General features: G+C 61.4%; 197 protein-coding genes, 6 tRNA genes and 2 riboswitches (1 of these 205 running past the window's edge). Of the genes, 88 read left to right on the top strand and 115 right to left on the bottom strand.

The window, feature by feature from the left end; all coding sequences use genetic code 11:
• Positions 1-146: 146 nt before the first annotated feature.
• From A3AY_RS0106380 to A3AY_RS0106355, 6 genes are all read right to left on the bottom strand, one after another.
• Positions 147-350 (bottom strand): heavy-metal-associated domain-containing protein, encoded by a 204-nt coding sequence (locus A3AY_RS0106380; protein WP_018324858.1) that lies wholly within the window; start codon positions 348-350, stop codon positions 147-149.
• 202 nt (positions 351-552) lie between these two features.
• A complete protein-coding gene (locus A3AY_RS34550) occupies positions 553-2,172 on the bottom strand; it encodes an SAVED domain-containing protein (protein WP_018324857.1) in 1,620 nt (539 codons plus the stop codon).
• A 192-nt stretch (positions 2,173-2,364) separates the two neighbouring features.
• Entirely contained in the window at positions 2,365-6,165 is a 3,801-nt protein-coding gene (locus A3AY_RS0106370) for a vitamin B12-dependent ribonucleotide reductase (RefSeq protein ID WP_026203171.1), read from the bottom strand.
• 673 nt (positions 6,166-6,838) lie between these two features.
• The gene (locus tag A3AY_RS0106365; protein WP_026203170.1) at positions 6,839-7,423 is read right to left on the bottom strand and encodes a hypothetical protein; all 585 of its coding nucleotides are present in this window, start codon (positions 7,421-7,423) and stop codon (positions 6,839-6,841) included.
• Between the two features lie 213 nt (positions 7,424-7,636).
• Positions 7,637-8,134 (bottom strand): xanthine phosphoribosyltransferase, encoded by a 498-nt coding sequence (gene gpt, locus A3AY_RS0106360; RefSeq protein ID WP_018324854.1) that lies wholly within the window; start codon positions 8,132-8,134, stop codon positions 7,637-7,639.
• A 41-nt stretch (positions 8,135-8,175) separates the two neighbouring features.
• A tRNA-Leu gene (locus A3AY_RS0106355) sits at positions 8,176-8,260 on the bottom strand.
• Positions 8,261-8,533: 273 nt separating this feature from the next.
• Here A3AY_RS0106355 and A3AY_RS0106350 point away from each other — a divergent pair.
• Positions 8,534-8,794, top strand: a complete 261-nt coding sequence (locus A3AY_RS0106350) for a hypothetical protein (RefSeq protein ID WP_112852767.1) — start codon at positions 8,534-8,536, stop codon at positions 8,792-8,794.
• Positions 8,795-9,126: 332 nt separating this feature from the next.
• Here the strand turns inward: A3AY_RS0106350 and A3AY_RS0106345 are convergent, their stop codons facing one another.
• Positions 9,127-9,369 carry a DUF2188 domain-containing protein gene (locus tag A3AY_RS0106345; protein WP_018324852.1) on the bottom strand — a complete coding sequence of 81 codons (243 nt, stop codon included), beginning with the start codon at positions 9,367-9,369 and terminating at the stop codon, positions 9,127-9,129.
• Between the two features lie 419 nt (positions 9,370-9,788).
• Here A3AY_RS0106345 and A3AY_RS0106340 point away from each other — a divergent pair, with 419 nt between their 5' ends.
• Positions 9,789-10,544 carry a competence/damage-inducible protein A gene (locus tag A3AY_RS0106340; protein ID WP_018324851.1) on the top strand — a complete coding sequence of 252 codons (756 nt, stop codon included), beginning with the start codon at positions 9,789-9,791 and terminating at the stop codon, positions 10,542-10,544.
• A 12-nt stretch (positions 10,545-10,556) separates the two neighbouring features.
• Here the strand turns inward: A3AY_RS0106340 and A3AY_RS0106335 are convergent, their stop codons facing one another.
• Positions 10,557-11,114, bottom strand: a complete 558-nt coding sequence (locus A3AY_RS0106335) for a hypothetical protein (protein ID WP_234913045.1) — start codon at positions 11,112-11,114, stop codon at positions 10,557-10,559.
• Between the two features lie 236 nt (positions 11,115-11,350).
• On the opposite strand from A3AY_RS0106335, the gene ilvA reads away from it, so the two are divergent.
• Positions 11,351-12,598 carry a threonine ammonia-lyase gene (gene ilvA / locus A3AY_RS0106330; RefSeq protein WP_018324849.1) on the top strand — a complete coding sequence of 416 codons (1,248 nt, stop codon included), beginning with the start codon at positions 11,351-11,353 and terminating at the stop codon, positions 12,596-12,598.
• Positions 12,599-12,624: 26 nt separating this feature from the next.
• Here ilvA and A3AY_RS0106325 read toward each other — a convergent pair whose 3' ends face one another.
• Positions 12,625-13,515: an alpha/beta hydrolase gene (locus A3AY_RS0106325; RefSeq protein WP_018324848.1), complete on the bottom strand. Its 891-nt coding sequence runs from the start codon at positions 13,513-13,515 to the stop codon at positions 12,625-12,627.
• Between the two features lie 105 nt (positions 13,516-13,620).
• On the opposite strand from A3AY_RS0106325, the gene A3AY_RS0106320 reads away from it, so the two are divergent.
• Complete coding sequence (locus A3AY_RS0106320) at positions 13,621-13,932, top strand: HlyU family transcriptional regulator (RefSeq protein WP_018324847.1); 312 nt, start codon at positions 13,621-13,623, stop codon at positions 13,930-13,932.
• A 147-nt stretch (positions 13,933-14,079) separates the two neighbouring features.
• Positions 14,080-15,333, top strand: a complete 1,254-nt coding sequence (locus tag A3AY_RS0106315) for a GGDEF domain-containing protein (RefSeq protein WP_026203168.1) — start codon at positions 14,080-14,082, stop codon at positions 15,331-15,333.
• A 21-nt stretch (positions 15,334-15,354) separates the two neighbouring features.
• On the opposite strand, the gene A3AY_RS0106310 is transcribed toward A3AY_RS0106315, so the two are convergent.
• A complete protein-coding gene (locus A3AY_RS0106310) occupies positions 15,355-15,813 on the bottom strand; it encodes an Lrp/AsnC family transcriptional regulator (RefSeq protein WP_018324845.1) in 459 nt (152 codons plus the stop codon).
• A gap of 158 nt (positions 15,814-15,971) precedes the next feature.
• Between A3AY_RS0106310 and ald the strand changes: the two genes are divergently transcribed.
• Positions 15,972-17,090, top strand: coding sequence for an alanine dehydrogenase (gene ald / locus A3AY_RS0106305; RefSeq protein WP_018324844.1), 1,119 nt, complete (start codon positions 15,972-15,974; stop codon positions 17,088-17,090).
• Positions 17,091-17,145: 55 nt separating this feature from the next.
• On the opposite strand, the gene A3AY_RS0106300 is transcribed toward ald, so the two are convergent.
• The 5 genes from A3AY_RS0106300 to A3AY_RS0106280 all read right to left on the bottom strand — a co-directional run bounded on the left by A3AY_RS0106300 (position 17,146) and on the right by A3AY_RS0106280 (position 20,929).
• On the bottom strand, positions 17,146-17,616 hold the full coding sequence (locus A3AY_RS0106300) for a DUF1203 domain-containing protein (RefSeq protein WP_018324843.1): 471 nt from the start codon (positions 17,614-17,616) through the stop codon (positions 17,146-17,148).
• 79 nt (positions 17,617-17,695) lie between these two features.
• Positions 17,696-18,262: a GNAT family N-acetyltransferase gene (locus tag A3AY_RS0106295; protein WP_051108312.1), complete on the bottom strand. Its 567-nt coding sequence runs from the start codon at positions 18,260-18,262 to the stop codon at positions 17,696-17,698.
• 5 nt (positions 18,263-18,267) lie between these two features.
• Entirely contained in the window at positions 18,268-19,122 is an 855-nt protein-coding gene (sseA, locus tag A3AY_RS0106290) for a 3-mercaptopyruvate sulfurtransferase (protein WP_018324841.1), read from the bottom strand.
• Between the two features lie 15 nt (positions 19,123-19,137).
• Positions 19,138-19,881: an alanyl-tRNA editing protein gene (locus A3AY_RS0106285; protein WP_018324840.1), complete on the bottom strand. Its 744-nt coding sequence runs from the start codon at positions 19,879-19,881 to the stop codon at positions 19,138-19,140.
• A 7-nt stretch (positions 19,882-19,888) separates the two neighbouring features.
• Positions 19,889-20,929: a cysteine synthase A gene (locus A3AY_RS0106280; RefSeq protein ID WP_018324839.1), complete on the bottom strand. Its 1,041-nt coding sequence runs from the start codon at positions 20,927-20,929 to the stop codon at positions 19,889-19,891.
• 396 nt (positions 20,930-21,325) lie between these two features.
• Here A3AY_RS0106280 and A3AY_RS0106270 point away from each other — a divergent pair, with 396 nt between their 5' ends.
• Positions 21,326-22,168 carry an SDR family NAD(P)-dependent oxidoreductase gene (locus tag A3AY_RS0106270; protein WP_018324837.1) on the top strand — a complete coding sequence of 281 codons (843 nt, stop codon included), beginning with the start codon at positions 21,326-21,328 and terminating at the stop codon, positions 22,166-22,168.
• Here A3AY_RS0106270 and A3AY_RS0106265 read toward each other — a convergent pair.
• From A3AY_RS0106265 to A3AY_RS0106235, 7 genes are all read right to left on the bottom strand, one after another.
• A complete protein-coding gene (locus A3AY_RS0106265; protein WP_018324836.1) occupies positions 22,156-22,482 on the bottom strand; it encodes an SMR family transporter in 327 nt (108 codons plus the stop codon). The two genes, A3AY_RS0106270 and A3AY_RS0106265, sit on opposite strands and share 13 nt — an antisense overlap.
• A complete protein-coding gene (locus tag A3AY_RS0106260) occupies positions 22,469-22,831 on the bottom strand; it encodes an SMR family transporter (protein WP_018324835.1) in 363 nt (120 codons plus the stop codon). The genes A3AY_RS0106265 and A3AY_RS0106260 overlap by 14 nt, the downstream gene beginning before the upstream one ends.
• A 139-nt stretch (positions 22,832-22,970) precedes the next feature.
• Positions 22,971-24,224, bottom strand: a complete 1,254-nt coding sequence (locus A3AY_RS0106255; RefSeq protein ID WP_018324834.1) for an SAM-dependent methyltransferase — start codon at positions 24,222-24,224, stop codon at positions 22,971-22,973.
• A gap of 244 nt (positions 24,225-24,468) precedes the next feature.
• Complete coding sequence (locus A3AY_RS36990) at positions 24,469-24,765, bottom strand: hypothetical protein (RefSeq protein ID WP_154663251.1); 297 nt, start codon at positions 24,763-24,765, stop codon at positions 24,469-24,471.
• Between the two features lie 235 nt (positions 24,766-25,000).
• Entirely contained in the window at positions 25,001-25,633 is a 633-nt protein-coding gene (locus A3AY_RS0106245) for a LysE family translocator (RefSeq protein WP_018324832.1), read from the bottom strand.
• A 108-nt stretch (positions 25,634-25,741) separates the two neighbouring features.
• Positions 25,742-26,572, bottom strand: a complete 831-nt coding sequence (locus A3AY_RS0106240; protein ID WP_018324831.1) for a class I SAM-dependent methyltransferase — start codon at positions 26,570-26,572, stop codon at positions 25,742-25,744.
• Between the two features lie 215 nt (positions 26,573-26,787).
• Positions 26,788-26,862: transfer RNA gene (locus A3AY_RS0106235), tRNA-Asn, on the bottom strand.
• 191 nt (positions 26,863-27,053) lie between these two features.
• On the opposite strand from A3AY_RS0106235, the gene A3AY_RS0106230 reads away from it, so the two are divergent.
• Entirely contained in the window at positions 27,054-27,344 is a 291-nt protein-coding gene (locus tag A3AY_RS0106230; protein WP_018324830.1) for a hypothetical protein, read from the top strand.
• 305 nt (positions 27,345-27,649) lie between these two features.
• Here the strand turns inward: A3AY_RS0106230 and A3AY_RS34540 are convergent, their stop codons facing one another.
• Complete coding sequence (locus A3AY_RS34540) at positions 27,650-27,988, bottom strand: hypothetical protein (protein ID WP_018324829.1); 339 nt, start codon at positions 27,986-27,988, stop codon at positions 27,650-27,652.
• 253 nt (positions 27,989-28,241) lie between these two features.
• On the opposite strand from A3AY_RS34540, the gene lexA reads away from it, so the two are divergent.
• Together lexA and A3AY_RS0106215 are read left to right on the top strand one after the other, a co-directional pair.
• Positions 28,242-28,955: a transcriptional repressor LexA gene (gene lexA / locus A3AY_RS0106220; protein ID WP_018324828.1), complete on the top strand. Its 714-nt coding sequence runs from the start codon at positions 28,242-28,244 to the stop codon at positions 28,953-28,955.
• Between the two features lie 223 nt (positions 28,956-29,178).
• Positions 29,179-29,252 (top strand) — tRNA-Cys (locus A3AY_RS0106215).
• A 285-nt stretch (positions 29,253-29,537) separates the two neighbouring features.
• Here A3AY_RS0106215 and A3AY_RS0106210 read toward each other — a convergent pair.
• On the bottom strand, positions 29,538-29,756 hold the full coding sequence (locus A3AY_RS0106210; RefSeq protein ID WP_018324827.1) for a hypothetical protein: 219 nt from the start codon (positions 29,754-29,756) through the stop codon (positions 29,538-29,540).
• Positions 29,757-30,091: 335 nt separating this feature from the next.
• Between A3AY_RS0106210 and A3AY_RS39615 the strand changes: the two genes are divergently transcribed.
• Positions 30,092-30,241 (top strand): hypothetical protein, encoded by a 150-nt coding sequence (locus tag A3AY_RS39615; protein ID WP_167332402.1) that lies wholly within the window; start codon positions 30,092-30,094, stop codon positions 30,239-30,241.
• Between the two features lie 295 nt (positions 30,242-30,536).
• On the opposite strand, the gene A3AY_RS0106200 is transcribed toward A3AY_RS39615, so the two are convergent.
• The 3 genes from A3AY_RS0106200 to A3AY_RS0106195 form a co-directional block, all read right to left on the bottom strand.
• Entirely contained in the window at positions 30,537-31,031 is a 495-nt protein-coding gene (locus A3AY_RS0106200; protein ID WP_018324825.1) for a hypothetical protein, read from the bottom strand.
• Between the two features lie 213 nt (positions 31,032-31,244).
• Complete coding sequence (locus A3AY_RS37400; protein ID WP_083925899.1) at positions 31,245-31,400, bottom strand: helix-turn-helix domain-containing protein; 156 nt, start codon at positions 31,398-31,400, stop codon at positions 31,245-31,247.
• A gap of 53 nt (positions 31,401-31,453) precedes the next feature.
• Positions 31,454-31,543: transfer RNA gene (locus A3AY_RS0106195), tRNA-Ser, on the bottom strand.
• Positions 31,544-32,100: 557 nt separating this feature from the next.
• On the opposite strand from A3AY_RS0106195, the gene A3AY_RS0106190 reads away from it, so the two are divergent.
• The 7 genes from A3AY_RS0106190 (at position 32,101) to A3AY_RS0106160 (ending at position 39,704) form a co-directional block, all read left to right on the top strand.
• Entirely contained in the window at positions 32,101-33,132 is a 1,032-nt protein-coding gene (locus A3AY_RS0106190) for a septal ring lytic transglycosylase RlpA family protein (RefSeq protein WP_026203165.1), read from the top strand.
• A 179-nt stretch (positions 33,133-33,311) separates the two neighbouring features.
• Positions 33,312-34,466, top strand: coding sequence for a D-alanyl-D-alanine carboxypeptidase family protein (locus A3AY_RS0106185; protein ID WP_018324823.1), 1,155 nt, complete (start codon positions 33,312-33,314; stop codon positions 34,464-34,466).
• Between the two features lie 119 nt (positions 34,467-34,585).
• On the top strand, positions 34,586-35,308 hold the full coding sequence (gene tmk / locus A3AY_RS0106180; RefSeq protein WP_040668157.1) for a dTMP kinase: 723 nt from the start codon (positions 34,586-34,588) through the stop codon (positions 35,306-35,308).
• Positions 35,305-36,348: a DNA polymerase III subunit delta' gene (locus tag A3AY_RS0106175; protein ID WP_018324821.1), complete on the top strand. Its 1,044-nt coding sequence runs from the start codon at positions 35,305-35,307 to the stop codon at positions 36,346-36,348. Before tmk ends, A3AY_RS0106175 begins: the two co-directional genes overlap by 4 nt.
• Positions 36,349-36,525: 177 nt before the next feature.
• A complete protein-coding gene (gene metG, locus A3AY_RS0106170) occupies positions 36,526-38,076 on the top strand; it encodes a methionine--tRNA ligase (RefSeq protein ID WP_018324820.1) in 1,551 nt (516 codons plus the stop codon).
• 10 nt (positions 38,077-38,086) lie between these two features.
• A complete protein-coding gene (locus tag A3AY_RS0106165) occupies positions 38,087-38,866 on the top strand; it encodes a TatD family hydrolase (protein WP_018324819.1) in 780 nt (259 codons plus the stop codon).
• A 1-nt stretch (position 38,867) separates the two neighbouring features.
• A complete protein-coding gene (locus A3AY_RS0106160) occupies positions 38,868-39,704 on the top strand; it encodes an MBL fold metallo-hydrolase (RefSeq protein ID WP_018324818.1) in 837 nt (278 codons plus the stop codon).
• Here A3AY_RS0106160 and A3AY_RS0106155 read toward each other — a convergent pair.
• Positions 39,697-40,641: a phosphoribosylaminoimidazolesuccinocarboxamide synthase gene (locus A3AY_RS0106155; protein ID WP_026203164.1), complete on the bottom strand. Its 945-nt coding sequence runs from the start codon at positions 40,639-40,641 to the stop codon at positions 39,697-39,699. The two genes, A3AY_RS0106160 and A3AY_RS0106155, sit on opposite strands and share 8 nt — an antisense overlap.
• A gap of 181 nt (positions 40,642-40,822) precedes the next feature.
• A tRNA-Glu gene (locus A3AY_RS0106150) sits at positions 40,823-40,897 on the bottom strand.
• 802 nt (positions 40,898-41,699) lie between these two features.
• Here A3AY_RS0106150 and A3AY_RS0106140 point away from each other — a divergent pair.
• Entirely contained in the window at positions 41,700-42,119 is a 420-nt protein-coding gene (locus A3AY_RS0106140; RefSeq protein ID WP_018324815.1) for a DUF4864 domain-containing protein, read from the top strand.
• Positions 42,120-42,131: 12 nt separating this feature from the next.
• On the opposite strand, the gene tgt is transcribed toward A3AY_RS0106140, so the two are convergent.
• From tgt to gyrA, 10 genes are all read right to left on the bottom strand, one after another.
• Positions 42,132-43,271, bottom strand: coding sequence for a tRNA guanosine(34) transglycosylase Tgt (tgt, locus tag A3AY_RS0106135; protein WP_018324814.1), 1,140 nt, complete (start codon positions 43,269-43,271; stop codon positions 42,132-42,134).
• Positions 43,268-44,353 (bottom strand): tRNA preQ1(34) S-adenosylmethionine ribosyltransferase-isomerase QueA, encoded by a 1,086-nt coding sequence (gene queA / locus A3AY_RS0106130; protein WP_018324813.1) that lies wholly within the window; start codon positions 44,351-44,353, stop codon positions 43,268-43,270. The genes tgt and queA overlap by 4 nt, the downstream gene beginning before the upstream one ends.
• Positions 44,354-44,432: 79 nt before the next feature.
• On the bottom strand, positions 44,433-44,942 hold the full coding sequence (locus tag A3AY_RS0106125) for a peptidylprolyl isomerase (protein WP_018324812.1): 510 nt from the start codon (positions 44,940-44,942) through the stop codon (positions 44,433-44,435).
• Positions 44,943-44,968: 26 nt separating this feature from the next.
• Positions 44,969-45,538, bottom strand: a complete 570-nt coding sequence (locus tag A3AY_RS0106120; RefSeq protein ID WP_018324811.1) for a peptidylprolyl isomerase — start codon at positions 45,536-45,538, stop codon at positions 44,969-44,971.
• A 32-nt stretch (positions 45,539-45,570) separates the two neighbouring features.
• Positions 45,571-46,065 (bottom strand): pantetheine-phosphate adenylyltransferase, encoded by a 495-nt coding sequence (gene coaD, locus A3AY_RS0106115; RefSeq protein WP_018324810.1) that lies wholly within the window; start codon positions 46,063-46,065, stop codon positions 45,571-45,573.
• Positions 46,066-46,504: 439 nt separating this feature from the next.
• Positions 46,505-46,945 carry a hypothetical protein gene (locus A3AY_RS40015; protein WP_018324808.1) on the bottom strand — a complete coding sequence of 147 codons (441 nt, stop codon included), beginning with the start codon at positions 46,943-46,945 and terminating at the stop codon, positions 46,505-46,507.
• Between the two features lie 13 nt (positions 46,946-46,958).
• Positions 46,959-48,035, bottom strand: a complete 1,077-nt coding sequence (locus A3AY_RS0106100; RefSeq protein WP_018324807.1) for a hypothetical protein — start codon at positions 48,033-48,035, stop codon at positions 46,959-46,961.
• Positions 48,035-48,445 (bottom strand): DUF4383 domain-containing protein, encoded by a 411-nt coding sequence (locus A3AY_RS0106095; RefSeq protein WP_018324806.1) that lies wholly within the window; start codon positions 48,443-48,445, stop codon positions 48,035-48,037. Before A3AY_RS0106095 ends, A3AY_RS0106100 begins: the two co-directional genes overlap by 1 nt.
• An 11-nt stretch (positions 48,446-48,456) precedes the next feature.
• Entirely contained in the window at positions 48,457-49,950 is a 1,494-nt protein-coding gene (locus A3AY_RS0106090) for an FAD-binding oxidoreductase (RefSeq protein WP_018324805.1), read from the bottom strand.
• 151 nt (positions 49,951-50,101) lie between these two features.
• On the bottom strand, positions 50,102-52,882 hold the full coding sequence (gene gyrA, locus A3AY_RS0106085) for a DNA gyrase subunit A (protein ID WP_026203162.1): 2,781 nt from the start codon (positions 52,880-52,882) through the stop codon (positions 50,102-50,104).
• A gap of 233 nt (positions 52,883-53,115) precedes the next feature.
• Here gyrA and A3AY_RS0106080 point away from each other — a divergent pair, with 233 nt between their 5' ends.
• Positions 53,116-53,745 (top strand): MarC family protein, encoded by a 630-nt coding sequence (locus A3AY_RS0106080; protein WP_018324803.1) that lies wholly within the window; start codon positions 53,116-53,118, stop codon positions 53,743-53,745.
• A gap of 76 nt (positions 53,746-53,821) precedes the next feature.
• Here the strand turns inward: A3AY_RS0106080 and A3AY_RS0106075 are convergent, their stop codons facing one another.
• The gene (locus tag A3AY_RS0106075) at positions 53,822-54,337 is read right to left on the bottom strand and encodes a single-stranded DNA-binding protein (protein WP_018324802.1); all 516 of its coding nucleotides are present in this window, start codon (positions 54,335-54,337) and stop codon (positions 53,822-53,824) included.
• Between the two features lie 268 nt (positions 54,338-54,605).
• Between A3AY_RS0106075 and uvrA the strand changes: the two genes are divergently transcribed.
• Both uvrA and A3AY_RS0106065 read left to right on the top strand, forming a co-directional pair.
• Positions 54,606-57,527: an excinuclease ABC subunit UvrA gene (gene uvrA / locus A3AY_RS0106070; RefSeq protein WP_018324801.1), complete on the top strand. Its 2,922-nt coding sequence runs from the start codon at positions 54,606-54,608 to the stop codon at positions 57,525-57,527.
• 25 nt (positions 57,528-57,552) lie between these two features.
• Entirely contained in the window at positions 57,553-58,356 is an 804-nt protein-coding gene (locus tag A3AY_RS0106065; protein ID WP_018324800.1) for a DUF72 domain-containing protein, read from the top strand.
• Here A3AY_RS0106065 and A3AY_RS0106060 read toward each other — a convergent pair whose 3' ends face one another.
• Positions 58,357-59,835: a bifunctional ADP-dependent NAD(P)H-hydrate dehydratase/NAD(P)H-hydrate epimerase gene (locus tag A3AY_RS0106060; protein WP_026203161.1), complete on the bottom strand. Its 1,479-nt coding sequence runs from the start codon at positions 59,833-59,835 to the stop codon at positions 58,357-58,359.
• Positions 59,836-60,171: 336 nt separating this feature from the next.
• Between A3AY_RS0106060 and A3AY_RS0106055 the strand changes: the two genes are divergently transcribed.
• Positions 60,172-60,510, top strand: a complete 339-nt coding sequence (locus tag A3AY_RS0106055) for a P-II family nitrogen regulator (RefSeq protein ID WP_018324798.1) — start codon at positions 60,172-60,174, stop codon at positions 60,508-60,510.
• A gap of 61 nt (positions 60,511-60,571) precedes the next feature.
• Entirely contained in the window at positions 60,572-61,981 is a 1,410-nt protein-coding gene (glnA, locus tag A3AY_RS0106050) for a type I glutamate--ammonia ligase (protein WP_018324797.1), read from the top strand.
• Between the two features lie 93 nt (positions 61,982-62,074).
• Here glnA and A3AY_RS34530 read toward each other — a convergent pair whose 3' ends face one another.
• Positions 62,075-63,106, bottom strand: a complete 1,032-nt coding sequence (locus tag A3AY_RS34530; protein WP_018324796.1) for a TAXI family TRAP transporter solute-binding subunit — start codon at positions 63,104-63,106, stop codon at positions 62,075-62,077.
• A gap of 47 nt (positions 63,107-63,153) precedes the next feature.
• The gene (locus tag A3AY_RS0106040; RefSeq protein ID WP_026203160.1) at positions 63,154-64,194 is read right to left on the bottom strand and encodes a coiled-coil domain-containing protein; all 1,041 of its coding nucleotides are present in this window, start codon (positions 64,192-64,194) and stop codon (positions 63,154-63,156) included.
• Between the two features lie 187 nt (positions 64,195-64,381).
• Here A3AY_RS0106040 and hspQ point away from each other — a divergent pair, with 187 nt between their 5' ends.
• A complete protein-coding gene (gene hspQ, locus A3AY_RS0106035) occupies positions 64,382-64,711 on the top strand; it encodes a heat shock protein HspQ (RefSeq protein WP_026203159.1) in 330 nt (109 codons plus the stop codon).
• 82 nt (positions 64,712-64,793) lie between these two features.
• Here hspQ and A3AY_RS0106030 read toward each other — a convergent pair whose 3' ends face one another.
• The gene (locus A3AY_RS0106030) at positions 64,794-65,426 is read right to left on the bottom strand and encodes an invasion associated locus B family protein (protein WP_018324794.1); all 633 of its coding nucleotides are present in this window, start codon (positions 65,424-65,426) and stop codon (positions 64,794-64,796) included.
• Positions 65,427-65,651: 225 nt separating this feature from the next.
• Here A3AY_RS0106030 and A3AY_RS0106025 point away from each other — a divergent pair, with 225 nt between their 5' ends.
• Together A3AY_RS0106025 and A3AY_RS0106020 are read left to right on the top strand one after the other, a co-directional pair.
• Complete coding sequence (locus A3AY_RS0106025; protein WP_083925902.1) at positions 65,652-67,526, top strand: extracellular solute-binding protein; 1,875 nt, start codon at positions 65,652-65,654, stop codon at positions 67,524-67,526.
• A 100-nt stretch (positions 67,527-67,626) separates the two neighbouring features.
• Positions 67,627-68,292 (top strand): DsbA family oxidoreductase, encoded by a 666-nt coding sequence (locus A3AY_RS0106020; RefSeq protein WP_018324792.1) that lies wholly within the window; start codon positions 67,627-67,629, stop codon positions 68,290-68,292.
• A gap of 58 nt (positions 68,293-68,350) precedes the next feature.
• Here A3AY_RS0106020 and mfd read toward each other — a convergent pair whose 3' ends face one another.
• Positions 68,351-71,860, bottom strand: a complete 3,510-nt coding sequence (gene mfd / locus A3AY_RS0106015; RefSeq protein WP_018324791.1) for a transcription-repair coupling factor — start codon at positions 71,858-71,860, stop codon at positions 68,351-68,353.
• The gene (locus A3AY_RS0106010) at positions 71,857-72,174 is read right to left on the bottom strand and encodes an FAD assembly factor SdhE (protein ID WP_018324790.1); all 318 of its coding nucleotides are present in this window, start codon (positions 72,172-72,174) and stop codon (positions 71,857-71,859) included. Before A3AY_RS0106010 ends, mfd begins: the two co-directional genes overlap by 4 nt.
• A gap of 118 nt (positions 72,175-72,292) precedes the next feature.
• On the opposite strand from A3AY_RS0106010, the gene recG reads away from it, so the two are divergent.
• The gene (gene recG, locus A3AY_RS0106005) at positions 72,293-74,395 is read left to right on the top strand and encodes an ATP-dependent DNA helicase RecG (RefSeq protein ID WP_018324789.1); all 2,103 of its coding nucleotides are present in this window, start codon (positions 72,293-72,295) and stop codon (positions 74,393-74,395) included.
• Here recG and A3AY_RS0106000 read toward each other — a convergent pair.
• The 4 genes from A3AY_RS0106000 to glmU form a co-directional block, all read right to left on the bottom strand.
• Positions 74,382-75,098 carry a DUF502 domain-containing protein gene (locus A3AY_RS0106000; RefSeq protein ID WP_018324788.1) on the bottom strand — a complete coding sequence of 239 codons (717 nt, stop codon included), beginning with the start codon at positions 75,096-75,098 and terminating at the stop codon, positions 74,382-74,384. The genes recG and A3AY_RS0106000 overlap by 14 nt on opposite strands.
• A gap of 10 nt (positions 75,099-75,108) precedes the next feature.
• Entirely contained in the window at positions 75,109-75,615 is a 507-nt protein-coding gene (locus A3AY_RS0105995) for a GNAT family N-acetyltransferase (RefSeq protein ID WP_026203157.1), read from the bottom strand.
• A complete protein-coding gene (glmS, locus tag A3AY_RS0105990; protein WP_018324786.1) occupies positions 75,612-77,438 on the bottom strand; it encodes a glutamine--fructose-6-phosphate transaminase (isomerizing) in 1,827 nt (608 codons plus the stop codon). Before glmS ends, A3AY_RS0105995 begins: the two co-directional genes overlap by 4 nt.
• A gap of 160 nt (positions 77,439-77,598) precedes the next feature.
• Positions 77,599-78,954 carry a bifunctional UDP-N-acetylglucosamine diphosphorylase/glucosamine-1-phosphate N-acetyltransferase GlmU gene (glmU, locus tag A3AY_RS0105985; RefSeq protein ID WP_026203156.1) on the bottom strand — a complete coding sequence of 452 codons (1,356 nt, stop codon included), beginning with the start codon at positions 78,952-78,954 and terminating at the stop codon, positions 77,599-77,601.
• 192 nt (positions 78,955-79,146) lie between these two features.
• Here glmU and A3AY_RS0105980 point away from each other — a divergent pair, with 192 nt between their 5' ends.
• Complete coding sequence (locus A3AY_RS0105980; RefSeq protein WP_018324784.1) at positions 79,147-80,895, top strand: hypothetical protein; 1,749 nt, start codon at positions 79,147-79,149, stop codon at positions 80,893-80,895.
• A 3-nt stretch (positions 80,896-80,898) separates the two neighbouring features.
• On the opposite strand, the gene A3AY_RS0105975 is transcribed toward A3AY_RS0105980, so the two are convergent.
• Entirely contained in the window at positions 80,899-82,545 is a 1,647-nt protein-coding gene (locus tag A3AY_RS0105975) for a Na/Pi cotransporter family protein (protein ID WP_018324783.1), read from the bottom strand.
• A 383-nt stretch (positions 82,546-82,928) separates the two neighbouring features.
• Here A3AY_RS0105975 and A3AY_RS0105970 point away from each other — a divergent pair, with 383 nt between their 5' ends.
• The 6 genes from A3AY_RS0105970 (at position 82,929) to A3AY_RS39610 (ending at position 88,634) form a co-directional block, all read left to right on the top strand.
• Positions 82,929-84,818, top strand: a complete 1,890-nt coding sequence (locus A3AY_RS0105970; RefSeq protein WP_018324782.1) for a peptidylprolyl isomerase — start codon at positions 82,929-82,931, stop codon at positions 84,816-84,818.
• A gap of 24 nt (positions 84,819-84,842) precedes the next feature.
• Positions 84,843-85,856 carry an anthranilate phosphoribosyltransferase gene (gene trpD / locus A3AY_RS0105965; protein WP_018324781.1) on the top strand — a complete coding sequence of 338 codons (1,014 nt, stop codon included), beginning with the start codon at positions 84,843-84,845 and terminating at the stop codon, positions 85,854-85,856.
• 11 nt (positions 85,857-85,867) lie between these two features.
• Complete coding sequence (gene trpC, locus A3AY_RS0105960; protein ID WP_018324780.1) at positions 85,868-86,683, top strand: indole-3-glycerol phosphate synthase TrpC; 816 nt, start codon at positions 85,868-85,870, stop codon at positions 86,681-86,683.
• A complete protein-coding gene (moaC, locus tag A3AY_RS0105955) occupies positions 86,683-87,171 on the top strand; it encodes a cyclic pyranopterin monophosphate synthase MoaC (protein ID WP_018324779.1) in 489 nt (162 codons plus the stop codon). Before trpC ends, moaC begins: the two co-directional genes overlap by 1 nt.
• Positions 87,171-88,394, top strand: a complete 1,224-nt coding sequence (locus A3AY_RS0105950) for a molybdopterin molybdotransferase MoeA (protein WP_026203155.1) — start codon at positions 87,171-87,173, stop codon at positions 88,392-88,394. Before moaC ends, A3AY_RS0105950 begins: the two co-directional genes overlap by 1 nt.
• 93 nt (positions 88,395-88,487) lie before the next feature.
• Positions 88,488-88,634, top strand: a complete 147-nt coding sequence (locus A3AY_RS39610) for a hypothetical protein (protein ID WP_018324777.1) — start codon at positions 88,488-88,490, stop codon at positions 88,632-88,634.
• Between the two features lie 177 nt (positions 88,635-88,811).
• Here A3AY_RS39610 and A3AY_RS0105940 read toward each other — a convergent pair whose 3' ends face one another.
• The 12 genes from A3AY_RS0105940 to pcsA all read right to left on the bottom strand — a co-directional run bounded on the left by A3AY_RS0105940 (position 88,812) and on the right by pcsA (position 102,314).
• Positions 88,812-90,086: a hemolysin family protein gene (locus tag A3AY_RS0105940; RefSeq protein WP_018324776.1), complete on the bottom strand. Its 1,275-nt coding sequence runs from the start codon at positions 90,084-90,086 to the stop codon at positions 88,812-88,814.
• A 182-nt stretch (positions 90,087-90,268) separates the two neighbouring features.
• A complete protein-coding gene (locus A3AY_RS34525; RefSeq protein WP_018324775.1) occupies positions 90,269-91,033 on the bottom strand; it encodes a FadR/GntR family transcriptional regulator in 765 nt (254 codons plus the stop codon).
• A 12-nt stretch (positions 91,034-91,045) separates the two neighbouring features.
• Positions 91,046-92,014, bottom strand: coding sequence for a galactofuranose ABC transporter, permease protein YjfF (yjfF, locus tag A3AY_RS0105930; protein WP_018324774.1), 969 nt, complete (start codon positions 92,012-92,014; stop codon positions 91,046-91,048).
• A complete protein-coding gene (locus A3AY_RS0105925) occupies positions 92,011-93,009 on the bottom strand; it encodes an ABC transporter permease (protein WP_018324773.1) in 999 nt (332 codons plus the stop codon). Before A3AY_RS0105925 ends, yjfF begins: the two co-directional genes overlap by 4 nt.
• On the bottom strand, positions 93,006-94,529 hold the full coding sequence (gene ytfR, locus A3AY_RS0105920) for a galactofuranose ABC transporter, ATP-binding protein YtfR (protein ID WP_018324772.1): 1,524 nt from the start codon (positions 94,527-94,529) through the stop codon (positions 93,006-93,008). Before ytfR ends, A3AY_RS0105925 begins: the two co-directional genes overlap by 4 nt.
• Positions 94,530-94,727: 198 nt before the next feature.
• Positions 94,728-95,690 carry a galactofuranose ABC transporter, galactofuranose-binding protein YtfQ gene (gene ytfQ, locus A3AY_RS0105910; RefSeq protein ID WP_018324770.1) on the bottom strand — a complete coding sequence of 321 codons (963 nt, stop codon included), beginning with the start codon at positions 95,688-95,690 and terminating at the stop codon, positions 94,728-94,730.
• 167 nt (positions 95,691-95,857) lie between these two features.
• A complete protein-coding gene (locus A3AY_RS0105905; protein ID WP_018324769.1) occupies positions 95,858-96,928 on the bottom strand; it encodes a BMP family ABC transporter substrate-binding protein in 1,071 nt (356 codons plus the stop codon).
• A 41-nt stretch (positions 96,929-96,969) separates the two neighbouring features.
• Positions 96,970-97,890, bottom strand: a complete 921-nt coding sequence (locus A3AY_RS0105900; RefSeq protein ID WP_018324768.1) for an ABC transporter permease — start codon at positions 97,888-97,890, stop codon at positions 96,970-96,972.
• Entirely contained in the window at positions 97,890-98,984 is a 1,095-nt protein-coding gene (locus A3AY_RS0105895; protein ID WP_018324767.1) for an ABC transporter permease, read from the bottom strand. Before A3AY_RS0105895 ends, A3AY_RS0105900 begins: the two co-directional genes overlap by 1 nt.
• Positions 98,974-100,548: an ABC transporter ATP-binding protein gene (locus A3AY_RS0105890; RefSeq protein ID WP_040668202.1), complete on the bottom strand. Its 1,575-nt coding sequence runs from the start codon at positions 100,546-100,548 to the stop codon at positions 98,974-98,976. Before A3AY_RS0105890 ends, A3AY_RS0105895 begins: the two co-directional genes overlap by 11 nt.
• A 53-nt stretch (positions 100,549-100,601) precedes the next feature.
• Positions 100,602-101,579: a quinone oxidoreductase family protein gene (locus tag A3AY_RS0105885; protein ID WP_018324765.1), complete on the bottom strand. Its 978-nt coding sequence runs from the start codon at positions 101,577-101,579 to the stop codon at positions 100,602-100,604.
• Positions 101,580-101,588: 9 nt separating this feature from the next.
• Positions 101,589-102,314, bottom strand: coding sequence for a phosphatidylcholine synthase (gene pcsA, locus A3AY_RS0105880; RefSeq protein ID WP_018324764.1), 726 nt, complete (start codon positions 102,312-102,314; stop codon positions 101,589-101,591).
• Positions 102,315-102,590: 276 nt separating this feature from the next.
• Between pcsA and A3AY_RS0105875 the strand changes: the two genes are divergently transcribed.
• Complete coding sequence (locus tag A3AY_RS0105875; RefSeq protein WP_018324763.1) at positions 102,591-103,796, top strand: UbiH/UbiF family hydroxylase; 1,206 nt, start codon at positions 102,591-102,593, stop codon at positions 103,794-103,796.
• 114 nt (positions 103,797-103,910) lie between these two features.
• On the opposite strand, the gene A3AY_RS0105870 is transcribed toward A3AY_RS0105875, so the two are convergent.
• A complete protein-coding gene (locus A3AY_RS0105870) occupies positions 103,911-104,660 on the bottom strand; it encodes a cytochrome c biogenesis CcdA family protein (protein WP_018324762.1) in 750 nt (249 codons plus the stop codon).
• 197 nt (positions 104,661-104,857) lie between these two features.
• On the opposite strand from A3AY_RS0105870, the gene A3AY_RS0105865 reads away from it, so the two are divergent.
• A tRNA-Lys gene (locus A3AY_RS0105865) sits at positions 104,858-104,933 on the top strand.
• Between the two features lie 671 nt (positions 104,934-105,604).
• Here the strand turns inward: A3AY_RS0105865 and A3AY_RS0105860 are convergent.
• The 3 genes from A3AY_RS0105860 to A3AY_RS0105850 all read right to left on the bottom strand — a co-directional run bounded on the left by A3AY_RS0105860 (position 105,605) and on the right by A3AY_RS0105850 (position 108,084).
• Positions 105,605-106,003 (bottom strand): VOC family protein, encoded by a 399-nt coding sequence (locus A3AY_RS0105860; RefSeq protein ID WP_018324761.1) that lies wholly within the window; start codon positions 106,001-106,003, stop codon positions 105,605-105,607.
• A gap of 170 nt (positions 106,004-106,173) precedes the next feature.
• Complete coding sequence (locus tag A3AY_RS0105855; protein ID WP_018324760.1) at positions 106,174-107,220, bottom strand: hypothetical protein; 1,047 nt, start codon at positions 107,218-107,220, stop codon at positions 106,174-106,176.
• Between the two features lie 150 nt (positions 107,221-107,370).
• The gene (locus A3AY_RS0105850) at positions 107,371-108,084 is read right to left on the bottom strand and encodes a L,D-transpeptidase (protein ID WP_018324759.1); all 714 of its coding nucleotides are present in this window, start codon (positions 108,082-108,084) and stop codon (positions 107,371-107,373) included.
• 340 nt (positions 108,085-108,424) lie between these two features.
• Here A3AY_RS0105850 and A3AY_RS34520 point away from each other — a divergent pair, with 340 nt between their 5' ends.
• Positions 108,425-108,718, top strand: coding sequence for a hypothetical protein (locus A3AY_RS34520; RefSeq protein ID WP_018324758.1), 294 nt, complete (start codon positions 108,425-108,427; stop codon positions 108,716-108,718).
• A gap of 83 nt (positions 108,719-108,801) precedes the next feature.
• On the opposite strand, the gene A3AY_RS0105840 is transcribed toward A3AY_RS34520, so the two are convergent.
• Both A3AY_RS0105840 and A3AY_RS34515 read right to left on the bottom strand, forming a co-directional pair.
• On the bottom strand, positions 108,802-109,779 hold the full coding sequence (locus A3AY_RS0105840) for a DUF1775 domain-containing protein (protein ID WP_018324757.1): 978 nt from the start codon (positions 109,777-109,779) through the stop codon (positions 108,802-108,804).
• Between the two features lie 104 nt (positions 109,780-109,883).
• On the bottom strand, positions 109,884-110,285 hold the full coding sequence (locus A3AY_RS34515; RefSeq protein WP_112864722.1) for a DUF2946 family protein: 402 nt from the start codon (positions 110,283-110,285) through the stop codon (positions 109,884-109,886).
• Between the two features lie 161 nt (positions 110,286-110,446).
• A riboswitch (glycine riboswitch) is annotated at positions 110,447-110,530 on the top strand.
• A 3-nt stretch (positions 110,531-110,533) separates the two neighbouring features.
• Positions 110,534-110,609: riboswitch (glycine riboswitch) on the top strand.
• 66 nt (positions 110,610-110,675) lie between these two features.
• On the opposite strand from A3AY_RS34515, the gene gcvT reads away from it, so the two are divergent.
• The 3 genes from gcvT to gcvP are packed head-to-tail and all read left to right on the top strand — an operon-like array spanning position 110,676 to position 115,058.
• Entirely contained in the window at positions 110,676-111,815 is a 1,140-nt protein-coding gene (gcvT, locus tag A3AY_RS0105830) for a glycine cleavage system aminomethyltransferase GcvT (protein ID WP_026203152.1), read from the top strand.
• 16 nt (positions 111,816-111,831) lie between these two features.
• Positions 111,832-112,194 (top strand): glycine cleavage system protein GcvH, encoded by a 363-nt coding sequence (gcvH, locus tag A3AY_RS0105825; RefSeq protein ID WP_018324754.1) that lies wholly within the window; start codon positions 111,832-111,834, stop codon positions 112,192-112,194.
• The gene (gcvP, locus tag A3AY_RS0105820) at positions 112,194-115,058 is read left to right on the top strand and encodes an aminomethyl-transferring glycine dehydrogenase (RefSeq protein ID WP_018324753.1); all 2,865 of its coding nucleotides are present in this window, start codon (positions 112,194-112,196) and stop codon (positions 115,056-115,058) included. Before gcvH ends, gcvP begins: the two co-directional genes overlap by 1 nt.
• Positions 115,059-115,138: 80 nt before the next feature.
• On the opposite strand, the gene A3AY_RS0105815 is transcribed toward gcvP, so the two are convergent.
• From A3AY_RS0105815 to A3AY_RS0105780, 8 genes are all read right to left on the bottom strand, one after another.
• Complete coding sequence (locus tag A3AY_RS0105815; protein ID WP_018324752.1) at positions 115,139-117,004, bottom strand: PAS domain-containing sensor histidine kinase; 1,866 nt, start codon at positions 117,002-117,004, stop codon at positions 115,139-115,141.
• A gap of 120 nt (positions 117,005-117,124) precedes the next feature.
• Positions 117,125-117,517, bottom strand: coding sequence for a Fe-S cluster assembly scaffold SufA (sufA, locus tag A3AY_RS0105810; RefSeq protein ID WP_018324751.1), 393 nt, complete (start codon positions 117,515-117,517; stop codon positions 117,125-117,127).
• A gap of 101 nt (positions 117,518-117,618) precedes the next feature.
• Positions 117,619-117,999, bottom strand: a complete 381-nt coding sequence (locus A3AY_RS0105805) for an SUF system Fe-S cluster assembly protein (protein WP_018324750.1) — start codon at positions 117,997-117,999, stop codon at positions 117,619-117,621.
• Between the two features lie 11 nt (positions 118,000-118,010).
• Entirely contained in the window at positions 118,011-119,252 is a 1,242-nt protein-coding gene (locus A3AY_RS0105800; RefSeq protein ID WP_026203151.1) for a cysteine desulfurase, read from the bottom strand.
• Between the two features lie 12 nt (positions 119,253-119,264).
• Positions 119,265-120,539: a Fe-S cluster assembly protein SufD gene (gene sufD / locus A3AY_RS0105795; RefSeq protein ID WP_018324748.1), complete on the bottom strand. Its 1,275-nt coding sequence runs from the start codon at positions 120,537-120,539 to the stop codon at positions 119,265-119,267.
• A 12-nt stretch (positions 120,540-120,551) separates the two neighbouring features.
• On the bottom strand, positions 120,552-121,307 hold the full coding sequence (gene sufC, locus A3AY_RS0105790; protein WP_018324747.1) for a Fe-S cluster assembly ATPase SufC: 756 nt from the start codon (positions 121,305-121,307) through the stop codon (positions 120,552-120,554).
• A 75-nt stretch (positions 121,308-121,382) separates the two neighbouring features.
• Entirely contained in the window at positions 121,383-122,852 is a 1,470-nt protein-coding gene (gene sufB / locus A3AY_RS0105785) for a Fe-S cluster assembly protein SufB (protein WP_018324746.1), read from the bottom strand.
• 144 nt (positions 122,853-122,996) lie between these two features.
• Positions 122,997-124,163: a cysteine desulfurase family protein gene (locus A3AY_RS0105780; RefSeq protein WP_018324745.1), complete on the bottom strand. Its 1,167-nt coding sequence runs from the start codon at positions 124,161-124,163 to the stop codon at positions 122,997-122,999.
• Between the two features lie 227 nt (positions 124,164-124,390).
• Here A3AY_RS0105780 and A3AY_RS0105775 point away from each other — a divergent pair, with 227 nt between their 5' ends.
• Positions 124,391-125,068, top strand: coding sequence for an alpha/beta hydrolase (locus tag A3AY_RS0105775; RefSeq protein ID WP_018324744.1), 678 nt, complete (start codon positions 124,391-124,393; stop codon positions 125,066-125,068).
• A gap of 199 nt (positions 125,069-125,267) precedes the next feature.
• Here the strand turns inward: A3AY_RS0105775 and A3AY_RS0105770 are convergent, their stop codons facing one another.
• Together A3AY_RS0105770 and A3AY_RS34510 are read right to left on the bottom strand one after the other, a co-directional pair.
• Complete coding sequence (locus A3AY_RS0105770; RefSeq protein WP_018324743.1) at positions 125,268-125,741, bottom strand: nucleoside deaminase; 474 nt, start codon at positions 125,739-125,741, stop codon at positions 125,268-125,270.
• A 115-nt stretch (positions 125,742-125,856) separates the two neighbouring features.
• The gene (locus tag A3AY_RS34510) at positions 125,857-127,002 is read right to left on the bottom strand and encodes an anhydro-N-acetylmuramic acid kinase (protein ID WP_051108311.1); all 1,146 of its coding nucleotides are present in this window, start codon (positions 127,000-127,002) and stop codon (positions 125,857-125,859) included.
• A gap of 129 nt (positions 127,003-127,131) precedes the next feature.
• Between A3AY_RS34510 and tyrS the strand changes: the two genes are divergently transcribed.
• On the top strand, positions 127,132-128,385 hold the full coding sequence (gene tyrS, locus A3AY_RS0105760; RefSeq protein ID WP_018324741.1) for a tyrosine--tRNA ligase: 1,254 nt from the start codon (positions 127,132-127,134) through the stop codon (positions 128,383-128,385).
• A 54-nt stretch (positions 128,386-128,439) separates the two neighbouring features.
• Here the strand turns inward: tyrS and A3AY_RS0105755 are convergent, their stop codons facing one another.
• A complete protein-coding gene (locus A3AY_RS0105755; RefSeq protein ID WP_018324740.1) occupies positions 128,440-131,832 on the bottom strand; it encodes a YhdP family protein in 3,393 nt (1,130 codons plus the stop codon).
• Positions 131,833-132,196: 364 nt separating this feature from the next.
• On the opposite strand from A3AY_RS0105755, the gene A3AY_RS0105750 reads away from it, so the two are divergent.
• The 5 genes from A3AY_RS0105750 (at position 132,197) to A3AY_RS0105730 (ending at position 137,089) form a co-directional block, all read left to right on the top strand.
• Positions 132,197-132,682, top strand: coding sequence for a peroxiredoxin (locus A3AY_RS0105750; RefSeq protein ID WP_018324739.1), 486 nt, complete (start codon positions 132,197-132,199; stop codon positions 132,680-132,682).
• Complete coding sequence (locus tag A3AY_RS0105745) at positions 132,679-133,506, top strand: ferritin-like domain-containing protein (protein ID WP_018324738.1); 828 nt, start codon at positions 132,679-132,681, stop codon at positions 133,504-133,506. Before A3AY_RS0105750 ends, A3AY_RS0105745 begins: the two co-directional genes overlap by 4 nt.
• 97 nt (positions 133,507-133,603) lie before the next feature.
• Entirely contained in the window at positions 133,604-134,920 is a 1,317-nt protein-coding gene (locus A3AY_RS0105740) for a M23 family metallopeptidase (RefSeq protein WP_018324737.1), read from the top strand.
• Positions 134,921-135,126: 206 nt separating this feature from the next.
• Positions 135,127-136,650, top strand: coding sequence for a DEAD/DEAH box helicase (locus tag A3AY_RS0105735; RefSeq protein ID WP_018324736.1), 1,524 nt, complete (start codon positions 135,127-135,129; stop codon positions 136,648-136,650).
• A gap of 16 nt (positions 136,651-136,666) precedes the next feature.
• Entirely contained in the window at positions 136,667-137,089 is a 423-nt protein-coding gene (locus A3AY_RS0105730; RefSeq protein WP_018324735.1) for an NUDIX domain-containing protein, read from the top strand.
• Here A3AY_RS0105730 and A3AY_RS0105725 read toward each other — a convergent pair.
• Positions 137,079-137,396, bottom strand: coding sequence for a TfoX/Sxy family protein (locus A3AY_RS0105725; protein ID WP_026203150.1), 318 nt, complete (start codon positions 137,394-137,396; stop codon positions 137,079-137,081). The two genes, A3AY_RS0105730 and A3AY_RS0105725, sit on opposite strands and share 11 nt — an antisense overlap.
• Positions 137,397-137,440: 44 nt before the next feature.
• Entirely contained in the window at positions 137,441-137,968 is a 528-nt protein-coding gene (locus A3AY_RS0105720; protein WP_026203149.1) for a flavin reductase, read from the bottom strand.
• Between the two features lie 150 nt (positions 137,969-138,118).
• Here A3AY_RS0105720 and A3AY_RS0105715 point away from each other — a divergent pair, with 150 nt between their 5' ends.
• From A3AY_RS0105715 to A3AY_RS0105685, 7 genes are all read left to right on the top strand, one after another.
• Entirely contained in the window at positions 138,119-139,207 is a 1,089-nt protein-coding gene (locus A3AY_RS0105715) for a branched-chain amino acid ABC transporter substrate-binding protein (protein WP_018324732.1), read from the top strand.
• Positions 139,204-140,220 carry a P1 family peptidase gene (locus A3AY_RS0105710; RefSeq protein ID WP_026203148.1) on the top strand — a complete coding sequence of 339 codons (1,017 nt, stop codon included), beginning with the start codon at positions 139,204-139,206 and terminating at the stop codon, positions 140,218-140,220. Before A3AY_RS0105715 ends, A3AY_RS0105710 begins: the two co-directional genes overlap by 4 nt.
• Positions 140,221-140,300: 80 nt before the next feature.
• Complete coding sequence (rpe, locus tag A3AY_RS0105705; protein ID WP_040668196.1) at positions 140,301-140,978, top strand: ribulose-phosphate 3-epimerase; 678 nt, start codon at positions 140,301-140,303, stop codon at positions 140,976-140,978.
• Positions 140,975-141,712, top strand: coding sequence for a DUF2259 domain-containing protein (locus tag A3AY_RS0105700; RefSeq protein WP_018324729.1), 738 nt, complete (start codon positions 140,975-140,977; stop codon positions 141,710-141,712). Before rpe ends, A3AY_RS0105700 begins: the two co-directional genes overlap by 4 nt.
• Positions 141,713-141,753: 41 nt before the next feature.
• Positions 141,754-142,263, top strand: coding sequence for a hypothetical protein (locus A3AY_RS0105695; RefSeq protein ID WP_018324728.1), 510 nt, complete (start codon positions 141,754-141,756; stop codon positions 142,261-142,263).
• A gap of 62 nt (positions 142,264-142,325) precedes the next feature.
• Positions 142,326-143,627 (top strand): adenylosuccinate lyase, encoded by a 1,302-nt coding sequence (gene purB / locus A3AY_RS0105690; protein ID WP_026203146.1) that lies wholly within the window; start codon positions 142,326-142,328, stop codon positions 143,625-143,627.
• A gap of 197 nt (positions 143,628-143,824) precedes the next feature.
• A complete protein-coding gene (locus A3AY_RS0105685) occupies positions 143,825-144,130 on the top strand; it encodes a PilZ domain-containing protein (protein ID WP_018324726.1) in 306 nt (101 codons plus the stop codon).
• A 52-nt stretch (positions 144,131-144,182) separates the two neighbouring features.
• On the opposite strand, the gene A3AY_RS0105680 is transcribed toward A3AY_RS0105685, so the two are convergent.
• Positions 144,183-145,004, bottom strand: a complete 822-nt coding sequence (locus A3AY_RS0105680; protein ID WP_018324725.1) for a DUF2189 domain-containing protein — start codon at positions 145,002-145,004, stop codon at positions 144,183-144,185.
• 226 nt (positions 145,005-145,230) lie between these two features.
• Between A3AY_RS0105680 and A3AY_RS0105675 the strand changes: the two genes are divergently transcribed.
• Together A3AY_RS0105675 and A3AY_RS0105665 are read left to right on the top strand one after the other, a co-directional pair.
• Positions 145,231-145,785, top strand: a complete 555-nt coding sequence (locus A3AY_RS0105675; protein ID WP_018324724.1) for an RBBP9/YdeN family alpha/beta hydrolase — start codon at positions 145,231-145,233, stop codon at positions 145,783-145,785.
• 360 nt (positions 145,786-146,145) lie between these two features.
• Positions 146,146-146,931, top strand: a complete 786-nt coding sequence (locus A3AY_RS0105665; RefSeq protein WP_018324723.1) for a class I SAM-dependent methyltransferase — start codon at positions 146,146-146,148, stop codon at positions 146,929-146,931.
• Between the two features lie 90 nt (positions 146,932-147,021).
• Here A3AY_RS0105665 and A3AY_RS0105660 read toward each other — a convergent pair whose 3' ends face one another.
• On the bottom strand, positions 147,022-147,336 hold the full coding sequence (locus tag A3AY_RS0105660; protein WP_018324722.1) for a DUF1476 domain-containing protein: 315 nt from the start codon (positions 147,334-147,336) through the stop codon (positions 147,022-147,024).
• 236 nt (positions 147,337-147,572) lie between these two features.
• Between A3AY_RS0105660 and purC the strand changes: the two genes are divergently transcribed.
• From purC to arsC, 5 genes are all read left to right on the top strand, one after another.
• Complete coding sequence (gene purC, locus A3AY_RS0105655) at positions 147,573-148,337, top strand: phosphoribosylaminoimidazolesuccinocarboxamide synthase (protein WP_018324721.1); 765 nt, start codon at positions 147,573-147,575, stop codon at positions 148,335-148,337.
• A 16-nt stretch (positions 148,338-148,353) separates the two neighbouring features.
• Complete coding sequence (gene purS / locus A3AY_RS0105650; RefSeq protein ID WP_018324720.1) at positions 148,354-148,596, top strand: phosphoribosylformylglycinamidine synthase subunit PurS; 243 nt, start codon at positions 148,354-148,356, stop codon at positions 148,594-148,596.
• Positions 148,597-148,617: 21 nt separating this feature from the next.
• Positions 148,618-149,289, top strand: coding sequence for a phosphoribosylformylglycinamidine synthase subunit PurQ (gene purQ, locus A3AY_RS0105645; protein WP_018324719.1), 672 nt, complete (start codon positions 148,618-148,620; stop codon positions 149,287-149,289).
• 52 nt (positions 149,290-149,341) lie between these two features.
• Positions 149,342-149,740, top strand: coding sequence for a hypothetical protein (locus A3AY_RS0105640; protein WP_018324718.1), 399 nt, complete (start codon positions 149,342-149,344; stop codon positions 149,738-149,740).
• Positions 149,741-149,987: 247 nt separating this feature from the next.
• Positions 149,988-150,335 carry an arsenate reductase (glutaredoxin) gene (arsC, locus tag A3AY_RS0105635; RefSeq protein ID WP_018324717.1) on the top strand — a complete coding sequence of 116 codons (348 nt, stop codon included), beginning with the start codon at positions 149,988-149,990 and terminating at the stop codon, positions 150,333-150,335.
• A gap of 12 nt (positions 150,336-150,347) precedes the next feature.
• On the opposite strand, the gene A3AY_RS37385 is transcribed toward arsC, so the two are convergent.
• The gene (locus tag A3AY_RS37385; RefSeq protein WP_234913036.1) at positions 150,348-150,554 is read right to left on the bottom strand and encodes a DUF1127 domain-containing protein; all 207 of its coding nucleotides are present in this window, start codon (positions 150,552-150,554) and stop codon (positions 150,348-150,350) included.
• A 130-nt stretch (positions 150,555-150,684) separates the two neighbouring features.
• On the opposite strand from A3AY_RS37385, the gene A3AY_RS0105625 reads away from it, so the two are divergent.
• From A3AY_RS0105625 to A3AY_RS0105590, 8 genes are all read left to right on the top strand, one after another.
• Entirely contained in the window at positions 150,685-152,103 is a 1,419-nt protein-coding gene (locus A3AY_RS0105625; protein WP_026203145.1) for an aminotransferase-like domain-containing protein, read from the top strand.
• 184 nt (positions 152,104-152,287) lie between these two features.
• The gene (gene purL, locus A3AY_RS0105620; RefSeq protein WP_018324714.1) at positions 152,288-154,519 is read left to right on the top strand and encodes a phosphoribosylformylglycinamidine synthase subunit PurL; all 2,232 of its coding nucleotides are present in this window, start codon (positions 152,288-152,290) and stop codon (positions 154,517-154,519) included.
• A 162-nt stretch (positions 154,520-154,681) separates the two neighbouring features.
• Positions 154,682-155,437, top strand: coding sequence for a hypothetical protein (locus A3AY_RS0105615; RefSeq protein ID WP_018324713.1), 756 nt, complete (start codon positions 154,682-154,684; stop codon positions 155,435-155,437).
• Positions 155,438-155,440: 3 nt separating this feature from the next.
• Positions 155,441-155,674, top strand: coding sequence for a BolA family protein (locus A3AY_RS0105610; RefSeq protein ID WP_018324712.1), 234 nt, complete (start codon positions 155,441-155,443; stop codon positions 155,672-155,674).
• Between the two features lie 6 nt (positions 155,675-155,680).
• Positions 155,681-155,905: a hypothetical protein gene (locus tag A3AY_RS0105605; protein ID WP_018324711.1), complete on the top strand. Its 225-nt coding sequence runs from the start codon at positions 155,681-155,683 to the stop codon at positions 155,903-155,905.
• 139 nt (positions 155,906-156,044) lie between these two features.
• The gene (gene grxD / locus A3AY_RS0105600) at positions 156,045-156,380 is read left to right on the top strand and encodes a Grx4 family monothiol glutaredoxin (protein ID WP_018324710.1); all 336 of its coding nucleotides are present in this window, start codon (positions 156,045-156,047) and stop codon (positions 156,378-156,380) included.
• 369 nt (positions 156,381-156,749) lie between these two features.
• On the top strand, positions 156,750-157,985 hold the full coding sequence (locus tag A3AY_RS0105595; RefSeq protein WP_018324709.1) for a multidrug effflux MFS transporter: 1,236 nt from the start codon (positions 156,750-156,752) through the stop codon (positions 157,983-157,985).
• A 36-nt stretch (positions 157,986-158,021) separates the two neighbouring features.
• Positions 158,022-159,308 carry a multidrug effflux MFS transporter gene (locus A3AY_RS0105590; protein ID WP_018324708.1) on the top strand — a complete coding sequence of 429 codons (1,287 nt, stop codon included), beginning with the start codon at positions 158,022-158,024 and terminating at the stop codon, positions 159,306-159,308.
• Between the two features lie 70 nt (positions 159,309-159,378).
• Here A3AY_RS0105590 and A3AY_RS0105585 read toward each other — a convergent pair whose 3' ends face one another.
• The 8 genes from A3AY_RS0105585 to A3AY_RS0105545 all read right to left on the bottom strand — a co-directional run bounded on the left by A3AY_RS0105585 (position 159,379) and on the right by A3AY_RS0105545 (position 166,967).
• On the bottom strand, positions 159,379-160,203 hold the full coding sequence (locus A3AY_RS0105585; protein ID WP_018324707.1) for an inositol monophosphatase family protein: 825 nt from the start codon (positions 160,201-160,203) through the stop codon (positions 159,379-159,381).
• Entirely contained in the window at positions 160,200-161,090 is an 891-nt protein-coding gene (ttcA, locus tag A3AY_RS0105580; protein WP_018324706.1) for a tRNA 2-thiocytidine(32) synthetase TtcA, read from the bottom strand. Before ttcA ends, A3AY_RS0105585 begins: the two co-directional genes overlap by 4 nt.
• A gap of 132 nt (positions 161,091-161,222) precedes the next feature.
• Positions 161,223-162,167, bottom strand: coding sequence for a glutaminase (locus A3AY_RS0105570; protein ID WP_018324704.1), 945 nt, complete (start codon positions 162,165-162,167; stop codon positions 161,223-161,225).
• A 91-nt stretch (positions 162,168-162,258) separates the two neighbouring features.
• Positions 162,259-162,876 (bottom strand): 30S ribosomal protein S4, encoded by a 618-nt coding sequence (rpsD, locus tag A3AY_RS0105565; protein WP_018324703.1) that lies wholly within the window; start codon positions 162,874-162,876, stop codon positions 162,259-162,261.
• Between the two features lie 233 nt (positions 162,877-163,109).
• Complete coding sequence (locus A3AY_RS0105560; RefSeq protein WP_018324702.1) at positions 163,110-164,624, bottom strand: helicase HerA domain-containing protein; 1,515 nt, start codon at positions 164,622-164,624, stop codon at positions 163,110-163,112.
• 125 nt (positions 164,625-164,749) lie between these two features.
• The gene (murI, locus tag A3AY_RS0105555; protein ID WP_026203143.1) at positions 164,750-165,547 is read right to left on the bottom strand and encodes a glutamate racemase; all 798 of its coding nucleotides are present in this window, start codon (positions 165,545-165,547) and stop codon (positions 164,750-164,752) included.
• A complete protein-coding gene (locus A3AY_RS0105550; protein ID WP_018324700.1) occupies positions 165,534-166,367 on the bottom strand; it encodes an RNA methyltransferase in 834 nt (277 codons plus the stop codon). The genes murI and A3AY_RS0105550 overlap by 14 nt, the downstream gene beginning before the upstream one ends.
• A 75-nt stretch (positions 166,368-166,442) precedes the next feature.
• On the bottom strand, positions 166,443-166,967 hold the full coding sequence (locus tag A3AY_RS0105545; protein ID WP_018324699.1) for a hypothetical protein: 525 nt from the start codon (positions 166,965-166,967) through the stop codon (positions 166,443-166,445).
• Between the two features lie 198 nt (positions 166,968-167,165).
• On the opposite strand from A3AY_RS0105545, the gene A3AY_RS0105540 reads away from it, so the two are divergent.
• The 3 genes from A3AY_RS0105540 (at position 167,166) to A3AY_RS0105530 (ending at position 169,621) form a co-directional block, all read left to right on the top strand.
• Positions 167,166-167,774: a DJ-1/PfpI family protein gene (locus tag A3AY_RS0105540; protein WP_026203142.1), complete on the top strand. Its 609-nt coding sequence runs from the start codon at positions 167,166-167,168 to the stop codon at positions 167,772-167,774.
• A gap of 115 nt (positions 167,775-167,889) precedes the next feature.
• On the top strand, positions 167,890-168,282 hold the full coding sequence (locus A3AY_RS0105535; RefSeq protein ID WP_018324697.1) for a ribbon-helix-helix domain-containing protein: 393 nt from the start codon (positions 167,890-167,892) through the stop codon (positions 168,280-168,282).
• A 124-nt stretch (positions 168,283-168,406) separates the two neighbouring features.
• Positions 168,407-169,621: an NADP-dependent isocitrate dehydrogenase gene (locus A3AY_RS0105530; RefSeq protein ID WP_018324696.1), complete on the top strand. Its 1,215-nt coding sequence runs from the start codon at positions 168,407-168,409 to the stop codon at positions 169,619-169,621.
• Positions 169,622-169,684: 63 nt separating this feature from the next.
• Here the strand turns inward: A3AY_RS0105530 and A3AY_RS0105525 are convergent, their stop codons facing one another.
• Positions 169,685-170,209, bottom strand: coding sequence for an STM3941 family protein (locus A3AY_RS0105525; protein WP_018324695.1), 525 nt, complete (start codon positions 170,207-170,209; stop codon positions 169,685-169,687).
• A gap of 210 nt (positions 170,210-170,419) precedes the next feature.
• Here A3AY_RS0105525 and A3AY_RS0105520 point away from each other — a divergent pair, with 210 nt between their 5' ends.
• Both A3AY_RS0105520 and A3AY_RS0105515 read left to right on the top strand, forming a co-directional pair.
• Positions 170,420-171,763, top strand: a complete 1,344-nt coding sequence (locus A3AY_RS0105520) for a glycosyltransferase family 4 protein (RefSeq protein WP_018324694.1) — start codon at positions 170,420-170,422, stop codon at positions 171,761-171,763.
• The gene (locus A3AY_RS0105515) at positions 171,733-172,515 is read left to right on the top strand and encodes an HAD-IIB family hydrolase (RefSeq protein WP_018324693.1); all 783 of its coding nucleotides are present in this window, start codon (positions 171,733-171,735) and stop codon (positions 172,513-172,515) included. The genes A3AY_RS0105520 and A3AY_RS0105515 overlap by 31 nt, the downstream gene beginning before the upstream one ends.
• 66 nt (positions 172,516-172,581) lie before the next feature.
• Here the strand turns inward: A3AY_RS0105515 and A3AY_RS0105510 are convergent, their stop codons facing one another.
• The 3 genes from A3AY_RS0105510 to recA all read right to left on the bottom strand — a co-directional run bounded on the left by A3AY_RS0105510 (position 172,582) and on the right by recA (position 177,585).
• A complete protein-coding gene (locus tag A3AY_RS0105510; RefSeq protein WP_018324692.1) occupies positions 172,582-173,433 on the bottom strand; it encodes an AraC family transcriptional regulator in 852 nt (283 codons plus the stop codon).
• 165 nt (positions 173,434-173,598) lie between these two features.
• Positions 173,599-176,262: an alanine--tRNA ligase gene (gene alaS / locus A3AY_RS0105505; RefSeq protein WP_018324691.1), complete on the bottom strand. Its 2,664-nt coding sequence runs from the start codon at positions 176,260-176,262 to the stop codon at positions 173,599-173,601.
• 231 nt (positions 176,263-176,493) lie between these two features.
• Entirely contained in the window at positions 176,494-177,585 is a 1,092-nt protein-coding gene (recA, locus tag A3AY_RS0105495; RefSeq protein ID WP_018324689.1) for a recombinase RecA, read from the bottom strand.
• 238 nt (positions 177,586-177,823) lie between these two features.
• On the opposite strand from recA, the gene A3AY_RS0105490 reads away from it, so the two are divergent.
• Complete coding sequence (locus A3AY_RS0105490; protein WP_018324688.1) at positions 177,824-178,771, top strand: carbohydrate kinase family protein; 948 nt, start codon at positions 177,824-177,826, stop codon at positions 178,769-178,771.
• A gap of 31 nt (positions 178,772-178,802) precedes the next feature.
• Complete coding sequence (locus A3AY_RS0105485; protein WP_018324687.1) at positions 178,803-179,726, top strand: pseudouridine-5'-phosphate glycosidase; 924 nt, start codon at positions 178,803-178,805, stop codon at positions 179,724-179,726.
• Positions 179,727-179,874: 148 nt separating this feature from the next.
• Here the strand turns inward: A3AY_RS0105485 and pyrF are convergent, their stop codons facing one another.
• Positions 179,875-180,786, bottom strand: coding sequence for an orotidine-5'-phosphate decarboxylase (gene pyrF, locus A3AY_RS0105480; RefSeq protein WP_040668192.1), 912 nt, complete (start codon positions 180,784-180,786; stop codon positions 179,875-179,877).
• 194 nt (positions 180,787-180,980) lie between these two features.
• The gene (gene cckA / locus A3AY_RS0105475; protein WP_420864890.1) at positions 180,981-183,551 is read right to left on the bottom strand and encodes a cell cycle histidine kinase CckA; all 2,571 of its coding nucleotides are present in this window, start codon (positions 183,549-183,551) and stop codon (positions 180,981-180,983) included.
• 382 nt (positions 183,552-183,933) lie between these two features.
• On the opposite strand from cckA, the gene A3AY_RS0105470 reads away from it, so the two are divergent.
• Positions 183,934-184,893 (top strand): flagellar biosynthetic protein FliO, encoded by a 960-nt coding sequence (locus tag A3AY_RS0105470; RefSeq protein WP_018324684.1) that lies wholly within the window; start codon positions 183,934-183,936, stop codon positions 184,891-184,893.
• A gap of 85 nt (positions 184,894-184,978) precedes the next feature.
• On the opposite strand, the gene dksA is transcribed toward A3AY_RS0105470, so the two are convergent.
• Positions 184,979-185,398, bottom strand: coding sequence for an RNA polymerase-binding protein DksA (gene dksA, locus A3AY_RS0105465; RefSeq protein WP_018324683.1), 420 nt, complete (start codon positions 185,396-185,398; stop codon positions 184,979-184,981).
• A 484-nt stretch (positions 185,399-185,882) separates the two neighbouring features.
• Between dksA and A3AY_RS0105460 the strand changes: the two genes are divergently transcribed.
• The 3 genes from A3AY_RS0105460 to A3AY_RS0105450 all read left to right on the top strand — a co-directional run bounded on the left by A3AY_RS0105460 (position 185,883) and on the right by A3AY_RS0105450 (position 189,061).
• Complete coding sequence (locus tag A3AY_RS0105460; protein ID WP_018324682.1) at positions 185,883-186,404, top strand: SixA phosphatase family protein; 522 nt, start codon at positions 185,883-185,885, stop codon at positions 186,402-186,404.
• 75 nt (positions 186,405-186,479) lie between these two features.
• Positions 186,480-187,982: a YcjX family GTP-binding protein gene (locus tag A3AY_RS0105455; protein ID WP_018324681.1), complete on the top strand. Its 1,503-nt coding sequence runs from the start codon at positions 186,480-186,482 to the stop codon at positions 187,980-187,982.
• The gene (locus A3AY_RS0105450; protein WP_018324680.1) at positions 187,979-189,061 is read left to right on the top strand and encodes a YcjF family protein; all 1,083 of its coding nucleotides are present in this window, start codon (positions 187,979-187,981) and stop codon (positions 189,059-189,061) included. Before A3AY_RS0105455 ends, A3AY_RS0105450 begins: the two co-directional genes overlap by 4 nt.
• A gap of 58 nt (positions 189,062-189,119) precedes the next feature.
• On the opposite strand, the gene A3AY_RS0105445 is transcribed toward A3AY_RS0105450, so the two are convergent.
• A complete protein-coding gene (locus A3AY_RS0105445) occupies positions 189,120-189,911 on the bottom strand; it encodes a molybdopterin-binding protein (protein WP_018324679.1) in 792 nt (263 codons plus the stop codon).
• Positions 189,908-190,771 (bottom strand): cytochrome b/b6 domain-containing protein, encoded by an 864-nt coding sequence (locus tag A3AY_RS0105440; RefSeq protein ID WP_018324678.1) that lies wholly within the window; start codon positions 190,769-190,771, stop codon positions 189,908-189,910. Before A3AY_RS0105440 ends, A3AY_RS0105445 begins: the two co-directional genes overlap by 4 nt.
• Positions 190,772-191,029: 258 nt before the next feature.
• Between A3AY_RS0105440 and A3AY_RS0105435 the strand changes: the two genes are divergently transcribed.
• A complete protein-coding gene (locus A3AY_RS0105435) occupies positions 191,030-191,581 on the top strand; it encodes a hypothetical protein (protein WP_018324677.1) in 552 nt (183 codons plus the stop codon).
• A gap of 53 nt (positions 191,582-191,634) precedes the next feature.
• On the opposite strand, the gene folK is transcribed toward A3AY_RS0105435, so the two are convergent.
• The 3 genes from folK to folP are packed head-to-tail and all read right to left on the bottom strand — an operon-like array spanning position 191,635 to position 193,410.
• Positions 191,635-192,162 carry a 2-amino-4-hydroxy-6-hydroxymethyldihydropteridine diphosphokinase gene (folK, locus tag A3AY_RS0105430; protein WP_018324676.1) on the bottom strand — a complete coding sequence of 176 codons (528 nt, stop codon included), beginning with the start codon at positions 192,160-192,162 and terminating at the stop codon, positions 191,635-191,637.
• A gap of 1 nt (position 192,163) precedes the next feature.
• Positions 192,164-192,532: a dihydroneopterin aldolase gene (folB, locus tag A3AY_RS0105425; RefSeq protein WP_018324675.1), complete on the bottom strand. Its 369-nt coding sequence runs from the start codon at positions 192,530-192,532 to the stop codon at positions 192,164-192,166.
• Positions 192,529-193,410 (bottom strand): dihydropteroate synthase, encoded by an 882-nt coding sequence (gene folP, locus A3AY_RS0105420; RefSeq protein ID WP_018324674.1) that lies wholly within the window; start codon positions 193,408-193,410, stop codon positions 192,529-192,531. Before folP ends, folB begins: the two co-directional genes overlap by 4 nt.
• A gap of 198 nt (positions 193,411-193,608) precedes the next feature.
• On the opposite strand from folP, the gene A3AY_RS0105415 reads away from it, so the two are divergent.
• Positions 193,609-194,238, top strand: a complete 630-nt coding sequence (locus A3AY_RS0105415; RefSeq protein ID WP_018324673.1) for a DUF922 domain-containing Zn-dependent protease — start codon at positions 193,609-193,611, stop codon at positions 194,236-194,238.
• A 688-nt stretch (positions 194,239-194,926) separates the two neighbouring features.
• On the opposite strand, the gene A3AY_RS0105410 is transcribed toward A3AY_RS0105415, so the two are convergent.
• Together A3AY_RS0105410 and A3AY_RS0105405 are read right to left on the bottom strand one after the other, a co-directional pair.
• Complete coding sequence (locus A3AY_RS0105410; RefSeq protein WP_026203137.1) at positions 194,927-195,247, bottom strand: 2Fe-2S iron-sulfur cluster-binding protein; 321 nt, start codon at positions 195,245-195,247, stop codon at positions 194,927-194,929.
• Positions 195,248-195,449: 202 nt separating this feature from the next.
• Positions 195,450-195,818, bottom strand: coding sequence for an Hpt domain-containing protein (locus A3AY_RS0105405; protein ID WP_018324671.1), 369 nt, complete (start codon positions 195,816-195,818; stop codon positions 195,450-195,452).
• 664 nt (positions 195,819-196,482) lie between these two features.
• Between A3AY_RS0105405 and A3AY_RS0105400 the strand changes: the two genes are divergently transcribed.
• Entirely contained in the window at positions 196,483-203,250 is a 6,768-nt protein-coding gene (locus tag A3AY_RS0105400; RefSeq protein WP_018324670.1) for an apolipoprotein A-IV repeat region-like domain-containing protein, read from the top strand.
• Positions 203,251-204,100: 850 nt separating this feature from the next.
• Positions 204,101-204,469 (top strand): hypothetical protein, encoded by a 369-nt coding sequence (locus A3AY_RS0105390; RefSeq protein ID WP_018324668.1) that lies wholly within the window; start codon positions 204,101-204,103, stop codon positions 204,467-204,469.
• Positions 204,470-204,474: 5 nt separating this feature from the next.
• Here A3AY_RS0105390 and A3AY_RS0105385 read toward each other — a convergent pair whose 3' ends face one another.
• The 5 genes from A3AY_RS0105385 to A3AY_RS0105365 all read right to left on the bottom strand — a co-directional run bounded on the left by A3AY_RS0105385 (position 204,475) and on the right by A3AY_RS0105365 (position 211,478).
• Positions 204,475-205,365 (bottom strand): cytochrome c1, encoded by an 891-nt coding sequence (locus A3AY_RS0105385; protein WP_026203136.1) that lies wholly within the window; start codon positions 205,363-205,365, stop codon positions 204,475-204,477.
• Positions 205,366-205,394: 29 nt separating this feature from the next.
• Complete coding sequence (locus tag A3AY_RS0105380) at positions 205,395-206,666, bottom strand: cytochrome b (RefSeq protein WP_018324666.1); 1,272 nt, start codon at positions 206,664-206,666, stop codon at positions 205,395-205,397.
• A gap of 14 nt (positions 206,667-206,680) precedes the next feature.
• Positions 206,681-207,259: a ubiquinol-cytochrome c reductase iron-sulfur subunit gene (gene petA / locus A3AY_RS0105375; protein WP_026203135.1), complete on the bottom strand. Its 579-nt coding sequence runs from the start codon at positions 207,257-207,259 to the stop codon at positions 206,681-206,683.
• Positions 207,260-207,626: 367 nt separating this feature from the next.
• The gene (locus A3AY_RS0105370; protein WP_040668190.1) at positions 207,627-209,492 is read right to left on the bottom strand and encodes an ABC transporter ATP-binding protein; all 1,866 of its coding nucleotides are present in this window, start codon (positions 209,490-209,492) and stop codon (positions 207,627-207,629) included.
• 132 nt (positions 209,493-209,624) lie between these two features.
• The gene (locus tag A3AY_RS0105365; RefSeq protein ID WP_018324663.1) at positions 209,625-211,478 is read right to left on the bottom strand and encodes an ABC transporter ATP-binding protein; all 1,854 of its coding nucleotides are present in this window, start codon (positions 211,476-211,478) and stop codon (positions 209,625-209,627) included.
• A gap of 393 nt (positions 211,479-211,871) precedes the next feature.
• On the opposite strand from A3AY_RS0105365, the gene A3AY_RS0105360 reads away from it, so the two are divergent.
• Entirely contained in the window at positions 211,872-212,336 is a 465-nt protein-coding gene (locus A3AY_RS0105360) for a tRNA (cytidine(34)-2'-O)-methyltransferase (RefSeq protein WP_018324662.1), read from the top strand.
• A 16-nt stretch (positions 212,337-212,352) separates the two neighbouring features.
• Here the strand turns inward: A3AY_RS0105360 and A3AY_RS0105355 are convergent, their stop codons facing one another.
• On the bottom strand, positions 212,353-212,922 hold the full coding sequence (locus A3AY_RS0105355) for an NADPH-dependent FMN reductase (protein ID WP_018324661.1): 570 nt from the start codon (positions 212,920-212,922) through the stop codon (positions 212,353-212,355).
• Positions 212,923-212,999: 77 nt separating this feature from the next.
• On the opposite strand from A3AY_RS0105355, the gene soxR reads away from it, so the two are divergent.
• Entirely contained in the window at positions 213,000-213,509 is a 510-nt protein-coding gene (gene soxR, locus A3AY_RS0105350) for a redox-sensitive transcriptional activator SoxR (protein ID WP_018324660.1), read from the top strand.
• Here the strand turns inward: soxR and A3AY_RS0105345 are convergent.
• Both A3AY_RS0105345 and A3AY_RS0105340 read right to left on the bottom strand, forming a co-directional pair.
• Complete coding sequence (locus A3AY_RS0105345; protein WP_018324659.1) at positions 213,482-214,690, bottom strand: MFS transporter; 1,209 nt, start codon at positions 214,688-214,690, stop codon at positions 213,482-213,484. The genes soxR and A3AY_RS0105345 overlap by 28 nt on opposite strands.
• Positions 214,691-214,778: 88 nt before the next feature.
• Entirely contained in the window at positions 214,779-215,039 is a 261-nt protein-coding gene (locus tag A3AY_RS0105340; RefSeq protein WP_018324658.1) for a hypothetical protein, read from the bottom strand.
• A 212-nt stretch (positions 215,040-215,251) separates the two neighbouring features.
• Between A3AY_RS0105340 and hemF the strand changes: the two genes are divergently transcribed.
• Positions 215,252-215,366: the 5' portion of an oxygen-dependent coproporphyrinogen oxidase gene (gene hemF, locus A3AY_RS0105335; protein WP_018324657.1), read on the top strand. It continues 797 nt past the right edge of the window; only the first 115 of its 912 coding nucleotides appear in the window; it begins with the start codon at positions 215,252-215,254; its stop codon lies off the right edge, out of view.

The raw sequence follows: 215,366 nt of genomic DNA, 5'->3' as shown, positions 1-215,366 counted from the left end.
AGACTGCGTTTCGTCCACCTGTCGGCACACCTGATGCTGCTCGACATTCTGACACAGCCCCAGATCGAGACGTACAACAGGCTGCGCGGCTACAAAGTGCCCGGATAACGGCCGCCTCAGGGAAACAGGGACGGCCGTGTGCCATGTCAACGTCTTGCGTACGACACCGGATATCCGGCGTCCTCGATCGCCTGGCCGATAAGGGCCGGGTCCAGCGTCGTTTCGACGGTCGCCTTCCTGGATGCAAGGTCTACGGTCGCGACGGCAGCCGGATCGGCCGCCTTGATGGCTTTTTCGACCGTGCCCTTGCAGTGGCCGCAGGTCATGTTCTGGATATCGAACTCATACATCTTGATGTCTCCTTTCGATGTGTTGCCTTGATATGGGGCTTCCAACGATAGGAGGGTCAAGGGGAAGTTTTCGGGATGTAATCGATGTCGCGTTTCCCCTGTCCCTAAGGGATAACAACGGCTTGCGGCCATGTCCGCGGGTGAATCTCATCCACGAAGCGCCTGCGTTTGCATATTGTTGCACTGCACGTGTGGCGGCGCGTCAGATTTTGACGAGCATGGCGGTCACGTACATGAAGGCAACACCTGCTGCCAAGCCGCCGAATGACGCAGGTGCCAGCAGTGCCTTGATGCCGTGGCCATTCGAACGGCCCATGAGACCGCAGACTTCGACGATTACCTGGGCGATCGCGCCCGCGCCGACGGCAAGCGCGATCGCGGTCCATTGTGGCGCATAGGCGAGGCTTCCGGTCCAGATTCCGAGCACTGCCGGGCCGCCCGCAAGTAGGGCAAGTCCGACAAAGGAAAGCAGGCTTGGCTTGACCTTGAGAATAGGCGCGGCGATGCCGATGCCCTCGGTGATGTTGTGCAGGGTGAAGCCGAGGACGAGGAACGTGCCCAGGCCGTTTTCCGGAACGACGTTCAGGATACGACCGACAGTGGCGATGTTCTTGGCGACATAATCCTGAACATCCGCAAGGGCGTTGCGAGAAAGTCCGACGACAACGGCGACATCGTCGCCCGGGCCGACTTGGACAATATCCGTATTGGCCAGGGGACCCGTCTTCCCGTCGTCCGACCGCCAGACGCTTGTCGGACCGCGTCCCTTTTGATTGATCTCGACATGGGTGTTCGTCTTGAAGCCCAACAACGCGCCCGCGAGAAATGCCACCGACGAGTGGGTGTCGAGGAACAGGCGGATATTCTTGTCGGTCACCCGGACGCGCTCGAGAAAGCCCTCGATCGCGGGGCGCACGTCTGCGTTCCAGTCTGCACCGGGCTGGAGATGGCGGACGTCGAAGTGATGAAGCAGGGAGAGCGTGTTCTCAGGCGCAGCATCGAGGTGGTCGGTCGGGCCGTCGCTGAACGAACGGATCGAAATGTTCTTCCGGTCCTCGGGCTGTTCGGATTTGATCCAGCCCTGTTCGCGGCAGAACTTTTCGAACCTATCACGGGTAAGAACACTTCGCTGTGCAGTCTTCAGCGCGCGGGCAGCGCCATCTCGCGGGAAGTCCAAGCTGTTCCCGCCTGCGGATAGCCCGACGATCTGGAAATGCAAGTCGACTTGCGTCCGCATATCATCCAGCGATAGATATCCTTCCTTGACGTGAAAGGTTTCGAGTATCGCGAACAGCTGCTCGTCTGTCTCGAGATCGAGGTGCTTCCGCCAGAGCGCGCGGACCTCGCCCATTTCGCTTCGCTCGGTTTTGCCGACCGCGAGCTTACCGACATCGATCCCGTTGTCCGCAGTCGCGATTAGCTTCACCAATGGATCGTTGTCGAGAACACGGTCGGTGGTGATCAGGGTGAAGGTGGAGTTCGGCGGAGCTTTTGCCACCGCGTCCTTGAGCCGCTGTAGAATCGAAAACTTTTCCGCGCCAATGAATTGCGGAGCGATTAGGTCTTTGAACCCGAAACGCCCGGCACGGGTTACGTGGAATTTGATTTGGTGATGCGCGGTCTCCACGGAGAACGGTCGGCGAGACGCCTTTCCCGGACTGTAGCGGACAACCACGTCGTCGAACCCCTTCGGTCCGTCAGTCTCATATGAGACCTCCACGACGTACTTCGTTTCGTTGTTTCGAAGGCCTGAAGCATGCACCCAGAAAAAGCGGGCCTGGTAATCGTGGCCGTCCCAATTTGCGATCACTGCGTCTGCCATTTCGAATGCTTCACACCTTCTGTTTGATTCCTGTTTTGTTCCTTTGGCCATTTCCGCCGACTTTTCGGGTCGGCGGAATGGATTTTCTGTTCAAATGGTTGTCCGGAAAAATTCGCCGGACATAATTTATGTCATCAACATGTCGCCGTGTCAGACTCCTTGTCGCGCCACAGTATGGAGTACGATGAGTAATCAGGAGCACCCACTTGTACTTCCACACGTGTCGCACTTCTCGCAAGTCCCGTTCCGGACCATCGTGAAGTTCTGGCATTCCGAGCACATGTTGCCGGTGTAGCCCTGCGCGATCGAGCGGATGCGGCGTTCGGCCTCCAGCTTCTTGGCGTCGGACTTGGCAGCGGCGGCTTCGGCGGCGGCCTTGTCGGAGAAGAGGGCGGTCACGTCGGGTTCGGCCTCTTCGACAATCTCCTCGGCCAGTTCGGCGGCGCGTTCCTCGTAGTCGCGCTTGAAGGCGACGATTTCGGAGGTCGAGACGGCGGCGACCGGCTCGAGCTTGCGGGCGGCGGAGCCGGCAAAGGCGGTGACGTTGGCGCCGCCGGAGGCTTTGGCCGGAGCAGCGGTTGCAGCCCCCTTCGGCTCTCCGGAAGCGCGGTCGATCTGGCCGCCGGAGACGAGGGTCGGCTTGTGGCCGCGGGTCCAGCCGGTCGAGATCAGGTTGGTCTTGCCCTCCTGGATGCCCTTGCCGAGCGCCGTGTTGGAGAAGTCGGACGTATCGACATGGGCGAGGTCGTGGCGGTTGAGGTAGGAGACGGCGAGTTCGCGGAACACGTAGTCGAGGATCGACGTGGCGTTCTTGATCGCGTCATTGCCCTGCACCATGCCGGCCGGCTCGAACTTGGTGAAGGTGAAGGCCTCCACATATTCTTCCAGCGGCACGCCGTATTGCAGGCCGAGCGAGATGGCGATGGCGAAGTTGTTCATCATCGCCCGGAAGGCGGCGCCTTCCTTGTGCATGTCGATGAAGATCTCGCCAAGGCGGCCGTCGCCGAATTCGCCGGTGCGCAGATAGACCTTGTGACCGCCGACGATCGCCTTCTGGGTATAGCCCTGGCGGCGGTTCGGCAGCTTTTCACGCTCGCGGGTGACCCGCTCGATCACACGCTCGATGATCTTCTCCGTGACCGTGACAGCCTGTGCGGCGGCCGGGGCCTGGATGAAATCCTCCATCGCATCCTCGTCGTCCTCGTCCTCGATCAGCGAGGCGTTAAGCGGCTGGGAGAGTTTCGAGCCATCGCGATAAAGGGCGTTGGCCTTCAGCGCCAGCTTCCAGGAGAGCATGTAGGCGGCCTTGCAATCCTCGACGGTCGCCTCGTTCGGCATGTTGATCGTCTTGGAGATCGCGCCCGAGATGAACGGCTGGGCGGCCGCCATCATGCGGATATGGCTTTCGACCGAGAGATAGCGCTTGCCGATCTTGCCGCAGGGATTGGCGCAATCGAAGACCGGCAGGTGTTCGTTCTTGAGGAACGGCGCGCCTTCCAGCGTCATCGCACCGCAGACATGGATGTTGGCGGCCTCGATGTCCTTCCTCGAGAACCCGATATGCTCGAGCAGGTTGAAGCTCATATCAGTGAGCTGCTCGTCCGAGACCTTCAGCGTGCCCTTGAGGAAGTCGGCGCCGAGCGTCCACTGGTTGAAGACGAACTTGATGTCGAAGGCAGCTTTGGTGGCGGCGTTGATCGCCTCGATCTTGTCGTCGGTAAAGCCCTTGGCCCGCAGCGAGCCGGGGTTGATGCCGGGCGCCTGGTTGATGTTGCCGTGGCCGACGGCATAGGCCTCGATCTCGGCGATCTGGCTTTCCGAATAGCCGAGCGTGCGCAGCGCTTCGGGAACGGCGCGGTTGATGATCTTGAAGTAGCCGCCGCCGGCGAGCTTCTTGAACTTGACGAGGGCGAAATCGGGCTCGATGCCGGTCGTGTCGCAATCCATGACGAGGCCGATCGTGCCGGTCGGCGCGATGACGGAGACCTGGGCGTTGCGGTAGCCGTGCTGCTCGCCGAGTGCCACGGCCTTGTCCCAGGCCGCCTTGGCATGGGCGATCAGGTCGGCATCCGGGCAATCGCCGTGGATGAGGGCAACCGGCTCGACCGAGAGCTTCTCATAGCCCTGGGTTTCGCCGAAGGCGGCGCGGCGATGGTTGCGCATGACGCGCAGCATGTTGTCGCGGTTCGGCTTGAAGCCCGGGAAGGGGCCGAGCTTGGCGGAGATTTCCGCCGAGGTCGCATAGGAAACGCCCGTCATGATGGCGGTCAGCGCACCGGCAATTGCCCGGCCTTCCTTCGAATCGTAGGGAATGCCCGAAGACATCAAGAGGCCGCCGATATTGGCGTAACCCAGACCGAGCGTGCGGTATTCATAGGAGAGCTCGGCGATTTCGCGCGAGGGGAACTGCGCCATCATCACCGAGATTTCGAGCACCAGCGTCCACAGGCGCACGGCATGCTCGTAGTCGGCGATGTTGATGTTCTTGGTGGCGGCGTCCTTGAACTGAAGCAGGTTCAGCGAGGCAAGGTTGCAGGCCGTGTCGTCGAGGAACATGTATTCCGAGCACGGATTGGACGCGCGGATCGGGCCGGCGGCCGGGCAGGTGTGCCAGTCGTTCATCGTGGTGTTGAAGTGCAGGCCCGGATCGGCCGACGCCCAGGCGGCGTAGGAGATCGATTCCCAGAGATCCCGCGCCTTCAGCGTCTTCATCACCTTGCCGTCCTTGCGGGCGGTCAGGTTCCAGTCCCCATCATTTTCCACCGCGCGCAGAAAATCGTCCTTCAGCGAGACGGAGTTGTTGGAGTTCTGGCCGGAGACCGTGAGGTAGGCTTCCGAATCCCAGTCGGTGTCGTAGGTCTTGAACTCGATGTCCTTGTAGCCCTGCTTGGCGAACTGGATGACGCGCTGGACGTAGTTTTCCGGAACCTGGTCCTTCTTGGCCGCCTTGATTTCGCGCTTCAGGGCAGGGTTCTCGGCAGGGTCGAAGCAGGCGTCGTTGTCACCGGAGCAATTGACGCAGGCCTTCATGATCGCCTTCAGGTGCTTGGCGACGATCTTCGAGCCGGTGACGAGGGCGGCGACCTTCTGCTCTTCCTTGACCTTCCAGTTGATATATTCCTCGATATCGGGATGGTCGATGTCGACGACCACCATCTTGGCGGCGCGCCGCGTGGTGCCGCCCGACTTGATGGCGCCGGCAGCGCGGTCGCCGATCTTCAGGAAGGACATCAGGCCGGACGACTTGCCGCCGCCCGACAGCTTTTCGCCTTCGCCGCGCAGATAGGAGAAGTTGGAGCCGGTGCCGGAGCCGTATTTGAACAGGCGGGCCTCGCGCACCCACAGGTCCATGATGCCGCCTTCGTTGACGAGGTCGTCGCCGACCGACTGGATGAAGCAGGCATGCGGCTGCGGATGCTCATAGGCCGACTTCGACTTGACCAGCTTGCCGGTGAAGGGGTCGACATAGAAATGGCCCTGGCCGGGGCCGTCGATGCCATAGGCCCAGTGCAGGCCGGTGTTGAACCACTGCGGCGAGTTGGGAGCGACGCGCTGGGTGGCAAGCATGTAGGCGAGTTCGTCGCGGAAGGCGAGCGCATCGTCTTCAGAGGCGAAATAGCCGCCCTTCCAGCCCCAATAGGTCCAGGTGCCGGCCAGGCGATCGAAAACCTGGCGGGCGTCGGTTTCGGAGCCGTACTGCTCTTCCTTGGGCAGATCCTTCATTGCGGCAAGGTCGGCTTCGGAGCGCCACAGCCAGGAGGGAACGGAATTTTCCTCGACCTTTTTCAGGTGCTTCGGAACGCCCGCCTTGCGGAAATATTTCTGCGCCAGAATGTCGGCCGCGACCTGGCTGAACTGCGCGGGAACATCGATGTCCGCCAGGCGAAACACAATCGAGCCATCCGGATTCTTGATCTCGCTGACGGCCTTGCGGAATTCAATCTCGGCATAGGCCGACTGGCCGGCCTTGGTGAAACGACGTTCGATCTGCATCTGTCCCTTGTCCTTTGTTTGCCGCATGCCCGAACCGCCGAAGCGCTCGGACAAAAATGTCCCCGTCCGGCCGCGAGCGTTATTGCGCAGCCAGCTTCTGTTTCCGCGTTCATGTGGGAAACCCGTCTCGGGTTATCCTGTATCTTGTGCTGATTTTGGCTGCAAATACTAAATATAGTATTAACAACTTCTTTACGCCAGCTTTTTGTGACGTGTTTGGCATCAGGGGCAATCACAAAAAATAACCGTCGCGGCCGGCGATCTTTCACCGGACTGCCTGAACCAAAACGATTTTTTCTGAAATGAACCGGCCTCGTAATGTGTCCGGTCCCGCTGACGCCGCAACGTGAAATCCATTAACGGCATCGCACCCGATTCCGTCAAGGGCTGGTTTGCGGCGTATTTGTGAACACCAGATGTTGTGTGCGCGCCCTGTGGAAAACGGGGACAGAAACCAAACCCAGCAAAATCAGGCGCTTCGTCGACTTGGTTGCCACGGTTCCACTAGAGGCAAGCGGATTTCCGAAAAATTTGCGGGTAAGAATTGACCATAGCGATCATCCGCCATAGCCAAACGAACCTTCTTATGGCGCTGGGGAAAAACTGATTCGGGCAGGCGGCCGGCGTTTGAACGTCCGCTCGCTAACCTTGCGTCTCCAAGGTCCTTGGCCCGTCACAGGGCGTCCAGATTGATGCCGACGGTGAGCGTGCCGATCGGCTTGTGTGTCTGCGGATCGGACACCGTAAAGCTTGCCTGCGACTGCAGCGTCTGGGTCGATTCATCCTTCTCCGCCCGATCGACGAACAGCGTGCCGCTGCCGGCAGGGTAGGTCTTTTGCCATTTCGGCTCGTCGCCCTGCCAATAATCGGAACCGGGCTCGCTCACGCCGATGCTGAGGCCCTTGGCGTCGATCACGAAGATTTCGGTGATGGCACCGCCCGAGGCTGCCTGCTTGGCCTTGAGAAATTTCGACAGCGCCGTATCCGCCACCGAATCGATCAACGGGTGCCTTTCGCTCGACCGTTGGATGCGCCACTCGGCATCCATGCGATCGATATCGGCCTGTGACAGATGCGCATGACGTTCGTTGTGATCCTTCAGCGCTTCGACAATGACGGAATCCTCTACCCACGACCGGACATTGGCCTCGACATAGGCGGTGACCGGTTCAACGTGAACGTCGCCGGCCACGGAGCCCGTGGCCGGTAACGACCAGACGCCTGTACCCACCGCGACCAAAACGAGCGTCATCCGCATGATGGTTCGTCCTCTCTCAACGAATCCGTTGCGCGCCTGCCGGCCTGCGCTTCGGATTCCCACCACCGCAGCGGATCGCGGCGCCGGATGGTTCAATCTATGCGCTCAAATCACTCAAAAAATAGCTAACATGCTATATTACTCATGAATAAACAAATAAGTCCCGCGCCCGCGTGAGCGCGGTGTATCAAGGCCCCAAATGTGCATTTGGTCTCAGCCGCGGGAGCCTTTCGCAATCGGCTCCTGATAGGTGAAACCCATATCCCAGGGAAAATAGATCCAGGTGTCCTGGCTGACTTCGGTGACGAAGGTGTCGACCTGCGGCCGGCCCTTCGGCTTGGCGTAGACGGCGGCGAAATGCGCGTTCGGCAGCATCGCCCGCACCACGGCGGCCGTCTTGCCGGTATCGGTCAGGTCATCGATGATCAGTACGCCTTGCCCGCCATCGGCCTTCAACTCCTCCGAAATGCCCTTGAGCACATACATCTCACCCTGCGCGTCATAGTCGTGATAGGAAGCAACGCACACCGTCTCGATTAGGCGGATGTTCAGTTCGCGGCAGACGATTGCCGCCGGAACGAGCCCGCCGCGGGTGATGCAGACGATCGCCTTCCATTCGCCGCCATTGCCGGCAAGGCGCCAAGCGAGCGCACGCGCATCGCGGTGAAACTGGTCCCAGGAAACGGGAAATGCTTTATCGGGAAGTGACATTGCGAAGCTCCGGTTGATGGCGGCATCTTGTGTTCGGGAAGTGGTGCGGACGACGGGGGTCGAACCCGTACAGATTGCTCCGAGGGATTTTAAGTCCCTTGCGTCTACCAGTTTCGCCACGTCCGCGTGTTTTTCCTTTCAGACACTTGGCTGATTTCGTCAAGCGAATGTTTTGCTGCTTCCCTGACGGACTGCGGGGAATTATCCTGCGGGACATGTCGCCTGCGGGGCAGCGCGCCACCAGGGCCGATCAGATCCGCGTGATGCGTCGCCCAATGAAAGTGTGTTCGACCAATTAGCCATGCCGGAATCGAAAAACCCCTTAAACGACAGGGTTATCCCTGTTCCACGGGCGACCTATATTTCGGATTTGCCAGGAAACATGGAGGCACGGTCGCGGTGTTGCAGGAAATCCCACTGACATGGAAGCCAATCCGAAATCGCTCCTATGCCGGCATGCTCGGGGAGCATCAGCTGGCCTACGTATTGCAGCATGACGGTCAGAGAGCCTGGAAATGGATGGTTTCCGGCTGCAACGGCACGACGCGTTATGACTTCCAGTCCGCCGACACTCTGGATGAGGCCAAAGCGGCCGTGCAGGCAAGCGTCGACCGGTGGTTCCGCCAGGCGGGATTGCTGGACGGGGACATGCCTTTCTGAGCAGTTCCAGCATCTTCCGCGGCACATGGCGCAGCCCGAGCTTGCGATCGCCAAAACGACCGACAATGATCCGGCTTTACCGAGACTTCGGGGCTGATCCGCAGGACACTTCCGCCCGCCGGCAACCGGCGGCGCGGTTAACCCTACGCATGAAGGTTAACAAGTGGTTTCAGTTGCTGCGGCGGGCCTTTGCGGCTTTAATCCCTATGCCGAGGGAGGGAAACTCGGCATTTTTAGCACCTAAAAATACGCCCCTCTTCGGGACCGGAGAGGGGCTCCACCCTTCCGGCATGCCTCGCGATGCTGAGCCTGTTGCCACCCGATGAGTGGGGCTATTTGTCCTCGACGATCGCTTCGGGACGATCGCCGCCATCGGCGTGTTCGAAATGCCAGAGGCCGCTTGGATCCTGAAAGCTGATTTCCTCGTCATCGCCGCCGACCTGCTGTTCGGCGGCGACGGCCCTTGCCGCCGCCAAAGCCATGTCGCGGGTTGGAAAGGTCTCGGAAAAGACGTCGGCAAGCTTGTAGGCCCATCCGCCATCATGCTCAACGATCGCATATACCACTCTGGCCATGTCTTACTCCCTGGAGCGCGCCGCATTCGATTGCCTTGGCGGCCTCGGCATGACCGGACGGAACAGCCCATGCAGGCGCTGTTCCAATAGCCGAAATGCGGGTCGCAGGTTTTTTCCATTTGCGTCCGGGCAGCCCAAGGTAGCACGAAAGTCGCGTCGTTTGGTAGTTTCCGACTGACCGGGCTCGAGAACCGGCAACGGCTTGGTAGTCGTCATGAAAGTCGGAGGGTCCTGCATGGGCAGTCCTGACGTCTCCCCGTAGCTGCCCTGCCGTCGGAAAGCTTGATCACGTCGCGGCTCTTTCGGCAATTCCGCTTGATTGCCGCTGGACATCGGATTTATCAGTTTGCAGGTTGCCGTCAGAGCCCGAAGGGTAAGCGTCGCGACTTTCAATTGAACGATCCGAACAGGACTTGCCGATGACCAGCGAAAAAATCGTCACTGCCGCCATGCTCGCCATTGGCGACGAATTGCTGTCGGGCAGGACAAAGGACAAGAATATCGGCCATCTCGCCGATATGCTGACCATTGCCGGCATCGATCTCAAGGAGGTGCGTATCGTCTCCGACGACGAGCCGGCGATCGTCGCAGCCCTGAACGCCCTGCGGGGGCAATACGACTATGTCTTTACTTCCGGCGGCATCGGCCCCACCCATGACGACATCACCGCAGACGCGGTTTCTCGGGCGTTCGGTGTCGAATGCGTTCATGATCCGGAGGCAATGCGCCTGCTCGGCGCTATGTATGAGCGGCGCGGCATGGAGTTTACCGACGCGCGGCGGCGCATGGCGCGCATGCCGAACGGCGCCCGGCATATCCCCAATGCGGTTTCGACGGCGCCGGGCTTCATCATCGGCAATGTCTATGTCATGGCCGGCGTGCCGCAGGTCTTCCAGGCCATGCTGGACGCGCTTTTACCGCAACTCGAGGCCGGCACGAAGGTCAAGTCGCGCTCGGTGCTGTCACCCTTTGGCGAGGGGGATATCGGTGGCCCGCTGGGCGAGGTACAGAAGGCTCATCCGATGACGAGCATCGGCTCCTATCCGAAATTCGACGGCAAGTCTTTTTCGACAGACCTGGTCATCCGCGCGCGAGACGAGGCGCTGCTCGATGCGGCAGAGGCGGATGTCCGAGCGATGATCGAAAAGATCGCAGCTGCTAAGAAAGGCGCGTAACGCATTGATTGCCTACGGTGTCTGAGGCGCCGCGATGGTGAATTTCTGGTCGACGCTGGCGGTCTTGCCACTGTTCAGATCGTTGAAATGGAATCGAAGGATATAGTCGCCCGCCGCAGCGCCGCTGACGTCGGTGGTCACCAGCGCGTATATCTCCTGGTTGCGGAAAAAACTGGTAAACGTGTAAGTGCCAAGGGCCTTCTGGCTGGACAGAACTTCGCCAGAGGCGCTCACGAGGTCCATGTCCACGGTGAAATGCGTCTGGAGCTTGCCGGCCGCGGCTGCCGGTTTCCAGCTCAGACCGACGGGCTCGACATAGGAAACGAGCGCTTCACCGGGGTTGAACTGCGCATCGGGCTTCGGATCGTACATGGCGTATCCCGCCGGGTCAGCCGCGACGAACACCGCCTTGCCGATGGAAAAGGGAAGCGTCGCAGAAAAATCGCTGATTGCGGTGCGCATCACATCGTGAGCGCCGACCGCATCGCCTGATGCCGCCAGGGCCTCGGCTTTGGTGGCCGCGTCCGCAAGCTGACCGGCCGTAGCCGGTCCGGACAACAGCGCCAGCATCAGGCCCACGCGGACCGCAATCATCGGCGCCTTCTTTCGTTCGTCGGTGCGCATTGTCTCCCCCACGATCTGCGTCCGTCACGGATTTTCGGGATTTGCAGGCGGGTGTCAAGGCGAGGGGCATCCGACTTTCAAATATGACAATTACGGTATACTTAATGCGAATAGCTGTGGTTTCGCGCCATGCGTTGTGGCATAGGCATGGCGACACGAACCCGAGCGAAAGACCGCATTCCATGAAGCAGGACGTTGATCACGCCGTCGAGGCACTGCGCACTCTGTTCCCGGCAACCCCGCTGCAGCTCAACGAGCACCTGAGCGCCCGCTACGGTGCGGCGATCTACCTGAAACGCGAGGATCTTTCGCCGGTTCGCTCCTACAAGATCCGCGGCGCGTTCAACTTCTTCCGCAAGGTGATCGAGGCCGGTGGTACGGGCAAGACCTTCGTCTGCGCCTCGGCCGGCAACCACGCCCAGGGATTCGCCTTTGTCTGCCGGCATTTCGGCGTGCCGGGCGTCGTGTTCATGCCGGTGACGACGCCGCAGCAGAAGATCGACAAGACGATGATCTTCGGCGGCGAGTTCATCAGCATCCGGCTCGTCGGCGATTTCTTCGACCAGTGCTACCAGGCGGCGCGCGATCATGTGGAAAAGATCGACGGCGTCATGGTGCCGCCCTTCGACCATGCCGACATCATTGAAGGGCAGGCGACGGTCGCGGCCGAAATCCTGGAGCAATTGCCCGAAGGCACAATGGCCGATCTGGTGATCATGCCGGTCGGCGGTGGCGGCCTTTCGGCCGGGATGACCGGTTACCTCAAGGGCGTCATCGCCCCCGAATCCTTTGTCTTCTGCGAGCCGGAGGGCGCCCCAAGCCTGCGCCGCAGCCTGGAGACGGGCTCAGTGGCGACGCTCGACCAGGTCGACAATTTCGTCGACGGCGCGGCGGTCGGGCGGATCGGCGATCTCAATTTCGCGGCATTGAAGGGTTTTTCCGTCGACCAGGTGCTGTTGCTGGCGGAAAACGCCATCTGCGTGACGATGACCGATATGCTGAATGTGGAGGGCGTCGTGCTGGAACCGGCCGGCGCGCTGTCGATCACGGCCCTGGAGGCGCTGGGGCGCGACAGACTGCAGGGCAAGACCGTCGTTGCCGTGGTCTCCGGGGGAAACTTCGATTTCGAACGCCTGCCGGATGTCAAGGAACGGGCGATGCGGCATACGGGCCTGAAGAAATACTTCATCATCCGCATGGCGCAGCGTCCCGGCGCGCTCAAGGATTTTCTCGGCCTGCTCGGCGAAGAGGACGACATCGCCCGCTTCGAATATCTGAAGAAATCGGCACGCAACTTCGGCTCGATCCTGATCGGCATCGAAACCAAGCATCCGGAGAATTTTCCCCGGCTGAAGGCTGCTTTCGACGCCGCCGGGCTGCGCTATCAGGATATCACGGACAACGAGATCCTGGCCAATCTGGTGATTTAACCGGACCGTATTTTTCCTGCGATATTTTATGGTTGGGAGATATTGTTAAACCACTTTATGATGTCGGCGGCGATCGCTGCGGTCGTCTTGGGCGACAGGGCGTCACCGGCGATGACGTGACCAAACGGGTCGCCGATGTCGCCGGGATCGAGCAGCGTTGCCGGGCCGCCCCAGCGCCTGGCAATGCCTGCCGTTTCAACGGGATCGACGACCTGATCTTTTGGCGAATGGATGAAGAGAACCGGCGTCGCGATCCTTTCGAACGGTAGGTCGCGGACCTGGCGGACAAGTGCCGCCATCGGCAAGAGGGCGGCGACCGGGTAGTCGTTCGTCCAATAGGCGGCATGGAGCGCATTCGACGGGACGAAGCCGCGCCGCGGTCCAAGGAGAAGGCGCGCACCCGCTGCGGCAAACGGCGCCGTCAGCAGGCCGGCGCCGCGCCCCCTGATCCTGAAATTCGGCGCGAGAAAAACGGCGCCGGCAACAGAGGCGGACAATCCGGGCTGGGAGAGCGCCCAGGTGGCGAGCGAGGCGCCGGTGGAGGTCGCGATGATCAGCGTTCTTTCGCCGATTTGCTTGGCAATATCGAGCGCTTCCGCCATGTCCTTTTTCCACGCCTCGACGGAGCACTCGGGCATTGCGTCGGGGCTACGACCATGTCCGGCAAGACGGGTGTAGAACAGATTGGCACCAAGCGCGGTCGCCACGAGATCGGGCAGGGGGCGGACCTCGCCCTTCGAGGCGGAAAAGCCATGGATATAGGTGACAGCGAGGGCTGTGCGGCTCTTGCCGGCAGGGTCGAGCCAGACGATTTCCTTGGCAAGGCCGGGCCGGATGTCGGGAAACGCCGATTCTGCCGCGGCGAGCCGCGCTTCGATATCGTCGATCGGGGCAACGGCAAAAGGTTTGGTCATCATGCGGGCAAAGCCGTTGCCATCCCACGTACTCCCTCCAGCAACGGGACCGCCGCCTGCGTCGAACTTAGCCTTTGACAGGTTTGTTTGCCATGGTAAGTCTTCCGCATGGCTTCGTTCTTGTCAAAATTGTTCGGTGGCGGCTCCAAAGCGGAGTCCGCTGCATCCTCCGCGAAGACGGAAACCTATTGTGACTGCCTGATTCGGGCGACGCCACAGAAGGAAGGCGCGCAATTCAGGCTCGCCGGCTCCATCGAGAAGGACGTCGATGGCGTCATCCGCGTGCGGACCTTCATCCGGGCCGATCTGTTCAGTTCGGAACAGGATGTGATCGATGCGACCCTGCGCAAGGCGCATCAGATCATCGACCAGCACGGCCCTTCGCTGTTCGCCGACGACGCCGATAGACGGCAGGTCTAAACGGCCGGGCTCTCCACAGGCGAGCTGCCAAATCTCTTCCGGGTTAAACCTGGGTAACTACTGGTTGCGCCACCGGCCCTTGGCGGGCTTGGTAAACGTTTCTTTAAATTTACGATTTATACGGTTTGCGGGATTAAATCCGGGCGCTTGCTGTCGATGACCAATGTACTTCTTTTTCTCTGCGAAGGTCTTGTCTACGTCGCGGTCATGATCACGCTGCTGCACCTGCGCCATCTGCTCGGTATCGGCGTCTTCATTGCGGCCCTCGGCGTTCTGCATTTCATCGAGACCTATCTCGCGGCCGTCTTCTATGTGCAATTGCCCTTCGGCGTCATTTCACCGGGCTCGGCGGTGCTTTTCTCCGGCAAACTGATGATGATCCTGCTGCTTTACCTGAAGGAGGATGCGGCAACGGTGCGCCAGCCGATCTACGGCCTGCTGGCGGGCAACTTCCTGACGGTCGCACTCAGCCTGCTCCTCCAAATGCATGAGACGGTAACGGTCGTGCCGAACCGGACGGCCGACCTTGCCTTCATCGACGAGATGGGCTGGCTGATGCTGTGGGGAACGCTGCTGCTTTACCTCGACTCGCTGCTGATCATTCTTCTATACGAGCGCCTCGGGCGCTGGGTTCGCGGCTTCCTCACGCTGCGCTTCCTGCTCTGCGGGATTGTCGTACTGACCTTCGACCAGGCCGGATTCTACATGGCGCTGCACGCGCTGAACGGTGCGCCGGCCGAGGTGTTCTGGGGTGGCTGGTTCGCGAAGATGGGAGCTGCCGTCTTCTACGCCACGATGCTTGGCGCATACATGCATTTCTCGAGCCATTCCAAGCCGTTCGTGTCCCGGCAGCCGATCGGCGACATCTTCAACACGCTGACCTTCCGCGAGCGCTACGAAGACCTCTTGTCGAAATCCGGCCGCGACATGCTGACCGGCGTGCTAGACCGCAGCCGGTTCGAGTTCGAAGCGCCGAGATTGATCCGAAATGCGGCGGCCTCTGGCGGTGTCGTCAGCCTCATCATGATCGATGCCGATCATTTCAAGAGCGTCAACGACCGGTTCGGCCATCTCGAAGGCGACAAGGTACTGAAGGCGATTGCTGCTGCGATCCAATCCGGTCTGCGCCAAAGCGATTATTTCTTTCGCTACGGCGGCGAGGAATTCGTGGTGCTGTGCGACGGCCTCGATCATGCAGGGGCACTGCTTCGCGCCGAGGATCTGCGCAACCGCGTGGCGGCGGATGTGGTGACTGCGGATCGCGCCGCGGTCACAGTGAGCATCGGCATCGCCTCGACGCCTGTCGACGGTGCCGCGGCACAGGACCTTCTATCGAAGGCCGATGCGCGACTCTACGAGGCGAAGCGCAGAGGGCGAAATTGCGTGGTCGGAAACGTCTGACCATAGCCTCAAGAATCGCGCTCAGACGCCGACATTCGGCCGGTCGATGATCTCGCGCAGCGAGAAGCTGGAATTGATCTTGACGACATGCGGCAGGGCGGAGAGCCAGTCCCTGTGGATGCGCTCGTAGTCTTCCAGATCCTTGGCGGCGACGCGCAGGATATAATCGTATTCACCGGACATCAGATAGCAGACCAGCACGTTCGGGCAGAGTTTCACCGCGGCCTCGAATTCCGTCAGCGTCTTGGCGAACTGGCCCGACAGCGAGATGTGGACGATGACCATGATGCGGTAATCAAGCGCCTTGTGCGACAGGCGCGCGTGATAGCCGCTGATGACACCGGTCTTTTCGAGGATATCGACCCGGCGCGAGCAGGCGGAAGCGGATAGCCCCACCTTCTCGGCAAGTTCCGCATTGGCGATCCGGCCATTCTGCTGCAGAATCCGCAGGATCGCAGCATCGATTGCATCTATCGACATTCGTCGAACTTTCTTCGAATTTTGACGTCTATACGCAAGAATATTCGAAACATTATGCTAAAAATCGGCATCTTTGCAAGGACATGCGACATGCTTTCTGTTTTTCTATGCAGATAGAAACTGCAACGGCCAAAGGCCGAAAACGAGAGGAACGCGAAATGCGTGTCGGTTGCCCGAAGGAAATCAAAAACCATGAATATCGTGTCGGCCTGACACCCGGATCGGTGAGGGAATATGTAGCGCATGGCCACGAGGTGATCATTGAAACCAAGGCTGGCGCAGGGATTGGCGCGGAAGACGATGCCTACCGCGCAGCGGGCGCAAAGATCGCGGCTACGGCCAAGGACGTCTTTGAAAAATCCGACATGATCGTCAAGGTCAAGGAGCCGCAGCCCTCGGAATGGGCGCAGCTTCGCGACGGTCAGATTCTCTATACCTACCTGCATCTTGCTCCGGATCCGGAGCAGACCAGGGGGCTGCTCAATTCCGGCGTGACGGCCGTCGCCTATGAGACGGTGACCGACGAGCGCGGCGGGCTGCCGCTTTTGGCGCCGATGTCGGAGGTCGCCGGGCGCCTGGCGATCCAGGCCGGTGCGACCTCGCTGCAAAAGGCAAATGGCGGTCGCGGCATCCTACTCGGCGGCGTGCCGGGGGTGCTGCCGGCCAAGGTCACGGTGATCGGCGGCGGCGTCGTCGGTCTGCATGCGGCCCGCATGGCGACCGGTCTCGGCGCCGATGTCAGCATTCTCGATCGCTCCATTCCGCGTCTGCGGCAGCTTGACGATCTCTTCGCCGGCCGCGTGCATACGCGCTTTTCGACCATCGATGCTCTGGAAGAGGAAGTCTTCTCAGCCGACCTGGTGATCGGCGCGGTGCTCATTCCGGGTGCGGCTGCACCCAAGCTCGTCACGCGTGAAATGCTGTCCGGCATGAAGAAGGGCGCCGTTATCGTCGATGTCGCCATCGACCAGGGTGGCTGCTTCGAGACCTCGCATGCGACCACACATTCGGATCCGACCTACGAAGTCGATGGCATCGTGCATTACTGCGTCGCCAACATGCCGGGCGCCGTTCCGATTACTTCGGCCCAGGCCTTGAACAATGCCACCCTGTTTTATGGCTTGCAGCTTGCCGACCGCGGCCTGAAGGCGATTGCCGAGGACCGGCACCTGCGCGCGGGCCTCAACGTCCACAAGGGCCGCGTGACGAACAAGGCGGTTGCCGAGGCGCTCGGCTACGAAAACCATGCGCCGGAAGCCGTCCTCAAAATCGCCTGACCTCATTCATAGGCGACACGGACTATGGCGGGGCCGGCGATTTTCGGCCCCGTTTTCATGCGCGCTCGATGCGGCACTGATAGCAATTGTTGCGGGCCGAGCGGACATGCACATAGGCGATTTCCGGACGCTCGAGCAGTTCGGCAGCGCGGGCATCGAGTTCATCGACCGGCGTCACTGCGCCGCTGCCATAGACGATGCGATCGTCGGCATCATAGCCGCGCAGCAGATAATCCTTGCTGGTCATCAGGATCGGCGGAACGGCCTCGCCGCCCGCATAGGCGTCGCATTCTTCCGCATGCAGGAAGATCGGGCCGGTTTCCGCATAGGGTTGCAGTGTCGGGAAGGGCCGGTACGCAAGGATAAGGTAGGGATCGCCGGCGGCGATGTTGGCAAGGCAATGGCGGCAGGGCATGCCATCGCCATCCGAAACATGCAGCTCGGGCACCAGGCCATAGGCATCCGGTTCGCGGCGGCGGTAGCGTGCGGCGAGGTCGCTCGGCATTGGTTTGTAACGCAGTGTCATCGGGGCTCCTCCTGTTCCATGCGGGAGGAATGCCATGCGTTGGCCGCTCACGACACCCGATTCTTGCCGAATCAGCTGCTTACAGACTCCGGGCGAGCGCCAGCAATTCTTCGTCGCTCAGCGGCTGCACCGTCGCATCGTGGGTCGAAACCGGAGAGAAGCCGAAGCGCTGGTAGAGTTGCAGCGCGCGAGGATGGTCGAGCGTGTTGGTCGACACACGGACGACCTTCGGATTGGAACCCCAGGCGGCGTAAAGCGTCTGCAGCAGGAACCACTTTCCCAGCCCAAGGCCGAGCGCGCGCTCGAACATTCCGAAGTGCGAAAGCTCGACATTATCCTCGTCGACCTGCAGCAACTCGAAAAATCCGGCCGGCGCTCCGTTGACGTATAGGACAGTCACGGAATTGCGCTTGTCATGCAGAACGGCAGTCAGTTCCGCATCGCTCAGCCGCAGCCGATCGACCCAGCTCCAGCGCCGGCCGACCTGCAGATAGAGAAAGCGGTAGAACGGCAAGGGGATTTCCGGCACGCGCATGATCGCAGTCTGGATGTTGACCGGTACGGGCAGGCTCTGCTTCGGCGCTGCCGTCATTTCCAATTCGGTGACGCGCACCGCGAGCGGCTCTCTAGCTTGTTCCTCGATCATTGCGATCACTCTTTTCCCGTCACCACCGGCGTATCCGCCCGGCTGCCCCATTCCGACCAGGACCCATCATAGAGCTTATTGTCCGTATGGCCCAATGATTGCAGCGCGAGCATGATGATCGCCGCGGTGATGCCCGAACCGCAAGTGGTAACGACAGGTTTTTCAAGGTCGATGCCGGCCGATTCGATGGTTTCCCGTAGCGCGCTGAGCGACTTGAGCTTGCCGCCGGTGGAAAAGACGCCGGAGGGGAGGCTTTTTGCGCCCGGCATATGGCCGGAGCGCATGCCGGGCCTTGGCTCGGCTTCGTCGCCGGTAAAGCGGGCGGCACCGCGCGCATCGGCTATCTGACGTTTGCCGGTGGCGACGATGTCGACCATCTCGGCGAAAGAGGTGATGGCCGCGGCGTTGAACTGGGGTTGGAATTTCACCACAACCGGCGCCGGGACGTCCGCGGTCATCGGGCGGCCTTCAGCCTTCCAGCCGTCCATGCCGCCATCCAGCACGAAGACCGACTTTGCCCCCATGGTGCGCAGCAGCCACCAGACGCGCGGCGCCGTGAAGATGCCCGGGCCGTCATAGACGACGATCGTGTCGGTTTCGCTGACGCCGAGCTTGCCGACGGCATCGGCGAAGGCAGCGGGCGAGGGGACGGTGTGCGGCAGGCCGCTCGTCAGGTCGGCGATGGCATCCTGATCGTAGAACACTGCCCCCGGAATATGCGCGGCGGCATACTCCGCCTTCGGATCGCGCTTCTGTGCCGGAAGATACCAGGATGCATCGATGATCTTGACGGTCGGATCGTTCAGCCGCTGTTCCAGCCAATCGGCGGAAAGGACGAAGGCGCTTTTCTGTTCGCTCATTGCTCTATTCTCCGGTCAAAGGACGGGCGCGGTTTCCGGCGTGCCGAACCGGATGCGGAAACGGCGGTTTTCCTTACCCTTCTTTTCAATTTTGGCGATGAAGACGGAGCCGACTTCCTGGGTTTCGGATACGTGCGTGCCACCACAGGGCTGGCTGTCCACCGCGGAATTCTCACCGATGCAGACGAGGCTGACGCGGCCGAGGCCGATCGGCGGGCGGACGTTCTTCGATTTGACGATGTCGGGATTAGCGGTAAGGTCGGCGTCGGTGATCCACTGCAGATAGACGGGGTGGTTTTCGTTGACGAGCCTCATCAGTGCCGACGTCACCTCATCCTTGTCGATGGTTTCGCTCATGTCGAAATCGACGCGGCTTTCCTCCTCGCCGACGGCAGCGCCGGTGATCGGAAACGGGCAGACGACAGAAAGAAGATGGCAGGCCGTATGCATGCGCATCAGCCGGTAGCGGCGCGGCCAGTCGATATGCAGAACCAGCTTTTCGCCGACCAGCGGAACCGGCTGACCGGCAGCGGGAACGTGGATGATGATGTCCTTGGTGTCGCCATTGCGCGTCGTGGCGATTTCGATGCGTCCGCCGTCGGCGCGCTCGAAAAAACCGTTGTCGCCGGGCTGGCCGCCCGACGTTGCGTAAAAGCAGGTCTGATCGAGCTCGATGCCGCCGTCTTCCCTTATTCCCGTAACGATCGCCTCTGTCGTCGAAAGGTAGAAATCGTCGCGAAAAAGGGCAGTCGTCATCATGAGATGCTTATCCGGCGGGTTCGTATGGTACCGTTATTCCGGAATTCCTGGTCAGCCAGGCCGGAACGGGAAGGCCCTTGGACTTCAGAAACGTCGGGTTGAACAGTTTCGACTGATAGCGGTTACCATAGTCGCAGAGGATCGTCACGATGGTATGTCCCGGACCCAGGTCTTTTGCCAGGCGCATGGCGCCGGCAATGTTGATGCCGGTGGAGCCGCCAACGCAGATGCCTTCGTTTTCAATCAGATCGAACACGAGCGGAATGGCTTCGCTATCCGGGATTTGATAGGCGAAATCCGGCGTGAACCCTTCGAGGTTGGCGGTGATGCGGCCCTGGCCGATGCCCTCGGTGATCGACCCGCCCGAGGCTTTCAGCTCACCATGGGCGTAGTAGTTATAGAGCGCGGCACCCTCCGGATCGGCAATACCGATCTTGATGTCCGGGTTCTTCGACTTCAGGCCGAGCGCAACGCCCGCGAGCGTGCCGCCGGAACCGACCGCGCAGATGAAGCCATCTACCTTGCCGTCGGTGTCGCGCCAGATTTCCGGCGCAGTCGTTTCGACATGCGCGTCGCGATTGGCGACATTGTCGAATTGGTTGGCCCAGATCGCGCCGTTCGGCTCGGTCTTTGCGAGTTCGGCGGCGAGACGGCCGGACAGCTTCACATAGTTGTTGGGGTTCTTGTAGGGAACGGCCGGGACCTCGATGAGCTCGGCGCCGAGCAGCCTCAGCGCGTCCTTCTTCTCCTCGCTCTGCGTTTCCGGAATGACGATCACGGTGCGATAACCGAGCGCCTGTGCCACCAGCGCAAGACCGATGCCGGTGTTGCCGGCGGTGCCTTCGACGATGACGCCGCCCGGCTTGAGCTGGCCCGATTTTTCCGCCTGGCGGATGATCGACAGCGCCGCCCGGTCTTTCACCGACTGGCCGGGATTGAGAAATTCAGCCTTGCCGAGGATGGTGCAGCCGGTTGCCTCGGACGCGCCCTTGAGGCGGATCAGCGGCGTATTGCCGATGGCGTCGAGAACGGAGGGCAGAACGGACATGAGCGAACCTCTTGGCTGCGGAGCTGTTGTGTCAGGCTGCGGCCTGAGCTTTCGATGATTTTAGCAGGACATGTGCAAACCGCATCAGCCGTTTTCGGCGTTCGCGATCCAACATGCCGGAATCCTAGCGTCTTTTGAGCTGGAGCGCGGGGTGAAGCAAGAAAAAGTGTTTCATCTGGATGCCGTCGCGGGCAAAAATTGCCCGCTGCTTGCAGAACCCTTGACGCTGGTCGGACGCAGAGGCTGCTCATCCGCGGCATGGATCTGACCGCCAGATTGAGCGAATCGGCTGCCTGCCGTCGAATGGCCCGAATGGGGGAACAAACTGCATTTCGAAACGTATTGTTTTGTGATCTCCGCGCCTTCCGAGTGGCGTGGACCGCGAAAGGAACGCCCATGACCGATTTTGTTGCACATCCCGAGCAGGGTTTGGCTTGGGTCACGGGGGCGAGTTCGGGTATTGGCCGCGCATTGGCATTGCGCCTGGCAAGAGACGGCTTCGACGTGGCCGTGACGGCCCGAGACCACGAACAGCTGGTGCAGCTTCAGCGCGAAGCGCCAGGTCCTGGAAAGATCATCGTGCTCGACGGCGATGTCACCGATCCGCGCGACATGGAGCGCGTTCTCGCGTCCATCGAATACGAACATGGCGCCATGGCGCTGACGGTGCTCAATGCCGGCGTTTCTATCCCCGTCCACGGGGAAGACATGCATCGCGAGGATTTCGAGAAGACCTTTGCGGTCAACCTGCACGGCACCGTCAATTGCCTCTTGCCCGCCGTGCGCCACATGCAGGCGAGGGGGCACGGGCAGATTGCCATCGTCTGCGCGGTTGCGGGTTATGGCGGCCTGCCCACCGGTGCCGCCTACGGCGCGACGAAGGCCGCCTTGATCAACATGGCTGAGAGCCTGAAATTCGACCTCGACAAGGCCGGCATCCGCCTCCAGGTCATCAATCCGGGTTTTGTTGCGACCGCGGAGACTGCAAAGAATACATTTTCGATGCCGGCCTTGATCAGCGCCGAAGAAGCGGCTGACCGCATCGTCTCGGGGCTGAAATCAGGGGGTTTCGAAATCACCTTTCCGAAGCGCTTCACCTATATGGTGAAGCTTCTCAGGTTCCTGCCTTATGGAGCTTATTTCTGGCTCCTCAACAGGCTGACCGGATGGAAAGACCGGCCGCTTGTGACGCCGCGTCCCGCCGCAAAAGCGATGACACGCGACCCTCAGGCCGTATGAAGGACGACAACCGCGCCGAAGACGAGGACAAGCCCGACCCAGCCGATCGGCTTCAACTTCTGACCGAACAGGATGCGGCCGCAGATCGCCGTCCCGAAAATCCCGGTTGCGCCGAGAATGGCATAGGCGATCGCCAGTTCCATGCCCTTGACCGCTTCCACCAGCAGCGCAAAGGCTGCAAGCACGAGCAGGATCGACAGAACGCCCCAGCCGCGGCGCGCAAACCCGTTGGACTTGGTGGACGCCAGATTGGCTGCGACATCCAGGACACCCGCCAGCACCGCCAAAAGGAAATAGACGTTAGACGCGGTCATCGGCCACTTCCATGTCCTCTTCGTCGTGGACTTCGCCGGCATTGACGAGAACGATGCCACCGACCGCCATCAGCAGGCCGATCATCTCCTGATTGCTCAGCACGTGATTGAAGACGAAAACGGAAACCAGGGTGATCAGCGCAATTCCGGAACCTTCCCATATCGCGTAGGCGACGCCGACCGAAATCGTCTTCACCGCCTTGGCGAGAAAGACATAGGAGAGGGCGATGGAGGCATACATCACGGCATAGCCCCAGGCGCCGCCGCTGGACGATGCCGCTTTCATCACGGTCAGGCCGATAACTTCGGTGGCAATGGCGAGCGCCAGAAAAACCCATGCAAGACGCACGTCATCCCCTTTGGAACGGTCGATTGAAAAGATGCTGCCTGCATAAGCGTCCGGGCATCGGCGGTAAAGCCATGGCGACGGCTTTGTTGCTGGATAGAAGATAGAAGAATCCCGCGGCGGAGCACCGCCGGCGATACTCTCATTCGTAGACGATCTGTCGGACGTCGATGTTCCTTGCCCGGAAACCGGCCTCGCAATAGAAGAGATAGAATTCCCATAGGCGCTTGAAGCGGGCATCGAAGCCAAGCGGCTCGACCTTGTCCCAGACGCTCCAGAAGCGCTGACGCCATTCGGCGAGCGTGCGCGCGTAGTCGAGGCCGAAGCCGAAGTCGCCGCTCATCTTCAAGCCGACCTTGCGGCCAAGGTCGATCAGATGCTCACGCGTCGGCAGCATGCCGCCGGGGAAAACATATTTCTGGATAAAGTCCGGATTGGCGCGATATTCGCGGTAGGCCTCCGGCTTGATGGTGATGATCTGCAGACCGGCCTTGCCACCCGGTTTCAGGCAGCGTTGCAACTGCGAGAAATAGGCCGGCCAATATTTTTCGCCGACGGCCTCGAACATCTCGATCGAGACGATCCTGTCGTAGAGCCCCTTTTCGTCGCGATAATCCTGGAACTTGATCTCGACCTTATCCGACAGTCCGGCATTCCTCATCCGCTCGTTGGCAAAGGCGAGCTGCTCGCGGCTGATGGTAAGACCGGTTACCTTGCAGCCGATCTCGCCCGCCGCATATTCGGCAAAGCCACCCCAGCCGCAGCCGATCTCAAGCACGTGATGACCGGCCTTGATCCCGGCAGCATCGGCAAGCGCCCGGTATTTGGCGCGCTGCGCCGATTGCAGATCACTCGCCCCGGTCGAATAGAGGGCCGAGGAATAGGTCATGGTCGGGTCCAGCCACTCCTTGTAGAAGGCGTTGCCGAGGTCGTAGTGGGCGGAAATGTTCCGCTTCGAGCCAGTCTTCGTATTGGCATTCATCCAGTGGCGAAATTTTTCGACCAGCCGCAGCACGCCGCGGGCACCATTGGAAAAATTGCGTCCGACATCGGTGTTGACGAGGAAAAGTTCGAGAAAGGCGCCGACATCCGGGCTGTCCCAGTCACCGTCCATATAGCTTTCGGCAACGGCGATGGTCCCGCCGCTGAGGGCCCTTTGTGGCATGTTCCAGTTGTGAAGGGTAACCGAGGCGACCGGCCCCTCTGTCTTGCCCTTGACGACGACCTTGCGGCTATCGGGCAGTGTCAGCTTCAGGCAGCCGGCCTGCATGTGTACGAGGCCGCGCAGCACCATCTGCGCCTTGGCCGGCAGACCCTTGATGATCCGCGTTAGATTTTCAGCGGAAAGACGCTCGCCATCCTTCGGCTCGCAATAACAGGTGTCTGCTGCATTCATACGACAGATCCTCGACAATCATTGCTCTCGCCATAAAGTAACCTCATTTTCGCCGGGTCGCCAACGTTGATTTCATGAGAAAATTCGGCCTGTGCCTGCCTGCTGCGACTGCAAACGACACACATCAGCCCCACGAAAGACGGAAGGGGCCCATAACTGTTGGGGCGACCAAAGTCCCCAGGCGCACCCAGCCGCGGGCTGCATGCTCAAGCGGAGGGCCGTGCTTTGACCGTTCGACGAGCGCTCAATCGATCTTTTGCAAACGGGCACCCCTCGTTCTGCGGGTCAGGGCGACAACCAAGCCGAGGATCACCGAGCCGATAACCCACACCCACAGCAAGGCACTTGCCGTGATTGTTTCGCCGATTGCTTTGCCGGCCTGCATTTCAGCATGCAAGCCTTCGCCGACCTTTTCCGAAGTGAACATGATCTCGTAAAAAAGCCACGAGGCCATCAAGGCATTGAAGGTCAAGAACGTCCACCAAACAAGAATTCCGAATATTCCACGCCTGCGTTTTTCCGTCCTGACAATTGTTGTCATCGACTTCCCCCACTCCCCATGGCTGTAGAGTGGCAGATTGCACCCGGCCGTCAAGATTGCCGAAAGGAGTGGCCGGCGCGCTACGCCGAAAGGCGCAATGCGCATCGCTTCGACCGTCGCAGTTTCTCTCCCGAAAACTTTTCAAAAGCACGCAGCCCAGAGACGGTTCGGCTCAACTCTCCGTCACCGATTCTGCCATTTTCAAAACGAGCCTCCGGAACCTCAATCGGGGAATTCAGCTCTTCTGAAAGGCAAGATGAGCCCCCAATCCGATCAGCATCGCGCCACCGGCGCGCTGCATCAGCCGCCGCGCATGGGTCGATCGGCGCAGCCGGCCAATCACGGCGCCGGCCAAAAGCACACAGACGATATCGGCAGACGTAAACACGAGATTGACGATCGTCCCGAGAATGGCAAGTTGCAGCCAGACGGGGAACACGGCGGAAACGTCGACAAATTGCGGCAGGAAGGCCACAAAGAAGATCGCCGTCTTGGGATTGAGAACCTCGACGGTGACGCTTTCAAAAAAAGCCCGCCGGCCGGATTTCGGCTCGGTGCCGGGCAGGGCGGCATCCCCATCGGCCCGCGCACGAAACAGCGCAATGCCGAGCCAGACAAGATACGCCGCCCCGGCCAGTTTCACGGCCACATACAGCACCGGCACGGCGTGGAACAGGATCGACAAGCCGGCGGCCGCGGCAAAAACATGAGCGTATCCACCAAGATGAATGCCCAATGCGGCCATAAGCCCCGACCACCGGCCGCGCGCTATCGTCTGGGCCGCCGCATAAAGCATGGCGGGACCCGGGATATAGGCAAAGACAGCGGTGGTGGCGAGAAAGGCGATCAGCAGTTCGGTTGATGGCATTGTCGGCTCCGGTTCGGCAGGCGAGGCGCAACTTCCTCTGTACACGGGAAACGACGGACTGTCGCGCCGACCGATGCCAAAGCGTGGAGGGCATCACGCGCGGTGATCTCAAAACCGAAAGCGCAGCAGCCGGCCGATTTTTCCAAGCGCCGGAAGGGCAGCAAAGAGGCCAATCGTCAACCGCGCCGCCCAGGACAGCCTGTCGATCTGTTTCGCATCGTAGGCGCCCGGATCGTAGGCCAGCAGTTCCGTCTGCAATTTCAGCCGCGGGACCTGCCTTTCGAGTTCGCGGGGATCGTCCACCGCCCAACGCAGCCTGGCGCCGGTCGCGCGCACCGAAGGCTGCCAGCTGATCAGCGCCAGTCCGAGCCGGCTATAGCCATCGAAGACCAGCTCGCCACGCGCAAGGTGCGCCGTAAGCCGCCGCAGCAATTTCGGGACCTCATCCTCCGCCAAGTAGGGAAAAAGCCCCTCGGCGACGATGATCGTCGGACGGTCGGAGGGCAGATCTGCAACCCAATGCCGATCGATGACGGACGACCCGATGAGGCTACAGGATTCCCGCTCGGGATAGAGCTTGCGGCGCAAGGCGATTACCTCGGCATAGTCCACCTCAAACCAGCGGATCGTCGGCGGCGGATCAATGCGGAAGACGCGACTGTCCAACCCGCAGCCGAGATGCAGCACGCTCGCGTCGGGATGACGTGCGATGAAGTCACGCGTCCAGCCATCGAGCGTATGGGCGCGCATCGCCACGCCGATCATCATGTCACGATCGACGTTCAGCCTCGAGAAGTCGTAGTCGATCCGGCTGACGGCTTCGGCGGCGAAGCGATCCTTGAGAAGCGAATCCGGCATGCGGCTTTCCCCCGCCTTCGCAGAAAGCGTGATGAGGAGGGTTTCCTTCTCCTTGGTGAGCGACACTTTTTCACCTGTCATGGTGCACCCGTGAAGCGAGGACCGGCGCTTCAAGCCGCTCCTTGCGCAAATCTCGTCAGACGCATGGCGACGCTGCTGCACGCAAGACCTTACCGGGCAGTGTAGGCGACAAAACAGTTGCGATTAAGGACGGGCGCGAAAGGGGCGACGGAGCGAGTGCTCGCCGCCGACACGCAACGAAAAAGGGCTGCGCCTTTAGACGCAGCCCTTGAAACTGGCTCCCCGGGCCGGATTCGAACCGGCGACCTGTCGATTAACAGTCGAATGCTCTACCGCTGAGCTACCAGGGATCATCTGCGCGCTGCAGAAGTGAGGCTGCTAATACAAATGCTTTTCCGATTTGCCAAGCGGTTTTTCAAAAAAAGTGCACAATCTTGTCTGACTGTGGAGAACGCCCATATGGAGGAGAGTGCTCGCGTGGGCGAGGACGACCGAAATTCCCCGCTCCAATGGGCTGGGCTCGAGAGTTCGACAGGTGACCATGGCAGAATCGCAGAAAACGAAAAAATTCGGTATCGATCCGAGCACGCATGAACTCATTCTCGGCTCCTGGCGGCTGCAGCTGCCGCAATCGCGGGCGTGGCGCATTGCCCTTGGTGCCGTGTTGATCTTTGGCGGCATTCTCGGCTTCCTGCCGTTTCTTGGCTTCTGGATGATACCGCTGGGCCTGATCGTGCTATCGCACGACCTTGCCTTCGTCCGGCGTCAGCGCCGCAGACTGTCCGTCTGGTGGGCGCGCAAGCGGGAGACGACGAATACCAACGCGCGCTGATATACCGATTTCGTGGGCCTGATGCGGTCATCCGATTGGAAGCTCAGGCATCGCTCGAGGATTGCGACGTGGCCGATATCGGGCCCAGCGCAGGTCCGGTCACTTTTGGCCTCCCGACTGCGTCGAAAAATCACCCGCCGGACCACACGGTCTGACGGCGTTTTCGCCTTGCCGGAAAAAATCGCTCCAGCGAAATCGGTCGATATCAGCGCAGGCTAGTACAAGTAGCCGTGGCCCGACAAAGGGGGACCGTCATTGGAGGCCTCCGTTTCACAGTGAAGCGGAGGAGTGCCCGGCGCTAAGGCCTACCCGCTGGAACCGGTCTGCGGGGTAGGATCCTTGTCGACCGGGGCCGGCTGGATCTGCTCACCCGTCGCCGGCGTATTGCCGACGGTGCCCTGGTCGGCCGGGACGCTTTCCTTGGCCGGCGCAATCTCCTCGACTTGCGTGGCCGCATCATTGTCGGTGATTTCGCCGAACATCTCGGCGCCCGCCCAGGCCAGGACCGCCAGCACCAGGCCGCCGATGAGAACCATCAGAACCGGGCGTCCAAGCAGCCCCTGGCGCGCCGCCACGCCGCTGACCTTCACAGTCCGGTTCGTGTCTTCGACCGAAACCTTGTTACCGCGTTCATCGACTGCCATTTCCCGCCTCCTCGCAACGACATCCGAGCCGCTGCAATGTTTCAACACCAGCGGAAAACGGCGGCACAGGTGCAAATGTTCCCAGGCGACACTGGCCGACGCGGGTTGCTGGGGGAGGAAGGTCGGGTTTCTACCGCTATCGGGCGGAATGCGCCCTTCTGAAAAGCGCCGCGAATTTTAGGGACTTGCGGAACACATATGGAACATATAGTGTTCGTTCTTGATTTGTTTCTCGATTCCGGAGTGATCTTTCATGCTGACCCGCAAGCAACAGGAACTGCTTCTGTTCATTCACGAAAGAATGAAGGAATCGGGCGTTCCGCCATCCTTCGACGAGATGAAGGATGCGCTGGACCTCGCCTCGAAATCCGGAATTCACCGGCTGATCACCGCACTCGAGGAACGCGGCTTCATACGGCGTCTACCCAACCGGGCCCGCGCGCTTGAGGTCATCAAGCTGCCGGAAGCCTATTCCGCGAGCCTTCAGCCCAAGCGCGGCTTTTCGCCGAGCGTCATCCAGGGCAGCCGCGATGCCGCCCCGGCGCCGGCCGCCAAGCCTGTCACGGCCAGCAACGAGAACAATTCCGTCTCCATCCCCGTCATGGGGCGAATCGCCGCCGGTGTGCCGATCTCGGCGATCCAGAACAATACGCACGATATTTCCGTGCCGCTCGAGATGGTCGGCAGCGGGGAACATTATGCGCTGGAAGTCCGTGGCGATTCGATGATCGAGGCCGGCATTCTCGACGGCGACACCGTCATCATCCGCAATACCAACAGCGCCAGCCCGGGGGAGATCGTCGTCGCGCTGGTCGATGATGAGGAGGCGACGCTGAAACGGTTTCGCCGCAAGGGGGCATCGATTGCGCTCGAGGCAGCCAACCCCGCCTACGAAACCCGGATTTTCGGCCCTGATCGCGTGAAGATTCAAGGCAAGCTCGTCGGTCTGATCCGCCGATACCACTAAGCTCGGAGTGAACGGGAGCCAAACGGAGTCTTCTTCGAAAACGGACGGGTGGACCGGCGAAGTGATACCGTGAGGGATGCTGCGCATTTCCCGGCCAGGAACAGCGGTTGTGGCGGGATACCGGTTTCTCCCATGAGAAATAACTCGAATTTGGTCATGGCGTCTTGCACTGGATCGGAAATCGGTCTAAACGCCCGTCACGATTAAGTGATGATCGTTACGAGGCCTCGTGGCGGAGTGGTGACGCAGAGGACTGCAAATCCTTGTACCCCGGTTCAATTCCGGGCGAGGCCTCCAAAATTTTCCACATTAGCAATTGGATAGGGCTGCCGCTTCAACCATGGCGGCAATTTCGTTTGACGCCACCTTGACCTGGCACGCGGCATACTTATTGACGTAAGGCTTGCTCCGAGCCGCCGTCACCCGGCGACGTGCCCCACCGTGTCGAAAAGAGCATTCCGGCGAAACCACGTTCTCTATGGGCCACAAAGCAACGCCGGTGCGATGCAGTCGGGTCGCGATAAACCGCATTCGCAGAGGCGAAGCGAACGCGCCTTCACAACCGTGGCGAGGGGCCGGCGGTCAATGATAGTAGAAACACTCGCAATCGGCCTTGCTGTCGTCCGGTGCATTCCAGACGCGTGCTGCCAATCTCTTGGCCGCGCCGGTCTCATCCAGTCTCAGGCCCAACAGCGAGACGGCAGCCAGTTTTGGATTGACCGCATCGATCTCGATCGTTGACCCAACTTGATGGACGCCCTGTTTCGGCGTCCAGGTGAAAAACTGCACGCTGTAATGCATGGCATTCTCCTTCACCCCGGGGGCAGATCCAGATCCAAAGATGGAACTGGGATCCGAAAGACAAACGCGACCGGGTCGCAACAACCGGTGTGGTTTGCCTCCAACCGGAACCTAACACAATTTGGCGATCGAGTGAATCGTTATCGCGGGCTTCCGGTCGGAAAATGCCGCTTCGGCGTTCGCTTTCGTATTGGCTGATCGCCGCAGCTGTTCCCGCAGGAACAGTGCCATTGTTCGATATGAAATACAGTGTTCACCGAACACCGTCTTCCGAAGCTGAACAATCGGCGCGATGTTGTCTTTAGGAAATCCTGCCTGACATGAGGATGGCTGTCATGAAGAAGAAAGAACCGCTGCTGCGTATCGGAGATTTCGTTATATGGTCCACCATCTTGGCAAGCGTGGTGGGATACCAGCTTTGGACCCAAGCCAGCGCACCGGCGCTCACAACCGTCATCACAACCATCGACAGAGTTGCCGGCTGAGAGGCCTTCTTTTGCGGGATCCGGAAGCGGCCACCATCGCAGCCGTGGTCGTGGCCATCTCAGCGGCGTTGATGCGCAACTGCGGGTGAGCTTCAATCCCGCATTGTGGCCGCCGCTCATCCGGAAAGCTGCAGGCGATCGGGGACGAACGTGATTGCATCACACTTGCAAACATGGCGGTCAACCACGCCGTTGACACCATCCAGAAGGCCACGGGCACGTCAATAGCCGCCTGGCCTTCGACAATGTCATGGCCGAAGCATCCGCGCCGTTCGCACTGAGATGCCAATATGAACTATGCCCTGAGGATACGCCGGATTATATCGGCATGGGTTGAAAGGCAGGCTAGCGCGACCAGGGTGACAAGGGCTGTCCCGAGCAGCGTCGTGGGTATCGGAAGCGACCATTGATATTCCCCCGGCGGGGTCAGTCCTAGGCCAACTGCCTGGGCGCTGTGTGCCCCGGTATTGGCGAATATAAGCGCTAGCAGAGCCACATGGGCATGGAAAAAACGCGCCCTGATGAACCGCTTGGGTTGCGTCACGAAGTAAACTCCACAGGCAGCGATGAATGCCAGTGCCGCTATAACGTGCCACACCTCCACTCCTGGAAGGTCAAGCAGTACAAACGCTGGCAGCCGCAGGACCGGCAGTAATGTCAGGTATAGCGCCCAAGACAACGGGTTGCCGGGAAAAGTCGCCAGCAGGATGATGCTCGCTGCAAATAACATGCCGGCGGCATAGACCAAGGTGGGGCCGAGACGAACAAACGTTAGAACCAAAGTGCGCATATGCTTCCTTCTTTCGGTAGCGGGGCACATCGTTCAGCGCAGAAATATAAAGCCCATGCTTTGAGCCAGGATTGCCGAATCAACAATACCTATTTTGTTTCACAACGTTGCTACACATCGGCGCCATGTCAAGGTAACAGACCACTTGCTACAGGAACCCCCACATGAAAGCGACGAGGCGCATCGGCAGACACTCGAAACCTGTCGGTTCAATCACATAGGGATCGCCACGCCGACTTCCTCTAGCGCTGTTTTCAGAGCCCGCAGAGTCGAGGCTTTTGGATCTGGGATCCCTCGTTCGATGTTGTTGAGGCCGGTAGTCGATATTCCGGCGAGCTTTGCAAGGTCAGTTTGGGTCATGCCCAACATCGCCCGCACAACAGGCGCCGGCCGTGTCAAAAACAATTACATAGCTGAAATTCTGGCGGAAGAGGTGGGATTCGAACCCACGGTACGGTTTCCCGCACGCCGGTTTTCAAGACCGGTTCCTTAAACCACTCGGACACTCTTCCATCTAATTGAAAAGGCTTGTCTTTCCGCATTGTGCGGAGCGCTGAAAAACGGTCCTTGCGAACACTTTTCTACCCAATCATTCGATGGCTGGCTTTTTAGCAGCTTTGATCGCGGCGTCAACTTGTTCTGCGGCCGTTGGCTGGCATCTACGACCGTGCGCTTCCCAACCCAAAACGGGTGAGCGAATGGCTCGCGACCCCCGAATCCGCAAAATATTACCGCCTTTAGCCGCGACGCCAGTGGAGCGATCGGCGGCGTCCTCTGTACCGTTGTCGAATATGTGTGTTGAAAACGCGCCTCTGGCTCAAACATCTGTTTTTCAATCAAGAACGGCATCGTATAGATGGCTTATCTCTGATAGTCCCGGCAGGAAATATTAACTATTCATAAACCATAATCTCAATTGTTCCATACTGGCACGGTTAACCATTCGCAATTTCGCCACGTTGTTGTCATGATTAATCGACTGTTACGTTTCGTGACGCCGGTTCTTTCGCGTGGGGGCATGCGTGAAGAGTACCGAGGTCGGCTTTTACGAATTGCGATTGTGGGACACATGACATCCAATCAGACTGCGGCTCTTCTCTTCAGGGGATTACGCTTTGCCGCCATCCCCATGGTTTGCGCCGCGCTGACGGCGTGCGGATCGACGGGCAGCGTCAAACGGGACAAGCTGCGCAGCAAGGAATATTTTGCCGAGTCGGTCTATGGCGTGAAGGCGAGCCCGCGGGTTGCCGATGGCCGCAATATCCCCAAGGGCGGCGGTCGCTACCAGGTCGGCAAACCCTACAAGGTCAAGGGCAAGTGGTACCAGCCGAAAGAGGATTTCGGCTACAACAAGACCGGCATGTCCTCCTGGTACGGTTCGGCGTTTCACGGCCGCCTGACGGCGAATGGCGAAGTCTACGACAAATACCACCTGTCGGCCGCCCACCCGACGTTCCCGCTGCCGAGCTATGCCCGCGTCACCAATCTCGAGAACGGTTCTTCGGTGGTGGTGCGCGTCAACGATCGCGGCCCCTATGAGATGGGCCGTATCATCGACGTCTCCTCCAAGACCGCCGATTTCCTCGACATGAAGCGCAAGGGCAGTGCCCAGGTGCGCGTCCAGTATATCGGCAAGGCGCCGCTTGAGGGCAACGACATGCCCTACCTGATGGCGTCCTATGTCCGGAAGGGCGATCGCACGCCGAACGCCTTCCCCGAAGGACAGATCGCAACCGGCGTGATGGTCGCGTCGAACGAGCCGTTGCGCAAACAGGCCGGCAGCCTCGGCACGCTGACCATGCCTTCGAAATCGAACTTGGAAATGGGCGTGCCGGTGACGGCGCTCGCCGAAACCGCAACGCCGATTGCCGCGTCGGCGGTGCTCGATGCCTTCGTCATGCTGCCGGAAATCGGGCCGATCCCGACCGAGCGGCCGGAGTACATTCCGCTGCCCGACGGCAACATGGCCTATGCGGCGGCCTATGTCGAAGCGCGGGTCAGCACCTCCGAAACAGCTTTCGATGCCATTCTGGTCGACAAGAACCCGCTGACGCCAAATACCATCGTCGAATATGCAAAACGCCAGAGCGTCCTGCGATAGAGCCGGATGATTTTAGGTCGAATCGACCTAAAATCTGAATCCGCTCTAGAATCAAAGAAGTAGAGCATGATGTCGTCCGAAAACCGCTTACACTTTTCGGCATCATGCTCTAATCCGAGATGCGCCGATTGATCCCCGGTGAGCCGGCTGCTATGGCCGGAGAGGAACCGGAGTTTGGAATGCGCGCACGGCTGTTCTCGGTCTTCATCTTCGTCGCATTGTATTTCTGCGCGCCCTTGATCGCGCAGGCTGAAGCTTTTGAAACCAAGGCCAGGCAGGCATACCTGATCGATGCCGAAACCGGCACGGTCCTCTTTGCCAAGGATGAAGATGCCCCGGTGCCGCCGGCATCGCTGGCCAAGCTGATGACCGCCGAGATCGTCTTCGACGCGCTCGGCAAGAACGAGCTGACGCTCGATACCGAATTTCCTGTCTCCGAACATGCCTGGCGGACCGGTGGCGCGCCATCCGGCACCTCGACGATGTTCGCCGTCTTGAAGTCGCGCATCCGCGTTGCCGATCTCCTTCAGGGCGTGACCGTCCAGTTCGCCAATGACGCCTGCATCACCTTGGCGGAAGGGATGGCCGGCAGCGAGGGCGCCTTCGCCAAGCGCATGACGGAGCGGGCTCGTGAACTCGGAATGACCGCCTCGGTTTTCCAGAACGCGACCGGACTTCCCGATCCGCAGAATGCGGTGACGATGCGCGACATGGCGCTGCTCGCGCGGCACATCCACACGCGTTACCCGGAATTTTTCCACTATTATTCCCAGGCGGAATTCGAGTGGAACAAGATTCTCCAGCGCAACCGCAATCCGCTCGTCGCAGCCAATATCGGCGTCGACGGTTTCGTGACCGGATTTGCCGAGGGGTTCGGCTACTCGATGGTCGCGACCATGCAGCGAAACGGTCGGCGTGTCTTTCTCGCGATCGGCGGGCTGGCAAGCGACAAGGAGCGGATCGAGGAGACGCGCCGGGTGCTCGACTGGTCGATGACCGCCTTTGAGCGGAAGACGTTGTTCTTGGCCGGCGAAGCGGTCGGCGAAGCCGCCGTCTACGGTGGAGCACAATCGCATGTGACGTTGGTGACGCGCGATGCCGTCGATGTGCTCGTCCCCGTCAACAATCCCGAACGCCTGTCGGCCAAGGTGATCTATCGCTGGCCTTTGACGGTCCCGCTCGCAACCGGCCGGCACGCGGGCACCCTGAAGATCTGGAACGGTACGCGGCTGCTGCGCGAGGTTCCGGTCGAAACTGCAGGGGCTGTAGGGGAGGGGTCGCTCAGCAGCCGGGCGGCCGACGCGCTGCAGGAGCTGCTGTTTTTCTGGTTATGAGGAAATGACGGCATCGAAGGTTTCGCCGTCCGGGACAATCCGCTAAACAGAATTCGAGTTGCAAGCGCTGCACCGTTCGGGGCAGCCGGAATACAAACGTGCCCGTCCCATGGCGGGCGATGGCGGTCATACGGGAATCAAGAGTGTCAGTCGGAAAAGGCCTGTTCGTTACATTCGAGGGCGGCGAGGGGGCCGGAAAATCCACCCAGATTCGCCTGCTTGCCGATTCCCTGCGTGACCGCGGCTTAACGGTTCTGACCACGCGCGAGCCGGGCGGCTCTCCCGGCGCGGAGGCCGTGCGGCATGTGCTTCTCTCCGGCGCGGCGCAGGAATTTGGCGTGCGCATGGAAGCCATTCTTTTTGCGGCCGCGCGAAGCGATCATGTCGAGGAAGTCATTCGTCCGGCGCTTCTGAACGGCACGGTCGTCCTGTGCGACCGGTTCATGGACTCCTCACGCGTCTATCAAGGCGTGACTGGCAACCTGGAACCGTCCTTCATCGAGGCCCTGGAGCGGGTCGCGGTCAATGGCGTGACCCCGAATTGCACCATCATCTTCGATCTTCCCGCTGCCGTCGGTCTCGAGCGCGTGCGCCGCCGCGCGGCTATGGCGGAAGCGCCGGCCGGCGAGGAGGTCGAACTCGACCGCTTCGAGAAGGAAGAACTCGAAACGCACGAAAAGCGTCGCGAGGCTTTCCGTGCTATCGCCAGAGCCGATCCGCGGCGCTGTCATGTGGTCGATGCGGCAGCGAGTGCCAGCGACATCGCCGCCGCGGTGCTTGCGATTGTCGAGCCGTTGTTGTCCACGGGTGGCGATGGACCGGAAACGGAAGCGGCGCAATGAGCAGTGATCGATTTGACGTTCTGGATGGCGCTGTGCCGCCAGCGGAAAATACCAGGCTCTTCGGTCATGCCGAAGCGGAGCATTTTCTGGCGCAAAGCTACCGGTCTGGGAAGGGGCATCACGCCATCCTCATCGAGGGGCCGGCGGGCATCGGCAAGGCGACGCTTGCCTTCCGCTTCGCCAACCACGTGCTGACCCATCCCGAGCCTTCGCAGGCGCCGGCGGAGCTCGCCACTCCCGATCCAACCGCGATCGTCAGCCGGCAGATCGCTTCAGGCGCGTCGCACAACCTTTTGCATCTGACGCGGCCGCTCGACGACAAGACCGGCAAGGTCAAGAGCGCCATCACCGTCGACGAGGTGCGCCGGGCCGGCAAGTTCTTCTCGCAAACGTCCGGTACCGGCAACTGGCGCATCGTCATCGTCGATCCGGCCGACGATCTCAACCGCAATGCCGCCAACGCGATCCTGAAAATTCTCGAGGAGCCGCCGAAACGGTCGCTGTTCCTGGTGCTGACCCATGCGCCGGGCAAGTTGCTGCCAACCATCCGTTCGCGCTGCCTGCCGCTGCAGCTGAAGCCGCTGGCACCGGATGCCCTGCGCGACGCGCTGACCAATCTCGGTTTCGACCTTTCCGGTCCGGACGCGCAAAAGGTGCTCGCGGCGGCGGATGGCAGCGTCTCGGAAGCGTTGAAGCTGATCAACTATGGCGGTCTCGATATCATGACCGCCTTCGAGGCGATCCTTGCGGGCCACGGACCGGCGATCCGCAGGGACATGCACAAGCTCGCCGATGTTCTGTCGGCCAAGGACAACGAGACCATTTTCGATTTCTTTTCCGCGCTGGTCAGCGGACATATCATGCGGGCGGCGCGACAGGCGGGTGTTGCCGGCGACATCGCCCGGGCCGAACGCTTCGCGCGACTGTCGGCGACCATCGCCGAGCGGCTGTCCCTGGCGCAGGCCTATAATCTCGATCGCAAGCAGACCGTGCTTTCGATCCTCGACGACATCAAGACCGAATCCCTTCCGGCGGCCTGAACTTCCACTTGCGTTCGATCACGGCGGCACGTTCGATATGGCTCCGTTCGGCGGCAGGGAATTGCTGCGTGCAGGAACAGGCGCGGGCAGCTTTTCTGAGGGCGCACTGTTTCATCCGGCCATGGGATGCGCTAATAGCCAGACACCAAAAGATCAGACACAGGCCGAAACCCGATCATGACCGACACGTCCCCGTTTTACATCACCACCGCGATTTCCTACCCGAATGGCAAGCCGCATATCGGCCACGCCTACGAGTTGATTGCGACGGATGCGATGGCCCGCTACCAGCGGCTGGACGGGCGCGACGTTTTCTTCCTGACGGGTACGGACGAACACGGCCAGAAGATGCAGCAGACGGCCCGCAAGGAAGGCATCTCGGCCCAGGAACTGGCTGACCGCAACTCCGCCGAATTCCAGAAGATGGCGGTTCTCCTCAACGCCTCAAACGACGATTTCATTCGCACCACCGAGAAGCGTCACCACGAGGCGGTAAAGAATATCTGGATGCGCATGGGCGAGGCGGGCGACCTCTACAAGGACAGCTATTCCGGCTGGTATTCGGTGCGCGACGAGGCCTACTACCAGGAAGGCGAGACCGAACTGCGCGCCGACGGCGTTCGCTATGGGCCTCAAGGGACGCCGGTCGAATGGGTGGAAGAGGCGAGCTACTTCTTCAAGCTTTCCGCCTATCAGGAAAAGCTCTTGAAACACTACGAGGAAAATCCGGATTTCATCGGCCCCGCCGAGCGCCGCAACGAGGTGATTTCCTTCGTGAAATCCGGCCTCAAGGATCTCTCCATGTCGCGCACGACGTTCGACTGGGGTATTCCGGTTCCGAACGATCCAGGCCATGTCATGTATGTCTGGGTCGATGCGCTCACAAACTACATCACCGCGACCGGCTACCTCACCGATCCGGAAGGGCCGCGGGCGAAATACTGGCCGGCGAACATCCACATGATCGGCAAGGACATCATTCGCTTTCACGCGGTCTACTGGCCAGCCTTCCTGATGTCGGCCGGCCTGCCCTTGCCGAAGAAGGTCTTTGCGCATGGCTTCCTGCTCAACAAGGGCGAGAAGATGTCGAAGTCGCTCGGCAATGTCGTCGATCCCTTCAATCTGGTCGAGCATTTCGGCCTCGACCAGATCCGCTATTTCTTCCTGCGCGAAGTCTCCTTCGGCCAGGACGGCAGCTACAGCGAGGAGGGGATCGCGACCCGGATCAACTCCGACCTCGCCAACGGCATCGGCAACCTTGCCAGCCGTTCGCTGTCGATGATCGTCAAGAATTGCGACGGGCAGATCCCCGAATGCGGACCGCTGACCGAAGAGGACAAGGCGATGCTGGCTTCGGCGGACGCGCTGCATGCCTCGACGCGCGACGACATGAACGCGCTGATGATCCATCGGGCGCTGACCTCGATCATTGCGGTGGTGTCGGAGGCCGACCGCTATTTCGCAAGCCAGGAACCGTGGGCGTTGAAGAAGACCGATCCGGCCCGCATGGCGACCGTGCTTTATGTCACGGCCGACGTCGTGCGCCAAATTGCCATCCTGCTGCAGCCGTTCATGCCGGAATCGGCTGAAAAGCTGCTCGACCTCGTTGCCGTTGCGCCCGACAAGCGCGGTTTCGCGTCACTCGGCGAAGCGGGGCGTCTGGTCGCCGGAACGGCTCTGGAGGCGCCGAAGCCGGTGTTCCCGCGCTACGTCGCGCCGGAAGCGTAAGGACGCTCGAATGCTGATCGATACCCATTGCCATCTGGATTTTCCGGATTTCGAGGCCGAGCGCGACGCGATCATCGAGCGCGCCGGCGCGGCAGGCGTCGGCCAGATGATCACCATTTCGACGCGTGTGAAGAAGTTCGAGACGATCCTTGGCATTGCGGAAAGCTATGCCAATGTGTTCTGCTCGGTCGGCACGCATCCGCACAACGCCGACGAGGAACTGGATATCGAGACGGCAGACCTGGTGCGACTTTCGGCGCATCCCAAGGTCGTGGCGATCGGCGAGGCCGGGCTCGATTATTTCTACGACAATGCGCCGCGCGATGCGCAGGCGATCGGCCTGCGCCGCCATATTGCCGCCGCGCGCGAAACCGGCCTGCCGCTGGTGATCCATAGCCGCTCGGCGGACGAGGACATGGCAGCGATCCTGACCGAGGAAATAGGGAACGGGTCCTTCCCTTTTCTGCTCCATTGCTTTTCTTCCGGGCCGGACCTGGCGCGTGTCGGCGTCGAGCTCGGCGGCTATGTTTCCTTCTCCGGTATCCTGACCTTTCCGAAATCGGAAGAACTGCGCGAGATCGCCAAGACCGTGCCGCACGACCGGATGATCGTCGAAACCGACGCACCCTATCTGGCGCCGAAGCCGTTCCGAGGCAAGCGCAACGAGCCCGCCTATGTCGCCCATACGGCGCAGGTCCTGGCCGAGACGATCGGCGTTTCGACGGCGGAGATCGCGACGATCACCACCGAAAACGCGTTGCGCGTTTTCTCGAAGATGCCGAGGCTCTGACGTGGCGGCGAGGCGGGTTTTCACCATTCTCGGCTGCGGCTCGTCTCCGGGCGTACCGCGCATCAATGGCGACTGGGGTGCCTGCGACCCGGCCAATCCCAAAAACCGCCGCACGCGCGCGTCCTTGCTTGTGCAGCAGATTGGTCCAGACGGCGGAACGACAGCCGTTGTCATCGATACGGGACCGGATTTCCGCGCACATATGATCGCGGCAAAGGTCGAGAATGTGGATGCCGTGTTCTACAGCCATGCGCATGCCGACCATATCCACGGTATCGACGACCTGCGCGGCTACGTCCAACACACCGGCAAGCGCATGCCGATCTGGAGCGATGCGGCAACGCTGGACCGCATTCGCGAGGCCTTTCGCTACTGCCTCGAAACACCGCCCGGCAGCAGCTATCCGCCGATTGTCGAGGCGCAGATCATCGATCCGTCCCTGCCGGAAATCACGATCACCGGCGCCGGTGGTGCGATCGCTTTTCAGCCTCTGCTGCAGCACCACGGCAGCATCGTGTCCCTCGGTTTTCGCATCGGCGATTTTGCCTATTGCAGCGATGTCAGCGGTTTCCCCGAGGATACGATCGCCAAGATGTCGGGGCTCGACACGCTGGTGATCGACACCTTGCAATACAAGTTCCACCCAAGCCACCTGTCGGTCGAACAGTCGCTTGGCTGGATCGAACGCTTCGCCCCGAAACGCGCCGCGCTGACCCACATGCATACGCCGCTCGACTACGAGACGCTGATGCGCGAGACGCCGGATCACGTCGAGCCGGCCTATGACGGGATGCGGTTTGAATTCGACGTGGCCGACGGGGCCGGGCCGATCAGCTGAAATAAGGCTGCAGGTTGCGCCGGATACGATCGAGAACGGTGGCGCCGGAAAGATCCGCCACGAAACGCTGGCCGGTGATCGTCTCGTAAGCCTCGATATAGACTTTCGACGTCTGTTCGACGAGCTCGGCTGGAATTTCCGGGATCGGGTCCTTGTAGGGATCGCAACGTTCGGTCACCCAGGCACGGACGAAATCCTTGTCGAAGCTCCTCGGCCGCGCGCCGGAGGCAAAGCTCTCCGCGTAGCTCTCGGCAATCCAGTAACGGCTGCTGTCGGGCGTGTGGATCTCGTCGGCAAGAACGATGCGGCCGTCCTTGTCGGTGCCGAATTCATATTTGGTATCGACGAGAATGAGGCCACGTTCGGCGGCGCGCTCCTGGCCGCGCTGAAACAGCGCCAGCGCGTAGCGGGATACGGTTTCCCATTGTTCCGGCGTCAGCAGTTTCTGCGACAGGATGTCAGCGGCGGACAACGGCTCGTCATGGCCGCCGTCGAAGGCCTTGCTGGTCGGCGTGATGATCGGCTGCGGAAGCTTCTCGTTGTCCTTCAGGCCGTCCGGCAGCCGCATGCCGTACATCTCGCGTTCGCCATTGCGGTATTTGGTCAGGATCGACGTGCTGGTCGTGCCGGCAAGATAGCCGCGCACGACAATTTCGACCGGCAGGATATCGAGCGTCGTGCCGACGACGACGTTGGGATCCGGATAGTCGATGACGTGGTTCGGGCAGATATCGGCCGTTTCCTCGAACCAGTAGCGCGCCGTCTGCGTCAGCACCTGGCCCTTGAACGGAATCGAAGTCAGGATGACGTCAAAGGCGCTCAGCCGATCTGTCGCAATGATGATCCGGCGGCCATCCGGCAGATCGTAGTTCTCGCGAACCTTGCCCTTGTAGCGTCCCGGCAATTCGGGAATGAAAGCGTCTGAAAGAATGCGCAAATCGCTCATCGGGTCGGTCTTTCGCTGACGGTTGAGATAGGTGTCGCTTAAGCCTTGGGGACGGCGATGGTCAAGCGGAGGCCGCAACAATTCGACCTTCCGAATGAGATGCGGGTGCGCTTCGCTGTTCGACAAACCGTAGGCGCGCCCGGATCGTTCGCTGCGGCGACAGCATTGCCTTTGGTACGCCCAACGGGACTCGAACCCGTGTTGCCGCCGTGAGAGGGCGGCGTCCTGACCACTAGACGATGGGCGCTCGGGGCAATCGGCAGCTAAGCGTTGTCACATCGACTGACATTCAGCAACATACAACAAAAGAGAAGAATAGACACTATAGACCGCAAAACGGTCAGCCAGGATAAGTGGTCGGGTAGCCCAACGCATAAACGAGCGCTTTGCAAGCGGACGGCAGTTTTACACCGGCAATGTACCGCACGCACACATGAAAACAGCAAGACAATAAAGTTCCATAATCTATCTTATCCCACTTCGATATGTAGCCGGGTGGGTTCAAGGATGAAGTGCGACATGCCAATGTTTTCAACGGGTTCCCTTGGAGATTTTGGAATGTGACGGCGCTATCAGCAACCGACCCTCGCCGATTGGCGGCGTCTTCATCGCCTTATCGCGCATAATCTCCAGATCCAGGAAGTGGCCCGTCAACGCGGTTGCCATCGCTCGACGATCTGTCGCGAGCTTAAACGCGGTACGTTCCAGGATCACGATCTTCCGGAATCCGGTCCCGGTCCATAACTCCATGATGGCGACGGAGCGACCACGCTGCGGCGCGCATCCTGCCGAGCGCTTTCATGCCTTCTGACAAGTCGGGCTTCACGCGGCGGTGCCCTGGGTGGACTGAAAGCCAAAGCCTGGTCTCTAGCCGTCTTTGCCGGGGATCACGGACAGTTGATACCTAGTTCAAAATATTAGATCTTCTTCGTAACAATCGGAATCTGTTTAATTAAATAGCATTATGGCCGGGAAAATTGAAAATTGAACGGGAAACCGTCGCGGCTCGATCAGCGTAGCATGTTCGTCATCAGCAAGGAGACCGGTCGATGATCCCGTTGAAAGCCTGTGCATGCATTGCAGTCCTGTTGACCTTTGCACCGATGGCCCGGGCGGCGGAGCCGGTCGATACGGCCCAGTCGATCATCCAGAGCCAGATCGAGGCGTTCCTCAGCGATGACGCGGAGACGGCCTATTCCTTCGCCTCGCCGCAGATCAAGGGAAAATTTCCCGACAAGAGCATCTTCTTCGACATGGTGAAGCGCGGCTATGCCCCCGTCTACCGGCCGGGCAATTTCGCCTTCGGACGCAGCAAGGTCGAAGGCGATACGGTGGTGCAGGAAGTATTGATCTCGGGACCGGATGGCAAGGACTGGACGGCGCTGTACGTCCTCGTCAAGCAGCCGGACGGCAGCTACAAGATCAACGGCGTACAGATGCTGCAGCAGGCCCCCGGCCCCGAAATTTAATCAATCCGCACCTCAGGCGGCCTGCTTGGCTTCGGCCTCGCCCCGCGCCCAGGCGTCCTGCGTCTCGGCGATGAAATCGGCATAGCGTCCCTGCTCGATCGCCCGGCGGATGCCTGCCATCAGATCCTGATAGTAGGACAGGTTGTTCCAGGTCAGAAGCATGCCGCCAAGCGACTCGTTCGAACGGACAAGGTGATGCAGGTAGGCCCGCGAGTAGTCGCGCGACGCCGGGCAGGAAGACTGGTCATCCAGCGGCCGCATGTCCTCGGCGTGGCGGGCGTTGCGGATGTTGATGCGGCCGTGGCGGGTGAAGGCGAGACCGTGACGACCAGACCGGGTCGGCATGACGCAGTCGAACATGTCGATGCCCCGCGCGACCGATTTCAGGATGTCGTCCGGCGTGCCGACGCCCATCAGATAACGTGGTTTCTCCGTCGGCAGATGTGGGCAGGTCGTGTCGATCATGTCAAGCATCACCGCCTGCGGCTCGCCGACGGCAAGGCCGCCGATGGCATAGCCCTTGAGACCAAGCCCCGACAGCGCCTCTGCCGAACGCTCGCGCAGCGACGGGATGTCTCCGCCCTGAACGATGCCGAACATCGCCTTGCCCGGTTGATCGCCAAAGGCGGCCTTGCAGCGCTCGGCCCAGCGGAACGACATTTCCATCGCCCGCTCGATTTCCTTCGGCTCGGCCGGCAGACGGACGCATTCGTCGAGTTGCATCTGGATATCGCTGCCGAGCAACCCCTGGATTTCAATGGAGCGCTCCGGCGACATGTGGTGCAGCGAGCCATCGACATGGCTCTTGAAGGTGACGCCCTTTTCGTCGAGCTTGCGCAGACCAGAGAGCGACATGACCTGGAAACCGCCCGAATCGGTGAGGATCGGATAGGGCCACCGGATCAGCTCGTGCAGGCCGCCGAGCCTGGCGACGCGCTCCGCCCCCGGCCGCAACATCAGATGGTAGGTGTTGCCAAGGATGATGTCGGCGCCAAGATCGCGCACCTGGTCGAGATACATCGCCTTGACGGTACCGACCGTGCCGACCGGCATGAAGGCGGGCGTGCGGATCTCGCCCCGCGGCATCGAAACCGTGCCGCGGCGAGCCTTGCCATCGGTGGCCAGAAGATTGAACTGAAACGTCTCGGTCATGGATTATCCCGGAAAAGCAGGCTGGAATCGCCGTAGGAATAGAAGCGATAGCCATGGTCGATGGCGTGGGCATAGGCGCGCCGCATCGTCTCAAGGCCGCTGAAGGCCGAGACGAGCATGAAGAGCGTCGATTTCGGCAGGTGGAAATTGGTCATCAGCACATCGACGGCGCGGAAGCGGTAGCCGGGCGTGATGAAGATGCCGGTCGGCCCCGACCACGGCGCGATCTCGCCATTTTCACGGGCAGCACTTTCGACCAGCCGCAGTGACGTCGTGCCGACGCAGACGATGCGCCCGCCCCTCGCCTTCACCGCATTCAATCGCTCGGCCACGCCGGCGGCGACATGGCCGATTTCCTCGTGCATGACGTGATCGTCCGTGTCATCGACCTTCATCGGCAGGAAGGTGCCTGCCCCGACATGCAGCGTGACGAAGTGACGCTCGACGCCGATCGCGTCCAGGGCGGCAAACAGCCGGTCGGTGAAGTGCAGACCCGCCGTGGGTGCTGCGACGGCGCCCTGCTCGCGCGCATAGACCGTCTGGTAGTCCGTGCGGTCCCTCTCATCCTCCGGGCGCTTGGAGGCGATATAGGGCGGCAGCGGAACGTGGCCGACGGCGAGGATCGCTTCGTCGAGCGCAGGACCGGACAGATCGAAACGCAATGTCACCTCGCCGGCCTCACCCTTTTCCTCGACGGTCGCGTCGAGCGAGCCCAACATACAGGTGTTGGAGCCATGGCCGAACGCGATGCGGTCACCGGGTTTCAATCTCCTGGCGGGCCGCGCAAAGGCCTTCCAGCGATCGGGCGCCGTGCGCATGTGGAGCGTCAGGGAGACTTCGGTCACGACATCCTCGCCGCGCCGGCGCAGCCCTTCCAATTGAGCCGGAATGACCTTCGTATCGTTGAAGACCAGCGCGTCGCCCTGGCGCAGGAAGAACGGCAAGTCCAGCACACCATGATCGGACAGAGGTTCCTGCCTCTGCGGCTGAACGACGAGCATGCGCGCGCTGTCGCGCGGGCTTGCGGGCCTGAGCGCAATATTTTCCTCGGGCAGATCGAAATCGAACAGGTCGACGCGCATCAACAGTCTTCTTTAAACGGCAAACCCGCCCCGGCGCCCTGTTTTGGCGATCCGGGACGGGTTGTTGCATTAGCCTAGATCAGGCGTTGGCGGCAAGTTTCATCGAAACGATGCTGTCGGGATCCTTGACCGGCTCGCCGCGCTTGATCTTGTCGACATTTTCCATGCCGGAGATGACCTGGCCCCAGACGGAATACTGCTTGTTGAGCCATGGGCTGTCGGCGAAGCAGATGAAGAACTGCGAATTGGCCGAGTTCGGCATCTGGCTGCGGGCCATGGAGCACGTGCCGCGAACGTGCGACGTGTTGGAAAACTCCGCCTTGAGGTCGGGTTTGGACGAACCGCCCATGCCGGCGCGGGCCGGGTTGAAGCTCTCGCTGCCCTTCTTGCCGTACTGCACGTCGCCCGTCTGCGCCATGAAATCGTTGATGACGCGGTGGAACACCACGCCGTCATAGGCGCCTTCGGCGCACAGTTCCTTGATGCGGGCGACGTGGCCGGGTGCCAGGTCCGGCAGAAGCTGGATGACAACCTGCCCTTGAGTGGTTTCCATGATGATGGTGTTTTCCGGATCCTTGATCTCGGTCATGGCATTTCTCCTTGTTGGAACTCAGTTTACTTGCCGACCTTGACGCTGATCATGCGGTCGGGATCGGTGACGGAACCGTTGTTGGCCTCGTCGCCCATCTTGATCTTGTCGACATTCTCCATGCCCTCGACGACCTTTCCGACGACCGTGTACTGGCCGTTCAGGAAGGAGCCGGGCGCGAACATGATGAAGAACTGCGAATTGGCGGAGTTCGGATCCTGGCTGCGGGCCATGCCGACCGTGCCGCGATCGAAGGGAAGCTGGGAGAACTCGGCTTCGATATCCGGCTTGGACGAGCCGCCCATACCGGCCATCTCCGGTTTGAAGTCCTTCTCCATGTTGCCGTACTGGACGTCGCCGGTCTGGGCCATGAAGCCGTTGATGACGCGGTGGAAGGCGACGTTGTTGTATTCGCCGGCCTGCGCCAGTTCCTTGATGCGGGCAACGTGCTTCGGTGCGACCTCCGGCAGAAGTTCGATCACCACCGGACCGTCCTTGAGCTGGATGGTGAGGTATTCCTTGGCCTGGGCAAAGGCATTGCCGGTCAGCGATGCAAGGGCAACGGCGCCTGCGAAGGCGAGGTGGAGGATTTTCATGATAGCTCCCGTGATAGAAATGAATAAACGCGTCAGGGCTTGCGTTTGGCGCTCAGGGCCCGGTGAACCGCCTTGGGCACGAAGGCGCTGACATCGCCGCCCATGGCTGCGATCTGGCGGACCAATGTGGCGGTAATGGGCCGCGAGGCCGTGCCGGCCGGTAGAAACAGGGTCTGGATGTCGGGTGCCATCTGCCGGTTCATGCCCGCCATCTGCATTTCATAGTCGAGATCGGTGCCGTCGCGCAGGCCGCGGACCAGCAGCGAAGCACCGTGCTGCCGCGCCGCATCGACCACCAGATTGTCGAACGAAACGATCGAGATATCGCTCGCTCTCTCGGGAAGGAACTCGCCTAGCGACTGACGGATGAGATCGGCCCGCTCGTCAAAGGTAAACAGCGGCGCCTTGCCGGGATGAATACCGATCGCGACGATCACTTTCGGCGCCACGTTCAGCGATTGGACAAGCACGTCGAGATGTCCGTTCGTCATGGGATCGAAGGAGCCGGGATAAAAAGCTGTGATCATCGCGCTGTTTCCATTTCGAAGCCTTTTGTCACGGACCGCGCACAATCGCAAGGGAGGCCGCAAGCGGCGAAGCGGGTGTTCCCCCGGAAACAGCGGACGGTCCGGATGAATACTAAATGAATGTAACGTTCAAGGCTGCTTCAGACGGGATCGAGTATCTGAACAGCTACGAATGGAACTTTTTTAAAATGCGGCCGTTACTGAACTGAAAGGATCACGGCTATGGCACTTGTTCTACTTCTTTCGATGATCATGTTTTTCGCCATGCTGTTTGCAACCGCAAACGCAATCAGAAACGAAGTACGGATAGAGCGCGCAGACGCCTTGCGTGATCGTCTGACGAAATAGGGAGTTTCGCCATGGCTATCACGATGATGCTCATATCGGCAGTGATCAGTATCGTATTCCTCGTCGACTTCGCCCGAACCATTCTCGATCTTCAGCGTGACCGGGTTGCCATGAAGGACAGCAGCCGGAACGTTGGCGGATTCGGCGTCTGATGCAGTGAAAGCTTACCCACCACAGCGGATACCTCCAGTGCCGCTGAATTGAAAACCGGACGGTTCCCCTGCCAGTCCGGTTTTTCTTTGCCCTGAGCGGGGTTATTCGTTCCGCGGTAGCTGAGACAGCCGCCGCTTCTTGCTGGAAACACGACGGGAACACCTGCCGCGTAAAGCCTGCCGACATAACCCGCCTCATCGCTGGCAACGACGGCAAAATAGCTATTCCATTTCAGGATCGTGATGCCCGCCGGCAGCTGCCCGGCGGCAAGATGGCGATCGGGAAACGGCACCAGAGCGCCAGGCGCCTGCTCGGTCACACGAAACACCGCCGCCATCGCACCATACCAGAGAAGGACGATGGCGATCGCCGTCGCCACGAGCCTGGCAGCCCTAGTAATCAAAGACGTGTTCCACACCGGGATCGGCCATGGGGACGTTGCGCAGCAATGTCGCCAGTGCGTTGACCTTGAGCGCGAGCAGCAATCGGCTGCCGTCAAATCCATCCCGCCGGATGCGGGCAACAACGGTGCCCGGCAGGCCAGCCAGCGGCTGGTCGGGCTTCTCTGTGACCGAAACCATGATATCGTCATTGCCGGCGATCTCGCGGATTGCGCCACCTTTCTGCGCGATCTCGACCAGGATCCTGGTGAACAGGTCATAGCGCGGCGTTTCTATTTCGACGCCGCCGCCATTTTCACCGATTACTTTCACCCACGGCATCTTCGCCAGTTCGCTTGAGGTCAAACCACCGACAACGCTGCGGATTTCAAGCTGTGCTACCCCAGTGGTGCCGGCGACGGCATCGGCGATCAACCCGGCGTATAGCGTTTTTGCCCACCATTCCGTTCCCAGGGCAAAGCGGCGCTCCCGGCTGCGCAGTGGATCGGTGTCCGGCGCCTCGTCGAGTTTTCTTACCTGGCTGTCGAATGGATATTTGTACCAGGGAGTCTGGCGCAGGAAGGCGGCGTAGTCGACGGCCATTCCGGCAGCCACCTGGTCCTGCGGGGTTTTCTTCTCGCCGCGCAGCATCGCCGTCAGGCGGCCGATCGTTTCCTCGTAAGCCGCCTTGAGCGCCATTTCGAGCGTAAAGCTGACGCCGATGGTATGGATCGTCATGCGCGTGGCGGAATCGGCGCCGCCATGCGCGTCGGCAACCTTCGTCAGTGCGCAGGCCGACGTCCAGAAGCCCTTGACGCTCGAGAAATAGTCGAAAGCATATTCATCGCCGGTCTTCAGCGTTTGCGCCAATCCGTCATAGGCATAGACGATGTGCCATTCCGGATAACTCAGGAAGGTGTTGGCTTCGCGCCGGTGAAAGGCAGCATCCGTGATGAGCGGCGTATAGGCTTGTTCCGTCCTTTCACCGTGACAGAAGGCCTCGATATAGGAGACGGGGCTCAAGAGCAGCACGACCAGCAGCAGCATCGCCGCGACGCTCCATTTGAGGAGCTTCCAAACCGCGCGCATCACGCCCTCGCCTGCTTGCCGAATGCAATCGCGGAGAAGGCGGCGAACCCTCCCAGAGCCAGATGCGGCAGGTTGGCGAGGATCTTGAAGCCGAAGGGTAGATCCTGAATACCATAGTTGATGATGCCGAGATCGAGATAGCCGGAACCGGTGATCAGTCCGAGAAGACCATCGCCGAAATAAAGGATGCCGAAATAAAGCAGGAAGCTGCGCGCTACGCGACTTGAAAGCCAGGCGGCGATCGCGGCCCACGCGGCAGATGCGACATGCAGGCTATCATCGTAGATGTCGAGAGCGAAAATGCCGAAGGCCCTGCCCTGATCGTCGGTCAATCCGGGGATGTAGTTCAGCGACGCGGCCCCGAGAAGCGCGATGGCATAGGCGGCGGCGATGATGCGTAATGTCCCCACGCGGGATCCTTTCAAAGTCGGGCGAGATAGGCGTCCCATAAATGATTGCGGAAAAGAAGGTCCTTGTCGAACACGCGCTTGCTGGCGGCAAAGGAAGCGGCGCGCGGATAGGCGCGAACAAGCTGATCGATCGACGCATGCGGACGATAAGGCAGGTAATAGGTGCCGCCGATGGCCAGCACCCGCTCGATCAGGTCCCGCGTCATGCGCGCCATGTCCGCCTCGCCGCGTACGGTCTTTTCCTGGGAAAACAGCATCACGGCCGCGATGCGCGGCTCGGTCGCGTAGGCAAGCACGCTGTCGCGGTCGGTATCGACGTAGCGCAACGTGACATTCAGCAATTGCTGGAAGGAGGCCGGGATGACGTCGCGGCACAGCGCCACGAACTCGGCAAACCGGGACGGCGCCACGAAATATTCGTGAAGGATGTCGGTGCGCAACGGATCGAGATCATCGAGGGTGACGACGGGCTCGTTCATCAGGCTGTTGCGCGTGGACGCCCCGGCAATAGAGGGGCCGAGCGAGGTCTCGGTCCACCAGCGCATATGCTTCATGCCGTCCGACCCGACCTGCCGGCGGAAGATTTCGCGGGCGACACGGCTGACAAAGCCTGAACCGGTCGCCGCGGTAAGATCGGACTGGTCGGCAGTCGGCCGATAGGCAATCAGCAGACCGTCCTCGAAAAACCGATCGAGCGAGACATCCAGCCGGCCATAGGCCATCTGGACCGACGGATCGCTGTCCAGCATCTCGGCAAACCGCGTGCCGAGATCGACGCCGGAAACGTACTTAAAGCGCGGCTCGAGACGACGGTTCGGCACCATGTCGAGTTCGAGCTCGGTGATCACGCCAAAAAGGCCGTAGCCGCCCATGGCGTGCCGGAAGAGTTCGACGTTCTCGTGTCGAGAGCACGTCACATGCGTGCCGTCCGCCAGCAGCATCTTCAGCGACCGCACGGTGCTGCCACAGCCGCTGAAGCGCACCGGCCAGCCATGCGCATTGACGCAATAGGTGCTGGCAACGCCGAAATCATTGTTCGACTGCATCACGGCCGGTGAGAAGCCGATCGCGTCAAGCTTGGCAATGACCGTCGACCAGCGCGTGCCGGCCGCAACCCGATAGGTCTTTGATGCCGGATCGGCTTCCAGCCATTGCTGCTCCAGCGTCAGCACCGAACCGTTTTTCGCAAGGCTCTGGCCACCCATGGAATGACGCGCGGCGCTGGCAATGAAGGGGCGGCGCGCAGCTTGCGCCTCGGCCATCAATGTCCGGATCTTTTCAACAGCGTCAGCTCCCGGGTCGGCGGTGACGGTCATATGCCTTGCAACCGGTGTCGGCGACAACTCGCTGGCATCATTGAGGAGAATGCCGCCGCTTTCGGTCCGTGCTTGCGCAGGAAAAACCGGACCTGTGGCGCTTGTCGGAGCAAAAACGGTGCGCCCGGCGTAAACGCCCAGACCCGCGGATGCTCCGGCCAACAGCGTGCGCCGTGTCAAATGCCCCATCAATCTCCGCCCCCATGCACCCGTCACCCTTTGGGAATCACGTCTGTAACGGTGCAGCAACAGGATTAATTCGTGGACGAACAAATTCAACGGCAAAGCAAAACCGGGCGACAGGATCGCCCGGTCTGATCTTTGCAGGATGGAGGAACGATTATTCCTCCGTTGCGGCCGGCGTATCGCCCTCGGGGACGCCCGCGCCGTTGGCGCCCTCGTCTTCCTCGTCGGCTTCAGGCTCGCTGATCCGCTCGACGGAGACGACCTTCTCGTCCTTGGCCGTGGAGAAGATCGTCACACCCTTGGTCGCGCGGCTGGCAAGCCGGATGCCGCCCACCGGCACGCGGATCAGCTGGCCGCCATCCGACACCAGCATGATCTGGTCGTTGTCTTCGACCGGGAAGGCTGCAACGAGTTCACCGATTTCGCCCGTCTTCGAGGTGTCCGTGGCGCGGATGCCCTTGCCGCCGCGGCCGGAGGTGCGGAAGTCGTAGGTGGACGACCGCTTGCCGAAGCCCTTGACCGAAACCGTCAGCACGAACTGTTCGCGCGCCTTCAGTTCCTCGTAGCGCTCGTTGGAAAGCTCGCCACCGTCCGCAACCTCTTCGCCGACCAGAGCGATTTCCTCATCCTCGCCGGTTGTCGCACGCCGTTCTGCTGCAGCGCGCTTCAGATAGGCGGCGCGCTCCCACGGCTCGGCATCGACATGCCCGACGATCGTCATCGAGATGATCCGGTCGTTTTCCCCGAGCGAGATGCCGCGGACGCCGATCGAATTGCGGCCGGCAAAGACGCGCACGTCATCGACCGGGAAGCGGATGCACTGGCCGAGAGCCGTCGTGAGAAGCACGTCATCCTGATCGGTGCAGGTCTCGACGGAGAGGATTTCATCGCCCTCCTCCTCGAGTTTCATGGCGATCTTGCCGTTGCGGTTGACCTGGATGAAATCCGACAGCTTGTTGCGCCGGACCGTGCCGCGTGTGGTGGAGAACATCACATCGAGGTTTTCCCAGGTGCTCTCGTCCTCGGGCAGCGGCATGATGGTCGTGATGCGCTCGCCTGTTTCGAGCGGCAGCATGTTGATCAGCGCCTTGCCACGCGACTGCGGCGTGCCGATCGGCAGACGCCAGACCTTCTCCTTGTAGACGATGCCACGCGAGGAGAAGAAAAGGATCGGCGTATGCGTATTGGCGACGAACAGCCTCGTCACGAAATCCTCGTCGCGCGTCGCCATGCCGGAGCGGCCCTTGCCGCCGCGGCGCTGCGCCCGGTAGGTCGTCAGCGGCACGCGCTTGATGTAGCCGAGATGCGATACGGTAATGACCATGTCTTCCTGGGCGATCAGGTCCTCGTCGTCCATCTCCGGACCGCCTTCGACGATCTCGGTGCGGCGCGGCGTGCCGAACTCGTCCCGCACGGCTATAAGCTCGTCCTTGACGATCGTCATGATGCGGACGCGTGAGGAGAGGATATCGAGGTAGTCGCTGATCTCGGCGCCGATCTTGTTCAGCTCATCGCCGATTTCGTCACGACCCAGCGCCGTCAGGCGGGCGAGACGGAGTTCGAGGATCGCCCTCGCCTGCTCTTCCGACAGGTTGTAGGTCAGGTCGTCGTTGATCCGGTGGCGCGGATCGTCGATCAGCCGGATCAGGCTCTCGACATCGGAGGCAGGCCAGCGGCGCGTCATCAACTGCTCGCGCGCCGTCTGCGGATCCGGCGCTTCGCGGATCAGCTTGATGATCTCGTCGATATTGGCGACCGCGATCGCGAGACCGACCAAAACATGGGCGCGTTCGCGCGCCTTGCGCAACAGGTACTTCGTGCGCCGGCTGACCACCTCTTCACGGAAGGCGACGAAGGCGCGCAGCATGTCGAGGAGCGTCATCTGCTCCGGCTTGCCGCCGTTCAGCGCCACCATGTTGCAGCCGAAGGAGGTCTGCAGCGGCGTGTAGCGATAAAGCTGGTTGAGGATGACCTCGGCATTGGCATCGCGCTTCAGCTCGACGACGACGCGGTAGCCCTGCCGGTCGGATTCGTCGCGCAGGTCGGATATGCCCTCGATGCGCTTGTCCTTGACCAGTTCGGCCATCTTCTCGATCATCGTCGCCTTGTTCACCTGGTAGGGAACTTCGGTGATGATGATCTGCTCGCGGTCGCCGCGCATCGGCTCGATGGTGGCGCGGCCGCGCATGATGACCGAGCCGCGGCCGGTCTCGTAAGCCGAGCGAATGCCGGAGCGGCCGAGAATGAAGGCGCCGGTCGGGAAGTCCGGTCCCGGGATGATCTCCATCAGCTGCGGCAATTCGAGCGCCGGTTCATCGATCAGCGCGATGCAGCCGTTGATGACTTCGGCGAGGTTGTGCGGCGGAATGTTGGTCGCCATGCCGACGGCGATGCCGCCTGCCCCGTTGACCAGCAGGTTCGGGAACTTGGCCGGCACGACCGAAGGCTCGTGCAGCGTACCGTCGTAGTTGTCGCGGAAATCGACGGTTTCCTTGTCGAGGTCATCGAGCAGCGCGTGCGCCGCCTTCTGCAGCCGGCACTCCGTATAACGTTCGGCCGCCGGCGGATCGCCGTCGATCGAGCCGAAATTGCCCTGGCCGTCGATCAGCGGCAGGCGCAGCGACCAAGGCTGCGCCATGCGCGCCAGGGCGTCGTAAATCGCCATGTTGCCGTGCGGATGGTATTTACCCATCACGTCACCGGTGACGCGGGCGCATTTGACGTATTTCTTGTTCCAGTCGATGCCGAGCTCGCTCATCCCCCAGAGGATGCGGCGGTGAACCGGCTTCAGACCATCGCGGACATCGGGAAGCGCGCGGCTGACGATGACGCTCATGGCGTAATCGAGGTACGACCGCTGCATTTCCTCCATGATGGAAATAGGCTCGATGCCTGGTGGATTCTTGCCGCCGCCGGGTGTGGTTTGTTCAGTCAATTTCGATCACGATCTTTGTTCAGAATCAGAAAGATTTTTATAGCCGAATGCATTGGCGAGCGCCAATTTCGGGGCCGGGTTTTAAACAGCCTTTTCGGCTCTTCGGCGCTATGCGTGGCATTTGCAAGGCAAAAGCGAAGGAACGGTCCGAAACGGCTCTTTCCTTCGCCGGCCCGCTCGCCTAACAATCCGCAGGACGGCCATCATAAACAAAGCCGCGACGGGGAAAACGCATGTCTCACATCGATCTCTTGATCAATGCGCTGACCACCATTCTGGTCACCATCGATCCGCCTGGCCTTGCGCCGATCTTCCTCAGCCTGACCACGGGCATGAGCCGCCACGAACGGTTCCTTGTGGCGCGACGCGGCACGCTGATTGCGTTCTTCATTCTCTCCGCCTTCGCCCTCTTTGGCAACGGCATCCTTGGACTGCTCGGCATTTCGATCGGCGCGTTCCGGATCGCCGGCGGCCTTCTGCTCTTCTGGATTGCCTTCGAGATGATCTTCGAGAAACGAAACGAGCGGAAGGAAAAGACCGGCGAAGCCGCCATCACCCGCGACCACATTCACAATATTGCGGTGTTTCCGCTGGCACTGCCGCTGATTGCCGGCCCCGGCGCGATCTCGGCGACGATCCTTTTGTCCGGATCCTTCTCAGCCACCATCGACCGGGCACAACTCATCCTCGTCATCGCCTTTTGTCTTGCCCTGCTCTTCGCCGCCCTCGTCATCGCCGAACGCATCGACCGCTTCCTCGGCGTCACCGGCCGCGCCATCCTGACCCGGCTGCTCGGCGTCATCCTCGCCGCGCTCGCGGTTCAGTTCGTCGTCGATGGCGTGAAGTCAGCCATGGCGCTTTGACACGCCCGCATCGCCGAACGCTCACCAGCAAAAAGGCCCGGCTTCCCGAGCCTCTTCTGTATTGTGACGCGCCGGATCAGAACGGAATGTCGTCATCCATGTCGCGCGAAAAGTTTCCGCCGCCGCCACTCGAGCGGCCGGCCGGCGCCGATGCAGGGCGATCGTAGTCGTCGCCGTAACCGCCGGAGCTTGGGCCACCGAAATCCGAGCCGCTTCGACCGGCGCCGGAACCAGCGTCGCCACGCCCGCCGAGCATCGTCAGCGTCGAGTTGAAGCCCTGCAGGACAACTTCCGTCGAATAGCGATCCTGACCATTCTGGTCCTGCCATTTGCGGGTCTGCAACTGGCCTTCGATATAGACCGTCGAGCCCTTCTTCAGATATTGCTCGGCAACCTTGCAGAGCCCTTCGTTGAAGATCACGACGGTGTGCCACTCCGTCTTTTCCTTGCGCTCGCCCGTATTGCGGTCGCGCCAGCTTTCCGAGGTTGCAATCCGCAGGTTGGCGATCGGCCGGCCGTCCTGCGTGCGCCGGATTTCCGGGTCCGCCCCGAGGTTGCCGATCAAAATCACCTTGTTGACACTACCCGCCATCTTGCTTTTCCTGTTATCCCGCCCGGCATCGCAGCCCGGCCACCAAAATTCTCAAGCGCGCATCTTAGCGGCTGCCAGCCCACCATACGCCCCTTCGCACCGCGTCATCCACAACAGATTTCGAATTTTGTTCTTTATTTGTTCTAGTAAATTCGTAATATCGTGTCAACTGACTCGGGAAAGCCCGCCTGTTTTTCGGATTGCGCCTCGACATGCGCCGTGCCGTACTTAAATAGGAGCATTCACCGGATTTACAAAGCTGGACACGATGAGCGAACACAAGACTATTTCCATTCGCGGCGCGCGCGAGCACAATCTGAAGGGCATTGACCTCGATTTGCCGCGCAACAAGCTGATCGTCATGACCGGCCTGTCCGGCTCCGGGAAATCGTCGCTCGCTTTCGACACGATCTATGCGGAAGGTCAGCGCCGCTACGTCGAGAGCCTTTCGGCCTATGCCCGCCAATTCCTCGAGATGATGCAGAAGCCGGATGTCGACCAGATCGACGGGCTGTCGCCGGCGATCTCGATCGAGCAGAAGACGACCTCGCGCAACCCGCGCTCGACGGTCGGAACCGTCACCGAAATCTACGACTACATGCGCCTCCTGTTTGCCCGCGTCGGGGTGCCCTATTCGCCGGCCACCGGCCTGCCGATCGAAAGCCAGACGGTCAGCCAGATGGTCGACCGGATCGTCGATTTCGGCGAAGGGACGCGGCTCTATATCCTGGCGCCGATCGTGCGCGGGCGGAAGGGCGAGTACAAGAAAGAGCTCGCCGAACTGATGAAGAAGGGCTTTCAGCGCGTCAAGATCGACGGGCAGTTCTACGAGATTGCCGAGGCACCGGCACTCGACAAGAAGTACAAGCACGATATCGACGTCGTCGTCGACCGCGTCGTCGTGCGTCCCGACCTGACGGCGCGCCTGGCCGACAGTCTCGAAACCTGCCTGACGCTCGCCGACGGCCTGGCCATCGCCGAATTTGCCGACAAGCCGCTGCCGCCGGAAGAGACGTCTGCAGGCGGCTCGGCCAACAAATCGCTGAACGAGACGCATGAGCGCGTGCTCTTTTCCGAAAAATTTGCGTGCCCCGTATCCGGATTTACCATTTCGGAGATCGAGCCGCGGTTGTTCTCGTTCAACAATCCCTTCGGCGCCTGCCCGACCTGCGATGGTCTCGGCAGCCAGCAGAAGATCGACGAGGCGCTGATCGTCCCCGAACCCGATCGGACGCTGAAGAATGGCGCCATCGCCCCTTGGGCGAAGTCCTCGTCGCCCTACTACAATCAGACGCTCGAAGCCCTCGGCAAGGCGTTTGGCTTCAAGCTGTCAAGCAAATGGAGCGATCTGTCCGACGAAGCCCGGCATGCGATCCTGCAGGGCACCGAGGAAAAGATCAGCTTTCACTACGAGGACGGCGCCCGATCCTACAACACCACGAAGACCTTCGAGGGCATCGTGCCCAACCTGGAGCGGCGGTGGAAGGAGACCGACAGCGCCTGGGCACGCGAGGAGATCGAGCGCTACATGTCGGCGGCCCCCTGCCCGGCCTGTAACGGTTTCCGCCTGAAACCGGAAGCGTTGGCGGTAAAGATCGACAAGCTGCATATCGGCGAGGTGACCGACATGTCGATCCGCGTTGCCCGCGACTGGTTCGACGCCTTGCCGGGCCACATGAATGCCAAGCAGAACGAGATCGCCGTCCGCATCCTGAAGGAGATCCGCGAGCGGCTGCGCTTCCTCAACGATGTCGGCCTGGAATATCTCAGCCTCTCGCGCAATTCCGGCACGCTGTCGGGCGGCGAAAGCCAGCGTATCCGGCTGGCATCGCAGATCGGCTCCGGCCTGACCGGCGTGCTCTACGTCCTCGACGAACCGTCGATCGGCCTGCATCAGCGCGACAATGCCCGGCTGCTCGAGACGCTTCGGCATCTGCGCGACATCGGCAACACGGTGATCGTCGTCGAACACGACGAGGATGCGATCCTGACCTCGGACTATGTCGTCGATATCGGACCCGCCGCCGGTATCCACGGCGGCGAGGTGGTCGCCCAGGGTGCGCCGTCCGACATCATCGCCAATCCGAATTCGCTGACCGGGCGATATCTTTCCGGCGAGCTTTCGGTCGCCGTGCCGTCGGAGCGGCGCAAGCTGAAGAAGAAAAAGGAAATCACCGTTGTCGGCGCCCGCGCCAACAATCTGAAGAACATCACCGCCTCGATCCCGCTCGGCATCTTCACCGCGGTCACCGGCGTTTCAGGCGGCGGCAAGTCGACCTTCCTGATCGAGACGCTCTACAAGGCGGCCGCACGGCGCATCATGGGCGCGCGCGAGAATCCGGCCGAGCACGACCGGATCGACGGTTTCGAGCACATCGACAAGGTGATCGACATCGATCAGTCGCCGATCGGCCGCACGCCGCGCTCGAATCCGGCGACCTATACCGGCGCCTTCACCCCGATCCGCGACTGGTTCGCCGGCCTGCCGGAAGCGAAGGCGCGCGGCTACCAGCCCGGTCGTTTCTCCTTCAACGTCAAGGGCGGCCGTTGCGAGGCCTGCCAGGGCGACGGCGTCATCAAGATCGAGATGCACTTCCTGCCGGATGTCTATGTCACCTGCGACGTCTGCCACGGCAAACGCTACAATCGCGAGACGCTGGACGTGCATTTCAAGGGCAAATCGATCGCCGACGTGCTCGACATGACGGTCGAGGAAGGCGTCGAGTTCTTCGCCGCCGTCCCGGCGGTGCGCGACAAGCTGGTCACGCTCAATCAGGTCGGCCTCGGCTACATCAAGGTCGGTCAGCAGGCCAACACGCTCTCGGGCGGCGAGGCACAGCGCGTCAAGCTTGCCAAGGAGCTGTCCAAGCGCTCGACCGGGCGCACGCTCTATATTCTGGACGAACCAACAACTGGCTTGCATTTCCACGATGTAGCGAAGCTTCTTGAAGTTCTGCATGAACTCGTCAACCAGGGCAATTCGGTTGTCGTCATCGAGCATAATCTGGAAGTCATCAAGACCGCCGACTGGGTGATCGATTTCGGACCCGAAGGCGGCGACGGCGGCGGCGAAGTCATTGCAGCGGGAACACCGGAAGATATCGTCAAGGAAAAGCGCTCCCATACCGGCGCGTTCCTGAAGGAACTTCTGGAACGGCGTCCGCTTCGCAAGGCCGAAGCGGCGGAGTAAAAGACAGCACCGAAGGGGAGACAGCATGACCAAATCAGGCACGATCCGCTGCGGCATCGGCGGCTGGACCTTCGATCCTTGGGAGGGCACGTTCTATCCCGAGACGCTGTCGAAGAAGCGGCAACTGGAATATGCCAGCCGGCAACTGAAGGTCATCGAGGTCAACGGCACCTACTACAGTTCGCAGAAGCCCGAAACCTTTGCCAAGTGGGCGTCGGAAGTGCCGGATGATTTCGTCTTCTCGCTGAAAGCCAGCCGCTTTGCCACCAACAAGAAAGTGCTGGCCGAGGCGGGTGAATCGATCAACCGGTTTCTCGGCCAGGGGTTGACTGAACTGGGGCCGCATCTCGGCCCGATCCTGTGGCAGTTCATGGCGACCAAGAAATTCGATGCCGATGATTTCGGTGCCTTCCTGGCACTACTGCCGGAAAAACAGGATGGCCTGGCGCTGCGGCACGTCGTCGAGGTGCGCCATCCATCCTTCCGCACGCCGGAGTTCATCGCGCTGCTGGCGAAACACAACGTGGCATTGGTCTGCGCCGATCACGCCGACTACCCGATGATCGCCGACGTCACCTTGGACTTCGTCTATGCCCGCCTGCAGACGGGCAGCGACGATGTCGAGACTTGCTATGACGAAAAGCGGCTCGATCTGTGGGCCGATCGGCTGAAGACCTGGGCGTCGGGTGGCGTGGTGGCGGAGCTTGACCTTGGTGATCCCTCGCGCAAGCCGGAAATGAAGGCTCGCGATGTCTTTGCCTTCTTCATCAGCGAGGGCAAGGTCAATGCGCCGAACGGCGCGCGGGCACTGCAAAAGCGCGTCGACTGATCAGGCCGGCAGCGGTTCGACGGCCGCTGCGAGGTCTTCCGCCGTAAGCCCCTCGCCCGCTTTCGCGCCGGCTCGTCCATGACGCCAGACACCGGCGGCGGCGGCCTCGAACGCGGGCATGCCCTGCGCCAGATGGGCGCCGATGATACCGGCGAGCGTATCTCCCGATCCTGCCGTCGCCAGCCACGGCGGCGCGTTGGTGTTGATCGCGGCGCGGCCGTCGGGCGCGGCGATTACCGTGTCGGCGCCCTTGTAGACGATGACGCCATGACTGCGTTTGGCGGCGGCGATGGCGCGGTCGACCTTCGAAGAGGCCTCATCGGCCTCGATATCCGGAAACAGCCGGGCGAACTCGCCGTCATGAGGTGTCATGACCAGTCGCGTTTCACCCTTGGCGCAGGCTTTAAAAAGCGGGCCCGGATCGTCCTTGAAAGCCGTGATACCATCGGCGTCGAGCACCAGTTTGTGGCTACCGAGCATCAGGGCGTACTGACGCGCCCGCTGCAGATCGCCAAATCCCGGGCCGAGCACGAAGGCGCCGATACGTTTGTCGGCCAGCCACTGCGAGAGGTCGTCTTCGCCCTCGATCTGTTTCAGCATTACCGCCGTCAGATGGGACGCATTGGCTTGCGAAGCCGCGGCCGGCGAAGCAATCGTCACCAATCCGGCGCCCGCCCTCAGACCGGCAATGGCAGACAGACGTGCCGCACCCGTCGAAAGCGGGCCGCCCGAAAAAACGGCAAGGTGCCCGCGCTTGAATTTGTGCGCGGCGGGGTCCAGTGTAAACGCGTATTTCCGCCAGAGATGCGGGCCGTTTGCGCTAAGCCTGCCGGCGCGGGCGGACAGGATGCGTCCGGGGATGCCGATATCGAACACCTCCAGCGTCCCGCAAAGCATCCGCCCCGGCATCAGCAGATGTCCCGGCTTGCGGGCGACGAACGTGACGGTGTGACGCGCCCGAAAACTTGCGCCCAGAACCTGTCCGCTGCGGCCATCGACGCCGGAGGGCAGGTCGACGGCGATCACCGGGAGGTCCTGGCTCGCCACGGTCCGCATCACCCTTGCCGCTTCCGGCGGTACGGGACGCGAAAGGCCCGCACCGAACAAAGCATCGACGACAACGTCACCGGCGGTCGGGGCATAGTCCGCAAGTGGTTTCACCGCCGTTCCGAACGCCGTGCAGGCCCGGGCCGCGTCGCCTTTCAGGGCCGCCGGATCACCCAGGGCATGGACGTCGACATCCGCACCGCTGTCACGCAAGGCTGCGGCGGCGATATAACCGTCGCCGCCATTGTTGCCGGGACCGCACAGAACGACAAACCGCAAGGCGCCGGGATAAAGCCGCAAAGCGGCCGCTGAAACGGCCGTTCCGGCGGATGTCATCAGACCGTAACTGTCGATCCCCGAGCGCGCGGCATCGGCATCGATCGCAGTCATTTCGGCGGGCGTGACGAGGGTGTGATTTCCAGCTGCTGACATTGCATCAAAATGCCTTGCCGCCGGGGCACTCGCAAGCTCGAAACACGGATGCAGGATGTCCATTTTTTATGCATTTGCACATATTTACCCCTCAAATGTGACACTTTATAAAGCGTCAACCGCAACATTGCGCCGGCAATCGTTATTTCCGCACAAAAATTCATAAAAAATAGGCAAAAGGCGCTGTTTATTCTGAAGAAACGGCTATGATCGCCTCCGTTGGAGGAGTTTCATCCAAAACGGCATCGCATTTGCCATATCTGGCATGTAAAATGCATATTGAGGGCAAGCCGGCATAAGCCTGCTATAACGGGAGAAGCGGAGAGAAATTTTCTCATGAAAAAGATCGAAGCGATCATAAAGCCTTTCAAGCTTGACGAAGTAAAGGAAGCGCTTCAGGAGGTTGGCCTTCAGGGCATCACCGTCACGGAAGCGAAGGGCTTTGGGCGCCAGAAGGGCCATACGGAGCTATACCGTGGGGCAGAATACGTTGTTGATTTTCTCCCGAAGGTGAAAGTCGAAGTCGTGCTGGCAGACGAGAATGCGGAGGCAGTCATCGAGGCCATTCGAAACGCCGCCCAGACCGGGCGCATTGGCGATGGAAAGATTTTCGTCTCCAATATCGAAGAGGTCATCCGAATCCGCACCGGTGAGACGGGCATCGACGCCATCTAATCCGCCTGGCCGTTCGGTCCGGGCTACTACCTCGTCATCTCAAGAGAGGGACTTTCAAAACATGACGACTGCAAATGATATCCTCAAGCAAATCAAGGATAACGACGTCAAGTTCGTGGATTTGCGCTTCACAGACCCCAAGGGCAAGCTGCAGCACGTCACGATGGACGTATCCTGTGTTGACGAGGACATGTTCGCCGATGGCGTGATGTTCGACGGTTCGTCGATCGGCGGCTGGAAGGCGATCAACGAGTCCGACATGGTGTTGATGCCGGATCCGGCAACCGTGCACATGGATCCCTTCTTCGCGCAGTCGACGATGGTCATCGTCTGCGACATTCTCGATCCGGTCTCCGGCGAAGCCTATAACCGCGACCCGCGCGGCATCGCCAAGAAGGCCGAAGCCTATCTCAAGGCCTCGGGCATCGGCGACACCGTCTTCGTCGGTCCCGAGCCGGAATTCTTCGTGTTCGACGATGTGAAGTACAAGGCCGACCCCTACAACACCGGCTTCAAGCTCGACTCGTCCGAACTGCCCTCCAACGATGACACCGACTACGAAACCGGCAACCTCGGCCACCGTCCGCGCGTCAAGGGCGGCTACTTCCCGGTTCCGCCGGTCGACAGCTGCCAGGACATGCGCTCCGAAATGCTGACGGTGCTGACCGAAATGGGTGTCACCGTCGAAAAGCAGCACCATGAAGTGGCCGCTGCCCAGCACGAACTCGGCGTCAAGTTCGACACGCTGGTGCGCAACGCCGACAAGATCCAGATCTACAAGTACGTCGTGCACCAGGTCGCCAATGCCTATGGCAAGACGGCAACCTTCATGCCGAAGCCGATCTTCGGCGACAACGGCTCGGGCATGCACGTGCACCAGTCGATCTGGAAGGACGGCAAGCCGACCTTCGCCGGCGACGAATATGCCGGCCTGTCGGAAACCTGCCTGTTCTATATCGGCGGCATCATCAAGCATGCCAAGGCAATCAACGCCTTCACCAACCCGACGACGAACTCCTACAAGCGTCTGGTGCCGGGTTATGAAGCGCCGGTTCTGCTTGCCTATTCGGCCCGCAACCGCTCTGCCTCATGCCGTATCCCCTTCGGTACCGGTCCGAAGTCTAAGCGCGTCGAAGTTCGCTTTCCCGATCCGCTGGCAAACCCCTATCTCGGCTTTGCCGCCATGCTGATGGCCGGCCTCGACGGCATCAAGAACAAGATCCATCCGGGCAAGGCCATGGACAAGGATCTCTACGACCTGCCGCCGAAGGAGCTGAAGAAGATCCCGACGGTCTGCGGCTCGCTGCGCGAAGCGCTCGAAAGCCTCGACAAGGACCGCAAGTTCCTGACTGCCGGCGGCGTCTTCGACGATGACCAGATCGATGCCTATATCGAACTGAAGATGATCGAAGTCATGCGCTTCGAGATGACCCCGCATCCGGTCGAATTCGACATGTACTACTCGGCCTAAAAGCCGCTTCCGGACCCGCGAGAGCGGGTCCAGCTCAAACAGAAGGCCGGTCTCGCGCGAGACCGGCCTTTTCATTTGTATGGTTGGAACCGGCTATTGCTTCTTCAGGCGTTGCTTCAGCAGGTCGAGATATTCCTCGTTGCCATCCGGCTGCCGGGTTGCGGCTTCCGGCGCCTTGCAGGCCGGCTTGTAGTCGAGCGCCATGCCTGCCTTGACGCAAACGCCAACCTGCCAACCGGGTGGCAAGACGGTCAGATCGACATCCTTCCATTTCGGATGTCCCGTCGCCTGCAGCTTTTCTAGATTGTTGAGAATGAGGCTTGAGAACTCCGACACCGCCTTGCAGCTTTCTCGCTGATAGGCGTTTCGCTTGACGTCGTAGTCATAGGTCATCATCACGGCCTTCACGGCGATCAGATCGACCGGTTCCTTCTGGAAAGCGTAAGTCCCGGCATCGATGCGCGAGGCCGTGTAGGTGGCGAGCAGCGGCGCCTCGGTGATCGGCAGGAGATGAAACTTCGCGCCGTCGATCGGGTTGTTCTTGAACAGCGCCGCCGGAGCCCCTGCGACATAGAAGAAGGCGTCGATCTCGCCGGCCAGCAGTTTCGGCAAAGCCGTATCCGGGTTGATCGCAACGCGTTCGCCGGTCTTCACCTGCAAAATGTCGAGAATGAGCGACGACGTCAGGAAGGTGCCGCTGTCCTTCACACCGACGGCAACCTTCTTGCCGTCCAGGTCCTTCATATCCTTGATATCGGCGCGGGCGAGAACGTGGATTTCCTCGTTATAGAGCGGGAACATGATGCGCACGCCACGCACCGCCTGTTGCACCTCGGGGTCGTTCGCCTCGAAGGTCTTCAAATATTCGAGCACGTCGCTCTGGACGATGCCGAACTGGGTGTTCTTGCGGTTTCTCACCCCGACAAAGTTTTCCAGCGAACCTGCGGATTGCTGGACGTTGAGGGTCAGCCCGCAACTCTTGCCGAGCGCTGCAACGTCGCGGCCGATCTGGATATAGGTGCCCTGCGGTCCGCCGGTCATGATGTTTTTTTCAAACTCGGCCGCCGATGCCGGACCGAGTAAACAGGCCGCGACGATCGCGGCGGAGGCCAGTCGAAACACCATTTTTCCTCTCCCGGAAACCGCTTGCGCCGGGCAAGCGGAGGAATATGTCAGCAATCGCTTTTGAAATCACGCATGAGGTTGCGCATCAGGACAAGCGGCACCTTGTCGAAGACGCTCTCCAGGGCATCCGTCACGCAGGCGCCGGCGATGAGCTTGTCCTTCAGGCGCTGCGTCTTTTCTTCGTCCAGAAAGCCAAGACCGCGGGTCGCACCGATGACATTCTCGACCAGCAGGCTGTCGCGCGGCGTTAGCGCGCCTGCAGGTTTGGCCTCGGCCGTGCTCGGCAGATCGGTGGACAGCGGCGTGTCAGCGGTTTTTTCGCCCGAGTCCTTGGCAACGGCGGCTGCGGCGTCGTCGTCGGCAAGCTGCTTTTCCAGTGCCGCCACTTTAAGGCGCGCCTCGCCGAGGCTCTGCTCCAATGTCTCGATCCGGGCATCACGCGCTTCGAGCGCCGATTTGAACGCAGTTGTCCCTTGCGCTTCCGCCTGCTTTTGCTCCAGCGCCTTGCGGGCAGCAGCAGCGTCGGCCATGGCCCGTTCCACGGCCGAGCGCAGACTGGTTATCTGCGTGTTCAAGGCCAGTTTCTCGGCTTCTAGGCTTTCGGCCTCTTTTCTGGCACTCGCGGCATCCGATTTGGCGGCGGTCAAATCGGCGTTGATTTTGGCGATCGTCGCGGTGAAATCGTCGGCGGCAGATTTCGCCGTGGCCTTTTCCGTCGAAAGCAGTTTTTCGAGCGTCGAAATGTCCGCATCGCGCTTGTCGAGCAGCCGGTTGAGCTTCGGCACTTCGTTGAGCTTCAGCTCGGCATATTCCTGCTCAAGCTCTCCCGCCCAGTTGCCGGAATTCTTGCGGAATTCGGCGAGGTCGCCGGTGACCTTGTCTCTCTCGCCCGTCACTTTGCCCAACTGGTCGGTCAGCGACGCTGCCTGCGCCTTCAGTTCGGCAATTTCCGTCTGCATGGCCTGGCGGGTGAACCAGAAATAGCCGCTGGCGGCGATGAGCACCGCACACAGAATGGCCGGCAGCAAGAAGCCGGACGAGCCGCCGCTCCGCGTCACCTGGCTGTTTCTGCCCCACTGATTGCTCATGCCCGATCCGCCACGGAAAAACTCCCCTTCAATTCAGGTACGACGAATTTCCGGAGGAGGCAAGCACAGCAGTCCGCATGCCTGTCGCCCCTTCTCGCCGGCCACCGCGCAGCAATGGCATGCCCGACCTTGCCTATTGATGTTTGTTGAAAAACCACCACATATTGGGGGAAAGGAACCTCTCATGATGAAACAAAGAGACGCAAAATTTCAGATTGGACAGGTTGTTCGCCACCGTGTGTTTCCGTTCCGCGGCGTCATCTTCGACGTTGACCCGGAATACGCCAACACCGAGGAATGGTGGAATGCTATTCCCGCTGAAGTCCGCCCGAGCAAGGATCAGCCGTTTTACCATCTGCTCGCGGAAAATGATGAAGCGGAATATGTGGCCTATGTTTCCGAACAGAACCTCGTTTCGGACGACAGTGGAAGGCCCATGCGCCATTCGCAGGTGAATGCCTTCTTCGATCCGCAGGGAGCCGGCCAGTACAAGCCGAAAGCTGTCGTTCAGCACTGACGGCAACCGCCCTGGTGGCTTAGCACTGAAACAAAAAACCCCGGACGAAAGTCCGGGGCTTTTTTGCGGAATCGCGTTGCGATCAGTTCTGCTTGGCCGCCTTCTGGGCTTCTTCCAGCTTCTTGCGGGCGTCCTCCGCCTTCTTCTGCATTTCTTCCTGCAGCAGGCGCTGGCGCTCTTGCAGCTTCGACTGCTCGATCGGCTCGCCGTCGAACACGCCGGTAAAGCCGTTGAGCGAAATCTTGATGGGGTTCGGCGCGCGCTGGAAGTTGACCGAGGTGAACACCACTTCGCCGCCCTTCTTCAGGTTGGCGAGCACGGCATCACTCAGCGGCACTTCGGCAATGCACTTGTCCGGCATGCAGATGGCGTAGTCGAGCTTGACGCCCTTGCCACCGTCGATCTGCATCTGGATGCCCGGGGGGATGAGCCGCGCGGAGGGAACCGAAACCTGCATCACCTTGCGTTCCACCTTGCCGCGAACGCTGATAAGGCCAACGGCCGTGATCAATTGGCCGTTGTTGGCCGACAAGAGATTCTGCACGATGCAGACATCGTTGTCTTCCTGCTTGGTGCAGACCTTGAACCAGCCCTGTGGCGGACGACCGGCAGCCTGCTCCTGCGCGAAGGACGCCACGGGCATCGCGGCGACGGCAACAGCGCCGGCAAATGCCGAAAGTGCGGCCTTTTTGGTGAAGTTCGACTTGAAGATCATAACGATATCCGTCTCCTGAATTCCGGTGTCTGAGCAGTCTCTAAGCCACTCGTCATCTATGGTCAGCCGCCCGCTCTCCTGTTGGGCAAATAAGGCAATTGCATGACCCTCGTCTCCGGGAACACCTGTTACAGCGAGCGGGCGCGGATATCCAGTCTTTCCTTGATTTTTTTGCGGTCATCGATTGGCCTGCACCGGGATTTTTGCGGTCTCTGCCGGTTGGAAATGCCTGTCAACGTGCTAGTTTGCCGTGATTCATACAAGAGAAGACAGCAGGAGGCGGGCTTGCGCGCATTGTTCTTAGGGTTGATTTCGCTGCTTGCCGCTCTCGGCACAGGCGTTGCGGCAAGGGCCGAACCGGTCCACCGCATCGCCATGCACGGGCAGCCCGCCCTGCCCGCAGATTTCAAGAGTTTCCCCTATGTCAAACCGGACGTGAAGAAGGGCGGCCGTGTCGCCTATGGCGTCGTCGGTACTTTCGACAACCTCAATCCCTTCATCCTGAAAAGCATGCGCACCACCGCGCGCGGCATGCTCGACCCGGAATACGGAAATCTCGTCTATGATTCGCTGATGCAGCGTTCCCGAGACGAGGCCTTCTCGCTCTACGGCCTGCTGGCCGAGACTGTCGAATATGATGATGATCGCAGCTTTATCCAGTTCAATCTCAATCCGAAGGCAAAATGGGCCGACGGTCAGCCGGTGACGCCCGAGGACGTGATTTTCACCTTCGAGCTGTTTCGCGACAAGGGCCGCGAACCTTTCAGCACGCGACTGGCGAAGGTCGAGAAGATGGAAAAGGTCGGCGAGCGCAGCGTACGTTTCACCTTCAACGATCAGGCCGACCGTGAATATCCCTTGCTGATCGCCATGACGCCGATCCTGCCGAAACACGCGACCGATGTGGCGACCTTCGACCAGACGACGCTCAAATTTCCCTTGGGTTCCGGACCCTATCGGGTGGCGGAGGTCAAGCCTGGCGAGCGGATCGTCTACAAGCGCAACCCTGATTACTGGGCAAAGGATCTCCCCAGCAAGATCGGCTTCGACAACTACGACGAAATTTCCGTCGAATATTTCCTGCAGGACAGTTCACTGTTCGAGGCTTTCAAGAAGGGCGTGGTCGATATCTATCCGGAAGGCAGCCCGACCAAGTGGACGCGGAGCTACGATTTCCCGGCGGTGCAGTCCGGTAATGTGATCAAGGATACGTTCACGCCGAAGACGCCGTCCGGCATGCTCGGCTTCGTCTTCAACACCCGCCGGCCTATGTTTGCGAACATCAAGCTGCGCCAGGGGCTGGCGCTTGTCTTCGATTTCGAATGGGTCAACAAGAACCTGTTCGACAATGCCTATACGCGCACGCAGAGCTTCTGGCAGAACTCGACCCTTTCCTATCTCGGCGTCGCGGCGGATGATCGGGAACTCGGCCTGATGGGCGACATCCGCAACCGGATCAATCCGGCCATACTCGACGGCACTTACCGCCTGCCCGTCACCGATGCCTCCGGCCGCGATCGCAACGTGCTGCGCGAAGCCGTAACGCTGCTGCGGGAAGCTGGGTACAGCATCAAGGACGGCAAGATGATCAACGAGAAGGGCGAGCCGCTGGCCTTCGAGATCATGACCCAAAACGAGGGCCAGGAAAAACTGGCGCTTGCCTACCAGCGCTTCCTTGCAGCCCTCGGCATTACCGCGTCGGTGCGCACCGTCGACGATTCGCAGTACCAGCAGCGCAGCCAGTCGTTCGACTATGACGTGATCATCAAGTCCTTCCCGTCGACGCTTTCGCCCGGTATCGAGCAGGTCCGCCGCTGGTCTTCCGAAGCACGCGACCGCCAGGGCAGCGAAAACTTTGCTGGTGTCGCGGACAAGGACGTCGACCGGCTGATCAACAATATCCTCCAGGCCAGGACGACGGAAGATTTCGTCGCCGCCGTTCGGGCTCACGACCGGTTGCTGATCAACAATTCCTATCTCGTGCCGCTCTATCATGCCGCCGCACAATGGGTGGCGCGTGCCAAGCATATCGGCCGGCCGAGCGTGGTGCCGCTCTATGGCTACCAGCTGCCGGCCTGGTGGGACGAAACTGTGCAGTGATGCGGATTTGAGGCCGGTATACTTTTGGTAACGCATTGAAACCGGAAAGGCCTGCGACTATGTCGCGGACCAATGGTCTGCAGCAGAAGGAACCGGCACCATGGATCTCGTAAATATCGATGTTGTCTCGGACGTCGTCTGCCCTTGGTGCTATCTCGGCAAGGCGCGGCTCGATCAGGCAATCGCCAATGTGGCCGACGAGATTCATGTAACGGTGAACTGGCGTCCCTATCAGCTCAATCCCGACCTGCCGCCCGAAGGCGTCGATCATAAGTCGCATCTTGCCGCGAAGCTCGGAGGACAGGCCGCCGTCGACCGCGCGCATCAGATGTTGACCGGGCTTGGCCAGCAGGACGGTATTGCGTTCGACTTCGACGCCGTGAAAATCAGCCCGAACACGCTCGACGCGCACCGGCTGATCCGCTGGGCTTTGACCGAGGGGCCGGAAGTCCAGAGCAAGGTTGCTTCGCTGCTGTTCAAGGCAAATTTCGAGCAGGGCCGCAATGTCGGCGATCACGCTGTTCTGCTCGACATCGCAACTGAAGCCGGTCTCGATCGTAATGTCATCGCTGCGTTGCTCGCCTCGAATGCCGACAAGGACACTGTCGGCGAGGAAATCGAGGCGGCGCGGGGTATGGGTGTCACCGGCGTGCCGTGCTTCATCATCGATAGCAAATATGCGGTGATGGGCGCCCAGTCCGTCGATGTCCTGACCGATGCGCTACGGGATATCGCCAAGATGAAGAATACGGCTCAAATCAACTGATCTAGAGACGTTTTTACCGAAAGCCGCGCGAATCTTGCGCGGCTTTTCTGTTTGGCGCTCAGGCGCCCTTCGCCAGACCCGCCAATTGCGTCATGACAATAGCGGCGCCCGCCAGCCGCTTCTCCGGCGTCGGGAAATCGCGCTGGAAGAAGATGCTGTGGTCGGGGCGGATCTTCGCCATGATGCCCTGCTTGGCGATATAGCCGACAAGTGCGCCCGGATTGGGGAATTCCCGGTTGCGGAACTGCACCACGACGCCCTTCGGCCCTGCATCGAGCTTCTCGACATTGGCCGTGCGGCAGAGCGACTTGATGTAGACGATCTTCAAGAGGTGCTGGACTTCGAGCGGCAGTGCGCCGAATCGGTCGATCAGTTCCGCGCCGAAGGCGTCGATCTCCTGGAGTTCGGTGATCTCGCCGAGACGGCGATACAGGCCAAGACGCAGATGCAGGTCCGGTACGTAGTCGTCCGGAATCATCACCGGCGTTCCGACCGAAATCTGCGGCGACCAGCCGGTATCGGCGATTTCCTCTTCGCCCTTCAGTTCGGCGACGGCCTCCTCCAGCATCTGCTGGTACAGTTCGAAGCCGACTTCCTTGATATGGCCGGACTGCTCGTCACCGAGCAGGTTGCCGGCGCCACGGATGTCGAGGTCGTGGCTCGCCAGCTGGAAGCCGGCGCCCAGCGTATCGAGCGACTGCAGCACCTTGAGCCGCCGCTCGGCCGTGCCCGTCAGCGTCCGGTTGACCGGCAGCGTGAACAGGGCAAAGGCGCGCACCTTGGAGCGACCGACGCGGCCGCGTAGCTGATAGAGCTGCGCCAGGCCGAACATGTCGGCGCGGTGCACGATCAGCGTGTTGGCCGTCGGCACGTCGAGACCGGACTCGACGATCGTGGTGGAGAGCAGAACGTCGTAGCGTCCCTCGTAGAAGGCATTCATCACGTCCTCAAGCTCCGTCGCCGGCATCTGGCCATGGGCAACGGCGACTTTCAGCTCCGGTACGTCGGACTTCAGGAAATCATGAATTTCCGAGAGATCGGCAAGACGTGGGCAGACGTAAAAGCTCTGGCCACCGCGATAATGCTCGCGCATCAGCGTTTCGCGGATCACCAGCGCATCGAAGGGCGAGATGAACGTGCGCACCGCCATGCGGTCGACCGGCGGCGTGGTGATCAGCGACAGTTCGCGCACGCCGGTCAAGGCAAGCTGTAGTGTGCGCGGGATCGGCGTTGCCGACAGCGTCAGCACGTGCACATCGGATTTCAGCTCCTTCAGCCGCTCCTTGTGCTTGACGCCGAAATGCTGTTCTTCGTCGATGATCAAAAGGCCAAGATTGGCAAAATTGATCGAGGCGCCCAACAGCGCATGCGTGCCAACGACGATATCCGTCTTGCCCTCGGCCACTTCCTTCTTGGTCAGCGCCAGTTCCTTGGAACCGACGAGGCGCGATGCCTGGGCGATGCGCACGGGCAGGCCCCGGAAACGCTCGACGAAGGACTTGAAGTGCTGGCGGGCAAGCAGCGTCGTCGGCACGACGACGGCCACTTGAACGCCATTCATCGCAGCAACGAACGCGGCGCGCAACGCGACTTCCGTCTTGCCAAAACCGACGTCGCCGCAGACGAGCCGGTCCATCGGTCGGCCGGCTCCGAGATCCTCGCGCACGGCCTCGATCGAATTCAGCTGGTCTTCGGTCTCGTCATAGGGAAAGCGGGCCGCGAATTCGTCATACAATCCGTCCGGCGTGGCGAGCACCGGCGCATGCCGCGTCAGGCGCTCGGCAGCAATGCGGATGAGGCCGCCGGCCATATCCAGCAGGCGCTTTTTCAGCTTCGCCTTGCGCGCCTGCCAGGCGACCCCGCCGAGCTTGTCGAGTACCGCGTCGCTGCCTTCCGAGCCGTAGCGCGACAGAAGATCTATGTTCTCCACCGGCAGGAAGAGCTTTGCCTCGTCCGCGTAGACCAGTTCCAGACAGGCATGTGGCGCGCCTACCGCCTCGATCGTCCGCAGACCGACGAAGCGCCCGATGCCGTGCTCGGCGTGGACGACGATGCTGCCTTCGTCGAGGCCGGCCACTTCGGCAATAAAATCCGCGCCGCGCTTGCGACGCTTCGAGCGGCGCACCATGCGGTCGCCGAGAATATCCTGCTCGCCGATGACGACGAGATCGCCGGTCTCGAACCCGCTCTCGAGGCTGAGAACGGCGCAGGCCGCCTCCCCGGGTTTCAGCGATTTCAATTCCGACAGCGCCTTGACGGGCTTGACGTTTGCAAGCCCGTGCTCGGCCAGTACCTGCAGCAGGCGGTCGAGCGATCCTTCCGACCAGGCCGAAATGAGAACCCTGGCGCCCTTGGCGCGGCGGTCGGCGATGTATTTCACTGCCTGGTCGAAGACGTTGACCCGCTCAGCGTCGCTCGACCCCTCCGTCGCATTCTTCGCCCAGCGGACACCGAGCCGCGCATCGATGGTCATGACCTGGCGTGCTTCGCCCTCATGCTCGCTGAACGGCGAGAGGCGAACGGCGTTGCGCGAGACCAGCGCGGCGTTGAAGTCTTCAGTACCGAGGTAGAGCAACTCCGGCGGCACGGGCTTGTAGGGCGTTCCCTGCGATATCTGAGCCTTGCCAGGTGCCGCGGAGGATTGACGGGCCTCGTAGTAGTCCGCGACCAGCTTGGAGCGCTCGGCGGCGGCTTCGCGAGCCACGTGATCGGTGACGATATGGAAACCGGCAAGGTAGTCGAACACGGTATCGAGCCGGTCATAGAACAGCGGCAGCCAGTGTTCCATGCCGGCATAGCGCCGACCTTCGGAAACCGCCTGATAGAGGGCATCGTCGCGGGTCGCCGCGCCGAACATCGACAGGTACCGGGTCCGGAAATGGCTTATCGTCTCAGGCGTCAGCGACACCTCGCTCATCGGGTTTAGGTCGAGCGACCGGGCCTGGCCGGTGGTGCGCTGGCTGGCAGGATCGAAGGAACGGATCGTTTCGAGCGTGTCACCGAAAAAATCGAGGCGCACCGGCTCGTCGCTGCCGGGAACGAAGACATCGAGGATGCCGCCGCGCACCGCATATTCACCGACTTCGCGAACGGTGGCGACGCGCTCGAAGCCATTGCGTGCAAGCCGCGCTGCGACATCGTCCATCCGGATCGTGTTGCCCGGCCGGGCGGAGAAGGCGAGGCTTTCGATAACCTCCTGCGGCACCATCTTCTGAAGTGCCGCATTGACGGTGACGAGCACGATGGCCGGGTGCGGCTTCTTCGCATGCGCAATCAGGCCACTCAACGTCGCCAGACGCCGGGCCGAGGTGTCGGCACTGGGCGATACGCGGTCATAGGGCAGGCAGTCCCATCCGGGCAGCGTGAGAACCGGAATGTCCGGCGCGGCAAAGCCGAGCATCTGCTCGACGTCGGCAATCCGCTGACCATCTGACAGAATGTAGGCGACGGGGCCATTGGCCCGCGCCAGTTCGGCAAGGACAAGCGGCTCGACGCCGGCAGGCACCGGGCCGATGGTCAGTTCACGGGTTGCGCGGGCAACTTTACTGGGGTCAAATCCGGCAATCATCGATCGTCTTTATTCTCGGCGGCAAGGAGCTTGTCGAAATCCGGACGATAGGAAGCAATGCGTTCAAACAGCGGCGTCCGGTAGTGTTGCGGCACCGGCCTTTCGCCGATGATCCACTTGACCAGATCGTTGTCCTCTTCCGCCATGATGGTTTCGAGTTCGTCAAGGTCGGCGTCCGCGAGCCCCGCAAGTTCATTGTCGGCGAACTGCCCGAACACCAGGTCCATTTCCCTGATGCCGCGATGCCAGGCACGAAAAAGAATGCGTCGGCGGCGCGGATCAAGATCGGCGCTCGTGCGTGTGATGCCCGTCATCGAAAGTCCTTCCTGCCGCTGCGTCGTTTGGAAGCGCGCGTTGCAGTGGCTCTATAAACGCTGAAAAGACGATTGTCAGCCTTGCCAAAGACCTAATCCTCGTTTCAGTCTGGCCCGCATGCGCCCGGCCCTTCTCGACCCCCTGTTCGCCCCCCTGAATTCGCTTCCCGGCATCGGCCCGAAAGCGGGCGAGCTTTATGCGCGGCTGCTGGGACGCGAAAGCATTGACGATTGCCGGGTGATCGATCTCGTATTCCATGCGCCGCATTCGCTGATCGACCGGCGGCATCAGCCGGGTATCGCACGGGCGCCGCAGGGCGCCATAGTCACGATCACCGGCCGGGTCGACCGGCACCAGCCACCGGCACCCAGAACCAGCCAGCCCTACCGCGTCTTCCTCCACGACGACACCGGGGAACTGGCGCTGACCTTCTTCCGGGTCAAGGGAAACTGGCTGGAGAAGGCGCTGCCGCTCGACGAAACCGTGACTGTCAGCGGCAAGATCGACTGGTTCAACGGTCGCCCCTCGATGGTGCATCCGGATTACATGGTGCGCGCAGCGGAAGCGGAAAACCTGCCGCTCGTCGAACCCATCTACCCTCTGACTGCAGGCCTTTCGGCCCGTATCCTGCGCAAGTCGATCGAGGCGGCCCTGCCCCGGATCCCCGATTTTCCGGAGTGGCTCGATGACGCGCTCCTGGAGAAGCAGAGCTTTGCCTCGGCCCGCGACTGTTTCCTTGCCCTTCACGAACCACGCGACGAAACCGATATCGACCCGCAGGCGCCCGCTCGCCGCCGGCTTGCCTATGACGAGTTTCTGGCCGGACAGCTATCCCTTTCGCTCGTCCGCCAGCGATTGCGCAAGGTCTCTGGCACGCCGGTGCATGCAACCGGCAAACTCAGCAAGCCGGTGCGCGACGCCCTGCCCTTTTCGCTGACCGTGAGCCAGGCGACGGCGATAGGCGAGGTCTTGAAGGACATGGCGGGAACGGAGCGGATGCTGCGTCTGCTGCAGGGCGATGTCGGCTCGGGAAAGACGGCGGTGGCGCTGATGTCGATGCTGGCGGCGGTCGAGGCCGGTGGCCAGGCCGTGCTGATGGCGCCGACGGAAATCCTTGCTCGGCAGCATTTCGCCACGCTCTCGAAAATGGCCGTACCGGCCGGTGTCACCATCGATGTCCTGACCGGCCGCACCAAGGGCCGCGAGCGCGACGCCATTCTGGAGCGCATCGCCTCGGGCGAAACGCAGATCGTCATCGGCACGCACGCGCTGTTCCAGGACACTGTCAGCTACAGCAACCTGCTTCTCGCAGTGGTCGACGAGCAGCATCGTTTCGGGGTGCACCAGCGGCTGCGGCTCACCGCCAAGGGGATTTCGCCGCATATGCTGGTCATGACCGCGACGCCGATCCCGCGCACACTGGTTCTTGCCGCCTTTGGCGACATGGATGTTTCCAAGCTCACTGAGAAGCCGGCGGGCCGCAAGCCGATCCAGACCGTCACCGTCTCGACCGAGCGAACGGGAGAAATCGTCTCGCGGCTGGATACGGCTCTCAGCGGTGGCAAGAAGGCCTATTGGATCTGCCCGCTGGTCGAGGAATCGGACGCCTCCGACCTGATGTCCGTGGACGAGCGGTTCCAGACGCTCAAAAGCCATTTCGGCTCTGAGGTCGGCCTCGTGCATGGCCGCATGAACGGCGCCGATAAGGACGCAGTCATGCTCGCCTTCAAGAACGGCGAAATCCGGCTTCTGGTTGCGACCACCGTTGTCGAAGTCGGGGTCGACGTGCCTGATGCGACGATCATGGTGATCGAGCACGCCGAGCGCTTCGGGCTGGCGCAGTTGCACCAGTTGCGAGGCCGCGTCGGGCGTGGGGACGAAGCCTCCACCTGTGTCCTGCTCTACAAGGGACCGTTGAGCGAAAACGGTCGGGCGCGGCTGTCGATCCTGCGGGAAACCGAAGACGGCTTCCTGATTGCCGAGGAAGATCTGAAACTGCGCGGCGAAGGCGAATTGCTCGGCACGCGTCAATCCGGCACGCCCGGTTTTCGCATTGCCAGCCTCGAGGCGCACGGTGATCTGCTCGAAATCGCGCGCAAGGATGCCGCCTATGTCATCGAGCGCGATCCGGAACTGACATCGGAACGCGGCGCAGCGCTGCGCACGCTGCTGTATCTCTACCGGCGCGACGAGGCGATCCGCTTTCTCAGAGCCGGCTGAAGAACTTGCCGCGTTTGGTCGCCGCTGGCACCATCTCCCCCGGCACCTGCAATGCCTTCGGCAGATAGTCAGGCGCCACCAGGCCGCCGGAAAGCAACAGCTTGGCGGCATCTTCGGGGCTCATGTCGAGGGGCACGATCTTTTCACGCGGTACGAAAATGAGAAATCCAGCCGTCGGAACCGGCGTTGGCGGCAGGAACACGGTGACCATGTCGAGACCCCGCTCCCTGAACTTGACGGCGATTTCGCCTTTGGCATCCGTCGCAATGAAAACCAGGGACCAGAGGCCCGGGCTCGGATACTCGATCAGACCGGCTTTTTTGAACGAGTTCGACTGGTCCTGCAGCACCGTCTGGAATATCTGCTTCAAACCCTTGTAGATCGAGCGCACAAGCGGTGTTCGCACCAGCAGCGACTCACCGAAACCGACGATGCTGCGGCCGATCAGGTTGGCGGTGAAGAAACCGACAAGCGTGATCAACAGCAAGGCAGTCAGCAGGCCGAAACCAGGGACCGGATAAGGCAGGAAATTGTCCGGATTGTAATCGAACGGCAGGTAAGGCTTGACCCAGCTGTCCGCCCAAAGGATGAACGACCATGTGATCCAGGCGGTGATGGCAAGCGGCGCGCAGATAATCAAACCGGTGAGGAAATAATTCCTCAACCGCGTGGCGAAAAATCCGCGTGCCTGTTTGTCCGTCATACCGCTCTGTTTATCCGTCTACGCCGCCGTAAAAAGCCGCGTTGTATGTCACAATGCCGGAGGCCGGAGTCGAGGACAAGGGCTGCACCAAAAAATATTGCGGCGCACAATCAGCGAATGTGATCTGAGGATCGTTCTGAAATGCGAACTTGCGATAAAGCTCGGGATTGCCGACCACCACGCACCCTGCCGCCCTCCGCTCCCGCAGTATTTCCAAGCCTCTGCGGATCAGGGCGCCGCCGATGCCCTTGCCCTGCTGTGATGGCAAAACCGACACCGGGCCAAGCCCAAACCATCCGGCCGAACCGTCCGAAAATTCTACCGGCGAGAAGGCGACATGGCCGACCACTTCGCCCTGGACCTCGGCGACCAGCGACAGGCTGAGCGCGCCGGCGTTGCGCAGGCGATCGACGATGAAATGCTCCGTTCCGTCGCTGTATGGATGATCCTTGAAGGCTTCCCGCGTCAGGGAATGGATCGCTTCGACATCAGCTGGTTTTTCGGGCCGAATCATCACTCCACTGTAACCGATTTGGCGAGGTTGCGCGGCTGATCGACGTCGGTGCCCATGAACACGGCGGTGTGATAGGCGAGCAGCTGGATGGGCAGCGAGAAGATCATCGGAGCGATGATCTCGTCGACATTCGGCAGAATGATCGTGCTCATCGTTTCGAGCTTGGAGGCCGCAGCGCCCTTCTCGTCGGTGATGAAGATGATGCGGCCGCCGCGCGCCGCGACCTCCTGCATGTTCGACACCGTCTTTTCGAAGAACCGGTCATGCGGCGCAATGACGATGACCGGCATGTTTTCATCGATCAGGGCGATCGGGCCATGCTTCAACTCGCCGGCGGGGTAGCCTTCGGCATGGATATAGGAGATTTCCTTGAGCTTCAGCGCGCCTTCCATGGCCAGCGGATAGCTTGTGCCGCGGCCAAGATAGAGCACGTCCTTGCATTTCGACAGCTCGCGCGACAGGCTCTCCATGGTCGGCTGGATATTGTTGAGGACCTTGGCCATGATGCGCGGCATTTCGGCAAGGCTGCGGACGAGAGCCTTTTCCTCGGCCTCCGACACGGTTCCGCGGGCCCGACCGGCGCCAATCGCGAGTGTCGCCAGCACGGAGAGCTGACAGGTGAAGGCCTTGGTCGAGGCAACGCCGATTTCCGGACCCGCCATGATCGGGAAGACCGCATCGGACTCCCGCGCAATCGTCGATTCCTTGACGTTGACGACGGCGCCGATCTTCAGACCATGTTCCTTGCAGTATCGCAACGATGCCAGCGTGTCGGCCGTTTCGCCCGACTGCGAGATGAACAGAGCGGCGGACTGCGGCGACAGCGGGATTTCGCGGTAGCGAAACTCCGAGGCGACATCGATTTCGACCGGCAGGCGAGCGTAGCGCTCGAACCAGTATTTGCCGACGAGGCCGGCGAGATAGGCGGTGCCGCAGGCAGAAATGGCAAGGCTCGGGACCTTGGCAAAATCGATCGCAGCAGTCATCGGGTTAACCTTGTTCTCGATGAAGTCGATGTATTGGCCAAGCGCGTGCGAAATCACTTCCGGCTGCTCGTAGATTTCCTTTTCCATGAAATGCCGGTGATTGCCCTTGTCGACCATGTAGGCCGCGGCAACCGAGACCTGGCGCGGGCGGGCAACCTGCTTGCCGTCATGGTCGAGGATCTCGACACCATCGGCAGTCAGGACTGCCCAATCACCGTCGATGAGATAGGTGATTTCATTGGTAAAGGGCGACAGAGCAATTGCGTCGGACCCGAGGAACATTTCCCCCTTGCCGAAACCGACAGCCAGCGGCGGACCGCTGCGGGCGGCCATGATCGTGCCCGGCGCATCCTGAAAGATGACGGCAAGCGCATAGGCGCCGGTAACCCGGCGCAGCATGGCCTGCATCGCATCCTTCTGGCTCATTCCGTCGCGGATCAGCTTGGCGAGCAGTTGCGCCACGACTTCGGTGTCGGTCTGGGTGCTGAACGTCGCGCCCGCGTGGGCTAGCTCGTCCTTCAACTCGGAGAAATTCTCGATGATACCGTTGTGGACCACGGCGACCCCATCGGTGAAATGGGGATGGGCATTGTTTTCGGTCGGCGCGCCATGCGTCGCCCAACGCGTATGCGCAATGCCGGTCTTTCCTGCCAGCGACTCGGCGCGCAGCTTGGTTTCGAGATTGACCAGCTTGCCTTCGGCGCGGCGCCGGGCAAGAACGCCGTCGTGGATCGTGGCGACCCCGGCGGAATCATAACCGCGATATTCGAGCCGCTTCAGCGCATCGACCAGACGCTCGGAGACAGGCTGATTTCCAACGATACCGACAATGCCGCACATAGGTGAATTCTCCGCAATTTTTTCGTGAGACCGGTGCCCTGTCTGACTCCGGTTAAGGTACATTTCTTAGATGCCGTTTTGGTATCGAATTTCCACAAATGCGCAATCGAGCCGAATGTCACTTTCGGTTTCACGCTTTAATCGTAGCACAACGGGCGGATTATTTCTGTCTGGCGGCTTTTTCGGCCTGATAGCGATCGCGCAGGATTTTCGCCCGGCCCGGCTTAATCTCCTGACGCGCGCGCCCGAAAGCGACCGCATCAGCCGGGACATCTTCCGTCACCACGCTGCCGGAGGCAACCAGCGCACCGTCGCCAACCGAAACCGGCGCAACGAGAGAGGAGTTCGATCCGATGAAGGCGTTCGCGCCGATGCGGGTGACGTGTTTGTTGACGCCATCATAGTTGCAGGTGATCGTGCCGGCCCCGATGTTGGTTTTCTCGCCGACGAAAGCGTCGCCGACATAGGTCAGGTGGTTGACCTTGGCGCCGGCGCCGATCTCCGCCTTCTTCACCTCGCAGAAATTGCCGACTTTGGAATCGCGCCCAAGATTGGCGCCGGGGCGCAGCCGTGCATAGGGACCGACCGTTGCGCCGGCGCTGACATGGGCGCCCTCAAGATGGGAAAAGGCGTGAATGACCGCACCGCTTTCAACGGTGACGCCGGGGCCGAAGACGACATTCGGTTCGATCATTACATCCTGACCGATCTCAGTGTCGAAAGCGAGGAAGACGGTTTCAGGGGCGATCATCGAAACGCCGGAGACCATCAATTCGTGGCGGCGACGCTTCTGCCAGGCCGCTTCGATCAGGGCCAGTTCCGCGCGATTGTTGCAGCCCATCAGTTCAGCCTCGGGCGCCTCCACGGCAATGGCCTTGCCCCCGCCGGCGCGAACGATCTCGACGATGTCGGTAAGGTAGTATTCGCCCTTGACGTTGGCATTGCCGATCTTGCCAAGCAAGTCCAACGCCTTCTCGCCATTGATCGCCATCAGCCCGCCGTTGCAATAGGTGATGCGCTTTTCCTCTTCGGACGCATCCTTCTGCTCGCGAATAGCCAGGAGCTCGCCGTTTTCTACGATCAACCTGCCATAGCCGGTCGGATCTGCCGTCCGGAAGCCGATGACGACGACATCATTACCCTCAGCCAGCGCCTTTCGGGCGGCCGTCAGCGGTGCGGCCGTGATCAGCGGCGTGTCGCCGAACACGACCAGGATGTCGTCATATCCCTTGGCGATCGCTTGCCTCGCCGCCAGAACCGCGTGCCCGGTTCCGAGTCGTTCGGTTTGCAGGAAGGCCGAAATATCGATGTCACCGCGTTTCGCCGCCGAGGTGACCGGCTCCGCGTCCCGCCCGACCACCAGCGCGACCGACGAAATGCCGGCATCGACGAGCGATTCGACCACATGCGCAATCATCGGCCGACCGGCGACCGGGTGCAGCACCTTGGACATGGAGGACTTCATCCGCGTGCTTTCGCCCGCTGCCAAAATTACCGCCAGGCATGTTCGTGTCATCACAAATTCTCCCGCTTTCATGGCTTCCCGCGCTTCGCAGCCGGCACGATTCTGCCCGTTACATAGCAGGAAGATATTGCAAGGAACATAATTCGGGCCGCCAACGTGCTGTTAACCGGGATAAAACGCGATCATGTCATAAGCGGGAGATGACGTGTTTGACAGCTCCAACAGCCGGGAACGATACGGACGATGCAGGCTCACACCGACACAATGTCGTCCGGCAGAGGACGGGGATTTGGCGCGATCATCGCCCGCAGGCCACTGATCGTCCTGGCGCTGACCTTTGCCTGCTTGCCCTTGGCGCTGATCGGAACCCTGGTCATGCCGATCGGCCCCATGTACTGGGACCACTATATCTATCTCGACGCGGCAAACCGCATCTTCGACGGCCAGGTCCCGTCCATCGATTTCTTTGCCCCGGTCGGCGGGCTCGGCTACTATCTCTTTGGCGGATGGCTTTACCTGTTTCCAAACGGCCACGCGCTTCTCCTGTCGAGTTGGTCGATGATGACGGTGACCGTGCCACTAATGGCTCTGGTTGTCTCAGACGTGCAGAAGCGATCGCCAGCCGTCGCCTATGCCCTGCTTCTCCCCTTCCTGTTCTTTTCGCTGCTGCCCTTCAACACCGGCGAATTCTATCCCTATCCCGGTTCGGAAGGGTTCGGGATCTATAACCGCCAGATCTGCCAGCTGCTCTATGTCCTTGCGGCGGCTCTGGTCTTCGTGCGCGGATGGCAAGCGCTGGCAGCAGTGACGGCGCTTGCGATGCTTGCCCTTCTCTTCACCAAGGTGACCGGCGTCGCCGCCGGCACGGTCCTTTGCCTGATGGCGTTTCTGGCCGGACGTTTGCCGTTGCGCGCAGCACTCGCGTCCGCAGCGGTATTTTTCGCGACGATCGGTCTTCTCGAAGTCGCCACCGGTCTCGTTTCCGCTTATGCCGCGGACATCCTGTCTCTGATCCTGCTCAACGACGCCAGCCTGTTGCCGCGTCTGCTGCAGGCTGCGTCAATCAATTTCGGGGTGATCCTCAGCTGCTTGATCCTCGCTTTCGTCCTGCTGTTCAATGAGTTTGCCACGTTCCTCGAGAAGATCCGGACTTTTGCAGCGAAGCCCGCGCTTGCGTCGCTCAAGGCTGTTGCAGACCAATCATTCTTCTGGCTGGCGAGTTTCGTCGTCGCGGGCCTTCTCTTCGAAAGCCAGAATACCGGCAGCCAGGCCTTCATTTTCCTCTGGCCGCTGCTGCTCGCGATTCTGCTGGAAAGCTACCGGCGCAAGGGGCCGTCGGTCGCATCTGCAGTGATCGCGGTCGCCACATTGGGTGCAGCACTGCCGCCAGTGGTCACCGTCGCCCAAAAAGCGGCACGCGCCTGGATCGGCGCCGTCAACACCGCACCGGTCGAAAACCGGAACCTGAAAAGCATGGGCGCCGTCAGTGCTCGCGACATCCTCAACCAGCGGGCGGAACGCCTGCAGGCGAACTATGCCGACTATCGCGCAACCTACGAAGCACTGGCGTCGGCCAACGAACTGCCCTCATTCCTGCTCCACAGCGACCTGGATTTCCAGGTGCTCTGGCTGCAGGCGGCCGATGGCGCGATCGCCGCGATCGGCGACTACGAGGCCGCCAACAAGGAACGGTTCGAGACGATCATGACAATCGATTTCACCAATCCCTTCCCCTGGCTGATGGATCGCCATGCCCCGAAATACATCGCCATCGGCGCCGATCCGTACCGCGCCGTACCGGCCCCGGATCAGCGCGTCGGCGACGCCGTCGCCGCTGTCGATCTCGCCCTTTACCCGACCTGCCCGCCGACCGCGGCGCGGCTGAAGCTTTTGAAACTCTACGAGCCGGCCCTTGCCGCCGGTCACCGCCGCATCACGTTGACGCCCTGTTTCGACGCCTTCGTGCGCAACGGGCTTGCCGCCCGACCTTGATCCTTATCGCGGCAACCGCAACCGGCTCTCGGTCAGAAGCCCGTTCTCGTCGAGAATGGGGTGGGCGACCGAAACGATATGCGCGTTGATGCGCTTGAGATCGCGCAGGATGTCGAGATGCAGCGAACTCGTCTGCAGGCTATCGGCGCGGCCGTCGCGCAGACGCTCCAGATGACGCTCCGACGACCGCTTCTCCATGTGGCGGACGTCGACCTTCACCTCCATCAGATGGCGGGCGAGATCGGCATCCCGCGTGACGAATATGGTCTGGGCAATGCGCAGATTGTCGATCGTCAGGTTGAAGAGCGTCGTCAGTTCCTGGTAGCCCTCTTCCGAAAATTTCAGGCCGTTGTCGATCTTCTTCTTCACCTGCTCGGTCAGGCTTTTCTCGATGATATCGCCCATATGCTCGAGGTTGATCGCATAGTCGATGATGACGATGGAGCGCCGGCCGTGTTCGTCGTTCAAACCGCTACGCCCAAGCCGCGACAAATAGAGCTTGACCTCCTGCTGCAGCACATCGACCTGCTTCTCGAGTGCTGCGACGTCCCGGAGTTCCTTGAGATCATTGTGATGAAAGGCGTTCATAGGCGCGATCAGCATCCTCTCTATCAAATCGCCGACGCGCAGCACCTCTCGGGTCGCCCCCGAAAGCGCGATAACAGGCGTCGTCAGCGCCCGATCGTCGAGGTAGAGCGGTCCCGTCTCCGCCCTCGGCTCGTCCGGAATGAGCCGGAGCATGGCGCCGGACAGGAGCGACGAAAACGGCCAGGCGGCAATGGCAAGCGCGATGTTGAACAACAGATGGATGTCGACCGGCAGTTTTGCCGGGGAAAGCGACAGCGTCTGCAGGAACTCGGCAACCGGCGCCGCAAGCGGCAATGCTATGGCACAACCGATCGCGCGAACGGCCAGATTGCCGGCCGTCACGCGACGGGCCGAGGCCGAGGCTGACAGCGTGGCGATGAAGGGCGGGATTGCGCCGCCGAGATTTGCGCCAAGCACAAGCGCGATCGTCAGACCCGAAGACAGAATGCCCGCGGCCGAGAGCGACAGGATGAGAACGACGACAGCCAGGCTCGATGAGGAGATGAAAGCCATAGCCGCGGCAAAAAGCAGCGCGACCGGCCAGGCCGTGTCGAGCATGCTGAGGAAAGCGGCAAGTGCGGGCGACTGCCGCATCGGCTCCGTCGCAAGCCCGAGCAGATGCAGCGACAACAGCATCAAGCCGATGCCGACGAGCGCGGTTCCCGCACCCTGCTTGGCGCTCGACCGCCCTGCCCGGTAAAGCATCACACCGCCAAGAATGAGCAGCGGCGAAAGCCAGTCGACACCTGTCGCAACGATCCACGCCGTTACCGCCGTACCGACATTGGCGCCGAGCAGCACGATCTGGGCCATCCGTGCGCGCACAAGCCCCTTTTCGACGAATGAGGCAATCATCAGCGCCGTCGCGGTCGAACTCTGCAACGCGATCGTCGCGACGAAGCCTGCCAGAAACGAACGCGCCTGTCCGCTTGTGCCCTGCGCCAGTCCCGTTCTGAGCCTTATCCCGAACGCGCGCGTGGCGCCCTCCTTGACCTGGGAAAGGCCGAAGAGCAGCAGCGCAACCGCCCCGAACAGGTTGATCATGACGATGGTCGATTCCATACAGGCACTCCGGTTTTCCCGCCAAGGCTGCTCCACGACACGGCGAGTCGGCATACGCTGGTGGATCAACATTAGCAGTTTCAGACACGCGATCACGCGTTCAGTGGCGGATTGTGACAGAAATTTTTCAATTGCCGGCTAATAATTCCGACATCAAAAGGTCTCGCAACGGCGGGCGGTGCGAAGTCTATGGGCCGGGCTGAAAGTGCTCGATGCACGGCCGCAAGCGCCGGCCACCAGGGCGGCACCATTTCGCGCTGACCAGAGCCCGGTTTTGCCGATATTTTTGCGTGTTTCGACCCTTCAATTCCGCACCGGATTGCTCTAAGGAACGAAGCCGGTAGCCGTCCGGCGGCCTGAATTGCGACGAGGTATGCAGTCCCATGCTTGAATTTCTCCGAAGAGCCGCCCAGACCTGGGTTGTCAAAGGCCTTTTGGCCCTTCTCGTTGTGTCGTTCGGTGTCTGGGGTGTATCCACGTCGCTCGTCTCGGGTTCTGCCGATGCGGTGGTGACGGTTGGCGACGTCAAGGTGTCTCCAAGCGATTTCCGCCTCGCCTATGAACGGCAGGTTGCCCAGCTTTCCCGGCAGTTCGGCACGCGCCTGACCCGCGAACAGGCCAGGGCATTCGGCGTCGAAGCGCAGGTCTATTCGCAGCTGGTCGCGGGTGCCACGCTCGACCAGCTTTCCAATGACCTGAACCTCGGCCTGTCCCAGGACCGGCTGGCAACACTGATCAGCGAAGACCCGGCCTTTCGCGGCGTCAACGGCCAGTTCGACCGCCTGACCTTCTCGAGCGTCCTGCGCAACGCCGGACTACGCGAGAAGGACTACATCAACAATCGCAGCCAGGTTGCGGTGCGCTCGCAGATCGTCGAAGCGCTGTCCGACGGCTACATCCCGCCGAAGGTTCTGGGCGACGCGCTGCGCCAGTACCGCAACCAGACGCGCACGATCGACTATCTCCTTTTGTCGAATGCCAATATCGATCCGGTCAAGGCTCCCTCCGACGAGGTGTTGAAGCCCTGGTTCGAAAGTCACAAGGCAGACTACCGTGCGCCGGAATTCCGCAAGATCAGCTATGTGAAGCTGGAACCCTCCGACATCGCCGATCCCGCATCGGTGACCGAGGAAGAAATCCGCGCCGAATACGAAAAGCGCAAGGACAGGTTCCGCACACCGGAAACGCGCACCGTCGAACAGCTTGCCTTCCCCTCACGTGCGGAAGCTGACGCCGCGGCAGTCAAATTGTCCACAGGCACCAGTTACGACCAGTTGGTGGCCGATGCCGGAAAAACCGCGAGCGACGTCCTGCTCGGCGATTTCACCCGCGACCGCATGCCCGACGCCAAGCTCGCCGACGCCGCCTTTGCGGTCAAGGCGGACGGCCAGACCACACCGGTCATCGATGGCGCTTTCGGCCCGGTCATCCTGCGCGTAACCAACATCAAACCGGAAACCATTCGCGGCTTCGACGACGTCAAGGAAGAGCTGCGCAAGGATTTGGCCCTGTCGAACGCTGCCGATGAGATCATGGGGATCCATGACAAGTTCGAGGACGCCCGCGTTTCCGGCGCGTCGATGCAGGAGGCGGCCAGCCAGACCAATCTCAAGCTCGTCCTCCTCGACGCCGTCGATGCCCGCGGCAATGATGCCGAAGGCGAGGGAATCGCCGGCATTCCTGAAGCGAAGACCCTGCTCAGCGAGGCTTTCAAGGCCGAGGTGGGAGCGGAAACCCTGCCGGTCAATCTCGGCCGCGACGGTTATGTCTGGTTCGACGTGGAAGCGATCACGCCCGCGCGCGACCGTACGCTCGACGAGGCCCGCGAAAAGGTCGTCGCCGACTGGACGGCGGAGCAGCAGCGCAACGCCCTTGCCGCCAAGGCAACTGAACTGAAGGGCCGCGTCGAAAAAGGCGAGACGCTGGCGGCGATTGCCGCCGAGCTCGGCATAGCCGTCGAAACGAAGTCGGGTCTGCGGCGGTCGAGCGAAGACGCAGCCCTGAGTCCCGCGGCGGTCGCTGTCGCGTTCGGCGGCGCAAACGGTCTCGTTGCCAACGCGCCCGGCGTCGGTGGCGAGGGTCAGATCCTGCTTAAGGTCACGGGGGTGGACGACAGCAATCCCGGCGATGCGCTCGACAATGATGCCCGGCAGATCGACGCCATCGCCCAGGCCAGTGGCGACGATATCCTCGATCAGATGGTCAGCGAGCTCCAGAAGGGTTACGGTGTGGCCATCAATCAGCAACTCGCAGACGTCGCCCTGTCGCAGTAGCGGTAAAGCAAAGGAAAAACCTGCATGCCGGATTTGAAGCCCTTTGTCGCCAAGGCAGCAGCGGGAGAGGCGCTGAACCGCGAGGATGCTCGCGCCGCGTTCGAGATCATCATGTCGGGCGAAGCAACGCCGTCGCAGATCGGCGGCTTCCTGATGGCGCTGCGCGTGCGCGGCGAGACGGTGGACGAGATCGTTGGCGCCGTTGGCGCCATGCGGGCACGCATGCTGACCGTTGAGGCACCGGCCGACGCGATCGATATCGTTGGAACCGGCGGTGATGGTGCCGGGACCTACAATATCTCGACGCTGGCGGCCCTGATCGTTGCCGGTGCCGGTGTGCCGGTGGCCAAGCATGGCAACCGCGCTCTGAGCTCCAAGTCCGGCACGGCGGACGCGCTGTCCTGCCTCGGCGTCAAGCTCGATATCGACCCCGAGGCTATTTCGCGCTGCATTTCGCAAGCCGGCCTCGGTTTCATGTTCGCCCAGCAGCATCATTCGGCCATGCGCCATGTCGGCCCGACGCGCGTCGAACTCGGCACGCGGACGATCTTCAATCTGCTTGGCCCCCTGTCGAATCCGGCGGGCGTCACGCGGCAGCTCGTCGGCGTGTTTTCGCCGCAGTGGCTTGTTCCGGTCGCGGAAGTGCTGCGCGATCTCGGTTCGACGAGCGTCTGGGTCGTGCATGGCGAGGGCCTGGACGAGATCACCACGACCGGCGTGACGCAGGTTGCGGCGCTCGAAAACGGCGCTATCTGCACGTTCGAATTGACGCCCGGCGATTTCGGGCTTGAAACCGTTATGCTTGCCGATCTCAAGGGCGGCGACGGAGCCCATAACGCCGAGGCGCTCAAGGGTGTGCTCGAGGGCGATGCAACCCCCTACCGTGATATCGCGCTTGCCAACGCCGCCGCCTCGCTGGTAATTGCCGGCCGCGCCGCTGACCTGCGCGAAGGCATGGATCTCGCCCGTCAGTCGCTGACAAGCGGCGCGGCGAAGGCAACGCTGGAACGGCTTATCCGCGTTTCGAACGCGGCGTAAGGAGAAATTCGATGGCCGATATTCTGCAGAAGATCGAGGTCTACAAGCGCGAGGAAATCGCCGCAGCCAAGGCCAAAGTCAGTCTGGCGGACTTGAAATCGATGGCCGCGGAGCAGGAAGCGCCGCGTGGGTTCTTCAAGGCTCTCGAAGCGAAGCGTGCCCAAGGCGGCTTCGGGCTCATCGCCGAGATCAAGAAGGCAAGCCCCTCCAAAGGTCTCATCCGTGCCGATTTCAATCCGCCGGCTCTTGCAAAGGCCTATGAAGCCGGGGGGGCTGCCTGCCTTTCGGTGCTCACCGACAGCCCGAGCTTCCAGGGCGCGCCCGAGTTCCTGACGGCCGCGCGAAACGCGTGTTCGCTGCCGGCGCTGCGCAAGGATTTCATGTTCGACACCTACCAGGTTCACGAGGCCCGCGCATGGGGTGCCGACTGCATCCTGCTGATCATGGCATCGCTCAACGATAACGATGCACAAAGGCTGGAGGACGAGGCGTTTTCGCTGGGCATGGACGTGCTTGTCGAGGTCCATGACGAGCAAGAACTCGAGCGCGCGCTAAAGCTCGCTTCGCCGCTCGTCGGCATCAACAATCGCAACCTGAAGACCTTCGACGTCGATATAGCGCTCTCCGAGACGTTGGCGCCACTGGTTCCCGCCGACCGGCTGCTGGTCGGCGAAAGCGGCATCTTCACGCATGAGGACTGCACCCGCCTGGCAAAAAGCGGCATCTCGACCTTCCTCGTCGGCGAGAGCCTGATGCGCAAGGACGACGTCACCGCCGCGACGCGTGCCCTTCTCACCGGTACTGCCGACATTCTGGCCGCCGAGTGATGTCCAAGCCCTCCCTCACCCATATCAGCGCCGGCGGCGAGGCCAATATGGTTGACGTCGGCGACAAGGAAGAAACCGTCCGCATTGCCGTTGCCGAGGGATACATCCGGATGCGGCCGGAAACGCTCGACCTCATTCTCAAGGGCAATGCCAAGAAAGGCGATGTGATCGCCACCGCGCGTCTCGCCGGCATCATGGCAGCCAAGCAGACGGCCAATCTGATCCCGCTCTGTCATCCGCTGATGCTTTCCAAGATCTCCGTGGAGATCACTCCGGATGAGGCCCTGCCCGGCCTGCGGATCGCGACGATGGCCAAGCTGACGGGCCGCACCGGCGTCGAAATGGAGGCGCTGACTGCCGCAAGCGTTGCCTGCCTGACGATCTACGACATGGCCAAGGCGGCCGACCGGGAGATGGAAATCGGCGGCATCCGGCTGGCGCGGAAATCCGGCGGACGTTCGGGCGAGTATGTCCGCAAGGAGGACTGATGGCTTTGCTGCCTGTTTCGGATGCGCTGGACAGGTTGCTCCGTGGAGCAGCGCCTATACGGCGTTGTGAAATGATTGGGCTGCATGCCGCGGCGGGGCGCGTGCTGGCAGAGGATGTCGCCGCACGGCTCACGCATCCGGCCTTCGACAATTCTGCCATGGATGGTTATGCCGGACGCCATGAGGACTTTGCCGTCGTCGGCGCAGAACTGACGGTCATCGGCCAGTCGGCTGCAGGACGCGCCTTTCCAGGCCATGTCGGCCCCGGCGAGGTCGTCCGTATCTTCACCGGCGCCCCGGTCCCTTCCGGCGCCAATACGGTGCTGATCCAGGAAGATGCGCAGATTATTGGCGACCAGCGCATCCGCACCACCTTCGATCCTGGCAAGGGCCGGCATATCCGCCCGAAAGGGCAGGATTTTCGCGCCGGCGACGTGGTGCTTCGGAAAGGCGATCTGCTGGATGCGGGGCGGCTGACGGTCGCTGCCGGCATGAACCATCCGGAGCTTTCGGTCTTCATGCGTCCAAGAGTGGCGATCCTCGCGACCGGCGATGAACTTGTGCCTCCAGGAAGCCTTCCGGGACCGGATCAGATCATCGGCTCCAACACCTATGGCATTGCTGCGATCGCGCGCGGCAACGGCGCCGAGGTCGTCGATCTGGGAATCGTGCGCGACGACACGGCGGCCATCGCGGCGGCAGTCGCCCAGGCACGCGCCGCGGGCGCCGATGTGCTGGTCACTCTGGGGGGCGCTTCGGTCGGAGATCACGATCTGGTCCAATCGACGCTGGTCGCAAGCGGCATGACGCTCGATTTCTGGCAGATCGCCATGCGCCCCGGCAAGCCGCTGATGGTCGGAACGCTCGACGGCATGACCGTGCTGGGCCTGCCCGGAAACCCGGTGTCGAGCCTCGTCTGCGCCCTGCTGTTCCTCGAGCCGCTGCTGTGCCATCTCGGCTCCCTGCCCGCACGCGACCGTCGCGGCAAGGCAAGGACTGTGACGACGCTTCCCGCCAACGACAAGCGCCAGGACTATGTACGCGCGCGGCTGTCTCGCGACACCGATGGAACACTCAAGGCGGAGACGTTTGCGCGTCAGGATTCCTCGATGATGCAGGTCTTTGCTAAGTCCGATTGCCTGATCATCCGGGCTCCTTTTGCGCCGGAAGCGGCAGCCGGCTCCATCTGCGATGTCATGATCCTGCGACAACCGGCTCGCTGACCATCTTGCTCCTCGACTTTCCGCCCTTCCCGAACGCCCGTCTGCGCCTATCTACTCTCAGGTAAATGACGGTCGCGCAGGGAAGGAACCGCCGTGAGTCGCAACGCGCTCTATATGATCATCGGGGGCCTCGCCGTCCTCGTCGTGGTCCTCGGGATTTATGTTTATGACAGGGAAGCCCGGCAATCAGGCATCGAATTGAAGATCGGCGAAGGCGGCGTTTCGATCCAGGAAAACTGAATAATCGTCAAGCTTCCGTCATGAGATCGACATATCAACGCTTTATTAACCAAAGCAGTGGAATAATTCGTCCAGTTGATCTGACTACGGATGGACTAGCAGGTCATACGCAAGGCGAATCGAGGAAAGGTCGGGTCTGTCCCGGCCTTTTTGCTTTTCAGGAAAGCAAGTCCTGCCTCAATGGGTAGCCCGCGAGACGAGGATCTTGTCGATGCGGCGGCCATCCATGTCGATGACCTCGAAGCGGTAGCCGAAGGCCTCCGTAACATCGCCCTCTTCCGGGTTCTTGCGCAATTGCTGCACGAGGAAACCGGAGATCGTCTCGTAATTTCCGTCCGAATCGATTTCATCGATGCCAATCGTCAGATGGATTTCGTCGATCGGCGTACGCCCGTCGACGAGGTAAGAGCCGTCGTCGCGAGGGCGAATCAGCGCGTGTTCGATGTCGTCGTAGTTGGACGGCAGCACCCCGACGATCGCCTCAAGAATATCAGCCGTGGTGATGATCCCTTCGATGCTGCCATATTCGTCGACGATCATGGCCATGTTGATATGCGACGACTTGAAGGCTTCGAGCGCCTTCAGGCAGGAGGCAGTTTCCGGCAAGGTGTGAATATCCTTGATGAAGTTGCGAAGATTGAAGCTCCTGCCCGGCGCGTTCAGCACTTCCTTGACGAGGACCGCGCCCAGCACTTCACCATTGGCGTCGATGACCGGATAGCGAGAATGCGAGGATTGCTCGATCTTGGCGCGGATCGTTTCGAGACTGTCGGTCACTTCGATGAAGCTCACTTCGGTGCGATGCGTCATGATCGATTTGACGTTGCGGTCGCCGAGCCGAATGATCCGCCTCAGCATCTCATGTTCCGATTTCTCGATTGCACCGCTTTCGACGCCCTCGGCCATGATCGCCTGGACTTCCTCTTCCGTCACATGGTCGCTGTCGCTCGATATGCCGAACATCCGCATGAAAAGCGCTGCCGACATTTCGAACAGGTAGACGATGGGGGCCGCGAGCCGAGAGAGCAGCAGCATCGGCCGCGCGACGAACATCGCGACGCCTTCCGAGTTCTTCAGGGCCAGCTGCTTCGGGATAAGCTCGCCGATCACCACCGACATATAGGTGATGAACGTCACGACAACCGCAACCGCGACCGTGCTGCCATAGGGGTTGATCCAACTGACCGCATTGAGCCCCGGCGCGATTTTTTCGGCGATGGTGGCACCACCGTAGGTACCTGCGAGCGTGCCGACCAGCGTGATGCCGACCTGGACGGTCGAGAGGAATTTGCCGGGATCTTCGGCAAGTCGGAGCGCCAGTTCGGCGCGACCGTTGCCCTGTTTTGCCATCTGCCGCAGCAGCGGCCGGCTTGCCGATACAATTGCCATTTCCGAAAGCGCAAAGAACGCGTTGATCAATAAGAGCACGAAAATGACTATAAGTTCGAACATAACCCTCAGACACCAATGATGGAGATCTGCGCGACGGATACGCGGCGCACATGCTGTAGTCCTACCAAATAGGCGGAAGATGCCAAGGCAGCAAGGCAGCAACGGCGCAATTGCCGTTCTTTTACGAAAAGGCGCGAATTGTCAGAGCGAACACGTCCGGGTTTGCTGCCGAACGCTACATCCTATCGCCTGGCGGACTGCGTTTCATCAAGGTCCCGCAATGACGCACGAACGCGGTCCCGGCCGACGCGGATGACATTCTCCATCGCCGCGCGTGCGCCGGCCTCGTCGCGCCGGCTGATCTGTTCGACGATGCGGATATGGGTACGCGCGACATCGTCGATGAGCTCGCGGTCAGAGGCAGGCGAGCTCAGCTTGAAGATGCCCACCAGCGCGGCCTCGATCAGGCTGCCGACAGTCCGCATGAACGGGTTGCCGGAAGCCTCGAGTATAGCCAGATGAAAGCGCAGATCGGCCATGGCCAGCGTCTCGGCGGTGTGCTCGGGGTCACCCATGGCGACAGCCAGCCGCATCATCCCGCTGATTTGCGCTTCAGTGGCATTGACCGCGGCAAGAACTGCCGCATGCGGCTCGAACGCCAGCCGGATCTCGCTGAGGTGATAGAGAAATTCCTCGTCGACCCCGCGGTGAAAATGCCAGGTCAGCACATCGCCATCGAACAGGTTCCACTGGTTCTTGGCGGTGACCCGTGTGCCGATGCGGGCGCGCGGCACGATCAGGCCCTTTGCCGCCAAGGTCTTCATTGCTTCGCGCAACACCGTGCGGGAAACCTTGAACCGCATGGCAAGCTCCGGGTCGCCGGGGAGGATGGAGCCAACCGGAAACTCTCCCGAGACAATGGCTTTGCCCAGTTCGTCCACCACCTGCGCGTGGCTTGTGCGCGTCTTGGTGCCGGTAATGACGGTTTCGAGCAGACCCTTACGCAACCAACTCCCTCCTCAGGAATACCTCTTGTTCTGGCGTGACAACAACAGGATGGCCTTTTGCATCAGTATAAATGCAAACAGCAAAGCACCGATCAGGATTTTCGTCCACCAACTCGATAGCGAGCCATCGAAGGTAATGTAGGTCTGGATCAGTCCCTGGATCAAAACGCCGACGAGTGTTCCTCCAACAAAGCCGGCGCCCCCTGTCAGAAGCGTTCCCCCGATTACCACCGCGGCAATCGCATCCAGCTCGACACCCACCGTGGCGAGCGAATAACCTGCTGATGTGTATAGGGAATAAACGATTCCCGAAAGCCCGGCGAGAAAGCCAGAGAGCCCATAGATCAGAACCGTCGTCCGCCCCACCGGAACGCCCATCAAAGCCGAGGTCTGTGCACCGCCGCCAAGCGCATAGACGTTGGTGCCGAAGCGTGTGCGCTGAGCAAGCAGGATGCCAATGGCGAAAACCAGAACCATCAGTCCGCCGATCAGGGTGATCCGGCCGCCGCCCGGCAGTTTGTAATAGAAGCTCTTCATCGTGGCGTAGAACGGATGCTTGATAGGAATGGAATCGATCGACAGCACGAAGGCCATGCCGCGCGCCAGGAACATGCCGGCGAGCGTGACGATGAAGGCCGGCATTTCCAGATAGTGGATGATCGCGCCCATGATCGCACCGAACAGCGTGGTGATCACCAGAACAAGGGCGAACGCCGCAAGCGGGTGTATGCTCGTGCTTTCCAGCATGACCGCAAGGAAGATGCCTGTGAAGGCAATCACGGAGCCGATCGACAGGTCGATGCCGCCGGACAGAATAACGAAGGTCATGCCGACGGCAGCGATACCGAGGAAGGCGTTGTCGGTCAGCAAATTGCCGACCACGCGTGTCGACAGGATGTTCGGATACTGCGCCGCGCAGACCGCATAGGAAACGATGAAAATGATGATGGTCGCAATCAGCGGAAGGTATTTCTGGTTCATCGGACGGATTTTCGGCTGAGGAAGGTCACACCGGCCTGCACGCGTGGCGACTGGATGACGAGGATGATGACGATGATGGCGGCCTTGATGATCAGGTTGAACTCCGGCGGGAAGCCCGAAAGCAAAATGCCGGTATTCACCGCCTGGATGATCATCGCGCCTGCCAGCGAGGCGATGATGCTGAAGCGGCCGCCGAGCAGCGATGTGCCCCCGACGACGACCGCGAGGATGGCGTCGAGTTCCAGCCAAAGCCCGGCATTGTTGGCATCCGCGCCCTTGATATCGGCAGTGACGATCAGCCCGGCAATCGCCGCGCAGAGACCCGAAAGCATATAGGCCGCCATCAGCAGAAGCGGTGTCTGGATGCCCGAGAGCGTACTGGCGCGGCGGTTGATGCCAACGGCCTCGATCAGCATGCCAAGCGCCGTGCGCCGGACCAGGAGCGTGACCGCAATGCCGAATACCAGCCATATGACAACGGGCATTGGCAGGCCTGCGAAAGCGCCGCTGCCGATGAAGATAAGCCCCGGATCATTGAAGGTGAGGATCGCCCCCTCCGTCACCAACTGGGCGATGCCGCGTCCGGCGACCATGAGCACGAGCGTGGCGATGATCGGCTGGATGTTGAGAACCGAGACGAGAAAGCCGTTCCAGACGCCGCAAACGAGGCCCGTGCCGATGGCGAGCAACAAGGTGACGATCAGCGGATCGCCCCGTACGCTGGAGGCGGCGGCCACGGCGCCGCAGATCGCCATGACGGCACCGACGGACAGGTCGATCCCCTTGGTGGCGATGACGACGGTCATGCCGACTGCCAGAAGAGCGACGGGGGCGCCGCGGTTGAGAATGTCGATAACGCTGCCGTAGAGCCGGCCGTTCTGGATCTCCATCGAGAAGAAACCCGGAAAGACGAGCCAGATCAGCAAAAGGATGATTGTCAGCGCGACAAGCTGGGGAAGCAATCGGTGGCCGAAGCGGAGTGCACTTTCAATCATGGATGTTCTCCCGCGCCGGGCGCGGCGGCGATGGCATTGACGATATGTTCCGTGGTGATCTCGCTGCCGGTCAGTTCCGCCACATGCGCGCGGTCCCTGAGCACGATGACCCGCGAACTGTAAGCCACGAGTTCCTCGAGCTCGGACGAAATGACGATCAGCGACATGCCTTGCGCGCACAGTTCGCCGATCAGCCGAATGATCTCCGCATGGGCGCCGACATCGATGCCGCGCGTCGGTTCGTCGAGAATGAGAAATTCCGGATTCGTCGCCAGCCAGCGCGCCAGGATGGCCTTCTGCTGATTGCCGCCGGACAGAAGCCTGATCGGTTTCTCGCGATCGCTGGTGCGGATATCGAGCGCCTTGATATAGCGGTCTGCAAGGGCGTTCTGTTCAGCCGCAGACAGCGGACGCGCCCAGCCGCGGCGCGCCTGCAGGGCCAGCGCGATGTTTTCGCGCACCGACAATTCGCCGATGATGCCGTCGACCTTGCGGTCCTCGGGGCAGAAGCCGAAACGCGCGGCGATCGCGGCCCGCGGCGATGAAAGGTTGGCGGGCTTGCCACCGATTTCGGCGGTGCCGCTGTCGGCCTTGTGGACACCGAACAACAGTTCCGCCGTTTCGGTGCGCCCCGAGCCCAACAGGCCGGCGATACCGACGACCTCGCCCTTGCGCACGTCGAGATCGAAAGGCTTGATCGTGCCGGCCTTGCCATAGTTGGAAAACCGAAACTGAACCGGGCCGCTCGATGTTTCGGCTGCCGCCACGGCCTTTTCGGCGGATTGAAGCTCGTGGCCGAGCATCATGGTCACAAGCTCGCGCCGCGGCAAAGATGCGGTCTCTCGTGTGCCGACCAGCTGGCCGTTGCGCAACACGGTGATTCGGTCCGCGAGGTCATAGACCTGCTCGAGGAAATGGGTGATGAAGACGATCCCCAGCCCCCGCGCCTTGAGGTCGCGGACGATGCGAAACAGCATCTCCACTTCCTGCGCATCGAGGCTGGCGGTCGGCTCGTCGAGGATCAGCACCTTGCCGGAGAGGTCGACGGCCCGGGCGATCGCCACGACCTGCTGGATCGCCACCGAAAAGCTGTCGAGCGCCGCAGATACGTTGATATCGATACCGTATTGCGCCAAAAGCGCATTGGCACGCTTCTTCATCTCGCCAGTCTGGACAAGTCCGAAGCGGCGCGGCTGACGACCGAGAAAGAGATTTTCGGCGACGCTCAGATTCCCCAGCAGATTGACTTCCTGGTAGACGGTGCCGATCCCCAGCTTCTGGGCATCGAGGGTATCGTGCGGATCGATCTCCGTACCGTCGAGCGTCAGCGTCCCCGCATCACGGCGGTAGGCGCCGGTCATGCATTTGATCAGTGTGGACTTGCCTGCCCCGTTCTCACCGAGAAGGGCATGGACTTCACCGCGACGGAGCGAGAAATTGACTTTGTCGAGCGCGACCGCGCCCGGAAAGGTTTTCACGATCCCGACGGCGGTCAGAATATCGTTGGTATTGTTGAGCATGAAAACCAGCGTCCCAGGAAAACGTAGGTCACCCGCAATGCATGGACTGCCGCAGGCAATGGCATCGGCAGTGAACATCCGAAGCCTGTCGGACTGGCGGCAAGCCAGCAGCCTTAAGGGCGATCATGCCGGCATCGCTTTCCGGCTGACGCTTCCTGCACTCGGGAAGCGTCAGCATCCAGCAATGCCGGCAGCCAATCAGTAGCCGAGGCCCTTCTTTTCCTCGTAGATCTTTTGCGGATCGTCGGCCTGGGTATAGAGCTTCGATTCCGTCTGGATCCACTTGGCTGGCTTCGTGCCGTCCTTCAGGAAGGCATCGAGTGCGTCGAGCGCCGGGCCAGCCATGTTCGGCGTCAGCTCGACGGTCGCATTTGCCTCGCCGGCCGCCATGGCCTGGAAGATATCCGGAACAGCGTCGATCGATACGACGAGGATGTCCTTGCCCGGCTTCAGGCCGGCTTCCTTGATCGCCTGGATGGCGCCGACGGCCATGTCGTCGTTGTGGGCATAGAGCGCGCAGATGTTCTTGCCGCCGTCTTCCGCCTTCAGGAAGCTTTCCATGACTTCCTTGCCCTTGGTGCGGGTAAAGTCACCGGTCTGGCTGCGGACGATCTTCAGATTGTCGTGGCCCTTCAGCGCTTCCTCGAAACCCTTCTTGCGGTCGATCGCCGGGGATGAACCGGTGGTGCCCTGAAGCTCGACGACATTGCATGGCTTGCCAGCGGTGGTGTCGACCAGCCATTTGCCGGCAACATTGCCTTCATGAACCAGGTCGGAGGTCACTGCGGTCAGATAGAGATCGTCCTTCGAATCGACCGTACGGTCGAGCAGGATCACCGGAATTTCGGCATCTTTGGCTTCCGTCAGCACTTCATCCCAGCCGGTTGCCACAACCGGGGCGATCAGGATGGCATCCACGCCTTGCGCAATGAAGGAGCGCAGCGCCTTGATCTGGTTTTCCTGCTTCTGCTGCGCGTCGGCGAATTTCAGGTCGATGCCGCGCTTTTCCGCCTGCTGCTTGGTCAGCGTGGTTTCAGCGGCACGCCAGCCGGATTCGGACCCGATCTGCGAAAAACCGATCGTCAGATCGGCTGCGGAAGCCGAACCGAACATGCAGGCTGCCAGAATCGTCGCACAGCTAAGTGCATTCTTGAATTTCATGATTTCCTCCCAAAGAAAGCTGCTCCTAAGCAGCGAGGGTAAAAAATCATACTATATGATTTATGTAAACAGGGTTTCGTGCCGTTTTTGCAATTTTTCCAAAGCCGGAATCGAAAGAGGGCGGCCTTGCGGCCACCCTCCCTGATTGCACACGAAATGATGCCGGATTATTGCGGCAGCTTGTCGTCCACGCCCTCGACGTAGAAGTTCATGCCGAGCAGCGTGCCGTCGTCAGCCGTCTCGCCCGCCTTCAGCCATTCGGAACCGTCCTGCTTCTTCAGCGGGCCGGTGAAGGGCTTCAACTCGCCGGAGCGGATCTTGGCTTCCGTTGCCTCGGCCAGCGCCTTCACGTCATCCGGCATGTTGGTATAGGGCGCCATAGTCAGGATGCCGTCCTTCAGGCCGTCCCAGCTCGACGTGGTTTCCCACTTGCCGTCGAGGAAGGCCTGCGTGCGCTTGATGTAATAGGCGCCCCAGGTATCGACGATTGCGGTCAGCTGCGTTTGCGGACCTGCCTTGATCATGTCGGAGGCCTGGCCGAAGGCCTTGATGCCGCGCTCGGCAGCGACCTGCATCGGCGCCGTGGTGTCGGTATGCTGCGTCAGCACGTCGACGCCCTGGTCGATCAGCGCCTTGGCCGCGTCGGCCTCCTTGCCGGGGTCGAACCAGGTGTTTGCCCAGACGACCTTGATCTTGAAGTCGGGGTTGATGGTGCGAGCGCCGGTGACGAAGGAATTGATGCCCATCACCACTTCCGGAATGGGGAAGGACGCGATGTAGCCGGCCACGCCTTTCTGCGAGATCTTGGCCGCGATCTGGCCCTGGATGTAGCGACCCTCGTAGAAGCGGCTGTTGTAGGTCGCAAGGTTCGGAGCCGTCTTGTAGCCGGTCGCATGCTCGAACTTCACGTCCGGGAACTTCGCGGCGATCTTGACGGTCGCATCCATGAAGCCGAAGGACGTGGTGAAGATCAGGCCGCAGCCGGAGCGGGCCAGACGCTCGATGGCGCGCTCTGCATCCGGTCCCTCAGGAACGTTTTCGAGGAACTGCGTCTCGATCTTGTCGCCGAGTGCCTTTTCGAGCTCCAGACGACCGATGTCATGGGCCTGCGTCCAGCCGCCATCGGTCTTGGAACCGACATAGACGAAGCAGACCTTGGCCTTTTCCTGGGCGCTTGCCGAGGCGGAAAAACCGAGAACGGCCGCCGTTGTTGCGAGTGCAAAGAGAATTTTTTTCATTGTGACCCCTGTAGGTTTTAGAGTTTCGGTCGTTGTTCTTGTTACCGGTCCGGTACAAACGGCTTGCCGAGTGATGCCGGGGTGTTGATCAGCGTCGTGCGCCGATTGTGTGAGATGAGAATTAGTACGGCAATCGTCGCCAGATAGGGAAGAGCAGAAAGAAACTGCGAGGGAATCCCGATGCCGAACGCCTGGGCGTGCAACTGGCTGATCGACACGGCGCCGAAAAGATAGCCGCCGGCGACCACCCGCCACGGCCGCCAGGAGGCAAAGACGACCAGCGCCAGAGCGATCCAGCCGCGCCCGGCCGACATGTTCTCCACCCATTGCGGCGTGTAGACCAGCGACAGCTGGGCTCCCGCGAGCCCGGCGCAGGCGCCGCCAAACATGACGGCAAGATAGCGCATGCGGATGACATTGATGCCGAGGGCATGGGCCGAGGCGTGGCTGTCGCCGACGGAACGCAGCTTCAGTCCCGCCCGGCTCCTGAACAGGAACCAATTCACGCCCACGACAACGGCAATCGAGAGATAGAAGATGAGGTCCTGCTTGAACAGCAGAGGTCCGAGGAACGGGATGTCCGACAGGACCGGAAAGACGATCTGCGGCAGCTTGATGCCCGACTGGCCGACATAGGCCTCGCCGATCATGCCGGAAACGCCGAGGCCGAGAATCGTCAGCGCGAGACCGGTGGCCACCTGATTGGCGACGAGGGTCAGGGTCAGAAAGCCGAACAGCAGTGAGAACAAGGCTCCGGATGCTATACCGGCGAGGATGCCGACATAGGGCGATCCGGTCACCTGCGTGGCGATGAAGGCGCAAGCCGCACCCATGATCATCATGCCCTCGACGCCGAGATTGAGGACGCCGGAACGCTCCGTCACGAGTTCGCCGACGGCCGCCAGTACCAGGGGCGTCGCTGCGGTGATGACCGTCAGGAGGATGGCCTCGAAAATACCCATCAATGGGCTCCTTCCGTGGCCGTTCCCGTCAGGTTCGACCAGACGAGCTTGATCTTGTAGCGGATGAGCGTGTCGCAGGAGAGCACGAAGAACAGCAGAAGCCCCTGGAAGACGCGCGTCACCTTGTCGGAGACACCGAGGGACAATTGCGCCGCCTCGCCGCCGAGATAGGTCAGCGCCAGCACAAGGCCGGCCACGACGATGCCGAGCGGGTTAAGCCGTCCGAGGAAGGCAACGATGATGGCGGTGAAGCCGTAGCCGGGCGAAATGACTGGCCGCAACTGCTGGATCGCGCCGCTGACCTCCGCGATGCCGGCAAGGCCGGCGAGCGCCCCCGAAAGCAGCATCGAAAACCAGATCATCTTGCGCGTCGAGAACCCCGCAAATCGCCCTGCCCGCTCGGACTGGCCGAGCACGGTGATTTCGAACCCCTTAAGCGTGTAGCGCATCATGAACCAGATGGCGACGGCTGCGATGAGGGCGAAACCGAAGCCCCAATGGGTTCGTCCGGAGGCGATCATCTCAGGCAGGACGGCAACAGGATCGAAAGTCCGCGTCTCTGGAAAATTCATGCCCCCCGGATTGCGCCAGTACCCGCGCACCAGCCAGTCCAGAAACAGCTGCGCGACATAAACGAGCATCAGGCTGGTCAGGATTTCATTGGTATTGAGATGCGCCTTCAGGAATGCCGGAATACCCGCAAACAGCGCGCCGCCGAGCATGCCGAGGAGAAGCATGAGCGGCAGCACCAAGGGTGAATGCCATTCATGGAAGACCACCGGCAGGATCGAGCCGGCGATAGCGCCCGCAATGAACTGCCCTTCCGCACCGATGTTCCAGTTGTTCGACCGGTAGCAGACCGACAACCCGACGCCGATCATGATCAAGGGGGCCGCCTTGATGGCCAGTTCATGCAACGACCACACCTCCATCAGCGGTTCGATGAAGAAACTGTGGAGGGCCGTGATCGGGTTCTTGCCAAGCAGCAGGAACATGATGCCGCCGAAGATCATCGTCAGTGCCAGCGCAATAACGGGCGACAGGATGGAGAAAAGCCTGGAGACCTCGGGGCGTCTTTCCAGTTCAATGCGCATGTGCGGTCTCCGCGGACTCGGTCTTGCCGTACATGCCGCCCATCAGCAGGCCGATCTTTTCACGCGAGAGCTCGGCTGCCGGATAGATGTCCGAAAGCCTGCCTTCGCTGATCACGGCGATCTCGGTCGCAACTTCGAAAATTTCGTCCAGATCCTGGCTGATGACGAGTACGGCCGAGCCGGATTTGGCGAGATCGACCAGCGCCTGGCGAATGCGGCTGGCGGCGCCCGCGTCGACACCCCAGGTCGGCTGGTTGACGACGAGCACCGTCGGCTGGCGGTCGAGTTCGCGGCCGACGATGAATTTCTGCAGATTGCCGCCGGACAGCGAGCCTGCGGGGGGATTGTCGCCGCTCTTGCGCACGTCCATGGCTTGCGCGATACGCCTGGTTGCGCTCTTGACCGCGTCCTGGCGAATGAGGCCAAGCACGCCACCGCCGAGGAAGGCCCGGCGATCGGACTGGCTGCGCGCGAGGATGAGATTATCGGACAGCGAGAGGGCCGACACCGCCGCATGGCCATGGCGCTCTTCCGGCACGAAACCGGCGCCCATCAGTCGGCGCGCATTGATGCCGCGTGTTCCCACAGGTTTATCGGCGATGCGAACGACATCATCGGTCGCGGCCGGATATTCACCCGACAGGGCGTCGAACAATTCCCCCTGCCCGTTCCCTGCAACGCCGGCGATGGCCAGCACTTCGCCGGCATGGACCTTGAGGCAGATGTTTTTCAGCGCGACCGCGAACGGTGTCCTCGCGGGAGCCGACAGATGCCGCGCCTCCAGCTTCACGGCGCCCTTCGTGCTCGTTCCCTCCGCGCTCACATGCGCGACATCGCTGCCCACCATCATGCGCGCCAGCGAAGACGGCGTTTCCCGGCGCGGATCGCAAGCGCCGGTGACCTTGCCGTGCCGCAACACCGTTGCACGGTCGCAGATGCGTTGAACCTCCTCCAGCCGATGGCTGATATAGAGCACCGATCGGCCTTCGGCCTTCAGCTTGTTCAGCGTCTCGAACAGCCGGTCGGCTTCCTGCGGCGTCAACACCGAGGTCGGCTCGTCGAGAATGATCAGTTTCGGGTTCTGCAAGAGCGCGCGGACGATCTCGATGCGCTGACGCTCGCCGACCGAAAGATCCGCGACATGCGCCTTCGGATCGAGCGGCAGGCCGTAGCTGTGCGACAGGGCAGACGCCTCCTCCGCGATGCGATTCAGCGAAATGCCGGGCGCCATCGATAGCGCGATGTTTTCGGCAACCGTCAGCGCCTCGAACAACGAAAAATGCTGGAACACCATGCCGATGCCGAGCCTGCGTGCGGCACTCGGGCTGGCTATCCGGACGGGTTGCCCCTGCCAGACGATCTCGCCGCTGGTCGGCGCCAGAACACCGAACAGCATCTTGACGAGAGTCGATTTGCCGGCACCGTTCTCCCCGAGAAGAGCGTGAATTTCACCCGGTTTGATCTCGAGATCGATGCCGTTGCAGGCAGCGAATGTGCCGAACAGTTTCGTCAGTTGGCCAACGGTCAGCAATGGACCGATGGCGGGTTGTCCCTCAGCCGACACGCCGCCCTCATTTTTCTTATCCTGCTGCCTTGTCTGCCTTTTTTCGGCTTTTCTCAAGGAATCAGCAATGTTGTTCCACTCGTTTTTCTTGCTTCGAGATCCGCGTGCGCCTTGCTTGCGTCGGCAAGCGCATAGGTCTGGTTGATATTGATACGCACTTTGTTGCTTTGCACAACATCAAACAGCGAGTTTGCACACGCCTCCAGAGCGGGGCGCGTCGAAACGTAGCTGAACAGGGTCGGTCGCGTTGCGAACAGCGATCCCTTTTGCGCGAGAATGCCGATATTGACGCCTTCGACCGGCCCGGAGGAATTGCCGAAGCTGACCCAAAGGCCGCGCGGCCTGATGCAATCGAGCGAGGCCGGGAACGTATCGCGACCGACGGAATCATAAACGACGTCGACGCCCTTGCCGTTGGTGATCTCCTTGACCTGCGTGACGAAATTATCCGTACGGTAGTTGATGACATGGTCATAGCCATGGGCGAGCGCGAGATCGATCTTGTCTTGCGAACCGGCCGTGCCGATGACGGTCGCGCCGAGCGCCTTCGCCCATTGTCCGGCGATCAGGCCGACACCACCGGCAGCGGCATGGAACAGCAGGGTCGTTTCAGGACCGACCTTGAAGGTCTGGTTGAGTAGGTATTGCGCCGTCATGCCCTTCAGCATCATCGCCGCCGCCGTCTCCAGCGTGATGTCGTCAGGCACTTTCACCAGTTGCGAAACCTCGACGTTGCGCTCGCTGCTATAGGCGCCGTCGGAGGAGGCATAGGCGACGCGGTCGCCGACTGCGAAGGTGCTGACGTTATCGCCCACCGCCGTCACGATGCCTGCGCCCTCCTTGCCCGGGATGAAGGGAAGGCCTTCGGCGGATTTGTAGAGACCGGTGCGGAAGTAGACGTCGATAAAGTTCACACCGACGGCGACCTGACGAATCTGGACTTCACCCGGGCCTGGCGGCGACAGCGTGATTCCCTCGATTTTCAGTACCTCCGGCCCGCCAAGGGCGCGCACGACGATGGCCTGTGCCATGTAACCTCCTCAACCCCGCCCGAGACGGGGAAATAGCTGCAAGACGAAACCGATGACGTAGAGATAGAGCCCGGTGCCGACAACGCCGGCGACGACCCAGCCGGGCGTATTGAAATGCAACAGCAGCGCATAAACGCCAAGCGCGGACCAGATGGCAAAAACGGCAAGATTGAGCGATCGCAGCCGCTGGACCCGTACCGGATGAAGGAAATTGATCGGCATGAAGGTCAGGAAGACGGACACGAACACGACGACCGAAGCGGCAATCTCGCTGGCGTCGATGACGAACAGCGTGAAAACCACCATGTTCCAGACGACAGGAAAGCCGGAGAAGAAATATTCGTCCGTCTTCATGCCCATGTCGGCATAGTAGATCGCGCTCGACATCACGATTGCGCCGGCAGCAACGAACGACCAGGGCTCGCCGATCATGCCGCTCTGGTAGAGCGCAAAGGCCGGCAGCAGGACGTATGTTACATAGTCGATGACGTTGTCGAGCGTATCGCCCGACCAGTTCGGCAGGACTTCCTTGACGCGCACCTTGCGGGCGATCGGCCCGTCTATGCCGTCGACGGCCAGCGCAAGGCCCAGCCACCAGAACATGTCGACGAAGCGGTGTTCAGCTGCCGCGACCACGCCGAGAAAGGCGAGGAACGAACCGGACGCCGTAAGGATATGAACGGAAAAGGCACGGATTTCGGCGTAGGGCACGCGCTTGTAATTGAAAAACTTCATCAGCAGACCGCACCCGTCCTTACTCTGCACTTCCCCGAAGCGCTCTGAACCGGCCGTGCCGAGAGCTCACGCTTCTTTGCCCGCCTTGGGCGGTGTTGGCGGTAATATGCACCGTTTCAGTTTGGCTGCCAGCAAAAATCACCGACCCTTGAAAAACCATGGGATTCAGCTGTGGACGCATCTGCGGCAGCCTGCGCCACTTCACCCCATTTCAATCGGGTGCGGTGGCGGCTAAGATTGGGACAATATCGGCAAGCACAAGCAGGAAGCCACGCCATGGATCATTTCGAAATCGCGATCGTCGGGGCTGGGCTTGCCGGATCGCTCGCCGCCCTCGCCCTGGCCGATTCGGGACGAAGCGTCGTGCTGATCGCGCCGGCGCCCGGACGCCCCGACGGTCGAACGACGGCACTGATGGATCACTCGCTCGATCTTGTGCGGCGACTGGGACTGTGGGAGAGGATCGAACCCCTGGCGGCGCCGCTTGCCACCATGCGCATCATCGACGGGACCGACCGGCTGCTGCGGGCACCGACCGTGACCTTTCATGCGGCCGAAGTGGGGCTCGACGCCTTTGGCTACAATATCCCCAATACGCCCTTCCTCGCGCTCCTGGAGAAGGAGGCTGAAACCCGCCCGTCGCTTGTGCGAATCATCGCGAGCCTGTCGCAGATTGAAATCGACGCCAAACGGGCGACCCTGAAGCTGGATGACGGCCGCATCGTCACCGCCGATCTGGTCCTGGGTGCCGACGGGCGTAAATCCGCAGTGCGCGCGGCAGCCGGCATAGATGTGCACAGCTGGTCTTATCCGCAAACCGCGGTGGTGCTCAATTTCGCCCACCAGATGCCGCACCAGAACATCTCGACCGAGTTCCACACGCCGGACGGTCCGTTCACGCAAGTCCCGCTGCCCGGCTCGCGCTCCAGCCTCGTCTGGGTGCAAAAGCCGGACGCCGCCGCGGCGACGCTGGCACTTTCGGCCGAGGAACTGTCGCTTGCCGTGGAACGGCGGATGCAGTCGATCCTGGGAAAAGTGACTGTCGAAGGCACAGCCCAGTCCTTTCCGCTCTCCGGCATGGCCGCCAGGGCTTTCGGCAAGCAGCGAACCATCCTGATCGGGGAGGCAGCGCACGCCTTTCCGCCGATCGGCGCGCAGGGGCTCAACCTCAGTCTTCGCGATATCATGGCAGCGAGCGCACTGCTTTCCGATCTCCCGGTCATCCCCGCCGACTTTGGTGCACGCTATGACCGCAGGCGGCGGACCGATGTCCTGACCCGTACCTTCAGTGTCGATCTGCTCAACCGCTCGCTGCTGTCCGAGTTGCTGCCGGTGCAGTTGCTGCGCGCCGCAGGACTGCAGGCTCTCGCCAGCGTTCCGCTGCTGCGCAACCTCATGATGCACGAGGGGCTGAACCCCGGCAGCGCGCTGCAGACATTGCGCAGTTCCCTGCAGGAAAAGATCGGCTGGCAGCGCGCCTGAACCGATCTGGCCTAAGCAGGTTTCGGAAAAGTGTTCCACGGTTTTCCGATCAAAACCTGCGACAAAACAAGGAAAGCTAAGCAGACTTTCGTTGGCTTGCCGACGAAAGTCTGCTTAGCCGATCTGCATCAGCACGGGAAAGGTCTCCTGGAACCAGATCGCCACGGAACTGATGACGCCGAAGACGAAGGCAAGGCCCGCAAGGATGAGGAAAACACCCATCAGTTTCTCGACCAGGCCGAGGTGACGGCGGAAACGCGACAGGAACCTCATGAAGGCGCCGGAAAAGCCCGCGGCGATCCAGAAAGGGATCGCCAACCCGAGCGAATAGACGGCCAGCAGGATCGCGCCATCGCCGACCGTGTCGCGCGCGGCTGCGACCCCGAGGATCGTGCCGAGCACGGGACCGATGCAGGGCGTCCAGCCGAAGGCGAAGGCAAGGCCCATGATATAGGCGCCTGACAGCGTTGCCGGCTTGCCGCCACCCTGGAAGCGGGCTTCCCGGCCAAGCAGTCCGATGCGCAAGACACCGAGGAAATGCAGTCCCATGACGATGATGACCAGACCGCCGACGCGCGACAGGATATCGATATGCTGGCGCAGGACGAGGCCGATGGTGGAGGCTCCTGCCCCGAGCGCCACGAAGACGGTGGCAAAGCCCAGCGTGAAGAAGAACGCCGCACCGAACACCGCGCGCCGCGTGCCGGCCACAGCGGCTTCATTTTCACCACCGCGAAACTGATCGACCGAAATGCCCGCCATGTAACAGAGATAGGGCGGCACCAACGGCAATACACAAGGCGAAAGAAACGACAGCGCGCCCGCCACGATGGCGGTCCAGATGGAAATATCAGCGATCGACACCCGTTAAGAACTCCAGCCTGCAACACGCTCGCGCCGTCTTAACGCCGATGCCCCCTCCAAACCAATCACCTTTTGGCGATCTCCATGCAAATCATCGAATTTGCAGTTTCGTCCGCTTTTTTTGGGTTGACCAAAACAAGCCCGCTGTGCATATGTCCGCCCACTTCCGCCGGGCACGCAACGCCCCGGTTTTGAGGGAGCGCGTAGCTCAGCCGGTAGAGCAACTGACTTTTAATCAGTAGGTCCAGGGTTCGAATCCCTGCGCGCTCACCAAAAAAGAGATTGTCCGACCCGGAGACATAGGTAACAGTTTGTACCTAAGACATGGGTGACAACCTCGTGCCGAACGTTCCTCCATCACCGAAGTCTCTCTCCACGGCATCCACACCTCCCGCAAAGCGAAAAACGTTCCCCAATGTCTTGGGCACCTATCTCTGAGGTCGGGGCAGCCACGGCATCGTCAGCATTGCCCGTCGCCCTCCAAGGTCGTCATCCTCGTCCTCGGGTTTAACCCGAGGACGAGGAATGATAAGCCTTCTAACTGTCAGATTTTGTTGGTGAGGGACAAGCCCCACATCCCCATCCATCCCCGCCATCGAAACCTCTGCCATAATCTTCCCGTCCCGCCCACGGATACGCTGCCAGCCGTGGCAGTCTGGCGGGGCCGGCGCCGGTCTCAAGGAAAGGACGGAAGTCCTTGGCATCGGGGTTCGCGAGAAGGTTCCCCTCCGCAGGCCGATGCTGCTGCTGCGGGCGTGCAATCGCACAGAGGGCCGACAAGGCCGTAGCGGAACGAGTTTGCGGGCAAAAACCGCCGAACGGGGCGCGGAGAGGTGTCACCCATTCTATTTTCACGAGGCAGCTTTCAGCGCCCCGTCCGAAATGCCCTTTGACAACCACGGCGGTTTTCCCGCGCGTGAACGAAGGCGCGTGTCCTCATGCCGTCAAGCCGCGCCGGGCGGCCGGTGGTCGTTGATTTCGATCCAGTATCCGTCGGGATCCTGAACGTAGATCTGGGCGAAGCCGTTGCGGTGCAGGCCGATGCGGCCGGGATTGCCCGGCCAGTCGGTAAAGGGAATGCCGAGCGCGCCGATATGGGCGACGAAGGCGTCGAAATCGGCCGTGGAGATGGCGACATGCGTCTCCTTCGTCACGTGCGTGGCGCCGAAATCGCCGGCGATGAGATGGATCGCATCGCCACCGCCGATTTCCAGCCAGGCGACATTGGCGCTGCCTTCGCGCGGGATCGGCTCGAAGCCCATGACATCCCGGTAGAACGCGACGCTGCGCTCGAGATCGCTGACCAGCAGTGCAACATGGTCGAGGCTGTAACGATGGCGCATGACAAATCCTCCGGCAACACCGCATAGCATGCCGGGCCCTGGCGCGGAAGGCCACCCCTCGCCGCGCGGACGCATGCCGCTTGGGCCGGACTCAGGCCGTCACCGCGGGCGCGGGGCAAAACCGCCGAGCGTGGCATGGGCGATGTCACCTTCTATGCGACGCCCCGCCCTCACCGTCCGGCGAACGGGTCGGCCAATGCCGCTTCCGGGCGGCTGATCGGGTATTTGGTGGCGGAAATGCTCGCCGCCAGCTTCTGCGGCCCTTCGCGCTTCAGCAGTGTGCGGAAACGCGGATGCATGCCGCCATCGACATAGGCGCTCATCGACGTGCTCGCGGGAAGGGCCTCGGTCATCGCCGCGTCGACCTTGCGCTCCTCCGCCACGATCTTCGCCATCGCCTGCGGCTCGAGCTGGTTGACGACCGCCGGGCAGGCGGCGAGCGGATCGGCGGGCTCGCCGCCCTCGAATTCCTTGTTGAAGACGTAGCGGCTTTCGCAGATGGACACCTTCGGCTGCCGGTGCGTCACCTCGAAGGCGTCGTAGCCCTCTTTCAGCGTCCGCCAGAAGGGCATGTTCTGATCGTCGCGGTGTTCGATCATGTTCTTCGCCATCATGCGGAAGGGAAAGGCCTGGACCTGGAAATTCTCCTGTCCGCTCGAAAGCGCCTTCTGCACGATCGCATAGATTTCGCCGACGCCCTGGTCGGTCATGGCGTAGCAGCCGGAGGACGAGCAGGCTCCATGCACCATCAGCGCCTCGCCGGTATGGCCGAGCGCCGCTTCGAGCCGGTTCGGATAGCCGAGATTGAAGGAGACGTAATATTGCGAGTTCGGATTAAGCTGGCCCGCCGAGACATGATAGAAGCCTTCCGGCGCCTGCCGGTCGCCGATCCTCGTCTTCGGGCCGAGCTTTCCCGACCAGCGGCACATCGGATAGGTCTTGAACAGCGCATAGGTGCCGGACTTGTCGACCTTCCAGACCTCGAGCTCGCTTTCCTGCTTGAAGATGCGGATCAGCACCGGGCTTTCCGGCTTCATGCCCTTCTTCGACATCTCGGCGATCATCTTGCTGGAGAGCTTCGGCGGGGCCTCGGTGAGATCGTCCAGCCCCATGCAGCCGGACAGCGCCACGCCGAGGAGAAAGGCGGCGGCCGTCCGGGTGAGAACGCGGCGGGCGGTGCGCATCACGGCGCTGGAAGGGGAAATCGAAGGAAGCATGAAAGCGTCTATTGCCGGAAAACGTGCCAAAGTTGTGTCGAAAGATCCAAATCAGGGTGCCGTTCGCCCCGACTACGGACAGAATCCGATGAAGCGGTTAGCTTTCCGTTAATCAGAAGCAAGACTTGTTGCAGCGGAGCCGCCGGCACCTCATTGCCAGACGACGATCCGTGCCTTGGCCGGAACCCGCGCGTAGAGATCGATGACGTCCTGGTTCAGAAGCCGCACGCAGCCCGACGACACCGCCTTGCCGATCGACTGCCATTCCGGATTGCCATGCAGCCGGTAGAGCGTGTCCTCGCCGTTCTGGAAGATGTAGAGCGCCCGCGCGCCGAGCGGATTGTCGAGCCCAGGCGGCATGCCGCCGTTCTCGATCGAATATTTCGCGAGGCTCGGCTGGCGGGCGACCATCTCGTTGGGCGGCTTCCAGTGCGGCCAGGCCTGGCGCCAGTGGATCACGCCGTCGCCCTGCCAGGCAAAGCCTTCGCGGCCGATGCCGACGCCGTAGCGCATCGCTGTGCCGCCCGGCTCGACGACATAGAGAAGCCGCGACGGCGTGTCGACGACCACGGTGCCGGGCGCCTCGCCCGTCGGGTCGTAGACGCGCTGACGGTAGAATTGCGGATCGATCTGTTGATAGGGCACCGCCGGGATCAGATAGCCACCATCCTCCACCGGCCCGTACATCACCTGCAGCTCAGCCTCGGAGGGTGGCCCGACCGGCCTCTGGACGATGCCCGGCGTCGGTGCCGGGCGTCGGCGCAAGGGACCGGTGGTGCAGCCGGCAAGCGTGCCAGCCGATGCCGCAAGCGCCGCGAGAAATCCCCGGCGGGAGAAACGATTGTCGATTGTCATGAGCCCCATCGATCGCATTGCAGTGACGCAGCCGGTCCCGGCCTGACGATGGTGGACGAGATGTCGGCCGGTGCCGCCACATCGCCATTCGTCGGCCAGAATCGGGTCACTATTGTTATGCCGCTATTCGCGCCGGTTTCCAACGCCACAAGACGGCCCTGCCAACACGATTTGCCGCCCGGTCACCGCATCGTGATGGGCCGTGACGGGAGGGAAGATGCCTCCTGCGGCGCATTGGTAAAATTCGTCTCAAATGCGAGCACCCGATTTCACGTGAATGAAATGGCGCCCGGATTAATGCGAATGGATTGCCACATCCGAAGGAGCCCCTGTCACCGGGCAGATCGTCATGAGCCAGGTCATTACCATGTCAGCCACCACGGCGGCTTACGCGGCGCAGGGCGTAAAGCCGTCCGCGCGGATGAGCGGCGATGGCCCGGCCGAGGAAGCGATCACCTTGCTGTCGGCACGGCCGAAGGACGATGTGGCCAAGACGCATGCCTCGGTCGCGGCCATGCGCAGCCCGACATCGCTTTCGTTGATGCTGATGAGTTCCAACGGCCGCCAGCCGCAAGGCACGCGTGGCGACGTGGTTCGCCGCTACATGGAGTTCGGTCCCGACGAGCCGGAAGCAGACGAGTAAGCCGGGCCCTCCGAAGGCTAAACCGTCCCTTGCAGGAGGAAGACGGCGGCGCAGTGGTCCGCGCCGCCCCATGACGGGAAAACTCAGTTGTGCTTGTGCGTGCCGCCAGCGGCATCGCCGACGGCAAGCATGTAATCGACCTTGCCGGCCTTTTCGAAGGTCAGCGTCACCGGCACGCTGTCGCCCGCGGCAAAGGGCTTCTTCACATCCATGAACATCAGATGCAGGCCGCCGCTCGCAAGCGCGACGGTCGCCCCCGCCGGAATGGCGATGCCCTGCTCCAGCTTGCGCATCTTCATCACGTCGTTCTGCATCGTCATCTCGTGCAGTTCGACGCGGCCCGCCGCCGGGCTCTCGACGGAGATCAGGGTATCGTCCTCGCTGCCGTCGTTCTTCACCGTAAAGCCGCCGCCGCCGACCTTGGCGCCTGGCAGCATCGCCTTGAGGGCGCCGCCGGAAATCTCGAGCGATCCGGCCTTGACCGTCGTGTTGCCCATCCCCGCCATTGCCGCCATGTCGTGGCCGTGATGCCCTGCGGCCGTGGCCGGTGTCACGGTGACCGTCGGCGCCGGATGTTTCAGCGAATGGGCGTCCTGGCCTTCAGCCGGAATCTCGTCCCAGGCCACCTTGTCGGTCGCACCGCAAAGCTGCGTTACCGGAAAGGCGATGTCAGTCTGCTTGTCGAAGCCGGAGATCGTCCCCTTGATGGCGAAGGTGTCGTAATAGTCGTCGGACAGATTGCCGTTCTTCCAGCGGATTTCGAGCGGCCCGGACGTCACCGTCTTGCCGTGGTTGTCATAGCTTTTCTGGTAGTCGCCCCTGATAATCTCGATCTCCCAACCGGCCTTCGGCTGCGGCTTGGCGAAGACGAAGCCTTCCGGCAGTTTCACCTGCACTTCGGTCGTCGCCTTGCCGTCGCAGCCGTGCGGAATCTGCAGCACGGCCTTGAAGCCGCTTTCCGAGGCAGCTTCGTCGTCTTCGAAAGACGCATGCGCATGGGCAGCTGCGGCCCCGGCCAGCGAAAGGATGAGTGCAAGAAGGGCTGTTCTGGTCTGTGTCATTGATCTGGTCTCCGCACCGGAGTTGCCACCGCGGCAATCCGGTCAACGCCGCATCAAGCGGCTGAAGTGACTAAAAACATGGAAGAATCGCCGAAGCGATGAGGTCAGAGAGACAGCGGAGGAGCACGCGACTGCGGCAGGGTGCGCGGATATTCGACAAAAATGGCCGAAAAATCCGTCTTGCCCTCGGCAAGCGCGGCGACGCGGAGGATGAGATAGGCTTCACTCGGGGGCGACAGCAAGGCAATCGAAGCGGCGAGCCGGCAATAGTCGCAGAGCGGTACAACGCCCTCGTGCGGGGCATTGTGTGGGTCATTGTGATCGTCGACACCCTCCGATCCGAAGCAGATGTCGGCAATCGTGCCATCCGGCAGGACGTAGTTCGCCGCCATTTCCGGGGCAAGCTGTCGGGCGAACGCCGGCTGATGGGCAAAAGACAGGAACAGGAGGGCAAGTGCCGAAAGCACGCGCACCGTCATCTGCCACTGTCGTCCGGCTCTGGCCATCGATTGTCCCCGTCTTGGCCGCTTGCGTTATCGTTTCGGTACGAAAAAAGCAAAGGCTACTTTGACGCACCGAGGAGGTATGTTGAAACAGTTGCGGCAAAAATCTGTTCGAGCGCGACATTTTGCGCTTGCCAAGCAATTGCGATCGCCGTTATCTGAACCCGATCTTGTTGGGAGAATCCGGTTCATACCGGTGCCGAAGGAGCAACCGCCCCGGAAACTCTCAGGCCAAAGGACCAGCAAGGTGCCGAAAGGACTCTGGAGAGAAGCGTTTTCGCTCGCCGAAGGGATAACAATCTCAGGCAAAGGGACAGAGGGGGCTCGAGGATACGCCGCAGTCAATGCGCGTGGAGATGAGCCGGCGCGTCGCGCCAGACCTGGAGGCCGGATTTGGACGATCATTCTCCCCTGAAACGGACACCGTTGCATGCGCTGCACGTGTCACTTGGCGCCCGCATGGTGCCCTTTGCCGGCTATGACATGCCGGTGCAATATCCGGCCGGCGTGATGAAGGAGCATCTCCACACTCGCGGCGCCGCCGGCCTGTTCGACGTTTCGCACATGGGCCAGATCATCCTGCGGCCGAAATCCGGAAAGATCGAGGACGCAGCACTTGCGCTTGAAAAGCTCGTGCCGGTCGATGTGCTCGGCCTTGGCGAAAACCGCCAGCGCTACGGGCTGTTCACCAACGACCAGGGCGGCATTCTCGACGACCTGATGATCGCCAATCGCGGCGACCATCTTTTTCTGGTCGTCAACGCCGCCTGCAAGGATGCCGATTTCGCGCACCTGCAAGATCATCTGGGCGCGACCTGCGATCTCGCCTTGCTCGATGACCGCGCGCTGATCGCGTTGCAGGGTCCGCGCGCCGAATGTGTTCTTGCCGAACTTTGGGCCGATATCGCCACCATGCGCTTCATGGACGTCGCCGAGGCCGCCCTGCATGATGTGCCCTGCATCATTTCCCGCTCCGGCTATACGGGCGAGGATGGATTTGAAATTTCCATCCCGGCCGCCTCCGCCGAAGACGTCACGCGCCGCATCCTCGAGCATCCGGATGTCCTGCCGATCGGCCTTGGAGCCCGCGATTCGCTCCGACTGGAAGCCGGGCTCTGTCTCTATGGAAACGATATCGACACCGGCACGACCCCGGTAGAGGCCGCGCTTGAATGGGCGATGCAAAAGGCCCGCCGTGCCGGAGGTGCGCGCGAAGGCGGCTTTCCCGGCGCGCCGATCATCCTTGGCCAGTTTGCCGAAGGCGCCGGTCGCCGGCGCGTTGGCCTGAAGCCGGACGGGAAAGCCCCCGTGCGCGGCGGTGCGATGCTCTATGCCGATGCGCAGGGTCACACGCAAGCCGGCGTCGTCACGTCGGGCGGCTTCGGCCCGAGTGTCGATCATCCGGTCGCCATGGGCTACGTCGCCGCTCCCTATATCGCCAACGGCACCCAGCTTTTCGCGGAGGTGCGCGGCAAATACCTGCCCGTCACTGTCTCATCCCTTCCCTTCATCACCCCAACTTACAAACGTTGATCCGGAGCAAAACCCGATGCTGAAATTTACCGACGAACACGAATGGCTGAAAATCGAGGGTGACGTGGCGACCGTCGGCATCACCGCGCATGCCGCCGAACAGCTTGGCGATCTCGTTTTCGTCGAACTGCCGGAAGCCGGAACGAGCCTCGACAAGGGCGCAACGGCGGCCACGGTCGAATCCGTCAAGGCCGCTTCCGACGTCTATTGTCCGCTCGACGGCGAAATTATCGAGAGCAACCAGGCGATCGTCGATGACCCGTCTCTGGTCAACAGCGATCCGCAGGGCGCCGGCTGGTTCTTCAAACTGAAGCTCGCCGATCCGTCTGCCGCCAATGCGCTGCTCGACGAAGCCGCCTACAAGGAGCTGATCGCCTGATGAGCATGCCGAAAGACTTCACCTTCACCGACTACAAACCGTATGACTTCGCCAACCGCCGCCATATCGGGCCCTCGCCCGACGAAATGGCGGCGATGCTCCAGGTGATCGGTTATGACAGCCTCGACGCGTTGATCGACGACACGGTTCCGCCGTCGATCCGCCAGAAGAGCCCGCTTGCCTGGGGGGCTGCGATGACCGAGCGCGAGGCGCTCGACAAGATGCGCGAGACGGCCAACCGCAACAAGAAGCTCGTCTCGCTGATCGGCCAGGGCTATTACGGCACGATCACGCCGCCGGTGATCCAGCGCAACATTCTCGAAAATCCTGCCTGGTACACCGCCTACACGCCTTACCAGCCGGAAATCAGCCAGGGCCGCCTGGAAGCACTCCTGAACTACCAGACGATGGTCTGTGACCTCACCGGCCTCGACGTTGCCAACGCCTCGCTGCTCGACGAGGCAACTGCCGCTGCCGAAGCCATGGCGATGGCCGAGCGCGTGTCGAAATCCAAGGAAACCGCATTCTTCGTCGACGAGAATTGCCATCCGCAGACGGTCGCGCTGATCAAGACGCGCGCCGAACCGCTCGGCTGGACGGTCGTCGTCGGCAATCCCCATACAGATCTGGAATCGGCAAGCGTCTTCGGCGCGATCTTCCAGTATCCCGGCACCTACGGCCATGTGAGCGACTTTACCGGTCTGATCGCCCGTCTGCATCAGGCCGGCGCGATCGCGGTCATCGCCGCCGATCCGCTGGCACTGGCTCTCTTGAAGTCGCCGGGCGAAATGGGCGCCGACATCGCCATCGGCTGCACCCAGCGCTTCGGTGTTCCGGTCGGCTACGGCGGCCCGCATGCGGCCTACATGGCCGTCAAGGACGCCTACAAGCGATCGATGCCCGGCCGCCTCGTCGGCGTGTCCGTCGACAGCCGCGGCAACCGCGCCTACCGGCTTTCGCTGCAGACGCGCGAACAGCACATCCGCCGGGAAAAGGCGACATCCAACATCTGCACGGCACAGGTGCTGCTCGCCGTCATGGCATCGATGTATGCGGTTTTCCACGGTCCAAAGGGCATCAAGGCGATCGCCCAGAGTGTTCACCAGAAGACCGTTCGGCTTGCCATGGGGCTCGAGAAGCTCGGCTACACCGTCGAGCCTGACGTGTTCTTCGACACGATCACCGTCGATGTCGGCAAGCTGCAGGGCATCATCCTGAAGACGGCCGTCGCCGAGGAGGTCAACCTGCGCCGGATCGGCACCACCAAGATCGGCATCAGCCTCGACGAACGGTCGCGGCCGGTGACGCTGGAGGCCGTCTGGCGGGCGTTCGGCGGCGATTTCAGCGTCGAAGACTTCGACCCCGGCTATCGTCTGCCGGGAGGGCTGCTGCGCACCAGCGAATACCTGACCCATCCTATCTTCCACATGAACCGGGCGGAAAGCGAAATGACGCGCTATATCCGCCGGCTGTCGGACCGCGATCTGGCGCTCGATCGCTCGATGATCCCGCTCGGCTCCTGCACGATGAAGCTGAATGCGACAGCGGAAATGCTGCCGATCACCTGGCCGGAATTCTCGGAAATTCATCCGTTCGTGCCGGCGGACCAGGCCGAAGGCTATCGCCACATGATCACCGACCTGTCGCAGAAGCTCTGCGCGGTGACCGGCTACGATGCGATCTCCATGCAGCCGAATTCCGGTGCACAAGGGGAATATGCCGGCCTGCTGACGATCCGGGCCTATCACCTTGCCAATGGCGACAGTCACCGCGATGTCTGCCTGATCCCGACCTCGGCGCACGGTACCAACCCGGCCTCCGCGCAAATGGCCGGCATGAAGGTGGTGGTCGTCAAGGTCAGCGACAACGGCGACATCGACATGGAAGATTTCCGTGCAAAAGCAGCGCAGTACGCTGAAAACCTCTCGTGCTGCATGATCACCTATCCGTCCACCCACGGCGTGTTCGAGGAAAACGTGCGCGAGGTCTGCGACATTGTCCACAAGCATGGTGGCCAGGTCTATCTCGACGGTGCCAACATGAACGCCATGGTCGGCCTTGCCCGGCCGGGCGATATCGGCTCAGACGTCAGCCATCTCAACCTGCACAAGACCTTCTGCATTCCGCATGGCGGCGGCGGCCCGGGCATGGGACCGATCGGCGTCAAGGCCCACTTGGCACCGTTCCTGCCGGGACATCCGGAAACGGACGGCGGCGAAGGTGCCGTGTCGGCAGCGCCGTTCGGCTCGGCCTCGATCCTGCCGATCTCGTGGAGCTACTGCCTGATGATGGGCGGCGAAGGGCTGACGCAGGCGACCAAGGTGGCGATCCTCAACGCCAACTACATCGCCGCACGCCTGAAGGGCGCCTACGGCGTGCTCTACAAGTCGGCCAGGGGCCGCGTGGCGCATGAATGCATCATCGACACGCGTCCGCTGGTGGACAGCGCCGGCGTCACCGTGGACGACGTCGCCAAGCGGCTGATCGACTGCGGCTTCCACGCGCCGACCATGAGCTGGCCGGTCGCCGGCACGCTGATGATCGAACCGACGGAATCGGAAACCAAGGCCGAACTCGACCGCTTCTGCGATGCCATGCTGGCGATCCGCGCCGAAGCTCAGGCGATCGAGGATGGCGGGATGGACCGGGTGAACAATCCGCTGAAGAATGCGCCGCATACGGTGGAAGACCTCGTCGGCGACTGGGACCGCCCCTATTCGCGCGAACAGGCCTGCTACCCGCCGGGCGCCTTCCGCGTCGACAAATACTGGTCGCCGGTCAACCGGGTCGACAATGTCTTCGGCGACCGCAACCTCGTCTGCACCTGCCCGCCGCTGGAGGCCTACGCCGAGGCGGCAGAGTAACGCTTGAAACCGGGGGCGCTTCATGCGCCCCTTCCCATGCTGCGGTCGCTGCGTGAATCCTGCGGTTGTCCTCGGAACCGTTAAACCGCGTCCGGCAAGGTCAGGACAAAGCGCGCGCCCTGGCTAAAGGACGTGTCGAGCTCGATGGAGCCGTTGTGGCTGTCGGCGATCCGTTTGGCCAATGCCAACCCGATGCCTGTGCCCGGATAGACCGATTCGTCCCGGTGAAGACGTTGCAATACATCGAAGATCTTCTTCGCAAACCGTGGATCGATACCGATGCCGTTATCCTGGAAATAGATTCTGACACAATCGTCAATCGTTTCGCTATAGATGCTGATGACCGGCTTGATCCCCTCGCGGCGATACTTGACCGCATTGCCGATCAGGTTCTGGCAGAGGCGCTTCAGCAGTTCTGGATCACCCTTGACCTGCGGCAAGACATCGAACTCGAACCTTGCGTCTGCCTCCCGAATGAACGTGTCCAGATTGAGGATGGCGTCGGAAACAACGTCCGACATGGAAACCGTCTGCCAATTGTTGATCTGGTCGGCGATCTGGGCGTAATCGAGGAGGCTGTCGATCAGTCGATCCATCCGCCGGGCGCTCTGGCGCAGGTGGTGGGCATAGACCGGCAGATCTGCGAAATTGCCGCTCGTGACATCTTCGCTGATCATCTCCGAAAACATCGATATGTGGCGCAGCGGCGCCTTCAGGTCGTGTGAAACCGTGCCGGTGAACTGGTTGAGCGCTTCGTTCTTGCGCTTCAGCTCGGCACTTTGCTGGGCAATCCGCACCTGCTGTCGCTTCAACTCGGTGATGTCGCGCCCGGCAGTGATGTATTCGACAAGGTTGTCACCGTCGAACACCGCCATGTTGGACCAGAAGATCCAGAAGTCACTGCCATCGGCCAATGGCCGGCGCTGTTCGCGCGCGAAGATCGGATCCTCCGGCGAGAGGTTCCTCAGAAGGCGAACCAGACGCTCGCGGTCCCGTTCCGGGACAAAGTCCAGAAACGGCTTTCCGGCAAGCTCGCTCGCCGGTTTGCCGATGAACTCGGCATAGGTCTCGTTGACGAAGGTGCACGTCAGGTCCGGAGAAATCCGACAAATGAAATCCGGTATGTTCTGGACGAGCGTGTAATATTCCAGCCTCTGCCGGTCGAGCGCCAGTTCCGCCTCCTTCAGGGCCGTGACATCGATGCGCAGGACGACGGTATTGCCGTCACCGGCCTTCAGGTTTTCCGCCTGCATCCAGCGCCCGTCGCCGTAGGGAAAGAGATGCGGCTTGCCGCTCGGTTGGCGAAAATCCTGCAGTCGGCTTTCGATCCACGCCGAGGCCTCCGGCGAGCCGATCGGCATGGACGGATAGTTGCCGGCTTCATGGACGGCAACAAGGATTTCCTCGGCGGTCATGCCCATCTGGAGACCGTCACCGGCCTTGCCCAGGATGCGCCGATAGGCTTCATTGAAGGCGATCAGTTTTTCCTGCCTGTCGAAAATCGCAAAGCCTTCCGGTATCGCCTGCAGGGCGGCGTCGAACATCTCGGCGGTCTTCCTTCGCGCCCTGTCGAGTTCGAGAAGATCCGAAATATCGTGCACGACCCCGATGAAGCCCTGCGCCGTGCCATCCTCGTCGCGGACTGCGGTAACGCGCAGACGGGCGGAAAACACCGATCCGTCCTTTCGACGGTATTGGTGGACGTCATCTGAAACATCCTCGCCGGCGCGTTCGCGCGCGTCCCGGCTGAGATATGCGTCGTAGTCTTCATCCGTGGCATAAAGTATCCGGGCCGGACGGTTGGCGATTTCATCCGCCGTATAACCGAATTGCTTCGTGATCGCGGGATTTGCGGAAAGGATGATCCAGTCGGAATCAATGATGACAACCGGATCGGGAAAGCTGCCGTAGAGGGCCTGGACGAAATGTTTCTGCGCAATCGGCATCGCGTTACTCAATCCAGGCCCGGCCGCGTTTGTCAGACGTGCATAAAAACAGAAAAAGAGACTGGCGGAAACCAGTCTCCTTTGGAATTCTCGTGCAAATATCGGCCCTTGCGCGAAAGCCTAGCCGGCTCGCACGACCGCATCGCCCTTGGCCGCGAACGCCGCAAGGTCCGCCGGCTTCAGTTCGACCGATTCGCCGCAGCCGCAGGCGGAGGTCTGGTTCGGATTGTTGAAGGTGAAGCCCGAGCGCAGCGTCGTCACTTCGAAATCCATGCGGGTACCGAGCAGGTAAAGGACGGCTTCCGGCGCGACCCAGACCTTGGCGCCCTGATGCTCGACGAAATCGTCCTTGGGGTTGGCTGTAGTCACCAGGTCGATGGCATATTCCATACCGGCGCAACCGCCCTTCTTGATCGACACACGAATGCCCTCGGCGCCGCCACCGGCATTCTCGACGATCGCCTTGACGCGGCCGGCGGCCGCATCGCTCAAACTCATCACTGCAAAGCCCATCGGCCATTCTCCTTAGCGCAATCAGGTTCAAGGCCTGATGCTTTCCCGAGTCCAGAATGTAATGTGCGGCGGCTAAGGGATCAATACGCCTGCGGCACTGATCAGTACCAGCCGACGGCCACCTGCGCCTCTTCCGACATGCGGTCCGGCGTCCATGGCGGATCGAAGGTCATGGTCACCTCGACGCCGGACACGCCTTCGACGGCACCGACCGCATTCTCCACCCAGCCCGGCATCTCTCCGGCCACCGGGCAGCCGGGCGCGGTCAGCGTCATGGCGATCCTGACCATCCGGTCGTCTTCGATATCGATCTTGTAGATCAGCCCGAGCTCGAAGATGTCGGCCGGAATTTCCGGGTCATAGACCGTCTTCAAAGCCGAGATGACGTCGTCGCTGAGACGCGCCAGCTCGTCTGCGGGGATTGCGGAATGAACGATCCCTTCGCGGACATCGATCTTCTCTTCGGTCGTATCAAGGCTCATCAGACTATTCCTTACGCAAAGAATTTGCGGGCATGACCCAGCGCATCGACGAGCGCATCCACTTCGGCTCGCGTATTGTAGAGACCGAAGGATGCACGGCATGTGGAGGTGACGCCAAAGCGTTTCAAGAGCGGCTGGGCGCAATGCGTTCCGGCCCTCACCGCCACGCCCGCCCGGTCGATCACCATCGACACGTCGTGGGAATGGATCCCTTCGAGCTCGAAGGAGAAGATACCACCCTTGCCGGGCGCCGTCCCGAAGATGCGCAACGAATTGACGGACGACAGGCGCTGAAACGCGTAGGCAGCCAGATCGGCCTCGTGGGCGGCGATGGCCGCGCGGCCGAGCTTTTCCATGTAATCAAGCGCATAACCGAGACCGATCGCCTGGACGATCGGCGGCGTGCCTGCTTCGAAGCGGTGCGGCGGATCGTTGTACGTGACGGTGTCTTCGGTCACCTCGACGATCATTTCGCCGCCGCCCATGAAGGGGCGCATTTCCTTCAAGCGGTCCGTCTTGCCGTAGAGCACGCCGATGCCCGAGGGACCGTAGAGCTTGTGTCCGGTCATCACGTACCAGTCGCAATCGATGTCCTGGACATCGACCGGCATGTGGACCGCGGCCTGGCTGCCGTCGATCAAAACCGGGATACCGCGCTCATGGGCGATGCGGCAGATCTCCTTGACCGGAACGACCGTGCCAAGCGCATTCGACATATGCGTGATCGCCACCAGTTTGGTGCGGTCGCTCAGGCATTTGACGAAATCATCGATATGGAACACGCCTTGGTCGTCGACCGGTGCCCAGACGAGCTTTGCTCCCTGCCGTTCGCGGATGAAATGCCATGGCACGATGTTGGAGTGATGCTCCATGATCGAGATGACGATCTCGTCGCCCTCGCCAATCTTCGGCATGCCGTACCCATAGGCAACCGCATTGATCGCCTCCGTCGAGGACTTGGTGAAGATGATATTGTCGACGGACGGCGCGTTCAGGAAGCGACGCACCTTTTCGCGTGCGCCCTCATAGGCATCCGTCGCGGCATTCGACAGGAAATGCAGGCCGCGATGGACGTTGGCATATTCGTTGGCATAGGCATGGGCAACGGCGTCGATGACCACCTGCGGCTTCTGCGCCGAGGCGCCATTGTCGAGATAGACGAGCGGCTTGCCGTAGACGGTCCGCGACAGGATGGGAAAATCCCGGCGGATCGCTTCGACGTCGTAGGCAGGCACCGGCACCGTATGTTCCATGTCGTTGTCCAATCAGGCGTGCGTCTCGAGCCAGGCCGCGATGATCGCTTCCAAAGGCTCGATCACGGCTTCGTCTTCCAGTTCCTCGACGATCTCGTCGACGAAGGCATTGACCAGCATGGCCCGCGCCTTGTTTTCCGGAATGCCGCGGGCACGCAGGTAGAAAAGATGCGTCGCGTCGATGTCGATCACCGTTGCGCCGTGGCCGCACTGGACGTCGTCGGCAAAGATTTCCAGCTCCGGCTTTGCCGAAAAATCGGCGTCGTCGGAGAGGAGCAGCGTGTTGCATGCCATCTTCGCGTCAGTCTTCTGGGCATCGGGAGCAACGCGGATCTGCCCCTGGAAAACGCCCTTGGCGCGGCCGAGCAGGACGTTGCGGATGATTTCCGTCGATGTCGTGTTCGGGACGTCATGGCCGAGCGTGAAGGTCACATCCGTATGCGTTTCGCCGCCGAGCAGGTTGATGCCGCGCAGCTTGAAATCGGAGCCTTCGCCTGTCGTCACGCCATGAACTTCCTGGCGAACCAGCTTGCCGCCGGCATTGATGACGAACAGCCGCAGCTTGGCATTGGTACCAAGGTCGAAATTGACCTGCGCCAGATGGCTGTCGGCATCACCCTGCTGCTGCAGGATGATCCAGGTGATCTCCGCGCCCTCGTCGAGGATCAGGTCGCAAACGGTCGTCACGAGGCTCGGCGCGGCGCTGACGGAAAGGTGGCGTTCGATGACCACGGCCTTCGTGTTGGCGCCGAATGTTACCGGGAAGCGGGTATGGCTCTGGCCGGCGCTCTGCACCAGCTGAAGTTCCAGCGGCTGTTCGAGCTCGGTGCCTTCCGCAACCTCGATCTCGAAACCGTCACGCACGAAGCTGCCGTTGATACGGCCGATCGCGTCGTCGGCATCGCGCTCCACGAGATCGGCCGCCGCAACGCCCTCAACGAGGCTTTCGGCATAGGATCGGACGTTGACGCCGGCCGGCGCACCCTTGGTATCGGCCTTGCCGTTCAGGACGGACAGCACCGATGAACCGGCAACCAGCGGATCGACCCGCTGCGCAAAGGCGGTCGGGTCGACAGCCGGAACGCTGCGCAGAAGCGCGCGCAGATCGGTATAATGCCAGGATTCGACCCGCCGCGTCGGCAGGCCCTGCTTTCTCAGATCGGCAAGAAGCGTGTCGCGCGCCGAAAGCACGGCGCCTTCGCCGGGCAGTTCGCCGATCTGGGCGGTATAGCCATCGACGAGGGCCGTCTCGGCGGCCGTCATCGTTATCGCCGTTTGCATGTTCATCCCCAGCACTCCTCAGGCCGCCGCATCGATGATGTCGGCATAGCCGTTGGCTTCGAGATCGAGCGCCAGCGACTTGTCGCCGGACTTGATGATCTGGCCCTTGTAGAGAACGTGAACGCTGTCCGGCACGATGTATTCGAGCAGGCGCTGGTAGTGCGTGATGACGACGACGGCGCGATCCGGCGAGCGCAGTGCATTGACGCCGTCGGCGACGATCTTCAGCGCGTCGATGTCGAGGCCGCTGTCGGTTTCGTCCAGCACGCAGAGCTTCGGCTCCAGCAATGCCATCTGCAGTATTTCCGCGCGCTTTTTCTCGCCGCCGGAGAAGCCGACGTTCAGCGGCCGCTTCAGCATGTCGGGGTTGATCTGCAGCCTGGCGGAGGCTTCCTTGACACGGCGGATGAAGTCCGGCGTCGAAAGCTCTTCCTCGCCGCGATACTTGCGCTGCTCGTTCAGTGCCACCTTGAGGAACTGCATGGTCGCGACGCCCGGAATTTCAACCGGATACTGGAAGGCAAGGAAAATCCCCTTGGCGGCACGCTCGGACGGGTCGAGCTCCAGGATGCTCTCGCCGTTGTAAAGGATGTCGCCTTCGGTAACTTCATAGTCTTCGCGGCCCGACAGGATGTAGGACAGCGTCGACTTGCCGGAGCCGTTCGGCCCCATGATCGCGGCAACCTCGCCAGCCTTCACGGTCAGGTCAAGGCCGCGGATGATCTCGGTGCCGTCTTCGGCGATGCGGGCATGGAGGTTCTTGATTTCAAGCATTTCGATCTTCCCTTTGGGAAATGAATAAACATCGTGCGCAGCGTTGCGCGCATCAGGTTCAATGTGTGAAGCCGCTTAGCCCACCGAGCCTTCCAGCGAAATCCCGATCAGCTTCTGCGCTTCGACCGCGAACTCCATCGGCAGTTCCTGGATGACTTCCTTGACGAAGCCGTTGACGATCAGCGCGATCGCCGCCTCTTCCGGAATGCCGCGCTGCAGGCAGTAGAACAGCTGGTCTTCGGAGATCTTCGACGTTGTCGCCTCATGCTCGAACTGGGCCGAGGCATTGCGTGCCTCGATGTAGGGCACCGTGTGGGCACCGCACTTGTCGCCGATCAGAAGACTGTCGCACTGCGTGAAGTTGCGGGCATTTTCCGCCCTGCGGTGCGTCGAGACCTGGCCGCGATAGGTGTTTTGCGACACGCCGGCGGCAATGCCCTTGGAAATGATGCGGCTCGACGTGTTCTTGCCGAGATGGATCATCTTCGTACCGCTGTCGATCTGCTGGTGGCCGTTTGACACGGCGATCGAATAGAACTCGCCGCGCGAACCGTCGCCGCGCAGGATGCAGGACGGGTATTTCCAGGTGATGGCGGAGCCGGTTTCGACCTGCGTCCACGAAATCTTCGAGTTCTTGCCGCGGCAATCGCCGCGCTTGGTGACGAAGTTGTAGATGCCGCCCTTGCCGTTCTTGTCGCCCGGATACCAGTTCTGGACGGTCGAATACTTGATCTCGGCATCATCGAGCGCAACCAACTCGACGACGGCCGCATGCAGCTGGTTTTCGTCGCGCTGCGGCGCGGTGCAGCCTTCGAGGTAGGAGACGTAAGCGCCCTCTTCCGCGATGATCAGCGTGCGCTCGAATTGGCCCGTGTTCTTCTCGTTGATGCGGAAATAGGTCGACAGTTCCATCGGGCAGCGAACGCCCTTCGGCACGAGGACGAAGGAACCGTCGGTGAAGACCGCGGAGTTCAGCGTCGCATAATAGTTGTCGGTCGTCGGAACGACAGAGCCGAGATATTTCCTGACGAGGTCCGGATGCTCACGGATCGCCTCGGAGATCGACATGAAGATGACCCCGGCCTTCTTCAGTTCTTCTTTGAAGGTCGTGACGACCGAAACGGAATCGAATACCGCATCGACGGCAATCCTCGAGGTCTTCACGCCAGCGAGCATTTCCTGCTCGCGCAGCGGAATGCCGAGCTTTTCATAGACCTTCAAAATTTCCGGGTCGACATCGTCAATCGACGTCGGGCCGGGTGTACTCTTCGGCGCGGCGTAATAGTAGATATCGTTGAAATCGATCTTCGGGTAGTTGACGCGCGCCCAGGTGGGCTCCTCAAGCGTCAGCCAGCGGCGGTAAGCCTCCAGACGCCACTCGAGCATCCATTCCGGTTCCTGCTTCTTCGCCGAAATGAAGCGGATGATCTCTTCGGACAGGCCCTTGGGCGCCTTGTCCATCTCGATCTTCGTTTCAAACCCGTATTTGTACTGGTCCACATCGATCAGGGCGACCTGATCGATTGTTTCCTGCACGGCAGCCATGTCGTTCTCCAATCTCGCCGGATACAAGGTCCGGCAGCTTGTCAGTACGATGCGATTTTCGTCGCACCGCTAATGTAATGGCTAAGGGGCGATTTTCACCCCGTTTGCCAAGCGGAAAATTGAATTTCCGCAATTTTATTGCCTTCAGGCGGCGGCCCCCGAGAGCCTGCGCCGCGCCGCGACCTTTGCAAAGACCTCGGCACAGCGGCCGATTTCGGCCCGCGTCGTAGACGACCCGATCGATATCCGCAATGCGCCCTGTCCCGGATCATGACCCATTGCCGACAGAACATAGCTCTGGCCGACCTTGCCGGACGAACAGGCCGACCCTGCCGACAAAGCGACGCCTTCCAGATCGAAGGCGATCTGGCCCGTCTCGGCCTTGAGGCCGGGCAAGGTGAAGAACGTCGTATTGCCGAGCCGAGGTCCGCTTTTGCCATGGATGATGACGTCGGGCGCTACGGCGACCATTTCGCTTTCCAGATCATCGCGCAATGCCGCAACCGCCGCCATCCGCCCCGCTAGCCCATCGACCGCAGCGCGCGCCGCAGCCCCGAAACCGGCGATGGCCGCAGGGTTTTCCGTCCCCGAGCGATGGCCCTTCTCCTGGCCGCCGCCACGGATCAGCGCCGAAGGCATCAGGATTTCGCCGCGTGCGATCAGTGCGCCCGCGCCCTTTGGTCCGCCGATCTTGTGCGACGAAATGATCAGGAAGTCGGCGCCAAGGTTTTCGATCGACAAGGCGATGCGGCCCGCGGCCTGCACCCCATCGACGACCAGAATGCCACCGGCCGCCTTGACCAGATGCGAAACCTCCGCGATCGGCTGGACGATGCCGGTTTCATTGTTGGCAAGCATGACGGCAACCATCGGCAGGCCGGTCTGGCGGTCATGCGCGGCAAGTGCCGCCTCGAGCGCTGCCAGGTCCAGCATGCCCGCCGGCGTCACGGCGATTTCGCTGATGTCGTTCCTGCCGAAACGGCCGCCTTCGCGAATGGCGGGATGCTCGATCGCGGAAATATAGAGATGGCCGATCGAAATCGGCGTCTTGCCCATCCGGAAATCAGGCGTCAGCACCCAGTTGGCCGCCTCGGTGGCGCCGCTGGTGAACGTCACGCTGGCCGGTTGCGCGCCGCACAATGCGGCCACGTCGCGCCGCGCAGTCTCGATCAACGCACGGATCTTGCGACCTTCGCCGTGAACGGATGACGGGTTGCCGGCAAGATCGAGCGCAGACAAGCACGCCTCGCGCGCGGCCGGCAAAAGCGGCGCGGTGGCATTCCAGTCCATATAAATGCGCGCTTCCCTCATGTTCCCTTGCCAAAGAACGACCGGTTGCCATGTTAAAGGCAGCGGCCGGTGCATTTTCCTTGAAATTTTCGCGTCGCTTGCCGTAAGAGACGACACTCGTCACGGAAAGACCGTGTCAAAGTTTTGAATGGTTCTAAACTACGTTTTAAAAAAGCTGACTGCTTTCGTCAAGACTGCTGAAGCCTCGGAACGTGTTTTTTAGTGCCATAAACATGCCCGGAGAGCCAATGCCCGAAATCATCTTCAACGGACCGGCCGGTCGCCTCGAAGGCCGTTACCAGCCGTCCAAGCAGAAGAACGCCCCGATCGCCATCGTCCTGCACCCGCATCCGCAATTCGGCGGGACGATGAACAACCAGATCGTCTATCAGCTGTTCTACATGTTCCAGAAGCGCGGCTTCACCACGTTGCGCTTCAATTTCCGTTCGATCGGCCGCAGCCAGGGCGAATTCGACCACGGCGCCGGCGAACTGTCCGATGCAGCTTCCGCACTCGACTGGGTCCAGAGCATGCACCCGGATTCAAAGAGCTGTTGGGTTGCCGGCTATTCGTTCGGGGCGTGGATCGGCATGCAGCTTCTGATGCGCCGGCCGGAGATCGAAGGCTTCATGTCGATCGCACCGCAGCCGAATACCTACGACTTTTCGTTCCTGGCGCCCTGCCCGTCATCCGGCCTGATCATCAATGGCGATCTCGACAAGGTGGCGCCGGAAAAGGACGTCAACAACCTGGTCGACAAGCTGAAGGCGCAGAAGGGCATCCTGATCACCCACAGGACCGTGCCGGGCGCGAACCACTTCTTCAACGGCCAGGTCGATGCGCTGATGGCCGAATGCGAGGATTATCTCGACCGGCGGCTGAACGGCGAATTGACCCCGGAGCCGGCAGCCAAGCGCATCCGCTGAGATCTCAAAAGGCCGGGTCGTTTCCGGCCTTTTCATTTGCTGATGATCGTCACACCTGGGTCTACCGCTGCTCCCGGCCTGTCGCCGCCACAAGATCGAGAACCTGTTCACAAAGCTCAGGGACTGGCGGCGTATCGCCCCACACATTCCTCCATCGCAGCCGCCGTTACCTTCCGGCTCTAGTCAATGAGCCCCGAGCCTAAACCTTGCCCAGATGCTTCGGCCAGAATTCCTGGTGGACTTCGGCGGCTTCGTCTTCGAGGTTCGTCGGGCCGACCACAGCGACGGCACGCGCGCCCGTCTCCAACACTGCCCGGCTGGGCACATTTAACCCGATCCCGGCAATTTCGCCGAGCCGCGTTTCGGAGCACGCAAACACCACACACCCGATACCCGACCAGTAGATCGCCCCGGCGCACATCGCGCACGGTTCGGTGCTCGCGTAGAGCGTGCAGTCAGCGAGAAAAGCAGGGTCGTAATGCTGCGCCGCCAGTTTAACCAGGTTCATCTCGGCGTGATTTGTCATATCGTGGCCGGTGAAGACGCTGTTTTCGGCGCGCAGGATGACTTCGCCGTCCTTCACCAGTACTGAGCCAAACGGTTCGTCGCCGTTTGCCATCGCGGATTTCGAGAGCGCAATCGCCTCGCGCAGAAACGGCTCGTGATTTTCCATGAGACCCCCCAAGAGTTAGAGCGGGATGATCTTCCCTCGGATCGAAGGGATTTCCAAGGGCTGCAAATCAGATTCAAGATCGGTGATCTGCATCGAGCAATGAGTCAGGAAAACGTTAATCGGGGCGCAAGAGCCCCGATTTCTCGGGCATGCAGAGCATGCCGCCGGTGACCGCAGCGGCGACGCCCGTCGTACCCGGGAAGGTCAGCGGCCGGTTCAGCAAAGAGCGAACAGCGAGATAGGCCCAGGCTTCCGCCTCCATGGCGTCCCCATCGAAACCGGCCTCCTCCGCGGCGATGACCGTCGCGTTCTGTACCCGGGCAAGGTCAAGGAGATCCTGCATGATGACACGGTTCAACCGCCCGCCGCCGCAGACGATGTAGAGCGCTGGTGGCTCGGGAAGATGCTTTGCCGATTTCAGAATGGCGGCGGCCGTGACATGGGCAAGCGTGCGCGCACCGTCCGCCAGCCCGGCCTCGCCCTTCTGCGGCGGCAGGAAATCATTGCGATCCAGCGATCGGCGCTGGTTGGAGGAAAAGAAGGAGCTGCCGAGATAGCGATCGGCCAGGCTCGGCAACACCTTTCCGGTGCTGGCGATTTCCCCGCCCTGGTCGTAAGCGGCGCCCGTATGCATTTCCACCCACTGGTCGATCAGCGTATTTCCCGGCCCGCTGTCATAGGCCACGATCTCTCCGTTCCTGCCGATAAAGGTGAGATTGGAGATGCCGCCGATATTGACGAATACCGTCGGCAATGCCTGGCCTGCGCTTGCAGAGAGTGCGGCGTGGTAGACGGGAATGAGCGGCGCGCCCTGCCCGCCGTGGACCATGTCGTTGGCGCGCATGTCGTAGACGACCGGAATGCCGGTCGCCTGCGCAAGAAGTGCGCCGTCGCCAAGTTGCACGGTGAGCGCCTCATCCGGACGATGGAGAACGGTCTGCCCGTGAAAGCCGATCACATCGATCTCGCCAGGCGACAGATCATGCCGATACAGAAAATCGCTTACCGCCACGGCATGCCGTAACGTCAGGTTTCGCTCTACCGCACCGAGGTCGCCCGGCCGCGCCGTCCTGTCGGTCAAATCCCGTGCTGCAACCAAGGCCTGCTTCAGTCGGTCGCGGAAAGACTGCTCATACGCTATGCCCATGGATGGTCCGCGTTCGACGACGTTTTCGCCGTCGGTGCGAAGGAGCGCGATGTCGATGCCATCCATGCTCGTGCCGCTCATCAGGCCGATGGCCGTTCTTATGGTCTTGGTCATCAGCGTTCCAAACTCGCAGGCCCTAAACATTCCCGACGCAGACAGGTGCACTTTTCAACAAACAGTGCTAAACGCCGCGCACATATCCAACAAGCGTTAATCCAAACAGCCCACCGAAAGAGACAGGTCATGTCCGAGTTCAAGTCCGATTTCCTTCACACCCTCCAGGAACGCGGTTTCATCCACCAGACGTCCGACGACGCCGGGCTGGATGCGCTGTTCAACAAGGAGATCGTGACGGCCTATATCGGGTTCGATCCGACAGCGCCCAGCCTGCATGCCGGGGGTCTCATCCAGATCATGATGCTGCACTGGCTGCAGGCCACCGGCCACCGGCCGATCTCGCTGATGGGCGGCGGCACCGGCATGGTCGGCGACCCGTCCTTCAAGGACGAGGCACGCCAGCTGATGACGCCGGAAACGATTGCCGCCAACATCGCCAGCATCAAAACGGTGTTCTCCAACTACCTGACCTACGGCGAAGGGCCCAAGGATGCCCTGATGATCAACAATGCCGACTGGTTGCTCGGCATCAACTATCTCGAATTCCTGCGCGATGTCGGCCGTCATTTCTCGGTCAACCGCATGCTCGCCTTCGACAGCGTCAAGACGAGGCTCGACCGCGAACAGTCGCTGTCTTTCCTGGAATTCAACTACATGATCCTGCAGGCCTACGACTTCGTCGAGCTCTACAAGCGTACCGGCTGCCGCTTGCAGATGGGGGGCTCCGACCAGTGGGGCAACATCGTCAACGGCATCGATCTCGGCCACCGCATGGGCACGCCGCAGCTTTACGCGCTGACTTCGCCGCTGCTCACCACCTCTTCGGGTGCCAAGATGGGCAAGTCGGTCAACGGCGCGATCTGGCTCAACCCGGATATGCTGTCGGCCTACGACTTCTGGCAATACTGGCGCAACACGTTGGATGCCGACGTGTCGCGCTTCCTCAAGCTCTACACGACACTGCCGATGAGCGAAATCGCCCGCCTGTCGCAACTCGGCGGCGCGGAAATCAACGAGGTCAAGAAGATCCTCGCGACCGAGATCACGGCGATGCTGCATGGCCGCGCTGCCGCCGAGGAAGCCGCCGAAACCGCGCGCAAGACCTTCGAGGAAGGCGCGCTTGCCGAGAACCTGCCGTCGATCGACGTGCCGGCGGCAGAGCTCGAAGCCGGCGTCGGCGTTCTTTCGCTGTTCGTGCGTGCCGGCCTGGCGGAATCCAACGGCAAGGTCCGGCAGTTCCTGAAAGACGGCGCAGTCCGCGTCAACGACAAGGTGGTCAGTGACGACCGGCAGGTGATCGGCACAGGCGAGATCACCGTCGAAAATGTCATCAAGCTGTCGCTCGGCAAGAAGAAGCACATTCTCGTCCGGCCCGCCTGATCGGCGGCAGCATCGTGCAATCACTGCGAAACCGGCGGCGATCCCGCCGGTTTCTTATTGGAATTCGAAAATGCTGCGGAATACCCCGGGCGCAATGATCGACAACGGGTTGATCGTCAGGTTCGGCTTTACGAACGGTCCCGTCAGCTTGAAGGTGATCCCGAGCAGGCCGCGGTCGCGGCCGTTGCCGAGAAGCACGCCGATCAGCGGCAGTTCACCGAACAACCGGTTCAGTCCGTAAGCCGGCATGAACGTGCCGGTCATGTCCATATTGCCGTTCTTGTCGCGCACCGTGCCCTGGAAGGTCGCGCCGATGTCATTGCCACGGACCACCCCGCCGTCGACCGCGATCAGCCCGTCGTCGAGCATCACATTTGCGAAACCCCGTTCGAAACGCGCCGAACTGACGTCGATGTCCCTTTTCACCGCCTGGTTCAGGCTTCGGCCATCGGCGCCGGTTGGCGTCGAAACGATCGATTGCAGCCGAGCTTCGTTGACAAGCGAAAACTTGCGGATATCGACAATTCCCCGCCAGGAACTGGCGCCCCTGTCGCGCAGCTTCACGTTCAACAGGCCGCCGCGCATGTTGCTGTAGATATTTGCGAACAGGGCCAGCGATCCGGCGTCGCCGCTGGTCACCTCCAGAATACTGTCCGGACCGTTTTGCGTGAGCCTGGCCACGACCGCCTGGCCGCTATCGGTGACCGCGGAGAGATTGACGGCGTCGATCTGCTTGCCCCGTGCGACATATTTCAGATCAAGGTTCGACAGGGTTTCGGAATGGAATCCGATCACCTGCTGCAGGTTTGCCTCCAGGGAGATTCGCGTGGAATCCATCGTGTCGTTGCCGGAAGAGGTGCGCAGACGTTCGATTACCGGTCGGATATCGGCGGCGTTGCCGTTGACGTTGATTGCAAAGCCATTCTTCTGGCGCTTGACGCTGACTGCATAATTGTCGTCCTGGGCCAGCCGCACCGACGAAAACTGGCCGGAGATCAGCCCCGATTTATCGATCACCAGCTTGCCATCCGCGCCAAAACTACCGCCGTCCAGCTTCAGATTGTCGATCTGCGTGACGCTGTCGATGGTCGAAGCCGAAAACGTCGCCTTTGCCGCGATCCCCGGGCCCTTCGACCAGCCGATCCAGGGCAGCGAAATCGACGCGTTGCCGAAGTCGGCCGAAACCGTGTGGCGATCGTTTTCGTCAATCAGGATGTCCAGCGACACAGGTCCGCTGATGATCTGCGCCAGGCCGGGGGCCAGCTTGGCGAGCATCCCCTCCCTAAGCGTCCCGGAAATTTCGCGTTTTCGCGTAACGGTACTGCCGGCACCGACAGGTTCGACTAGCGAGATATCCATCGGCCCACCATCGATGTCGGCTTTCGCCTCCAACACCGCCTGCTGCGGATCGATCCTGAGCGTCCCCTGGATGTTGGAGATCGCACGTCCGGATATCGGCTTGTTGACGGTCACGCCGTCGAGCAGCATCTGCGCCTGCCATTGCGGCTCGGGTGGGTTTTGTGCTCGCACAAGCCCAAATCGCGCTCCGACCTGCGCCGTCATGTTGCCCGAAAAATCCTCTGGCTTGAACGGCGTTCGCTGCAGGGCGGAGATGGGCCGGTAGCTGACGAGTTCGGCGATCGCATCCGCCTGCCCGCCGACGTCCAGCTTCATTTCGGCGATCAGCGGCTTTTCATAGGTGTTCGGGATGACGAAATTGCCGCCCTTCAGGCTTACCGAGCGGCCGGATGGGAAATAGGCGGTTCCCCGGTCGATCCGCACGTCAAGATGTTCGCCCTTCAGCGTGAATGCTCCGGCCGCGTCGCGCAGCGGCGGGATGTCGCCGGCGATGTTCACGCGGGCGTCCGCGATGTCGAAGCGAACGTTGAGTTCATCGCCTTTCAGATCGATCGGCCCGACAGTCCGGGTAACGCGTCCCATCGGCAGGAAGACTTCGATCCTGCCGTTGGTGACGGTTCCGCCGTAGATATTGTTGACGACCCAGCGACGCGCGTTCTTCCCGACCCACCAGGGCCAAAGCTGCTTCACCGCGGCCGACTGCAACTTGTCCGTGACAAGCGCAAAGCTGACCTGCGGCGACATTTCGCCGAAGGTCATGGCAAGCGAACCGGCTGCGGCGCCAAGCCTGCTCGATACCGCAAGTTCGTCGAAGACCAGCTCATGGCTCTCCGACAGAAACCGGCCTTGCGCCTTGGCGTCGAAGATCAGCGGCGGTTCATCGACATCGACAGGCGCGGAACTGGCAGACTGCAGCAGAATATCCAGCGAGAAGCCCTTCTTGCCGGCCGGCGCGATGTGGTCGAGATCGGCGATCGCACCGGTAAAGGGAAAGGCCGAGCGACCAACCCGTACGATGGACGGCAGAATTTCGATCCTGCCCCGGCCGAAGTCATAGGTGACGTTCAGCTCGGATTGCTTCAGCTCCGAGGTGAATGCGCCAGCGTCGAACGCCCCCGCGCCAGTCCGGGCTCTCAGTTCCAGCGTCGGCGTCGCACCATCGTCAGCACGCGTCGCGGTGATGCTCAGGTCGGCGCCGCTCTTGATGCCGAAGGCGGGTTCCGTTGCAGTCTCATCCCGGTGCAGAAGCGCCGAAAGCGGCAGTCCGGTCACTGCGCCATCAAGGTGCGCAATGCGATCGGCCTGCCGGCTGGCGCGCAGGTGCAGTTCAGCGGCTTCACCAGCGACAAAGAAGACCCCGTCGATCTGCATCGAGCCGTCACTGCCGCGCTTGAAATCAACGGCATCCACGACCACCGGAACGACACGGTTGCGTGGCCCCAAAAAAGACAGTTGCAGGTCCGCGATCCTGACGGATTCGGTATTGCTGCGGCTGATCAACTGCGCGATGCCGTCCATCTGGTTGAAAACAAATTCCAGTCCGCTGGCGACATCGGCAACGCGAATTGTCGTCAGATCGATCGGTTTACCCTGCGACAGCAAGGAGGAATCAAGCGTCGCTCCCTCTGCCTCCAGCCTCGACACGGCAACCCGCCCGCTTAAAAGCGCCATCGGATCGATCTCGATAAAGACGGAATTGGTGGTCACCAGCCGTTTGTTGGAGGCATTTTCTACGAGGGCGACATCCTGCGCCTTGAGCGCGAGGCCGCCATTCGACGTCAAGCGCAACACCGTGCTGCCGACCTCGGCATGATAGCCGTCGCCGATCGCCGCGTTCAGAGCCGTCTGCGCCCGCGCATTGAGCGGTCCGTCCAGCAACCCGCCTTCGATCGTCGCCAGCAGCACTCCCCCGATAAGAAAGGCAATTGCTGTAACGATGGTGATTGTCGTCAACACCAGATGTGTGATGCCGCGCTTGCGCGGCGCATGCAGGATGCACGGGTCATGCGCCTGCGCCGACGGCAGATTATGCAAAGCGACGATGTCTTCCTTGCGAAACGATACCCTTTCGCCGCGGATTTCACTCATCAGGGCCGGCGGCCTCCCAGAATAGTCAAAAAGTTCATTCGCTCGCTTTTTCCAGTCCGTTACAATGCCCCGCCGCGCCAGGCAGCAAGACCCTGCTACAGGAATCTTGCGCACCTTGTCGTGGCTGATTTCATTCGGACATTCGTCCGGAAATGCCACCAGGCACTGCGTCGCCCTGAGGCATTTGTGTCCGTTTCACAGTAGTTAAAGAAGAACGGCAGGGCAAACGCTGTCTGCCGCCAGGCTCGTCTTCGCTCTCCGGTCGGATTACGCGTTCCACTCGGCGCTGGACGCGGCGGGGTCGGATTCGATAAGCCTCTTGCGATAACCGACGCAGCACATGGCGCAGAAAAAAGGATTATCCATGGCGAATCTGGAAGAAGGTGCATCAGCACCGGAATTTACGCTTCCCCGTGATGGCGGCGGCACCGTCTCGCTGGCGCAATTCAGGGGGAAATCCGTTGTCCTGTTCTTCTATCCGAAGGACGACACCAGCGGCTGCACGGCGGAATCCATTGCCTTCACTGCGCTTGCGGGCGATTTCGCAGCCGCGGGGGCCGTGGTGATCGGCATGTCGCCCGATTCGGTCAAGAAGCACGACAAGTTCGCGAAGAAATACGATCTTTCCGTCATTCTCGCTGCCGATGAGGCAAAGGCAGTCCTGAACGCCTATGGCGTCTGGGTCGAAAAAAGCATGTATGGCAGGAAATACATGGGTGTCGAGCGGACCACCGTGCTGATCGACGCAAACGGCATCGTCCGGCGGGTCTGGGAAAAGGTGAAGGTTCCCGGGCATGCCGAAGAGGTGCTGGCCGCGGCCAAAAACCTAGCGGAAAGCGGCGGAAAATGACGGAACTGCCGGCGATTCGGAGCCTGCGCGACGGTGCGGCGTGCGCCATCCGCGCCGCCGACCTCGACGTGAAGACGCTTCTGACGCAGGAAGTCGCGCGCCGCTGGAGTGCGCGCGGCCTGTCCTTGCGGTCGCCGCTCGATACGCAGGTCCCGGATCGTCCGGGCCGCCCGGAAAAACCGGATCTCATACCGCCGAGACAGGTGCCGAAGCGGGCGCTGACGACGGAGAAGGGACGGGTCGCCCTGCTCCACGCCATTGCCCATATCGAACTCAATGCCGTCGATCTCGCGCTCGACATCGTCGCCCGGTTTGCCAGCGAGCCGGTGCCAATCTCGTTCTTCGACGGCTGGATGCGGGTGGCCTTCGAGGAAGCCAAGCATTTTCGCCTGGTCCGAGACCGGTTGCGGCAGCTCGGCGCGGACTATGGCGACCTGCCCGCCCATGACGGTCTCTGGCAGGCGGCACACGACACCCGCAACGACCTCACGGCACGTCTCGCCGTCGTGCCACTGATTCTCGAGGCGCGTGGCCTCGACGTGACGCCTGCCCTGCAGGCGAAGATGCGGGAAGCCGGCGACCTGGAAAGTGCGGCGGTGCTCGATGTGATCTATGAAGACGAGAAGGGCCACGTCGCCGTAGGCGCCAAATGGTTCCGCTTTCTCTGCGCCCGCCAGAAGAAGGATCCGGCCGCGGCGTTTCAGGCGCTCGTGCGGGCCAATTTCCGTGGACCGCTGAAGGCACCGTTCAACGACATAGCCCGGGCGGAGGCCGGTCTGACGCCGTCATTCTACCGTTCGATGACGGCCTCGGTGAACACCTGACGCTGCGCCGGCTTTGGCTCGGCAAAGGCTTTATTAACCTTAACAGTGTCTAATCAACCGCATCAAAACGCGCAGAATCGCACGCGGCGGGGGTGAGTTGGTGTCTAGGGAAAGCCGGGTTTTCGGCAAGCGCGCACAAAAGCACATCATCATCGTCGCAAGCGGCGACAAGGTTCGCCACATGACCTTCCAGCCCTGGATGGCGGCGCTGTCGATCTGCTTCGTCTCGGTGTTTTCGATCGGTTACCTTGCCGCAACGTCCTATCTCGTGCTGCGTGATGACCTGATCGGCGGCACCATGGCGCGCCAGGCGCGCATGCAGCACGAATATGAGGACCGGATCGCGGCTCTGCGCGCCCAGGTCGACCGGGTGACGAGCCGCCAGCTTCTCGACCAGCAGGTCGTTGAGGACAAGGTCGAAAAACTGCTCCAGCAGCAGATGGCGCTGACATCCCGTCACGGCAAGCTCGGCACGCTTCTCGATCGGGCGGAGGAGTCCGGCATCGCGCAGGACGAGGGCGAGACGGTCACGGCTCCACAGGCTCATGACAAGCGCGCCGATGCAAGCGGCGGCATCAAGGCGATCGAGCGGCTGATGGGGATCGGCGGCCGGCAGACGCAACAGCCAATGGCGCTCGCCTATGCACCGCAATCGGCGTCCCACGGACGGGAGACCATATCCGATCGGGCCGACCGGCTGTTCTCGAAGGTTACCCTCTCGCTCAAGGACATAGAGCAGGACCAGAAGCATCGCATCCAGAGCCTGACGGCCGGCGCTTCCCAGGCCACCGACGCCATCGTCAACATCGTCGCCCGCACGGGTATCAAGGTTGTCGACGACGAAGCGCAGGCGGCGGCCGCAAGCACGGTGGAAGACGAAGCTGCGGTCGGGGGGCCGTTCGTCGAGCCGGAAACTGCCGAAGTCTTCGACAATTCCCTGGTCGCGCTTGACACCGCGCTTGCCCGGCTCGAACATGTCCGCAACCAGGCCAGGAAACTGCCGTTCAACAATCCCTCCCCTGCGAGCGACGTCACCAGCCGGTTCGGCAATCGCCTCGACCCGTTCCTCGGGCGGTTGGCCCTGCATGCCGGCATAGATTTTCGCGCGCCGAGCGGAACGCGAATCGTCGCGACGGCGCCCGGCACCGTCATCACGGCCGGCAAGAACGGCGGCTACGGCAACATGGTCGAGATCGACCATGGGAACGGCATCACGACGCGCTATGCCCATCTATCGACCATTCTCGTCAATGTCGGCGACACGATTTCGACGGGCGAAGCAATCGGCCGCTCCGGCAGCACCGGTCGCTCGACCGGGCCGCATCTGCATTACGAGGTCCGCCTGAACGGCGAGGCCGTCGATCCGATGCGTTTTCTGAATGCCGGGATCAGGCTCAGCCGCTACATCAACTGACAAATGCCGTCTTGCGAAGGTGCCCTTGAGAGGCATGTCGGAGCCATCCTGCTGATGGCAGGCCGTTTATTCACCCTGTTGCCGAAGCAAAACGCCGGTTTTCTTGACTTTGTCTGCCTATGGGACTATGAGCCCCAGCGACGGCAACGAAAGCATTTGCCGAGTCACCAGAGTTCGACCGAACCGGAACGGAAACAGATTTCCCTTTGACCACTTTTTCAGACCTTGGCCTGAGCCAAAAAGTTCTTTCCGCAGTTACCGACGCGGGCTACACGATTCCTACGCCGATCCAGGCCGGCGCCATTCCGCCAGCCCTGCAGCGGCGCGATATCCTCGGCATTGCCCAGACCGGCACCGGCAAGACGGCATCGTTCGTGCTGCCGATGCTGACGCTGCTCGAAAAGGGCCGCGCTAGGGCCCGCATGCCGCGCACGCTGATCCTTGAGCCGACACGCGAGCTCGCAGCCCAGGTTGCGGAGAACTTCGAAAAATACGGCAAGAACCACAAGCTCAACATCGCCCTGCTGATCGGCGGCGTCTCCTTCGATGAGCAGGACCGCAAGCTGGAACGCGGCGCCGACGTTTTGATCTGCACGCCCGGCCGCCTGCTCGACCACTGCGAGCGCGGCAAGCTTTTGATGACCGGCGTTGAAATTCTCGTCATCGACGAAGCCGACCGCATGCTCGACATGGGTTTCATCCCGGATATCGAGCGCATCGCCAAGCTGATCCCGTTCACCCGCCAGACGCTGTTCTTCTCGGCCACCATGCCGCCGGAAATCCAGAAGCTCGCCGACCGCTTCCTGCAGAATCCGGAACGTGTCGAAGTTTCCGTCCGCTCCTCGACGGCAACGACCGTGACACAGCGCTTTGTTGCGACCCACAGCAAGGATTATGAGAAGCGCGCCGTTCTGCGTGACCTGATCCAGAAGCAGGAAGAACTGAAGAACGCCATCATCTTCTGCAACCGCAAGCTCGACGTGGCCGACCTCTTCCGGTCGCTGAGCCGCCACGGCTTCTCCGTCGGCGCACTGCACGGCGATATGGACCAGAGTTCGCGCACGAAGATGCTCGCAAGCTTCAAGGACGGCAACATCCAGCTGCTCGTCGCCTCCGATGTGGCCGCGCGCGGCCTCGACATTCCGGATGTGAGCCACGTGTTCAACTTCGATGTGCCGATCCACGCAGAAGATTATGTCCACCGTATCGGCCGCACCGGCCGTGCAGGCCGTTCCGGAGCCGCCTTCACGCTGGTTTCCAAGCGTGACACGAAATTCGCGGACGCCATCGAAAAACTGATCGACAAGAAGATCGAATGGCTGAATGGCGACCTTTCCGCCCTGCCCGCCCCGATGGAAAGCCACGACAGTGGCCGCTCGGAGCGCGGCGGACGAGACGGCAAACGCGGCGGCCGCCGCAACGACCGGGACCGTGACCACGCTCCCCGTCCGGTGTCCAGTCATAAATCGGACATCAAATCAGACGACATATCGACGGATCAGGAACCGGTTACAGCAAAGGCAGAACCTGTGAGACCAGAACGCAAGGCAGACACGAAACCGCAGAATGCCGGCCGCCACAGCAACCGCCCTGCGCCGCAGCCGCATCCAGCCAATGACGACAATCGCGACCGCCGCAACCGCTACCGCCGCGACCACGACGACGGACCGACCCCGATCGGCTTCGGCGATGACATTCCCGCCTTCATGCTGATCGCCGGCAAAGCCTGATCATCCAGGCAGTCGCATGGCGAATCCAGGCATCGATTTTCCCGGTGTGGGATCAGGGCTTGCCGTCTTGAATGACGGCAAGCTTTTGCTTTGCAAGCGTCTGAAGGCACCGGAAGCCGGCCATTGGAGCATTGTCGGTGGCAAGGTGGATCACATGGAATCGGCAGCTGACGCTGCGCGCCGTGAAGCCGAAGAGGAAAGCGGCCTGACGATCCATTCCACGCGGTTTCTCTGCCTCAGCGAACAACGCGTCGAAGCCGACCGCCACCACTGGATCTCACTGATCTTCGTGACCGAGGATTTCTCCGGTGAGCCACGATTGATGGAGCCGGACAAGCTCTCCGAAATCGGCTGGTACGCGCTCGACGACCTGCCGCAGCCGCTGTCGGTGTTCGCGCAGGACGCAGTCAGGGCGCTGAAGTCGATGGCTACTTCTTAGCCCGCAAGGCGGCTTCATAGGCGAGCCGCACCCAGCGGGCCATCTCGTCCGGATCATCGAACGCCTCGTCCGGAATCGACCAGTAAGGCATTTTCACCGGCTTCCCCTTGCCGTCATAAGCCCATTGCGAACAACCGGCAGCCTGGAAATCTGGTGCGCTTTCGGCATCCGCCTTGAGCAGGATGTCACCATCCACCTCCAGCGCCAGGATACGGCCCTCGAAATAGATGCCCTTGCCGCCAAACATGCGCTTGACCGTGACCGGGCCAAGCGTTGCGAACATCTCCTCGATTGCCGCATTGTCCATTTTCATCAGCCTTTCAGCCTATTTACTCGGGCTCCAAAGGGCGTCTACAGCGTGCGATAATCCCGATCGAGGTAGACGAGTGCCGGTTTTTGTACGCCGAGGGTGACGGCCACGACCTCACCGAACAGCACGATGTGCGTAGCGACCGTCTTGACGTCGATCAACCGGCAATCGAAGGCGGCGACGGCCTCGCGAAGAATAGGCGAGCCTGTTTTCAATTCATCCCATGTGCCATGTTCAAATCGTTCGGCAGGAGCGATGCTATTGCGGCCGGAAAAGACATGGGCGAGATCCATCTGGTCGGCGCCGAGCAAATTGAGGGCAAAGCTGCCGCTGCGCGCGAAGATATCATTTCTCGGGTTGGCCCCATTGAGGCAGACAAGCAGTGTCGCGGGCTTGTCCGACACAGAGCATGCCGCAGTGATCGTCACACCGCGGCGTTCGCCTTCATGCGCTGCAGTCACGATATGAACGTGGCCGGCCAGCCGGCTCATGGCATCGCGGTAGGTCAGCGGGTCCAGTTGGGTCTTGTCCAACACGGCAGTCTCCAGATCGGTATTCGTTTTACACATAGACGCTGCGACAAAATATGAAAGCCATCGGCCGATTTTTCTTGGGTCCCGCGCGGCAATTGCCGTTCAGGCGGCGAAGGTCACGATCTTTTCCTTTGACGCCCTCGGCCACTTCTTTAAAACATGCGCATTATCCACCTGGAAAAACACATGTTCCGTTCGATTGTCGCAAGCCTCCTCATTGCCGGATCGGTGCAGGCCGCTCCAGCGCTGGCGGCAGGCGTGAAGATCGCGGTCGTCGCGCCGGTTGAAGGACCGTTCGCGATGCTCGGAAAGCAGATGCTCGACGGCGCGCGCTTCCAGGCCGACGATCGCGGGTCGGAGATCATCTCAATCCCGGAAACCTGCGAACCGAGCGACGCGGAAAATCTCAAGAAGGCGCTGCTTTCCAGCGGCGCGGAAGCCGCGATCGGGTTTCTGTGCACGGAAAGCCTCGAGGCAACGCTTCCCGCGCTCGCCGAGGCCGGTATTCCTGCATTGACGCTCAGCGTGCGTTCCGACGTCCTGATGGAGGACGCGCTGAAAAAGAAGTGGCCGCTCTTCCGTCTCGTGCCCAGCGCCCGGATGGAAGCAACCAAGGTCACAGAGATCATCCTGTCACGCTGGAAGAACGAACCGCTTGCGCTGATCGAGGACGGGACGATCCATGGGCGCGAGTTGGTGGAAAGCGTACGTGTGGCACTGGCCGAAGTCGGACTGACGCCGGTGTTTTCCGATACCTACCGGCCGGCGCAGGAGCAGCAGGTGAGCCTGGTGCGGCGATTGGCAAAGAGCGGCGCGACACATGTATTCACCGGCGGAGATCGGGCTGACACGGCCATCATCGCCCGCGATGCCGCCTCCGAACAGGTTGCGCTGACGCTGATGGGTGGTGAAGCCCTGAATGCAGCCGATCAGCCCGTTGCGCTGGCAAACGGCGTACTGGCGGTATCATTACCGGATTACGCTGTCCTGCCGGAGGCGAAGGTCGCAAGCGACGCGATGACGGCGGCCAAGCTCATTCCCGAAGGCTATGTTTTGCCGGCATTTTCCGCCGTCGCCCTTCTGGAGCAGGTAAAGGACCAGGCCGGCAAAGACGACACGCCGCTTATCGAGGCGCTTCTCAAAGGTCCCTATCCGACGGCGATCGGCCCGATCCGCTTCAACGCAGACCATGAACTGGCGGACAATCCCTACCGGCTGCTCCAGTGGCGGGACGGACGGTTCGTCCCCGCTCCGACCGCCACGGGAACCGAATGATGCGCCCCGGCCCAAAAAATTCGATTACCGATGTCGAAGGCCTCAGGGTCGGCAACGCCGAGGATCACCGTCTGAAATCCGGCGTTTCCGTTGTCCTTTGCGATCAGCCAGCCGTCGCCGCCGTGCAGGTGCTCGGCGGTGCCCCCGGCACGCGGGAGACGGACCTGCTCGATCCGCACAACACGGTGCAGACGGTCGATGCGGTGGTCCTGTCCGGCGGCTCGGCTTACGGTCTCGACGCGGCATCGGGGGTTCAGGCGGGCTTGCGCGAAATGGGACGCGGCTTCGCCGTCGGCCCGTTGCGTATTCCGATCGTCCCCGCCGCCATCCTGTTCGACCTGATCAACGGCGGCGACAAGGACTGGGGCCGGTATCCGCACTATCGCGAACTCGGTTATCAGGCGGTACAGGCGGCATCTGAGGATTTCATGACGGGCACTGCGGGAGCCGGCACCGGCGCGCTCACCGCGACCTTCAAGGGCGGCCTCGGCACGGCCTCGACGGTGATGGACAACGGCATCACCATCGGCGCGCTGGTTGCCGTCAACGCGCTCGGCTCCGCAACCATCGGCGATACCCGGCATTTCTGGGCGGCCCCGTTCGAAGAAGGCGTGGAATTCGGCGGGCTCGGCATGCCGCAGCCCTTCCCGCAGGATGCCCGCGAGCTGCGCATCAAGTTCCGCACCGGGCAGCGCGAAACGCAAAACACCACCATCGCCGTCATCGCCACCGATGCGGTTCTGACGAAGGCGGAAGCGAAGAGGCTGGCGATATCAGCCCATGACGGTTTTTCGCGGGCGCTCTGGCCATCGCACACGCCGCTCGACGGCGATCTCGTCTTCGCACTGGCGACGGGGACGAACGGAAAGACCGTTTCCGTGCAGGACTTCATCGATCTCGGCGCTGCTGCGGCGTCCACCATGGCCCGCGCGATCGCACGTGGCATCCACGATGCGACCGCTGCCGAGAACGATCTTCTGCCAGCCTGGTCGACCAGAGACAGCGCAACATAACGTCGAAGCGGCGTTCGCTAACATTGTTTGCAGCGATGAGCAGTGTTATTGGCCGCAAAACAGTTTTGGAGCCCAGCATCATGCCCCTGCCTATCCGGATCGCCCCGTCAATTCTCGCCGCCGACTATGCCAAACTCGGGCAGGAAGTGCGCGATGTCGTCGCCGCCGGCGCCGATTGGATCCATCTCGACATCATGGACGGTCATTTCGTGCCGAACATTTCCTTCGGCCCGGACATCATCAAGTCGCTGCGTCCCCACACCGACGCCTACTTCGACTGCCATCTGATGATCGCGCCGGCCGACCCCTATCTCGAAGCCTTTGCCAAGGCTGGCTGCGACAGCATCACCGTGCATGCAGAGGCAGGCCCGCATCTCGATCGCTCGCTGCAGGCGATCAAGGCGCTCGGCAAGAAGGCCGGCGTTTCGATCAATCCTGCAACGTCCGAAAGCGTTCTCGACTACCTGCTTGACAAGCTCGACCTCATTCTGGTGATGACCGTCAATCCCGGCTTCGGCGGCCAGAAGTTCATTGCGGCGATGGAAGAAAAGATCCGCCGCATCCGGACGATGATCGGCGATCGTCCGATTGATCTCCAGGTCGATGGCGGCATCACGGTCGACACGATCGCTCTCCCCGCTTCGGCCGGTGCCAACGTCTTCGTGGCAGGCTCGGCGGTCTTCGGCGGTGGCCATGTTGACGCCTATCGCAAAACCATCGACACTCTGCGCGCCAATGCCGAGGGAGCACGCGGGTGAAATTTACAGGCGGGATCGCTGCTGCGGTTTTTGCCTCGGCCTTGATGACCGAGGTGGCCTGCGCCGGCGATATCGCCTCGTTCCAGGCCATCGGCTTTTCGCCGGATGGCAGCGTTTTCGCCTTTGAGGAATATGGCGTCCAGGACGGCTCCGGCTTTCCCTTCTCCAACATCTTCTTCATCGACACGCGCAAGGATACGTTCCTGCCGGGCACGCCGATCCGCGTGCGGATCGACGACGAGCAAGCCGGTCTTGCCGAGGTTCGGGCGCAGACGCAGGCGAAAGCGGCGGTCCTCGTCGATCGCTACGACATGACAGCCAATCCGGGCTTGATGGCGGCCTTCAATCCCGTCACCGAGACCGAAGCGCCGGCGCATCGGCTCGCCTATCGGCAATATGCTGTCAAGCCGCCGGTGGGTGGCATCTTCACGCTGGCGCTGAAGGAAATCGCGCTGCAACCATCTGCGCGCTGCAACGATGTGACGCCGCAATCGCTCGGCTTCAGCCTTGCCTTCGAAACCGAAGATGGCCAGGCATCGGATCGCGTCCTCCACACCGATGCGGCCATCCCCGAGAGCCGCGGATGCCCGACCGGTTACCGGATCGGCGGCGTCGTGATCCATCACCCGACCGGCCGGGATCCCGTCCATATCGTTCTGGTACAGGTATTGAGCTTCGGTTTCGAGGGAAGCGACGGTCGCTGGATCGCCGTTCCGGTGCCTGCGGCGCCATGAATCAAGTTCAGGTCTCCCGGGCAAAACATCATCCAAGCTTGATGCGGCGCACGGCCCGGAGGTTTCTGGCAGCCCTTCCGGGCGCGCGGGACATTCTTCTTGGCGCACCGATCTGGGGTGCGATGATGGCGCTGTCGGCGCTTGCCGCGCTCTATCTGCGCAACGGTGCCGAAACCTCCCATTTCTACAGCATTCTCCTGCTGTTCTTCCTCGGCGGGCTGATCGCCTGGCCTTTCGCCCTCGTTCTCGGCGGCTTCTTTGCGCAGGGCCGCGCCAGCGAAACGCGCTTTGCCGCCTTCTTTCTCTGCTTGACCGTCTGCACTATCGCCGCAACGGCTTTCCTGTTTGCCTTGGATTACCGGAGCTTCTACGCCCGCTGGCATGCCCCCGCCGGTACGTTGACCTGGTTTTATCAGTTCGGTTTCACCTCGGCCGGCGCCGTCTATCAGTTCATCGTCATGGGCATTCGCCTCTATCTGCCGGTCGGATTTGCTGTCCTGGCAGCCGCCAGTTTCTGGCTGGCCCGCAAGATGCCTGATCAGCAGCGTTGAGATTGCCTGCCATCTTTGCTAGAGGCTCAGCCAACTCCACCTTTGACGAAAGCTGAAAGCCCATGATCCCCCGTTACTCCCGGCCGGAAATGGTGGCCATCTGGTCGCCCGAAACCAAATTCCGCATCTGGTTCGAAATCGAGGCGCACGCCTGCGACGCGCTCGCCGAACTCGGCGTGATCCCGAAGGAAGCGGCAAAGACCATTTGGGAACGGGGCGGCGCGGCGACCTTCGACGTCGAGCGCATCGACGAAATCGAAGCCATTACGAAGCATGACGTCATCGCGTTCCTCACGCATCTTGCCGAGATCGTCGGTCCGGATGCGCGTTTCGTGCATCAGGGCATGACCTCTTCCGATGTGCTCGACACCTGCTTCAACGTGCAGCTCGTCAAGGCCAGCGACCTGCTGCTTGCCGATCTCGACAAACTGCTGGAAGCACTGAAGCGCCGGGCCTTCGAACACAAGGACACGGTGACGATCGGCCGTTCGCACGGGATCCACGCGGAGCCGACCACCTTCGGCATCAAGCTGGCGCTCGCCTACGCCGAGTTCGAGCGCTGCAAGAAGCGTCTGATCGCCGCCCGTGAGGAAATCGCCACTTGCGCCATTTCCGGCGCCGTCGGCACCTTCGCCAATATCGATCCGCGCGTCGAGGAACACGTCGCCAAGGCGATGGGGCTGTCGGCCGAACCGGTCTCGACCCAGGTTATCCCGCGCGATCGTCATGCGATGTATTTCGCCACCCTCGGCGTCATTGCGTCGAGCATCGAACGTCTTGCAACGGAAATCCGTCACCTGCAGCGCACCGAGGTGCTCGAAGCCGAGGAATATTTCTCGCCGGGCCAGAAGGGTTCGTCGGCCATGCCGCACAAGCGTAACCCGGTGCTGACGGAGAACCTCACCGGCCTGTCGCGCATGGTGCGCGCCTTCGCCCTGCCGGCCATGGAAAACGTCGCCTTGTGGCACGAGCGGGATATTTCCCACTCCTCCGTCGAGCGTATGATCGGCCCGGACGCCACGGTAACGCTCGACTTCGCGCTTGCGCGCCTGACGGGCGTCATCGACAAACTGCTCGTCTATCCCGACAACATGATGAAGAACATGAACAAATTCCGCGGGCTTGTTCACTCCCAGCGCGTCCTCTTGGCGCTGACGCAGGCCGGTGCCTCGCGCGAGGATGCCTATCGCCTCGTTCAGCGTAACGCCATGAAGGTCTGGGAACAGGGCAAGGATTTCCTTGAAGAGTTGCTTGCCGACAACGAAGTCCGGGCCTTCCTGCCGGAAGCGGATATCCGCGAGAAATTCGATCTCGGGTATCACACGAAGCACGTCGATACGATCTTCAATCGCGTTTTCGGTTGACGCCACAGGCCGCGATGCGGCCCTTAGGTCTTTACTTCTGGGCGACACGGGGAGCCGAGGCGGCTCCCCGTTCCCCTCGCGCAGGGTGTCCGGTTTCGGCCCACATCGCTCCATTTTGAACGGTTTTCTCAAGCTTTTCGTCAGTCTTCCGTGCGAGGCTGCGGCAAACGAGCAAACTATTAGGAGGGCGCTGGGGCATGCCGTATCAGCAGACGATCGAACGCAAGGTGGCGCGCACGACAACCACATTCACCGGCACCGTGACCTGCAAGGGCGGATCGAGCCGCGGGATCGTCAAAGACCTTTCGGCAGCCGGAATTTGTTTCCAGCTCTATTTCGACATCAATGCCAAGACCGGTCAGGACGTGTCGATCGAAAGCAGCGAATTCGGCCATCTTACAGGCGTCGTGAAATGGTATCGCGGCGACAAGATCGGCATTCGTCTCGACCCGTCGTCAAATACCGCGGCACAGATTTCGTCCTATTTCAAATATTTCCGCTAGGCGGATGCATCATCAGACCGAAGGTGCCGCCGTCCGGGCGGCACGTTCGTTTTCAGATCGCTGCGCCTTGTTTGGTCTCCGGCGCAACCACCAGCTTGCGATAGAGATGCCACGTCGCATGGCCAAGGATCGGCATGATGACGGCAAGACCGACGAAGACCGGGATCGAACCGAGGACGAGACCTCCCGCTACGATCAGCCCCCACACGGCAACCGGAACCGGATTGGTCAGCGTTGCCCGCACGGAGGTCTCGACCGCTGCCACGGCGCCGACATCCCTGTCGAGCAGCAGCGGGAACGATACGACGACGGTCGACAGCACGATCACGGCAAAGACGAAGCCGACGGCGTTGCCGACCAGGATGAGGTTCCACCCCTGTTCCGTTCCGAAAACCTGGTTGGCGAAGGCGGAAATCGATGCCGGCGGCACATCACCGAACATCTGCACATAAAGCGACTGGGCAACGAGCAGCCAGGCGACGAACAGCACGAACAACATGAAGGCCAGAGCGATGATCGACGGCAAGGCCGGCGAACGGCGAACATCGAAAGCGTGACGCCAAGAGGTGTTCATCCCCTTTTCGCGCCGCCGGCTGATCTCATAGAGACCGATGGCTGCCACCGGGCCGAGCAGGGCAAACCCGGAAGCCAGCGGATAGAGAATCGGCAACATGTTGGCGCCCGAACTCCATGTGGCAAGCACGACACCTGCGATCGGGTATATCAGGCAGAGAAAGACGTAGTGAGACGGCTTGGCATTGAAGTCCTGCCAGCCGAGACGCAACGCGTCGAAGACATCGGCTATGCCGATCTTGCGAATTACCGGATGCTCGATAGTGGTGCTGGATCCTGCCAATACATGGAATGTTGTCATGACCAATTCTCCTCCTTGAACACGCGTCGTCACGTCATTCGAGAACAATCAGTATTTCCGGTTCGAGGGGATCTCGGCATCGCTGACCCCAATCCAATGCTCCCGATATTGGCGGCATTTGCCGTCACGGAACGTCGTGACCAATCATCCCGTGCACCGAGCATATACCAGATCTGCGTCTCTTTCACTTGACTTCCGCCGGCCTCGGGCACAAATCGCGGTTATTATGAAAGCATCTGAAGCAGATATCCTGATCGTTCCCGGTTACACCAACTCAGGCCCGGACCATTGGCAGACGCGGTGGCAGAACAAGCTTGCCTCCGCGCGCCGCGTCGAACAGGCGGAATGGTCAAAGCCTGTCCGCGAAGACTGGGTCAAGCGGATGATCGAAGATATCAACGCGGCGACCAAGCCTGTTGTTATCGTTGCCCATTCGCTCGGCGTCGCGACAGCCATTCATGCCCTGCCGCACGCGCAAAAGAAGATTGCCGGCGCTTTCCTCGTTGCCCCGCCGGAAGTGACAAACCCGAAAATCCGGCCAAAGCATCTGATGACGTTCGGCCCCTACCCGCGCGATCCGCTGCCGTTCCCAAGCATGGTGATCGCAAGCCGCAACGATCCGTTCGGATCATACGATCATGCCGGCGATATCGCCAACGCCTGGGGCGCGCTGCTGGTCGATGCCGGCGAGTCCGGCCACATCAACGCCGAATCGGGTCACGGTCCGTGGCCGGAAGGCACGATGGTCTTTGCGCAGTTTCTCAGCCGGCTTCGCCCCTGAGCCGACATCAAGCGCCCCTTTCAAAGCCAAGAATCACCGGATCACGACGATTGTCATGCCGGCCGCAAGCCTGAGCAGCTGCCATGACGCAGCCAGCCCGAGCATCGCCTTCAAAGCAATCGGAGCCGATCACACGCGCGCGCAATTCATCATTGATGCAACGCAAGATGGCATAAGTGCGTGCTTCGGCCGCTTGGTGGCCCCATATTGGCCTAACTTATGAACTTTGCTGCAGTGCAAATTAAATTCGTCGGCTCAAGGCTTTTGAGCCGCACGGAGCCTGACGTTCCATCTGGCGGCTGTCGGCTCCGTGCGAATTCCATTCGATCTCTTGGCTCAAATCAACCGGACTCGCGATCGATGACCTCAACCATTCGGAAATTCATTTTCCACGATCTACAGACGATCGAAGGCTATATCGATCCGCCCGACGCCCTGGTTTTCCTTTCGCTCCTGCAAGGTCAGCAAGAAAGAAGCTTCACCGGCGCCCTTGCCGAGATCGGCGTGTTCTATGGCCGCTCGTATTTTCTTCTCAGAAAGATCAGCGGAGACGACGCGCCGATATTGGCAATCGACCTGTTCAACATCGGCCAGACCGTCGATGGGGGCAGCGCGCAATATAGCCGCTTTCTGGAAAACGGGCGTCGGCTCGGCATGCGCGTGGACGAAGAGATGATCATCAGAGGCGACAGCACGCTGCTGGAGCCAGCCCGACTGACTGACAAGATCGGTAAAATTCGGTTCTTCAGTATCGATGGCGGGCATATGCTGCGACATGTCGCGGCCGATAGCAGGCTTGCAATGGAAGCGCTTGCGGATCACGGCGTCATCGCCTTTGACGATACGTTCAATCCTGCCTGGCCGGAGGTGACGGTCGGTATGGCTGATTTCCTGCGCACGGGCGGCGGCGCCTTTTGTGCCTTCTGCATGACCAAATACAAGACCTATGTCTGCCGCCGCGAATTCCACGCGTTCTACACCAGCCTGATTGCCGACTCGGCCGATCTCGCCGCATTCGATCACGTCGAAACCGAATTTCTGGGCTCCAAGGTTGCCCGTCTCCACAACCCGATCAGCCGCCGGATGCTCTACGAACTGATGGTTCGCTCAGGCATGAGCGCTTTTTCCGAGCGGGTTTACCGATAGACGAAGCCCATATCAGGTCAGCCAACCGCAGCGCCAAAACAAAAAAGCCGCCCGCAAGCGGACGGCCTCGCAGGCTTTCGGTGACCCGTATCAGCCGTTCTGGATCTGGGTGACGGCCTCGGAGAGAAGCTCCAGCATCTTCAGGCGAATGTCGTCTTCAGTCTGGGCGATGCCGGCAGCTTCGAAGTCCGCGCGGATCTTGCGCACGACGTCCTCATGTCCAGCCTCCACGAAATCGGCGGCGATGACCTCCGTGGCGTAGGCCTCCGGATCGCTCTTGCCCAGAAGCCCGGCGGCCCAGAGACCGAGCAGCTTGTTGCGGCGCGCCCCGGCCTTGAACCGCAGCTCTTCATCCAGCGCAAATTTCGCCTCAAACGCCTTTTCGCGGTCCTGCATACTGGTCATCCGTCGATCTCCCTGAAAACCATGCCGTAAACAGCTTTTCGCCCCATAAACCAAAAGCCCGCCAAAAGTGCAATGCGAAGTTTTCCGCTTTAACGACTTTCCGTGTTACGCTCCTGCTAATTCAGGGGATCGGATCAGACGCCGATTGTGAAATAGTTTCTTTTGAGCTATGGACCCGATTAGAAAATGCCCAGGCGCAGCCCAAGAGCGCCGACAACTTATAGAGAACACTATTGATGAACCGTCGCCGCCGTATTTACGAAGGCAAAGCCAAGATCCTTTATGAGGGTCCTGAGCCGGGTACGCTGATCCAGTTTTTCAAAGATGACGCAACTGCCTTCAACAAGAAGAAGCACGATGTCATCGACGGCAAGGGCGTGCTCAACAACCGCATTTCCGAATATATCTTCACGCACCTGAACAGGATCGGCATCCCCACGCATTTCATCCGCCGCCTGAACATGCGCGAGCAGCTGATCAAGGAAGTGGAGATCATTCCGCTCGAGATCGTCGTGCGCAATGTGGCCGCGGGCTCTCTGTCCAAGCGCCTCGGCATCGAGGAAGGCGTGGTCCTGCCGCGCTCGATCATCGAATTCTATTACAAGGCCGATGCGCTCGATGACCCGATGGTCTCCGAAGAGCACATCACCGCTTTCGGCTGGGCAAGCCCGCAGGAACTCGACGACATCATGGCGCTCGCCATCCGCATCAACGACTTCCTGACCGGCCTCTTCCTGGGCGTCGGCATCCAGCTCGTCGATTTCAAGATCGAATGCGGCCGGTTGTTCGAAGGCGACATGATGCGCATCATCCTGGCCGACGAAATCTCGCCGGACAGCTGCCGTCTGTGGGACGTCGAAACCAAGGAAAAGATGGACAAGGACCGGTTCCGCCGCGACATGGGCGGCCTCGTCGAGGCCTACCAGGAAGTGGCTCGCCGTCTTGGCATCATGAACGAGAACGAGCCGCCGCGCGGCACCGGCCCCGTGCTGGTGAAATAAGCAGGAAAAGACAACAGTGATCAACGCACGCGTAACAGTGACGCTGAAGAACGGCGTTCTCGACCCGCAGGGCAAGGCCATCGAAGGCGCCCTCGGCGCCCTCGGCTTCGACAGCATCGGCCACGTCCGCCAAGGCAAGGTCTTCGATCTGCAGATCGACACCGCCGACAAGGCAAAGGCCGAAGCCGACCTGAAGGCCATGTGCGAGAAACTGCTCGCCAATACGGTCATCGAGAACTACGCCATCTCCCTCGGCTGATGAGCAAATAGGAAACATCTCATGAAATCAGCCGTCGTCCAGCTTCCAGGCCTCAACCGTGACCGCGATATGATCGCGGCGCTGACCAAGATTTCCGGCAAGGCGCCGGTGACGATCTGGCAGACCGAGACGGATATTCCGGATGTCGACCTGATCGTCATCCCCGGCGGCTTCTCCTATGGCGACTACCTGCGCTGCGGCGCGATCGCGGCGCGCATGCCGGTGATGCAGGCGATCAAGGCGAAGGCCGAGGCCGGCGTCAAGGTGCTGGGCGTCTGCAACGGTTTCCAGATTCTCGTTGAAGCGGGCCTCCTGCCGGGCGCGCTGATGCGCAATGCCTCGCTGAAATTCGTCTGCAAGGAAATCCAGCTGGAAGTCGTCAACGCCAATACCGATTTCAGCCGCGCCTATGAGCAGGGCCAGATTATCCGCTGCCCTGTCGCCCACCATGACGGTAACTATTTTGCCGACGCGGAGACGTTGAGGACCATCGAAGGCAATGGCCAGGTCGTTTTCCGCTATGCCGCCGGCACCAATCCGAACGGCTCAATCAACGACATTGCCGGTATCGTCAATGAGAAGGGCAATGTTCTCGGCATGATGCCGCATCCGGAAAACCTGATCGAGGCTGCCCATGGCGGCGCCGACGGCCGCGGCCTCTTCGCTTCCGCCCTGGACGTAATAGCTGCTTAACAATCCGCCTGATAGAAGGCTCCCACCGAGACCGAATCACAGGGGCCTTCCGATGCGCGGCACAGCTTTCATCCGTTTTCTTGCCATTGCCGGCGTGGTCGCCACGCTTGCCGCCGGCTGCCAGTCGGCCAGCCCGCCAGCACCTGCGCAAAGCACGGCGGCGTTACCCACCATGGAACGCGTCGCGCTCGGTGCCAACGCCTGCTGGTTCAAATCCGGCGACGCAGCCTTCAAGCCATATCGCCTGGCGCCGGAACTCAATTCCTTCTCCGGACGCCCGCGCATCCTGCTCGTCAAGCGAAACTCACCCGAATCACGCCCGCTCGCCGTCGTCCAGGCGGAAGGACACCCGGCCCGGCTTCAGGCCTTCGGACCGCTATTCAATGAACCGGTTGGAACAAGAATGGCGACGGACGTGAAACGCTGGGCCGCGGGCGGTACCGGCTGCTGATAGCCGAAGGCACTCTGCTCGCCGGCTGCTTCTCCCGGGTTTTTTCACGCATTTTCTCCAAGCTCCGGTTCGAACGAACCAGGCGATGAAGCCGACTTGAAAACGTCGGGATGTTTTTTCGCGGGTTTTCATCGCGAATTGCCGTTCTCACCATGTCACGAAATTGCGTTACGCCACTCAAGCGCGTAGACCGGCTGGGTCAATGAGTCCCGTCATTCTCCGTGGGTCAACGGTCAAAGGCACATTCATGAGCGTCACGATTTATCACAACAACCGCTGCAGCACGTCCCGGGCGGTGCTCGAGATGATCCGCGAATCCGGCATCGAGCCTGTCATCGTCGAATACATGAAGACGCCGCCCACCCACGAGCAGATGCTGGCCCTTCTGCTGGCCATGGATCTGCCACCACGCGCCGTGTTGCGCACGAAAGAAAAAGCTTACCACTCGCTCCACCTCGACGATCCGAGCAAGACGGACCGGCAGATCCTCGACACCATGCTGGCCCATCCCGAACTGATCGAACGGCCGATCGTCGTCAGCGAAAAAGGCGTAGCCATCTGCCGGCCGAAGACGAAGGTTCTCAACCTCCTCTAGCCGGCAGTAGCGTCACCTCCAGAAGGGTTGCGCTGCTTCGCGCCGCGCCTGCGCCGGCGTCACGCCGATATCAGCAAGTTCTTCATCCGTCAGCTCTGCCAGGGCAAGGCGGCTGAGCCGCTTTTCCTCCCGCTCCGCAATCCATGAGATCACCCGTGAGAGCAGGCGCCTCGCCCGTGACGTTGCGCCAACGGGTGCCCGGATTGTATCTGTCTTCAACGAGCAAATTGCATCATCTGCAGCACAAATTGTACCCATTGCCATTACTCCGCCGATTGTCACGGTTACTTTCAGGATGTTGTATTGTCATAATTGACACCGAAATCGATGCAATGTAGAAATTGTTACCATGACAACTTGGATGCCAGACCCCAGCCTAGGCCAAGGCCCTCTTTACGCGCGGATTGCCGACCAGATCGAGCAGGCGATTACCGGTGGCATGCTGCCGGCTGGAACCAAATTGCCACCGCAGCGCAATCTCGCCTTTGATATCGGTGTGACAATCGGCACAATCGGTCGCGCCTATCATCTGGTGCGCGAACGCGGCCTTGTGAGCGGCGAGGTTGGCCGCGGCACCTACGTGCTCGACAATGCAGATCTGCGGCCGGCTGAACAGGCCGATCCGATGACCGCGGCACTTGCCGGCACCCGCCCGATCAAGGCTCCACCTGGCAAGCTCCGCTTCGACAGCACGGCGGCACCGGATATCGGCCAGGGCAAATCGCTCGAAAAGGTGTTGATCGACATCAGCCGCGAACACCATGCCGACATCGCCAGCTATGCCCGCGATTTTCCGGCGCACTGGTTCGAGGCGGGCAGCCAGTGGCTCGCCAAGGGCACGTTCAGGCCGCTGCCCGATCGCATCGTGCCCACCCTTGGCGCCCATGCGGGTGCAGTCGCCGTCATCGCCGCCGTCACTGCTCCAGGCGACAAGATCGCCTTCGAAAACATCACCTATTCGCAGATCAGCCGCAGCGCCGGGCTGATAGGACGACGCACGATCCTTCTGCGCACGGACGACTACGGCCTCGACCCGGACGATTTCGAGCGCGTCTGCGCCCAGCAGCACCCGAAACTCGCCTTCCTGATGCCGACCGCGCAGAACCCGACGGTCGTCACATTGTCACTGGAGCGTCGGCAGGCGATCGCCGACATAGCGCGCCGCTACGGTGTCTGGCTGCTGGAGGACGATCTCTACGGCGCGATGACGGGCGACATGACGCCGCTTCTGGCCGAGCTTGCGCCGGAGCGGACATTCCTTGTTGGCGGATTGTCGAAGTCGGTGGCGGCCGGGGTGCGCGGCGGCTGGGTGGCCTGCCCTCCCCATTTCAGTCAGCGGATCCGTATCGCCCACAAGATGGTGAGCGGCGGCATGCCGTTTCTGCTCGCCGAGCTCTGCGCACGCCTCGTGCTGAGCGGTGAAGCCGCGATCCTGCGCTCGAGAAGCATCGAAGAGATCCGCGCACGCGAGCAGATGGCGCGTGAGATCTTTTCGGGCATCGAGTTCAACTCGCATCCGCATGTGCCCTTCCTCTGGCTAAAGCTTTCCGAACCCTGGTTCTCGGGAACCTTCAAGCATGCGGCTTTCGAAGAGGGCGTGCTGGTCGACGACGAGGACGAGTTCAAGGCCGGGCGGACCGACAGCGTCTTTCATCGGGTGCGGATCGGCTTTTCCTCGCCCGCCGACCGCAACGAGGTGCGCCGCGGATTCCTGACGCTTCGGCGGTTGCTCGACAGCGGTCGTACCGGCTACGACAGCTTCGCCTGATCAGGCCATCGGTCCGGGCGGCAACAAGCGCACGATCTCCTGTGTTTTTCCGGCATTTTCCTGTCGCATCCCCGAGTAGCTTCGGCTAAAGAAGCCCCGACGTGATCTCTTTGTTTTGACGCATCCCCACTGGCAGACGGAGCCTTTGCCGTCCGGGGTGCTCCAACGGACCGAATGGACCCCGATGACCATTTCCAATAGCCGCCCCATCACCGCCGACCTGATCGCCTCGCACGGCCTGAAGCCGGATGAGTATCAGCGCATCCTCGACCTGATCGGCCGCGAGCCGACATTCACGGAACTCGGCATCTTTTCGGCGATGTGGAACGAGCATTGCTCCTACAAGTCCTCGAAGAAGTGGCTGCGCACGCTGCCAACCACCGGTCCGCGCGTCATCCAGGGCCCGGGCGAGAATGCCGGCGTCGTCGATATCGACGACGGTGACGTCGTCGTCTTCAAGATGGAGAGCCACAACCACCCGTCCTATATCGAGCCCTATCAGGGTGCTGCGACCGGGGTCGGCGGCATTCTGCGCGACGTCTTCACCATGGGCGCCCGTCCGATCGCCGCCATGAACGCCCTGCGCTTCGGCGCGCCGGATCATCCGAAGACCCGTCACCTCGTTTCGGGCGTCGTTGCCGGCGTCGGCGGTTACGGCAATTCCTTCGGCGTGCCGACCGTCGGCGGCGAGGTCGAGTTCGACGCGCGCTACAACGGCAACATCCTCGTCAACGCCTTTGCCGCCGGCCTTGCCAAGTCCGACGCGATCTTCCTGTCGGAAGCCAAGGGCGTCGGCCTGCCGGTCGTCTATCTCGGAGCAAAGACCGGCCGCGACGGCGTCGGCGGCGCCACCATGGCGTCTGCCGAATTCGACGAGTCGATCGAGGAGAAGCGCCCGACCGTCCAGGTCGGCGACCCCTTCACCGAAAAATGCCTGCTCGAAGCCTGCCTCGAACTGATGAAGACCGGCGCGGTCATCGCCATCCAGGACATGGGTGCTGCCGGCCTCACCTGCTCCGCCGTCGAAATGGGCGCCAAGGGCGACCTCGGCATCGAATTGCAGCTCGATCAGGTTCCGGTGCGCGAAGAGCGCATGACCGCCTATGAAATGATGCTGTCGGAAAGCCAGGAGCGCATGCTCATGGTGCTTGAACCCGCCAAGGAAGAGGTCGCCAAGGCGATCTTCGTCAAATGGGGCCTGGATTTCGCCATCGTCGGCAAGACCACCGACGACCTGCGTTTCCGCGTCATCCATCAGGGCGAGGAAGTCGCAAACCTGCCGATCAAGGAACTGGGCGACCAGGCACCGGAATATGACCGCCCCTGGACCCCGGCGAAAACGGCTGCGCCGCTTGCTGCCGATGATATTCCGCAGGCCGATGTCGCCGATGCGGTCCTCTCGCTCGTCGGCTCCGCCAACAACTCCTCGCGCCGCTGGGTTTATGAGCAGTACGACACGCTGATCCAGGGCAATTCGCTGCAACTGCCGGGCGGCGATGCCGGTGTCGTGCGCGTCGATGGACATCCGACCAAGGCGCTTGCCTTCTCCTCGGACGTGACGCCGCGCTATGTCGAGGCCGATCCGTTCGAAGGCGGCAAGCAGGCCGTTGCCGAATGCTGGCGCAACATCACCGCGACCGGCGCCTTGCCGCTGGCCGCCACCGACAACCTCAATTTCGGCAATCCGGAACGACCGGAAATCATGAGCCAGCTCGTCCATGCCATCAAGGGCATTGGTGAAGCCTGCCGCGCGCTCGAATTTCCGATCGTTTCCGGCAACGTCTCGCTCTACAACGAGACGAACGGCCAGGGCATCCTGCCGACCCCTACCATCGGCGGCGTCGGCCTGCTCGCCAACTGGTCGCAGATGGCGCGCATCCGTTTTGCGGCCGAAGGTGAACAGATCCTCCTCGTCGGTGCGCCGGAAGGCCTTGGAACGCATCTCGGTCAGTCCGTCTACCTGCGCGACATCCACGGCCGCACCGACGGCCCTGCCCCGCATGTGGACCTCGCCCATGAGCGCAAGACCGGCGACTTCGTCCGCAGCCTCATTGTCGAAGGCCTGACGACCGCCGTGCATGATTGCTCCTCGGGCGGACTGGCACTGGCGATTGCCGAAATGGCGATGGCGTCGGGCATCGGCGCAACGGTTTCGGCGATGGCGGGGCGCGATCCGATCGCCGTCTTTTTCGGAGAAGACCAGGGACGCTACGTCGTAACCGTGAAGCCCGAGCATGCAGACGTTGTCGCCGAGCGGGCCAGGGCTGCGGGCGTGTCAGCGCCAGCGATCGGAACCACCGGCGGTACCGAAGTCGTGCTCGGCTCGGCCAAGCCGCTCGCCGTTGCGCAATTGCGGTCGGTCCATGAAGCATGGTTCCCGGATTTCATGGAAGGCAGCCTGCCGGAATCAAACTGAGGCGGAATCCAAGCATCCTCCCGCACGGGTTTCCCGCTGAACCGACCATCAGCCTATCGGTGCTCGGAAAGAATGCTGAACGAACGAAACAGCGGCCTTTCCGGCGCCTATCCGAGCCCTATCTGGTGGCTCACATGAACACGGACAGGTTCAGGGGAACGCATGGGCACAGGTCAAGCGAACTGGTACACGTGGCTGAACAAATTGCGCCGCTCGTGGCGGTATCGCCTGGCTTATCGGTTCGCGCGGCCGCAGGCGCCGAAACAGCCCATCCCTTTCCGTGGCCCGGCGCTGATCGTTGGTTCTGCGCCGGTTTCCAACCTGCCAGACGGATTTGACAGCCGATTTGCCGTTATTTGCGTCAACGGTTCCCAGGTCGCGACGGCGGGCTGGGGTATCGACGCGCCGGACGTCACGTTCCTGCAATTCAACCAGGTCGAGGGCAAGGGCGAGCGCGCTGTCGCCGTGCGCCGCGCTCTGTCGGGCAAACGCTGCGGCATTCTCTACGTGCTGCGCTGGCCGAGGAGCGAGGCACGATTGCGCGAGGGTCTTGCCGCGTTTGAGTATGGCTTCAATGAATTGCGGCTCATCAACCAGTATCACCGAACCCGGCTGGCTGAGGCCGTGCTCGGTCGCATCGTTCCCGAGAGCGACAACGAATCCAAATTCTCGAACGGCATCACTGCCGTACTCTACGCCATTCACAGCGGCGCGACCGACGTCATCATCACAGGGGTCGATCCTTCTTCGACCGGCCATGTCTACAACGACCTCCAAATGCAGAGGCTGCATTCCGATACCGACGTAAAAATCCTGATGGAACTGTTGGAACGCGGTTTTCGCCTCTATACAAGTGATCCTCATGTGGCAGAATCGACGGGATTGCCGCTGTGGAGCAAGAAAGAACTGAGGGAGTAACGCATGCCGATGACACCGGGCGATATTGAAGACATGATCAAATCCGGTATCCCGGGCGCCAAGGTGACCATCCGGGACTTGGCCGGAGACGGCGATCACTATGCCGCCGAAGTCGTGGCAGAGGCTTTCCGCGGCAAGAGCCGGGTTCAACAGCACCAGATGGTCTACAATGCGCTGAAGGGAAATATGGGCGGCGTTCTGCACGCGCTCGCCCTTCAGACATCTGCACCGGAGTGAGGCTTTATGGCCGGCCTGATGAATGAACTGGTCAGTGGCGTCGTCAAAAGCGTCCTGAAGGAAATTCTCAAGAAGACCGGCAGCCGCGCGGCAACGAAACGCCAGAAACGGCAGGCTCGGTCGGCAACCACCGGCCGGTTCAAGAAGGCGACCGCGAAAAGAGCCGCAAGGCCCGCGAAAAAGCAGGTGAGCCGCCGCAGGACGGTCGCCTCGCGGAGCAAGACGCGCTGATTTCGCCGGCCGCATGTTTCCACCGGGCAAGCCATCAATTTTTGTTGGGATCGGGTGATGAAAATCACCGGCCTGCATGCTATCTAGAATGGATCGACACCCCCGGCCCTTGACGCCGGAGCACGAAGGACGACGACATATGAGCGGAATCAACGAATTCATCGACAACGAAGTAAAGAGCAACGACGTCGTTCTCTTCATGAAGGGCACGCCGCAGTTCCCCCAGTGTGGGTTCTCCGGGCAGGTGGTCCAGATGCTCGACTATATCGGCGTCGACTATAAGGGCATCAACGTGCTTGCCGATGCCGATCTTCGCCAGGGGATCAAGGACTATTCCAACTGGCCGACCATTCCGCAGCTCTACATCAAGGGCGAATTCATCGGCGGCTGTGACATCGTCCGCGAGATGTTCCAGGCCGGCGAACTCCAGTCGCATTTCGAAGAAGCCGGTATCGCCGTCAAGGGCGCCGCCTGAAATCTGACTTCGGTTACAGAGCACCTGAAAAAAGGCGGGTCACCGCCTTTTTTGATTCCGACCAATTGTGAAGCCTCCCTAATATTGCGCGACCTATAACAGTCGCTGCCAATATGAAGCGGCTGTCACAGGATGGTCGCAAAAAAGAGCGTAAGCACACGCAGGCAGACATTCGTCGCCGGTTTGCGAACCAGTGCCAACCCCAACCACCCCGGATCATCCGGTTTATTGTTTTGAAAGCGCTCGGAGCCTCGCTTTCGACCAGATATGGGACTACCGGCTCCAGCATTTGCATCCGCGTCTGCTCTCCGTTTGGAAACACATCGTTTTCGGTTCAGGCGCCAGGCACTTCTGCCCAGGAATATTCCGATGACCGTCACCACCGAAGCACCGGGCCTTCCGGCCTTGTCGAAACCGCAATTCGTTGCGCTGATGGCCATGCTGATGGCGATCAACGCGATTTCGATCGATATCATGTTGCCGGGCCTGCAGGAGATCGGCGCCAGCCTCGGCGTTGCCGATGAAAATACGCGCCAGTATGTCATAACCGCCTATCTGCTCGGCATGGGTTGCGCGCAACTGTTCTTCGGTCCGCTTTCCGACCGGTTCGGCCGCAAGCTGCCGCTTCTCGGCGGCCTCGGCGTCTATGCCCTTTGCGCGCTCGCCATCGTCTTTGTCCCGAGCTTCGCCGGACTTCTGGTGCTGCGCTTCATGCAGGGCATCGGCGCCGCCGCGACGCGGGTCATCACCATTTCGATCGTGCGCGACGTCTATGGCGGGCGGATGATGGCGGAAGTCATGTCGCTGGTCATGATGGTCTTCATGATCGTACCGGTCATTGCACCGAGCGTCGGCCAGTTGATCATGATCTTTGCCGAATGGCACATGATCTTCGTGGTCATCTGCCTGTTTGCGGCTCTGGTGGCGACGCTGGTGACGCTGCGGCTGCCCGAAACGCTCTCGATCGAACATCGCCGCCCGTTCACGGTCGCGTCCATCCTCGACGCGTTCGGCATCGTGCTGAGCAGTCGCGTCTCGCTCTGCTATTCGCTGGCCGCATCCTTCATCTTCGGCTCGCTGTTCGGCTTCATCAATTCCGCGCAGCAGATTCTGGTCGGCATCTACCAGCTTGGCAACTGGTTCCCGCTGGTCTTTGCAGGTTTCGCCAGCATGATGGCCGTCGCGTCCTTCGCCAACTCGCGGCTCGTCAAGCGCTACGGCATGCGCCGTCTGTCGCACGGCGCGCTGATCGGTTTTGCGCTCGCCAGTTTCGTCTGGGCCATGGCCTCGTTGTTCGGCGTATTGCCGCTCTGGCTCTTCGTCGTGCTCTATGGCGCGGCCATGTTCCAGTTCGGCCTGATCGGTCCGAATTTCAACGCCATGGCGATGGAACCGCTCGGCCATGTTGCCGGAACCGCATCCTCGGTGCTCGGCTTCACCCAGACGATCGGCGGTGCGACCATTGGCGCCCTGATCGGCCAAGCCTTCGATGGCACCGTCACGCCGCTTGCCGTGGGGTTCCTGTCCGTCTCCGTCATCGGCCTGGTCTTCGTGTTCATTGCCGAAAAAGGCAGGCTTTTCAGCCCGCATAATCCGTCCCTTTAACGACTGCATCCTCCCAAGACATCCATAGGTCCCCTCATGTCCGCCACAACCACCGCTGAACACATCGAAAATATCGGCTCCTCCCGAATAGGCCTCGGCTTCTTCGAGTTCGTCATCACCATCGCACTGATGACCGCGAGCGTGGCGATCGCCATCGACATCATGCTGCCGGCCCTGCCCGCCATCGGCCAGTCGCTCAACGTCGCCAACACCAACGACACCCAACTGGTCATCGGCATCTTCTTCCTCGGTTTCGGCTGCTCGCAGATCATCTTCGGCAGCCTGTCTGATACGTTCGGACGGCGCGCGATCCTGCTCGGTGGTCTCGCCTTCTTCACCGTGACGATGCTGGGAGCTGCCGCGACCGAGAGTTTTGAAATGCTCCTCCTCCTGCGATTCGTGCAGGGCATCGGCGCGGCTGCGGTTCGCATCACCACCATGGCGGTGGTGCGCGACTGTTTCGGCGGCCGTGAAATGGCGCGCGTCATGTCCTATGTGATGATCGTCTTCATGATCGTGCCGATCGTTGCCCCTTCGCTGGGACAGGCGGTGATCTACTACGCGAACTGGCACTGGATCTTCATCCTGCTCGGCTGCGTCGGCGCCATCCTCTTCGTCTGGGCGGGCCTGCGGCTGAAGGAATCGCTGCCATCGGACGAACGGCTGCCTCTCTCGATCGCGTCCATCGCGTCCGGATTCCGCACGGTGCTCACCAATCGCGTCACCTGCGGCTACATGATCGGCATGACGCTTTTCACCGCCGTCATCTGCGCCTATATCGTCACCGTCCAGCAGATCTTCGGCGAGGTTTACGGCCTCGGCGACTGGCTGCCGATCGCCTTTGCCGGAACCGCCGGAGGCATTGCAGTTGCCAACTTCGCCAATGGCTATTTCGTCCGCAGCTTCGGCATGCGGCGCATCTCGCATGCAGCAACGATCCTGTTCACGCTGCTGTCTGGCCTGGGGCTGCTGATTTCGCTCGGCGGCAAGCCGGACTTCCTGCTCGCCTACCTGCTGTTTTCCGTCCTGCTGATGATGTTTGCCGTGATCGCCACCAACTTCACGGCGATCGCGCTCGAGCCCATGGGACATCTGGCAGGGACGGCGACCGCGATCACCGGATTCGTCTCGACGACCGGCGGGGCTCTGTTAGGCGGCGCGGTCGGCCAGATGTTCAACGGCACGGTGCAGCCGCTGTTTGCCGGTTTCACCGCTTTCGGAGCGGTAACGATCCTCGCGACACTTTGGGCGGAAAGAGGCAAACTCTTCACGCATCCGGGCGACGATCACGCCGCGCTGGAGGCGGGCGGCGGTCATATGTGATCTCACAGTTACGAACAGGCCCGCTGGACCGATGCCGAGCGGGCCCTTTCGTCTGCATGGCCTTGCCGCCTCAGACGGTAAAGACCTCGCGGCGCAACTCCTGCCAGCAATCCCTGTCGGACGCGACCAGAAGGCCGCCATTCACATGTTCCGGACGATAGGGCGAACCATCGAAGCGCGCGGCATAAGCGCCCGCCTCTTCTGCGATCAGCGTGCCGGCAAGGTGATCCCAGGGCATCAGTTTCTGATACATCAGGAAATGGAAATGCCCGGCGGCGAAGGCGCGGTATTCATGCGCCGCACAGCGATAGCTTGTGGCGATCCGCACCTTGGCCATGTTACCCATGACGATGCGGCGGTTTTCCGCCGAATAAAATCCGGTCGACGCGCAGCCGACGAGGCTTTCGAGCGGCAAAGACGGCGTGACGTTCAACCGCTCCTGCGAACCATCCGCCTTGCAAAGCCAGGCGCCTGCACCTTTTTCGGCGATCACCCAGTCGTTGCCCATCGGGTCGTAGATGAGGCCGGCGACGGTTTCGCCCCTGGCGACCACGGAGGCCATGACGCCGAAAAGCGGCATGCCGGCGGCATAGTTGAAAGTGCCGTCGATCGGATCGACGATCACAGCGAGATCGGCGCCGGCAAGCCGGTCCAGGAGCGCCGGATCGGCGGCAACCGACTCTTCGCCGATGAACAGCGCATCCGGGGCAACCTCGGCCATGCGCGCCTTGATCAGGCGTTCCGCCGCTTCGTCGGCTTCGGTCACAAGGTCGATGGCTTCCGATTTCATCCGCACGTCGCCGATGCCGAGATTGCGGAACTTCGGCAGAATCTCCTTGACCGCAGCCTCCTGCAGGATGTTGGCGATGGCTGCGATATCGATGGCAGATGTCATGCTTTGGGCTCCGCGAACAGGGATTGGAAATCGAACAGTTTCGGATCGAGCAAGTGCGACGGATTAACGTGTCCGAGCGCCCGGAGCATCGTGTCCTTGCGCCCCGGCATACGGCGTTCGATATCGGCCAGCATCGCCTTCATGGCATTGCGCTCCAGCCCGTCCTGCGAGCCGCAGAGATCGCAAGGGATGATCGGAAATTCCATCGCCGCGGCGAATTTGGCGAGATCGTCCTCGGCCGCATAGGCAAGCGGCCTGAGCACCATCAGATCGCCATCGTCGTTCAACAGCTTGGCCGGCATCGAGGCGAGCCTGCCGCCATGGAAGAAATTCATGAAGAAAGTCTCGAGGATATCCTCGCGGTGATGGCCGAGCACCAGCGCGTCGCAGCCTTCCTCGCGGGCGATCCGGTAGAGATTGCCGCGGCGCAGGCGCGAACAGAGCGCGCAATAGGTGCCGCCCGCCGGTACCTTTTCCTTCACGATCGAATAGGTGTCGCGATATTCAATCCGGTGCCGGACGCCGATCGAGGTCAGGTAGTCCGGCAGCACATGCTTGGGGAAATTCGGCTGGCCCTGATCGAGGTTGCAAGCCACGAGTTCGACCGGCAGCAGACCGCGCCATTGCAGGTCCATCAGAAGCGCCAGCAGACTGTAGCTGTCCTTGCCGCCGGAGACGCCGATCAGCCAGCGCTTCTGGCCCTTCAGCATGCCGAAATCCTCGATCGCTTGCCGCACTTGGCGCAAAAGCCGCTTGCGCAGCTTGTTGAACGATACCGACGAGGGCATCTTGGCAAAGATCGGATGCAGCGCGTCGTCAAGGGCCTGATCGGCGCCAACTGAACGCTCTTCGAGATCGGCGCCCAGAGATTGGGTGGAAATATCCATGACAGAGTCCCGGATTGGAAAACACGCGCAGATCAGAGCCGCGCGTGCGCTATGCCCTGCACTTGCCCGTCTCCGCCCACAAGATCAAGGAAAATGCGCGGGCGACCCTGTGAAACTTCCGCAACGGCGATCTCAGCCGCCGAATACGGACCAGCCTGTGCGGCTTGCCAGCATTTCCAGAGCCAGCGAGCCGAGCAGCGAATTGCCGTTGTGATTGAGCCCGGGCGACCAGACCGCGACGGAAGCCTTGCCCGGCGCCGCGACCAGGATGCCGCCGCCGACGCCGCTCTTGCCGGGCAGACCGACGCGATAGGCGAAATCGCCCGAGCCATCATAATGGCCGCAGGTCAGCATCAGCGCATTGATGCGCCGCGCCCTCTGGCGCGAGACGACGGAATGCTGGGTCAGCGGATTGCTGCCGGAGGCGGCAAGGAACAACCCTGCCTTTGCCAGCTGGACGCAACTCATCGCCAGCGCGCACTGATGGAAATAGACGCCGAGAACGTGCTCGACCGGGTGGTCGAGCTTGCCGAAGGAACGCATGAAATTGGCAAGGGCGAAATTGCGATAGCCGGTCGCTGCCTCCGAGCGCGCCACCTCGGCGTCGATGACGATGTCTTCCTCATCGGCGAGGTAGCGGACAAACCGGACGATCTCGCCGATCGCCTCGCGCGGCGTATGGCCCGCCAGAACGAGGTCCGTAATGGCGATCGCACCCGCGTTTATGAAGGGATTGCGCGGAATTCCATGCTCGTGCTCGAGCTGCACGATGGAATTGAACGCGGAACCGGAGGGCTCGCGCCCGACCCTCTTCCAGATATTTTCGCCGTGCTTGCCGAGCGCCAGCGTCAAGGTGAAGACCTTGGAGATACTCTGAATCGAGAAGGGAATCTCGGCGTCACCGGCGCGGTAAACGCTCCCATCGACGGTAACGACCGCCATGCCGAATCGTTTTGGATCGACGCGAGCGAGCTGCGGGATGTAGTCGGCAACCTTGCCTTCGCCCAGCCGCGGTGTCAGCTCGCGGTAGATATCATCGACAATCGACTGCAGGTCCAACGGTTCGGTGCCGGGCATCAGTCATTCTCCGCATCAGTGCAACGCAACAAAAAAGCCACCCATCTCTGAGTGGCTTTTCCGTATTTCACAAGGCCGAGGCCAGAAGAAATTATCGCGAATAGAATTCGACGACGAGGTTCGGTTCCATGACGACCGGGTACGGAACGTCGGTCAGGCCCGGAACGCGAGCGTAGGTCGCAACCATCTTGTTGTGGTCGACTTCGATATAGTCCGGAACGTCACGCTCGGCGAGCTGGACGGCTTCGAGAACCGAAACGAGCTGCTTGGACTTCTCGCGAACTTCGATGACGTCGCCGGCCTTGCAGCGGTAGGAACCGATGTTGACGCGAACGCCGTTGACCTTGACGTGGCCGTGGTTGACGAACTGGCGGGCAGCAAAGACCGTCGGAACGAACTTGGCGCGGTAGACGATCGCGTCGAGACGCGATTCGAGCAGGCCGATCAGGTTCTCCGAGGTATCGCCCTTGCGGCGGTTGGCTTCGTCGTAGATCGCGCGGAACTGCTTCTCGCGGATGTCGCCGTAGTAGCCCTTGAGCTTCTGCTTGGCGCGCAGTTGCACGCCGAAGTCGGAGAGCTTGGACTTGCGGCGCTGGCCGTGCTGGCCCGGGCCGTATTCGCGGCGGTTGACCGGGGACTTCGGGCGACCCCAGATGTTTTCGCCCATACGGCGGTCAATTTTGTACTTGGACGATTCGCGCTTGCTCATCGCATTTCCTTTCAAACGGTTACACCGGTCTGTTGCCAAACCGGATCAAGGAAACACGCCCTCCTCTGAACCTCGTTTTAGAAGCTCTGACAGGTTTCTCTCATTACGCTAATGGAGAAGCCACGGGACATGTCAAATAAAACACCGGGCATTTCGGCCCGGCGTTGAGCGGGTCTTTAGGTAAGTTTCACAAGTTTGTCAACGACCGGCAGAAATAATCCCGCAAATCCGCCCTATTCCGCAGCGCTGCGGCTTCTCGCGTCATCATAGGCTGCGTCGGCAGCGCCGGGTGCCGTTTCCGCCTGCAGGTCCGGAAAAGCCACGATCCGCTTGCCGGAGAGATCGCTGTGAACGACAATCAACCCCTGCTCTTCGAAATAGCCGAGCAGGCGGCGGGCACGTCGCGCGGAATGGGTGCCGTAGGCTCGCGCGATCATCGCGTCCGAGGGACACGGAAGGCCACGGACGGCCGATTGCGCAACAAGCAGGAAGACGCCCTGCAGATCTTCCGTCACCCGTCGCGAAAGTTCCAGCGCGGAAGCCCAGATTTCGGTCGCGGCCGTTTCCGCATCGACGCCCGAGCGCGCAACCGCCATCTTTCGGCGGAACGCGCTGAGTGACAGCGGCGCACCGGGCACGCGTCGAATACGGCAGCGGACGAGAAAATCCTGGAACAGTTCGGCATCAGCGCGAAAGGCGGCTTCCGGGTTTTCGAGGATTTCGGCGAGCAGGCCGTCAAGCAGTGCCTCACGCTCTCCTGCGGGCATTTCCGGCACCGGCGCCCTCGGTTCAATCAAAGCCGTTGGCTCCGGACGCGGCCGCGACAACTCCGCCAGGATATCGGTTGCCGGACGCGGCTGGGCGCTCGGACGGCGGACGATCGGACGGCTCAGTTCTTCCGGGTCCGGCGTGAAGATCAGATCTTCCACATCCGCGACCGCCTCGGGCAACGGCGTCAGTTTCGGGCTGGTGGAGCGGGCCGAGGTCTCGACATTGCCGATCGTCACCGGCAGCGGGCGGCGTGACAGGGCCGGGCCGAGCGCCACGAAGGAGCCACGCTTCAGGTCGCGGAACATTTCGGCCGTGCGTCGGTCCATGCCGAGCAGGTCGGCGGCGCGAGCCATGTCGATATCGAGAAACGTGCGGCCCATCAGGAAATTGGAGGCTTCCGCTGCGACGTTCTTGGCGAGCTTTGCCAGTCGCTGGGTCGCGATAACGCCGGCAAGCCCGCGCTTGCGGCCGCGGCACATCAGGTTGGTCATGGCACCGAGCGAGATCTTGCGCGCTTCCTCCGAGACGTCGCCGGCAACGGACGGCGCAAACATCTGCGCCTCGTCGACGACGACGAGAACCGGATACCAATAGTCTCGGTCGGCATCGAACATCGCATTGAGGAAAATCCCGGCATTGCGCATCTGCTGCTCGATATCGAGCCCTTCGAGCGAGAGCACACAGGAAACACGATGCTGGCGGATACGGGTGGCGATGCCGATCAGTTCGGCTTCCGTCCGCTCGCCCTCGATCACGACATGGCCGAACTTGTCGGCGAGCGTGACGAAATCGCCTTCGGGATCGATGATGCACTGCTGCACCCAGGGGGCCGACTGTTCGAGAAGGCGGCGCAGGAGATGCGATTTGCCTGAGCCTGAGTTGCCCTGCACCAGAAGGCGCGTCGCCAGAAGCTCCTCGATATCGAGCGGAACGGATGCGCCATCGGACGCCGTCCCCATGTCGATGCCGACTTTCATATCCACCTCGTTCCAAATGCCATGCCGGATGCGCCGCCACGAACCCGCAAGCAGGAAGCCTTAGCACCGTTCTCGGAGGTTTTCGCCCCGATGCAACCGAAACCCACAGCTAAGAAAGATTTCGTTTACCGTACGGTAAGTCCGAAGCCCTGCATCAGCCGTCGCGTCGAGAAATCCGGATTGCCCGACGTGAAGACGGCCGGATCGATCCCGTTCAGCGGTTCAAAACCATCGGGCAGCGGCACCAGCCGGCGCGCCTGGCGCGCGATCGCCTCTGCCGGATCGAGCCAGTCCACCGGCCAGGGCGCGAGGCGGCGGAAGACATTGGCCATGAAGGGATAGTGGGTGCAGGCGAGCACGACGATATCGGTCTTGCGGCCCTCCTCTTCGACGAAACATTGTTCGATCTCGGCGAGTACCGCCGCATCACTGATCACCTCGCCGCGGATATAGGCTTCCGCCATCCGCGCCAGATTTTCCGAGCCAACGAGCCGCACATCGCATTGCGAGGCAAACGACTGGATGAGATCGCGCGTATAGGCGCGCTTGACCGTCCCGGGCGTTGCCAGCACGGAAACCAGTCCCGAGCGGGTGCGCTCCGCCGCCGGTTTGATCGCCGGGACGGTGCCGACGAAACGCATGTCCGGAAAGGCGGCGCGCAGATCCGCCCCGACGAGGGTGAATGCGGTATTGCAGGCGATGATGCAGATTTCCGGATCGTGCGCGGCAAGCAACTGCGCGAAGAGTTTGATGATATGCTCCTTCAGGGCCGGCTCTTCCCAGCCACCATAAGGAAAAGCCGCGTCGTCGGCGACATAGATGAAATGCCGCTCCGGCATCAGCACGCGCGCCTCGCGCAGCACGGTGAGCCCGCCGATCCCGCTGTCGAAGACGAGGATGGGCTTCAGCTCAGAGGTCGTCACCGGCATCTTCTACCTTTTTCGCGCGCGAGTTTTCCGGCGCTCCGGCACCGCGCGGCGCCTCGCGGGTGAAGCGATCAAGCGACGAGATGACGCCTCGCACAAGACGAATTTCGGATTCGGTAAAGGCCGGGCGGGTCAGGACAGCGCGCAGATTTTCGACCAATTTCGGCTTTTTGGCGACGGGACGAAAATATCCGCGTGCATCGAGTGCTTCCTCGACGTGATCGAACAGGCCCTGCAGATGTTCCTTCGTCGCCGGCCTCTGCGAGAGCGCCTGAAACGACGTTTCCTCAGGCGAGGCCATGCTCGTCTTCAGCCACTCGTACGACATCAGGAGGACCGCCTGCGCCAGGTTGAGCGAAGCGAAGGCCGGATTGACGGGAAAAGTGACGATCTCGTCGGCGAGCGCGATTTCCTCGTTGGTGAGACCGGTGCGCTCGCGACCGAAAAGAATGCCTGTCGCCTGCCCGGCCGAGAATTTTTGGCGGAGCGTTTCGGCGGCGACAAGCGGAGACCGCACCGGCTTGTAGCCATAGCGATCACGCGCCGTTGTCGCATAGACGAAATTGAGATCGGCGATGGCCTCTTCCGTCGAAGCATAGAGCTTGGCGTTTTCGATGACGTGATCCGCGCGGCTGGCCGCCGATTTCGCCTTTTCGCTCGGCCATCCGTCGCGCGGATTGACGAGGCGCAGCTCGGCAAGGCCGAAATTGGCCATGGCGCGTGCCACCATGCCGATATTCTCGCCAAGCTGCGGATGCACCAGAATGATCGCCGGGCCTTCCGTCAGTAGTTCGCGCTCGCTGTTGGTTCCTGCCATGCCTTCGCCTTTACGTCCGTTGCGGCGCTTCCTTGCACAGTTGGGGCGAATTTGAAAGCCGCACCACCAAGCCGGTTACTGCTCGCCTGCTCCCTGGCTCGCAATGCCCTGCAGTTCCGCCTTCAGCGAGCCCACGCCGTTCGGCCTGACGATATCGTCGATGACCGGATGGCCGGCTTCCTCGATCACGAGGAAATGCAACTCGCTCGGCTTCCAGTCGGCCGCGCGCTCGCCCAGGCAATGGGTGTTGTCGAAGGTCACGGCGACATCGCTTTTGCCCTCCACGTCGGGGCCGGCCGAAACGTTCAGGTCCTTGATCGAGCAACTGTCCTGGCCGCTGACGATAACATCGTAGTCGAAGGGAGAATCGCCCTCGTCATAGGCCGGAAATTTCGCCGCTTCGCGATAGGCCTTGGCAAAATCCTGACTGTAGATGCGTTGAAGGCGCGCCTCGGAAAAATAGTCCTCGCCCGTCTGCGCATCTTCCGCCCAGCCCTTGACCGCTTCCCGCATGATCTCGTTGACGGGGGCTGCCGGATCGGCAGCCACGGCCACGGAGACCGCGCACGAGGCGAGAAGCACCAGTACCAAGCGTTTCATAACTATCTCCACATTCCTGTCGCTGACCGGCGGCCGGCGCCGTCTTGTCACGGTCATAGCCATTTTCCTGGCCTCATGCGAGGCCAGTCTTGCGCGCCACGGCGGGCCCGTTGCGCCTGTCGATGTAGTAACCGGCTAATACCCGGCCGCAAGGCGCACATGGCATTGTTTTTCGCACGCAACACGATGGAGGATGAGATGAGCGGCAAGAAAATTCTGATGATCTGCGGCGACTTTGCCGAAGACTACGAGACCATGGTGCCGTTCCAGGCGCTTCTCGCCGTCGGCCATACCGTCGACGCCGTTTGCCCCGGCAAGGCCGCCGGCGAGCAGATCGCCACGGCCATCCACGATTTCGAGGGAAACCAGACCTATTCGGAAAAGCGGGGCCATAATTTCACGCTGAACGCCACCTTCGCGGACACCAAGGCCGATAGCTACGATGCCCTGGTCATCCCCGGTGGACGGGCGCCGGAATATCTGCGGCTCGATGCGGCCGTGATCGCCATGGTCCGGCATTTCTTCGATGCCGGAAAACCGGTCGCAGCCATCTGCCATGGCGCGCAGATTCTTTCCGCAGCCGGTGTGCTGAAAGGGCGAACCTGCTCGGCCTATCCGGCATGCCGTTTCGATGTCGAACTCGCTGGCGGTCGCTACGCTGATATCCCGGTCGACCAGGCCGTCACCGACGGCAATCTGGTGACGGCGCCCGCCTGGCCTGCCCATCCCGCCTGGATCGGCCAGTTCCTTAAGGTTCTCGGCACCGAGATTCGCCATAGCCCCTCCCTGACGCGCTCGGCGGCCTGACAAGCCTTGTCAGATCGCAGCAAAGGGCGGACACTCCGGGCCTTGATGCCGCTCAGAACGCGCGAAAGCATTTTTGCGCGGCATCATGGCTGACGGAAAGCCCTGGGAGGAATAGATGTGCAGACTATTCATCGGCGCCGATCCGGCGCTGTGGCAGAGTGTGACGCGCTCGGTGCGGATCGACGGCGTGGCGACCAGCATCCGGCTTGAAAGTTTCTTCTGGTCGATCCTCGAAGACATTGGCGAACGCGATGGCATGTCGGTCGGCCGCCTGATCGGACGGCTCTACACGGAATCGCTCGAGGAGGGACATCCGCCTGAAAACTTCACCTCGTTCCTGCGGGTCTGCTGCGGACGTTACCTTGCACTGCAGCTCGACGGACTTGTGCCGACCGCCCGCGACGCGCCGATCGCCTCGCTCGATGCGCCCACCGTCCTGGCGCAAGAGAAACGCGGCTATCCAAAGTCTCCCGAGGGCTATTTCCCAAGGGCTGAACGCGGTCACTAGACGGCCTCCCCGCCCCGCACGAAACGCTAACGAAATCACGCCGCCATGCCTTTGCCTGTCGTGAACTGGATGCTATAGGGGCGCAATCCCGTTTCCATTCCAACCCCATGCAGAGGTTTGCATCATGACAAAGATCAAGGTCGCCAATCCGGTCGTCGAGCTCGACGGCGATGAGATGACCCGCATCATCTGGCAGTTCATCAAGGATAAGCTGATCCATCCATATCTGGATATCGATCTGGAATATTACGACCTCGGCATGGAAAACCGCGACGCCACCGACGATCAGGTGACGATCGATGCGGCCAACGCCATCAAGAAGCACGGCGTCGGCGTCAAGTGCGCGACCATCACCCCTGACGAGGCCCGCGTCGAGGAATTCAAGCTGAAGAAGATGTGGAAGTCGCCGAACGGCACGATCCGCAACATCCTCGGCGGCGTGATCTTCCGCGAGCCGATCATCTGCAAGAACGTACCGCGCCTCGTTCCCGGCTGGACCAAGCCGATCATCGTCGGCCGCCACGCTTTCGGCGACCAGTATCGCGCCACCGACTTCAAGTTCCCCGGCAAGGGCAAGCTCTACATGAAGTTCGTCGGCGACGACGGCAAGGAAATCGAGCACGAAGTTTATGACGCCCCGGCGGCTGGCGTTGCCATGGGCATGTACAACCTCGACGAATCGATCACCGAATTCGCCCGCGCCTCGCTGAATTACGGCCTGCAGCGCAAGGTTCCGGTCTACCTGTCGACCAAGAACACCATCCTCAAGGTCTATGACGGCCGCTTCAAGGACATCTTCCAGAAAGTCTTCGACGAGGAATTTTCCGAAAAGTTCAAGGAACTGAAGATCTGGTACGAACACCGCCTGATCGACGACATGGTCGCTTCGGCGCTCAAGTGGTCCGGCGGCTATGTCTGGGCCTGCAAGAACTATGATGGTGACGTCCAGTCCGACATCGTCGCTCAGGGCTTCGGCTCGCTCGGCCTGATGACCTCGGTCCTGATGACGCCGGACGGCAAGACGGTGGAAGCCGAAGCCGCCCACGGTACCGTCACCCGCCACTACCGCCAGCACCAGAAGGGCGAGGAAACCTCGACCAATTCGATCGCCTCGATCTTCGCCTGGACCCGTGGTCTCGCCCACCGCGCCAAGCTCGACGACAACGCCGAGCTCGCAAGGTTCGCCGATACGCTGGAAAAGGTCTGCGTCGATACCGTCGAAGCCGGCTTCATGACAAAGGACCTGGCACTTCTCATCGGACCCGACCAGCCCTGGCTCTCGACCACCGGCTTCCTCGACAAGATCGACGAGAACCTGCGCAAGGCAATGGCCGCCTGATCGCAGTCGCCAATACCGATTTTGAGAGACCCGGCTCCGTGCCGGGTTTCTTTATTTCGAACCTCAGATTTCGGCGGACTGAGCCTTTTGCGCCCACTCGCCGATCCGATCGACGATATCCGACGCCGGCATCTGAAGCCCCGCCGCGCTCAGGCAGACGCCATTGATGCCCAGTCCGCGGTTTGCCGCACGGGTGTAGCGCACAACGCGCGTAAAGGGCAAAGACTGCTCGGCCTGCGGAGACAGGATCAGTTCGACGATGGGCTGGTTGCGATAGGAGATCAGCCGTGCGGCGATAATGTCTGGCCAGTTGATCGGCGTGGCCGAAATATCCCGCACCAGCAGACCTTCCTTCAGAAATTCGACCGCCGGACGCCCGTCGAAGACCTTGACGAGGATGAGGATGCCGCAAAATCCGAAAAAGACGATGGAGACAAGGCCAATGAAGACCCCAAAGGCACCGGGCCCCTGTTCGGCATAGGTTGTCTTCGCAATGAACGCGCCCAGCGCAACGAAGGCCACTGCACCGAAGAAAAGCAGCAATGTCTTGGTCTTCGATCGATGGATAACCAGTGCGTTGTCGGTCATTGAATCTTTCCCCAACTGCAAGCGGCTCCCAAACCGCCGTTGCCACAAATGCGCGGCACACAGTAAAGTCTAAACCAGCGGCTGCGCAACATCTCCAGTACACGCGTCATCTTTATTTGGAACCTTTTCCGCTCCCGATCGTTCGCGAGGTGAACCTTTCTGCGTGCCGGGCACGCTTCACCTCCCAGAAAAGATCGTGACAGCTGATAAATGACCGTTGCTCCTGACAGACCCCATTCGCATCTTCCGCGCATCGCCCTCGTATCCACCCACGGATACGTCGCCGCCGAACCGCCGCTTGGCGCTGCCGATACCGGTGGCCAGGTGGTCTACGTCATCGAACTTGCCCGCAAACTGGCGCTGCTCGGTCATGAGGTCGATATCTACACGCGCCGCTTCGAGGACCAGCCGGAATTCGACGAAGTCGACGAACGCGTGCGCGTCATCCGCATCCCCTGCGGCGGCAGAGAGTTCATTCCGAAAGAATATCTCTACCAGCACCTGATGGAATGGTGCGAGAATGCCGCGCGCTTCATCCGCCGGAACAATTTCACCTACACGCTGATCAACAGCCATTATTGGGACGCCGGCATAGCCGGCCAGCGCTTGTCGGAAGCGCTTGGCGTCACCCACATCCATACGCCGCATTCGCTCGGCCTCTGGAAGAAACGGCAGATGGAGACGGACTACCCCGACAAGGCGGATACCTTCGAAAAGGAATTCAACTTCTCCGAACGCATCAAGCACGAACTGATCATCTATCGTTCCTGCAGTATGGTGATCGCCACGACGCCGATCCAGGTGGAGATGTTGGTGAACGACTATAACCTGCCGCGCGACCGGGTGCACATGATCCCGCCCGGTTACGATGACAACCGTTTCTTCCCCGTTTCCAAGGCAACGCGCGAAATGGCGCGCCAGCGCTTCGGCTTCGAAGGCAAGGTGGTGATGGCGATGGGAAGGCTCGCGACCAACAAGGGCTACGACCTCTTGATCGACGGATTTTCCGTGCTCGCCGAGCGCGAACCGGACGCGCGGCTTCATCTGGCCGTGGGCGGCGAGAACATGGACGAGCACGAGGCGGGGCTGCTTAGGGAATTGAAAGATCGCGTTGCCTCCCTCGGATTGCAGGACAAGGTCGTCTTCTCCGGCTTCGTGACCGACGAGGATTTGCCGGACTTCTACCGCGCCGCCGATATCTTCGTTCTCTCCAGCCGCTACGAGCCCTTCGGCATGACGGCGATCGAAGCGATGGCCAGTGGCACGCCGACCATCATCACCATCCATGGCGGCCTGTTCCGTGCTGTGAGCTATGGTCGCCACGCCCTGTTTGCCGATCCCTTCGACAAATACGATCTCGGCATCACCATGATGAAACCGCTGAAACATGAGCGGCTCTATGGTCGCCTGTCGCGCATGGGGGCCCACAAGGCACGCAGCCTCTTCACCTGGACCGGGATTGCCCAGCAACTGATCGGGGTCGTGGAAGGCCGTCCGATGCCACAGGCGATGGACGACAACGAATGGGCGGAACCATGGACGGATGGGGATTGAGGCGCGTGCGGCTGCTCTGCAGCGACATAGACGGCACACTGGCAGGCGACCAGGCCGCGGAGGTGCGGTTTTGTGAGGCCTGGCAAAACCTTCCGCAGGAAGATCGGCCATTGCTTGTCGTCAATAGCGGCCGGCTGATCGAGGACCAAAGGGCCTTTGTCGCCACCACGGCCCTGCCCCCGCCGGATGTCTATATCGGCGGCGTCGGGACCATGCTGCACAATGAGAGGGATCCATCCCACGCTAAGCTCTACACCCGCTCTATCGGTGCCGGGTTCGACCGGACGCTGATTGCCGCAGCGCTCGCCGACCTCGCCGATGTCGTCGTCCAGCCGGATGCGTATCAGCACGCCCATAAGTCAAGCTGGTACCTGCGCGACGCCGACACGGCGACGCTGGCGAGCATCGAGGAACGGCTGGCAGCTGCGGGGATACCGGCCCGCTTGGTCTATTCCAGCAACCGCGATCTCGACATTCTGCCGGCGGGCGTCGACAAGGGAGCGGCACTCACCTGGCTCTGCCGCCAGCTTGGACTTTCGCACGACGATGTCGTCGTTGCCGGCGACACCAACAATGATCGCAGCATGTTCGACTTGCCGGGCGTGCGCGGTATCGTCGTCGGCAATGCCCTTCCGGAGTTGCAGGAAATCGCCGCGGAACGGCCGGATATCTATCGCGCCAATGGATTGATGGCGGATGGCGTCGTGGAAGGACTGAGGCACTGGGGTGTTTTCGGCGCGAAAAATCCATGAGCGCCCTGCCCTCCGACAGGATAAGATACGCAGCGCCCGCCTCACGCTCCGGGCGCTGCGATCCGCTCATTTCAGCGGCAGATGGATATCCGTCAGCAGCTCCGTGGGCGCTGCGTCACGCGGATTGTTGATATATTCCTCGAACATCACAGTGTCACGGACTTCGCGGCCGGACTGCGGCAGCCATTCGCCGTAGAGCCAGCGATAGGCCCTGTGCATGTCGGCGTAGGGGCCTTTGTGCCGCAGCACCGCATATTCGCCGCCATCGAGATGCCGGTGTACCAACGGCGCTTCCGCCGGGACATGCTCACCCTCGGTCACGCAGGCAAAGGAGCGCAGCTTGTCTTCCGGCACCAGTTCCGGATCATCGAGATAGACGCCAATCATCTTCATCTCCGGCGCGAAGAGGTGCCGTGCCTGCAGCGTGCCGCCAAGCGTTTCGAAGGCACGGCCGATTGCCATATAGGAGCCTGTGTGACTGACGCCGACCAGTTCGCGGGGCGGCAGGGTTTTCGTCGTTACGTCGTACATGTCGCCAATTCCTTTTTTCGACACCGATTGAAAGATCGTGTGGCTCCCCTCCCTGCGATATCGGGCCGGCGGCATGCCGAACACCGATTTGAAAATCCGGTTGAAGGACTGGAGATTGGGGTAGCCGGTTCGTCTTGCAATCTCTTCGACGGAGAGGTTGGTGCGCACGAGATCGCCGGCGGCCCTGTGCAGCCTGAGCCGCTTGACGGTCGCTGCCAGCGTCTCGCCGTGCACGGCCCGGTAGACCCGATGCCAGTGATGCGGCGACAGGCAGGCGATCGCCGAAAGCCGATCGAGATCGAGCTCCTCGTCCAGATGATCGTGGATATAGGCCGATACCCGATGCAGGCGTTGCTCGTAAACCGCCCAGATGCTGTCTTCCCTCATGTCGATCCTCATGCAAGCCGAACAACGCGACAGAACCATATCGCCGTTTGACAAATCCTGCGGAGTTGGCGCGGGCGATTTGAACACGCGAAAGCATCGGCCAAAGAAAAAACCGGACCTCTCAGCCCGGTTTCTCGTCACACAAACAATTCCGTTGAAGCCGGCTTACGCCGCAAGCGCCGCGCCGACCGCGTCGATCGCATCCTTGGCCCTGGCACCGTCCGGGCCCCCGGCCTGCGCCATGTCGGCGCGACCGCCGCCGCCCTTGCCGCCGAGCGCGGCGGAGGCGACGCGGACCAGGTCAACGGCGCTGAAGCGGCCGGTCAGGTCGTCGGTGACGGCAACCACGGCGCTCGCCTTGCCATCGGCGGAAACGCCGACAAAGGTGACGATGCCGGAACCGAGGCTCTTCTTGCCATCATCGGCGAGGCTCTTCAAATCTTTCGGCTCGACGCCGGTCACGACCTTGCCGAGGAACTTGACGCCGGCAATCTCCTGCACCTGATCGGCAGAGCCATTGGCGTCACCGCCGCCGAGCGCCAGCTTCTTCTTTGCCTCGTTCAGCTCGCGCTCCAGCTTGCGGCGCTCGTCCATCAGTGTTTCGACGCGGCTCAACACCTCTGCCGGCTGCACCTTCAGCGTCGTAGCAAGCGACTTCACCCGCTCGTCCTGCTCGTTGAGGTAGGCAAGCGCCGACGCACCGGTCAACGCCTCGAGGCGGCGAACGCCAGCGCCGACGGCACTTTCGCCGACGATCCGCACCAGGCCGATTTCGCCGGTGGCACCGACATGGGTGCCGCCGCAGAGTTCGACCGAATAGGGCCGGTTGGCCTTGGAGCCATGAATGCCCTGCCCCATCGACACGACGCGGACCTCATCGCCGTATTTCTCGCCGAACAGCGCCATCGCGCCCTCGGCGATCGCATCGTCGACGCTCATCAGGCGGGTGGTGACGGCTGAGTTCTGCACGATGATCTCGTTGGCCATGTCCTCGACCACCTTCAGCTCGTCGGCCGTCATCGGCTTCGGATGCGAAACGTCGAAGCGCAAGCGCTCGGGCGCGACCAGCGAGCCCTTCTGCGCAACATGGGTGCCGAGCACCTCGCGCAGCGCCTCGTGGAGAAGATGGGTCGCTGAATGGTTGGCACGCAACCGCGAGCGGCGGGCGTGATCGACGGTGAGCGCGGCGGCATCGCCGACCTTCACGGTGCCTTCGTCCACGACGCAGGAATGCACGAACAGGCCTTCGCCACGCTTCTGCGTGTCGGTCACCGTCAGCCTGGCGCCGTCGGTCGAGATCACGCCGGTATCGCCCACCTGGCCGCCGGACTCACCGTAGAACGGCGTCTGGTTTAGCACCAGCTGGACCGTCTCGCCTTTCGCAGCGGTTTCGATCGCCTTGCCGTCGCGCACGATCGCCTGGACGACGCCTTCGGCCGTCTCGGTGTCGTAGCCGAGGAAGTCGGTTGCCCCGAGCTTTTCCTTGAGTTCGTACCAGATGGTTTCCGTCGCCTTGTCACCGGAGCCGGACCAGGAGGCGCGAGCCTCCGCCTTCTGCCGCTCCATGGCCGCGGAAAATGCGTCCGTATCGACGCCGATGCCGCGGGCGCGCAACGCGTCCTGCGTCAGGTCGAGCGGGAAGCCGTAGGTGTCGTAGAGCTTGAAGGCGGTTTCACCGTTCAGCCGGTCGCCTTCCGAGAGATCCGCCGTCGCATCGGCAAGAAGGCCGAGGCCACGCTCCAGCGTCTTGCGGAAGCGGGTTTCCTCGAGTTTCAGGGTTTCGGAAATCAGCGCTTCGGCACGCATCAGCTCGGGATAGGCGCGGCCCATCTGGCCGACCAGGGCCGGCAGGAGCTTCCACATCAACGGCTCCTTGGCGCCGAGCAACTGCGCATGGCGCATGGCACGGCGCATGATGCGGCGAAGCACGTAGCCGCGGCCTTCGTTCGACGGCAGGACGCCATCGGCAATGAGGAAGGCGGAGGACCGCAGATGGTCGGCAATGACGCGGTGGCTGGCGCGACGGTCGCCCTCGGCCTTGACGCCGGTCGCCTCTTCAGACGCCTCGATCAGCGTCCGGAACAGGTCGATGTCGTAGTTGTCGTGCTTGCCCTGCATGAGGGCCGCAACCCGCTCGAGGCCCATGCCGGTGTCGATCGACGGACGCGGAAGATCGACGCGCTCTTCCTTCGTCACCTGCTCGTACTGCATAAAGACGAGGTTCCAGATTTCGATGAAGCGGTCGCCATCCTCATCCTTCGAGCCCGGAGGGCCGCCCCAGATATGGTCGCCATGGTCGTAGAAGATTTCGGAACAGGGACCGCAGGGACCGGTATCGCCCATCGCCCAGAAATTGTCGCTGGTCGGGATGCGGATGATCCGGTCGTCGCTGAAGCCGGCGATCTTCTTCCACAGGCCGAACGCCTCGTCGTCGGTGTGATAGACAGTGACCAGCAGACGCTTGGCGTCGATGCCGAAATCCTTGGTGATCAGGTTCCAGGCAAGCTCGATCGCCCGCTCCTTGAAATAATCGCCGAACGAGAAATTGCCGAGCATTTCGAAGAAGGTGTGATGGCGCGCGGTATAGCCGACATTGTCGAGGTCGTTATGCTTGCCGCCGGCACGCACGCATTTCTGCGCGGTGGCGGCGGTCGAATAGGGGCGTTGCTCGAGGCCGGTAAAGACGTTCTTGAACTGCACCATGCCGGCATTGGTGAACATCAGGGTCGGGTCGTTGCGCGGAACCAGCGGGCTCGACGGCACGACCTCATGGCCGTTCTTCTTGAAGTAGTCGAGGAACGTCGACCGGATTTCATTCACGCCGTTCATAGTGCGCCCTTACCTCTGCATCAGATGTCCGCAGCCGACCTGGCCGAGCCGCGAACCGGAAAACTCTTGAAAATCGCCGATCGCCGATCGCCGATATTCGCCGATCCTGCTCCCGCCCATTTGGAACACAGGCTTTTATCGTCCGCGCCAACCCCTGTCCAGACGGCAAAAGCAAACCGGCCGCCCTGTCAAGGAGCGGCCGGCAAAGACGTTCTGAAAAATCACCCGATCTTATGCCAAAGCGGCATCGTCACTATCGTCTCCAGCTTCCGGTCCACCGTTTTCAAGGAATTTTTCAGCGATCAAACCGGCATTCTGGCGCAGGGCGAGTTCGATCTCACGTGCCGTATCCGGGTTGTCGCGCAGGAACGACTTGGCGTTCTCGCGGCCCTGGCCGAGACGCTGGCTGTTATAGGAGAACCAGGCGCCCGATTTTTCAACGATGCCGGCCTTGACGCCGAGATCGACGAGCTCGCCGGTCTTGGAAACGCCTTCGCCATACATGATGTCAAATTCGACCTGCTTGAAGGGAGGCGCCATCTTGTTCTTGACGACCTTGACGCGGGTCTGGTTGCCGACAACCTCTTCGCGCTCCTTGACCGAGCCGATGCGGCGGATGTCGAGACGCACCGAGGCGTAAAACTTCAGCGCGTTGCCGCCCGTTGTCGTTTCCGGCGAGCCGAACATGACGCCGATCTTCATGCGGATCTGGTTGATGAAGATCACCATGCAGTTCGACTTGGAGATCGACGCGGTCAGCTTGCGCAGCGCCTGGCTCATCAGGCGGGCCTGCAGTCCCGGCAGGCTGTCACCCATTTCGCCTTCGATTTCAGCGCGCGGCGTCAGCGCCGCCACGGAGTCGATGACGAGAACATCGATCGCACCGGAACGCACCAGCGTATCGGTGATTTCAAGCGCCTGTTCGCCGGTATCCGGCTGGGAGATCAAAAGGTTTTCCAGATCGACGCCGAGCTTGCGGGCATAGACCGGATCCAGCGCGTGTTCCGCATCGACGAAGGCGCAGATGCCGCCCTTTTTCTGGGCTTCGGCGATCGTTTGCAGCGCAAGGGTGGTCTTGCCTGAGCTTTCCGGTCCGTAGATTTCGACGATACGCCCCTTGGGCAGTCCGCCGATGCCGAGTGCGATGTCGAGACTCAAGGAGCCCGTCGAAACGGTTTCGATCTCGACGATGCTGTCCTTTCCACCGAGCTTCATGATCGATCCCTTGCCGAACGACCGTTCGATCTGGGAAAGTGCCGCTTCAAGTGCCTTGCTTTTATCCACCGATTTGTCCTCTACGAGCCGCAAAGAGTTTTGTGCCATTTGATCCACCTTTAGGTTATGGAAGCTGCCGAGGCAATGAAGCTGCCGATGAAAGCTATGTACACTTTTTGTTCTCATCTGGCAAGGGGCGCCTATATCGCTGATTCCATGGAAAAAATGACGGCGTGTTCGTTTCTTGTTCCAGTTCTTTCGGAAGCCGGTAAAAAAGTGAAATAGAAGACGCCCTCGAAAAACGGACACAACGAATCGGATCGCAGGGGCACAGTCGGGAAAACGCATGACAGGCAGCAAAGTTTCCATCTTCGGCGGCGCGCATATTGACCGGCGGGGGCGCATCTGCGGCGCGACGGCCCCGGGCGCCAGCAATCCCGGCAGCTGGTTCGAGGAGGCCGGCGGCGGCGGCTTCAATGCGGCGCGCAATCTGGCGCGGCTCGGGCTCGAGGTCCGCATGATCAGCCCGCGCGGCGGCGATGCGGCGGGCGACACGGTCGCAGAAGCCGCCGCTGCAGCGGGCGTGATCGACAACCCGTTCGTCTTCCTCGATCGCAAGACACCGAGCTACACGGCCATTCTCGAAAGCGACGGCAATCTGGTGATCGCCCTCGCCGACATGGATCTCTACCGGCTGTTCTCCCCACGGCGGCTGCAGCAACGTGCCATGCGGGAGGTCGTTTCTTCGAGCGACCTTATCGTTACCGATGCCAACCTGCCGGAGGAAACCCTTGCGAGCCTCATCGAACGGGCCGCGCAGCAATCAAAGCCGATCGCGGCCATCGCCATTTCTCCCGCCAAGGTGGTGCGCCTTGCAAACAGTCTCGCCGGTCTCAGCTTCCTGTTCATGAACGAGGCGGAAGCGCGCGCCCTGACGGGCAGCGACGTCACGGAAGCGGCAGAATGGCCCGCCCTTCTGCGGGCTGCCGGTCTTTCCGGCGGCGTCATCACCCGCGGCGGCAGACCGGCGCTCGCCTTTCGGCAGGGGCAGGCCGTTGCCGTCACCCCGCCTGCCCTCGATGCGCTCGGCGATGTAACCGGCGCCGGAGACGCGCTGGCCGCCGGTTTCCTGGCGGCATTTCTCAGCGGCGAACCGCTGGATGTGTGCCTGCGTTCAGGGGTCGCGGCCGCCGGCATCACCGTGCGCTCGCCGCTTGCCGTATCGGAAAAAATGTCGCGCGAGATGCTGGCCGAGGCAATTCGGCTTGTGCCGCCAGCCGAAATCCTGTCATGAACGCGCCTGAGAAAGCCACAAAGGACATGCGATGACCAAGCCGTTTTCACCCCTTCTGCCGATGGAATATTCCACCGAAGTCGCGGCCGCCAAGGCACGCGGCGCGCCGCTCGTAGCGCTGGAATCGACCATCATCACCCATGGCATGCCCTTCCCCGGCAATCTCGACATGGCCCGCAGCGTCGAGGCGATCATCCGCGAGGAAGGTGCAGTACCGGCAACGATCGCCGTCATCGACGGGGTCTTGCACATCGGCCTGGAAGACGCGCAGCTGGAAGCGCTGGCCCAGACCGAAGGCGCGATGAAGCTGTCGCGCGCCGACCTCGCCTTTGCGATTGCCGAACGCCGCACGGGCGCAACGACTGTCGCCGCAACCATGATCGCCGCGGCGCGCGCCGGCATCCGGGTCTTTGCGACCGGCGGCATCGGCGGCGTGCATCGCAAGGCCGAGGAGACATTCGACATTTCCGCCGACCTCGACGAACTGGCGCGCACCGGCGTGATTGTCGTCTCAGCCGGCGCCAAGGCGATCCTCGACATTCCCAAGACGCTCGAAGTGCTGGAAACGCGAGGCGTTCCGGTCGTCACCTATGACAGCGACATCTTCCCGGCCTTCTGGTCGCGCGATTCCGGACTGAGGAGCCCGCTGATGCTCAACAGCCCGGCGGCAATCGCCAATTTCCAGCGGATGCGCGACCTGCTCGGCGTCGATGGCGGCATGCTGGTCGCCAACCCGGTACCCGAGGAAAGCGAAATCCCGCGCGACGAAATGGAGATCTACATCGCCCGCGCGCTCGACAACGCCGAACGCGACGAGATTTCCGGCAAGGCGGTCACGCCCTATCTGCTCGACAGCATCTTCGGGCTGACGGATGGCCGGAGCCTCGAAACCAACATCGCGCTGGTCGAGAACAACGCGCGCCTTGCCGCGGAAATCGCGGTTGCGCTGGAATAAGGCCAACAGGCTGGGAGACGCGACCGCTGGCGCGGCCTCCTGGCCCCTGGCCGAAATTGGCAAGTTGGTTGGCCGAATAGCAAAACTCGCGCGCAGAATTCAGTCTTTTGCGCGCGTCGTTTTGCGATACGCCTGCTCCTGAAGCCGATCATGCCAAACGGGTCCGCCGCCCGGCGTAGTCATAGGCAATTGCGGCTTTGAACGCTTCGATCCTGCTTATGATGAGCTGACGATAATCACTGGCTGAAATCCCTCGATCCTCGACACGGCTGAGGCCGCGAGACACAGGCACGAGCAGGTCGCCCGGTATGTCGCCTCGCAGCGAATGGATTGAAGCGGGATCACCGCCCTGTGCGCCAAGGCCCGGCGCAAGAATGATCGTGCGGGGCAGCAACTGCCGCAATCGTCGGCCTTCATTCGGCGCCGTTGCTCCGATCACCGCCCCGACGGACGCCAGGCGAGACGCCGAATCGGGAACAGTGCCGTATCCGCCGATCAAATCGGCCACACGATCAGAGACAAGCCGGTTGCCGGCCATCTTGTCCTGAAGCCAGCCCGCACCGGGATTTGAAGTTCGGCAAAGAACGAACAAGCCCTTGCCAAAACGGGTGGCGCAATCGACAAAAGGCGCGAGAGTATCGGGCCCCATCAAGGGATTGACGGTCAGGCAATCAGCCTCAAAGTCGGCGCTGCCACCGGCAGATGCCGGCGTCAGATAGGCGCGGGCATAGGCGGCGGCAGTCGCACCTATGTCTCCTCTTTTGGCATCGAGGATGACGCCTATACCTGCTTCTCTTGCCCTTTTCATCCCCGCGGAAAGTGCTGCCAGGCCGACTAGGCCGCAGGCTTCGAAATAGGCTGACTGGAATTTTACGAATCCGACATGCCCCTCGATGGTGTCGAGGATAAAATTCACGAAGTCGCCTATCCAGGCCGCCCCCTCGTTGCCCTGTCCGAAGAAAGCCGGGATCTCAGGCAGCGATGGGTCAATGCCGGCGACGAGGTCACCGAACCGCCCGACATTGTTTTCCACCAGTTCGCCCCACGTCGGGTTGCTCATGCCGGTTTGCCCTTTCAGATTGCGGGTCACGCAGGCCTTTTGCCCCGGGATGAGAGCGTCAATCATGCGCCTGACAGTTGCAATATCGCAAAACGGGCCTTTTGCCACAACCGAAATTGCCGCTGTCCGTTCTAAGGCGGTGGCTGGAGGGGCGAGCCGGCTTTACCTGTTGGTCGCTGGAATGCGACCGGCAATCAGCTGTCCAGCATTTCGCGCACGGCGACAGCAAGCTGCTTCAGCGAGAACGGCTTCGGCAGGAAGCCGAACTTGGCGTCGGCCGGCAGGTTCTTGGCGAAGGCGTCCTCGGCATAGCCGGACACGAAGATGAACTTAAGGTCCGGATAGGTCTTGCGGATTTCCCGAAGCAAGGTCGGCCCGTCCATTTCGGGCATGACGACGTCGGAGACGACGATATCGACCGCGCCGTTCAGTTCCTCCATGATCTCGAGCGCCTCGACGCCCGAGCCGGCCTCGTGCACAGTATAGCCGCGGGTTTCCAGCATGCGCTTGCCGCCCCGGCGAACCGCCTCCTCGTCTTCCACCAAGAGCACGACCGCCGAGTTGCCGGTGAGGTCGGTCGGCTCCTCCGCCTTGGAGGGAGGCTTGGTTCCGAGCATGGTGGCGGCTGGCACGTCAGCCACCTCGCCCGGCAGCAGCGTTTCCTCGACATAGCGCGGCAGCAGGATGCGGAACGTCGTTCCCTTGCCGACCTCGGATTCGGGATAGATATAGCCGCCGGACTGCTTGATGATGCCGTAGACCATCGACAGCCCGAGGCCGGTACCCTTGCCGACTTCCTTGGTTGTGAAGAAGGGTTCGAAGATCTTGTCGAGGATCTCGGGTGGAATGCCGGTGCCCTGGTCGGACACCTCGACCATCACATAATCCTCCTCCGGCAGTTCACGCCGGTTCAGCGCCGCGACTTCGGCGGCGGGCAGGTTGCGCGTGCGCAGCGTGATGACGCCGCCATTGGGCATCGCATCGCGGGCATTGACCGCGAGGTTGAGGATGACCTGCTCGAACTGGCCGAGATCGGTGCGCACCGGCCAGAGATCGCGGCCGTAGTCGACCTCCAGCTTGACGTTGGTTCCGGTCATGCGGTCGACCAGCATGCGCAGATCGCCGACGACGTCGGTCATGTTGAGCACCGTTGGCCGCATCGTCTGCTTGCGCGAAAAGGCGAGAAGCTGGCGAACCAGCACGGCAGCGCGGTTGGCGTTGCGCTTGATTTCCATCAGGTCGGCAAAGCTCGCGTCGGAGGGCCGGGCCGAGAGAAGCAGGTGATCTGAAGAAAGCAGGATCGCCGTCAGCACGTTGTTGAAGTCATGGGCGATGCCGCCTGCCAGCGTACCGACGGCATTCATCTTCTGCGTCTGCGCCATCTGGGTCTCGAGCGCCTTCTGCTCGGTGATCTCCACCGCATAGACGATCGCCGCCTCTTCCGGCGCCTGGTCGCTCTGGTCGATGACGGCATTCACATAGAAGCGGAAATGCCGCGTCTCATCGGTCGGATGCAGCGAATCGATCGGGGCGATATCGCCCTGCCTATCCTTGGCGGCCTCGAGCGCCTCGCGCAGTTGCGGCCGCTCCATCTCATGCACGACCGCTTCGAGCAATGCCCCATGCTCCATGTCGTCCTGCGACACGACGGCAGAAAACAATTTGAGGAAGGGCGCGTTGGTTCTCAATATCCGGCCGTTGCCATCGACGGAGGCGATTGCCATCGGCGTGTTGTTGAAGAAACGGGTGAAGCGCATGGCGGCGATCGAGGCCGATTGATCGCTTTCATCGTCAGTGGAGCGGGCAAGCACGATCGTCCGGCTCTCGCCGGGAGCACCGTCCCGGGTCGAGGATACGCGGTGGATCATGCGCACAGCAAAACTCTGGCCATTGGCCTTCTTGAGGTCGAGGTCGAGTGTCTTGGTCTTTTTCAGGCCCGGTTCGGCCTGCACGGACTGGACGAGCGCCAGCCCCTCGCCCGCCACCAGATCGGCAATGGTCATCGATCCCGGCTGGAATTTCGTAAGGTCGAGGCCGAGCCAATCGGCCAGCGTGGCGTTGATATAGAAGATCTCGCCCTTCTTGCCGGCGGAGAAGAACCCGGCCGGCGCGTGATCGAGATAATCGATGGCGTTCTGCAGTTCCTTGAAGAAGCGCTCCTGATCGTCACGCTCGGAGGTGATGTCGGAAATCTGCCAGATGTAGAGAGGGTTGCGACCACCGTCTTCGAGCGGCAAGACGCGTGCCTTCAGCCGAAACCAGTGGGCGCCCGATCCAGCAGAGCCGCCGCCCGGGTTCAAAGGCTTCAGCAGGCGGAATTCCTCGTGGCCGGCCTTGCCTTCATGCAGGCCGTTGGTCAGGCGATAGATCGCCTCGGTCGCCTCCCTGTTGCGCGACAGGATCGTTTCGAGCGACTGGATTTCCGTCGCCTTGGTCGCCCCGGTGAGCGCGCCATAGGCAGCATTGGCATAGATGATCCGGCCCTTGCGGTCGGTGACCAGCGTGCCGTCCTGGTGGCCGTCGAGAAAGGCCCGGGCAAGCTCGTCCGGGCGGGATTGCGGCATGACCTCGATGAAGCCGATGACCGAGGACACCAGGAAGAAAATACCGACCATCGCCAGCACGCCGAGAATGCCCAGCACGATCTCATTTTCGAGCTGGTTCTTGAAGATGACGAAGGCAACGGCTGAACCGGTCAGGACGATGGCGAGCAGAATGATCCGCAGCACCGTGCCCGGCCGGCTTCCACGGTCCACAATCGGCATGTGATAGTCACCTGCCTGCTGCAATTTCGTCATAGGGCCCTCGTTTGCAACCGGTGCCGCGCGCCTCCGGAATGAATGCGCGGGTTCGGTCCATCTGCTCCGCTTGGCGGCGGCTCGGGCGGATCTGCAATCCGCGCCGGCGGACAGCGAAACACCAAGCAGGAATCATCTTTAACAGCCGCAGGGAAGTGCAGAAAGCACTTGCATGAAAGCCATTGGCGTGAATTCACAGGGAATGTCCAGCCTGATGTCGCCAAAGCCCACAACGGCACTAGATCTATGATAAACCAATGAGACTTGGACAAAGAGCAACATCGCTTGTCTCGATCTGAAAAAAGCCGTCAAATGGGCGCAGGTCAGGATATCACGAAGGAGAACGCACATGATCGAAGATATCGTTGGCAACAACGGTACCCGTTTCATCATTGCCGCGGGCGCTGTGGCTCTTGGCCTTTTTTGCCTCGTGGCGGTGCTCTGGTTCATCCGCAACCGGCCATCTTCTCCCTTCATCCGCGGTGGCAAGAACCGGCAGCCGCGGCTCGCCGTGCTGGATGCCGCAGCCGTCGATACCCGCAGGCGTCTGGTTCTGGTCCGCCGGGACGATGTCGAGCACCTGATCATGATCGGCGGCCCGACGGACATCGTCATCGAAAGCCGCATCGGTGCCCAGCCAGCCCCGCAGGCCGCCGCTGCCTCGCCTCTTCCCGAAGCCATCGCCGCGCGCCCGGTCGCGGAACGTCGTGCGGCACCGGCGGCGGAAACCCGGACGGCGCCGGTCTCTGCGATGGGCCAGGTGCTTTATGGCGAAAGCATCGACCAAGTCCCGGCACCGACGGCCAGAGGCGCCGAGCTACGGCCGCAGCCGGAAACGCGCCAGGCAGTGCCCGAGCGTATGGTTGCCCAGCCGCGCCTTCAACCCGTGACCTCGAATACCATACCGACGGTCGCGCTCGAGCGAGCTGGGTCGCCGGAGGACATTTTGGATGCAGCGCGGACGCGTGTGCTGGCCGCAACACCCTCGGTTTCCGCGCAGCGTCCCATGACGCAGACAACCCCGGTGCCGGTCGCAGCCGCCGCGCAAACCGCCCAGCCCGCGCAGAGCCAGAGAGACAGTTCCGTCGCCGAATTCGAACGCATTCTCGACGCCCAGATCACCGGGGACCTCGGCAAGCTGACGGCCGATGACGTTCGCGTTGACAATGACCAGCGCGCGAACGCGGCTTCGCAGAGCGCCCGCCAGGAACCACGGCTGGGCGGCGTTGCGGGCGGCAGGACGGAACCGACGCTGGAAGACGAGATGAACCGGATGCTGAACGAGATCGCCGTCAACCGGAAGAACTGACGGGTTGCGTGCCACAACAGTCTGGAAGACAAAAAACGGCGCGAGGTTTTCGCGCCGTTTGTTTTAATGGTTCGGGACCGGAAGGTTATTCGTCACGATAGACTTTTTCGCGTCGCTCGTGGCGTTCCTGTGCTTCGATCGAGAGAGTGGCGATCGGCCGTGCGTCGAGACGCTTCAATCCAATCGGCTCGCCCGTCTCCTCACAGTAGCCGTAGGTTCCCTCATCCAGCCGCTGCAGGGCTGCATCGATCTTGGAGATCAGCTTGCGCTGCCGGTCACGGGCCCGAAGCTCGATCGCTCGGTCGGTTTCCGAAGATGCCCTGTCTGCAAGATCGGGGTGGTTTGCACTTTCCTCGGCGAGGTGCCCGAGCGTCTCACGCGCCTCACGCAGGATGTCGTTTTTCCAAGCGTTCAACTTTGCTCTAAAATATGCACGCTGGTTGGTATTCATGAATTCCTCGGTCTCGGAAAGGACAAAGGAACTAAGATCGATCTTCTCACTCAACGCGATTCTCCTGAAGAACATCTCATTGCGGCGGTGTATAGACCCATGCAGGCGCCGTTTCAAGTCTCTGAAAAATAGCACACCGTTTTTTAAGCTTTGCTTAGTCCCGAGGCTAACGGGCTAATATTTCATCAAAATTACAGGTTCGTAATTTTTCGCGAAATTGTCTTGCAACCGATAGCATCCATACATGCCGAAAGTTGCGGGCGCAGGATCAGAAAAATCCGCAACAGCCCGATTTCGAGACAGCAGACGCACAAAAAACGGGCGCATATTTCCCCATCCCGTCTGCTGAAGAAGACGCGAACGCGCTCATATCGGGCATCACTGTTCTAAAACCGACAGTTCGGCACACAGCTGACACCCGGCCTGTTGAAAAACAAATCGCCGTGGCTTGATCTTTGCGCAAGGCCAGCGGACAAAGTTCGTCTGAAGCCGAGCGATCGACGCGGTTGCCGTCGGTCCATTTCCGGGATCCCGCCATATGCCTACCCCACCTGCCCCGGCTTTCCGGCTCTACCTTCTCCGACACGCCAAGGCCGGCTGGGCGCTTCCGGGTCAGAAGGATTTTGACAGGTCGCTTGACGACACCGGTTTTGCCGCCGCGAAAATGATCGGCGAAATGGCGGCGGAGCGCGGTTTTGTGCCGGAGGTACTTCTGAGCTCTCCCGCCGTTCGCTGCCGGCAGACGGCAGAGGCTTTCCGGTGCGCAATGGGCGAAGACAGAACTATTCGCTATATCGACGCCCTCTATACCGGCGCCGAAGATGCCTATCGCGACATCATCCTCGGGCAGAGCGGTGCCGCCTCGCTGATGGTGGTCGGGCACAATCCGGTGATCGAGGAAATCCTGCGCGAAGTCCTCGGCGAACAGGCCGCAGCGATCCCTTACGGATATCCGCCTGGCGCGCTTGCGGTGATTGATTTCCCCGACCGACCACAGGCCGGCATTCTGCCGCCAGGTAAACTTGCGGCATGGCTCGATCCGGCATGTCATGCCCTGTGAATGCCGCCTGGCTACACTTTTTTCGGCCGCTTCGGCGTCCTATATCGCAAATGACCAAGCTGGCCCCCGGGCCAGATGCCAACGCGTTCCGAGGCCCGAAATTTGCCATCACTCCTGACCCGCCTTTCCGATGACGCCCGGCTTGCACTCGGTACCTTGACAGATCGCGCTTCCGGTTTCGTCAATCCGACGCTACGGCTCGGCGTGACCGGGCTTTCGCGCGCCGGCAAGACCGTGTTCATCTCATCCCTCGTCCACAATCTCCTGAATGGCGGCCGCCTGCCGATCTTCGAGGCAGTCCGCTCCGGACGCGTGTCGAAGATAAGGCTCGAACCACAGCCGGACGACGCCGTGCCGCGCTTCCAGTATGAGGATCATATTGCAGCGCTTGTCCGCGATCGGGTCTGGCCGGATTCCACCCGCGCGATTTCGCAGTTGCGCATCACGCTGGACTACGAAAGCGCCAGCGGCTGGAACCGGATGTTCTCACCAGGCCGGCTCTCGATCGACATCGTCGACTATCCCGGTGAATGGCTGCTTGATCTGCCGCTGCTGACCCAGGACTTCCGCGCGTTCAGCAACAAGACGGCCGGGCGGGCGAAAACCGGCATCCGCGCCGAGCTCTCCACCCACTGGCTTTCACTCGCAACCTCGCTCGACCTCACGGCGCCTGCCGTCGAGGCGGATGCGCAACGGCTGGCGGAAGCCTTCACCGGCTACCTGCAGGCCTGCAAATCCGACGAGCGCTCCCTGTCAACGCTGCCGCCGGGCCGCTTTCTGATGCCTGGTGATCTGGAAGGCTCGCCGGCTCTCACATTCTCGCCGCTCGCCAACCTCCCCGAGGGCCGCGCCCCCAAAGGCTCGCTCTGGGCGATGATGGAGCGACGCTACGAGGCCTACAAGACCCATGTGGTCAAGCCGTTCTTCCGCGAACACTTTGCCCGGCTCGACCGGCAGATCGTCCTGATCGACGCGCTGCAGGCGATCAACCGCGGCCCGGAGTCGCTGCTCGACCTTGAAGGTGCGCTGGCTGATGTTCTCGCCAGTTTCCGGCCGGGTACCAATTCCTTCCTGTCGTCCTTCCTGACGAAGCGTATCGACAAGGTGCTGATCGCCGCGACCAAGGCCGACCATCTGCACCATGAAAGCCACGACCGCCTCGAACGAATCGCCGCCCGGCTGGTGCAGCGCGCCATCGAGCGCATCGGCGTGAGCGGCGCAGGGCTCGAGGTGATGGCTATCGCCTCCGTCCGGGCAACCCGCGAGGCAACGGTCAGCCACGACGGCCATGTTTTGCCGGTTATCGTCGGCACGCCGATCAACGGCGAGAAGATCAACGGAGAAACCTTTGACGGCGAACGGAAAACAGCCATATTTACCGGAGACTTACCGGAAAATCCTGATGCACTTTTTCAGGATCTTGATTCCAAACCGGAAGAGAGCCTGGTTCCCGACCTGCGCTTCGTGCGCTTCCGGCCACCGCATATTGAGGAAACCGGCGGCGGACTGAAATTGTCGGTGCCGCACATCAGGCTCGACCGGGCTATGCAATTTTTGTTCGGAGACCGGCTGGCATGAGCGATACGCCAAAAACGCCAAAACGAAAGCCGGCCGTTTTTACTGTCGAAGGCGAACCATCGACGGCGCCCGCCCGGCGAGAACCGGCGCGCCGCTCACCGGCCAGTTTCGACGAAAACTTCGTCATGACACCCGATGCCGACGACCCGTTCGTTGCGACCACCAGCGCCCTGCCCGCGCCGGCGGAGGCGACCCCGCGCCGGCGCCGCTTCTCCTTCGGCAAACTCGCCTTTGGCGCCTTCGGTATTCTGGTTTCCCTGGCCGTCGGGCTCTGGCTCGACAGCCTGGTGCGCGATCTCTTCAGCCGCGCCGATTGGCTTGGCTATCTCGCGATCACTGTCGTCGCCATCGGGCTGCTGGCTTTCCTCATCGTCATTTCCCGCGAACTGGCCGGTATCATGCGGTTGAACGCCGTCCAGGCGCTGAAGCAGGAGGCAATTGACGCGAGCCTTGCGCCGACGCCAAAGCCGGCGCGCAAGGTGATGGTGCATCTCGCGCATCTGCTTGCCGCCAAACCGCAGACGGCACGCGGACGCCTGCGCCTCAAGGAAACCGAAACCGAAATCATCGACGGCCCCCACCTGCTTGACCTGACCGAGCGCGAACTGCTGACGCCGCTCGATCGCGAAGCCCGCGCGCTCATCCTCAACGCCTCGAAACGCGTCTCGATCGTCACAGCCGTCAGCCCGCGTGCGCTGGTCGATCTCGGTTACGTCATCTACGAATCCGCCCGCCTGATCCGGGCGATGGCCGACCTCTATGGTGGGCGTCCAGGCACGTTCGGATTGCTGCGGCTGATGCGCGACGTCATCGCCCATCTCGCCGTCACGGGCTCGATCGCCGTCGGTGATAGCCTGATCCAGCAGGTGCTCGGCCACGGTCTGGCCTCGAAGCTGTCGGCTAGGCTCGGCGAAGGCGTCATCAACGGCTTGATGACGGCTCGTATCGGCATCGCCGCGATGGATCTCTGCCGGCCGATGCCGTTTCGCGCCCTGAAACGCCCCGGAATCGGCGATTTCATCGGCGATCTGGCGCCCGGCGCATCACGGTCGAAAGCCGCCGACGATACCGGTGGCTAAGCAGGTTTCGAAAAAGTGTTCCACGGTTTTCCGATCAAAACCTGCAACGAAAGTCTGCTTAGATCCCGGCATACCATTCGTAGCCGAGATCTTCCCAGAAGCCCCCCTTGCCGCTGCCATAGGGCGCGAGCGTCGAGGCAAGTTCGATACCCTTGATGTATTTCGCCATCTTGTAGCCGAGCTGCCGCTCGATGCGCACTCGCAGCGGCGCGCCATTGGCCACACGCAGCGCCTCGTCGTTGCAGCCATAGGCAAGAATGGTCTGCGGATGGCGTGCGTCGATCAGGTCGATCGATTCGTAGTAGCGCACCGCGCCGGACAGGCCGAGGTCCATGCTGTCGTAACAATGGAAGACGACGAAGCGCGCTTCCGGCTTCACCCTGGCCTCGTCGAGGATCGTTGCGAGCGGCACGCCGGTCCATTTGGCGATGCAGCTCCAACCCTCGACACAGTCGTGCCGGGTGACCTGCGTGCGGGCCGGCATGTTGCGCAGCTCATCCAGACTGAAGCTCAGCGGCTTTTCGACCAGCCCGCCGATAGTCATCCGATAATCGGCGAACTGCTTCTCCTTCAGCGCCAGATAGTCCGCATCGGTAGGGTCGGTCGAGCCGTTCGGCCGCTGTCCCTGACGTACCTCGCTTGCCGAGAATTCCGGCGCCAGTGCATCGGCATCGATCAGCATGCGCTGGACGCGGTAGGTCAGGCTGTTTGCCGAAGCAAGCACATCCCGCACGGGGCTCTGGCTGGACAGGAAACCGTCGAACGCGCCACAGCCGGAGAGCGTTACGGCCGAGGCCGCCGCCCCCGCAACCGTGAGGAACCTGCGGCGATTGATGATGAACCCGCTCATGCCGTGTGCTCCTCTTTCTTTTCGGGATCGGTGCGATACCAGCCGGTGATGATCGAGCGCATTTCGTTCAGCGGACCTGCAGCAACGACCATGAAGATGTGGATCAGGAAGAAAGCCACGAGCAGCGCCATGCAGACGAAGTGGATGGTGCGCGCCGTCTGCCGTCCGCCGAAAACGTCGAGCAGCCACGGCCACGCCGCATTCATGCCGGGCGACATGGTGATGCCCGTCAGGATGATCAGCGGGAAGATGACGAGCAGGACACCGGCATAGGCGAGCTTCTGCAGGACATTGTAGCGGCCGTCGTGATGAAAGCGGAACCGCAGGTGATCGGAAAGGCTTTTCGGCAAGCCCCTGATATCCGCGCGGGACGGAAGGATATCGCGCCTGAGATGGCCGCTGATCAGGCTGGCGACGAACCAGACGAGGAAAGCCGCCACGAAGAACCAGGCAAAGAAGAAATGGATGACCCGCCCGGTCGCCAGATCCTGGTAGGATGGCAGCGTCGCCCAGGCCGGAAATCCGCGGTAGGACGGATTGTCCGCCGGTCCGCTCATTCCGAAAACGCCGGTCGTCTTGTAGCTTTGCCCGAAGATCGTGGTGTAACCATCGACCTTGCCGTCGGCGGCCTGCATGGCGCGCATGGACAGCACGCTGTTGTCGAACTCGAAACCCGATTGCTTGCCGATATAGAGTTCCGGGTGGGCATTGAAGATCTGCAGCCCGCTCAAAAGCAGGAAGAACAGGGCGATCGCCCAGGTCCAATGCGTGATGCGCGTGGCAATCCGGTGGCGGTAGATCACATTGCCCTTGTCACCATGGTGCGTTAAACGCGATTCGATGTCGTCGATGATGGTCATGGCAAGCCTCCTAGATGCGCATCTACGTAACAAACCCTAATCCGGTTTCAACGCAACTCCGCTCACCCGTGCACACATCCCGGTGAGGCGCGCGTGAAAGCCCAGGATTGCCAAGGATTTCAGGCGTGGTAGAAAGTCCGCATGAAACATTTCGTGAGCCTCAAAGCCGACCTTTCCAAGGGCCGGAGCAACACTCCATTAACCATTTAAGTGCAAATGTAACCTCACATTCCTGACATCGACCATCAAGGATCGTTTATGTTTTCGCGCCCTTCTTTGATCGCTCGCGGCATTGCCGCAGCCTCGCTTGCAGCCCTCACCTGCGCAGCCTCTCCGGCATTCTCGGGCGCCAACGACAAGGCGTTTTTCGAGCAGGTTTCCGGCCAGTGGAAAGGCCCGGGCGAGATCGTCGCGGGAAAATACAAGGGCACGAAATTCACCTGCGACCTGACCGGTGAAGCAAACGGAAGCTCCGCCGGCATCAAGCTCGACGGCTTCTGCCGCGTCGGCGTCTTCAAGCAGCCGATGTCCGCCGTCATCACCCAGTCCGGCAAAAGCTATAACGGCAAGTTCCTCGATGGCGCCGACGGCAAGGGCCTTGATATCGTCTCCGGAAATGTCGGCAAGGACAAGGTCGTCGTCGGCATCAACCGCAAGAAGCTGAACGGCGCGATGATCGCCCGCCTGCAGGGCGACTCGACGCTCAACATCACCATTTCGGTGAAGGTAGAGGACACGATGGTGCCGGTGATCGGCGTCAGCCTCAACCGCCAGCTCGACACCGTCGCCGTCGGCTCGATCAAGAAATAGCGAGTGTTTTCGGAGCGCTTCCAGAGAGCCGGCTCGTCCGGCTCTCTTGCGTTTCAAACGGCCGATTGAGGCGCGCGCTGCCGCCACCAATCATTGCGCGGATCGGCCACTTCGATGCCCGCGACATCAGCGCTCTCGAGCCATTCGGCCACCGATTTGCCGGCCACGACAAGATCCGGGGCGAAATCGGCGAGCGGCTTCAGCACGAACCCACGTTCCGTCATGCGCGGATGCGGTATTTCCAGCGTCCGGGAACTTTGGCTCAGGCTATCATAGGTCAGCACATCGATGTCGATCGTGCGCGGGCCCCAGCGCTCCAGCCGCTCGCGCTTCATCTGGCGCTCGATCGACAGGCATGCATCGAGCAGTTCGTCGGGCAGGAGCGAGGTCTCGACCGCAGCACAGGCATTGAAAAACCAGGCCTGGTCCGTCTTGCCCCAGGGCGGTGTCCGGTAGAGCTTCGAGACATGCATCACTTCGCAGTCCGGCCGCGTGTCGAGAAGCACAAGCGCGCGCGCCATCGAAGCAGCGGGATCACCGATATTGCCGCCGAGGCCGAGCGTCGCCAGATGAGTCGGCATCTCAGGCAAAATGCTCTACCGTCACTTCGACATAGTCGAGAACACCGGGAACCGGTGCGTTCGGCTTGCGGATCGATATTTTCGCGCGGCGAATCTGCGGAAAGACCGAACAGAGCGTTGTGGCAACCTCGAGCGCCAGCGCTTCGATCAGATAGCGCCGGCGGCCAGTGATGATCTTCTCGATCTCGGTGAAGACAACACCGTAATGCACTGTATCGTCGATGGAATCCTCGATCAGCGCGGTTCCCTGCTCGACATCCAGCTCGGCATCGACGAAGAAGCGCTGCCCGAGAAATTCCTCTTCGTCGTGAACGCCATGGCGGGCAAAGAAGGCGCAATTCTTGAGGGTGATCGTGTAGATCGCTGTCATGGCTGATTTTCCGTCCCGTGTTTTTCCTGCGCCCGTCTTTTTATCGCCAGCATAGCATCCGCCACCAGGAGCGCATCCCTGTTGATTGCGACATCATGTACCCGGAAAACCGCTGCACCCGCCATTCTCAGCAATGCTGTCGTGGCTGCCGTGCCGACATCCCGCTCCGGCGCGTCGCGGCCGGTGATCGCACCAATGAAGCGCTTGCGCGACGTACCGGCCAGAAGCGGCAGTCCGAAACCTCGCAGTTCACTGAAACGCGTCATCAGTTCGATGTTCTCATCGGTGTCTTTGGCAAAACCGAAGCCGGGATCGAGAACGATCCGGTCACGCGCGACACCGGCAGCAGCCGCTATTTCCAGCGAGCGCTCGAGAAAATGATATTGATCGCGCACGACATCTGTGAGCTTTTCGCGGTCGCGGCCGGTATGCATGATGCAAAGCCCTGCCCCGGTCGCCGCCGCCACATTCGCAAGATCGGGCTCACGCTGCAGGCCGTGGACGTCATTGATGATATGCGCACCGGCGGCAACCGCCAGTCGCGCGGTCTCGGCCCTGTAGGTATCGACGGAGACGATCGCATCCGTCCGCTCGGCAAGCGCCGCAATGACCGGCAGTACGCGCGCCTGCTCTTCGTCCGCCGTGACCGGGGCAGCACCGGGTCGTGTCGACTCGCCGCCGATATCGAGGATTGCGGCGCCCTGATCGAGGCAGTGCAGGGCCTGTGACACTGCGGCTTCCGTATTGTCATAGGCGCCGCCGTCCGAAAACGAATCCGGCGTCACATTGATGATCGCCATCAGCAGCCCGGTCGGCCCCAGAGTGAGTTTTCGGCCATGGGCCAGTTTCCATTCGAAGGGATCGAAAGCGTTGTCCATGATGGTTTCACTCCCTCCTCACCCTCCGCAGACACAACTTTGACCACAAATGGGGGCCAATGTGCCACACCTTGCGGCAAAGGCTCGGATTGTTCTCTTGTTTTCCGCTTTGTCCGAGATGCCGGCCATTTGCTGTTGCGCTGTGGCTGGCTATGCCCCAAGCTCTGGAGAAGTTCAACTGCCGAGACCTGTAAACCTATGATGACTGGCCGCATTTCCTTCGCCGCGTTTCTGATCTTGAGTATCGTCGCGGGCCATTCCTCGTCGGCGTACGGCGACACGGTGATAAGCAAGAGCATCACCTATTTCTCCGTAGGGGGCCGCACGGCCGAAGAACTGGACAAGGCGCTTTCCGAGCGCGGTCCGATGATGAATTCGACCGGTGCGCGGCATCCCGGCGCCACCAGGATCAAGTTCGGCGGCACGGTAACCTATGTCAAACACGGCAATCGCTGCGCCGTCGGCAGCGCCAAGGTGACGCTCAGCACCAGGCTCATCCTGCCGCGCTGGAAAAACCGCCGAACCGCAAACCGGGATCTGGCGCTGGTCTGGGACACGTTGGCAAGCGATATCAAGCGCCATGAGGAGCGTCACGCCGAGATCGCCCGCAACCATGCCCGCAAACTGGAGAAGGATTTTCTGGCCCTGAAACCCGAAGCGGATTGCGAGCGGATGCAGGCGCGTGTCGCGCGGTTGAGCGAGACGGCGATCCAGCAGCACGACCGCGACCAGGCCCGCTTCGACCGGACCGAGGCCGCCAATTTCGACCGCCGCATGATCCGGCTGCTGCAATACCGACTCGACGGGATCACGAAGGCCAAGCGGTAAATCGTCCGCAACAGTAGAAAAACGAGTGAAATTCGAATCACTCGGTATAGGCAAAACCTGCGCGTCAACAGCATATCACTGGTGACTTTTCACCATACAACAGCGCTGAAAGTTAAGGTATAGTCTAGGCATTGAATGAAGAGCAGGAAAACAAAATCTCTTCATTCCCTGCCCCGGATCTAGTCAATCTGCATCCACGCAGAGGCCTTGAATCGGAAGTATTGTATCGCGCTTGACTGTCCTGTTCCGGATTGATGTTCGACCGGCTCGGCGCATCGCGCATGTGGCGTTCTCCTGGCGTGTCCTGAAGCAGCAGATGTTCCCCTCCCTCATCTGTTGCGATGCGCCCTCCTAGCCCCGCTCGTCGATTGCGACCAGTGGGGCTTTTTCTTGGCTGGACTGATACCAAAGATCACTGATAATGACCGATGTGATGGCCCGGAAACGGGCGTCCGGGTAGAAGAAACCGCAGAGCGATGCCTGAGCATCGGTCGAGGATTTCGACGCCCTCCGGTGGCCGATTTCCGGGCCACCCGAAGGGCCGGTCGCTTTTGGCTTCCGGNCGTCGTCAAAAATCCTCGCCGGACCTTCTGGTCCGACTGCGGTTTTCTCCTAGCCGGAAGTCAAAATCGATCCGGTCACATCGGTCATTATCAGTGATCTTTGATATGAAACGGTCGCGCGAAGGTCAGGCCTGGCGCTCGGGAACGTGAACCACGAGCCCATCCAGGCCTTCGCTCATCTTGATCTGGCAGGAAAGCCGCGAGGTCGGTTTCACATCGTAGGCGAAATCGAGCATGTCCTCTTCCATCGCCTCGGGGGCACCGACCGTCGCCGACCATTCTTCGTCCACATAGACATGACAGGTCGCGCAGGCACAGGCGCCGCCGCATTCGGCCTCGATGCCGGGAACCGAGTTGCGCACAGCATTTTCCATGACGGTCGAGCCATTTTGAACGTCAAAGTCATACTGCGTGCCGTCGAAGGCGATGATGGTCAGTTTGGGCATTTGGTTTTCCGGATGCTTGGCGTTGTATCGGTATACCGCAGGAACAATCACGCCGCCCCTCATAGCAGAGGCGGCGGCGGAGCGCGGCAAATTCATCCGATTTCTTCCAACAATTCGCACCGCCAGTCAACACGAAGGGACCTGGCATCCGGCCTCTCCCCGCGACCCTTCGTCGCTGCGGGGTTTCCGGGCAAGTCTGCCGCTAGCGGCAGAGCTTCAGGATGAACAGTTCGGCCTCGATCACGGCGGCGCTCAACGCTGCAAGATGGTCGGCCTGATCCGGCTCGGCCTCGACAGCGCCGGCTGCCTCGGCAACACCGAAAGCACCGACGGCAAGGGCGGCCCCCTTGAGGCGGTGCGCGATCGCCCCGGACATGTCGGCACTGGCAGACGACAATTCCTTCATCAGCTGCCGCGCCTGCCGGGCAAACATCTGCAGCACTTCGATTTCCAGAAGCTTGTCGCCCATTGTCTGCGTCGCAAGGTGAACCAGATCGATCGCCCGCGCCTTCGCGGGACATGCCCCGCCGAGATTGTCGGGTGCTTCGAACGCGATCTTGAGTGCCGCCATGTGCCAATATCCTTATTCTGTTTTTTTCTGACGCAACCGGCCCGTCACCGGTGACATCGTGTTTTTCAGTTCCGCCTGCCCATGACACCGGGTTTGCCGCCGGTTTGTCTGGAAGTGCTTGACCCGTCAGGCTATTATGAGGCTCGAAGATGGTGCGGGCGTTACCCTCCCGATGCCTGTCCGGCTGTGATTTCGCTCGTCTCAGGAGCCCATTAGGCCGGATCGGGCGCTGCTATCTGATTAAAACGCGGCGCAATAAGGGCAGGTTTTTCTCGGCATGGTTAACGGCCATTAAACCGCCTGATTACAAGGGTTTCTGCCGGAAATAGGTCCATTTTTCATTAAGAACTTGTTAGGATTTTAACGAATGCCGGGGGCGTTTAATTGTAAGACACCGGTGAATGTGTCACTACGGTACGTTGAGGGATATGTTTATGCCTTAAGGTGCAGACAGTCCTGACGGAAAACCGCATCGAATGAAGCACCTACGGGGCTGATGTGCTGTTCCGTCGGTGCGTGGTTGAAATGGGTGCATGTCGGGTTCTGCGCAGATGTTATGCGCGTATCCTGCCGTCACCGTCCGAGTATCGGAGGTGCTCCCAATGCAGGCGGTGTTGCAAAGGGTCCTTCCGAAAGGGACAGTTTAGTAACGAGGCGTATCCGCATGGCGACAAATAAAAGCAACGAGTCGATCGACGACAAGGCATTTCAGGCGTTGGAAGACGCTTTGAAAATCGACTTTGACGAGCTTAAGTCTGCCCTCAACGACAAGACGTCCTTGGATGATCCGGAGGGAAAAGTGTCTGAAGCAGTGAGCCAGGCACCGGCACCCAGCCAGGCGAAGACGACAAAATCCAAGGATGAGGCAGCCCGCTCGGCACGCACGACGGAAACGCCACGAAGCCTCGCTCCCGAACCGGCCCCCAAGGCCCCATCCTTCGCGCCTGCCAATGATGATGGCCGCAGAACGCCCGCCGCCATCCTGCGCTCGCTGGACGTCCGCTCCGGCCGCTCGGCGATGCGGATCGCCGCCGCCGTCTCCGCGCTCTGGACGATTGGTGGCCTTGGTGTCGCCAACCTGCTCTATGGCCCGGAAATCTGGCAGATTCGCTCGCTTGCCGACCTGTCGGCGATGCCGGGCGCCATCGGCGCGGCGATCTTCATCATCCTGCCGGTGATGCTGTTCTTCTCCTTCGCCATCATGATTTCGCGCGCCCAGGAACTGCGCAGCGCCGCCCGGTCGATGGCCGAGGTCGCCCTGCGCCTTGCCGAACCCGAAACGGCGGCTTCCGAGCGCATCATGACGGTCGGCCAGGCCGTGCGCCGCGAAGTCTCGGCGATGAACGAAGGCATCGAGCGCACCATCGCCCGTGCCACCGAACTCGAAACCCTGGTGCATTCCGAGGTCAACGCGCTCGAGCGCAGCTACAGCGACAACGAGCTGAGGGTGCGCACCCTGGTCCAGGAACTTGGACTGGAGCGGGAAGCCATTGTCGGCCATGCCGAGCGCATCCGCTCGTCGATCGCCGGCGCCCACACGCAGTTGAAGGACGAGCTTGCAACCGCAGGCGATGAAATTTCCAGCCGTATCGCAACGTCGGGCGAGGCCTTCGCCTCGATGATCGAAACCCGCGCCGCCGCCCTGATGGAGCGCTCGGACAGCGCAACGCAGACGATCGGGGCAATGCTGTCGACCCGCACCGATGCCTTGCTCTCAGGCCTCACCACCGCCGGCGTGTCGCTCAGCAACGAGTTCGACACCCGCCTCGAAAATCTCAGCCAGACGCTGGCCAAGCGCGGCCAGCAACTGCTTGGTCAGTTCGAAACACGCGCCTCGACGCTCGATGCCAATACCGAGAAGCTGAATGCCGCGCTGAACGAGCGCGCCCGCCAGCTCAACGAGACGCTGATTGCCCGCACGCGCGATCTGAACGAAAGCCTCAATGTCGGCCAGCAGGCCATCACCGGCGGTCTCGACGATATTCTCAACACGCTGAACGCCACGCTGGACGAAAAGGGCGCAAGCTTCCGCCAGAGCCTGAAGAGCAGTTCCGACGATATGATCATGGATCTCGACCTGCGCTCGGGCTTCTTCGAGGAGAAGCTGCAAACGACGGTCGGACAGCTGGCGACGGCCTTCGATTCCCGTTTCCATGAATTCGCGACCGCCTTCGACAAGCGCGCCGGCATGCTTGATTCCAAGCTGATGGAAAGCCTCGCGCGCATCAACCAGTCGGTGAGCGGCGGCGCCGAATCGATCGGCAGCATGCTGGACGGCGGTATCGAGCGCTTCGAGTCCGCCCTGTCCGAACAGTCCCTGACGCTCGCCACCACGCTCGGCACGACACAGGACTTCATCGAGCACACGATCAGCGGCAAGACCGCCGAGCTCAGCGATGCGATCGGCAATGCGCACACCCGCATCGACAGCGTTCTGTCCGAACGGTCCAGCACGCTGATGAGCGCACTCACTGCGGCACAGGACCGGATCGAATCCGGCTTTGCGCAGCGCGCCGGTTCGCTCGAAACCGCTCTGACGGAAAGCCAGGAGCGGCTCGCCGAAACGCTTGACGCCCGCGCGAGTGCGATCACGACCAGCAACCAGCAGCTTGCCGACAATATCGTTACGCAAACCAGCGGCCTCATCGACGGGCTGCAGGCTATCCATGGCCGTATCGAAGACACGCTGACCAGCCGCGCCGACGAGATCACCACGGCAATCGCCGCAAGCCAGCTGCGCCTCGACGACACGCTTTCGCAGCGCACGGTCGAACTTTCGAGCCTGCTTGCTGCAAGCTCGGAATCCATCGACAGCGCCTTCGAGGGCACCGCGGAACGCATCGATACGATCCTGTCGCAGCGCACCGGCGCGCTCGCCAACGTGCTGAATTCCTCAACGGCAGCAATCGACAGCGCCTTTGATGGCACGGCAGAACGCATCGACACGATCCTCGCACAGCGCACCGGCGCGCTCGAAAACGTGCTGAATTCCTCAACGNCGGCAATCGACAGCGCCTTTGACGGCACGGCAGAACGCATCGACACGATCCTCGCACAGCGCACCGGCGCGCTCGAAAACGTGCTGAATTCCTCAACGACGGCAATCGACAGCGCCTTTGACGGCACGGCCGAACGCATCGATGCGATCCTGTCGCTACGCACCGGCGCACTCGAAAACGTGCTCGCCTCGTCGACGACCGCAATCGACAGTGCCTTCGACGGCACGGCCGAACGCATCGACGCGATGCTGGCACAGCGCACCGGTGCACTCGAAAACGTGCTGAATTCCTCAACGACAGCAATCGACAGCGCCTTTGACGGCACGGCTGAACGCATTGATGCGATGCTGGCACAGCGCACCGGCTCGCTCGCCAACGTTCTCACCTCATCGGCAGGCGCGATCGAAAGCGCAATCGGCGGCACCACGGAACGGCTGGAAACGCTGTTGTCCGAACAAAGCCGCACGCTCGGCGACACGCTTGCCAGCCAGACGGCAACGCTCGACACCATTCTTTCCGAGCGCTCGGCGGAGCTCACCGGCACCTTGTCCGCTCGCGCAAACGAAATGGTCGATACGTTGAGCAGCCGCACGGAAGAAATCGCCGATGGCCTGTCCTATCGCGCCAGCGCGATCGCGGAAACCATGGCCGACCGGGTGAGCGATATCGAGCAGCAGCTCTCGGGTCGCGTTGGAGCGATCGCCGAAAACCTCAGCGGCCGCGTCAGCGAGATCGCCGGCACGATGACCAGCACTTCGGCCGAGATCGCCACTGCCCTTTCCAGCCATGCCTCCGAGCTGGCCATGTCGATGGCAGACAAGGCGTCCGATATCGAACAGACACTGTCCGGCCGGGCCGGTCAGCTGGCGACATCGCTTGCTTCCACCCATGAGCAAATCCGGGCGACGCTGGACGACCGTCTCAACGCGATCAACGTTGCCGTGACGCATGGAACCGACCAGCTTTCCGAGGTGCTGGGCGAACAGGCGACCTCCATTGCCACGACGCTCGCCACCAGCGCCAGCATGCTGGAAATGACGCTGGAGGAGCGCCAGGCGGAACTCGGTAACGTCATCGACAAGAGCGCCGCGGCACTCGAACAGCGCATGCTGGCAAGCACCAGCCATGTGGCAAATCAGCTCGGTGAGAGCGCTGATCAGATCAGCCGCGCCGCCGATACGCTGTCGCATCGGATGGACACCTCCCTCTCCAACATCAACAGCAGCGTCGACGAGACCGGGGCACGCATCGAAAACACCCTTGGTGTGCTGGAAGGCAGAATTCGCAACAGCGTTGGCGGCGTCAGCGAATTCATTGACACGGCTGGCCAGAAGATCGCCGACACCCTCTCCTCTCGGGTTTCGGAATTCGATGAAGTCAGCCACAGGGCCGCCGCGCGCATTGCCGACAGCCTTGCCGGACGCGCCGAGGAAATCGATCGGATCGGCAGCGTCGCTGCGGCCCGCATTGCAGACGCGCTCTCCAACCACACGTCCGAGTTCGATCAGGTGAGCACCGCTGCCGCTGCGATGATCGCCGACAGCCTCGCCAGCCGCACCGAAGAAATCGACCGCATTGGCAACAGTGCCGCAGCGCGGATCGCCGAAACGCTGTCGGACCGCACGGCGGAGCTGGATCGGGTCAGCGCGACGGCTGCAGCCCGCATCACCGACAGCCTGGCCGGGCGCACCGACGAAATTGACCGTATCAGTGGCGCGGCCGCAAGCCGCATTGCCGATACGCTGTCCAGCCACACGGCTGAACTCGGCCGGGTCAGCGACGAAGCCGCCGCTCGTATCGAAGCAAGCATCGAGGGCGGTACCGGCCGCATCGAAGAGCGGCTCGGCACCATGGACCGTGCCCTGTCGATCGGTCTCGACAATGTCAGCCGGACGATCGAAGGCAAGGCCGCCGGTCTCGTCACCAACCTGCGCGGCGCCGTCAGCGATGCGGCACAGGGGATCGACGCCGAGGCCGTGCGCTCTGCCGAACTCCTGGCCAAGGCTGGCGACGATTTTGCCCAGGCAATGGCCGCACGCCAGGCCGATTTCCAGTCCAGCATCGAGCAGACCGCCGCAACCGCCGCGATGCGTAGCGCCGAACTGGCGCGCTCCGTCGGAGAAGCCACCGATGGCGCGGCCGCCCGGATCGCCCAGACGCAGGCCCGCGTGGCGGAACAGGCATCGTCGCTGCAGCAGAGCCTTACCGACGTGGAGAAGGCCCTGGAGGCCCGCGGCAACACGATCCGCACCACCCTCGACGATAGTACGCGTGAACTCAACTCGATGCTCGCCGGCCGTTCGGCCGAGCTGTCGCGCCTGATCGACGAGAAGGCCCGCCCGGTCATCGATCAATATGCCGCCACCGGCAAGGAAGCCGCCGACCGCATCAGCGAGGTCGCCCGCGAGAGCGCGGAACGTCTGCGCGCCGGGAATGCGACGCTGCTCGAGAGCCTGACCGCCCGCACCGGCGAGACGCTGAATGCCATCTCGAGCCGCGCGGAAGAAACCGCCAAGGCAATGAAGATGGTCGAGAACCGCCTGCAATCGACGGCCTTGGGCCTCATCGATCAGCTGGCGGCGAGCAATTCGTCGATCGCTGGCGTCATCGAGCAGGCAAGCGCCAACCTCGGCGCCATGGACGAACAGCTGGAATCGACCACGGCGCGGTTCTCGGAATCGGCCAATCGCGCTTCCGACATGCTGTCCACCTCGACCCGCCTTCTCGAAGGCAAGGTCACCAAGCTCGCCGAGATCTCAGGTTCGACCCTGTCGCAGATCGGCGGCATCGTCGGTCGCTTCGAGGATCATTCCAAGGTGCTCAGCCAGGCATCCGATCTCCTGGGCGCGGCGCAGTCCAATCTGGTCAGCACGCTCGAAGAGCGGCAGGACGCGCTGCGCACCCTCTCCGTCGGTCTTGTCAGCCGCTCGGAAGAGATCGAGAAGACCATGCATGCCCTCGAAGGCTTCGTCGACGGCGCCTTCCAGCGGGCGGAAGACCGGTCGGCGCAGATCGCCGGCAATCTGCGCTCGGGCATCCAGACATCCTTCAACGACGTCGGGCGTATCCTGACGGACGCAGAACAGCGCGCCGCCGCTGCAGCCGAGGCGATGCGCGATGCCGTCGTCAAGGCAGGCAGCGAGGCCAGCATGTCGGTCGAATCGGTGTTCGTGCGTGCCGAGGAGCGCTCGAGCGAGATCGCCAGCAACCTGCGCGCCGGCGTCGAGGCCTCCTTCGCCGATGTCAGCAAGACATTGTCGGAAGCCGAAGCTCGTGCAATGTCGGCGAGCGAAGCCATGCGCGCCGCAGTCGCCAAGGCCAGCGAGGATGCAGGCCTTGCCGTCGAGGGTGCCTTTACCCGCGCCGAGGAACGTTCCAAGGAAGTCGCCTCGCGCCTGCGCGGCAGCGTCGGCGCCTCGCTATCGGATATCGACCGGATGATGACCGAAACCGGCAAGAAGTCAGACGGTGCCGCCCAGCAGATAGGCGAATCGATCCGCCAGGCCGTCGAAGAAGCGGTCGGCCGCTTCAGCGGCGCAACCGATGAAATCCGCCGCGCGGCCAACGAGATCCGCCGCGAGCTCGACATGACCCGCGAGGAACTGAAGCGCGGCGCCTTCGACCTGCCGGAAGAAGCCAAGGAAAACGCCTCGGTCATGCGGCGCGCCGTTGCCGAGCAGATCAAGGCACTGCAGGAACTCTCCGACATTATCGGCAAGTCTTCCGGCCAGCTCGAGATCGCCCAGCCCCGCCAGCAGGCCGTCGCACAGCAGCAGCCGGTGGCAGCGGCTCCGGTCCGCGCCGTGGCGCAGCAGCCGGTCGCAGAGCCGCGCCGCCAGGAGCAGGAGCCCCTGCTGCGTGGAAGCCTCGGCCTTGAACAGCCACGCCCGGCCGCCCAGCAGCCGGTTGTCCGGCAGCAGGAGCCAGCCACGGTGACAGCACGCCCGCAGTCCGGGGAAGGCAGCGGCTGGATGCGTGACCTGCTGCGTGGCGCATCCCGCGATGAGGAGGCTCCAGCGCCCGTTCCAGCGCAACGGCCAAGTGAAGCGCAGCCTGCCGCCCGCGCCGGCGACACCCGCAATCCGCGCCATGTGATGGAATCGCTGAATTCGCTGTCCGTCGACATCGCCCGCGCGATCGACCATGACGCGTCAGTCGATCTCTGGCGGCGTTACCAGCGCGGCGAGCGCGACGTCTTCACCCGCCGCCTCTACACGCTGAAGGGCCAGCAGACCTTCGACGAGATCAAGCGCAAATACGACCGCGAACCGGAGTTCCGCACCGCCGTCGACCGCTATATCGCCGACTTTGAAAAACTGCTCGGCGACGTCTCCCGCAACGATCGCGACAAGGTAATGACGCAGAGCTACCTGACGTCCGACACCGGCAAGGTCTACACGATGCTGGCACATGCCGCCGGGCGGTTCAGCTAAGCGGGTTTCGGAAAAGTGTTCCACGGTTTTCCGATCAAAACCTGCGACAAAACAACGAAAGCTAAGCAGATGAATCGTTGGCTTGCCAACGAACGTCTGCTTAGTCAGCGGCCGAAGGGCTTTTGGGGCTCAATCGGCCTGCCCGCCTCGCCGGGGGTCATGTCCACGTTTGGTTAGCCAGGCAAGATCGACGGCGACCCCATATGTGCGGTTTGCCCGCCTTCTCCCCGGCGGGGAGAAGGCGGCGCGCGGCGCCGGATGAGGCGGCGGCTGACGCCGAAATCCTCGGCATAGGCACTTCTCCCGCTGGGGAGAAGTGAGCGCTGCTTTTCAAAAAATCTCTGTAAAATCAACAAAAGCACCCCGCCGTTTTCCCCGCCCCGCAGCCCGCGCATACAATGGCTGTGTCCTGCCGCGGATACACCGGTGAGCGTTGCCGGCGAGGTAGGACCGGTGCCCTGGAATTTCGGTGCAAACGCACGCCGGATTTCAGGGGCTGCGCGGAAGGTGGTTCTCCTCCGGCCTCGAGATGCAAGAGGCCGGGCGTGCCGGCCATGCCACGCCAACTTGGTCCAGGGCATGGTCTACCGACAGAAAGGCGGGGCGGATAAGCGGCCCTGCCACGGGCACACAAAACCTTGGCCGCAATGGCAAAGGACGCAGAAGAACCTAGAGGCGCGGCAAAAGACACCGAACGGGGCACGGCATCGTGTCAGTTCAATTCTCTTTGTCACGGCACATGCCGGGCCCCGGCCGATCTTGGTCATGGGATATAAAGAGACGGTCGCAAAACACGGACGGAAAGCCGCCGCGTGAACGCTGTCGGTTGCCGTCAAAGGAGAAAAATCCAATGGACGAAACCACACCGGACAATACCGCACCTTTGACGCAAGCCGAATTCGAGCGGATCAGCCGAGTAACGGCGACTGATATGGACATCCACACCTTCTGCCGCATTCGAAAATGCCGCCGCGACGGTTGCTGCACCGGCCCGATGCGGAAGCGGATCGTTCCGAAGAGCATTGCCGGGCGGGCGACCTTTGCTGCCTTGCTACCGGCGTGCATCGCCGCCACCGACAATGCTTGGTTCGTGGCCTTTGCCAAGCACCTGCGAGTGCTGCACGCATCGGAAATGTCCGGGAAGAAACCGAACGCCCCCCGGAATCAAAAAACCTCCGGCCGGAGCCGGAGGTTTCGATCGTGGGCAGAAACTCCGTGACCGGATCAATGTTCCTTGTTCGCGTAAACCGACTTCTTCGTCAGGTAGATTAGGCCGGTGAAGATCAGCAGGAAAACCATGACCATGAAGCCGGTGCGCTTGCGGTCTTCAAGATGCGGCTCTGCGGCCCACATCAGGAAGGCGGCGACGTCGCGGGAATACTGCTCGACCGTCTGCGGCGCACCATCGTCATAGGTGACCTGGTCGTCGGAGAGCGGCTTTGCCATGGCGAGCGCCGCGGCGTTGGCGAAATACGGATTGTAGTGTGTGCCTTCAGCCACTTCGGTGCCGGCCGGCGGTTCCTGGTAGCCGTTCAGGAGCGCGTGAATATAGTCCGGGCCGCCTTCCTGATACTGCGTGAACATGTCGAAGATGAAAGTCGGGAAGCCGCGCTCGATGCCGCGTGCCTTGGCGATCAGCGAGAAATCCGGCGGGGCAGCGCCGTTGTTAGCGGCGGCGGCTGCTTCGGTGTTCGGATAAGGCGACGGGAAATGGTCCGAAGGCACGGCCTTGCGGGTGAACATCTCGCCATCGGCGTTCGGTCCGTCCTGGACTTCGTAGTTGGCTGCGAAGGTCTTCACCTGCGCTTCGGAGTAGCCGAGGCCTTCGAGCGTGCGGAAGGCGACAAGGTTCATCGAGTGGCAGGCGGAACAGACCTCGGTGTAGACCTTCAGGCCGCGCTGCAGCTGACCCTTGTCATAATGGCCGAACGGACCTGAAAAGGACCATTCTGCCTGCTCCGGCTTATGGATCGGGAAATGCGGGGTGCCGCCAGCATGTTCCTCTGCCGCAGCGCCTTCGGCTTTGTGTTCGCCGGTTTCCTGGGCGAACACGATACCGGCACCAAGTCCGGCGACGACTGCGAGCGAAAAAATGCCTGTAACAAGCTTTTTCATTGTTGTGGGTTCCTTAAACTTCGCAGACATCACGCGGCAACGGGCTTCTTCGCACCCTGCTTTTCCAGCACCGCTTCGGTGATGGAATTCGGGATGCGCTTCGGCGTTTCGATCAGGCCAAGGACCGGCATGATGACGAGGAAGAAGCCGAAGTAGTAGAGAGTGCCGAGCTGCGACATCACCACGTAGAGGCCTTCCGCCGGACGCGAGCCCAGCCAGCCAAGGATGATGGCGTTGATCACGAAGAGCCAGAAGAACAGCTTGTACCACGGACGGTAGACGGCCGAGCGCACCTTCGAGGTATCGAGCCAGGGCAGGAAGAACAAGACGATGATCGCACCGAACATCACCAGAACGCCGCCGAGCTTGGAATCGATCGGGCCGATGTTGAAGGTGATGGCGCGCAGCATCGCGTAGAACGGCAGGTAATACCATTCCGGAACGATGTGGGCGGGCGTCTTCAGGGCATTGGCCGGGATGTAGTTGTCCGGATGGCCGAGGAAGTTCGGCATGTAGAAGACGAACCAGGCGTAAACCAACAGGAACACCGATACACCGAGCGCATCCTTGAGGGTCGCGTAAGGCGTGAAGGCAACCGTGTCCGTCTTCGTCTTGACTTCGACGCCGGTCGGGTTGGTCTGGCCGACGACATGCAAGGCCCAGATGTGCAGGACGACGACGCCGGCGATCATGAAGGGCAAGAGATAGTGCAGCGAGAAGAAGCGATTGAGCGTCGGCTGATCGACGGCAAAACCACCGAGCAGGAACTGCTGGATCCACTCGCCCACCAAGGGGAAGGCAGAGAAGAAGCCGGTGATAACCGTGGCCCCCCAGAAGGACATCTGACCCCAGGGCAGGACATAGCCCATGAAGCCGGTTGCCATCATCAGCAGGTAGATCACGACGCCGAGAATCCAGAGGATTTCACGCGGCGCCTTGTAGGAACCGTAGTAGAGACCGCGGCCGATGTGGAGATAGACGGCAATGAAGAAGAACGACGCGCCGTTGGCATGCATGTAGCGCAGCAGCCAGCCGTGGTTGACGTCGCGCATGATCTTTTCGACGGAATTGAAGGCAACCGTCGTCTCAGCCGCATAGTGCATGGCCAGAACGACGCCCGTCAAGATCTGCACGATCAGCATGACCGACAGCATGGCGCCAAATGTGTAAGCGTAGTTCAGGTTGCGCGGAACCGGATAGGAAATGAAGCTGTCGTGCACCAGCCGTGGCAGCGGCAGGCGTGAATCGACCCACTTCTCGATCCCGGTCGTCGGCATATAGGTTGAATGATCACCACTCATAATCAGTATTCCCCTCAACCGATCTTGATGACTGTGTCGGAAGTGAAAGCAAAGGTCGGTACGGCGAGGTTTTCCGGCGCCGGGCCTTTACGGATACGGCCGGCCGTATCGTAGTGCGAGCCATGGCACGGACAGAACCAGCCACCGAAATCGCCAGCCTGGCCGAGCGGAACGCAACCGAGATGCGTGCACGAGCCGATCATGACGATCCAGTTTTCCTTATCCTTGCCGGCGGAGCGATCGAGATCGGTCGCCTCGGCATCGGCCGGAAGATTGGCATTGCGCGCGACCGGGTCTTTCAGGTCGGCGAGAGCGACGGCCTTCGCCTCTTCGACTTCCTTGTCGGTGCGGTTGCGGATGAACACCGGCTTGCCGCGCCATTTCGCCGTCAGCGACATGCCCGGCTGCAGGCTGGAGACATCGACCTCGATCGAAGCGAGCGCCAGTGTCGAAGCGTCGGGCCGCATCTGATCGATGAACGGCCATGCGACCGCACCCGCGCCAACGACGCCCGCCATGCCGGTCGCCAGGTATAGGAAGTCGCGGCGAGTGGGCTCGCCCAGGGTTTCGCTTGATGTCTCGTGTTCGCTCACGGCTAAACCATCCTCTCACGCAATGTTTGCGGAAACCGCACTGTCCCCGGCGTCGACCCGCTCCGTGCTGCCACTTGAGCGAAAGAACAGCGCCAAATCAATAAGCCGATGCACGATTCGAAGAAAACTTTCGCCCCTCCACCTCATGCATCAAAACCGGGCGAATCCCACGCGTTAAAGAAACGGCAGATTCCCCGGCAATCCGGCGCGTTCTATGCTTGATCGCAAGGGATGTCTAGCCTTCAGCACGGCAGGTGGGCCACAATGTCGCGGGAAAACCGAAGCCAATGTTCGCAAACCGCTTTTCACGCTCTGACCCCGTCGAGACACGGCGTTCTTGCGCCTGCATACGACGGTTTCGAAGCGCTTATTCGGCAGCCGCGTCGCGGGCAAGGAAGCCGCCGGACTGACGCAGCCAGAGATCGGCGTAAAGACCGCCGGCGGCAATCAGCTGTTCATGCGTCCCGTCCTCTACGATCCGGCCCTCGTCCATGACGATCAGGCGGTCGAGAGCTGCGATGGTGGAAAGCCGGTGCGCGATCGCAAGCACGGTCTTACCATGCATCAACCGGTCGAGATTCGACTGGATCGCCGCTTCCACTTCCGAATCGAGCGCGGACGTTGCCTCGTCCAGAACCAGAATCGGCGCGTCCTTCAGCATCACGCGGGCGATCGCCACCCGCTGGCGCTGGCCGCCCGACAGCTTGACGCCGCGTTCGCCGACATGGGCATCGAAACCCCGGCGGTCGCGCTGGTCCTGCAGTTTTTCGATGAACTCCAGCGCCTCGGCCTTTCTTGCCGCATCGCGTAGACGGCTCTCGGTCGCGTCCGGTCGTCCGAACAGGATGTTGTCGCGGATCGAGCGGTGCAGAAGCGACGTATCCTGGCTGACGACACCGATCTGGTTGCGCAGGGACTCCTGCCGGATCGCGGCGATGTCCTGCCCGTCGATCAGAATGCGGCCGCCTTCCAGATCGTAGAATCGTAAGAGCAGATTGACGAGCGTCGTCTTGCCCGCCCCGGACCGGCCGACGATGCCGACCTTCTCGCCGGGTCTGATGACGAGCGACAGATCATCGATGACGCCGTTGCCCCTGCCGTAGTGGAAACGGATACGCTCGAAGCGGATGGAGGGGCTGGTGATGGCGAGATTTGCGGCGCCCGGCCGATCGACCAACTGGATCGATTGCGAGATCATGTCGGCGGCATTCTGGATGGTGCCGATATTGCGCATGATGCCGTTGAACTGAACCATCATGCGGCTCAGGAGAAAATTCAGCCGCAGGATGAGCGCCATCGTGAAAGCGACGGCGCCGGAGCTGATCAGGCCGACAAGCCACAGGTGCAAGCTCAGCCCCGCCATCGTCACGATCATGATCCCCGACAAAAGCGCCATCGAGGCGCGCACGCCGGTGATGAACCGGGTGAAGCGGATGATCGTATCCTGATAAATGTCGAAGCCCTGCCGCATGTAGCGGTCGTTTTCCTCATCGCGGGCAAAGAGCTTCAGAGTCTGGATGTTGCTGTAGGCGTCGACCATGCGGCCGTTCAGCATGGAAGCGGCTTCCGCCGTCTCGCGCGAATGCTCGCGAATGCGAGGTACGAAATAGCGCGCGAGGAACGCAAAGCCGATCAGCCAGAGCAGCACGACGACGGCAAGCGACGTATCGAGCTGCCCGACAAGCACCAGCGTCGAAACCGAATAGATGCCGACGAACCAGACGCTTTCCATCAAGGATGTGACGACGTCACCGACCGCCTGCCCGCCCGACCAGACCTTGGTGACGATGCGGCCGGAGAAATCGTTCTGGAAGAAGGAGAGCGATTGCCGCGCCACATGCAGATAGGACTGCCAGCGCACCAGATTGTAGAAGCCGGGCGTAATGATCTGCTGATCGACCAGCGCCATCGACAGCGACACCAGGAAGCGCACGATGCCGATCAGGACCAGCATGCCGAACAACTCGGCTCCATGGGCCGCGAGCAGGCCGCTCCAGCCCTCGCCCGCTTTGACTGTCGCGAGGATATCGACCAGACGGCCGACGAACCAGAACAGCGTCGCCTCGATCGCCGCCGTCATGCCGCCGAGGACAAGCATGGCGACAAACGGCGCTTTCGCCTGCCGGATATAGAACCAGACGTAAGGGATAAGCCGCACCGGCGGCTGCAACCCTTCGCGCGCCGCGAAAGGCCGTATCCAGTTCTCGAAAAAGGCAAACAGGGCGCGCAGCATGTGTCCGATATAGCCCTTTTGAAAAATGCGGCAATGCGGAATGCGGGCCGGCCGGATTACAATTGCGTAATGCGACCGGCCGGCATTTCGAACCACGCCCTCCCCGCGCTGACGGAGAGGAACGAACCGGCGCTACTCCGCCGCCTCTTCCTTTTCCGGCTCGTCCGCGATGAAGCCGCCGGACTGCCGTGACCAAAGATCGGCATAGAGCCCCTGCTTGGCGACCAGTTCGGCGTGCGAGCCGGTCTCGACGATCTTGCCGGCTTCGAGGATGATCAGCCGGTCCATCTCGGTCAGTGTCGACAGGCGGTGGGCGATCGCGATCACCGTCTTGCCCGTCATCAGGGCGAAGAGGTTTTCCTGGATTGCGGCTTCCACCTCCGAATCGAGCGCCGAGGTCGCCTCGTCGAGAACGAGGATCGGCGCGTCCTTCAGAAAGACGCGGGCGATCGCGATCCGCTGGCGCTGGCCACCTGAGAGCTTGACGCCCCGTTCGCCGACCTGTGCGTCCAGCCCCTTGCGGCCCTGGTTGTCCTCGAGCAGCTCGATGAAGTCCCAGGCGTTGGCCCGCTTGGCGGCAGCGATGATGTCGGCGTCGGTCGCCTCCGGATGGCCATAGGCGATATTGTCGCGGATCGAGCGGTGCAGCAGCGACGTATCCTGCGTCACCACGCCGATCTTGCCGCGCAAGCTGTCCTGGGCCACAGCAGAAATATCCTGCCCGTCGATACGGATGGTGCCCGCTTCGAGATCATAGAACCGCAACAGCACGTTCATCAGCGTGGTCTTTCCGGCGCCGGAGCGGCCGACAAGACCGATCTTCTCACCCGGCTTGATGACCAGCGAGAGATTGTCGATGACACCCTTGTTCTTGCCGTAGTGGAAGCGGATGTTGTCGAACGTAATCGCCCCTTGCGGCGCCTTGAGCGCTGGCGCGTCCGGCCTGTCGACGATGTCGTGCACCTTGGTCATCATGCCCATGCCGTCATAGACCGTGCCGATGTTTTCAAACAGCGCAGAGACTTCCCACATCACCCATTGCGACATGCCGTTGATGCGCATGGCAAGCGCCACGGCAATCGCGATCGAGCCGACCGACATGCCGCTGCTCATCCAGAAATAGATGCCGAGTGCCGAGATCGAAAACAGCGCAATGCAGTTGTTCGTGTAGACGAGCACATGGAACAGCGTCACCTTGCGCATCTGCCGGTGCACGGTTTGCAGGAACACGTCCATGCTTTCCCGGGCATAGACCTCCTCGCGGCCGGCATGCGAAAACAGCTTCACGGTGGCGATGTTCGTGTAGCTGTCGACGACACGGCCCGTCATCATCGAGCGGGCATCGGCCTGATCCTTCGAAATCTTGCGCAGGCGCGGCACGAAGTAGCTGACGATCGAGACGTAGATGGCGATCCAGATCACCAGCGGCGCGACGAGCCGCCAGTCGGCCGCGGCAACCACCACCAGCATCGAGACGAAATAGCTGACGACATAGACGAAGACGTCGAGGATCTTCATCACCGTTTCGCGCACGGCAAGCGAGGTCTGCATCACCTTGGTGGCGACGCGACCGGCAAACTCGTTGGCGAAGAACGTCATGCTCTGGCGCAGCAGGTAACGGTGCATCTGCCAGCGCGCGATCATCGGATAATTGCCGAGCAGGATCTGATGCATGATCAGCGAATCGAAGGCGACGACGGACGGCAAGCCGATCAGGATGAGCGCGCCCATCCAGAACAGCTTCGTACCCTCGGTCTCGAGGAACGTGTCCTGCCTGGCCGAAGACAGCCAATCGACGACATTGCCGAGGAACTGGAACAGCGCCACTTCGCCGATCGCGATCAGCATGGTGCAGACCGACATGGTCAACAGCCAGGGCGCCGCAGGCTTCGTATAGTGCCAGCAGAAGGCAAACAGCCCCTGCGGCGGAACCTTGGGCTCCTCGACGGGATAGGGATTGAGGCGGGATTCAAACCAGCCGAACATTATCAAGCTCCTTCAGGAATCCAGTGAAGGAAGGCGGGAAACCCGCATTCATCGATTCGAAATTCTAAGACCGGAGGGACAGCGCAATCGTGCACGCGAAACTTGTTCGTCCGGAAAGCGGGCGGTCGTGCGCAATCATGCAAAGAAGAAAAAGCGCGAAACCGGTCAGTCCATCGGGACTGGAGACACAGCCTGGAGGCTGGTGATCATTCGGTAATCCATGCATGCCTCCGTCGGTTCGCGTTGAAGATGCAAAAGACTTAGAATGTTTTGCGCCTATATGCCAGATTGTCGCAGGCAGTTTTTTCATCTTTTCCCGCTCGCGCCGGTTTCTGTTGCCATTACGGCACAGATTGATTACGGCCGGTGATGAACGCCATAAGCCGTGTTGATATGTCCGCACATCCACTCCGCATCGCCCTCTACCAGCCGGACATTCCCGGCAATACCGGCACGATCCTGCGCCTTGCCGCCTGTCTCGGCTTGAGCGTCGATATCATCGAGCCCGCCGGTTTCGATCTGTCGGACAAGAACCTGAAGCGCGCCGGCATGGATTACATCGCCTCCGTTACCTTGACGCGGCATGTCAGCTGGGACCGCTTCGAGGAAGCGCGGCTGACGCAGGGGCGGCGGCTGGTGCTTGCCTCCACCAAGGCCGCCGAACCCTATACGCGCTTCCGCTTCCTGCCCGGCGACACCCTGCTTTTCGGCCGCGAAAGCGCCGGCGTTCCCGACTACGTGCATGACAAGGCCGACGGCCGGATCATCATTCCGATGGTCGAGGGCCAGCGGTCGCTCAACGTCGCCATGTCGGTGGCGATGATTGCGGGCGAAGCCATCCGGCAAATGTCGATCTGATGCCTGCCGTTGCCCCTCATGCGGCCACACCGCTATAGGCGTTTTCAGCCCGGGCCGCCTTCAGGGCGCTTGCCCACCACATCAGCCGCCGCAACATGACGAGCAGGCCGGCCTTGGCTTCTGCCGCCTTGAACGGATTGCCCGCAGCATCGAACTGCGACCAGACATTGGAGAAGCTCACGGTGTCGCGGATGGTCACGGTGTGCAGTTCGGCAAAGACCTGGCGCAGCTGCTCGACGGCTCGCAACCCGCCCGATAAGCCGCCGTAGGAGATGAACGCCACAGGCTTGGCGTGCCACGGTTCGTAGCACGAATCGATCAGCTCCTTCAGCGCCGCCGGATAGCCGTGATTGTATTCGGGTGTGACGACGATGAAGGCGTCCGCCTCGGCGATCTTCTCTTCCAGCGCGGCGACGTTGACGGCCGCCTCGCCGGCCGGCCCCTTGAGCTGCTGGGGATCGATCAGCGTCACCCTTATGCCGCTTTCGGCCCAGAGCTCGGTCAGGACCCAGTTGACGACCGTGTCGCAAAAGCGCCCCTGCCGTGTGCTGCCATAGACGACGGCGATGGTCATTTTCTCGTTCATGCTTGTCGTTGCTCCATTGTTGATCGGCTGGAGCAACCGGTATAAAACCTCAACTAAACTTGAGGTCAATACGTCCCATGGAAGAAAGCAAAGCCGATTTGCCGCGCCGCGAACTCAGTGTCGGAGAGGTCGCGGCCCGCAGCGGCGTCGCGGTCTCGACGCTGCATTTTTATGAAACCAAGGGCCTGATCAAAAGCATGCGCAGCCGCGGCAACCAGCGTCGGTATCCGCGCAGCGTGCTGCGCCGCATCGCTGTCATCAAGATCGCCCAGCGCACCGGCATCCCGCTCGGCGATATCCAGAAGACCCTCGCCTCGCTGCCGGACGACCGCCAACTCTTGGCCAGCGACTGGGAGCGCTTGTCGGAAAATTGGAAGGCGGATCTGAATGACCGCATCGCCAAGCTCACCGCTTTGCGCGACCAGCTCACCTCCTGCATCGGCTGCGGCTGCCTCTCGATGCGAGATTGCCCGTTGCGCAATCCCGATGACGCGCTCTCGGAAAAAGGCACCGGCGCCTATCTGATCGAGCATGCCGGCGAAGATAAAGATGGCATCATTCAGACCGGCAGGCCGGATGCCTCCTGAGGTTTTGCCAGACGCTGCAATGTCAGCATGCTGAGCAGCGTGCCGAGCGAACTGACGAACGCGATGGCGAGCGCTGCACCGTTGCCATAGGTGCCCAGCACATAGGTGAAGAACGGCGGCGCCGCAGCGAAGGCGAGATTGAGCGGCAGCCCCAGACGCGCGGCGACGCCGGCATATTCGGCAGGCGTGAAGAACACCAGCGGCAGCGTTGCCCGGCTGACCGACATCGCGCCGCTCGAAAGCCCGTAGAGCAGCAGGAACATCAGGATCGACCATTCCGTCCCGCCACCGACCGAAAGGACAACGAGACAGACCGGCATGATCAGGGCCGCAACCAGTCCGGTCGCCAGTCCGTTCCAGCGGTTGCCGCCGAGGAAGTCGAAAAGACGCGCCGACATCTGCACGACGCCGATCGCCGAGCCGAAGCCGACGGCCAGATAGTCGGCAACATCGAAACTCCGGAACAGATCGATGACGACAAGCTGGAAACCCCAGGTGATGAAGCCATTGAGTGCGATCGCGGCCGTGATCAGCGCGACGATGCGGCGATGCCGTCTGCCTGGCTTTGGGCTGACAGCTCCTCTCCTTTCACGAGAGGGGGCAGCAACTGGCATCTTCGGCAATGCAAAGAGATGCAACGGTAGGCAAACGACGAGCATGAGACCGCCGTAGACGACGGACACGCCGCGCCAGCCGAACTCGGCCTCCAGCAAACCCGTCGCCGGCCAGGACAGGCTGGGCGCCAGCGCCATGAACAGCATCTGGGCGCTGATCGCCCGCCGGGCACCCTCGCCCGCGAGTTCCGCCAGAAAGACATGCGCCGATGTCGTCAGGCAGGCGGCGCCGGCAATCCCGAAGATGGCCCAGGCGATGAAATAGCCGACGGGGCCGCCGGCGACGGAGAGCATCAAGAGCCCCGGAACGGCAAGAAGCGAGCCTGCGGCCAGCACCAGCCGGGCACCATACCGCCGATAAAACCCGGCAACCGGCGGCGAGCAGACCGCCATCACGACCAGCATCAGCGTCGGCCCGAGAAAGACCGTTGCACGGCTGAGGCGAAGGTCCGCGGCGACCGCCTCGCCGGTCACCGAGATCGCCATGAACAGCGCGCCCCAGCCGATGATCTGGGTTATCGAAAGGATGACAACGGAGCGCGTAATCGGCGAGCACGGAAAAGCCACAGCGAAATCTTTGGAAACGGCCCGAATCGGGCGGGAAGGATCGCTTCGACTATGCGCTCAAGCGGTAGAAAATCCAGCCGGCTTGCAATCAATCCGCGCTTGGCAGGCGCCGCATGGTGAACTCGATTTCATCGCCCTCGAGTTGGCGCCAGCTTTCGACTTCGGTCCAGTATGCAGCCTTGGGCCATCTGTCGAACCATTCCTGCGCCTTTTGCCGCGCGTGGGCGCGATCGAGGCGGAATGTCTCGCGCACGAACAGGCCATCTTTTCTTTGCGTGCCGCCGCTGCGATGCCGGGCAATCTGGCGTCGCAAGCCTTCGAGTGGCGGCCCCGCTGGAATTTTTGCCATCAAGCTCACCTTTCACCAGTCGAGCCTTCAGGAACAAAGATAGGGAAATAGTCCTGTTTTTGCGAGTCTGAATTTTCAGCCGCCTGCCCTGCGGCAGACTGACCCTAAACCTCTTGGTGCCGTTGCCAAGCATGGCAGAAATATGATCTTTCCAGAATCGATACATATCGGCGGGGCTCCACCCCCCATCCCCGCCAAACAGGATGATTTCGATGGAACGACCGGACCTGCCGCAGGGACTGCCCGCGGATATCGAGGACAAGAAAGCAAAGGCGAAAGCCTGGTTCGAAAGCCTGCGCGACACGATTTGCGCCGCATTTGAAACCG

This window comes from Rhizobium giardinii bv. giardinii H152, assembly GCF_000379605.1.
Taxonomy (GTDB): domain Bacteria; phylum Pseudomonadota; class Alphaproteobacteria; order Rhizobiales; family Rhizobiaceae; genus Pararhizobium; species Pararhizobium giardinii.
The sequence above is the reverse complement of the archived record's forward strand: the minus strand, read 5'-3'. Positions and strand labels throughout refer to the sequence as shown.

Bases quoted from the DNA above. Each gene is read 5' to 3' on its own strand.
- A3AY_RS0106380 (WP_018324858.1), bottom strand. From the start codon at position 350: ATGTATGAGTTCGATATCCAGAACATGACCTGCGGCCACTGCAAGGGC.
- A3AY_RS34550 (WP_018324857.1), bottom strand. From the start codon at position 2,172: ATGGCAGACGCAGTGATCGCAAATTGGGACGGCCACGATTACCAGGCC.
- A3AY_RS0106370 (WP_026203171.1), bottom strand. From the start codon at position 6,165: ATGCAGATCGAACGTCGTTTCACCAAGGCCGGCCAGTCGGCCTATGCC.
- A3AY_RS0106365 (WP_026203170.1), bottom strand. From the start codon at position 7,423: ATGCGGATGACGCTCGTTTTGGTCGCGGTGGGTACAGGCGTCTGGTCG.
- gpt (WP_018324854.1), bottom strand. From the start codon at position 8,134: ATGTCACTTCCCGATAAAGCATTTCCCGTTTCCTGGGACCAGTTTCAC.
- A3AY_RS0106345 (WP_018324852.1), bottom strand. From the start codon at position 9,369: ATGGCCAGAGTGGTATATGCGATCGTTGAGCATGATGGCGGATGGGCC.
- A3AY_RS0106340 (WP_018324851.1), top strand. From the start codon at position 9,789: ATGACCAGCGAAAAAATCGTCACTGCCGCCATGCTCGCCATTGGCGAC.
- A3AY_RS0106335 (WP_234913045.1), bottom strand. From the start codon at position 11,114: ATGCTGGCGCTGTTGTCCGGACCGGCTACGGCCGGTCAGCTTGCGGAC.
- ilvA (WP_018324849.1), top strand. From the start codon at position 11,351: ATGAAGCAGGACGTTGATCACGCCGTCGAGGCACTGCGCACTCTGTTC.
- A3AY_RS0106325 (WP_018324848.1), bottom strand. From the start codon at position 13,515: ATGATGACCAAACCTTTTGCCGTTGCCCCGATCGACGATATCGAAGCG.
- A3AY_RS0106320 (WP_018324847.1), top strand. From the start codon at position 13,621: ATGGCTTCGTTCTTGTCAAAATTGTTCGGTGGCGGCTCCAAAGCGGAG.
- A3AY_RS0106310 (WP_018324845.1), bottom strand. From the start codon at position 15,813: ATGTCGATAGATGCAATCGATGCTGCGATCCTGCGGATTCTGCAGCAG.
- ald (WP_018324844.1), top strand. From the start codon at position 15,972: ATGCGTGTCGGTTGCCCGAAGGAAATCAAAAACCATGAATATCGTGTC.
- A3AY_RS0106300 (WP_018324843.1), bottom strand. From the start codon at position 17,616: ATGACACTGCGTTACAAACCAATGCCGAGCGACCTCGCCGCACGCTAC.
- A3AY_RS0106295 (WP_051108312.1), bottom strand. From the start codon at position 18,262: ATGATCGAGGAACAAGCTAGAGAGCCGCTCGCGGTGCGCGTCACCGAA.
- sseA (WP_018324841.1), bottom strand. From the start codon at position 19,122: ATGAGCGAACAGAAAAGCGCCTTCGTCCTTTCCGCCGATTGGCTGGAA.
- A3AY_RS0106285 (WP_018324840.1), bottom strand. From the start codon at position 19,881: ATGATGACGACTGCCCTTTTTCGCGACGATTTCTACCTTTCGACGACA.
- A3AY_RS0106280 (WP_018324839.1), bottom strand. From the start codon at position 20,929: ATGTCCGTTCTGCCCTCCGTTCTCGACGCCATCGGCAATACGCCGCTG.
- A3AY_RS0106270 (WP_018324837.1), top strand. From the start codon at position 21,326: ATGACCGATTTTGTTGCACATCCCGAGCAGGGTTTGGCTTGGGTCACG.
- A3AY_RS0106265 (WP_018324836.1), bottom strand. From the start codon at position 22,482: ATGACCGCGTCTAACGTCTATTTCCTTTTGGCGGTGCTGGCGGGTGTC.
- A3AY_RS0106255 (WP_018324834.1), bottom strand. From the start codon at position 24,224: ATGAATGCAGCAGACACCTGTTATTGCGAGCCGAAGGATGGCGAGCGT.
- A3AY_RS36990 (WP_154663251.1), bottom strand. From the start codon at position 24,765: ATGACAACAATTGTCAGGACGGAAAAACGCAGGCGTGGAATATTCGGA.
- A3AY_RS0106245 (WP_018324832.1), bottom strand. From the start codon at position 25,633: ATGCCATCAACCGAACTGCTGATCGCCTTTCTCGCCACCACCGCTGTC.
- A3AY_RS0106240 (WP_018324831.1), bottom strand. From the start codon at position 26,572: ATGACAGGTGAAAAAGTGTCGCTCACCAAGGAGAAGGAAACCCTCCTC.
- A3AY_RS0106230 (WP_018324830.1), top strand. From the start codon at position 27,054: ATGGCAGAATCGCAGAAAACGAAAAAATTCGGTATCGATCCGAGCACG.
- A3AY_RS34540 (WP_018324829.1), bottom strand. From the start codon at position 27,988: ATGGCAGTCGATGAACGCGGTAACAAGGTTTCGGTCGAAGACACGAAC.
- lexA (WP_018324828.1), top strand. From the start codon at position 28,242: ATGCTGACCCGCAAGCAACAGGAACTGCTTCTGTTCATTCACGAAAGA.
- A3AY_RS0106210 (WP_018324827.1), bottom strand. From the start codon at position 29,756: ATGCATTACAGCGTGCAGTTTTTCACCTGGACGCCGAAACAGGGCGTC.
- A3AY_RS39615 (WP_167332402.1), top strand. From the start codon at position 30,092: ATGAAGAAGAAAGAACCGCTGCTGCGTATCGGAGATTTCGTTATATGG.
- A3AY_RS0106200 (WP_018324825.1), bottom strand. From the start codon at position 31,031: ATGCGCACTTTGGTTCTAACGTTTGTTCGTCTCGGCCCCACCTTGGTC.
- A3AY_RS37400 (WP_083925899.1), bottom strand. From the start codon at position 31,400: ATGTTGGGCATGACCCAAACTGACCTTGCAAAGCTCGCCGGAATATCG.
- A3AY_RS0106190 (WP_026203165.1), top strand. From the start codon at position 32,101: ATGACATCCAATCAGACTGCGGCTCTTCTCTTCAGGGGATTACGCTTT.
- A3AY_RS0106185 (WP_018324823.1), top strand. From the start codon at position 33,312: ATGCGCGCACGGCTGTTCTCGGTCTTCATCTTCGTCGCATTGTATTTC.
- tmk (WP_040668157.1), top strand. From the start codon at position 34,586: ATGGCGGTCATACGGGAATCAAGAGTGTCAGTCGGAAAAGGCCTGTTC.
- A3AY_RS0106175 (WP_018324821.1), top strand. From the start codon at position 35,305: ATGAGCAGTGATCGATTTGACGTTCTGGATGGCGCTGTGCCGCCAGCG.
- metG (WP_018324820.1), top strand. From the start codon at position 36,526: ATGACCGACACGTCCCCGTTTTACATCACCACCGCGATTTCCTACCCG.
- A3AY_RS0106165 (WP_018324819.1), top strand. From the start codon at position 38,087: ATGCTGATCGATACCCATTGCCATCTGGATTTTCCGGATTTCGAGGCC.
- A3AY_RS0106140 (WP_018324815.1), top strand. From the start codon at position 41,700: ATGATCCCGTTGAAAGCCTGTGCATGCATTGCAGTCCTGTTGACCTTT.
- tgt (WP_018324814.1), bottom strand. From the start codon at position 43,271: ATGACCGAGACGTTTCAGTTCAATCTTCTGGCCACCGATGGCAAGGCT.
- queA (WP_018324813.1), bottom strand. From the start codon at position 44,353: ATGCGCGTCGACCTGTTCGATTTCGATCTGCCCGAGGAAAATATTGCG.
- A3AY_RS0106125 (WP_018324812.1), bottom strand. From the start codon at position 44,942: ATGACCGAGATCAAGGATCCGGAAAACACCATCATCATGGAAACCACT.
- A3AY_RS0106120 (WP_018324811.1), bottom strand. From the start codon at position 45,538: ATGAAAATCCTCCACCTCGCCTTCGCAGGCGCCGTTGCCCTTGCATCG.
- coaD (WP_018324810.1), bottom strand. From the start codon at position 46,065: ATGATCACAGCTTTTTATCCCGGCTCCTTCGATCCCATGACGAACGGA.
- A3AY_RS0106100 (WP_018324807.1), bottom strand. From the start codon at position 48,035: ATGCGCGCGGTTTGGAAGCTCCTCAAATGGAGCGTCGCGGCGATGCTG.
- A3AY_RS0106090 (WP_018324805.1), bottom strand. From the start codon at position 49,950: ATGGGGCATTTGACACGGCGCACGCTGTTGGCCGGAGCATCCGCGGGT.
- A3AY_RS0106080 (WP_018324803.1), top strand. From the start codon at position 53,116: ATGTCTCACATCGATCTCTTGATCAATGCGCTGACCACCATTCTGGTC.
- A3AY_RS0106075 (WP_018324802.1), bottom strand. From the start codon at position 54,337: ATGGCGGGTAGTGTCAACAAGGTGATTTTGATCGGCAACCTCGGGGCG.
- uvrA (WP_018324801.1), top strand. From the start codon at position 54,606: ATGAGCGAACACAAGACTATTTCCATTCGCGGCGCGCGCGAGCACAAT.
- A3AY_RS0106065 (WP_018324800.1), top strand. From the start codon at position 57,553: ATGACCAAATCAGGCACGATCCGCTGCGGCATCGGCGGCTGGACCTTC.
- A3AY_RS0106060 (WP_026203161.1), bottom strand. From the start codon at position 59,835: ATGTCAGCAGCTGGAAATCACACCCTCGTCACGCCCGCCGAAATGACT.
- A3AY_RS0106055 (WP_018324798.1), top strand. From the start codon at position 60,172: ATGAAAAAGATCGAAGCGATCATAAAGCCTTTCAAGCTTGACGAAGTA.
- glnA (WP_018324797.1), top strand. From the start codon at position 60,572: ATGACGACTGCAAATGATATCCTCAAGCAAATCAAGGATAACGACGTC.
- A3AY_RS34530 (WP_018324796.1), bottom strand. From the start codon at position 63,106: ATGGTGTTTCGACTGGCCTCCGCCGCGATCGTCGCGGCCTGTTTACTC.
- A3AY_RS0106040 (WP_026203160.1), bottom strand. From the start codon at position 64,194: ATGAGCAATCAGTGGGGCAGAAACAGCCAGGTGACGCGGAGCGGCGGC.
- hspQ (WP_026203159.1), top strand. From the start codon at position 64,382: ATGAAACAAAGAGACGCAAAATTTCAGATTGGACAGGTTGTTCGCCAC.
- A3AY_RS0106030 (WP_018324794.1), bottom strand. From the start codon at position 65,426: ATGATCTTCAAGTCGAACTTCACCAAAAAGGCCGCACTTTCGGCATTT.
- A3AY_RS0106025 (WP_083925902.1), top strand. From the start codon at position 65,652: ATGCCTGTCAACGTGCTAGTTTGCCGTGATTCATACAAGAGAAGACAG.
- A3AY_RS0106020 (WP_018324792.1), top strand. From the start codon at position 67,627: ATGGATCTCGTAAATATCGATGTTGTCTCGGACGTCGTCTGCCCTTGG.
- mfd (WP_018324791.1), bottom strand. From the start codon at position 71,860: ATGATTGCCGGATTTGACCCCAGTAAAGTTGCCCGCGCAACCCGTGAA.
- A3AY_RS0106010 (WP_018324790.1), bottom strand. From the start codon at position 72,174: ATGACGGGCATCACACGCACGAGCGCCGATCTTGATCCGCGCCGCCGA.
- recG (WP_018324789.1), top strand. From the start codon at position 72,293: ATGCGCCCGGCCCTTCTCGACCCCCTGTTCGCCCCCCTGAATTCGCTT.
- A3AY_RS0106000 (WP_018324788.1), bottom strand. From the start codon at position 75,098: ATGACGGACAAACAGGCACGCGGATTTTTCGCCACGCGGTTGAGGAAT.
- glmS (WP_018324786.1), bottom strand. From the start codon at position 77,438: ATGTGCGGCATTGTCGGTATCGTTGGAAATCAGCCTGTCTCCGAGCGT.
- glmU (WP_026203156.1), bottom strand. From the start codon at position 78,954: ATGACACGAACATGCCTGGCGGTAATTTTGGCAGCGGGCGAAAGCACG.
- A3AY_RS0105980 (WP_018324784.1), top strand. From the start codon at position 79,147: ATGCAGGCTCACACCGACACAATGTCGTCCGGCAGAGGACGGGGATTT.
- A3AY_RS0105975 (WP_018324783.1), bottom strand. From the start codon at position 82,545: ATGGAATCGACCATCGTCATGATCAACCTGTTCGGGGCGGTTGCGCTG.
- A3AY_RS0105970 (WP_018324782.1), top strand. From the start codon at position 82,929: ATGCTTGAATTTCTCCGAAGAGCCGCCCAGACCTGGGTTGTCAAAGGC.
- trpD (WP_018324781.1), top strand. From the start codon at position 84,843: ATGCCGGATTTGAAGCCCTTTGTCGCCAAGGCAGCAGCGGGAGAGGCG.
- trpC (WP_018324780.1), top strand. From the start codon at position 85,868: ATGGCCGATATTCTGCAGAAGATCGAGGTCTACAAGCGCGAGGAAATC.
- moaC (WP_018324779.1), top strand. From the start codon at position 86,683: ATGTCCAAGCCCTCCCTCACCCATATCAGCGCCGGCGGCGAGGCCAAT.
- A3AY_RS0105950 (WP_026203155.1), top strand. From the start codon at position 87,171: ATGGCTTTGCTGCCTGTTTCGGATGCGCTGGACAGGTTGCTCCGTGGA.
- A3AY_RS0105940 (WP_018324776.1), bottom strand. From the start codon at position 90,086: ATGTTCGAACTTATAGTCATTTTCGTGCTCTTATTGATCAACGCGTTC.
- yjfF (WP_018324774.1), bottom strand. From the start codon at position 92,014: ATGAACCAGAAATACCTTCCGCTGATTGCGACCATCATCATTTTCATC.
- A3AY_RS0105925 (WP_018324773.1), bottom strand. From the start codon at position 93,009: ATGATTGAAAGTGCACTCCGCTTCGGCCACCGATTGCTTCCCCAGCTT.
- ytfR (WP_018324772.1), bottom strand. From the start codon at position 94,529: ATGCTCAACAATACCAACGATATTCTGACCGCCGTCGGGATCGTGAAA.
- ytfQ (WP_018324770.1), bottom strand. From the start codon at position 95,690: ATGAAATTCAAGAATGCACTTAGCTGTGCGACGATTCTGGCAGCCTGC.
- A3AY_RS0105905 (WP_018324769.1), bottom strand. From the start codon at position 96,928: ATGAAAAAAATTCTCTTTGCACTCGCAACAACGGCGGCCGTTCTCGGT.
- A3AY_RS0105900 (WP_018324768.1), bottom strand. From the start codon at position 97,890: ATGGGTATTTTCGAGGCCATCCTCCTGACGGTCATCACCGCAGCGACG.
- A3AY_RS0105895 (WP_018324767.1), bottom strand. From the start codon at position 98,984: ATGCGCATTGAACTGGAAAGACGCCCCGAGGTCTCCAGGCTTTTCTCC.
- A3AY_RS0105885 (WP_018324765.1), bottom strand. From the start codon at position 101,579: ATGGCACAGGCCATCGTCGTGCGCGCCCTTGGCGGGCCGGAGGTACTG.
- pcsA (WP_018324764.1), bottom strand. From the start codon at position 102,314: ATGAAGTTTTTCAATTACAAGCGCGTGCCCTACGCCGAAATCCGTGCC.
- A3AY_RS0105875 (WP_018324763.1), top strand. From the start codon at position 102,591: ATGGATCATTTCGAAATCGCGATCGTCGGGGCTGGGCTTGCCGGATCG.
- A3AY_RS0105860 (WP_018324761.1), bottom strand. From the start codon at position 106,003: ATGCGCCATCGTTACAGCCTCGACCATGTTGCACTGCTGGTCAGCGAT.
- A3AY_RS0105855 (WP_018324760.1), bottom strand. From the start codon at position 107,220: ATGCTTCCTTCGATTTCCCCTTCCAGCGCCGTGATGCGCACCGCCCGC.
- A3AY_RS0105850 (WP_018324759.1), bottom strand. From the start codon at position 108,084: ATGGGGCTCATGACAATCGACAATCGTTTCTCCCGCCGGGGATTTCTC.
- A3AY_RS34520 (WP_018324758.1), top strand. From the start codon at position 108,425: ATGAGCCAGGTCATTACCATGTCAGCCACCACGGCGGCTTACGCGGCG.
- A3AY_RS0105840 (WP_018324757.1), bottom strand. From the start codon at position 109,779: ATGACACAGACCAGAACAGCCCTTCTTGCACTCATCCTTTCGCTGGCC.
- A3AY_RS34515 (WP_112864722.1), bottom strand. From the start codon at position 110,285: ATGGCCAGAGCCGGACGACAGTGGCAGATGACGGTGCGCGTGCTTTCG.
- gcvH (WP_018324754.1), top strand. From the start codon at position 111,832: ATGCTGAAATTTACCGACGAACACGAATGGCTGAAAATCGAGGGTGAC.
- gcvP (WP_018324753.1), top strand. From the start codon at position 112,194: ATGAGCATGCCGAAAGACTTCACCTTCACCGACTACAAACCGTATGAC.
- A3AY_RS0105815 (WP_018324752.1), bottom strand. From the start codon at position 117,004: ATGCCGATTGCGCAGAAACATTTCGTCCAGGCCCTCTACGGCAGCTTT.
- sufA (WP_018324751.1), bottom strand. From the start codon at position 117,517: ATGGGCTTTGCAGTGATGAGTTTGAGCGATGCGGCCGCCGGCCGCGTC.
- A3AY_RS0105805 (WP_018324750.1), bottom strand. From the start codon at position 117,999: ATGAGCCTTGATACGACCGAAGAGAAGATCGATGTCCGCGAAGGGATC.
- A3AY_RS0105800 (WP_026203151.1), bottom strand. From the start codon at position 119,252: ATGGAACATACGGTGCCGGTGCCTGCCTACGACGTCGAAGCGATCCGC.
- sufD (WP_018324748.1), bottom strand. From the start codon at position 120,539: ATGAACATGCAAACGGCGATAACGATGACGGCCGCCGAGACGGCCCTC.
- sufC (WP_018324747.1), bottom strand. From the start codon at position 121,307: ATGCTTGAAATCAAGAACCTCCATGCCCGCATCGCCGAAGACGGCACC.
- sufB (WP_018324746.1), bottom strand. From the start codon at position 122,852: ATGGCTGCCGTGCAGGAAACAATCGATCAGGTCGCCCTGATCGATGTG.
- A3AY_RS0105780 (WP_018324745.1), bottom strand. From the start codon at position 124,163: ATGAGGGAAGCGCGCATTTATATGGACTGGAATGCCACCGCGCCGCTT.
- A3AY_RS0105775 (WP_018324744.1), top strand. From the start codon at position 124,391: ATGCCCGAAATCATCTTCAACGGACCGGCCGGTCGCCTCGAAGGCCGT.
- A3AY_RS0105770 (WP_018324743.1), bottom strand. From the start codon at position 125,741: ATGGAAAATCACGAGCCGTTTCTGCGCGAGGCGATTGCGCTCTCGAAA.
- A3AY_RS34510 (WP_051108311.1), bottom strand. From the start codon at position 127,002: ATGACCAAGACCATAAGAACGGCCATCGGCCTGATGAGCGGCACGAGC.
- tyrS (WP_018324741.1), top strand. From the start codon at position 127,132: ATGTCCGAGTTCAAGTCCGATTTCCTTCACACCCTCCAGGAACGCGGT.
- A3AY_RS0105755 (WP_018324740.1), bottom strand. From the start codon at position 131,832: ATGAGTGAAATCCGCGGCGAAAGGGTATCGTTTCGCAAGGAAGACATC.
- A3AY_RS0105750 (WP_018324739.1), top strand. From the start codon at position 132,197: ATGGCGAATCTGGAAGAAGGTGCATCAGCACCGGAATTTACGCTTCCC.
- A3AY_RS0105745 (WP_018324738.1), top strand. From the start codon at position 132,679: ATGACGGAACTGCCGGCGATTCGGAGCCTGCGCGACGGTGCGGCGTGC.
- A3AY_RS0105730 (WP_018324735.1), top strand. From the start codon at position 136,667: ATGGCGAATCCAGGCATCGATTTTCCCGGTGTGGGATCAGGGCTTGCC.
- A3AY_RS0105725 (WP_026203150.1), bottom strand. From the start codon at position 137,396: ATGGACAATGCGGCAATCGAGGAGATGTTCGCAACGCTTGGCCCGGTC.
- A3AY_RS0105720 (WP_026203149.1), bottom strand. From the start codon at position 137,968: ATGTGTAAAACGAATACCGATCTGGAGACTGCCGTGTTGGACAAGACC.
- A3AY_RS0105715 (WP_018324732.1), top strand. From the start codon at position 138,119: ATGTTCCGTTCGATTGTCGCAAGCCTCCTCATTGCCGGATCGGTGCAG.
- A3AY_RS0105710 (WP_026203148.1), top strand. From the start codon at position 139,204: ATGATGCGCCCCGGCCCAAAAAATTCGATTACCGATGTCGAAGGCCTC.
- rpe (WP_040668196.1), top strand. From the start codon at position 140,301: ATGCCCCTGCCTATCCGGATCGCCCCGTCAATTCTCGCCGCCGACTAT.
- A3AY_RS0105695 (WP_018324728.1), top strand. From the start codon at position 141,754: ATGCGGCGCACGGCCCGGAGGTTTCTGGCAGCCCTTCCGGGCGCGCGG.
- purB (WP_026203146.1), top strand. From the start codon at position 142,326: ATGATCCCCCGTTACTCCCGGCCGGAAATGGTGGCCATCTGGTCGCCC.
- A3AY_RS0105685 (WP_018324726.1), top strand. From the start codon at position 143,825: ATGCCGTATCAGCAGACGATCGAACGCAAGGTGGCGCGCACGACAACC.
- A3AY_RS0105680 (WP_018324725.1), bottom strand. From the start codon at position 145,004: ATGACAACATTCCATGTATTGGCAGGATCCAGCACCACTATCGAGCAT.
- A3AY_RS0105675 (WP_018324724.1), top strand. From the start codon at position 145,231: ATGAAAGCATCTGAAGCAGATATCCTGATCGTTCCCGGTTACACCAAC.
- A3AY_RS0105665 (WP_018324723.1), top strand. From the start codon at position 146,146: ATGACCTCAACCATTCGGAAATTCATTTTCCACGATCTACAGACGATC.
- A3AY_RS0105660 (WP_018324722.1), bottom strand. From the start codon at position 147,336: ATGACCAGTATGCAGGACCGCGAAAAGGCGTTTGAGGCGAAATTTGCG.
- purC (WP_018324721.1), top strand. From the start codon at position 147,573: ATGAACCGTCGCCGCCGTATTTACGAAGGCAAAGCCAAGATCCTTTAT.
- purQ (WP_018324719.1), top strand. From the start codon at position 148,618: ATGAAATCAGCCGTCGTCCAGCTTCCAGGCCTCAACCGTGACCGCGAT.
- A3AY_RS0105640 (WP_018324718.1), top strand. From the start codon at position 149,342: ATGCGCGGCACAGCTTTCATCCGTTTTCTTGCCATTGCCGGCGTGGTC.
- arsC (WP_018324717.1), top strand. From the start codon at position 149,988: ATGAGCGTCACGATTTATCACAACAACCGCTGCAGCACGTCCCGGGCG.
- A3AY_RS0105625 (WP_026203145.1), top strand. From the start codon at position 150,685: ATGACAACTTGGATGCCAGACCCCAGCCTAGGCCAAGGCCCTCTTTAC.
- purL (WP_018324714.1), top strand. From the start codon at position 152,288: ATGACCATTTCCAATAGCCGCCCCATCACCGCCGACCTGATCGCCTCG.
- A3AY_RS0105615 (WP_018324713.1), top strand. From the start codon at position 154,682: ATGGGCACAGGTCAAGCGAACTGGTACACGTGGCTGAACAAATTGCGC.
- A3AY_RS0105610 (WP_018324712.1), top strand. From the start codon at position 155,441: ATGCCGATGACACCGGGCGATATTGAAGACATGATCAAATCCGGTATC.
- A3AY_RS0105605 (WP_018324711.1), top strand. From the start codon at position 155,681: ATGGCCGGCCTGATGAATGAACTGGTCAGTGGCGTCGTCAAAAGCGTC.
- grxD (WP_018324710.1), top strand. From the start codon at position 156,045: ATGAGCGGAATCAACGAATTCATCGACAACGAAGTAAAGAGCAACGAC.
- A3AY_RS0105595 (WP_018324709.1), top strand. From the start codon at position 156,750: ATGACCGTCACCACCGAAGCACCGGGCCTTCCGGCCTTGTCGAAACCG.
- A3AY_RS0105590 (WP_018324708.1), top strand. From the start codon at position 158,022: ATGTCCGCCACAACCACCGCTGAACACATCGAAAATATCGGCTCCTCC.
- A3AY_RS0105585 (WP_018324707.1), bottom strand. From the start codon at position 160,203: ATGACATCTGCCATCGATATCGCAGCCATCGCCAACATCCTGCAGGAG.
- ttcA (WP_018324706.1), bottom strand. From the start codon at position 161,090: ATGGATATTTCCACCCAATCTCTGGGCGCCGATCTCGAAGAGCGTTCA.
- A3AY_RS0105570 (WP_018324704.1), bottom strand. From the start codon at position 162,167: ATGCCCGGCACCGAACCGTTGGACCTGCAGTCGATTGTCGATGATATC.
- rpsD (WP_018324703.1), bottom strand. From the start codon at position 162,876: ATGAGCAAGCGCGAATCGTCCAAGTACAAAATTGACCGCCGTATGGGC.
- A3AY_RS0105560 (WP_018324702.1), bottom strand. From the start codon at position 164,624: ATGAAAGTCGGCATCGACATGGGGACGGCGTCCGATGGCGCATCCGTT.
- A3AY_RS0105550 (WP_018324700.1), bottom strand. From the start codon at position 166,367: ATGGCAGGAACCAACAGCGAGCGCGAACTACTGACGGAAGGCCCGGCG.
- A3AY_RS0105545 (WP_018324699.1), bottom strand. From the start codon at position 166,967: ATGAAACGCTTGGTACTGGTGCTTCTCGCCTCGTGCGCGGTCTCCGTG.
- A3AY_RS0105540 (WP_026203142.1), top strand. From the start codon at position 167,166: ATGAGCGGCAAGAAAATTCTGATGATCTGCGGCGACTTTGCCGAAGAC.
- A3AY_RS0105535 (WP_018324697.1), top strand. From the start codon at position 167,890: ATGTGCAGACTATTCATCGGCGCCGATCCGGCGCTGTGGCAGAGTGTG.
- A3AY_RS0105530 (WP_018324696.1), top strand. From the start codon at position 168,407: ATGACAAAGATCAAGGTCGCCAATCCGGTCGTCGAGCTCGACGGCGAT.
- A3AY_RS0105525 (WP_018324695.1), bottom strand. From the start codon at position 170,209: ATGACCGACAACGCACTGGTTATCCATCGATCGAAGACCAAGACATTG.
- A3AY_RS0105520 (WP_018324694.1), top strand. From the start codon at position 170,420: ATGACCGTTGCTCCTGACAGACCCCATTCGCATCTTCCGCGCATCGCC.
- A3AY_RS0105515 (WP_018324693.1), top strand. From the start codon at position 171,733: ATGGGCGGAACCATGGACGGATGGGGATTGAGGCGCGTGCGGCTGCTC.
- A3AY_RS0105510 (WP_018324692.1), bottom strand. From the start codon at position 173,433: ATGAGGGAAGACAGCATCTGGGCGGTTTACGAGCAACGCCTGCATCGG.
- alaS (WP_018324691.1), bottom strand. From the start codon at position 176,262: ATGAACGGCGTGAATGAAATCCGGTCGACGTTCCTCGACTACTTCAAG.
- recA (WP_018324689.1), bottom strand. From the start codon at position 177,585: ATGGCACAAAACTCTTTGCGGCTCGTAGAGGACAAATCGGTGGATAAA.
- A3AY_RS0105490 (WP_018324688.1), top strand. From the start codon at position 177,824: ATGACAGGCAGCAAAGTTTCCATCTTCGGCGGCGCGCATATTGACCGG.
- A3AY_RS0105485 (WP_018324687.1), top strand. From the start codon at position 178,803: ATGACCAAGCCGTTTTCACCCCTTCTGCCGATGGAATATTCCACCGAA.
- pyrF (WP_040668192.1), bottom strand. From the start codon at position 180,786: ATGAGCAACCCGACGTGGGGCGAACTGGTGGAAAACAATGTCGGGCGG.
- cckA (WP_420864890.1), bottom strand. From the start codon at position 183,551: ATGCCGATTGTGGACCGTGGAAGCCGGCCGGGCACGGTGCTGCGGATC.
- A3AY_RS0105470 (WP_018324684.1), top strand. From the start codon at position 183,934: ATGATCGAAGATATCGTTGGCAACAACGGTACCCGTTTCATCATTGCC.
- A3AY_RS0105460 (WP_018324682.1), top strand. From the start codon at position 185,883: ATGCCTACCCCACCTGCCCCGGCTTTCCGGCTCTACCTTCTCCGACAC.
- A3AY_RS0105455 (WP_018324681.1), top strand. From the start codon at position 186,480: ATGCCAACGCGTTCCGAGGCCCGAAATTTGCCATCACTCCTGACCCGC.
- A3AY_RS0105450 (WP_018324680.1), top strand. From the start codon at position 187,979: ATGAGCGATACGCCAAAAACGCCAAAACGAAAGCCGGCCGTTTTTACT.
- A3AY_RS0105445 (WP_018324679.1), bottom strand. From the start codon at position 189,911: ATGAGCGGGTTCATCATCAATCGCCGCAGGTTCCTCACGGTTGCGGGG.
- A3AY_RS0105440 (WP_018324678.1), bottom strand. From the start codon at position 190,771: ATGACCATCATCGACGACATCGAATCGCGTTTAACGCACCATGGTGAC.
- A3AY_RS0105435 (WP_018324677.1), top strand. From the start codon at position 191,030: ATGTTTTCGCGCCCTTCTTTGATCGCTCGCGGCATTGCCGCAGCCTCG.
- folK (WP_018324676.1), bottom strand. From the start codon at position 192,162: ATGCCGACTCATCTGGCGACGCTCGGCCTCGGCGGCAATATCGGTGAT.
- folB (WP_018324675.1), bottom strand. From the start codon at position 192,532: ATGACAGCGATCTACACGATCACCCTCAAGAATTGCGCCTTCTTTGCC.
- folP (WP_018324674.1), bottom strand. From the start codon at position 193,410: ATGGACAACGCTTTCGATCCCTTCGAATGGAAACTGGCCCATGGCCGA.
- A3AY_RS0105415 (WP_018324673.1), top strand. From the start codon at position 193,609: ATGATGACTGGCCGCATTTCCTTCGCCGCGTTTCTGATCTTGAGTATC.
- A3AY_RS0105410 (WP_026203137.1), bottom strand. From the start codon at position 195,247: ATGCCCAAACTGACCATCATCGCCTTCGACGGCACGCAGTATGACTTT.
- A3AY_RS0105405 (WP_018324671.1), bottom strand. From the start codon at position 195,818: ATGGCGGCACTCAAGATCGCGTTCGAAGCACCCGACAATCTCGGCGGG.
- A3AY_RS0105390 (WP_018324668.1), top strand. From the start codon at position 204,101: ATGGACGAAACCACACCGGACAATACCGCACCTTTGACGCAAGCCGAA.
- A3AY_RS0105385 (WP_026203136.1), bottom strand. From the start codon at position 205,365: ATGAAAAAGCTTGTTACAGGCATTTTTTCGCTCGCAGTCGTCGCCGGA.
- A3AY_RS0105380 (WP_018324666.1), bottom strand. From the start codon at position 206,666: ATGAGTGGTGATCATTCAACCTATATGCCGACGACCGGGATCGAGAAG.
- A3AY_RS0105370 (WP_040668190.1), bottom strand. From the start codon at position 209,492: ATGCTGCGCGCCCTGTTTGCCTTTTTCGAGAACTGGATACGGCCTTTC.
- A3AY_RS0105365 (WP_018324663.1), bottom strand. From the start codon at position 211,478: ATGTTCGGCTGGTTTGAATCCCGCCTCAATCCCTATCCCGTCGAGGAG.
- A3AY_RS0105360 (WP_018324662.1), top strand. From the start codon at position 211,872: ATGTCCGCACATCCACTCCGCATCGCCCTCTACCAGCCGGACATTCCC.
- A3AY_RS0105355 (WP_018324661.1), bottom strand. From the start codon at position 212,922: ATGAACGAGAAAATGACCATCGCCGTCGTCTATGGCAGCACACGGCAG.
- soxR (WP_018324660.1), top strand. From the start codon at position 213,000: ATGGAAGAAAGCAAAGCCGATTTGCCGCGCCGCGAACTCAGTGTCGGA.
- A3AY_RS0105340 (WP_018324658.1), bottom strand. From the start codon at position 215,039: ATGGCAAAAATTCCAGCGGGGCCGCCACTCGAAGGCTTGCGACGCCAG.